This is a genomic window from Bradyrhizobium sp. SSBR45G (assembly GCF_030159255.1).
Taxonomy (GTDB): domain Bacteria; phylum Pseudomonadota; class Alphaproteobacteria; order Rhizobiales; family Xanthobacteraceae; genus Bradyrhizobium.
In genome coordinates, this window is sequence record NZ_BSCT01000002.1 from 168484 (window position 1) to 395681 (window position 227198).

Below are 227198 nucleotides of genomic sequence, written 5' to 3' on the forward strand. Positions count from 1 at the left end.
ATCAGCATGGCGCTCGCCGAACCGAATTCGCCGCCGGCGGAAAAGCCCTGGATCAGGCGCGCCAGCAGCAGCAGCAGCGGCGCGGCAATGCCGATCGACGCAAAGGTCGGCAGGAGGCCGATCAGGCCGGTGCCCAAAGCCATCATGGTGATCATCACCACCAGAGCCTTCTTGCGCCCGTGCCGATCGGCATAGAGACCGAACACCAGTCCGCCGAGCGGCCGCGCCGCAAAGGCGATGCCGAAGACCGCGAAGGTGGAGAGCAGCGACGCCATCGGATCGTCGGCCGGAAAGAACTGCTTGCTGATGACCGCCGCGAACAGCCCGAACACCGTGAAGTCGAACCATTCGAGCGCATTGCCGATGGTCGAGGAGACCACGACACGACGACGCATCGCCTCGGTTGATAGTTGTGGCATGGCTCAACTGTTCCGTCGGATTCATGTGGACTGCGCGCGCATTCCAGGAACGCGCCGCGACAGTGGCCCGGCCCGAACGGCGCATGCAGATTGTCTTCAAATTGCGCGGCGGCCGTCATGCGATCACACCGTCCGGAGACGACGATGATCAGGCGATATCCGCGGCTCCAAGAGCGAATTGTCATCATCCGATCAGAGCATCGCGCGCATTTCAAGTGAGGCTGCTGAGAATACCGGCGCAGCCTGCCGGGCGTCGTGGCCGATGCAACCGCTGTGGAGTCGGCCCTCCGATCGGCGGCCGGAATGCAACCTGCGCAACATGGCATGAGCGAATGAGGCTTGCATTTCAATACCGCTCAACGTGCAATGAGACCGAACGCCGTCGTCGAACGAGGACGCTGCGGCGCTTCATGCGCTCATCATCTCGTCCGATTCGCCTCCAGCTCGCCTCCGAATCGCGCCGTGCTCACGACCAGGGATTTCGACATGCCGATCATCAACCGCGCCGCTGAACTCGCCGAGGAGGCCAAGGTCTGGCGCCGTGACTTCCACCAGCACCCCGAACTGCTCTACGAGGTGCATCGGACGGCCGCGCGTGTCGCCGAGCTGCTGACCTCGTTCGGCGTCGATGAGGTGGTCACCGGCATCGGCCGGACCGGCGTCGTCGGCGTCATCCGCGGCCGCGAGCCGTCATCGCGGGTGATCGGCCTGCGCGCCGACATGGATGCGCTGCCGCTGCAGGAGATCAGGGACATTCCGCACAAATCGACCATTCCCGGCCGGATGCACGCCTGCGGCCATGACGGCCACACCGCGATGCTGCTTGGCGCGGCGCGCTATCTCGCCGAGACCCGCAATTTCGCAGGCACCGCCGTCGTGATCTTCCAGCCGGCCGAGGAGGGCGGGGCCGGTGGCCGCGCCATGGTCGATGACGGCATGATGGAACGCTTCGGCATCGAGGAGGTCTACGGCCTGCACAATGCGCCGGGCCTGCCGCTCGGGCACGTCTCGACCCGCGTCGGCGCCGTGATGGCGGCCGCTGATACGTTCGAGGTGCGGCTGACGGGGCTCGGTGGTCATGCCGCGCGACCGAACAAGTGCGTCGATCCGATCATCGCCGGCGCGCAGATCGTGACCGCGCTGCAGACGATCGTGGCGCGCAATGTCGACCCCGTCGAGAGCGCGGTGCTGTCGATCACGCGGTTTCACGCGGGCACGTCGGCCGACAACATCATTCCGCAGACGGCGGTCATCGGCGGCACGGTGCGGACGCTTGACGAGGAGGTGCGCCGCCTGATGGACAAGCGCTTCAAGGACCTCGTCACGGCGATGGCGAGCGGCATGGGCGTCGAGGTCGAGATCGACTACGAGTGGGGCTATCCCGTCGTCGTCAACCATGCGGAGCAGACGGCGTTCGCGGCCGATGTCGCGCGCAGCGTCGTCGGGCCGGATCAGGTCATCACCGACATGCCGCCCCGGCTCGGCGGCGAGGATTTCGCCTACATGCTCCAGGCCCGTCCCGGCGCCTTCGTCTTCATGGGCATCGGTGATGGGGCGGGCGTGCATCACCCGGAATACGACTTCAACGACGACGTGATCCCGCACGGCATCAGCTATTGGGCCAAGCTCGTCGAGACCGCGATGCCGGCCGGCTGAGCCCCTCGGCGCTGGCACGCAGTTCTTGGGAGTTTGTTGCCCGCCTGTGTGCCGGCGGACCCCCCCGTGCCGGATTAAGCCCGTCGCCTGTCCGTGTATCCGGGGGATTTAGCCCGCTTCGATAAAAAGCCGTTTAATATCAATATCTTAAATAGGGATTGGCGTCATTGTTCGGGCGTTCCGGCATCTGGCCGCCACGGGGTTTACTCAGGCGCCCAGTCAGAAATCAGGCCATCGACGTGCGGTTCATCTTGCATTCACGTCATCCGCGCATACTATCTTTCGCATTCTCTGGAGGAGGATGGCATGAACCTCCAATCGATCAAGTATCAACTCTTCATGGTTGCCGTCTTCGCGCTCATTGCGATGACAGCCATCGCACAGGCCGCGCCGGCCAACTCGCCGCCCTAGTCTGAAGTGGCTAGGTCTCGTCGCGCATCGATCAGCTGGGCTCGCACCTGGTTCGTCTCTTCCAGAGTCTCGATGGCTTTGGTTGGCAATATGCGGGCGAAGATCGGTTCATCGCGTGCCGAGCTATCAACAGTGTCGATCGATGCCTGATCTCGGTGAGCACTTGGATAGATGATCTCCAACCCGAGCGTAGCGGCATCCAGGCCCAGTTGTAGCTCCGAGGCGGCGCTGTCTTTTCCCTTCGTTTCCGCTATCACGCTGGCATCGCGCAGCTTCATCAGCGCGTAGAGGCGCAGGGATTCGGCCCGCCAATGATCGATGCCGTCGATGCCGTTGGAAATCGCGGCGCAGGAGAGATCCGTGCCAAGAATTTCTTTCAGCGCGCTCGCCACTTCGCGTGAATACAAGGATGGATAGCCCGGGTGAAGCAGAGCGTGCTGCGCCACGATTAGCTGGGCCGTGACGTAGGTAGCGAATGCCCGCTGCATTTGCTCGAAACTCAAATCGTCCCATGGCTCGCCAATTGACCTTTGACAGGGCTGATGTTCCTGCGGCCTGCTGCTAAAGCCCGACTTCTCCAAGGGCTCCGGCAATATCGCATGCTTGCTGCGGAACGCTTCCATATGCAGAAGCTTGCGGATGAGAGAAGCGACTTCCTCGTTGTTGTTGATGTGATACTGGCGCAGCACCGTCGGCACGCTGGTGGATGGTCGCCGCAACCATTCTTCGGTCAATATGGACAAGGTATTCCGAGCACGAACCGCGTACCAGCCGTTGCGAGTTTTACTGTCGGCCAGCTGCAGCCAGCGGTCCAACTCCACCAGTGCGGCCTCGTAGCGGCCGACCTGCGCCATGATGCTCGCATAGATAATTGAGCTGTAAGGGCGTGCGGAATAGCTGCCCTTGTTGGCGAACTCGGAGATCATGTCTCGCATGTAGTTGACAGCGCTCGTCCCAAGCGGCTTTGGGAGCACATCGAGAGCGCCAACATTGCCTGAGGTCGGATCGTCCGAATTGGTGTAGAAATCTCGAATGCCCGATTGCTGCCAGATCCAGTCGTCTGGGACCTCGAGCTTTCGCAGCGTCTCCTTCTTGGCCTGCCAGCAGGCCTTTTCGTCGGGCGCACCGGAGCCATGCCAGCATGCATCCTCGAACAGCAGGAAGTAGAAGCGGTTGCAGGACTTGCCGATAGCCTTGGCGCGGTCGCTTCGTTCCTCCGGGGGGCGTCCTATTCTTGATCCTAGCGTCGTGCGCATGATGAAACGGCCGAGGATGTCCGCCTCTCGAAAATACGAGTCGGTCAGCCGGATCGCCATCTTGCCGTCGGGCGGATTGCTTGAGATCAGGACTCGGAGCTCACCGACCAGCCCGAGCAGACGATCGTTCACGAAGTCGACGTCGCCGGTCTGCGCTTGCAATGTCTGCAGGCATTCTGCGAAGGGCTCGATCAGGACGCGGGCAAACTCCATGGGCTGGTTCAGTGTCTGTTCGATCGTCTTCGTGGAGCCCACGGCCACCTGTGCGTCACCGTGCTTAATCATGACGGAAATGATGGAGTACGCCCGGTCGCGTTCGATCATCGCGCCAAGATTGCTCAGGAACGCCAGTCCGTAGGACGATCCGGGTACCCCGAGCGTCTTTCGACCGACAGCTGCATCGCCTTTTGCTATTCCGACTGCCGCTGTCGATGCGCTGCCTCTCGAGTTCGCCCGTGACGCCGACTTCGATGCGTCCGCGAATTCGATCTCCGTTCCAAGCGCAGATACCTTGCTGATGCGCTGCGCGAGGCTCCGAATGGCCTCCTCGCCACCGATGCCCAGGACGAAGAACACTACCAGCAGGGCAACGGTGATCTTGTCGCGGGCTTCGATGGTGCTCCCGGGTGCCAGGAGCAGCACGCGCGACACGAATGCTCCGAGCAGGCCGCCAGTGATGCCGCCGAGCAGCAGCGAGGGAGCCCGCCGGCCGGTGAACGCGTCGAAGGCGTCGAAGACGGGGCTATATCCTGGATGGAGACCCCGGAACGTCGCGAAGATCAGCGCGAGGCTGCTGACGACGCAGATGACGACGAGAAATGTATTGACGAGCCAATGCGGTAGACCCCACCCGATGCGACCTGGCGCCGGAGAGCCTTCCACCCAGCTGGGATACGAGAAGGCGATCAGGCAATAGATCGCAAACGAGGTCAATGTTGCAGCCAGGAAAACCGACATCGCGTTTGCCTCTCGCGCCCTTGAAAATGGCGCAGCGAAGCTGGCTTTCGAACATCAGGCCTGGATCAGCTCGGCTTGGATGACGGCTTCCCGGCCGCTGCTCTGAACTGGATTTGAAACCAACTTCGCACTTGAAACAATGAGTTTGCGCTGCAACTAGATCGATCCAAAAGCGATTGCGCATCCAAAACGTGTAGCAGAAATCGACTGCATGTGAAAGCCCGAGGCATGCGCGAACGGAGCTACGAACCCATGATTTTCATGGGAGCCAATGCCGCTCGGAAAACGTGCTCGGTCGAGGTGTGGTCGAGCCGGATGCCGGAGGATGTCAGATCGCGGCCGCCGCATCCTCGGTGCTGCGGTCGCTCTTGAAATAGTCGATCATGACCTTGGCGATCGCCATCAGCGGCAGCGCCAGTGTCAGCCCCCAGACGCCGAACACGATGCCGAGCAGGATCTGGACTGCGAACAGCGTGGCTGGCGGGATGTCCAGCGCCTGACGCTGGATCAGCGGCGTCAGCACATAGCTCTCCATCGCGTGCACGCCGAGGAACAGTACGAAGGCAGAGACCGCGGCGACCCAGCCCGAGGCGAGGCTCGCCAGCACTACGATGACGCCGGCGATGATGGCGCCGACGGTCGGGATGAACGCCAGCAGGCCGGCCTGGATGCCGAGGATGAACGAGCTCTGCACACCGATGATCGCGAGCCCGATCCAGGTGACGGCGAACACCGCGAACATCGTGGTGATCTGGGCGATCAGCCAGCGTTCCAGCGTATAGCTGATGCGGTCGACGATCACGGTGGCCTGGTCGCGGTACTTTGCCGGCGCCAGGAACAACAGCCCGCTGCGATACACCGCGGGCTGGGCCGCGAAGGCCAGCCCCAGGAACAGCACGATGAAGAAGTTGCCGACGGCGCTCACGGTGCCCAGCAGCAGCTTGAAGGTCTGGCTGACGATGGCGCCGCCCGACGAGGCCAGCGCGCTCGGCGATGGCAGGCCGCCGGGCAGGCTGTGCGACGGCTGGGTCGGCGTGGTCGAGCCGCCATCGGGCGGCGCGGTGGCTGTGCTGGCGGCGTTGAAGTCGAAGAAGCTGGTGTCGATGCCGTTGCGGTCGAGGAAGCCCTTGATGTTGCCGAGCTGCGACTTGATCGTGTCGCTCAGCACCTTGGCCTGGTCGGCGATGGTGGTGCCGCCGAGGAAGACGATGCCGACCAGCACGGCGGCAAGGGCCACGCAGACGATGGCGAGCCGTGCCGGATGCGGCCAGGGCAGCACGCGCCCGAGCAGGCTGGTCATCGCATTGAGCGCGACGCCGAGCAGCATGCCCGAGAACAAAAGGAAGATCGCGGCCGCGTAATACCAGCTGAAGGCCAGCAGGGCCATGAACAGGATGACGCCGATGCCGCCCACGGCAATGGCCCAGGCCAGGTCGCTGCGGGCCTGGAGGCGCGGGTCTGCGGGGGCGGTCATGGCTCGTCCTCTGTGCTGATCGGCCCCCACACATTGGCGAAAACCGCTGCCGGATCAAGCGCGGGGTTGGGGGATCGCGTCTCCAAGAGGACAGGCGCGGGGTTGTCCGGAATTGGCATTGGCGACCCGCGCGGTGATATATTGATCCGGCTTTGCGACGCGGGCATGATTTGTGCCTTCTTGTGTCGCCAGTCTCAGTGCTAGAGCAGCGCATGGGTGGAGAAACGGAAAAGAGGGCATGAAACGTCCCGTGGTCGGCGTGATCGGCAACAGCCATCGCGTCGAGAACAGGTTCACCGTGCAGATGGTGGGCGAGCGCAATCTCAGCGCCGTGGCCGAGGTGGCGGGCGCGCTGCCGCTGATGTTTGCCGGCGTTCCCGAGATCACCGACATTGGCGCGCTGCTCGATATCGTCGATGGCGTGGTGCTGACCGGCGCCCGCGCCAACGTGCACCCGACCCGTTTCAACACCGAGCCGAGCCTCAAGCATGAGCCTTACGACGTCCACCGCGACGAGGTCGCGCTGCAGCTGTCGGAGGCCTGCGTCGCCAGGGGCATTCCGCTGTTCGGCATCTGCCGCGGCCTGCAGGAGATGAATGTCGCCTTCGGCGGCTCGCTGCATCCGGAGATCCGCGAGATCCCCGGCCGCATGAACCACCGCATGCCCAGGCTGGAGAACGGCGAGATCCACCCCGATCCCACGGTGGTGTTCGCCGACCGCCATGAGGTGAAGCTGACGCCGGGCGGCGCCTTCGCCACCATCCTGGGCTGTGACAGCATCAAGGTGAACTCGCTGCACGGCCAGGGCATCCTCGAACCCGGCGACCGCGTCGTCATCGAGGGCATCGCCGAGGACGGCACCATCGAGGCCATCCGCATCGCCGAAGCGCCGAGCTTCGCGCTCGGTGTTCAGTGGCATGCCGAGTACGACCCGCAGAAGAACCCGATCAACCGCAAGCTGTTCGAGGCGTTCGGTGAGGCGGTGAGGAAGCGACGGCTGTCGTCCTGACGTCGGGATGAACCCGATTTCCTGCGTGGCAGACGAAACTGCAGAGACGGCTCATCGTGAGCTCGTCACAGGGAATCCCTGATGCGCCACGTCCTGACTGTTGCCCTTGTGCTCCTCGCCGCTCCGGCCTTCGCCCAAGGCACGCCGCCGATGGAGGGCCCGATCAGCTGCACGTCGCCGGTCGCGGCCACCGATTCGGCGAAGAGCCTGAGGCAGCGCTACGGCGACGACGCCGTGCTGCAGGATCTGCCGGGCGTCGAGGGCGAGACCTACAAGGGCCTGGTGCTGTTTCCGCGGGCGATGGACCGGCGCATCGAGGTCGGCTTCGTCGAAGATAAGACGGCCACGGTGTCCGGCCTCACCTTGCGCGACACGGCCAAGACCAGCCGCTGGAGCGTGGCCGGGGTCACGATTGGTGCGAGCCTTGCCGCGGTCCAGAAGGCCAACGGCAAGCCGTTCGTCGTGAGCGGCTTCGGCTGGGACTATGGCGGCTTCGTCACCGACTTCAAGAACGGCGCGCTGGGCCGCATGCTGCCGGGCGGCTGCTCGCTCACGGTGCGCTTCGGCAGGGACGGCAATGTACCGAAGGCGCTTTCGGGCGACGGCGTCAAGGTGGCGTCGGACAATGCCTCACTGCTGAAATTCGCACCTGTCGTCACCGAGATCAGCGTGAACTTCGCTGCGAAGTGACGACGACCGCGCTTCGTTGAGGCGGGGGAGATCGCATCACCAGACGCCGGGAGGGGTGGCAATGAGTCTGAACCTCAAGTCGCGCACGGTCATCTTCGTTCACGGCATCTTCGGTTGGGGCGAGAACGAGTTGGTGGGGCTTTCCTATTGGGGCGAGGCGCTCGCGCAGTTCCCGAGGGAACGCTTCGAGGTGCATGAAGTCAAATGCGGGCCGGTGAGCTCCTTCAATGATCGTGCCTGCGAGCTGTTCGCCCAGATCCGAGGCGGCCATTTCAAATACGGCAATGGACAGGAAGGCATCAAGCGCCCGGTCGTGGAGCGGAACGAGCGCAAACATGTTCCGCCGCAGCCTCTGCTGCCCGAGTGGTCGCAAGACCATCCGATCGTCCTCGTCGGGCACAGTGCGGGAGCTCACACCTGCCTCGCCCTGCAGCGGCTGCTTGCCGAGGACTTCTTCGAGGTGAAATCGAACGCCAATTGGATCGAAGCCATCATCTGTATCTCAGGCGTGCTGAACGGCTCGACGCTGACCTACCTGTTCGGGTGTGATCCCGCCACCGGCAACCTCGTCCAGAAGCCGGAACGGTTGATTGAGACGGCCGTCAAATTGGTCGACTTCCTGCCCCAGCTTCCGCAGGCGGGAATCGATCCCTGGCTCGAGCAGTGGATCGACACGGATGCCTTCGCGCGCGGCCGCGACAATCTTGCGCATGACCTGACCTTGGCGGGCTGCCTTGACGCCAATGCGGCGTTCAAGATCAATCCCACCACCTATTATCTCTCGCTGGTCACCAGCATGCCGGCGAGGCGAACCGTGCTCGGCATCCCGCTTCCAATTCGTTATCCTGGAATCAACCCGCTGCTGCTGGCGACCGCGATCTATCAGGCCGACAGGGCCGACTTCGTTGCCGAAGCTCTTCCCCTGCAGGACTGGAATAGGACGCCGGAGCTTCGGATCGCAGCATGGCGCGAGAACGATGGCGCCGTGAGCACGATCTCACAGCGTTTCCCCTTCACCCACTGCCGGGAGTCGATCGGCCAGGAAGGATTTTTGGGCGGCCAATCGATTGAGAAAGGCAAATGGTATTTCGAGCGCGTCGAAAACGTCGCCGGCAGGTCCCTCGACCACCTCGACCCGGCGTTCGGCGCCGGAGTAAAGCCGGGGGCCAAGGCGGCGCAGCGCAAGCTGTACCAGAGCCTCGCTGCGCTCCTGGACTAGCGGACGATCCGCAGTTTGAGCGAGGAGACAGATCAGCGGCGCGGTCGGTGCGAATTTTGCCACGAAGGATGGTGACGCTGCGGGGGGAGGAGCTTAGGAGCAGCATGCGTAGCACGGCCGTTCTCTTGATGCTGATAGCCTTCACGCCAGCGGCGGCGCAGACCGTGCCGCCAGCCGACGGGCCGATCACCTGCACCTCGCCGGTGTCGGTCGCGGACTCCGCCAAGGGCCTCATGCAGCGCTTTGGTCAGGAGGCGGTGATCGCAGATGATCTCTACACCGGTGTCGAGGACATCACCTACCGAGGCGTTACGCTTCTGCCGCACTCCCCTGAGTGGCGCATCGACGTGTTGTTCGCCGATGAAGCCATGAGCCGCGTCGCGCGGCTGACGTTGCGAGATGCCAAGACCAGTCATTGGAACGTGGCTGGGGTGACGATCGGCTCGACATTGGCCGAGGTTCAGAAGATCAACCGCAAGCCGTTTCTCATTACCGGGATCGACTCGGACTTCAGCGGCTTCGTCGTCAACTGGAAGGGCGGCGTGCTCGGTCGTCCGCTGCCGGGTGGGTGCGAAATCGTGGTGCGCTTCGGGCGGGGCAAGGATGGCAGGCGCGCGCCCGGTGGCGATCCGGTTGCATCCGACAACGCCACGATGCGTACATGGGGGCCGGTGGTCGAGCAGATCGAGGTTCGCTTCCCCGAGAAATAGCAGCTGCTGTGTTGACGAGCGGGCCTCATGGTTCGAGACGGCGCGCGGTTCTTTGTTCGTTCCTCCCACGTGCTGATGGGCGCGCGCCTCCTCACCATGAGGGGAAACAGCCGGGATCGGCACTGCACATTGACCATGAGTTCGCTGCCACCTTCCGACAGCAACCTCATGGAGAGGATGAAGCGCTGACGGTGGCGCCGCACAGCGGACCATCAACACGACGAGATCCATCCCCTCATCCTGAGGAGCTTGGCGAAGCCAAGCGTCTCGAAGGACGAGGCCCGTGATCTCTCTTCAACAAGCAACGCGCCACCAAACAAAAGGGCGCCCCGCGAGGGGCGCCCTGATGTCGTCTCCGCCGATCTGATCTGGCTTTAGCCCGAGTAGTACATGTCGAACTCGACCGGGTGCGGGGTCATTTCGAAGCGCGCGACCTCGGTCATCTTCAGCTCGATGTAGCTGTCGATGAAGTCGTCGTCGAACACGCCGCCGGCCTTCAGGAAGGCGCGGTCCTTGTCGAGGTTCTCGAGCGCCTCGCGGAGCGAGCCGCAGACGGTCGGGATCTGCTTCAGCTCTTCCTTCGGCAGGTCGTAGAGGTCCTTGTCCATCGCAGGGCCCGGATCGAGCTTGTTCTTCACGCCGTCGAGGCCGGCCATCAGCATCGCGGCGAAGCCGAGATAGGGGTTGGCGAGCGGATCGGGGAAGCGGACCTCGACGCGCTTGGCCTTCGGCGAGGAGGTGTAGGGGATGCGGCACGAGGCCGAGCGGTTGCGCGCGGAGTAGGCGAGCAGCACCGGCGCCTCATAGCCCGGGACCAGACGCTTGTAGGAGTTGGTCGACGGGTTGGTGAAGGCGTTGATCGCCTTGGCGTGCTTGATGATGCCGGCGATGTAGGACAGGCAGGTCTCCGACAGGTCGGAATACTTGTTGCCCGCGAACACCGGCTTGCCGTCCTTCCAGATCGACTGGTGGACGTGCATGCCAGAGCCGTTGTCGCCGTACACCGGCTTCGGCATGAAGGTGGCGGTCTTGCCATAGATGTGCGCGACCTGATGGATGCAGTATTTGTAGATCTGCATCTGGTCGGCCATCAGCGTCAGCGTGTCGAACTTCATGCCGAGCTCGTGCTGGGCGGAGGCCACCTCGTGATGGTGCTTCTCGACCTTGACGCCCATGCGGGCCATTGCGCCCAGCATCTCAGAGCGCATGTCCTGCACCGAGTCCTGCGGCGGGACCGGGAAGTAGCCGGCCTTGGTGCGGATGCGGTGGCCGAGATTGCCGCCCTCATATTCGGTGTCGGAATTGGTCGGGAGCTCCGAGGAGTCGAGGCGGAAGCCGGTGTTGTAGGGCGAGGAGCTGTAGCGGACGTCGTCGAACACGAAGAACTCGGCTTCGGGGCCGACGAACACGGTGTCGCCCACGCCCATCGACTTCACCATCGCCTCGGCCTTCTTGGCGATGCCGCGGGGGTCGCGATTGTAGGGCTCGCCGGTGGTCGGCTCGAGCACGTCGCAGGTGATGATCATGGTGGTCTCGGCGAAGAACGGATCGATCGTCGCGGTGACCGGGTCGGGCATCAGGCACATGTCGGATTCGTTGATCGCCTTCCAGCCGGCGATCGAGGAGCCGTCGAACATCGTGCCTTCGGCAAAAATATCTTCGTCGATCATGCTGACGTCGAAGGTGACGTGCTGCCACTTGCCCCGCGGATCGGTGAAGCGGAGGTCGACGTATTTGACGTCGTTGTCTTTGATTGCTTTCAAGACGTCCTTGGCGGTCTTCATGAATACCCCTCTTGGCTTGTAACGTCACGGCCCGGCGCGGGACGGCGTCCGCGGGTGATGCTCCATAGCCTCGCGCGGGGTCCAAGACAACATCGGAAACGCCAAAACGGCCGCCTGCAGGCGTCCCATGAAGGACGCCTGAGCTGCCATCGCTGCTGCTTTCGCAACAAATTTTCTCCATCCGAGGCTCGGGGCGGGGCGACCGTTCCAAGCCCCTCGCGGCGGGCTAGATCGCGTCCAGCCCCGATTCCCCGGTCCTGATGCGAATGGCTTCCTCGATGTTGGAAACGAAGATCTTGCCGTCGCCGATGCGGCCGGTCTGGGCGGCGCGGCGGATCGCCTCGATCGCGCGCTCGACCAGGTCGTCGCCGATCACGATCTCGATCTTCACCTTGGGCAGGAAGTCGACGATGTATTCGGCGCCGCGATAGAGCTCGGCATGGCCCTTCTGCCGGCCAAATCCCTTGGCTTCGGTGACGGTGATGCCCTGAAGTCCCACTTCCTGAAGCGCCTCCTTCACCTCGTCGAGCTTGAACGGCTTGATGATGGCTTCGATTTTCTTCACTGAGCGCCTCCCGGGCATTCCGCTATAAAAAACAGGTGGGTCATCGTCAGGCTGCGCCAACGCGCAGGTTGTTCGATCATTCGTTACCGGGCCCAACATGCTCCGGCGGAGGCACGGTGATTGACAGCCCGTCTTGCCCCGTGCCGAAGTGGCTCCACAAAAGCAGGGTCTATGCCAAGTCGTTAACGAGCCTGAATCGAGCGGATATCTGGGCCTTTGGTGCAGACCCGACGACTCCCCTTGGGGAGTGCCCAGAATACCGAAGCCTGCGAATTAGGCAAACAGGCCACAAGTTGTGCAGATGATGATGGGGCGTCTGCGGGCGGACCGAAATGCCCAGGGAAAAGGCGATGCTGCCGGTGTGGTCAGCCGTCCAATTCGACCGATCCGGTCTTTGGAACTTGCGGCAGGCGCAGCAATAGGAGAGGCAGGGGCCGGAGTCGGCCAGCGCGTCCGGGCGGGGCGCGCGGGCGGGATCAGGGCAGACAGGACGGGCAGCCGGCGCGACGTGGCGGCTGCAGGGGACATGAGCAGCAATGGACGTGTTGACCACGAGTGAAATGGAGCGCGCCGACCGGCTGACGATCGCAGCCGGCACGCCCGGCTTCTCGTTGATGCTGAGCGCCGGCCAGGCGGTGGCGGCCGCCGCCATGGACCTGGTCGAGGAGGGGCCGATCCTGGTCGTGTGCGGGCCCGGCAACAATGGCGGCGACGGTTTCGTCGCGGCGGCCGAGCTGGCGGCGCAGGGCCGCGAGGTCTCGGTGATCCTGATGTGCGAGCGCGATGCGCTGCAGGGCGACGCCGCCTCCGCCGCCAAGGGCTGGAAGTTTCCGGTGCTGCCGTTCACGCCGCAGGCGATCGGCAAGCCGGCCTTGATCATCGATGCGCTGTTCGGCGCCGGCCTCAGCCGGCCCGTCTCGGGCGAGCCGCACGAGGTGATCGCCGCGATCAACGCCAATGGCGCACCGGTGCTCGCGGTCGATCTGCCGAGCGGCATCAACGGCACCACCGGGGCGGTGATGGGCATCGCCGTCCGCGCCACCGAGACCGTGACCTTCTTCCGCAAGAAGCCGGCGCATCTGCTGCTGCCCGGGCGCCAGCATTGCGGCCAGGTCCGGCTCGCCGACATCGGCATCGATGCGCAGGTGCTCGGCGAGATCCGGCCGCAGCTGTTCGAGAACGATCCCGAGCTGTGGCACGGCCAGTTTCCGGTGCCGCGCATCGATGGCCACAAATATGCGCGCGGGCATGTGCTGGCGATGTCGGGCGATGTGGCGGCCACCGGCGCCGCACGCCTGGCCGCGCGCGCGGCGCTGCGGGCCGGCGCAGGCCTGGTCACGCTGGCCTCGCCGCGTGATGCGCTGATCGTCAACGCGGCGGCGCTGACGGCGGTGATGGTGCGCGCCGCCGACACCGCGATCGAGTTCGGCGAGCTGCTCGGCGACAAGCGCTATAACACCTGCATCATCGGTCCCGGCAGCGGCGTGAGCGAGCGCACGCGCGACCTCGTCTTCACGGCTCTGACGGCGCAGCGTCATCTGGTGCTCGATGCGGATGCGCTGACGAGCTTTGCCGATGCGCCGGAGCGGCTGTTCGAGCAGATCAGGGCGACGGCGGACGCGCAGATCGTGCTGACCCCGCATGAGGGCGAATTCCCGCGGCTGTTCTCGGATCTCAGCAACAAATATCCCGGCCGCTCCAAGATCGAGCGGGTGCGCGCGGCCGCCGCGCGCTGCGGCGCCGTGGTGCTGCTGAAGGGCGCCGACACCACCGTCGCCGCGCCCGACGGACGCGCCTCGATCGCCGCCAATGCGCCGCCCTGGCTCGCCACCGCCGGCGCCGGCGACGTGCTCGCCGGCATCATCGCGGGGCTATTGGCGCAAGGTGTGCCGGCGTTCGAGGCCGCCTGCATCGGCGTCTGGCTGCATGGCGAGGCCGGCTCCGAGGCGGGGCCGGGCCTGATCGCGGAGGACCTGACGGAGACGCTGCCGGCGGTGTTCCGGCGGCTCTATGACCGGTTCGGGATTGAGTATTGACGCGCTGTTGCCCAGCAAAGACTGTCATGCCCGCGCAGGCGGGCATCCAGTACGCAGCGGCCTATCGATTCAATCACCGGCGTCTCGGAGTACTGGATCGCCCGGTCAAGCCGGGCGATGACAGCTGAGGGTGTGGCAGTGCCGGTACAACTCACTTCCCGCTTTTCGCTCACGTGACCTGATACTTCGCCACCGCGCTCTCGTTCCACGCGAGCCCGAGGCCCGGGCCTCGCGCGGTCACCTTGCCGTCGATCACCTGCAGCGGCTGGCTGAGGATGGCGCCGGCGAAGTCGAGCACCTCGAGCCAATGCGCGGTCGGCGTCACCGCCAGCACATGCGCGCTCGCCTCCGGCAGGATGTGGCTCGACATCGGGATCGACGCCGCATCGGCTTGGCCCGCGACGTTGAGCCAGCCGGTGATGCCGCCGACCTTCATCAAATCGGGCATGATGAAGTCGGAGGCGCCAGCCGCGATCGCTTCGGCAAAGCCGCGTGGAAACCACCAGTTCTCGCCGGCCTGGATCGGAATCTCCGCGCGCTCGCGCACTTGCGCGTGGCCGGAGAGGTTTTCCTGCGGCACCGGCTCCTCGATCCAGGTCAGGTCGTAATCCGCAAGGCGCGCAATTCTGCGCGTGGCCTCAGCGGGATCGAGCGACTGGTTGAAGTCGAGCATCAGCGCCATGTCCGGGCCGAACAGGGCGCGCAGGCCGTTGATCATCGCCTCATCGGTGGCGAGATCGCCATGGCCGCCCTTGGTCTTGATGGCGCGGAAGCCGTGCTCGTCGCGCGCGCTGCGCAAGGTGCGCTCATCGGCCGCGGCATCGAGCACGCCATAGCTGTCATAGGCGGGGATCGGCCGCGCGCTGCCGCCGAGCAGCTCGACGACCGGCTTGCCCGCGATCTGTCCGAGCGCATCCCAGAACGCCATGTCGAGGCCTGACACGGCCATGCCGACCAGCCCCTGCCAGCCGAGCAGGCGGAATTTGGCGTCCATCAGCCGCATCAGATCGAACGGCACTAGCGCCTTGCCTTTGAGCTCGCTGCCGATCTCCTCGACCAGCAGCACCAGCGGCTTCAGCGCGAGCCTGGTGTAGGCGAAGAGATAGGAATGGCCGGTCACCCCTTGATCGGTCGTCACGTCGATCAGCACCAGCGGGCCGGAATCGATGATGCCGAAAGCGTTGCGCAACGGGCGCTTCATCGGGGTGACGACGGCGCGCGCGGTCACGCCGGTGATGGCGGCAATGGTCATGGGAGTTCTCCCTGGTTCGTTTCCTCACCTGACCTCATACCACCGCACGAGGCGCGGCGCCGCCCAATCGGTGGCGACACTCTCGATCAGGAATCGGCCGACGGTCTCGGCTGAAAACGCAATGCGCTGGGTCTGGCCGGGCTCCAGCGCCAGCGTATCTAGCCAATAGGGCTTCCAGCCGTCGTCCAGGCGGTCGAGCAGCCGGAACGGCTGGCCGTGCAGGTGAACGACCCGGGCGCCGCTCGCCTTGTTGGCAAGCGCCAGCACGACGACCCGGCCCGCCCGGGCCTGGAAGGCGGGCGGCGCGGACGCGTTGAATTGCGCAGGTGGCCTCCAGTCGGGGCCGTCGGGTGCGAGCTCGACGCGAACGGCCTTGCCGAGGTCCAGCCGGTCGGGCAATCCGTTCGACGGCAAGGCCGCTGGCGGGGGAAGCGGGGCGGCCCGCAATGGCGGTTCGTTCGACGGCGCCAGGCGGGCGATCGGCCGGGCGCTGGTGCCGTCGTGCAGCAGCACCGGCAGCGGCGCTTTCACGGCGGGCATGTCGATGAACACGTCGGTGCGGCCGCCCGGCGGCAGCAGCACGGCGCCGTTGCGCGCCAGGAACGGCTCGGCCGGCTGGCTGTCGATGGCCATCACCCGGACGGCGTCGATGTCGGCGATTTTGATCGCGATCACAGCGCGTTGGCAGCCATTGATGAACCTGAGCCTGACCCGCGCCTGGGCCCGCAGCGCGATCTCCGGCTGGATCTCGCCGTTGACGGTGTAGATCAGCTCGGCGTCCCCTGCCTCCGTTCCCGGTGCCAGGGCGGTGCCATCGGCTTTGAGCCTGACATCCTCGACCAGGAAAACCTCGTCGCGGTCGGCGGTTACAGGACCGGCCTCATCGACGATCAGAGGCAGCGGCCGGATCGGGGCTGCCGCGCCATCGGCCAGCAGACGCAGGTCGAGCAGCCCGGTCCCGGCTCCCCCCACCGCCGCCGCGACGCTGGCGCGGCCGCCTGGGCCAACTGGCTGCTGCACGATCAGCGGCGCAGCCATGGCGAGGCCGCGGCCGGAGAGAGCGGCCGGGATCGAAAGGCCGTTCGTCAGGGTCAGATCGAGCGCGGCGCCACGCGCCAGCCGCAGGACCGGAGCGCCTCCGGCCAGCCGCCAGATCCGGGTTGGCTGACGGCCGGGAGCAAGCGCGGCAGATTCGGCCCGCGCCTCCAAGGCGACGGACATCCGTTCGGCAGCCGTCACAATCCGTGGCCACGTGACGGTCCAGGCTGCGGCAAAGCCGCCGAGCAGCGTCCGGCGGCTGACCCCCTCCACAGGCTGCGTCATGCGACAAAACATTGTGCGTTGAGGGGGATGCGGATCACGTTGTTTTCCCTTATGTGTGCCGCGAGCTTGGCCGGTGGGCCGGCCGCGGGCGCTGTCGAAGGCCCATTTTTTTGCTGCGGAGAGTTTCGCGCGTGGTATAAGCCGCGCCGCCCGCGGCATCGCGGCCGGGCTATCGATGCAGTTCACGCGGGCGTGGCGGAACTGGTAGACGCGCTGGATTTAGGTTCCAGTGACGAAAGTTGTGGGGGTTCGAGTCCCTCCGCCCGCACCAAGCGCTTCCTCAGCGTTTGCCCCAAGTTTCACGGCGCATCCGCGCTCCTGCAATGGGAGAGCGGGGGCACCGATCCCACCGGCGCAAGGCTCGTTGCCGCGCGTCGTCCACAATTGAATCAGGTGTGTTCGGATCGCAAGGGTCCGGACCGTAGCGGAAGAAGATTGACGCCATGCAGGTCACAGAAACCTTGTCGGAAGGCTTGAAGCACGAGTTCCAGATCAGCGTTCCCGCGGCGGATCTCGACGCCAAGGCGGATGCCAAGCTGGTCGACCTGAAGGACAAGGTCCGCATCAACGGCTTCCGTCCCGGCAAGGTTCCGGTCGCGCATCTGAAGAAGATCTACGGCAAGTCGGTCATGGCCGAGACCATCGACCAGACCATCCGCGACACCAACACCCAGATCTTCACCGAGCGCGGCTTCCGCCTGGCGACCGAGCCGAAGGTGACGATGCCGACCGAGGAGGCCGAGGTCGAGAAAATCCTCTCCGGCCAGTCGGACCTCACCTACACCGTGGCCGTCGAGGTCGTGCCCGCGATCACGCTCGCCGACTTCAAGGCCTTCTCGGTGGAGAAGCCGGTCGCCGACATCACGGACGCCGATGTCGACGAGGCGATCAAGCGCCTGGCCGACGCCAACCGCAGCTACGCGGCCAAGGCCGAGGGCGCGAAGGCCGAGAGCGGCGACCGCGTGAAGATCAACTTCAAGGGGACGATCGATGGCGTCGCCTTCGACGGCGGCACCGGTGAAGGCATCGACGTCGTGATCGGCTCGAACACCTTCATCCCGGGCTTCGAGGATCAGCTGACCGGCATCGGTGTCGGCGAGACGCGCACGCTGAAGGTCTCGTTCCCGACCAACTATCTCAACAACGATCTGGCCGGAAAGGCTGCGGAGTTCGAGACCACGGCGACCGCGATCGAGGCGCCCGAAGCGAAGGTGGTCGACGACGAGTTCGCCAAGACGCTCGGCCTCGAATCGCTCGACAAGCTGAAGCAGTTGATGCGCGACCGTCTCGCCGGCGAGTTCAACCAGGCGACCCGCCAGCGCGTGAAGCGCGCGCTGCTCGACCGTCTCGACGAGACCCACAAGTTCGATGCGCCGCCGTCGCTGATCGACGAGGAGTTCAACCTGATGTGGAACTCGGTCAAGGCCGAGATGGACTCCAGCGGCAAGACCTTCGCCGACGAGAACACCACCGAGGACAAGGCGAAGGAAGAGTACCGCACGATCGCCGATCGGCGCGTGCGCCTCGGCCTCGTGCTCTCCGAGATCGGCGAGAAGAACAAGATCACCGTGACCGACGACGAGGTCAGCCGCGCCGTGATCGAGCGGGCGCGCTCGATGCCGGGCCGCGAGAAGGAGGTCTGGGACTTCTATCGCAGCAACCCGCAGGCGCTCGCGCAGCTGCGCGCGCCGATCTACGAGGACAAGGTCGTCGACTTCATCCTCGAGCTTGCCAACGTGACCGAGAAGAAGGTCTCCAAGGACGAGCTGTTCAAGGACGACGACAGCGACAAGGCGGCCTGATCGGGGCACCTCTGGTCGGGTTCGCGACATCAGCGCATGATTAAGGTTGACCGGCAAAAGCGCCGGTCAGCCTGGTTCCGACGCTGGCCGCCGCCGCGGGAATCAGCTTGAACAGGGCAACGACCTCGCTCGCGGTTGGCCAGAGGACCCGGTCTTGTCACCGGGAAATTGGTCCATATCTGTGGGCTCGGTCTTGAAGTTCTGCATCACGGGGCCACTGTCCGTCGCTGCTCGTTGAACGAGCCTCACCTGCGGCGGCCGGTCGTCTTCAACTGCTGGTCCAACCCTTGGGTGATTCATGCGCGATCCCGTCGAAACCTATATGAACCTTGTGCCCATGGTGGTCGAGCAGACCAACCGCGGTGAGCGCGCCTACGACATCTTCTCGCGCCTCCTGAAGGAGCGCATCATCTTCGTGACCGGTCCGGTCGAGGACGGCATGGCGACCCTGATCGTCGCGCAGCTGCTGTTCCTCGAGGCCGAGAACCCGAAGAAGGAAATCGCGATGTACATCAACTCGCCGGGCGGCGTGGTGACGTCGGGCCTCGCGATCTACGACACGATGCAGTTCATCCGTCCGGCGGTGTCGACGCTGTGCACGGGCCAGGCGGCGTCGATGGGCTCGCTGCTGCTCTGCGCCGGCCACAAGGACATGCGCTTCTCGCTGCCGAATTCGCGCATCATGGTGCACCAGCCGTCCGGCGGCTTCCAGGGCCAGGCGACCGACATCATGCTGCACGCCCAGGAAATCCTGAACCTGAAGAAGCGGCTCAACGAGATCTACGTCAAGCACACCGGGCAGCCCTACAAGTCGATCGAGGATGCGCTGGAACGCGACAAATTCCTCACCGCGGAAGCCGCCCAGGAGTTCGGCCTGATCGACAAGGTGATCGACAAGCGGCCGGAAGATCCGTCGGCCATGGGCAAGTGAGCCGACGCGAGTAAGACGAGGCCCGCTGGCCGGGCCTCGAGACGTCACGGCATTCCCTTTGTCGGCTCCAGCCGGCAAAGGTACCCGGGTGGGTCCCAAAAGGGCCGCAACCCTGCCGTGCAACTGGCAAACAGGCGTGGCAAACACGCAACGTTCGGCCGATTTTGCGTGTTCTTACCGTGTCAAGCCCCAAAATCACGGTAATGTCACGGTCTAGGGTCTGTCCTCCGATTAGCGAATTCTTGATAGTCGGATGACAGCATGATTGGCTAGAGTGTCCAGTTATGGATCGTTGGGGGATTCGCGCAAGTCGTGGGTGCACGACGGGTGAAGAACAAGGTCTTAATTTTGGTACGAAATTTGCTCTTTCAACAGTCCAGTCCGGCCGATGCCGGATCGGAGCGAACGAGCGGACAAGAGCGAACCGCGGACGGAGACAGGAATGAGTAAGGTCGGCACGGGCGACTCGAAGAACACGCTATATTGCTCGTTCTGCGGCAAGAGCCAGCACGAAGTCCGCAAACTGATCGCAGGTCCAACCGTCTTCATCTGCGACGAGTGCGTCGAACTGTGCATGGATATCATCCGCGAGGAGAACAAGTCCTCGCTGGTCAAGTCGCGCGACGGCATTCCGACGCCGAAGGAGATCTGCAAGGTCCTCGACGATTACGTGATCGGCCAGAACCATGCGAAGAAGGTGCTCTCGGTCGCCGTTCACAACCACTACAAGCGGCTGAATCACCAGACCAAGCACTCGGACGTCGAGCTCGCGAAGTCGAACATCCTGCTGATCGGTCCGACCGGCTCGGGCAAGACGCTGCTGGCGCAGACGCTCGCGCGCATCCTCGACGTGCCGTTCACGATGGCGGATGCGACGACGCTGACCGAGGCGGGCTATGTCGGTGAGGACGTCGAGAACATCATCCTGAAGCTGCTGCAGGCGGCCGACTACAATGTCGAGCGTGCGCAGCGTGGCATTGTCTACATCGACGAGATCGACAAGATCAGTCGCAAGTCTGACAATCCCTCGATCACCCGCGACGTGTCGGGCGAGGGTGTTCAGCAGGCGCTGCTCAAGATCATGGAAGGTACGGTTGCGTCGGTTCCGCCGCAGGGCGGCCGCAAGCATCCGCAGCAGGAGTTCCTGCAGGTCGACACCACCAACATCCTGTTCATCTGCGGTGGTGCGTTCTCCGGCCTCGAGAAGATCATCTCGGCGCGCGGCCGGTCGACCTCGATCGGCTTCGCCGCCCAGGTGCTGGCGCCGGAAGACCGCCGCACCGGCGAGATCTTCCGTCACGTCGAGCCGGAAGACCTGCTGAAGTATGGCCTGATCCCGGAGTTCGTCGGCCGTCTGCCGGTCGTGGCGACGCTCGAGGATCTCGACGAGAACTCGCTGAAGAAGATCCTGACCGAGCCGAAGAACGCGCTGGTGAAACAGTACCAGCGGCTGTTCGAGATGGAGAACATCGAGCTCACCTTCGCCGACGAGGCGCTGGGTGCGGTCGCCCGCAAGGCCATCGAGCGCAAGACTGGCGCGCGCGGTCTGCGGTCGATCCTCGAGAGCATTCTGCTCGAGACGATGTTCGACCTGCCGGGTCTCGAAGGGGTCGAGGAAGTGGTCATCTCGCGGGAGGTGGTCGAAGGCACCGCCCGTCCGCTCTACATCTATGCCGATCGTTCCGATCGCGCCGTGGAAAGCAGCGCCAGCGCGTGATCCGCGCTGGTACGATAGACAGACGACCTTGTTTCATCAGATTGGCGATCGCTGCGGACGTTGCGTCCGCAGCCTCGCAGCGTTTCAGCGTCCCGCCGCGTAAAGCCATATTTGGCGGGTGTTTTCCGATACTTGACACCCCCCGGGTCGATAGCCACCTAATGTCGCGTGGCGTTACAAATCTCAATCCCGGGATTCGCCTCACCAAACGATCCGAAACCAGCGGGCGATTTCGACGCCTCAGTGAAGTCCGGATCAGATCGCACCTTGTGGCGGTTGCGCACGATGGCGGGCTGCGTGCAAGGGGGCAAAACAAAAGGAACAGGCCATGACGACCCCTAAACCCCGGCCGACCATCGTTTACGGCGAGAGCCACGCCTATCCGGTGCTGCCGCTCCGCGACATCGTCGTCTTCCCGCACAACATCGTGCCGCTGTTCGTCGGCCGCGAGAAATCGATCCGCGCCCTCGAAGAGGTGATGAAGAACGACGCGCTCGTGATGTTGGCGACGCAGAAGAATGCGTCCGATGATGATCCAGCTCCGGATGCGATCTACGAGACCGGGACGCTCGCCAGCGTGCTGCAACTCCTGAAGCTGCCCGACGGCACCGTGAAGGTGCTGGTCGAAGGCCTGGAGCGCGCGCGCGTCGAGAAATACACCGATCGTGCCGACTACTACGAAGCCACCGCCGTCGCGCTCGAGGACACCGATGCCAAGTCGGTCGAAGCCGAAGCGCTCGGTCGCTCCGTCGTGTCGGACTTCGAGAGCTATGTGAAGCTGAACAAGAAGATCTCGGCTGAGGTCGTCGGCGTCGTTCAGTCGATCACCGATTTCGGCAAGCTGGCCGACACCGTCGCTTCGCATCTCGCCGTCAAGATCGCCGATCGCCAGGGCATCCTGGAGACGCTGTCCGTCACCACGCGCCTGGAGAAGGTGCTGGGCCTGATGGAGAGCGAGATTTCGGTGCTGCAGGTCGAGAAGCGCATCCGCTCGCGTGTCAAGCGCCAGATGGAGAAGACCCAGCGCGAGTACTACCTGAATGAGCAGATGAAGGCCATTCAGAAGGAGCTGGGTGACGAGGACGGCCGCGACGAGCTCGCCGATCTGGAAGAGCGCATCAACAAGACCAAGCTCTCCAAGGAAGCGCGCGAGAAGGCGCAGCACGAGCTGAAGAAGCTGCGCCAGATGTCGCCGATGTCCGCCGAAGCGACCGTCGTGCGCAACTACCTGGATTGGCTGCTGTCGATCCCGTGGAACAAGAAGTCCAAGGTGAAGAAGGATCTGGAGGCCGCGCAGGCGGTTCTGGATGCGGATCACTATGGGCTCGAGAAGGTCAAGGACCGCATCGTCGAGTATCTGGCAGTGCAGTCGCGCGCCAACAAGCTGACCGGCCCGATCCTGTGCCTGGTCGGACCTCCCGGCGTCGGCAAGACCTCGCTCGGCAAGTCGATCGCGAAGGCCACGGGCCGCGAATTCGTTCGCGTGTCGCTAGGCGGCGTGCGCGACGAGGCCGAGATCCGCGGTCATCGCCGGACCTATATCGGCTCGATGCCCGGCAAGATCATCCAGTCGATGCGCAAGGCCAAGACCTCGAACCCGCTGTTCCTCTTGGACGAGATCGACAAGATGGGCTCGGACTTCCGGGGTGACCCGTCGTCGGCGCTGCTGGAGGTCCTCGACCCCGAGCAGAACACGACGTTCAACGATCACTATCTGGAGGTCGACTACGACCTGTCGAACGTGATGTTCATCACGACCGCGAATACGCTCAATATTCCCGGGCCGCTGATGGACCGCATGGAGATCATCCGCATCGCGGGCTACACCGAGACCGAGAAGGTCGAGATCGCCCGCAAGCATCTGATCCCGTCCGCGCTGTCCAAGCACGGTCTGGATTCGAAGGAATGGTCGATCGACGACGATGCGTTGCTGCTCGTGATCCGGCGCTACACCCGCGAGGCGGGCGTGCGTAACCTGGAGCGTGAGATTTCCACACTGGCCCGCAAGGCCGTGAAGGAGCTCATGATGTCCAAGAAGAAGTCGGTGAAGGTCACCGAGAAGGCCGTCGAGGAATTCCTGGGTGTGCCGAAGTATCGCTTCGGCGAGATCGAGCAGGACGACCAGATCGGCATCGTGACTGGCCTCGCCTGGACCGATGTGGGCGGCGAGCTGTTGACCATCGAAGGCGTCATGATGCCCGGCAAGGGCAAGATGACGGTGACGGGCAATCTGCGCGACGTCATGAAGGAGTCGATCTCGGCTGCGGCGTCCTACGTCCGCTCGCGGGCGATCATCTACGGCATCGAGCCGCCAATGTTCGATCGCCGCGACATCCACGTCCACGTGCCGGAGGGGGCGACCCCGAAGGACGGTCCGTCGGCGGGTGTTGCGATGGCCACTGCGATCATCTCGGTCATGACGGGGATTCCGATCCGTCACGACGTCGCGATGACCGGCGAGATCACGTTGCGTGGTCGCGTGCTGCCGATCGGTGGTCTGAAGGAGAAGCTGCTGGCCGCGGCCCGCGGCGGCATCAAGACGGTGCTGATCCCCGAGGACAACGCCAAGGATCTCACGGAGATCTCCGATGCGATCAAGGGCGGCATGGAGATCATTCCGGTCTCCCGTCTCGACGACGTCGTCGCCCGGGCCCTGGTCCGCAAGCCGGTGCCGATCGTCTGGGAAGAGGACACCAAGGTGCCCGTCAAGGGCGACGGCGACGAAGCCGCCGGTGGCCTGACGGCCCACTGAACGAACAGATCCAGGAAACGGCGCCCGAGAGGGCGCCGTTTTCATTTGTGGGATCGCGACGTCAGGAAGTTTCCAGACGATCGGCCGAGCGCCCATGCCGCGGTGGTTTTCTCCCTGCCGCCGTGTGGTTCCGGCGTTGATTGCAGGTCGGGCAGGGGGTAAAGAGGCGCAGCGCGGGGGCGGTCCGGGACACCGGATGCAACGCTCGACGTGCTGCAGGACGGGCGGTTAGCTCAGCTGGTTAGAGCATCTCGTTTACACCGAGAGGGTCGGGAGTTCGAATCTCTCACCGCCTACCATCCCGGCAGGGCCAATGCCCGCTCATCGAACAACAGCTATTCAGTCGCGCGTTTCTCCAAGCTGACCGCAATCCGCTCGAGCAGCGTGTTCATGCGCTGGGTTTCCGCGATCTGCCGCTCATAGTGTTCGTGCAGGTCGGTCGACATCTTCGTGACATTCATTCGTTTGCTGAAAGCGAACCAGACCGCGATCAGGCTCAAAAACGGCAGCCACGAAAAGAACAGGTCGATCCACTGGTTCTTCATGCTTACTCTTCAACCCCCACGTGCTGTTGCTTCCCGCAGGCTGACGTCTCGCCTGCAACCCTCACTGCCAGTCGCCGCAAATTCGTGTGGCGATTGGCTGTGCTTCCGTTACCCTGCTGCGTGGACCGAGGTCGAGGCAAATACATGACCGACTTTCTGCGCCATTGTGCTGGAGGCGCTGAGCGGACGATCAGCGCAGGTGTTGCCCTCCTGGAAGAGGGCGGCAACACCGGCCATCTCTACATCCTGCTCGAAGGCCGGCTGGAGGTGATCAAGGCCGGTGCCTCCGTCGCCGTCGTCTCGGAGCCGGGCGCGCTGTTCGGCGAGATGTCGCTGCTGCTGGAGCAGCCGCACACGGCGACGGTGCGCGCATTGGCCGAGTGCCGGATCTACGAAATCCCCGATGCGCCGCGCTTCCTTGCCGAAAATCCCGAGGCGACGCTGTCGATCGCGCGCATGCTGGCGCAGCGGCTCAACGTCGCCAACACCTATCTCGCCGATCTCAAGCGGCAATATTCCGGCCATGGCAGCCATCTGTCGATGGTCGGCGATGTCCTGCAGAGCATGATCAACCTGCCGCCGCAGCAGGTCGTGCCAGGAACGGATCTGGAATCCGATCCACGGCTCTGAGCCAGTCCGGCGCCACGGTCACGGGCTGGGCCGGCCGCTGCAGCGGGCTGGCGAGATCGATCCACTCGGCTTGCCCCGCCGCCAGCCAGAAGGCCTGCTGCGCGTCGCTGTCGAGCACCATGTAGGTCGGCGGCCGTCCGGGCTGCCGCCCGGTGTTGAACACCCAGGTCTCACCCAGGCGATCGAACCACGAGCCGTCCTTGATGAAGGGCGACTGGTGGACGTGACCGGAGATCACGATATCCGGCCGATGACGCGCGATGAAGCCTTGCAGCTCGGTGTCGCCGAAGAAGCGCTTGCCGCCCCAGCTGACCGGCGAATCGGCCGGCGGCGCATGATGCACCCAGATCCTGCGTGCGGCTGTCCGGGCCGCTGCGGCATCGAGCTGGCGTTCGATCGCGGCCTTGACGACTGGACCATCCCACCACGGGCAGACCGAGAACAGCGTATCGCCCACCAGGAGGTCGTCGCCGTCGGCGGCGATTCCGAGCTCGCGGACGGTGCCGATCCAGGCCGCGATCTTCTCGCCCTGCGCGCTGCGCTCCTCCAGATCATGATTGCCCGAGCAGATCATCACGCGCGTCTTGGCGGCCAGCAGCGCCAGGTATTTCTTCACGACCACGATCTGCGCGCGGATGTCGACGATCGAAGCCAGATCGAGCGCATCGCCGGCGAACACCACCGTGTCGAAATGATCGGCCGCGGCGACCAGCCAGTCGAACTGCGGCAGCGTGTAGTGAAGATCGGCAACGATGAGACAGCGCATGACGACTCCAATGGCCTCCGATGCAAATCAGAGACCGCAGGGTCTTTCAAGAACGGCGGACGGCCGAGAGGCGGCGCCTGCAGCCGGGCACCGCTGCTCGCGCGGCATATGCGTGCCGGCTCGGCCGGTGTCAGCCGGTGATCGGGTCGCCCGCGTCTCAGTTCTTGTGCAGGGCCGCCATCGCGCTCGTGCCTTGACAGGTCAGTCCGCGGCGTGCGGCGATGCCGGCGCCGGCAACGATAACAGACAAGGCGCATCATGCAGCTGCCCTCAGGCCACGACCGTAACGCCGACCAGATCGCCTATTGGAACGGGCCGGGCGGCCAGCGCTGGTCCGATCGCCAGGAGGCGCAGGACGTCCTGTTGGCGCCGGTGTCGCAGATCCTGATCGAACGCATCGCGGCCAAGCCCGGTGATCATGTGCTCGATATCGGCTGCGGCTGCGGCGGCCTGGCGATTGCCCTGGCGCAGCAGGTGGCGCCGGGCGGACATGTGCTTGGCGTCGACATCTCCGCGCCGATGCTCGAGCGGGCGCGTGCGGTGGCGCCTGCGGGGCTTCCTGCCGAGTTCGTGCTGGCCGACGCCACCGTGCATCCGTTCCCGGCGGCGAGCTTCGACCTCATGGTCTCGCGCTTCGGCGTGATGTTCTTCGCCGATCCCGTGATCTCATTCGCCAACATCCGCCGCGCGCTGAAGCCGGGCGGCCGCGTCGTGTTCGCCTGCTGGCGCGAGCCGAAGGCCAACCCCTGGATGATCGCGCCGCTGCAGGCGGTGTATCGCCACGTGCCGAAGCTGCCGGAGATGGCGCCGGAGGATCCCGGCCCGTTCGCCTTCGCAGCCGAATCGCGGGTGACGCGCATCCTGAGCGAGGCTGGCTTCGGCGACGTGGCGCTGGAGGCCCACGCGCTGTCGCTCGACATCGCGCGCGGGCAGGGGCTCGACGCGGCCGTGCAGTCGGCCTTCGAGATCGGCCCAGCCAGCCGCGCGCTGGAGGGCCACCCGACTGAGACGCGCGAGGCGGCGCGCGCATCCGTGCGAGACCTGCTTGCGCAGTACCAGGATGGCGGCAGCGTCACGCTGTCCGGCTCGATCTGGCTGGTGACGGCGCGGGCCTGAGGCCCTCGCCGGGCAGCCTTTCAGGAGCGCTCCTCCCAGATCATCGCCAGATGCACGATGGTCTGTACCGCCTTCTCCATGTCACGCACGCTGACCCATTCGAGTCGCGAGTGGAAGGCGTGCTCGCCGGCGAAGATGTTGGGGCAGGGCAGACCCATGAAGGACAGCCGCGAGCCGTCGGTGCCGCCGCGAATCGAGGTCCGGACCGGCGTGAGCCCGGCGCGGCGGATCGCCTCCTCGGCATAGGTCACGATCTGCGGATGCAGGTCGATCACTTCCTTCATGTTGCGGTACTGCGCCTTGACCTGCATTTCGTAGCTCGAGTGCGGATAGGCCTGCATCACGTCCTTGACGATGTCCTCGAGCAGCGCCTCCTTCTGCCGCAGCCCCTGCTCGCTGAAGTCGCGCACGATGAAGTCGAGCCGCGCCTGCTCCAGCGTGCCGGATATCGCGACCGGATGCAGGAAGCCCTCCTTGCCCTCGGTCGTCTCCGGCGAGCAGGTGTCCTTGGGCAGGCGCTCGACGATGGCGGAGGCGATCTTGATGGCGTGCTCGATCTTGCCCTTGGCAAAGCCCGGATGGGCGCTGACGCCGTTGATGAGGATCGTCGCGCCGTCCGCCGAGAACGTCTCGTCCTCGATATTGCCGGCGGTCTCGCCGTCCATGGTGTAGCCGAAGTCGGCGCCGAGCTTCTTCAGGTCGACCCGGTCGACACCGCGCCCGATCTCCTCGTCGGGCGTGAACAGGATCTTGATCGTGCCGTGCTTGATCTGAGGGTTGCTGAGCAGGAACTGGGCTGCGTCCACGATCTCGGCAATGCCGGCCTTGTTGTCGGCGCCGAGCAGGGTGGTGCCGTCGGATGTGACGATGTCGCAGCCGATCTGGTCCTTCAGCGCCGGATGTTCGGACGGACGGATCACCTGGCTGGAATCGCCGGGCAGCACGATATCGCCGCCCTGATAGTTGCGCACGATCTGCGGCTTCACGTTGGCGCCGGAGCAGTCGGGCGAGGTGTCCATATGCGAGCAGAAGCAGATCACCGGCACCTGCTTGTCGGTGGTCGCGGGGATCGTCGCATAGACATAGCCGTGATCGTCCATATGAGCATCCGACAGCCCCAGCGCCTGCAACTCGGCGGCGAGAAGGCGGCCGAGATTCTTCTGCTTGAGCGTCGAGGGGCAGGTGGGAGACGTCGGGTCCGACTGGGTGTCGACCACGACGTAGCGCAGGAAGCGCTCGGTGACGGAGTGGGTATAGCTGGGAAGCTGGTCGGACATGGGCACCAAAAGACGAGAGGTGGGAGGATTATAATACCTTTATCGAACGTATATTAATATATCAGTTTCGCTATGCGATATTCCAGAGAGCGAGCTCCGGTTTATGCTGTCAGACCGCCTCCGCGCTTGCCTTTGCGGGGGCCGAATACGCCTCTACGGGCGCCTTGAAAGCTACGACGCGACCGGTGGCTGGATTACGACCAGTGCCTGCCGCACGCGCCGGACCGGGAGAATACAAAGTCCGGAGATTCGGACCTTGTCTCCTTTCCGCGGGTGTCGTGCGATCCTGGCACGGTCCGGCCAAGGATCTGCTCGGCGCGCATCTTTGCCAGACCGTGCTGAGCCGTGCCCTCTGCGGCGCAGATTCGCCAGAGGCGATTGTGACCGGACGCAAGGGCCACCTTGTCATGCCCCGCCTTTGGATGTCCCGCTTATTGGCCCTGGGCCAGTCATCTTCTGCCGCTTCCCCGAGTGGCAAACGTCCCAGACGGCGTTTTGGCCCACCGGCCGAGCTGCCATTGCGGAATGAGCCATTCCTTGGCCAGGCCAGGGCCTGGGCAGCCAGGCCTCCGGGGACCGCCCGTCAAGACTTCTCACAAGTTGGAGTTCATTGCCCTTGACTTCGAAACATCGCCCCTTTAAGTCGCACTCCTCCGCGGATTTCGCGATCACGCGGGAGTAGCTCAGTTGGTTAGAGCGCCGGCCTGTCACGCCGGAGGTCGCGGGTTCGAGCCCCGTCTCTCGCGCCATTTCGATGGCATAGCATCCCCCAGTCTCGTCGCTGTCCTGAACCTGTGCGCTTGTCGTTGCGCTCATCACGCTTGGCGCGATCGCGGCGCTGATCGCCATGGCGGTCGGCGCAAGCAAAAGGCCGCCGAAGGGCGGCCTGAAATAGCTTGATGCGGCGAAGCAGCAGCCGGCTCAGCGGACCATGGTGTCGCCGGAGCTTGTCACGGCGACCGGCTTGCCGGCCTTGACCACGGCACGCGAGGCCGTCTGGCTGTAGTCGACGTTGGACCGGGTCGCGATCCCGAAGGCGGTGACGGCGATGCCTGCAACCAGGGCCACCACCACGATCTTCAGATGGGTCGAACGGTCCGCGGAATGGAACGAGTGGTTCATGTCAGCCTCCCGGCGTCTCAGAGCGCCACTTTGTTGCCGGGATATGTACCGCCGCTTTGTTTCGATCCGGTTTCTTGGCTTGCTCAAAATGGTTTCATCGGTTGCAGGCCTCGTTCCAGCAATCGGGAGTAAGCGGATCGAGCGCGCGGCCGCCTCGGTCTGAAATGCCATCGACGCGCCCGCCCGGCCGCTGGCGCAGCCGCTCGCGAGCAGCCCATGATCCTGATTCGGCGGGCCTCTCATGTCGATTTCCGATCGATGGCAATGGCGTATCGGACGATCGCCCCTTCGTATCAGATCGCGCCTCAGCGACCGCGGCTCTGCAGCCGTTCCCGACCGACTCCGGCCTGCGCACAACGCCGTGCGTGCTCGCGGTCGTTGACCCTCTCAGCAATTCGTCGATGTCACGTGCGACACCGTATTGCTGCGGGGCTGCAATGCGAAAGGCGCACGCGTGTTGCGATCGCCGCGATCCCCATCTGTGTCCAGGTTTCCGCAATGTGGGGAGGGATGGCGGCGGCGAGACGGCTTGTCTTGCGCGGCTTGGTGCGCTGCGCTAAGGCTTCGACCAATTCCAATGCAACGAGTCTGCGGTTTGCACCGAAACCGCAGAGGAAAGTGGCGCCGATGACCGGCATCCTTCAGAATTATCTCCCCCTCGTCGTGTTCATAGGTGTCGCAGCCATCATCGGGGTGGTGTTGCTGATCGCGCCATTCCTGGTCGCCTACCAGCAGCCCGATCCCGAGAAGCTCTCGGCCTACGAATGCGGCTTCAACGCATTCGATGATGCCCGGATGAAGTTCGACGTCCGCTTCTATCTGGTTGCCATCCTTTTCATCATCTTCGACCTCGAAGTCGCCTTCCTGTTTCCCTGGGCAGTGGCATTCGGCAAGCTCGGCGCGGCCGGCTTCTGGTCGATGCTGGTGTTCCTGGCCGTGCTGACGGTCGGGTTTGCCTACGAATGGAAGAAAGGCGCGCTTGAATGGGATTGAGCCCGACCACGTCCTCGACCGGTCCGGTGATCGCACCGGCCCCGAAGGGCATTCTCGATCCCGCGACCGGCAGGCCGATCGGCGCCAACGACCCGTATTTCCTCGAGGTCAGGCACGAGCTGTCGGACAAGGGATTCTTCGTTGCCACCGCCGACGACCTGATCACCTGGGCCCGCACCGGCTCGCTGATGTGGATGACGTTCGGCTTGGCCTGCTGCGCCGTCGAGATGATGCAGGTGTCGATGCCGCGCTACGATGTCGAGCGTTTCGGCTTCGCGCCGCGCGCCTCGCCGCGCCAGTCCGACGTGATGATCGTCGCCGGCACCCTGACCAACAAGATGGCGCCGGCGCTGCGCAAGGTCTACGACCAGATGCCGGAGCCGCGCTACGTCATCTCGATGGGCAGCTGCGCCAATGGCGGCGGCTACTATCACTATTCCTATTCGGTGGTCCGCGGCTGCGATCGCATCGTTCCCATCGATATCTATGTGCCCGGCTGTCCGCCGACCGCGGAAGCTCTGCTGTACGGTGTTCTGCTGTTGCAGAAGAAGATCCGGCGCACCGGCACCATCGAACGCTGAAGGTTTTTTCGCATGGATGACGGCAGGCTCGACGCCCTTGGGCAGACGATCGTGAGCGCGCTTCCGGGCGCGGCGATCGGCCATTCGGTCGCTTTCAATCAGCTCACCGTGAACGTTGAGCCCGCCCGGATCGTCGAGGTCGTGAAGTATCTGCGCGATGACCCGGCCTGCCGGTTCATCAACTTCACCGACATCACGGCGGTCGACTATCCCGAGCGCGCCAAGCGCTTCGAGGTCGTCTATCATTTCCTGTCCCCCACGCTGAATACCCGTATCCGGCTCAAGGCTGAAGCCGACGAGACGACGCAGGTGCCCTCGATCATCGAAATCTTCCCGGGCGCCGACTGGTTCGAGCGCGAGGCCTATGACCTCTACGGCGTGATCTTCGTCGGCCATCCCGACATGCGCCGCCTGCTGACCGACTACGGCTTCGACGGCCACCCGCTGCGCAAGGACTTCCCGACGACGGGCTTCGTCGAGGTGCGCTACGACGACCAGGAGAAGCGGGTGATCTACGAGCCCGTGCGGCTCAACCAGGAATTCCGCAAGTTCGATTTTCTCTCGCCCTGGGAAGGCGCGGACTATCCGCTGCCGGGCGATGAGAAAGCGACGAAGTGAGTGGGAGCGCGAGCATGAACGAGCAAAGCCCGGCACTCCGCAACTTCACGATCAACTTTGGTCCGCAGCATCCGGCGGCCCATGGCGTGTTGCGTCTTGTCCTTGAACTGGACGGCGAAGTGGTCGAGCGCGTCGATCCGCATATCGGCCTTTTGCATCGCGGCACCGAGAAGCTGATCGAGACCAAGACCTACATGCAGGCGATGCCCTATTTCGATCGGCTCGACTACGTCGCGCCGATGAACCAGGAGCATGCGTTCTGCCTCGCCGCTGAACGGCTGCTTGGCATCGAGGTGCCGCGCCGCGGCCAGCTGATCCGCGTGCTCTACTCCGAGATCGGGCGGCTGCTGTCGCATCTGCTCAACGTCACCACGCAGGCGATGGACGTCGGCGCGCTGACCCCGCCGCTGTGGGGCTTCGAGGAGCGCGAGAAGCTGATGGTGTTCTATGAGCGCGCCTCCGGCTCGCGCATGCACGCCAACTACTTCCGCATCGGCGGCGTCCACCAGGATCTGCCGACCAAGCTGATCGACGATATTGATGCGTTCTGCGACCCGTTCCTGAAGGTGGTCGACGATCTCGACCAGCTTCTCACCGGCAACCGCATCTTCAAGCAGCGCAACGTCGACATCGGCGTGGTCACCCTGAAGCAGGCCTGGGAGTGGGGCTTCTCAGGCGTGATGGTGCGCGGCTCGGGCGCGGCCTGGGACCTGCGCAAGTCGCAGCCCTATGAGTGCTATGCCGAGATGGAGTTCGACATTCCGATCGGCAAGAACGGCGACTGCTACGATCGTTATCTGATCCGCATGGAAGAGATGCGCCAGTCCGTTCGCATCATGAAGCAGTGCATCCAGAAGCTGCGCGCGCCGGACGGGCAGGGGCCCGTTCTGATCACCGACAACAAGATCGCTCCGCCGCGCCGTGGCGAGATGAAGCGCTCGATGGAAGCGCTGATTCACCACTTCAAGCTCTACACCGAGGGCTTCCACGTCCCGGCGGGCGAGATCTACGCGGCCGTCGAGGCGCCGAAGGGCGAGTTCGGCGTCTATCTGGTCGCCGATGGCACCAACAAGCCGTACAAGTGCAAGATCCGCGCGCCCGGCTTCGCCCATCTCCAGGCGATGGATTTCCTGTGCAGGGGGCATCTGCTGGCAGACGTCTCGGCCATCCTTGGCTCGCTCGACATCGTGTTCGGAGAGGTGGATCGCTGATGGGCCACGCGCCGATCCAGTTCGATCGTGCTTCCGGAGCGCTCGAAGGGGCGAACCTCTGGGAGCGCACGGCTGCATTGGCGCTCGTGACCGGCTCGAAGATCTCCTCGCACTTCTCGCATCGCGGCTACAATCGCTGCGCCAACCTGCTGCGCATGGCGCTGCCGGAGCGCGACATCGCGGTGAAGCTCAACCCCGATGCGGTGTTCGAGTTCCCCTATGGCGACGGCTATTGGAGCAAGCTGCTCAACCGCGCCTATCACTATGAGGACGAGCTCGAGCTGCTCTTCCTCGGCACCGTCGACGTCGACTACACCTTCATCGACGGTGGCGCCAACTACGGCTACTGGTCGGTGCTGGTGTCGAGCGCGCCCTATGGCGCCCACAAGGCGATTGCGATCGAACCATCGTCGGCTAATTTCTCCAAGCTCGCCAACAATGCCCGGATCAATGCCGGCCGCTTCGACGTCATGAAATGCGCGATCGGCGCCGGCCGCGGCACGGCGGTTCTGACCGGCACCAAGCACGAGGCATTCAGCATCGCAGGGGGCAGTGCCGGCGGCGAGCAGGTGCCGGTGATGGCGCTCGATGATCTCATCGATGACGGCAAGGTCGCAGCCTCCGGAAAGTACCTGATCAAGCTCGACGTCGAGGGCGTCGAGATCGAGGCCATCAAGGGCGGCGCGCGGCTGCTGTCGACCGACAGCATGATCCTGTGCGAGGAGCACGGCCAGGACCGCAATCACACGGTGTCGCGCTACATCCTGGATCAGACGCCGATGCAGCTGATGGTCTATGACCCCGCGAGCCGCCGCTTCGAGACCGTGACCGAGCTTTCGATCCTCGACCGCATCAAGGTGTCCGCCCACGTCGGCTATAACGTGTTCGGAACCGCAAGTGCCTTCTGGCAGAATCGCGTCGCAGCGCTCAATGCAAGTGCCGCGCGCCGCATGCAATGAAAGACTAGAGAGCCATGTCCGTCCGCCGTCTTGCCCCGAAGGAAGTCCAGCCCGCGAGCTTTGCGTTCACGGATGAAAACCTTGCCTTCGCCAAGGCCCAGATCGCGAAATACCCGGAGGGCCGCCAGGCCTCCGCGGTCATCGCGATCCTGTGGCGTGCGCAGGAGCAGAACGAGGGCTGGGTGTCGGAAGCCGCGATCCGCGTCGTCGCCGACATGCTCGGCATGCCCTACATCCGCGTGCTCGAGGTCGCGACCTTCTACACGATGTTCCAGCTGCAGCCGGTCGGCAAGAAGGCGCATGTCCAGGTCTGCGGCACGACGCCGTGCCGGCTGCGCGGCGCCGAGGAGCTGATCGAGGTCTGCAAGCACCGCATTCATCACGACCCCTTCCATCTGTCGAAGGATGCCGACTTCAGCTGGGAGGAGGTCGAGTGTCTGGGCGCCTGCGTGAATGCGCCGATGGTGCAGATCTGGAAGGACACCTATGAGGACCTGACGCCGGAAAGCTTCGGCAAGGTGCTCGACGGCTTCGCGACCGGCAATCTGCCGACGCCGGGTCCGCAGAATGGCCGCCAGTTCTCGGCGCCCGCGGGCGGGCCGACCACGCTGAAGGAGAAGACATGAGCCGCAATCGCACGCGCGTTGCGGCCCTGATCCAAGAGGGCGCCGCGATGAAGAACTGGCGCTACGTGGCGCTGCATACGATCGCAGCGGCCGCTTTCATTTTCGTGCTGCAGCGGTTCGCGCTCAATGCGACGCTGGAGTCCAGTCTGCTGTGGGCGCTGGTGTTCGGCGGTTGCGCCGCCTTCATCGCCACCATGCAGTCGAACCGCTGATATCGAGGAAGCCGTCTGATGCTCGACGACAAGGACCGCATCTTCACCAATCTCTACGGTCTCCATGATTGGGGCCTCGAAGGCGCACGCCGGCGCGGCAGCTGGGACGGCACCAAGGGGCTGATCGAGAAGGGCCGCGACTGGATCATCAGCGAGATGAAGGCGTCGGGTCTGCGTGGTCGCGGCGGCGCCGGCTTCCCGACCGGCCTGAAATGGTCGTTCATGCCGAAGGAATCGACCGACGGCCGTCCGAGCTATCTCGTGGTCAATGCCGACGAGTCCGAGCCCGGCACCTGCAAGGATCGCGAGATCATGCGGCACGATCCGCATCATCTCGTCGAGGGCTGCCTGCTCGCCAGCTTCGCGATGAACGCGCATGCCTGCTACATCTATGTCCGCGGCGAATTCATCCGCGAGCGCGAGCGGCTGCAGGCCGCGATCGATCAGGCCTATGAGGCCAATCTGATCGGCAAGAACAACATTCATGGCTGGCCGTTCGATCTCTACGTCGCCCACGGCGCCGGCGCCTATATCTGCGGCGAGGAGACTGCGCTGCTCGAAAGCCTCGAGGGCAAGAAGGGCCAGCCGCGGCTGAAGCCGCCATTCCCGGCCAATGTCGGCCTCTATGGCTGCCCGACCACGGTCAACAACGTCGAGTCGATCGCGGTCGCGCCGACCATCCTGCGCCGCGGCGCGGCGTGGTTCGCCGGCATCGGCCGGCCCAACAATGTCGGCACCAAGCTGTTCTGCATCTCCGGTCATGTCGAGCGGCCCTGCAACGTCGAAGAGGCGATGGGCATTCCGTTCCGCGAGCTGATCGAGAAGCATTGCGGCGGCATCCGCGGCGGCTGGGACAATCTCAAGGCCGTCATCCCCGGCGGCTCGTCGGTGCGCATGGTGCCGGCCGAGCAGATCATCGACACGCCGATGGATTTCGACAGCCTGTCCAAGCTGCGCTCGGGCTTGGGCACCGCGGCCGTGATCGTGATGGACAAGTCGACCGACCTGATCCGCGCGATCGCGCGGATCTCCTATTTCTACAAGCACGAGAGCTGCGGCCAGTGCACGCCGTGCCGCGAGGGCACCGGCTGGATGTGGCGCGTGCTCACCCGCATGGCCGAGGGCCGCGCCCACAAGCGCGAGATCGACATGCTGCTCGAGGTCACCAAGCAGATCGAGGGTCACACGATCTGTGCGCTGGGCGACGCCGCGGCTTGGCCGATCCAGGGCCTGATCACGCATTTCCGTCACGAGATCGAAGCGCGCATCGACCAGTATTCGCACAAGGCCGATGTCGACGATGTCGGCGTGCGCGATCCCGCGCACATGGTTGCGGCGGAGTAGGCGATGGCGGTCCTGTCCGCCGGCAAGGTTTTCCTCCGCGCTTGCGCCCTCACGGTGCGCAACGGCGCGGCGGTTCGTGGTTTGAGAGAGATGTGAGGCAATGACCAAGATCATCATCGATGGCAAAGAGATCGATGTGCCGCCGGAGTACACGCTGCTGCAGGCGTGCGAGGCGGCGGGCGTCGAGATTCCGCGCTTCTGCTATCATGAGCGGCTGTCGATCGCCGGCAACTGCCGGATGTGTCTGGTCGAGGTGAAGGGCGGGCCGAAGCCGGTCGCGAGCTGCGCCTGGGGCGTGCGCGACTGCCGGCCGGGTCCGAAGGGCGAGCCGCCGGAGATTTCGACCCGCTCGCCGATGGTCAAGAAGGCGCGCGAAGGCGTGATGGAATTCCTTCTGATCAACCACCCGCTGGACTGCCCGATCTGCGACCAGGGCGGCGAGTGCGACCTGCAGGACCAGGCGATGGGGTATGGTGTCGACACCAGCCGCTACGCCGAGAACAAGCGCGCCGTCGAGGACAAATATCTCGGCGCGCTGGTCAAGACCTCGATGACCCGCTGCATCCAGTGCACGCGCTGCGTCCGCTTTTCCGCGGAAGTCTGCGGCGTGCCGGAAATGGGCGCGACCGGTCGTGGCGAGGACATGGAGATCACGACCTATCTCGAGCAGGCGCTGAGCTCGGAGCTGCAAGGCAATCTGGTCGACATCTGCCCGGTGGGCGCGCTCACCTCGAAGCCCTATGCCTTCGCCGCGCGTCCGTGGGAGCTGGGCAAGACGCAGTCCATCGACGTGATGGACGGCGTGGGCTCGGCGATCCGCGTCGATACCCGCGGCCGCGAGGTCATGCGCATCCTGCCGCGCATCAATGACTCCGTGAACGAGGAGTGGATTTCCGACAAGACGCGCCACGTCGTCGACGGCCTGCGCACTCAGCGCCTCGACCGTCCCTACGTGCGCGAGGACGGCAAGCTGCGCCCGGCGTCGTGGCCGGAGGCGTTCAAGGCCATCGCCGCCAAGCTGTCGCGCATCGACGGCAAGCGCGTCGGCGCGATCGCCGGCGATCTCGCCGCGGTCGAAGAGATGTTCGCGCTCAAGGACCTTCTGGCCAAGCTCGGCTCGGCCAATGTGGCCGTGCAAGGCGGCGACAGTTTCGACGCGAAGCTCGGCCGCGCATCCTACATCTTCAACCCGACCATAGCCGGCATCGAGCAGGCCGATGCGATCCTGATCATCGGCGCCAATCCGCGCAAGGAAGCGGCCGTGCTCAACGCCCGCATTCGCAAGCGCTGGCGCTCGGGCCAGCTCAAGGTCGGTCTGGTCGGGCCGAAGGTCGACCTGACCTATGCCTACGAGCACATCGGCGCGGGCACCGACTCGCTGAGCGACGTCGCCGCCGGCAAGCATTCGTTCGCGACCACGTTCCGCAACGCCAAGAATCCGATCGTGCTGGTTGGCGCCGGCGCGGCCGCCCGCCATGATGGCGGGGCGATCCTGTCGCTGGCCGCCAAGATTGCGATGGACGTCAACGCCGTGCGCGACGACTGGAACGGCTTTGCCGTGCTGCACGACACCGCCTCGCGGGTCGGCGCGCTCGACATCGGATTCAACGGCACCGGTCTGACCGGCGCCCAGATGACGACCTTCGGCACCATGGACGTGATGTTCCTGCTCGGAGCCGACGAGGTCGAGGTGCCCGAGGGCGTCTTCGTCGTCTACATCGGCACCCATGGTGATCGCGGTGCGCATCGCGCCGACGTGATCCTGCCGGGCGCTGCCTACACCGAGAAGTCCGGCCTCTATGCCAATACCGAGGGCCGGGTGCAGGTTGCCGGCCGCGCCTCGTTCCCGCCGGGTGAGGCGCGCGAGGACTGGGCGATCATCCGTGCGCTCTCCGACGTGCTCGGCCGCAAGCTTGGCTACGACTCGCTGGCGGCGTTGCGTGCCGAGATCATCAAGGCCGTGCCGCATCTTGGCCGCATCGACCAGATCGAAGCCGGCAAGATCGCCGACATCAAGACCCTTGCGGGCAAGGGCGGCAGCCTCGAGAAGGCGCCGTTCAAGCCCCTGGTTGACGACTTCTATCTCACCAATCCGATCGCGCGCGCATCGGCGGTCATGGCGGAATGCTCCCGCCTGGCCTCCGGGCAGATGCTGACGGCAGCGGAGTGAGCGTGATCTGATGGCTGATTTCTTTGCAAGCTCGTTCTGGACCGGCTTCCTCTGGCCGCTGATCGTCATGATCGCGCAGAGCGTTCTGCTGCTGGTCGTCCTGCTGGTCGCGATCGCCTACATCCTGCTGGCCGACCGCAAGATCTGGGCGGCGGTGCAGATCCGCAGGGGGCCGAACGTGGTCGGCCCGTGGGGCCTGTTCCAGTCGTTCGCCGACCTCCTGAAGTTCGTGCTCAAGGAGCCGATCATCCCGGCCGGCGCCAACAAGGGCGTGTTCCTGCTGGCGCCGCTGGTCTCCTGCGTGCTGGCGCTCGCGGCCTGGGCGGTCATTCCGACCAATCTCGGCTGGGCGATCGCCGACATCAATGTCGGCATCCTCTTCATCTTCGCGATCTCGTCGCTGTCGATCTACGGCATCATCATGGCCGGCTGGTCGTCGAACTCGAAATACCCGTTCCTGGCGGCGCTGCGCTCGGCGGCGCAGATGGTGTCCTACGAGGTCTCGATCGGCTTCGTCATCATTACCGTGCTGCTCTGCGCCGGCACCCTCAACCTGTCGGGCGTGGTCGAGGCGCAGCATGCCCGGGGGCTCGCCAGCCTGATCGGCCTGCCACAGCTGACGATCCTGAACTGGTACGTCTGGCCGCTGTTCCCGATGTTCGTGGTGTTCTACGTCTCGGCGCTGGCCGAGACCAACCGCCCGCCCTTCGACCTCGTGGAAGCGGAATCGGAGCTGGTCGCCGGCTTCATGGTGGAATACGGCTCGACGCCGTATCTGCTGTTCATGCTCGGCGAGTATGTCGCGATCACCACGATGTGCGCGCTGGCCACCATCCTGTTCCTGGGCGGCTGGCTGCCGCCGATCGACCTGCCGCCGTTCAACTGGGTGCCCGGCGTCATCTGGTTCGCGCTCAAGCTGTTCTTCATGTTCTTCCTGATTGCGATGGCGAAAGCGATCGTGCCGCGCTACCGCTACGACCAGTTGATGCGACTCGGCTGGAAAGTGTTCCTGCCGCTGTCGCTGGTCATGGTGGTGATCGTCGCGGGCGTGCTGCACTTCGCCGGCATCGCGCCGAAATGAGGCTGTCATGAACATCTCCGCCACCGCACGGTCGCTGCTGCTGCAGGAATTCGTGTCCGCGTTCTTCCTCGCGATGCGCTACTTCTTCCAGCCGAAGCCGACCCTGAACTATCCGTTCGAGAAGGGCCCGATCTCGCCGCGTTTCCGCGGCGAGCACGCGCTGCGCCGCTATCCCAACGGTGAAGAGCGCTGCATCGCCTGCAAGCTGTGCGAGGCCGTCTGCCCGGCGCAGGCGATCACGATCGAGGCCGGGCCGCGCCGCAACGACGGCACCCGCCGCACGGTGCGCTACGACATCGACATGGTGAAGTGCATCTATTGCGGCCTGTGCCAGGAAGCCTGTCCGGTGGACGCCATCGTCGAGGGACCGAACTTCGAGTTCGCGACCGAGACCCGCGAGGAGCTCTATTATGACAAGGCCAAGCTGCTCGCGAACGGCGACCGCTGGGAGCGCGAGATCTCCAAAGCCATCGCGCTCGACGCGCCGTACCGCTGAGGCCGTCCGATGATCCTTCCTGCGCTCTTCTTCTACTTGTTCGCGGCGGTCTGCGTGGCCTCGGCCGTGATGGTGATCGTCTCGAAGAACCCCGTTCACTCGGTGCTCTATCTGATCCTCGCCTTCGTCAATGCCTCCGGCCTGTTCGTGCTGATGGGCGCCGAGTTCCTGGCGATGATCCTGGTCGTCGTCTATGTCGGCGCGGTCGCGGTGCTGTTCCTGTTCGTGATCATGATGCTCGACGTCGACTTCACCGAGCTGCGCGAGGGCTTCCTGCAGTACATGCCGATCGGCCTGGTGATCGGCGGCATCTTCCTGTTCGAGCTGCTGCTGACCGTGTCGTATTGGGTCATCAACCCGACGACGCCGAAGGGAATCACCGCGGCGATCCCGACCAACGTCACCAACACCGAGGCGCTCGGCCTCGTGCTCTATACGAAGTACATCCACTACTTCCAGCTCTCCGGCATGATCCTGCTGGTCGCCATGATCGGCGCGATCGTGCTGACCTTGCGCCACAAGGCCAGCGTCAAGCGCCAGGACATCAACGTCCAGAACGCGCGCACGCCAGAGATGGCGATGGCGGTCCGCAAGGTTGCGGTCGGGCAGGGGCTGCAGGACTCGGATGCCGCGGAGTGGGTGAAATGACCATCGGACTGGGACACTACCTCGCCGTCGCGGCCATGCTGTTCACGCTCGGCATCCTCGGCATCTTCCTGAACCGGAAGAACATCATCGTCATCCTGATGTCGATCGAGCTGATCCTGCTCGCGGTCAACATCAACCTCGTGGCGTTCTCGACCTTCCTCGGCGACATCGTCGGCCAGGTGTTCGCGCTGCTGGTGCTGACGGTGGCGGCGGCCGAAGCTGCCATCGGTCTTGCCGTGCTGGTGGTCTACTTCCGCAACCGCGGCTCGATCGCGGTTGAAGACGTCAATCTGATGAAGGGCTAAGGCGCATGATCCGCAACTGTGGGGGCCGGCTTGCCGGCAAGGTCATGCGTAAGGGAACGGGCGAATGATCCAGGCCATTGTCTTTCTGCCGCTGCTGGGCGCGATCCTGGCCGGCCTGATCGCGCTGCTCGGGGCGCATGCGCGCCATCCGAGCGGCGACGAGGTCGAGCATCACCACGACGACCATGCTCATGGCGCCGCGGATGCGCATGCTCACGCGCATGACGACCACGGCCACGACGATCATGGCCATGACGACCATCACGTCGCCGAGCCGCCGGCCGCCGGCACCTGGGCCGCACAGGCGATCACCACGGCGCTGCTGTTCGTCTCCGCCGCGCTGTCCTGGGCGACGCTGATCAGCGTCGGCTTCATGCATCAAGAAGCCGGAGTGAAGGAGCTCCTGCCCTGGATCAATTCCGGCGAGCTGCAGGTCTCCTGGGCGCTGCGCGTCGATACGCTGACGGCGGTGATGCTGGTCGTGGTGACGAGCGTGTCCTCGCTCGTGCATCTCTACTCGATCGGCTACATGGACGAGGACCCGAACCGTCCGCGGTTCTTTGCCTATCTCTCGCTGTTCACCTTCGCGATGCTAATGCTGGTGACCGCGAACAATTTGGTGCAGCTGTTCTTCGGCTGGGAGGGCGTCGGTCTCGCCAGCTACCTGCTGATCGGCTTCTGGTTCCAGAAGCCATCGGCCAACGCTGCCGCCATCAAGGCCTTCGTCGTCAACCGCGTCGGCGACTTCGGCTTCGCGCTCGGCATTTTCGCGATCTTCCTGCTGGCGAAATCGACCGACTTCGAGACCATCTTCCATGCCGCCCCGAGCTTCGCCGGCAAGACCATCAATTTTCTTGGCTGGCAGGCGGACGCGCTGACGCTCACCTGTCTCCTGCTGTTCATGGGAGCGATGGGCAAGTCGGCGCAGTTCCTGCTGCACACCTGGCTGCCGGACGCGATGGAAGGTCCGACGCCGGTCTCGGCGCTGATCCATGCCGCGACCATGGTCACCGCCGGCGTCTTCATGGTGGCGCGGCTGTCGCCGCTGTTCGAGCTGGCGCCGAACGCGCAGGCCGTGGTGATGTTCTTCGGCGCGACCACCGCGTTCTTCGCGGCGACCGTCGGCCTCGTGCAGAACGACATCAAGCGCATCGTCGCCTATTCGACCTGCTCGCAGCTCGGCTACATGTTCGTGGCGATGGGAGCAGGGGCCTACTCGGTCGGCATGTTCCATCTGTTCACGCACGCCTTCTTCAAGGCGCTGCTGTTCCTGGGCTCCGGCTCGGTGATCTACGCGATGCATCACGAGCAGGACATCCGCAACATGGGTGGCCTGTGGCGGAAGATCCCCTTCACCTTCGCAATGATGACGGTCGGCACTCTGGCGCTGACGGGCTTCCCGTTCTTTGCCGGCTTCTATTCGAAGGACGCCATCATCGAGTCGGCCTACGCGTCACATAACCCGTTCGCGAATTATGCCTACTTCCTCACGATCGTCGCCGCCGGTCTGACCTCGTTCTACTCGTGGCGACTGATCTGGAAGACGTTCTGGGGCGCGCCGCACGACCAGCATCATTACGAAGCGGCGCATGAGAGTCCGATCTGGATGCGGATTCCGCTCGCGGTGCTTGCCATCGGTGCGTTCCTGGCCGGTATGATCTTCCAGGGCTATTTTGTGCATCCCCATGGGGTCGAGAGCTTCTTCGGCGAGTCCCTGAAGATGAATCCGCACATCCTCGAGGACATGGAGCACATGCCCCGTACCCTGGGGTGGCTCCCTCTGATCATGATGCTGGTCGGCTTGGGCGTATCCTGGCTGTTCTACATGAGCCGTCCGGACCTTCCCGAGGAGCTCGCCGCGCAGCAGCCGCTGCTCTACAGGTTCCTGCTCAACAAATGGTACTTCGACGAGCTGTATGACATCATCTTCGTCCGTCCGGCGAAGTGGCTCGGCCGCTTCCTCTGGAAGAAGGGCGACGGATTCGTCATCGACGGCTTCGGTCCCGACGGCGTCTCGGCGCGGGTGCTCGACATCACGCGCAACGTCGTCAAGATCCAGACCGGTTATCTCTATCATTACGCCTTTGCCATGCTGATCGGCGTCGCCGGCCTGATCACCTGGTTCATGTTCATGGGGGGCCAGCAATGACCACCTGGCCAATTCTCTCTGTCGTCACCTTCCTGCCGATCGTCGGTGCGCTGCTGATCTATCTGGTCCGCGGCGATGACGAAGCCGCGAAGCGCAATGCGCGCTGGATTGCGCTGTGGACCACGCTGATCACCTTCGCGGTGTCGGTGATCCTGGTGCTGCGCTTCGACCCGAACCAGACCGACTTCCAGTTCGTCGAGAAGTCGAACTGGCTGGCGGCCGGCATCAGCTACCACATGGGCGTCGACGGCATCTCGCTGCCGTTCGTGATCCTGACCACCGCCTTGATGCCGTTCTGCATCATGGCGAGCTGGAAGTCGGTCACCAATCGCCTGCGCGAATACATGATGGCGTTCCTGATCCTGGAAACGCTGATGGTCGGCACCTTCTCCGCGCTCGACCTCGTGCTGTTCTATCTGTTCTTCGAGGGCGGCCTGATCCCGATGTTCCTGATCATCGGCGTGTGGGGTGGTCCGCGCCGGGTCTATGCGTCCTTCAAGTTCTTCCTCTACACGCTGCTCGGTTCGGTGCTGATGCTGCTGGCCATCATGGCGCTGTACTGGAACGGCGGCACCACTGATATCCCGGCCTTGATGCACACGGCTGTGCCGCGGTCGTTGCAGACCTGGGCGTGGCTCGCCTTCTTCGCATCCTTTGCCGTGAAGATGCCGATGTGGCCGGTGCACACTTGGCTGCCGGATGCGCACGTCGAAGCTCCGACGGCAGGCTCGGTGATCCTGGCTGCGATCATGCTGAAGATGGGCGGTTACGGCTTCCTGCGGTTCTCGTTGCCGATGTTCCCGCTGGCGTCGCATGACTTTGCGCCGCTGATCTTCACGCTGTCGGCGATTGCGATCATCTACACCTCGCTGGTGGCGCTGATGCAGGAGGATATCAAGAAGCTCATCGCGTACTCCTCCGTCGCGCATATGGGCTTCGTCACGATGGGGATTTTCGCCGGCACCATGCAGGGTGTGGCCGGCGGCGTGTTCCAGATGATCTCGCACGGCATCGTCTCGGGCGCGCTGTTCCTCTGCGTCGGTGTGGTCTATGACCGGATTCATACCCGCGAGATCGCCGCCTATGGCGGCCTCGTCAACCGGATGCCGATTTACGCTGTCGTGTTCATGGTGTTCACGATGGCCAATGTCGGCCTGCCCGGCACATCCGGCTTCGTCGGCGAATTCATGACCCTGCTGGGCACGTTCAAGGTGTCGATCACGACCACGTTTTTCGCGACGTTCGGCGTGATCCTGTCGGCAGGCTATGCGCTGTGGCTCTACCGCAAGGTCGTGTTCGGCGCGCTGACCAAGCCGTCGCTCGCCAGCATCAAGGACCTGACCTTCCGTGAAGGCCTGATCCTGTTCCCCCTGGTGGCGTTGACCATCCTGTTCGGTGTCTACCCGAAGCCGATCCTCGACATGTCGGCGGCCTCGGTGCAGCAGCTCGTCACCAACTACAATACAGCCGTGACGGCCGTGAAGGCCGCCGCGCTGCTCCAATGACAAGACCTTAAGAGGTCGGGACAAAGACGATGATCGAGAATTTTGGGGCCCAGCTTTGGGTGGTGCTGCCGGAGCTGCTGCTGGCGTTGGGGGCTATGGCGCTCTTGATGCTCGGCGCATTCCGCGGGCAGGGGACGACGGGCATCGTCACCGGTCTTGCGGTCGCTCTGCTGATCGTGGTCGGCATCCTGGTGCTCAGGCAGCCGGGCGGCCAGGCCTTCGGCGGCAGCTTCATCGCTGACAGCTACGCCCGCTTCCTGAAGATCCTGGCGCTGATCGGCTCGATCGCGACGCTGATCATGTCGGTCGAGTTCCTGTCGGCGCCTGACCGTCGCATCTTCGAATATGCGATTCTGGTGCTGCTCTCGACGCTCGGCATGCTCGTGCTGATCTCGGCGGGCGACCTGATCACGCTCTATCTCGGTCTCGAGCTGATGTCGCTCGCGCTCTATGTCGTGGCGGCCAGCCATCGCGACAACGTCAAGTCGACGGAGGCCGGCCTGAAGTACTTCGTGCTCGGCGCGCTGTCGTCCGGCATGCTGCTCTACGGCGCCTCGCTGATCTACGGCTTCACCGGCACGGTGAACTTTGCCGGGATCGCGGCCGCGACCAAGACCGGCAGCGTCGGCATCATCTTTGGCCTCGTCTTCCTGTTCGCCGGCATGTGCTTCAAGGTGTCGGCGGTGCCGTTCCACATGTGGACTCCGGACGTCTATGAGGGCGCGCCCACGCCGGTGACGGCGTTCTTTGCCTCCGCGCCGAAGGTTGCCGCGCTCGCCGTGTTCGCGCGCGTCGCGCTGACCGCGTTCCCGGGCATCACCTTCCAGTGGCAGCAGATCATCGTGTTCGTCTCGATCGCCTCGATGGCGCTCGGCTCGTTCGCCGCGATCGGTCAGACCAACATCAAGCGCCTGATGGCCTATTCCTCGATCGGCCATATGGGCTTCGCGCTGGTCGGCCTCGCCGCTGGCACCGTCGAGGGCGCGCAGGGCGTGCTGACCTACATCGCGATCTATGTCGCGATGACGCTGGGCTCGTTCGCCGTGATCATGGCGATCAAGCGCAACGGCCAGTCGTTCGAGAAGATCAGCGATTTCGCAGGGCTGTCGCGAACCAATCCGCTGCTCGCGTTCTTCTTCGCGATGCTGTTGTTCTCGCTGGCCGGCGTTCCGCCGCTCGCGGGCTTCTTCGCCAAATGGTATGTGTTCGTCGCCGCGATCAAGGGCGGCCTGTTCACGCTGTCGGTGATCGGCGTGCTGACCAGCGTGGTCGGCGCCTACTATTACCTGCTGATCGTCAAGACGATGTATTTCGACGAGCCGCTCGCCATGCTCGATCCGGTGAGAATCGAGCTGCGTACCGTGCTCGCGATCTCCGGCGTCTTCAACATCCTGTTCTTCGCCTATCCGGGTCCGCTGGTCAGCGCTGCCGCGGCCGCGGCGAAGTCGCTGTTCTAGATGACGTTTGCTCTTGGGGTCCGGGCGGCCAAGGCTGGCTACGGACTCGTCGTCTTCGATCAGGCCGGCTCGACCAATGTCGAGGCGCTGAAGTCGTTCCGCGAGGGCGCCAAGGCGCCGTGCTGGTTCGTCACCACAGAGCAGACGGCCGGCCGCGGCCGTCGCCAGCGGCCGTGGATCGCGCCTCGCGGCAATCTTGCCTCGTCCGTTGTCGAGGTCCTGGACGTCGCGCCGGCGGTCGCCGCCACGCTCGGCTTTGCCGCCTGTCTTGCGATCGCGAGCGCGCTGCGCCAGGTCAGCCTGGAGGCCACGCTGCGCTCGGGCGGCAGCGCCGGGCTTGATTTCGCGGTGAAATGGCCCAACGACGTGCTCGCGGGCGGTCGCAAGATCGTCGGCATGCTGCTCGAGGCGGAGCAGGTGGCGGGCCGGCTGGCGGTCGTTGCCGGCATCGGAACCAATGTCGTGGCGGCGCCAACGGATACCCCGACACCGGCGGTCTCTCTGGCAGACCTTGGCGTCCAGGTCACGGCAGAAGATCTGTTCTCCGCGCTGTCCGACGCCTGGGTCGAATATTTCGGCATCTGGAACGAGGGGCGGGGCTTCGGCGAGATCCGCAGGCTCTGGCTGGAGCGGGCGGCAGGCCTCGGCCAGCCCGTCGCCATCAGGTCCGGACATGCTATCATCGAGGGGATTTTCGACACGATCGACGAACAGGGTTGTATGCTGGTGCGGACCGCGGAGGGACGATTGGAGCCGATCACGGCCGGTGATGTTCATTTCGGCTCGGTCGCATCCAAAGGAGCGGTCTAGATGGCACGACCCGACGAACTGACATTTGCGCCACTCGGTGGCGTGGGCGAGATCGGCATGAACTTGTCGATCTACGGCCTCGGCAACCGCCACCAGCGCTCCTGGCTCGCGATCGATCTCGGGGTCTCCTTCGGCGACGAGGAGCATCTGCCGGGCATCGACCTGATCATGCCCGACGTGGCGTTCCTCGAGAAGGAACGCAGCAACCTCGTCGGCCTCGTGCTGACCCATGCGCATGAGGACCATTTCGGCGCCATCATCGATCTGTGGCCGCGGCTGAAATGCCCGATCTACGCGACCAAGTTCAGTGCGGCGCTGTTCGAGGCCAAGTGCGAGGCCGAACGGCTTCCGGCGAAGATTCCGGTCAGGGTGATCCCGTCCGGCGGCCGGGTCGACATCGGCCCGTTCAACGTCGAGTTCATCCCGGTCGCGCATTCGATCCCCGAGTCCCATGCGCTCGCGATCCACACCGAGGTCGGCACTGTCCTGCACACCGGCGACTGGAAGATCGATCGGACGCCGGTGCTGGGCGCACCGACCGACGAGAAGCGGCTGCGCGAGCTCGGCGATGCCGGCTTGCTGGCGCTGATCGGCGATTCCACCAACGCCGTGCGCGAGGGCCGCTCGCCGTCCGAGGCGGAGGTCGCGAAGACCATTGCAATGCTGGTGAAGGAAGCCAAGGGGCGCGTCGCGGTCACCACCTTCGCCTCCAACGTCGCGCGCATCCGCGCCGTCGCTGACGCGGCGCGTGAGGCCGAGCGGGAAGTGGTCATCGTCGGCCGCGCCATGGAGCGCGTGGTCCAGGTGGCGCGCGAGACCGGCTATCTCGACGGTGTGCAGAATTTCCGCGGCATGGATCTGTACGGTCATTTCCCGGCGGACAAGGTGCTGGCGCTGTGCACCGGCAGCCAGGGCGAGTCGCGCGCGGCGCTGGCGCGCATCGCCAACGACGATCATCCGCTGGTGACTCTCAACAAGGGCGACACCGTCATCTTCTCCTCGCGCACCATCCCCGGCAACGAGAAGGCGGTCGGCGCCGTCATCAACGGCCTGGTGCAGCAGGGCATCGAGATCATCACCGACCGCAACCATCTGGTCCATGTCTCCGGCCATCCGCGCCGCGACGAGCTGCGCGACATGATCGCGTGGACGCGGCCGCAGCTCTTGATCCCCGTGCATGGCGAAGCGCTGCATCTGCACGAGCACGCGCAGCTCGCGCGCGCCTGCGGCGTGCCGAAGGTGATCACCTGCCGCAACGGCGATCTGGTCAAGCTCGGCCCCGGCGATCCCGGGATCATCGATCAGCTGCCGGCCGGGCGCCTCTACAAGGACGGCTCCATCGTCGAGGATTCGAAGTCGCGCGCCGTGGTCGAACGGCGCAAGATGGCCTTTGCCGGCTGTGTCTTCGTGGCGATGGCCGTCACCGAGAAGGGCGAGCTCGTCGAGGATCCCGAGGTCGACATGGTCGGCATTCCCGAGAAGAATGCCGCCGGCGAAGAGATGGACGACATCGTGTTCGACGCTGTCGTCTCGACCTTCGAAGGCCTGCCGCGGGCGCGCCGGCGCGATCCCGATGCGGCCGCGGAATCGGTCCGTCGGGCGGTGCGTTCGGCCGTCAACGAACAGTGGGGCAAGAAACCGATCTGCCTCGTCCACGTATTGGAAGTCTGAGCACGCAAGGCCGATCGAACGGCCGAACATTCGAGAGTGGAGGATGCCATGCTGGGCCGGCTCAATCACGTGGCCATCGCGGTCAAGGACGCGGAAAAGGCCGCCAAGATCTATGGCGCGGCGTTCGGCGCAGAGATTTCGGCGGCGGTTCCGTTGCCTGAGCATGGCGTCATCACCGTGTTCGTGACTTTGCCCAACACCAAGATCGAATTCATCCAGCCATTGGGCGAGGCGTCGCCGATTGCCAAGTTTCTCGAGCGCAATGCCGATGGTGGCATCCATCATGTCTGCTACGAGGTCTCCGACATCATTGCCTCGCGGGACACGCTGATCAAAGAGGGCGCCCGTGTGCTGGGCGACGGGCTGCCGCGCATCGGCGCTCATGGCAAGCCGGTGCTGTTCCTGCATCCGAAGGACTTTTCCGGCGCGCTCGTCGAAATCGAACAGGCCTGAGTCAGAGGGACGATCATGGCCTATACGATCTCCACCTGGCTCGCGATCTACTTCGTGCTGTGGTGGGTCATGCTGTTCGTGACCCTGCCGTTCGGGGTGCGCAGCCAGCATGAGACCGGCGGAGCGTCGCCCGGCACCGATCCCGGTGCGCCGACGATCAGCCTGATGGGCCGGCGCCTGATCTGGACCACGCTGTTGTCGGCCGCGGTCTTTGCCCTCGCACTCGCCGCCTATCAGGCCGGCTATCTCAGCATCGAGCGGATGTCGAAGCTCATGGGACTGCCGTTCTAGCTCGATCGCATCGCACAACATGCTCCCAAAGCCGATGCACGGACGTGTGTCGGCTTTTTTGCTATAGGGGATGAAACAAGATCGACAGGGAGGTCGCGCGTGACGACATCGGCCGCAGCCGGACAGGCAACGCCATCGGGCTATCGCATTCTGAACGAAACGGATCTTCGCCTCACGCTCGCGGCGACACCGGCGGTCGCGGACCAACTCGGCGGACCGGCCGAGCGCTGGTCGATTACCGAGGTCGGTGACGGCAATCTCAACCTCGTCTTCATCGTCAAGGGATCGTCCGGTGGACTGGCGGTGAAGCAGGCGCTGCCATATGTGCGGCTGGTCGGTGAGAGCTGGCCGCTGCCGCTGTCGCGGGCCCATTACGAGCATCTGGCGCTCACGCACCAGAATCGTCTCGCGCCCGGTCTCGTACCGGCCATCGTGCATCATGATGCTGCCCTGGCGCTGACGGCGATGGAGCTGCTGGAGCCCCACATCATCATGCGCAAGGGGCTGGTCGCGGGCACGACCTATCCGGCCTTCGTCGATCACATCACGACGTTCATGGCGCGGACGCTGTTCTTCTCGTCGGACCTCGCGCTGTCGGCCGCGTCGAAGAAGGAAGCAATCGCAAGCTTTGCCGGCAATCATGCGCTGTGCAAGATCACCGAGGACCTGATCTTCACTGATCCCTATCGCATCGCCGAGCAGAACCGCTGGACCGCGCCTTGGCTGGATGCGACAGCGGCCGATATTCGCGCCGATCTCGACCTGCACGTCGCGGTCTCCCGGCTGAAGCTGAAGTTTCTCTCGAACGCCGAGGCGCTGATCCATGGCGATCTGCACACGGGATCGATCATGGTCACGGAAACCGAGACCAAGGTGATCGATCCCGAATTCGCCTTCTACGGCCCGATGGGTTTTGACGTCGGCGCCGTCCTGGCGAACCTGCTGATGGCCTATTTCGCCTCTGCCGGTCACGAACGCACGCAAGGCGAGCGGGAGGCGTTCGAGGGCTGGGTGCTCGGCACGGTCGATCAGGTGTGGAGCGGATTTGCGCGCAAATTCCTGGCGCTGTGGCGCAGCGAGGCGACCGGCGATGCCTATCCGCTGTCGCTGTTTCCCGGCGAGACAGGCGCAGCGCGGCTAGAAGCCGAGCGTCAGGCCTACATGGCGCGGCTGTTCCAGGATGCCATCGGGTTCGCGGCCGCGAAGATCATCCGCCGCATTTTCGGCCTTGCGCACAACATCGATTTCGAGCTCATCGCGGATGAGAGCCGACGCGCGACCTGCGAGGCTCGGGCGGTGCGTCTGGCGCGCACGCTGATGGTGGAGACGGCATCGTTCACGTCGATCGAAGCCGTGACACGTGCCGCGCGCGAGCTGCGTCACTGGCAGCCGGAGTTTTGATTCACGGTTCGTAGTTCGCGTCATTTCGAGAAGCGAAGCGACGAAGCAATCCAGAATCTTCGTATGACTCTGGATTGCTTCGCTTCGCTCGTAATGACGGAAACAGATGCGTAGGGTGGGCAAAGCAGCCGCCGCAGGCGGCAGCGTGCCCACCGTCGATCGGCGATCTCCAGCAAATATGGTGGGCACGGCGCCATCGCGATCCCGCGTGTGGAGAGACCGCGGCTGCGCCTTTGCCCACCCTACGGCAGCCCCCTCAATCCGCCGCCTTCGCGCGCAGCCTTTGCGCATACACGTTGATCACCAGCGCGGCGAGCAGGATCAGGCCGCGGATCAGGATCTTCAGGAAGCTGTCGATGTTGACGTGGTCGAGGCCGTTGTTGAGCACGCCGAGCACGAACAGGCCGACGATGGTGTTGCCGATGCCGCCGCGGCCGCCGAACAGGCTAGTGCCGCCGACGACCACGGCGGCGATCGAGTCGAGCAGATAGGTGTCGAACTCGTTCTGCTGCGCGCTGCCGAAATGCGCCACGCCGAGCATGCCGCCGATCCCAGAGCAGACCGCAGAGATCACCATCACGCTGCCGAGGATCAGTTTGACGTTCAGGCCGGAATACTCCGCCGCCTCGCGGTTGCCGCCGACCATGTAGACGTAGCGGCCGAACCGCGTGTAGGTCAGCACGAGGTGGCCGAGCAGCAGCATCAGCGCGGCGACGATCACGATCCAGGGGATGCCGGCGATCGAGCTCGAGCCGAGTGTCGTGATGATCGGCGGCACCTTGTAGGCGATCTGGCCGCGCACCAGCATCGCCGAGATGCCGGCCGCGATCTGCATCATCGCGAGCGTCATGATGAAGGAGGGAATGCCGATCACGGTGAGGCCGAAGGCGTTGACCGCACCGAGCAGCGCACACAAGGCCAGCGCGAGCAGGATGGCGGCAAAGCCCGGCATCGGCAGATTGGCGATGTTGACGTAGGAGTCCTGCATCGTGAAGAAGGCCACCGCAATGCCGGTCACGTTGGCAATCGCGGCGATCGACAGGTCGATCTCGGCACACAGGATCACGAAGGTGAGCCCCACCGCGATGATGCCGGTGACCGACACCTGCGTCAGGATGTTGCCGACATTGTCGAGCGTCGCGAAGGACGGGCTCGCGAGCGCGAAGAACGCCGTGAGGAAGATCAGCGTCAGGAACGGCGCGATGTTGCGCATCTGCGAGCGCAGCAGCGGGCCGATCCCGCCCGCGCGTCGCGGCGGCGCTTCCGGCATCGGAACGGTCTCGCCATGCGCCATGACAATCTCCCTACGCCGCCTCGAGCAGGCGGTCTTTGCTGATGGCTTCGCCGGCGAATTCGCGCACGACCTCGCCGCGCTTGAGCACGATGACGCGGTCGGCCAGCGAGAGCACGGTTTCCGGCTCGGTCGACAGCACGATGACCGCGATGCCCTGGTCGCGCAGCTTGCGCACGATTCCGATCACGTCGCTCTTGGCGCCGACATCCATGCCGCGGGTCGGCTCGCATAAAACCAGCAGCCGGGGCGGGTGGCTGAGCCATTTCGCCAGCGCGACCTTCTGCTGGTTGCCGCCGGAGAGCAGGCCAAGATCAATCTCGACGTCGGCGGGCCGGATCTGCAACTGCTCGACCTGGCGCTTCGCGAGCGCGCGCTCCCGCGCCGGCTTGAGCAGCACAGCATTGATGCGGTCGAGAATGCTGATCGAGACGTTCTTGTAGACCGGCTCCTGCAGGAACAGCATGTCGCGCCGGCTTTCCGGCACGAAGGCAATGCCGGCGCGGCGCGCATCGGCCGTACTTTTGAACCGGTTGCGTTCGCCCGCAACGCGCAGTTCGCCAGTATCGGGCGCGAGCTTGCCGAACAGGATGCGCGCCAGCTCGAGCTGGCCGCAGCCCATGAAGCCGTAGATGCCCAGCACCTCGCCGGCACGCACCGCAAATGACACGCGCTTCAGATTTCGCGCCAGCGACAGGCCGTCGGCTTCGACGACCACGGGCTTGTCGAGCGGCGGCGCGGGCAGAGTGATGTCGTGAGTGTAGCTGTCCTCCAGCGCATCGCGGCCCTTGCCGATCATGGCCTCGATCAACGCTGCCTTGCTGGTCTCGGCGGCCCGCGTCTCCATGATCTTGCGGCCGTTGCGGAACACCGTGACCTCGTCGGAGATCAGCAGGATGTCCTCGATGAAGTGCGAGATGAAGATGATTCCGGTGCCCTGGTCGCGCAGCTTGCGCAAGGTCGAAAACAGCCGCTCGACCTCGGGCGGCGACAGCGCCGAGGTCGGCTCGTCCAGGATGATGATGCGGGCGCCTGAGAACAGCACGCGCGCGATCTCGATCAGCTGCTGCAGTCCGATCGGAAGATCGCCGAGCCGGCTCATCGGATCGGCATCGATGCCGAGATTCTTGAGCTGCTCGGCCGCCTCGCGGGCCATGCGCCGCCATTGCACGACGCCCAGCGCGTTGGTCGGCTGGTTGCCGAGGAAGACGTTCTCGGCCACGGTTAGATCCGGGGCGACGCTGAGCTCCTGATGCACCATGGCGATGCCGGCCGCGCGGGCGTCCCGCACGGAACGGAAATGCACCTCGCGGCCGTCAAGCAGGAAACGGCCGGAGAAGCCGGTGTGCACGCCGGCGATGATCTTCATCAGCGTGCTCTTGCCGGCGCCGTTCTCCCCGACGAGACCATGGATCTCGCCGGGACGAACCGTGAAGTCGACGCCGCGCAACGCGGTGACGCCGCCGAACGACTTGGTGATGTCTTGCAGTTCGAGAAGGGGACGGCGGCTGTCCGACATGGGAGGAGACTCTAGATCAGGAAGTGATCCTCCATCCATTGCATGCCGGCGGCGTTGGCCTTGGTCACGACCGGTCCGTCGGTGATGACGTGCTTGGGGATGCCCTGGCCGCTCTTCTCGCCGGCCGTGACGGCGGCAACGCCGGCCACGATCGCGCCGCCGTGGATGCGGCAGGACGGATTGCGCACGGTCGCGAACATGCGGCCTTCGCTGACGGCCTGGATCGCCGGCGGCATGGCGTCGACGCCGCCGATCAGGATGTTGGTGCGGTTACGCGCCTTCATGATGTTGTAGGCCGCGAGCGCCATGTCGTCATTGTGGAAGAAGGCTGCGTCGATCTGCGGATATTTCGTCAGATAGGTCTCCCACAGCCGCGCCGCTTTCGACACGTCCCAGTCGGCGGGTTGCGTGTCCAGCACTTCGATGTTGGGAAACTGCTTGATCACCGAGGTGAAGCCCTTGGCGCGGCCCTGCGCGCCGGTGTGGCCGAGTGCCCCCTGGGTCATGATGATCTTGCCCTTGCCGCCCATCGCAGTTGCGAGAGCCTGGGTCACCGACGCGCCCATGAACTCGTTGTCGGGCGCCAGGAAGGAGTGAACGTTGATCTGATCGAGCGGGGCGATCAGCGTGTCCATGTCGATGACGGGGATGCCCGCATCGATCATCTTCTGCACCGGCTGCGTCAGGGTGCCGATGCCGAACGCCTGGATCGCGACGAAATCCCATTTCTGCGACGCCATGTTGTCGATCGCGGCGCGCTGCTTGACCGCGTCGAGCTGGCCGTCGAACCAGGTCACCTCGACATTGAGCAGCTTGCCCCACCATTCGGCCGCTTGCTTGCCCTGGGCACACCACGTGGCCTGCAGACCGGCGTTGGAGAAGGCAGCCTTTAGCGGCTTTTCGGAACGGCCCATTTCGGCTGCCATGGCCGGATTGATGCCGAAGCCGGCGAGCAGGGCCGCCGCCGAGCCCGCGGCTGTCGCCGCCTGGAGAAGATCGCGCCTCGTTTTGGAGGTTTTGTCAGTGCCGGACATTCCGTGCTCCCTACCCATTGTTGTCCGGCGGCGTCATTGATCGCGCCGCCGAGACATGCAGTGTTTCATAACCCCTTTGATCCGGCTACAGCCAGATGTTGTGCGCTGCATTCCGCGCTGTGGCGCCGCACACCGTGTCAGGAAACCGTGATGTTCAAATGTTACGCCGCGACGCGCGGCGTTGCGCCGCGCCGCGGGGAGACGAGCTTTGGCAACGACACGTATCGCCGTGGTCGGCGACATCCATCACGGTCAGGATACGCCGACCAAGAGAGGCTCGGCGGCGCTGCCGCTGCTGAGCCGCTTTGTCGCAGAGGTCAATGCGGGCACCGTGGACGCGGTCATCGAGCTCGGAGATCGCATCTCCGATGAAAGTCCGGATCGCGATCGCGTGCTGCAGAGGCAAGTCGCCGAGCAGCTCGCCAGGCTGGCAGTGCCGCGTCATCACGTCAGCGGCAATCATGATGTCGCGTGCCTCAGCCTCGCAGAGAACGCGACCGTGCTGGACCGTCCGACCGGATCGCGCGCGGTCGTGATCGGCCGGATCAGATGCGTGTTCTGGCAGCCTGATGTCGGCCTCTCGCGAGCGCGCGGTCTTCATCTCGCGCCGGGCGACCTCGATGGACTGGCGCGGCTGCTCGGCGACGACGATCGTCCGACGCTGCTGATCAGCCATGTCCCCCTGTCGGGCCATGCGCAGACCGGGAACTACTACTTCGAACGCAATCCGGGCCATGCCACCTATGCCGAGATCGCGTCGATTCGCGCCGCCATCGCCGCGGCGCCGTGCCCGGTCGTCGCGCTGGCTGGTCACGTGCACTGGAGTACGCTGACCATCGTGGATGGCACGCCGCATCTGACGTTGCAGTCGCTCACCGAGACGTTCATTTCGGGCGAGCCGGCAGAAGCGGCGGCGATTCTGGAGATCGATGGTGACGTTCTGCATTGGAGCGTCACGGGGCGCGAGCTGTTGTCGGTCACGCTGCCATGGGCCAGGGCGAAATCGCATTGGCGTGCGCCGCTGCCACCGTTTGAGGCCGGCCTCAATTGAGCGACTCTGTTGTGAACGCGTTCAGCAATCGTTCATCGCGGAGCGCATACGGTCTTCGAAGAGTTTGCTTTTGAAGATGGCGTGCCCGTGAATCGGCTCGCCCGCCTAAAATTGTGCCCGCTTCAAAAAGTCCGCTCAAAAAAATAGAGCAGGGCAGCGGGCCCTGCTCGGAAATTGTGTCGACCCTTTAATATCCCGCAAGTTCAGATTTGATCTTGTTAAGCGGGGTGACGCTGCTTTTTGCGCGCCAGGGCTCCTCCCGAGACTTGGACCACCAGACTTCCGCAAGCGTTAGCCTGAGGCCCGAATTCGTAGACGATCTTTTTGCGTTTGTCATCCTTTTCGGCAACGATTGTTCAAATTTCGCGCACTCCAGGAAATGATCGGTAAGTGCTTGCAATCAGCGAGTTTTGGTTTCGACTTTTCCCGTTGAAGGTGTTGAAATACCCGCCTCTCGGCCGCTCCGGCAGCAACTGCCTCCGCAGACGGCGCTGTCCTCATCAGGGCACGGGCGAAATGTGGGCGATGTGGCCGGGATGACCTCGACTCGCGGCCTGTGCTCGGGCACAAGATTCGGGTTCATTTGGCGGGCTTTCATGCGGCAGCGGCTGCAAGCGCTTCTCCCGATCGTGCTGATCGCACTGATGGTGCAGATCCTGGCGCCGATTGGTGCTGCCCGGGCCGCGGCCTTCGCCGCATCGGATCCGCTGCGCGGCCTTGAGATCTGCCACAGCCAGCCTGGGTCGCAGCCCGCCGATGACGAATCGCGCGCCAAGCCCGGCGGCGACTCCTGCGCGCTGTGCTGCGCCGTTCAGGCCGTGGCGCTCGACGCACCGGCGCTGGTCGCCGCCGATGTTCCCCATCGCGATGTACGCGATGTCGTCTGGCGCGCGAGTTCTTCGGACATCGTGGCGGCGCGGGCTTTTTCGAGCGCCCAGGCCAGAGCCCCGCCCGCGGTGTGATGCGCTTCGGGCGGCTTACCGCACCGGCTGCCGACTCCCCCGCTTCTGAAAAACTGCTTCCTCTGCCTTAGCCCATGCATGGTGGTCGGCTACGCGGCAATGCGCGTGCCGGCGCCTTGTGACGAACATCGAAAGGATCATCGACATGACGTTCTTTGGACGCTCTCTGCTTGCTCTCGCTTTCCTCATGGCCGCTCCGGCGATGTCCTTCGCCGCGGAGGTGAAGGCGGGAGACCTCGTCATCACCCAGCCTTGGAGCCGCGCGACGCCGGGCGGCGCCAAGACGGGCGCGGGCTATCTCACGATCGAGAACAGGGGCAGCGCGCCGGACCGTCTGGTCGGGGTGTCCGGCGAGATTGCGGCCAGGGTCGAAGTCCACGAGATGGCCGTCACCAACGGCGTGATGACGATGCGGCCGCTCGAGAAGGGACTCGAGATCGAGCCCGGCAAGACTGTCGCGCTGGCGCCGGGCGGCTATCATCTGATGCTGATGGAGCTGAAGAGCCCGTTGAAGCAGGGCGACAAGCTGCCGGTGACGCTGGAGTTCGAGAAGGCCGGCAAGGTGGCGGTGACGCTCGATGTGCAGGCGGTCGGCGCCAAGGGGCCGGGCGGCGACGGCGGCAGCATGATGAAGCACGAACATAAGATGTAGCGCGTCTGACCGGAAACAGGTGCAGATGATGGACCGACGCGTCTTCAACTCGTCTGTTCTCGCAGGCTCGCTCGCGAGCCTGCTGCTGCCTGGCGCGCATGCCCAGCAGCCACCCGGTTCTGCCGGCAAGCCGGTGATTGGCCTGCTGATCTATCCCGGCATGATCCTGCTCGACCTCACCGGGCCGCTGACCGTCTTCAACATCATGCAGGCCGATATCCGCCTGATCGCGGCCGCGATGGCGCCGGTCACGACGGATGTCGGAATTCCCGTGAGTCCGACTCACAGCTTCGAGACGGCGCCGGCGGAGCTCGACGTGCTGTTCGTGCCGGGCGGCCTGAAGGGCACCGTCGACGGCATGAACGATTCCAGCACGCTCGATTTCGTCGCCGCGCGCGGCGCGTCGGCGCGCTTCGTCACCAGCGTCTGCACCGGCTCGCTGCTCCTGGGCGCCGCCGGCCTGCTGAAGGGCTACAAGGCCACCTCGCATTGGTACGTGCGCGATCTGCTGCCGCTGATGGGCGCCACGATGGTGGCGGATCGGGTCGTCACCGACCGCAACCGTATCACGGCTGGCGGCGTCACCGCGGGGATCGATTTCGGGCTCGCACTCGCCGCGAAGCTCACCAGCGAGGACAACGCGCGGCGCATTCAGCTGCTGATCGAATATGACCCGCAGCCGCCGTTTGCGGCGGGATCGCCGGAGCGGGCCGGACCGGAAGCTGCCAACGCGGTCCTGACCCAGCGCGGCCCGTTGATCCGGCTGGCCGAGCAGGCTGCGCGTGCGGCCGGGGGGAGACTCGGCGTGCCATGATGTCCGGTCGCGCGATCATATCCCGTCGCCGCAACCGCGCGCGCCGTGCTGACGGCAGCGCACGGCGTCGCTGGATCGCGCGGATGCTGCCGCTGGCCCTGCTGGCGCTGATCATCCAGGTGCTGGCGCCGGTCGCGGCGTCGGCCATGACGGCGGCGGCCGCGATTGCGATCGCCGATCCTGCCGGCGCCGCGGTGATCTGTCATGCCGAGCCAGACGCTGCGCCGACCGGTCACGAGTCCGACCGGACGGCTTGCGGCCTCGACTGCGTCATGTGCGCGGTGCTGCACGATGCAGCAGCACCGTACGCCCCATCGAGCCCCGTCCACCGGTTGCTGCTGCGCGGATGGACACCGATCGAATGGAGCGGTCGCGCGTTCGGACTGGTCGATCTGCTCGCCTGGTCGCAGACGCAACCGCGCGGACCCCCTTTCGCTTCCTGAGCGGCGACGTCGTCACCAAAGCAGGAGGCGCTTGCGCCAGCCTGCATCTGATCAGGAAGACCGGCCGTGGGAGCCGGCATTGGGGAAGCCAAACATGTTCCGCCGTCATGCCCTCGCAGGCGTGAGCGTGATCGCCATGGAGCTCGTGCTGTTGCAGCCGGCTACGATCGCGCACGCCCAGACCGAGAGGGAATTGCCATCCGTCACCGTCGACGCGCCGCGCGCGCCGGCACCACGCACTGCGCGCAAGCCGGCGACGCAGAGTCGCGAGGCGAGGACGTCCCGCGCGCCGAAACCGGCAGCCGCCGCGCAGCCGCAGCCGGCCCAGGCCTCGACCGCCAATATCGATGGCGGCGGCGTCAAGGGCTCGTTCGAGACGCCCGCCGCCAAGCAGCGCTTCGCGCTGCCGCAGGAGAGCTTCAGCATCACCGCCAGGCAGATCGACGAGACGATCAACCTCAAGGATCCCCAGGACGCCGTCAAATACATGCCGAGCCTGTTCGTGCGCAAACGCAACGACGGCGACAACATGTCGGTGCTGGCCACGCGGACCTGGGGCGTCAATTCGAGCGCGCGCACGCTGATCTACTACGACGATCTCCTGGTCTCCGCGCTGCTCGGCAACAACAACACCAATGCCTCGCCGAAGTGGAATCTGATCTCGCCGGAAGCGATCGCGCGGATCGATTTCCTCAACGGCCCGTTCTCGGCGGCCTATCCCGGCAATTCGATCGGCGGCGTGCTGCTGATCACCTCGAAGATGCCGGACAAGCCGTTCGCAACGGCCAAGGAAACGGTCTCGGTGATGCCGTGGAACCAGTACGGCACCAAGGACACCTACGTCACCAGCCAGACCAGCGCCTCCGCCGGCAACCGCGACGGGAAGCTGTCGTGGCTGGTCAGCGCCAACTATCTCGACAGCTATCAGCAGCCGCTGACGTATACGACGACGACATCGCTACTGTCGACGACGACGAACGGCGCCTTCTTTGCCCGGAACAAGACCGGGACCGAAACTGATGTGGTCGGCACCGGCATCCTGGCCCATTCGCAGCAAACGTCAGGGAATCTGCGGCTCGCCTATGATCTCAGCCCTCTCGTGCAGGCGACGTATTCGCTGGGAATCTGGAACAATCACCAGGTCTCGACGCCGCAGACTTATTTGACGTCCAAAGCGACAGGGCAACCGACCTTCAACGGTATCGCGGGCTTTGCCAGCAGCCGCTACATCTGGGACCAGACGCAGCTCTCGAATGCCATCGCGCTCAAGAGCGACACGAAGGGCACGTTCGATTTCGATCTCTCGCTGTCGAGCTACAACTATCTGCAGGACACCCAGCTCAATCCCTACACCGTGACGGCATCGGGGGTCGGTTATTCCCTGAACGGCAAGATCACCCGGCTCGATGGTACCAACTGGCAGAACGGCGACGCCAAGGGCATCTGGCGGCCGTTCGGCTATGACGGGCCGCACGAGATTTCGTTCGGCCTGCATGGCGACCGCTACAGGCTGTCGAACCCGGGATATCTCTCCTCGGTCTGGGATCAGACTACATCGACCGGGACAGGTCAGATGTTCTCGGATGGTGAGGGTGAGACCAGGACCGGTGCGCTTTGGATCCAGGATGCCTGGAAGATCCGGCCCGATCTGAAGCTGACGCTCGGCGGGCGGCTGGAGAGCTGGGAGGCGCTTGACGGCTACAACCTCAACTCACTTGCTGCAACGGGTGGAACGCCAGGTGCGCCGATTCCTACGCTTGTCGCGACGAGCAAAAATCAACCGGGGCTGTCATCGACGAACTTCTCGCCGAAGGCATCGCTCTCCTATGACATCAACAGGGACTGGAACGTCACGGCGAACTTCGGCGAGTCTTATCGGTATCCGACGGTAACCGAACTATACCAGAACGTAACGGTTAGCAACAACATGTACTTCGCCAATCCTTTCCTCAAGCCCGAGCAGGACTTCACCGGCGAGTTGAATATCGAACGCCACTGGAGCGATGGTCGGGTGCGTCTGACCGTGTTCAAGGAGCGGACGAACAACGCCATCATCTCGCAGACCAATGCGATTCCGAACACGACGTTGACGGCCACGACGTTCTCCAACGTCGATGCGATCCGCATGCAGGGCGTCGAACTCTCTGCCGACAAGGACAACGTCCTCATCGACGGTCTGCAGCTGTTTGGAAGTGTCACCTATGTCGACTCCAAGATCCTGGCCGATGCGAATTGGAGTGCAGCAACTACCGTCGTCGGCAAGCGTGTGCCCTACGTCCCCGATTGGCGCGCCAAGTTCGGCGCGACCTATCGGCCGAACGAGAGCTGGGCCTACACGGTCGCGGCGCGCTATAGTGGCAAGCAGTATTCGACGCTCGACAACACCGATCTGATCCCGCACGTCTATGGCGCCTTCGACAGCTTCTTTGTCGTGGACATGAAGATCCACTACAACGCGACGAAGAACTTCGCGTTCGATTTCGGCATCGATAATGTTTTCAACGAGCAGTACACGCTGTTCCATCCCTTTCCGGGGCGGACCTTCGTGCTCGCGGCCAAATATACGTTTTGAGGTCAACATGAACATTCGAGCAGGCAAAGTCCCGCTACCGGCGCTGGTCGGGCTGGTGCTGGCCGGGGCAGCGATCGCGACGTCCGCAGACGCGCATGTCATCCTGGAGACCAAGGAGGCGACCATCGGCTCGCGCGTGCAGGCGGTGTTCGTCGTGCCGCATGGCTGCGGTGAATCCGACACGGTCAGGCTGCGCGTCCGGATTCCGGAAGGTGTGGTCACGGTCGCGCCGGAGGCGAAGGAGGGCTGGAGCATCGAGACCAAGACGGGGCCGTACGCGGCCTCGTATGAGGACGAGGGGCGAAAGCTGTCCGAAGGCGTCCAGGAGATCGTGTGGTCCGGCGGACGCGTGCCGGCGAAGAGCCGCGAGCCGTTCGTCGTGGGAGTGACTCTCACCACGGCGCTCCAGCCCGGGACCACCTTGTATTTCCCGGTCGTGCAGGAGTGCGAGGCCGACGTCAGGCGCTGGATCGAGATCCCGGCGGAGGGCGCCGATCCGCACAGCACCAAGCAGCCGGCGCCGGGCATCAAGCTGCTGCCGAAACCGTGAGACGCGGAGTATCCGCAGTTCTCATCATGCTGGCGCTGGCCGTGGCCTTCACGACCGGCGCGGCAGCGCACGCCGTGCTGGTGTCGGCGGACCCTGCCGATGGCAGCGTGCTCGCGACCGCGCCGCGCACGCTCACCTTGCGCTTCGATGAAGCCGTGACGGTTGGCGCGCTGGTCCTGGTCGACGCGCTCGGGCGGCGGCGGGATGATCTGCGGGTCGACGCGACCGATCAGGCGGTTGTCATTGCGCTGCCGGCGGACCTTCCGCGCGGCAGCCATCTCGTCAGCTATCGGGTCATCTCGGGCGACGGTCACCCGGTTGCGGGGACCGTCAGCTTTGCGCTCGGCGCGCCGACGACGAATGCCGCCGCGATCGAACGCGACCTCTGGCGCGACGGACTGATCTGGCTGGCGCGGCTCGGCCTCTATGTCGGCTTGTTCTTCGGCGTCGGCGGCGTGGTCTTCCTGAGCTGGATCGGACCGGCACCGCCGGTGCGCGCCATGGTGTCGGCCGCGCTCGGCGTCGGCATCGTGTCGGCGGTCGTCTCGACCGGTTTGCAGGGCCTCGACCTGCTGGGTCTGCCGCTGTCGCGCCTCGCGGCGCCGGAGCCCTGGACGGCCGGTGCGGCCACCAGCCTGATGCGCACCGTGGTCGTGGCCGTCGCGGCGATGCTTGCGGCCGTGGTCGCCATGTCCACGGGCAAGGTCTGGCAGAAGGCGCTTTCGGTCCTGGCTCTGGCCGGCGTTGGCTCTGCACTGCTGCTGAGCGGCCACGCCGCGGCCGCACCGCCCGAATGGCTCAGCCGGGCCGCCATCGCCGTTCATGGCATGGCCGTGGCATTCTGGCTCGGTGCGCTCGCGCCGCTCGCGGTCCTCGTCCTGGCGGCCCAAGACAGCCTGGCGAGCCAAGGCAGCGCGGGATCGGCGCTGCGCAGGTTTTCCGCCGTCGCAGTCCCGGTCGTGGGTCTGCTGGTGGTGACGGGCGGATGGCTCGCCGTCGTCGAGCTCAAATCCGTGCGTGCCGTCGTCGACACCGACTATGGCCTGCTGCTGTCGATCAAGCTCGCGCTCGTCGTCCTGCTGGTCGGTCTCGCCGTCTTGAATCGCTATCGCTTCATGGCCGTTTTTCAAAGCGACCCACGGGCCCCGGCGCTCGGCCGCGCGATCCTGCTCGAATGCATCCTGGGCGTCGCCATTCTCGCTGTCGTCGCCGGCTGGCGCTTCACGCCACCGCCGCGCAGTCTGGTGCCGGACACGCCGCTCGGCCTGCACATCCATGGCGAGCGCGCCATGTTTCAGGTCCTGGTGTTTCCCGGGCGGGTCGGGGTCGACCGCTTCCTGCTGCAGCTGATGACTGCGGACGGCATCCGGCTCTCGGCCAAGGAGGCGACGCTGACGCTCGAGATGCCCGCGGGTGGCATCGGGCCGATCGAGCGCAAGGCCGTGCTTGGGCCCGATGGCGACTGGCAAGTCGGCGACGTGCCGCTGCCGCTGGCCGGGCGCTGGCATCTCCGGATCGACGCGCTGGTCGGCGATTTCGACCAGATCAGTCTCGACGATGAATTCGAGCTCAGGCCGCGCTGAGGTCTCCGTTGCGCCGCTGATCGGGCGCCGCCCGCCGTTCATCCTCCGCTTCAGCGCAACCAGTAAAATGATCGGGAATACGGTGGCTTAGCCGCTTTTTCTCAAACCCAGTCTTGTGTTTTGCCGCCCGATCCGGTTTGACTGCGCCAGCCCGAACCGAATCCCGAAGGCCTCGCCCATGCGTTTGTCGCGGTTTTTCCTGCCCATTCTGAAAGAAAATCCGAAGGAAGCCGAGATCGTCTCGCACCGGTTGATGCTGCGCGCCGGCATGCTGCGGCAGGAGGCCGCGGGCATCTATGCGTGGCTGCCGCTGGGCTTCAAGGTCCTGAAGAAGATCGAGCAGATCGTGCGCGAGGAGCAGAACCGCGCCGGCGCGCTGGAGCTGTTGATGCCGACCCTGCAGCTCGCCGACCTCTGGCGCGAGAGCGGCCGCTACGACGCCTACGGCCCGGAGATGCTGCGCATCGCCGATCGCCACAAGCGTGAGTTGCTGTACGGGCCGACCAACGAGGAAATGATCACGGAAATCTTCCGTGCCTATGTGAAGTCCTACCGCAATTTGCCGCTCAATCTCTATCATATCCAATGGAAATTCCGCGACGAGCAGCGTCCGCGCTTCGGCGTGATGCGCGGCCGCGAATTCCTGATGAAGGATGCCTATTCGTTCGATCTCGACGAGGCGGGCGCGCGGCGCGCCTACAACAAGATGTTCGTCGCCTATTTGCGCACCTTCGCGCGGATGGGCCTGAAGGGCATCCCGATGCGCGCCGAGACCGGACCGATCGGCGGCGATCTCAGCCATGAGTTCATCGTGCTCGCGGAGACCGGCGAGTCCGGCGTCTATTGCGACCGCAACGTGCTCGACCTGCCGATCCCGCTGGCCTCCGTCAATTATGATGGCGACCTGACGCCGATCATCAAGGAGTGGACCTCGCTCTACGCGGCGACTGAAGACGTCCATGACGGCGCGCGTTTCGAGGCCGAGGTGCCGGCGGAGCGGCGGGTCCACACCCGGGGCATCGAGGTCGGGCAGATCTTCTATTTCGGCACCAAATATTCCGAGCCGATGAAGGCCCTGGTTGCCGGACCCGATGGCGCGGAGGTCACCGTCCATGGCGGCTCCTACGGCGTCGGCGTCTCGCGTCTGGCCGGTGCCATCATCGAGGCCTGTCACGACGATGCCGGCATCAAATGGCCGGAGGAGGTCGCGCCGTTCCGCGCCGTGATCCTCAACCTGAAGCAGGGGGCCTCCGACACCGATGCCGCCTGCGAGCAGTTGTATTTCGATTTGCTCGCCAAGGGCGTCGACGTGCTCTATGACGACACCGAGCAGCGCGCCGGGGCAAAGTTCGCCACTGCCGACCTCATCGGCATCCCCTGGCAGATCATGGTCGGTCCGAAGAGCCTTGCCGAAGGCAAGGTCGAGGTGAAGACCCGCAGCGACGGGGCGCGCGAGATGATGTCGCCGGCCGACATCGTAGCGCGGCTCGGTGCTGGAACCGCGGTGAGCTGAGCCGTTCGTTCGATCATCGGATTATCCACCGGGGTAGCCAGCCGGCCGACGGCCAATCCGGCCACAATCGGCCCGAATCATGGGATGATCGCGCAATGGATAACGCCATGACCGAACCGGTTCAGACCGCGCCCTTCGCGCCCTTCGAGTGGATGCTGTCGGGACGCTATCTCCGTGCCCGGCGGCGCGAAGGCTTCATCTCCGTCATCGCGGGGTTCTCCTTCCTCGGCATCATGCTCGGCGTCGCGACCCTGATCATCGTGATGGCCGTCATGAACGGCTTCCGCAAGGAGCTGCTCGACAAGATCCTTGGTCTCAACGGCCACCTGCTGGTCCAGCCGCTGGAATCGCCCCTGACCGACTGGAAGGACGTCTCCGAGCGCATCGCGCAGGTGCAGGGCATCCGCCTTGCGGCCCCCGTGGTCGACGGGCAGGGCCTCGGCTCGTCGCCGTTCAACGCTTCGGGCGTGTTCATCCGCGGCATCCGCTCGCAGGACCTGACGAACCTGACGTCGATCGCCAAGAACATCAAGCAGGGCACGCTGGAAGGTTTCGACGAGGGGCAGGGGGTCGCGATCGGCCGTCGCCTGGCCGACCTGCTCTCGCTGCATGCCGGCGACAGCATCACCCTGGTCGCGCCGAAGGGCGCCGTCACGCCGATGGGCACCACGCCGCGCATCAAGCCCTACAAGGTTGCGGCGGTGTTCGAGATCGGCATGTCGGAGTATGATTCGAGCTTCGTGTTCATGCCGCTGTCGGAGGCGCAGGCCTATTTCAACCGCAACAACGACGTCACCGCGATCGAGATCTTCACCAGCAATCCCGACAAGGTGGAGCAGTTCCGCAAGACGGTGACCGAAGCGGCGGGGCGTCCGGTCTTCCTGGTCGACTGGCGCCAGCGCAATTCCACCTTCTTCAATGCGCTCCAGGTCGAGCGCAACGTGATGTTCCTGATCCTGACCCTGATCGTTCTGGTGGCGGCGCTGAACATCGTGTCGGGGCTGATCATGCTGGTGAAGGACAAGGGCCAGGACATCGCCGTGCTCAGGACGATGGGCGCCTCGCAGGGCGCGATCATGCGCATCTTCCTGATCACCGGCGCCTCGATCGGCGTGGTCGGAACACTCACGGGGTTCGTCGTCGGGCTGCTGATCTGCATGAACATCGAGACCATCCGGTTGTTTCTGTCATGGCTGACCAACACTGATCTGTTCGATCCGACCCTCTACTTCCTGTCGAAACTGCCGGCCGAGATCGACGCCGGTGAGACCAGCGCGGTCGTCATCATGGCCCTGACCCTGTCCTTTCTCGCGACGCTCTATCCTTCGTGGCGCGCCGCCCGGTTAGACCCGGTCGAAGCACTGCGCTACGAGTGAGGCGCTGATGGACGAGCAGGGGGCGGAGGATGTACCGGTCGTTTATCTCCACGAGATCAAGCGCCGGTACACGCAGGGTGAGAAGCAGCTGACCATTCTGGATGGCGCCAAGCTCGCGCTGTGGGCCGGGCAGTCGGTGGCGCTGGTGGCGCCGTCGGGCTCGGGCAAGTCGACATTGCTGCACATCGCGGGTCTCCTGGAGAGCCCCGACGAGGGCGAGGTCTATGTCTCGGGCACGCCGACCTCGCAACTCACCGACATCGAGCGCACCCAGATGCGCCGTACCGACATCGGCTTCGTCTACCAGTCGCACCGGCTGCTGCCGGAATTCACGGCGCTGGAGAACGTGATGCTGCCGCAGATGATCCGCGGCCTGAAGCGTTCGGAGACGGTGAAGCGGGCCAGCGAGATCCTGGCCTATCTCGGTCTCGGCGATCGCATCAAGCATCGCCCATCCGAACTGTCCGGCGGCGAGCAGCAGCGTGTCGCGATCGCGCGTGCGGTCGCCAACGCCCCGCGCGCGCTGCTCGCGGACGAGCCGACCGGCAATCTCGATCCCGGCACGGCCGATCACGTCTTTCACGCGCTGATGCAGCTCGTGAAGGCGACCCGCGTCGCCATGCTGATTGCGACCCACAACATGGAGCTTGCCGGCCGCATGGACCGGCGCGTCTCCATCGTCGGTGGCAAGGTCGTCGAGCTGGATTGAGCCCGGTCAGGGCCTGATCACCGTCATCTGGAATGGCTTGCGATGCGCGGCGGCATGCGCCACGGCCTCGTTGGCGTGATCGAGGTCGAAACAGGTCGGCTCGAACTGTGTGAGATCGAGCAGTCCGGACCTGACCAGCCCCACCATCCTGACCGTTGCGTCCGGCGGATACATCCAGGCGCCATGGATCGTGATGCACTCCCGCATGATCCAGGGATAGGGCAGATCGAGGCCGGGACCACCCAGCATCCCGACGCCGCCCATCAGAACCACGCGGCCATAGGGACGGACGGCCATGACGGCGGACCTGACGACATCGGTCGTCACTGACGGTGGCATGATGTCGAGCACGCAGTCGATCGAACCAGGCACTGCGCGCTTCATGCGCTCGGTGTCGTCGCTCGCGTGGCCCGAGAGGCTGACCGGATGGACGCGGGGGCCGAACCGGCGCTGCAGCTCGGCCAGCGTGGCCTCGTTGCGGCCGGGCGCCACGACCGCGGCGGCGCCCATCGCGAGCGCAACAGCGACCGCGGCGCTGCCGAACCGGCCGGTGGCGCCGCTGACCAGCACGGTCTCGCCCGGCTGCAGAGCGGCGGCGAGAAAGCCGCCATACGGCACGAGCAGGGCGCCTAGCGCGCACCACCGCGCAGCGTCACCAACGTCGATGCTGCCGATCGGCTTGGCGTTCTCCGTCGGCAGGCGGATCCGCTCTGCAAACGAGCCGTGCCGGAAATGCTGTTGCAGCTTCAGCCCGCCCGGTCCGCGCGCGCTCAGGCCCTGCAGGGTGATGTCGGGGGCGATGACATTGTCACGCGAGCGCACCGTCGGATCGCAGAACACCCAGTCGCCGATCGCCAGATGGGTCGCGTCGGGACCGATGGCGCTGACCCGCCCGATCCCGCCGGTGCCTGGGATCACCGGCAGCTCCAGCAGGTACTTCCGTTCCCCGCTGAACACCTCATTCGCATAGGACAGGACGCCCGCCGCGACGACGTCGACGATGACCTCGCCGGTGCCGAGCATGGGGTCCTCGACATGCTCGATCTCGAGCGGCGATCCAAAACGTTTGAGTACGGCGGCCTTCATGATCGTTCTCCATTCGTGGATGGCGGCCACTGAACCTGCCGGTCTATGCTCCCTGCAGGAAGACCTGGTATTATCCTAGGATTGAAGAGGCCCAGCCTCGGAACCGGCTGCCATCGAAAACGACGCAGGAGTGAGTCCGCATGGGTGATCCGAGACATGCCGAGCTCGGAAGCTTTCTGCGCTCGCGGCGCGAGAAGCTGACGCCGCAAGCCATCGGGATCACGGCCGGTCGGCGCCGTCGCGCCACAGGGCTGCGCCGGGAGGAGGTGGCCGAGCTCGCCGGCATCGGTGTCGACTGGTACATCCGCCTCGAGCAGGGGCGCGCGGTCAAGCCATCATCCTCGACCATCGATGCGCTGGCGCGCGCCTTGCGCCTGAGCACCGCGGAGCACGCTCATCTCAAGGCGCTCGCGCAGGATCCCGCGCGCAAGCCGTTCGTGCGCGAAGAGGTGCCGGCCGGACTGCGCCAGCTCGTGCAAAGCCTGAACCAGCCGGCCTACATCTCCGGGCGACGATGGGACGTGCTGGCCTGGAACGACGCTGCGGACGAGATTTTCGGGTTTTCACGGCTCGCCGACGACGAGCGCAACACGTTGCTCCTCATGCTGTGCAAGCCGGGCACGCGGCGGCTGTTCGGGGCGCAATGGAAGGAGCTGGCACGGCGCATGGTCGCGCAGTTTCGCGCGACCTACGATCTGTGGGCCGGCGATCCCGCCTTCGTGGATCTGGTCGCACGGCTGCGGCGCGGCAGTCGCGAATTCGATGAGTTGTGGGCGGCCCACGACGTCAACGCGCTCGCGGCGGGCGAGAAGCTGCTCGAGCATCCGAAGAAGGGCCGCGTCAGGCTTCGCTACGCGACGTTTCAGGCCAACGACGATCCTGCGCTCAAGCTCGCGATCTACTACACGTGAGCGTCACGGTCGCTTGCGGACGAACGTGCGGTGAACGGCGTCTGCAAATCGCAGCCGATTCGATCGGGACCATACATTCGTCGGGTTTGCGCATGATGATGCTAAGCATTCGCAGAATGCATTGTACTGCCCGCAAGAATTCACGACTGAGACATATCAGGGTTCGCTCCGTGGCCGCGCGTTGCGTCGTTTGCGACTTTGACATCGCGTGCATTGTGGCGGCTCATGGACGGCGGCCACGACTCCTCCACATATGTTGTTAGTTGCGTGTTCATGCAGCGGCCAAACCCTTTGAAAACAGGTGTTTGCGCAAATCCCATAAAAGCCGGAAAGAACCCGTCTAGTCTGCCCAACACATGATGTCGGCGGAACGAGCGCGAGGGGCACGAGCGCTACGTCTCGCTGCTTGTTTTGCGACGAAGTAGAGGGTTTGGGGACCTTGGGACAGAAGCTACGGAGTTCGATGATGAAAACGCTTTTCGGCGCAACGGTGGGGCTCGGCGCAATGGCCGTGGCGACGTCTGCTTTCGCGGCTGATCTTCCAATGAAGAAGGGTAACTACACCAAGGCTCCGCCCGCCGTGATGTCGACGGTGTACGACTGGGGCGGCTTCTATGTCGGTTTCAACGCCGGCGGCGGCTCCAGCCGGGACTGCTGGAATCTCGTCTCCAACGCCGGCGTTGCGGTGAACCCGGCCGCGAATCGCGAGGGCTGCTCCGGCGGCGGCGGTGCGGCGGTCGGTGGCCAGGTCGGCTACCGCTACCAGATGGCGAACTGGGTGTTCGGCGTCGAGGCACAGGGCGACTGGGCCAACTTCAAGGGCACCAATCGCAACCTGATCCTGCCGAATGTCAGCGACCGTTCCCAGACCAACGGCTTTGGTCTGTTCACGGGCCAGGTCGGCTACGCCTTCGACAACATCCTGGGTTACGTCAAGGGCGGTGCAGCGGTCGTCGGCGATCGCTACGACACGTTCACCACCGGAACCAACGTGGTTCTCGACCGCGCCAACACGACGCGCTGGGGCGCCACGGTCGGCGCAGGTATCGAATACGGCTTTGCACCGAACTGGTCGGTCGGCGTCGAATACGACCACATCTTCCTGGGCAACAAGAACCTGAATTTCGTTGCCGCCGCGGGCCAGCCCGCGATGACTCACCGCATCAAGCAGGACATCGACATCGGGCTCGTCAAGCTGAACTACAAGTTCGGTCCCGGCTTCGGCATGATGCACTGAGGATGATCAAGATCATGTTCGTCGAGGCCTTGGCCTCGACGAACGCTGTGCAACCGGATGCCGCCGCATGATTTGAAGCGGCCGCGGCGGGGAGCTTGAACGAGCGGCGCTCGGCCGTCGCGGTTCGCTCAATCCTCTTCGAAGACGAACGGGTTCGGCAAGGGCGCGAACGGATTGGGCGCCGGCGGGCGCGGCTTGATGCGCTGCCTTTGCGGGTAGGGATAGGGCGTCGCGCGCGGATCGTTGCTGACGCCCGCAAAATACGGATTGGCGACGCAGTTCAGCAGGCGTCCCGATGCCGTCGCCTGGCATTGCGCGTAAGTGTCGAAGGTGCAGTTGCTCAAGCCCGGGTGCTGATCGCCCTGCAGGCAGAACGCGTGCCTGATGCCGACGGCCTGAGCCGGAGCATGGGCTGCGACCACGAGGCCGGCTGCCGCCAAGGCCGCAAAGAACACGTCACGCATCAACGATCTCCTGTTCATCCAGTGATGACGGCTTCGCGCAACGCGCAGCGGCGCGCGAATGTCGGTTCGTGTGTAGTCGCTCCCCCCTCGGCTTGCAAATCGGAATGTTCCATCAACACACTGTGATTGCAGATTAATTTCCAGACATGTCCAACGTCCGTTCAGAAGCGCTCTGTGACCATGACGCTACAGCAATTGCGGCGTGGTTGGTTAAGAGGTGCGACTGGCCTGGGGGCCAAATGAGACGAGACTGGACTTTCAGATGAAGAAACTTCTGTTGATGACGACGGCGCTCGTGGTGCTGGCCTCGCCGACGCTGGCCGCGGATCTCGCCGCGCGTCCCTACACGAAGGCGCCGCCGATGATGGCTGCGATCTATGACTGGAGCGGCTTCTACGTCGGTGCGAACGGTGGCGGCGGCTGGAGCCACAATACGTGGGATGTGGTCGGCGGCGGTCGCGAGGGCTCGCACGATTCGTCGGGCGGCACCGTCGGCGGCCAGTTCGGCTATCGCTGGCAGATGGGGCAGGTCGTGTTCGGCGTCGAGGCGCAGGGCAACTGGGCCGACTTCACCGGCGACAATCTGAGCGCGGTGTTCGCGACCCGCAACCGCACCAAGACCGACGCGTTCGGCCTGTTCACCGGCCAGGTCGGCTATGCCATCAACAACGTGCTGCTCTATGCCAAGGGCGGTGCGGCCGTGACCAGCAACAAGTACACCATCACCAACGCGGCGACCGGCGCGTTCCTCGCCTCCAACAATGACACCCGCTGGGGTGGCGTGGTCGGTGCCGGCATCGAATACGGCTTCGCACCGAACTGGTCGGTCGGCGTCGAGTACGACCATCTGTTCATGGATCGCCAGACCGTCAGCTTCGGCGCGCTCGGCTCGGACAGCATCAAGCAGGACGTCGATCTGTTCACGGCGCGCGTGAACTACAAGTTCGGCGGCCCGGTCATCGCCAAGTACTGATCAGCCATAGCTTGGTCATTGCGGAGAGCCCCGGCGTCTGACGCCGGGGCTTTTTGCTGGGCATTTGCGGCTGATTAACCAACCACGAACTCGGGGCGTTGCAACGGACTTGACCTGAGAACGAAAACGGAACATTGTTCTTCATATGTTCTAGCTCAGGGAGGTCCCCCATGCTGAAGGTTTTCGTCGAAGAAGCCGCCGCACTGGCGTCGATCACGCTGTTCGTCGGGATGATCGCGCTATGGGCGCAAATCATTCCGCAGCTTTGATTTTTCTCCTCGCGGCGTGGCCTGGGGAAAAGCTGGACAGCGAAACCGGCGCGCCGGACTCCGGGCCGGCCGATCCGATATCATGGGGAAGCGAGTCGGCGGTCATTTCGGGTGACGACACCAGCCTCCCCCTGGCCGGACCTGCACTCTGCCGTCGGAAGTCCCAGGAAAAGTTGCAAGGCGAGCATGTCCAACGCCGGATTCGTCCATCTCCACGTCCATTCTGCCTATTCGCTGCTGAAGGGCTCGATCAAGATCGGCAAGCTCGGCGAACTCGCCAAGGCGGACCGCCAGCCGGCGCTGGCGCTGACCGACACCGACAACATGTTCGGCGGGCTCGAATTCTCCGACAAGATGGCGGGCTACGGCATCCAGCCGATCGTCGGCTGCGAGCTCGCGATCGATTTCGGCGACATGGATCCGAATGCGCGCAATGCGGCGGCGGTCGCGCAGCCGGCGCGAATCGTGCTGCTCGCGGCGCGCGAGGAAGGCTACCGCCATCTGATGCGGCTGAATTCGCGGGCGTTCCTGGAAACGCCGACGCACCAGGCGCCGCACATCAAGTTCGACTGGCTGAAGGACGGCGTCGACGGCGTGATCGCGCTGACGGGCGGGCCGGACGGACCGATCTCGCTCGCGATCCAGCACGACATGGCCGCGCTTGCGGCGCAACGCTGCGAGCGGCTGGCGAGCCTGTTCGGTGACCGCCTCTACATCGAGCTGCAGCGCCACGGTGTCGAGCGCGAGCGCCGCGTCGAAGGCGGGCTGATCGACATCGCCTATGGCAAGGGCCTGCCGCTGGTTGCGACCAACGAGCCGTATTTCGCGACCGCCGACGACTACGAGGCGCATGACGCGCTGCTGTGCATCGCCGGCGGCCATCTGATCGCCGACACCGACCGCGTGCAGCTGACCCCGGATCACCGCTTCAAGACGCGGGCGGAGATGGCGGTGCTGTTCGCCGACATTCCCGAAGCGCTCGCCTCGACGGTGGAGATCGCCGAGCGCTGCTCGTACCGGCCGCGGACGCGCAAGCCGATCCTGCCGTTCTTCACCGTCGGCGCCACCGGCAGCGATGCCGTGGACGCCGCGAGCGCCGAGGCGGCCGAGCTGAAGCGGCAGGCCGAGGAGGGCCTGGAACGGCGCCTGAAGGTGCACGGCATGGCGCCTGGCATGACGGAAGAGGACTATCAGAAGCGCCTCGCCTTCGAGCTCGACGTCATCATGCGCATGAAGTACGCGGGCTACTTCCTGATCGTGTCGGACTTCATCAAATGGGCCAAGGCGCACGGCATTCCGGTCGGGCCGGGCCGCGGCTCGGGCGCCGGCTCGCTGGTCGCCTGGGTCCTGACCATCACCGACCTCGATCCGATGCGCTTCGCGCTGCTGTTCGAGCGCTTCCTCAATCCCGAGCGCGTGTCGATGCCGGACTTCGACATCGACTTCTGCCAGGACCGCCGCGGCGAGGTGATCTCCTACGTCCAGCAGCGCTATGGCCGCGACCAGGTGGCGCAGATCATCACTTTCGGCACCCTGCAGGCGCGCGGCGTGCTGCGCGACGTCGGCCGCGTGCTGCAGATGCCCTATGGCCAGGTCGACAAGCTGACCAAGCTGGTGCCGCAGAATCCGGCCGCGCCCGTCACGCTCGCCGCCGCCATCGAGGGCGAGCCGAAGCTGCAGGCGTTCCGCGACGAGGATCCCGTCGTGGCGCGCGCCTTCGACATCGCGATGCGCCTCGAAGGCCTGACGCGGCACGCCTCGACCCACGCCGCCGGCATCGTCATCGGCGACCGGCCGCTGAGCGAGCTGGTGCCGATGTATCGCGATCCGAAATCGGACATGCCGGTCACCCAGTTCAACATGAAATGGGTCGAACCGGCAGGCCTCGTGAAGTTCGACTTCCTCGGCCTGAAGACGCTGACCGTGCTCGACGTCGCGGTGAAGCTGTTGAAGCAGCGCGACATCCATGTCGATCTCGCGACCCTGCCGATCGACGATGCGCCGAGCTACCAGATGCTGGCGCGCGGCGACGTGGTCGGCGTGTTCCAGGTGGAAAGTCAGGGCATGCGGCGGGCGCTGATCGACATGCGCCCCGACCGGTTCGAGGACATTATCGCGCTGGTGGCGCTGTATCGACCCGGTCCGATGGCCAACATCCCGACCTACTGCGCCCGCAAGCACGGCGAGGAGGAGCCGGAATATCTGCATCCGATCCTGGAGCCGATCCTGAAGGAGACCTTCGGCGTCATCATCTACCAGGAGCAGGTGATGCAGGTCGCGCAGCAGATGTCCGGCTATTCGCTCGGCGAAGCCGACCTCTTGCGCCGCGCCATGGGCAAGAAGATCCGCGCCGAGATGGACAAGCAGCGCGTCCGCTTCGTCGAGGGCGCCGTCAAGAACGGCGTGCCCAAGGACCAGGCCGACACGATCTTCGACCTGCTCGCGAAGTTCGCCGACTACGGCTTCAACAAGTCGCACGCGGCGGCCTACGCGCTCGTGTCCTACCACACCGCCTACATGAAGGCGCATTATCCGGTCGAGTTCATCGCCGCGTCGATGACGCTCGATCTGAACAACACCGACAAGCTGTCGGAATTCCGTGCCGAGGCGCAGCGCCTGGGGATCAAGGTCGAGCCGCCGTCGATCAACCGCTCGGGCCCGACCTTCGAGGTCAGCGGCAACACGATCTTCTATGCGCTGGCAGCCCTCAAGGGCGTCGGTCCGCAGGCGATCGAGATGATCGTCGAGGCGCGCAACAAGGGCGGGCCGTTCACCTCGCTCGCGGACTTCGCCTCCCGCGTCAATCCGCGCGCGATCAACAAGCGCATCATCGAGACGCTCGCCGCCGCCGGCGCCTTCGATTGTCTCGACAAGAACCGCGCGCGGGTGTTCGCCGGCGCCGACGCCGTTGTCGCCGCCTGCCAGCGCGCCCACGAGGCCGCGACCTCAGGCCAGAACGACATGTTCGGCAACGCGGCTGACGCGCCTGCGATCATCCTGCCCAATATCGAGAACTGGCTGCCGGCCGAGCGTCTGCGGCGCGAATATGACGCGATCGGCTTCTTCCTGTCCGGACATCCGCTCGACGACTACGCCGCGGCGCTGAAGCGGCTGCGGGTGCAGAGCTGGGCCGAGTTCTCGCGCGCGGTGAAGACCGGCGCGACCGCCGGCAAGGTGGCGGCGACCGTGGTGTCGCGCATGGAGCGCCGCACCAAGACCGGCAACAAGATGGGCATCATGGGCCTGTCCGACCCGACCGGCCATTTCGAGGCCGTGCTGTTCTCGGAAGGCCTCGCACAATATCGTGACGTGCTCGAGCCGGGCGCGGCGGTGCTGCTGCAGCTCGGCGCCGAGCTGCAGGGCGAGGATGTCCGCGCCCGCGTGCTGCATGCCGAGCCGCTCGACGATGCCGCCGCCAAGACGCAGCGCGGCTTGCGCATCTTCCTGCGCGACACCAAGCCGCTCGATTCGATCGTCAAGCGGCTGCAGGGGCCGGAAGCTGCGGCGGCCAATGGCCATGGCGCACTGGCCAAGGCGGCTGCACCGCCGCTGGCGCCGCGTGCCGCGGCGGGCGAAGGCGAGGTCTCGCTGGTCATGATGCTCGACCTCGAGACCGAGGTGGAGATGAAGCTGCCCGGCCGCTTCAAGGTTTCGCCACAAATCGCTGGCGCCATCAAGGCGGTGACCGGGGTGGTCGACGTGCAGCAGCTGTAATCGCAGCCGGCCGCTTCCGGCGATGCGGCCATGGCTTGGCCGCGGCGCGGCCTGGGTGGATCGGGAGGAACGAAAAAGCGGCCTGTTCGCTGTTCCGCCATGCCTTCGTTCAACCGCGGTTCAGCCACCCGCGTGCTGTATCCGGGGCAGGTGCCTCGATAAGGGCTCGAACCGTCATGCGCTTGGCCAACATTCACTCGAAGACCGTCTTCTATGTCGCGCTTGGCCTGCTCGCGCTGGCGGCCTTGTCCCGGCCTGCGGCCGCGCAGCAGCCAGCACCGGAGAAGCGCATCGCGCTGGTGATCGGCAATGGCGCCTATGCCAAGGGCGCGCTGGCCACGGCGGCCAACGACGCCGGCCTGATCGCACAGACCTTGCAGGCGGCGGGCTTCGATGTGGTCGGCGCCCGGGATCTCGACGCCGACACCCTGCGCAAGAGTTTTCGCGATTTCATTCACAAGGCCCAGTCGTCCGATGGCAATACGGTCGCGATGGTCTATCTCGCCGGCTACGGCATGCAGCTCGCCGGCGAGAACTATTTTCTCCCGGTCGATGCCAATATCGCCGGCGACGTCGACATCCCGACCGAGGGCCTGCGTCTCAGCGACTATGTCCGGCAGCTCGCCGCGGTCCCGCTGAAGGCGGGCATCGTCGTGCTCGATGCGGCGCGCCAGCAGCCCTTCATCACCAGTGGTCCAACGATTGCGGGCGGCCTCGCTCTGGTCGAGCCCGATACCAACATGCTGATCGCGTTCAACGCCGCCCCGGGCACGATCGCGCCGAACGAGACCGGTTCCTATGGCGTCTATGCACGCGCGCTTGCGGAGATGATCCGCACCGGCGGGCTGACGCTGCCGGAGGTGTTCGACCGGCTGCGGCTGCGGGTCAATGAGGATACCAAGGGCGCCCAGGTGCCCTGGGATGCGCAGAAGGTCCAGGCCGCCTTCAGCTTCTTCGAGCGGGCCCCGGATGCGCCGGCGCCGCAGGTCTCGCCCGAGCAGACGGCGGCGCTGCGGGCGCGGCCGATCCGCGAACTTCCGGTGCAGGAGGCCTATGCGGCCGCGCTCGAGCGCGACACCTTGCAAGGCTATGAGGACTTCATCGCCGCCTATCCGGACGATCCGCTGGCCCGGCGGGTGCGGGCCATCGTTGCCGCCCGCCGCGAGGCGCTGACCTGGCGGCGAACGTTTCGCACCGACAGCCCGGAAGCCTACTGGTCGTATCTGAAGCGCTATCCCTATGGCGCGCATGCCGAGGACGCTCGGCGGCGGCTGGCGATGCTGTCGGCGCCTCCGGCGCCGCCGCCGACCTTCGCGATGATCGATTACGACGTGCCGCCGCCGCCGCTCGACGAGGTCATCTATGTCGAGCGGCCGGTGCTGCTGTTCTCCGATCCCGAGTTCGGCTTCCTGCCGCCGCCCCCGCCTCCGGTCTACATCCTGCCGCCGCCCCCGCCGGATTTCGTCGATCTGCCGGCGCCCTACGCGCCGGTGGGCCTGTTCATCCTGCCGCGGCCGGTGTTCGTGCCGATTCCGGTCTATGTCCGGCCGCCGGCCTTCGTCGCGCCGCCGCCGAGCAACATCATCTATCAGAACATCCACAACACGGCCGTCATCAACACCGTGATCAACCGTCCGGCGCCGCCGGCTGCGGCCGGTCCCGCCGCGGCGATGTCGCCCGGCGTGGCGGCGGCGCCGGCCTTGCCGCCCGCCGTGGTGCAGCGTGCCACACTGATCCAACAAGGCAAGGTCCCGCCGCCGGGACCGCCCGCCAATGCCACCGGCCACCCCGGCGGGCCGCAGCCGATCCCCGCCAACGCGCCTCCGGGCCGACCTTTGCCGGCCGTGGGTGGACCGGGGCAGGGGCCCGCCGGCGGCAATGCGCTTCCGGCGCCTGGCCGCGGCGGCCCACAGCTGCCGCCCGCGGCGCAGGCTCCCAACCCACGCGCGCCGGCATCTCCCTCCGCAGCGCTGCCACCTCCGCCGCGGCCGGACCAGCGTGCGAACCGCACGCCGCCGGGCGCGCCAATGGCGCCACCGGCGCCGCGGTCTTCCACGCCATCCCGCCCCGTGATGCCGGCAGCGGTTCCGCACGGCCCCGACGCGCGTCCGCGCATCCAGCAGGCGGCTCCGCCGCCGATCCAGCGTCACGCGCCGCCCCCGCCGGCGACGGCACGGCTGAGCCCGCCGCCGGCGCCACCGCGACCGCCGGTCGCGCCGATGGTTCGCGCGGCGCCACCCCGGCCGGCGCCTCCGCCGCCGCAAGTCATGCGCCCGGCCGCTCCGCCTCCGATGATGGCGCGCCCTGCGCCACCCCCGCAGATGGCGCGTCCAGCGCCGCCGCCGATGGCAAGGCCGGCACCGCCACCGCCACCGCGGCCCGCACCCGCTCAAGCGGCCGGCAAGAGGTGTCCGCCGAACGTTCCGCATTGTTGACGCGGCTACGCGCCCGTGCGGCGGCGCAGCGGTTGCAACATGGGCCTGTTTTCGATATTGGCCGGACCGCCGGACTGATTGATCGTGGGCGCAGGACGTCGGCAGCCGACGACGTGTTGCGGGGGCGTCATTGAGATCAGCGTTTGTTGGACCCATGCGTGCGCTGCTGCGAGGCGTCATCATGGTTGCCTTGTGTAGTGCCGGCGCCGCCGGCCTGTCGTCATGGGCTGCAGCCCAAGGGCTGCCAGGCGCCGAAGCCGTCTACGCCTCGGCGCCGCCGCGCCTGCTGCAGATCCGCACCCTGGTGGCCGATGCCGGCCGCCAGACCTCGACCGGCTCCGGCTTCCTGGTCTCCGCCGACGGGCTTGCGATCACCAACTACCACGTGGTCTCCGACGCGGCACTCGAACCGAAGACCTATCGGCTCGAATACACCGGCGCCGACGGCACCCAGGGCGGCGTGACGCTGCTCGCGGTCGATCTGCCCAATGATCTGGCGCTGGTCCGCGTCGACAAACAGGACGCGCCGTTCTTCGCCTTCGACAAGGCCGCACTCGACGGCACCCTGCCGAAGGGCGAGCGGCTCTACTCGCTCGGCAATCCGCTCGATCTCGGCTTCACCATCATCGAGGGCACCTATAACGGCCTCGTCGAGCACAGCTACAACGACCACATCCACTTCACCGGCGCGCTCAATCCCGGCATGAGCGGCGGTCCGGCGGTCAATGCGCAGGGGCAGGTGGTCGGCGTCAACGTCGCTACCCGCCGCGGTGGCCAGCTGATCAGCTTCCTGGTGCCGGCACGTTTCGCGTCCACGCTGCTCGCGCGTGGCAAGGATGCGAAGCCCGCGCCGGGCGATCTGCGCAAGGACGTGATCGCGCAGCTCGCCAGCTGGCGTGGCGCGCTGTACAAATCGCTTGCCGACGAAGGCTTCCGCGATCGCGTATTCGGGTCATACCAGGCGCCGGAAACGCGCGCGGCGTGGTTCGAGTGCTGGGCCAGCACCAACGCCAGCGCGTCGCCAAAGCCGCGCGCCAGCATCAATTCGACCAGCTGCAAGGCAGAGGCCAGCGTCTACGTCGCCTCCGATCTCAACACCGGCACTGTCGAGGTCAACCATTCCTATACGAAATCGATTGACCTCAACCAGTTCCAGTTCGCGACCGTGCTGACGCAGCTGGCCCAGCCGCGGCTCGCCATGGGCGGCTCGTTCCGCAAATGGTACACGCCGCAGCATTGCCGCGAGGATTTCGTCGGCGTCACGGCGGCGGCCGATCATCCGCCGCTGCGGGTGATGTGGTGCGCGCAAGGCTATCGAGAATTTGACGGGCTCTACGACGTCGCGCTGGTCGCGGTGACGCAGGACCGCGCCGACGAGGCGCTGGTCTCGCGGCTCAGCCTGCAGGCCATCGCCTATGACGACGCGCTGCGGCTCGGCCGGAGCTTCCTCGAACGGCTGCAGGTCGCCCGATGATCTGGATCGAGATTCTCTCCAAGCATCGCGACGTCGCCGGCCGCTTCCGGGTCGATGCGGCCGAGATCAGCATCGGCCGCGGCTACGACAATCACGTCATCCTCGACGATCCCTATGTCGCCGCGCGCCACGTCCGCATCTTCCGTGACGGCGACGGACGCCTCGTCGCCGAGGATCTCGGCAGCGCCAACGGCCTCTATCTCGACCGCGGCAAGAGCCGGAAGCCGCAGCTCGTGCTCGATGGCACCAAGCCGATCCGGATCGGACAGACGCTGTTGCGCGTGCGCGATGCCGGTCATGCGGTCGAGCCGGAGCGCCTCGCCGGGTCCGAGCGCAGCGCGCTTCCGATCATCGCCGCGATCGGGCTTGGCGCCGTTCTGCTGGCCATCAATGCAATGCTGGTCTGGTTCGCACAGGTCTCCGAGCCGCATGCGTCCGATTATCTCGTGCCGACCCTCACCATGATCGGGATCGTGGTGGCATGGGTCGGGGTCTGGGCGCTCTTGGCTCGGCTGTTTTCCGGACGCTCGCACTTCCTTCGGCATCTCCTGATCGCGCAGGCCGGGCTGCTGGCGTTCTTCGTCTATAGCGAGCTCGCGCAGATCGCCTCGTTTGCGCTGACCTGGACCACCGTCTTCTCCTATGGCTACGCCGTGTCGTGGGTCGTTCTCGCGGTGATCTGCTTCCTGCATCTGCGCGAGGTCGGGCGCAGCCATACGGTGGTCAAAGGCATCGTCGTCGGTGTCCTGCTGGTCGTCGCAATCGCGGTCCAGAGCCTGCAGCGATCGGAGGCATTCGCAAATTCCGGCCGCCCCAATGTCAGCCACGTGCTGTTGCCGCCTTCCTTGCGGCTGGCCCCACTGCGGACCGAGCAGGCGTTCATCGACAACGTCGCCAGTCTGAAGGCCAGGCTCGACGCCGACCGCGCCGAGCTGAAGCCAGCCGGTGTGGAGCGCTGAGCACTGTTCCACGGCCTTTGCTCCGGCAGCGGTATCCGGATGTTGTCTGGTGCGGACGGATGAGCGCAGTCCCCGCCACCTGACCGGGCCTCCAGCAAGCGAAACGGCGCCTCCTCGATCGCCATCGGCTTGGAGGAGCCCGGCGTCCGGATCGCCATCACCGAGCTGCCAAGACGGAATAGGGCCCATTTTCCTTGCGTTGCGCCAGAATCCGGCTATATAGCGCGCCATCTCACACGGAAACTTGGCTCTCCTAGAGGGCGTCCGGTGGCAAGCCGGGCCATGACGGCCCGTTTTTGCTCACGCGTTTCCGGAGGAACAACCGGAGAATAGATCCAATGGCGCTGCCCGAATTCACCATGCGCCAGCTGCTTGAAGCTGGCGTGCACTTTGGTCACCAGTCTCACCGCTGGAACCCGAAAATGGCGGACTTCATTTTTGGAGCCCGCAACAACATCCACATCATCGATCTCGCCCAGACCGTGCCGCTGCTGCACACGGCGCTGCAGGCTGTCAGCGACACCGTCGCCAAGGGCGGCCGCATCCTGTTCGTCGGCACCAAGCGCCAGGCCCAGGACAACGTCGCCGACGCGGCCAAGCGCTGCGCGCAGTACTTCGTCAATTCGCGCTGGCTCGGCGGCACGCTGACCAACTGGAAGACGATCTCGGCCTCGATCAAGCGCCTGCGCCATCTCGACGAGGTGCTGTCGTCGGGTGAAGCCAACTCCTACACCAAGAAGGAGCGGCTGACCCTGCAGCGCGAGCGCGACAAGCTCGATCGTTCGCTGGGCGGCATCAAGGACATGGGCGGCCTGCCCGACATGATCTTCGTGATCGACACCAACAAGGAAGACATCGCGATCCAGGAGGCCCAGCGCCTCAACATTCCAGTCGCCGCGATCGTCGACACCAATTGCGATCCGAAGGGCATCACCTATGTGGTCCCGGGCAATGACGACGCCGGCCGCGCGATCTCGCTGTATTGCGACCTGATCGCGCGCGCCGCCATCGACGGCATCTCGCGCGCCCAGGGCGAGCTCGGCATCGACATCGGCGCATCCGCTGCGCCGCTCGAGGAAGAGCTCCCGACTGCCACGGCCGCCTCGACGTTCCAGGGGCTGCCCGGTCCGCGCGGCACGGCCGACGATCTCAAGAAGCTCACCGGCGTGTCCGGTGCGATCGAGAAGAAGCTGAACGACCTCGGCATCTTCCACTTCTGGCAGCTCGCCGAGCTCACTCACGACACGGCGCATCAGATCGGCGAAGAAGTCGGTCTGCCGAGCCGCGCCGACGCCTGGGTTGCCCAGGCCAAGTCGCTCGCCGACGCCTAAAGACGACACGACAATCTGGCCGGCGTCTCACGCCGGCCATCGCGACTGAGATAGGTGTTTCCTGGCAGCGGGCGGCGACGAGCCATCCGCTGCGTCGCGCTTTGGACAGGCAAAAGGACGTTCAACAATGGCTACTATCACCGCAGCGATGGTGAAGGAACTGCGCGAGTCGACCGGCGCAGGCATGATGGATTGCAAGGCCGCGCTCACCGAGACCGGCGGCGACATGCAGGCCGCGCAGGATTGGCTGCGCAAGAAGGGCCTGTCGAAGGCCGCCAAGAAGGCCGGCCGCGTCGCGGCCGAGGGCCTGATCGGCGCGCTGACTTCGGGCAAGAAGGGGGTCGTCGTCGAGGTCAACTCCGAGACCGACTTCGTGGCGCGCAACGAGCACTTCCAGGGCCTGGTCAAGATCATCGCCCAGGTCGCGCTCGACGTCGGCGCCGACGTCGAGAAGATCAAGGCCGCCAAGGTTGGCAGCATCACGGTTGAGGCGGCGATCGCCGATTCGATCGCGACGATCGGTGAGAACCAGTCGCTGCGCCGCGCGGCCGCGCTCGAAGTGAGCGAAGGCGTCGTGTCGAGCTACGTGCATGGCGCCGTCATCGAGGGCGCCGGCAAGCTGGGCGTGATCGTGGCGCTGGAATCGCCCGGCAAGGCCGACGAGCTCGCAGCCCTTGGCCGCCAGCTCGCGATGCATGTCGCGGCCGCCAATCCGCAGGCGATCGATGCCGCCGGTCTCGATCCGGAGATCGTCAAGCGCGAGAAGGACGTGCTCGCCGACAAGTATCGTCAGCAGGGCAAGCCGGAAAACGTGATCGAGAAGATCGTCGAGTCCGGCCTGAAGACCTACTACAAGGAAGTCACCCTGCTCGAGCAGGCTTTCATTCACGACAGCGGCAAGTCGGTCGCGCAGGCGCTGAAGGAAGCCGAAGGCAAGGTCGGCGGTCCGATCAAGGTGGCTGGTTTCGTCCGCTATGCGCTCGGTGAGGGCATCGAGAAGGAAGAGACCGACTTCGCCGCCGAAGTCGCAGCCGCCAGCGGCAAGAAGTAACGACTGAGCAGAGACACGATCCGGCGCGGCCTTCGCGCCGGATCTCAACGCGCGGGATAGGGACACATTGGCACATGGCTGAGCCGGTCTATCGTCGCGTCGTGGTCAAGCTGTCCGGCGAGTATCTCGCGGGGCCGCATTCCTTCGGCATCGACCAGCCGACCGTCGATCGCATTGCCGACGACCTGATCGCAGCCCAGAAGCTTGGCATCGAGATCGCCGTTGTCGTCGGCGGCGGCAACATGGTGCGCGGCGTCGAAGTCTCGTCGCAGGGCGTGTCGCGCCCGACCGGCGACACCATGGGCATGCTCGCGACCGTCATGAACTGTCTGGCCCTGGAGGCTGCGATCCAGCGCAAGGGCACGCCCGCGCAGGCGCTGTCGGCTTTTGTGATGCCGGAGGTCTGCGAGCTGTTCACGCGCGCTGCGGCGCACAAGTCGCTCGCCGAAGGGCGCATCGTCGTGCTCGGCGGCGGAACCGGCAATCCCTATTTCACCACCGATACCACGGCCGTGTTGCGCGCCGCCGAGATCGGTGCGCAGGCCGTGCTCAAGGCCACCAATGTCGACGGTGTCTACAGCGCCGACCCCAAGAAGGATCCCACTGCCAAGCGTTTCGACCGGCTGACCCATTCCCAGGCCATCGAAGGCGGTTACAAGGTCATGGACGCGACCGCATTCGCGCTTGCCCGGGAAACCTCGCTGCCTATCATTGTTTTCTCGATTGCCGAGCCGGGCGCGATCGGTGCGATGCTGCAGGGCGCCGGACGCGGCACCATCGTCGCGGGGTGAGCCGTCGCCGGGTGAGCCGCAGCACCGTCGGCGGCCGGTGTTGGACCGGTCCGGCGGCTGCGGTAGAAGCGTAAGCGAACAGGAATTCGTCCGGGAGTCGTTCAAGTCCGGCCGCCGGCCTTCCAGCAAGGCTCGGCAGAACCGGCCGCAGAGCGCCCCGGGGTTGCAGAAAGGAAAGCGTGATGTCCACGGGCAATTTCGACCTCAACGAATTGAAGCGCCGCATGCAGGGCGCGACCCAGGCGCTGAAGCACGAGCTCGGCGGCCTGCGCACCGGCCGTGCCTCGGCATCGATGGTCGAGCCGGTCCAGGTCGAGGCGTATGGCTCGCACATGCCGCTCAACCAGCTCGCCACCGTCTCGGTGCCCGAGCCGCGGTTGCTGTCGGTGCAGGTCTGGGACCGCACCATGGTCAAGGCGGTCGAGAAGGCGATCGTCGATTCCAATCTCGGCCTGTCGCCGGCGACCGAGGGCCAGGTGATCCGGCTGCGCATTCCCGAGCTCAACCAGGAGCGCCGCAAGGAGCTGGTCAAGGTCGCGCACAAATATGCGGAAGCTGCGCGCGTCGCGGTCCGCCACGTGCGCCGCGACGGGCTCGACACGGTCAAGAAGCTCGAGAAGAATCACGAGATTTCCGAGGACGATCAGGAGCGGTTTGCCGGCGACATCCAGAAGGCGACGGACAGCGTGATCTCGGAGATCGACCAGCTGCTGGCGGCGAAGGAAAAGGAAATCCTCACCGTCTGAAGGATGCTTTTGATGTCCAATGCCGCGGCCCCGGTGACGGAGGTGCCGGACCGGTCAGACGGTCCGGTCCATGTTGCCATCATCATGGATGGCAACGGCCGCTGGGCTGCGGCGCGCGGGCTGCCGCGCGCGGAAGGGCATCGCCGCGGCGTCGAGGCCTTGCGCCGGACGGTGCGCGCCTCGCATGAGCTCGGCATCCGCTATCTCACGATCTTCTCGTTCTCGTCGGAAAACTGGTCGCGTCCCGCGAGCGAGATCGGCGACCTGTTCGGTCTGCTGCGCCGTTTCATCCGCAACGATCTCGCGACGCTGCATCGCGACGGCGTGCGCGTCCGGGTGATCGGCGAGCGCCACGGGCTCGAGCCCGACATCTGCGCGCTGTTGGGCGAGGCCGAGGAGCTGACCCGGGCCAATACCAAGCTGACGCTGGTGGTCGCCTTCAACTACGGCTCGCGGCAGGAGATCGCGCGCGCGGCGCAACGTCTGGCCCGTGAGGTCGCCGAGGGACGGCGCGATCCAGCCTCGATCGATGCCGACGCCATTGGCGCTCATCTCGACGCGCCCGACATTCCCGATCCCGATCTCATCATCCGCACCAGCGGCGAGCAGCGGCTGTCGAACTTCCTGATGTGGCAGGCCGCCTACAGCGAGCTGGTGTTCGTCCCTGACCATTGGCCCGATTTCGACAAGGCCGTGCTGGAAGGCGCAATCGCCGAATTCGGCCGGCGTGAACGCCGCTTCGGCGGCCTCGTGGCGAAAACCGCCTCGTGACAAAACCCGAGACCGCAGCCGTCGAAGACGCCGTCCAGGCCGCGCAGCGCAATGACCCCGCGCAGCGCAATGAGGCCTCGCCGCCGAAGAAGGGCGCGTCGAACAATCTCCTGATGCGGGTTGTGGCCGCGCTGGTGCTGGTGCCGCTGGCGCTCGGCGCCGCCTATGCCGGCGGCGTGTTGTGGACCGCATTGGTGACTCTGGTCGCCGTCGGGCTCTATCTCGAATGGCTGATGGTGGTGGGCGAGGTCCGCACCGCCAGTGTCGGCACCGCTGGTGCGCTCGCCATCGCGGTCGCCGGCATCTGCTGCGCATTCGGCCTGGTCCATGTCGCGCTGGTCGTGCTCGGCGTCGGGCTCGTCGTGGTCGCGGCGCTTGCCGCGGGCCGGCGCGTCTGGGTCGCCACCGGCTTCGTCTACGCCTCCGCTGCCGAGCTGGCCTCCGTCCTGGTGCGTCTGGATGCCTCCGAAGGATGGTACGCGCTGGTGCTGGTGTTTCTGGTCGTATGGGCCAGCGACATCGGCGGCTATGTTGCCGGCCGCAGCATCGGCGGGCCGAAGCTCGCGCCGCGCGTCAGCCCGAACAAGACCTGGGCCGGCGCGATCGGCGGCTTTGCCGCCGGCCTCGTCTGTGCGGCCGGCTGGTCGCTGGCCGGCGCGGGCGGGCTCGTGGCGATGCTGGCGCTGGCAGCTACGCTCTCCGTGGTGTCGCAACTCGGCGATCTCGCGGAGTCCGCGGTCAAGCGGCGCTTCGGCGTCAAGGATTCAAGTCACATCATTCCCGGCCATGGCGGCCTATTGGACCGCCTGGACGGCTATGTCGCGGCAATCGTCGTCGCCGCGATCCTCGGTTTGCTGCGCGGCGGCCTCGACGGGGTCGGCCGCGGACTTCTGGTTTGGTGACCGGCGCGACTCGCCGGTCGAGATTTTTGGTGAGAACATGAGCGCAGTGCCATTGCGGAACAACAAGGCCGGGGCGGCGGAGGTGCGCAGCATCACCGTGCTCGGCGCCACCGGCTCGATCGGCGATTCGACCATGGACCTGCTGCGCGGCGCGCCCGAGCGCTATCGGGTCGAGGCGCTGACCGGCAACAGCAACATCCAGGGCCTGGTGAAGCTGGCGCGGGAGTTCAACCCGCGCTTCGTGGCGGTGGCCGATCCCGCGGGTCTCGCCGAGTTGCGCGATGCGCTGGCCGGCACCGGGATCGAATGCGGGGCCGGGGAGAGCGCCATCATCGAGGCCGCGGCGCGTCCGGCCGATTGGGTCATGGCCGCCGTGTCCGGCGCCGCCGGGCTCAAGCCGGCGCTGGCCGCGGTGGACCGCGGCGCGACGGTCGCGCTCGCCAACAAGGAATGCCTGGTCTGTGCCGGCGATTTCTTCATGCAGCGGGCCGCGCAGGCCGGCGCCTGCATCCTGCCGGCTGATTCCGAGCACAATGCGCTGTTCCAGGCGCTGTCCTCGGGCAACCGCGAGGAGCTCGTGCGCGTCATCATCACCGCCTCGGGAGGTCCGTTCCGGACCTGGGCGGCCGCCGATATCGAGCAGGCGACCTTGGCGCAGGCGCTGAAGCATCCCAACTGGAGCATGGGCCAGAAGATCACGATCGATTCGGCCTCGATGATGAACAAGGGGCTCGAAGTGATCGAGGCGTCCTACCTGTTCGCGCTGTCGCCGGACGAGATCGACGTGCTGGTGCACCCGCAGTCGATCGTGCATGGCATGGTCGAATTCTCCGACCGCTCGGTGGTGGCCCAGCTCGGCGCCCCGGACATGCGGATCCCGATCGCCCACTGCCTGGGCTGGCCGGACCGCATCAAGGGGCCCTCGGCGCGACTCGACCTGGCGAAGATCGGAACGCTGACCTTCGAGGCGCCGGACTTCGCCCGGTTCCCGGGCTTGCGGCTGGCATATGATTCGCTCCGCGCCGGGCGCGGCGCCACCACCGTGTTCAATGCGGCCAACGAGGTCGCGGTGGCGGCCTTCATCGGCGGGCAGATCCGCTTCGGCGCCATCGCCCGGCTGGTCGAGGCGACACTCGAGGATTGGATGCGATCAGGTAATATGGCACCTCTGTCGTCGGCGGACGATGCCATCGCCATTGACCATGATGCACGAAAAAGGGCCGCTCGGCTCTTGCCTCAAATCGCCGCAAAAGCATCTTAAGTGGTTTGACGGGCCGGCGGGCCCACCGGGAAGGTCATCGATGTCCGAATTTTTCCACCATATTTTCAATATGTTGAGCAACGGCCTGCTCGGCACCATCATCCCCTTCCTGTTCGTGCTGACGATCGTGGTGTTCTTCCACGAGCTCGGCCACTTCCTGATCGCGCGCTGGGCCGGCGTGAAGGTGCTAACGTTTTCGCTCGGATTTGGTCCTGAGTTGATCGGTTTCAACGACCGCCACAACACCCGCTGGAAGATCTCGGCGATCCCGCTCGGCGGCTATGTGAAGTTCTTCGGCGATGAATCCGAGGCCTCGACGCCGTCATCCGAGACGCTGACCAAGATGACGGCCGAAGAGCGCGCCGACAGCTTCCACCACAAGACCGTCGGGCAGCGCGCCGCGATCGTCGCGGCCGGCCCGATCGCCAATTTCATCCTCGCCGTCATCATCTTTGCCGGCATGGCGCTGTACTACGGCAAGCCGAACACGACCCCGCGGGTCGATGCGGTGCAGCCGGACAGCGTCGCGGCGGCCGCCGGCTTCAAGACTGGCGACGTCATCGCTGCGATCGATGGTCGGACGATCGAGACGTTCGGCGACATGCAGCGCATCGTGTCCATGAACGCCGGAACCGAGCTCACCTTTCTGATCAAGCGCGACGGGGCCGATATCACCCTGAAGGCGACGCCGGCGCTCCAGGAGCGCAAGGATTCCTTCGGGAACAGTCACCGCCTGGGCGTGCTGGGCATCCAGTACAACGCCAAGCCGGACGAATCACGGTCGGTTCCGGTTGGGTTCTTCGAATCGATCAAGTTCGGCTTCGAGCAGGTCTGGTTCATCATCGCCACAACCTTCAAGTTCATCGCGTCGTTGTTGTCGGGAACCGGGAATGCCGGCGAGCTCGGCGGAACGATTCGAATCGCCCAGTTGTCCGGACAGGCGGCGAGCCTTGGGTTCCAGGTTCTGGTGAACTGGTGCGCCATGATCTCGGTGTCGATCGGACTGTTGAACCTGTTCCCGGTTCCGCTACTCGATGGCGGACACCTGCTGTTTTACGGGGTGGAGGCGGTTCGCGGCCGTCCCTTGTCCGAGCGGGCCCAGGAGATGGGGTTCCGAATCGGCCTGGGCCTGATCCTCATGCTTCTGGTCTTTACGACCTATAACGATATCCTTCACATCGCGGGGTCCTGAGCGCGGCTTTTTTACGACGTGGCCGATAGGCAACGTTTTGAAACGAATTTGAAAATTCCGAGACATCCGACGTTTGCCGTCAGGGTCAAATTGGTTACAAGCGAACGACAAATGGGAATCTGTCGGCTCGGTAGGGGTACTGAACCGGCATCGGAATAAGGGCGCGTAGCGCATGAAGTTCGGATTGCGGGTGCGGGGAGGCTTGGCGGCCGCCTTTATCATGTTCGCCGTTCCGGTGGCTTTGCCACTGGCGAGCGTGATCACGTCGTCGCCAGCGGCTGCTCAGACGGTCAACTCGATCGAAGTGGTGGGCAACCGCCGGGTCGAGCTGGAGACCATCCGGTCGTACTTCAAGCCGGGTCCCGGCGGCACGCTGGACGCCGGTCGCATCGACGACGGCCTCAAGGCGCTGTTTGAAACCGGCCTGTTCGCGGACGTGAAGATCGCCCGCCAGGGTGGCCGGCTGATCGTGACGGTCGTCGAGAACCCGGTCATCGGCCGCGTCGCCTTCGAGGGCAACAAGAAGGTCAAGGACGAGCAGCTCCAGGCCGAGGTGCAGTCGAAGCCGCGCGGAACGCTGTCGAAGCCGATGGTGCAGTCCGATGCCCAGCGCATCGCCGAGATCTATCGCCGCTCCGGCCGCTATGACGTGCGCGTCACGCCGGAATTCATCGAGCAGCCGAACAACCGTGTCGATCTGATCTTCACGGTCGAGGAGGGCGCCAAGACCGGCGTCAAGTCGATCGAGTTCGTCGGCAACGTCGCGTTCTCGTCCTATCGCCTGAAGGACGTCATCAAGACCCGCGAGAGCAATCTGCTGAGCTTCCTCGGCTCCGGCGACGTCTATGATCCGGACCGTGTCGAGGCCGATCGCGATCTCATTCGCCGCTTCTACCTCAAGAACGGCTATGCCGACGTTCAGGTCGTGGCCGCGCTGAGCGAGTACGATCCGGAGCGCAAGGGCTTCATGGTGACCTTCAAGATCGAAGAGGGTCAGCAGTACCGGGTCGGATCGGTCGACTTCCAGTCGACGATCGCGACGCTCGACGCCAATACGCTGCGCGGATACTCGCGCGTCGGCGTCGGCTCGCTCTACAACGTCGAGAACATCGAGAAGTCGGTCGAGGAGATGCAGATCGAGGCCTCGCGGCGCGGCTATGCGTTCGCGGTGGTCCGTCCGCGCGGCGACCGCAATTTCGACGCGCATACCGTGTCGGTGGTGTTCGCCATCGACGAGGGCCCGCGCACCTATATCGAGCGCATCAACATCCGCGGCAACACCCGCACCCGCGACTATGTCATTCGCCGCGAGTTCGACATCTCCGAGGGCGACGCCTACAACCGTGCCCTGGTCGACCGGGCCGAGCGCCGCCTGAAGAACCTCGACTTCTTCAAGGACGTGAAGATCTCGACCGAGCCGGGCTCGTCGAGCGACCGCGTCATCCTCGTGGTCAACCTCGAGGAGAAGTCGACCGGCGACTTCTCGATCTCCGGCGGCTACTCGACCACGGACGGCGCGCTGGCGGAGGTCTCGGTTTCCGAGCGCAACTTCCTCGGCCGCGGCCTGTTCGCCAAGGCGTCGGTGACCTACGGCCAGTTCGCCCGCGGCTACTCGCTCTCGTTCGTCGAGCCTTACCTGCTCGACTACCGGGTCGCGCTCGGCCTCGACCTCTACCAGCGCCAGCAGCTCGCCAACAACTTCATCTCCTACGGCACCAAGACGCTCGGCTTCAGCCCGCGCCTCGGCTTCCAGCTTCGCGAGGACCTGTCGCTGCAGCTGCGCTACTCGATCTACCGCCAGGAGATCACGCTGCCGACGACGCTGTCGGACTGTAACAACGTTACCGCTGGCAGCATGATCGGCAATCGCTTCGTGCCCTTCAGCCCGACTCCGGCCTTTATCAACACGCCGGTTGCCCAGGGTGGATTGGGTGGCGTCGATCCGACCGGCAACAACGGCCTGGGCTGCTTCGCCAATGGTGAGGCCTCGCTTCCGGTCCGCCAGGAGCTGGCGAAGGGTGCGACCCTGACCTCGGCGCTCGGCTACACGCTGAACTACAACACGCTGGACAACAACAAGAACCCGACCGACGGCCTGCTCATCGACTTCAAGCAGGACTTCGCGGGGGTTGGTGGCGACGTGTCCTACCTGAAGACGGCGTTCGATGCGAAGTACTTCACCCCCCTGGTGTCGGACATCGTCAGCATCGTCCATCTGCAGGGCGGCATCCTGAACAAGATCGGCAACAACCAGCTGCGCATGCTCGATCACTTCCAGATGGGTCCGAACCTGGTTCGCGGCTTCGCGCCGAACGGCATTGGTCCGCGTGACATCAACCCGTTCGGCACCCAGGACGCGCTGGGCGGCACCAAGTACTGGGGCGCTTCGCTCGAACTGCAGATGCCGTTCTGGTTCCTGCCCAAGGAAGTGGGTCTGAAGGGCGCCGTTTACGCCGACGCCGGTGGTCTGTCGGGTTACCAGGGGCCGACCGAGTGGGCTTTGACGGGCGAGCGTAATCTGCCCGGCTGCGTCAAGCCGACCCGTGCCACGGCGACTGCGCCAGCCAACGCCGGAACCTGCCTCGGCCTGCAGTTCGACGACAGCTCCAAGGTTCGCAGCTCGGTCGGTGTGGGTCTGGTGTGGGCATCGCCGTTCGGTCCGCTGCGGTTCGACTATGCGATCCCGCTGACCAAGGGTCAGTTCGACCGGACCCAGGAGTTCCGGTTCGGCGGCGGTACCTCGTTCTGAGCCTGAGCCGATCGAATCCGGGTTGGCATCGGCCAACCCGACCGGTGTAAGAGATGGGAGCTCGGTTCCGGGAGACTGGAGCCGGGCTCTGACGTTTTGTCCTGAGAGCGCGCTCTCCTGAGAGTCCGACGGAATGGCCCAGCCGACCTTTTTCCAAGCCCCACCTCCCACCACGCTGGCGGCGATCGCGGCGAAGACCAATGCGGTGCTCGTCGACCCGTCCCAGGCGGACCGGGTGATCAGGGGGCTGGCGTCGCTGGACGAAGCCGGCCCGATGCATCTGGCGTTCTTCGACAACCTCAAATACGCCGACCAGCTCACCCGCACGAATGCCGGCGCCTGCCTGGTCAGCCCGCGCTTCGAGGCGCGGGTGCCCGCGCATGTCGCGGTGGTCAGGGCCAACCAGCCGTTCCGCGCCTTCGTGCAGCTGGCGCGCGAATTCCACGCCGATGCGCTGCGGCCGCAGCCCTGGTTCGGTGACGACGGCATCTCGCCCCAGGCGATCATCGACCCCACCGCGCGGCTGGAGGATGGCGTGATCGTCGAGCCGCTGGCCGTGATCGGCGCCCATGTCGAGATCGGCTCGGGGACCATCGTCGGCGCCGGCGCCGTGATCGGCCCTCACGTCAAGATCGGGCGCGACGGCAATGTCGGGGCGCGCACCGTCATCCAAGCCGCGCTGATCGGCAACGACGTGCTGATCCACCCCGGCTGCAGCATCGGCCAGGACGGCTACGGCTTCATCTTCTTCGGCCCCGGCGGCCACCTCAAGGTGCCGCAGACCGGCCGCGTGATCATCCAGAACCACGTCGAGATCGGCGCCAACACGAGCATCGATCGCGGCAGCCTGCGCGACACCGTGATCGGCGAGGGCACCAAAATCGACAACCAGGTGCAGATCGGCCACAATGTCACAATCGGGCGACATTGCCTGCTGGCGGCCCAGATCGGACTGGCAGGAAGCCTCACGATCGGCGACAACGTCGCCCTTGGGGCGAAGGTCGGCATCAACAATCACCTCACGATCGGCGATGGCGCCCAGGTGACCGCGATGAGCGGCGTCAAGGACGACATCCCGCCGAACGGCCGGTGGGGCGGGTTCTTCGCCAAGCCGACCAAGCAGTGGTTCCGCGAGATCGTTGCGGTGGAACGGCTGGTGCGCGATTCTGCAGCGACGAACAGGGACGAAGGACGGGAGTGATGGAGGAGTCACCCATTCGGTTTGCGGATGTCGACATCAACGAGATCCTGAAGACACTGCCGCACCGTTATCCGTTTCTCCTGATCGACCGTGTGAAGAACATCCGGGCCGACTACAGCGGTATTGGCGTCAAGAACGTCTCGATCGGCGAGCCCTGCTTCCAGGGCCATTTCCCGGAACGGCCGGTCTATCCGGGCGTGCTGATGATCGAGGGCATGGCGCAGACGGCGGGCGTGATCGGCATCAAGTCGGTCGAGGGCACGGAAAAGCCGCGCGCGGTGTATTTCCTCACCATCGACAAGTGCAAGTTCCGCAAGCCGGTGCTGCCGGGTCAGACCATCGAATACCACATGCGCTCGATCGGCCGGCGCAAGACGATGTGGTGGTTCCACGGCGACGCCAAGGTCGATGGTGTCGTGGTCGCCGAGGCCGATGTCGGCGCGATGCTGACCGACTGACCTGAGACGAGAGAGTTGATTGCGTTGAGATGAGCAAGATCGATCCAACCGCCCGCGTCGAGGACGGCGCCGTCATCGGCGAGGGCACCGTCATCGGGCCGTATTGCATCATCGGCCCGAATGTCGTGATCGGCGCCAATTGCAGGCTGATCAGCCACGTCCAGATCACGGGCCACACCACGCTCGGCGACGACAATGTGATCTCGCCCTTCGTCGTGCTCGGCGGGGCGCCGCAGGATCTCAGCTATCGCGGCGAGCCGCACCGGCTCGAGATCGGTTCAGGCTGCACCTTCCGCGAAGGCGTGACGATGAACATCGGTACCACCAAGGGCGGCGGCCTCACCAAGGTCGGCAATGCCGGCTTCTTCATGAACAACGCCCATGTCGCCCATGATTGCGTGGTCGGCGACAACGCCATCTTCGCGACCTCGGCGACGCTCGGCGGCCATGTCGAGGTCGGCGATTCCGTCTACATCGGCGGCCTCTCGGCCGTGCATCAGTTCACCCGGATCGGCCATGGCGTGATGGTCGGCGGCGTCTGCGGCGTGCGCGGCGACATCATCCCTTACGGCCTCGTCAACGGCCAGTATGCCGCGCTCGAAGGCCTGAACGTCATCGGCATGAAGCGCCGCAAGTTCACCCGTGAGCGTCTCGCCGCGGTCCGCGCCTTCTACCAGAAGCTGTTCCATGGGCCCGGCGTGTTCGCTGAGCGCCTCGCCGCGGTGCAGCCGCTGGCCGGCGAGGATCCGGCGATTGCCGAGATCCTGGCCTTCATCGCTGGCGGCCGACATCGTGCCCTCTGCCTGCCCGAGATCGGCAGGCCGGCCAACGAGCCTTGAGCGCCATGACCGCGCCGGCCGCCGACACCACCCCGCCGATCGGCCTGATCGCCGCGGGCGGGGTGCTGCCGTTTGCCGTCGGCGACGCGATCGTCGCGCGCGGCCAGACGCCGGTGCTGTTCGCGCTGAAGGGCATCTGCGACCCGAAGCCGTTGTCGCGTTTCCGTCACCATTGGATCGGTCTCGGCCAGCTCGGCAATGCCTTGAAGCTGCTGAAGGCCGAGGGCTGCCATGACGTCATGTTCATCGGCAATCTCGTCCGTCCTGCGGTGTCGGAGATCCGGTTCGACTGGGGCACCTTGCGCGAGCTGCCGTACATCTGGTCGGCGTTTCGCGGCGGCGACGATCATCTGCTGTCGGGGGTGGGGCGCATCTTCGAGCGCCATGGCTTCCACATGATCGGCGTCAAGGACGTTGCGCCGAACCTGCTCGTCCCCGAGGGGCATCTGACGCGCAACCGGCCGAACGATCTCGTCACCGGCGACATCGCCAAGGGGCTCGCGGTGCTGCGCGCGATGGCGCCGTTCGATGTCGGGCAGGCGGTGGTCGTGATCGACGGCCACGTCGTCGCGCTGGAGGATATTGAGGGCACTGACGGGCTGTTGGCGCGTGTCGCGCGCCTGCGCGCCGATCGCCGCATCCGTGCGGCCGTGGGGCGGGGCGTGCTGGTGAAGGCGCCGAAGGCCGGCCAGGATCTCCGCTACGACCTGCCGACCATCGGCCCGCGCACCGTCGAAGGATTGGCCGCTGCGGGCCTTGCCGGCGTCGCCGTCGCTGCAGCGCTGACGTTGCTGGCCGAGCCGCAGGAGACGGTCTCGGCGGCCGATCGCGCCGGTGTGTTCATCACCGGTGTCACTGCGTGACGGCGCGGCCGCCGGCCGGTCCGGCCGTCCGCAGGATCTGTCTCGTCGCGACTGAGGAATCCGGTGATCGCCTCGGCGCCAGCCTGATGAAGGTGCTGCGCCAGCGCCTGGGCGATGGCGTCGAATTCTCCGGCGTCGGCGGCCGCGGCATGACGCGCGAGGGGCTCACCTCGCTGTTCCCGATCGAGGAGCTGTCGATCGTCGGCTTCACTGCCGTGATCAAGCAGCTGCCGAAGATCCTGCGCCTGATCCGCGGCACGGTCGACGCGGTCGTTGCGACCCAGCCCGACGTGCTCGTCATCATCGACAGCCCCGATTTCACCCAGCGCGTCGCCAAGCGCGTTCACGCCCGCGATCCCGAGATTCCGATCGTGAACTACGTCGCGCCGACGGTCTGGGCCTGGCGCCCAGGCCGGGCGCGCACGATGCGCGGCTATGTCGACCATGTGCTGGGCCTGCTGCCGTTCGAGCCGGAGGCGTTTCGCAGGCTGGGTGGTCCGCCCTGCACCTATGTCGGCCATCCCCTGATCGAGCAGCTCGCCAGTCTGCGCCCCAGCGCGGCGGAGCAGGCGCGCCGCGATGCGGTGCCGCCGGTGCTCCTGGTGCTGCCGGGCAGCCGGCGCAGCGAGATCGCGCGTCACGCCGCCGTGTTCGGCGAGGCGCTGGCGCGGCTGCGCGCCCAAGACCTCGCCTTTGAAGCCGTGCTGCCGACGACGCCCCATCTCGAAGCCGCAGTGCGGGCGGGGATCGCGAACTGGCCGCTCGTTCCGGAGATTATCACCGGCGAGGCCGAGAAGCGGGCCGCGTTCAGGCGCGCGCGCGCGGCGCTCGCCAAGTCCGGCACCGTGACGCTGGAGCTTGCAATATCCGGCGTGCCGATGGTCACCGCCTATCGCGTCGGCGAGGTCGAGGCGTTCATCCTCCGCCGCGTCGTCAACGTGCAATCGGTCATCCTCGCCAATCTGGTGATCGGCGAGAACGTCATTCCGGAATTCCTGCAGGAAGCCTGCACCGCCGACAATCTCGCGCCTGTTCTTGCCGATCTCCTGCACGAGGGTCCGATACGCGCCCGTCAGCTCGAAGCCTTCGGCCGCCTCGACACGATCATGTCGACGGGCGCGGCCTCACCGAGCGTGCGCGCCGCCGACATCGTGCTGGCCACGATGCGCGGCGGACGGCGCTGACTCAGGCCTGCAGCGGCATCCTGAATTCGAACGTCGTCCTGTCCGAGGCCGACACGGCCCGCAGCGTGCCGTCATGCGCCCGCGCGATCTCGGAGGCGATGTAGAGACCGAGGCCCAGACCATGCTGGCTTGGACGCTCACCGCGCATGTAGGGCCTGAACAGGTTCTGCATCGCCTTGGCTGAGATCGGCGGCCCGTGATTGGTGACCGCCAGCACGAAACCGTCTTCGCCCGTCGTCGCCGAGACCAGGATCGGCTTGGTCCTGTCGCCGTAGGAGATGGCATTGCCGAGCAGGTTCGAGAACAATTGCCCGATCTTGCTGCGGTCGCATCTGACCGGCTCTGCGATGTCGATCCTGGTCTCGATCGCGTTGTCGGGCCAGGTCAGCCGGATCTCGGAGATGACCTGCTCGATCACCGGCGTCAGCGGTTGCCGCGCGTCGGGCTTGATAGTCAGGCCGCCGCCGAGACGTCCCCGGGCGAAATCCATGATGTTGTCGACCAGCCCGGCCATGCGCATGACCGACTTCTGAATCATGGAAATGATCTCGGGGGCCCGCACGCTGTCCTGGTTGCGAAGCAGGACGCGCATTCCGGCATCGATCGACGCCAGCGGATTGCGTAGGTCATGGCCGAGGACGCCGATGAATTGCTCTCTCAGCTCCGCGGTTCGGCGCTCGTCGAGCAGATGCGCCTCCGTGATCTTGAGCCGTTCCTCGGCGGAAAACCTGTTCTGCTCGCTGAGGCCGAGGCTCGCCTGACTGAGCGCGAACCGCTGATGCAGCTCCAGCTGCGCCGCGATCAGTTCGCCGAACAGCTGAAACGTGCTGACGATCTCGGGCCGGTCCAGCTCGCGCGGCGTCGGGTCGATCGCGCACAACGTGCCCCAGACGGTTCCGTCGGTCAGGATGATCGGCGCCGAGATGTAGCTGCGAAACCCGTAAAGCCTCGGCGTCGGGTGATCGCGAAACAGGCGATCGGTCTCGACGTCGCCGATGACGACGGCTTCGCCGCGCTCGCGTACTTCGCTGCAGATCGTCGTCTCGACGCGCAGCTCGCCGCCCTCCTTCAGGCCAAACGCGATGTCGTCGCGAACGGCGCAGCAGACCCAGCGATCCGAGGTCACGCGCGCGACCGCGACGAATCCCATTCCGGTGATCCGGCTCACAGAGTCGAGAATTTTGGGAACGGCATCGAGCTGCTGGACAGCGTCGACGTCCGGGTCGCGATTGGTCGTCATCTTATGCTCGAACTGGTCCCCGATCCCGGCTGCAGGCCGGATCTTCAACTTGCACCCGTCAACGCGCGGCGAAGCGGAACGTTCGCCGGAACGAAACGGTCGTCGTGCGATTGAGTCGAATTGGACAGGAGACACGGTGTCCAGCATTCCGCTCACAAGAAAAACAGTTCTGGTCGTCGAGGACGAGGGGCTCATTCGCGCCAATGCCGTCGACATGATCAGTGACCTCGGTTTCGAGGTGGTCGAGGCGGTCGACGCCGATCAGGCGATTTCCCTTCTCGAACGCTGCGAACGTATATCGGTCGTCTTCACCGACGTGCAGATGCCGGGCACGATGGATGGCCTGCGGCTGGTCGCCGTCATCAGGGACCGGTGGCCTCCGGTCGCACTCCTGGTGACGTCGGGCCAGGTCAGCCCCTCGGAATTGCCGTCCGGCGCGCGCTTCCTGGCCAAGCCATATATGGCCGACCAGCTCAGGGCTCATCTCGAGGCGCTGACCGGATGACGTTCTGACCGGTGTCCTGTCGCTGCCGCGATCGGGCCTGGTATCGGGCGTCGCGACTCGAGTCGCGGCCGGCCTTTGCTTTTCATCGGGGTGAAGCTCTACGAGAGCACCATTCGCACGAGATTTTTTCCGAGCTGTTCCAAGCTCAGAAACAAATTCGAGGCTTCGGCCAAGAAGACGAAAAGGAATGCATGCACGAGATACATGCGGTTGCGGAGCGCAACGAGCGTGCGTTCAATCAAGACTCGCGGATACGGAGATCGGTTGAAAAGCACGACGAATGCCGCTCCGAGAATCAGCGAGCCGACCACGTCGCTTGGATAGTGAAACCCAAAGGCGACCCTGGAGAGCGCCACGACGGCAGTCACCCAAAGAAAGCAAAGCGATCCAGCCAATCGATTGTCGAGGAACACCACCGTCGCGAGGCCGAAGAACAGCGTCGTCGTGTCGCTGGGAAACGAACTTTGGCGGTCCCAGCTCCAGGGGACGGCGACGGAGTTCAAATGAAGCGCTGGATCCAGAAGAGGGCGCGTGTGGACGGAGACGTGAAACTGGAGCCAAACAGACAGCACCGTGGCCAGGCAGACTCCAAAAAGTCCTGCCAGCATTCGACTCCGGCGCTCTGCACAATCGTCCAAAAACCACAGCGCGACTAGCGAGCCGAATATCGGAAATCCCCTGAACAGTGAATTGGTCGCAAGCTCGTAGAGAGCGGTATGCGTTCCGGCGAACGCGTTCAGCCCAAGCAGCAGGTCTTGATCCAAATTGCCGGTCATCTCTGGAGCCAAGCCTAAATGTAACCGCGGGATCGGCATCCCTCGCAGACTGCGTCAATCTGCGGCAAGCAGAACATACGATTTTGGTTAACCATACCGCCAGCGGCATCGGCGTAAGCCCAGTCCCTCGTGGTCATGTCTCCGGCATCAGCCCGAGACGGTCCTCGCCGAGAGGCTACGGCGCGGCGCCGCGCTCACCGTCTTGCTGCTGAGCTCGCCGACGGTAGCCACGCTGCCGCCTTGCGGCGGCCGCTTTGCCCACCCTGCGGCGGTTTGCCGAGGCGCTCACTTCAACTGCTCTACGAGAAAGCTGGTCGCTCGTGTGAGCGCGTCCGTTGCCTCAGGCCGGGTCGCAACGACATCGAAGCCATGGCCCATGCCGGGATAGACGACCAATTTGGCCTCGCCGCCAACGGCTCGCGCCGCTTCGACCAATGCCTGTCCGGATGACAGCGGCACGTTGTGATCAGCGTCGCCGTGCAGCGCGAGCAGGGGCGGCAGGTGAAACGGGCCCGCGTCATGGGGGAGCGGGACTGCCGGCGTAGAATACGACGAGCGCACTGATCTCGGGATCAGATGCAGCGGACGCCACTGCCAGGAAACCTCCATTCGAAAAGCCGAGCAGCCCTGTCTTGCCGGACCAGTCCTGTCTCCGTGCCAAATAGGATGCAACCTCGCGGACCCTGGCGGACCAGATCGGCAGGTGTTCGGCAAAGTAGCTCTGTCGAATGCTGCGATCCGCGGATGCCATGATGCGGCGATCGACCTCGTCATAGTAGGGCAGCAGAACGGCATCGATGCCGAGGGCGGATAGCGCCTCGGCGTAGCGGCTGTAGGCGGCGTAGAATTTCTCGAGGCCCTGTCCACCGTGGAGAATGATCACGGCCGGCCGCTTGCCCTCGTGCCGAGCAGCAAACAGCTTGATCACGAGGGAGGCGTCGGCCGCCGAGACCGTCAACTCCTGAGGTGCTGTTTCTGCCGCGTGCGTCGGCATTGCGCGAGCGCAGACGAGGGCGAGCGCCGCGATGCAGGCCTGCCGGACAATCGGGAGCCATTTCGCCATCGTGCTTGCGATCCGTGCTTCGTCGACGACAAATAGCAGGGCGCCGTAGGGTGGGCAAAGGCGCTGCCGTGCTCTTACCACCCACGAAATCGCAGTGGCGCCGTGCCCACCGTCTTGCGGCTCGGTTCGCTGATCGGCGGTGGGCACGCTGCCGCCTGCGGCGGCCGCTTTGCCTACCCTGCGGTGCCTTGCGAGATTCGGCGCAAGCGCATTCAGCGCAAGGAAAAAGGCCCGCCCAGCTTGCTGGACGGGCCTTTCATCATGGATCTCTCTCGCCGCGATCAGCCGCGCTTGTCGAGATCGACATATTCGCGGGTCGCGACGCCTGTGTAGAGCTGGCGCGGACGGCCGATCTTCTGCTGCGGGTCCTCGATCATCTCGCTCCACTGGCTGATCCAGCCGACGGTGCGGGCGACCGCGAACAGCACGGTGAACATCGACACCGGGAAGCCCATCGCCTTCAGCGTGATGCCCGAGTAGAAGTCGACGTTCGGATAGAGCTTGCGGTCGATGAAGTACTGGTCGCTGAGCGCGATCTTCTCGAGCTCCAGCGCGACCTTGAGCATCTGATCGTCGGCGTGGCCCGTCTCCTTGAGCACCGCGTGACACATCTTCTGCATGATCTTGGCGCGCGGGTCGTAGTTCTTGTAGACGCGATGGCCAAAGCCCATCAGGCGCACGTCGCTGTTCTTGTCCTTCACCTTGGCGATGAACTCAGGAATCTTGTCGACGGTGCCGATCTCGGCCAGCATGTTCAGCGCCGCCTCGTTGGCGCCGCCATGCGCCGGGCCCCACAGGCAGGCGATGCCGGCGGCGATGCAGGCGAACGGGTTGGCGCCCGAGGAGCCGGCGATGCGCACCGTGGAGGTCGAGGCGTTCTGCTCGTGGTCGGCGTGCAGGATGAAGATCTTGTCGAGCGCGTCGGCCAGCACCGGGTTCGGCTTGTACTCCTCGCACGGCACCGCGAAGCACATGTTGAGGAAGTTCTCGGTGAAGGACAGCGCGTTCTTCGGATAAACGAAGGGCTGGCCGATCGAGTATTTGTAGGCCATCGCCGCCAGCGTCGGGATCTTGGCGATCATCCGGATCGAGGCGATCATCCGCTGCTTGGGATCGTTGATGTCGGTGGAGTCGTGGTAGAACGCGGCGAGCGCGCCGACCGAGGCCACCATGACCGCCATCGGGTGGGCGTCGCGGCGGAAGCCCTGGAAGAACCGGGCCATCTGCTCGTGCACCATCGTGTGATGGGTCACGCGGTAGTCGAAGTCCTTCTTCTGGGCCGGGGTCGGGAGCTCCCCGTAGAGCAGGAGATAGCAGGTCTCGAGGAAGTCGCCCCTCTCGGCGAGCTGCTCGATCGGGTAGCCGCGGTATTCCAGGACGCCGGCATCGCCGTCGATATAGGTGATCTTGGACTGGCAGCTGCCGGTCGAGGTAAAGCCGGGGTCATAGGTGAACATCCCGGCCTGGGCGTAGAGCTTGCCGATGTCGATGACGTCGGGGCCCACCGTGCCGCTCAGGATCGGAAGATCGAAGTTCTTGTTGCCGACGGTGAGGGTCGCGGTCTTGCTTACGGAGTTTGCGTCCATCGTTTGTCCCCGATGAGATCGTTAGGCGTAGCCCTTGTTCTTTTTGAGAGATGGCAGGGCGGGTGGACTTTATCTAGTGCGCTTGGTTTGACATTCGCGTCAGTGTCACTGCCGAGACCTTAATCGACGGTCAAATCCGAAACCGCACTGGAATCTTATACTTACTAGTGTCCTTCGGCTCTCGCACCGGTCGACGCGCCCGCCGCAACGTGATCGAAATGTCAGAGCCGAAAAACCGGTAGGCACTGCACAAATGCGTATCGTATTGCCCTGTGCGCTGCAAGATGGGGTGAATGAGACCTTATGAGGTGGTCTGATCCTTGAGGCGGCCCAAGGATTCCTCACGTCCGAGGATGGCCAGAACGTCGAAAATGCCGGGCGAGGTGGTCCGGCCGGTGAGCGCCGCCCGCAGCGGCTGGGCCACCGCGCCCAGCTTGAGATTGTTGGCGTCGGCGAACGCACGCAGCGCGGCTTCGGTGGCCGGCCCGCTCCACGGCTCGACCGCCGCAAGCGCCTCGTGCAGCCGGCCAATCAAGGCGCGACTGTCCGGTGTCAGCAGGGCTGCGGCCTTGGCGTCGACCGGGAGCGGCCGGTCGGCGAAGATGAAGGCGGCGCCGTCGATCAGCTCCAGCAGTGTCTTGGCACGCTCCTTCAGGCTCGGCATCGCCAAGGTGAGCTGTGCGCGGGTGGCGTCGTTGAGCTTGGCCTTCAGCACCGCGCCGTTCGGCACGTAGTTCAGCACGTCCTCGAACTGGCGCACCAGCACCGCATCCTCGGCATGACGGATATAGTGTCCGTTGAGGTTTTCGAGCTTGGCGAAGTCGAACCGCGCCGCCGAGCGGCCGATCGCCGGCAGGTCGAACGCCCCGATCATCTCCTCGGTCGAGAAGATCTCCTGGTCGCCATGGCTCCAGCCGAGCCGCACCAGGTAATTGCGCAGCGCGGACGGCAGATATCCCATGGCACGGTAGGCATCGACGCCGAGCGCGCCGTGGCGCTTCGACAGCTTCGATCCGTCCGGCCCGTGAATCAACGGGATGTGCGACATCGACGGCACCGTCCAGCCCAGCGCATCGTAGATCTGTTTCTGGCGTGCGGCGTTGATCAGATGGTCGTCGCCGCGGATCACGTGGGTGACGCCCATGTCATGGTCATCGACGACCACCGCCAGCATATAGGTCGGATTGCCATCGCCACGCAGCAGCACGAGATCGTCGAGGTTCTCGTTCTGCCAGACCACGCGGCCCTGCACTTGGTCCTCGATCACGGTCTCGCCGGTCAGCGGCGCGCGCAGCCGGATGGTCGGCTTGACGCCCTCGGGCGCCTGCTTCGGATCGCGGTCGCGCCACATTCCGTCATAGAGCCGGGTGCGGCCTTCCGCGCGCGCCTTCTCGCGCATCGCCGCCAGCTCCTCGGCCGTGGCATAGCAGCGATAGGCCATGCCGCTGGCGAGCAGCTGCTCGGCGACCTCGCGATGGCGCGCGGCGCGGCTATATTGGTAGATGACGTCGCCGTCCCAATCGAGTTCGAGCCATTTCAGGCCGTCGAGGATGGCTGTTATCGCCGCATCGGTCGAGCGCTCGCGGTCGGTGTCCTCGATTCTGAGCAGCATCTTGCCGCCGCGGCCGCGCGCATACAGCCAGTTGAACAGGGCCGTCCGGGCGCCTCCGATATGGAGAAAACCGGTCGGGGAGGGGGCAAAGCGCGTGACGATCGGGGAGGTCATGGGCGGCAGCACGAAATCCAGGCAGGGGCGGTAGAGGGCGGGGGGTGTATAGCAGGCCTATCGCATAACTAAAGCCTTCCTTGGGGGAAGCGGATTTGGCAGATAGGCTTCCAGATTCCGGAGCAGGACATTCTTGATGACCACGACGACAGACACGGCAGCGACGGCAGAGGCAGGGCGCGATTTCATCCGCGACATCGTCCAGGCCGATCTCGACAGCGGCAAGCACAAGACGGTCGTCACCCGGTTCCCGCCGGAGCCGAACGGCTACCTGCATATCGGCCATGCCAAGTCGATCGGTCTCAATTTCGGCGTCGCCAAGGAGTTCGGCGGCCGCTGCAACCTGCGTTTCGACGACACCAATCCGACCAAGGAAGAGCAGGAATACATCGATTCCATCCAGGCTGACGTGCGCTGGCTCGGCTACGACTGGGGCGACAACCTGTTCTATGCCTCGGATTATTTCGAGCGGCTTTACGACTGGGCGGAAGGGCTGATCAAGGCCGGGCTGGCCTATGTCGACGACCAGACGCAGGAGGAGATCCGGCTGGCGCGCGGCACGCTCACCGAGCCCGGCAAGAACAGCCCATTCCGCGACCGTTCGGTCGACGAGAATCTCGACCTGTTCCGGCGCATGAAGGCCGGCGAATTCCCGAACGGCGCGCGCGTGCTGCGCGCCAAGATCGACATGGCCGCTGGAAACATCAACCTGCGCGACCCCGTGCTCTACCGGATCCTGCACGCCCATCACCCGCGCACCGGCGACACCTGGAAGATCTATCCGAGCTATGATTACGCGCACGGCCAGTCGGATGCGATCGAGGGCGTCACGCATTCGATCTGCACGCTCGAATTCGAGGATCACCGCCCGCTCTACGACTGGTTCCTCGACAAGCTGCCGGTGCCGTCGCATCCGCGGCAGTACGAGTTCGCGCGCCTCAATCTGACCTACACCCTGCTGTCCAAGCGCGTGCTGACGCGGCTGGTGCAGGACGGCCATGTCTCGGGCTGGAACGATCCGCGCATGCCGACCATCGCCGGGCTGAAGCGCCGCGGCGTGCCGCCGGCGGCGGTGCGCGAATTCACCAAGCGCATCGGCATTGCCAAGGCCAACAGCATCGTCGACGTCGGCATGCTCGAATTCTGCATTCGCGAGGAACTGAACCGCACCGCCCAGCGCCGCATGGCGGTGCTGCGGCCCTTGAAGGTCGTGATCGAGAACTATCCGGAAGGCCAGGTCGAGGAGCTCGAGGCGATCAATCACCCAGATGATCCGTCCGCCGGCACCCGCAAGATCGCCTTCGGCCGCGAGCTCTATATCGAGCAGGACGACTTCATGGAGAACCCGCCGAAGAAGTTCTTCCGCCTGTCGCCCGGCAACGAGGTGCGGCTGCGCTACGCCTATTTCATCAAATGCCGCGAGGTCATCAAGAACGATTCCGGCGAGATCGTCGAGCTGCGCTGCACCTACGATCCCGCGACCAAGGGCGGCAACGCGCCTGATGGCCGCAAGGTCAAGGCGACGATGCACTGGCTCTCCGCGGCGCAGTCGCTGACAGCCGAGATCCGCATCTACAACCAGCTGTTCGCCAATCCGAGCCCGAACGCCGCCGACTTCACCGCTGACCTCAACCCGAACTCGCTGGAGGTCCTGACCGACGCGCGCATCGAGCCGGCGATCGCCGGCAGCAATTCGATCGAGCCGATGCAGTTCGAGCGCCAGGGCTATTTCGTGCGCGATCCCGATTCGACGTCGGACAGGCTGGTGTTCAACCGCACCATCGGCCTGCGCGACACCTTCGCGAAGGAAGTCGCGAAGGGGTGAGGGCGAGCCGCGCTCATGCCGCCCGAGGCGGCATGAGCGTGTGCTAGAGCAGGGCGGCGTTGACGGCGAAGCTGCGCCGCTTGGCCTTGGCGAACGTCTCCGGCGCGCGCGTCTTCAGCGAGGCGACGCTGTCCTTCGGCAATTCCTCGATCTTGATGTGCGTCTCGATCTTGCGGGCCCGCTCGAACATCTTTCCGGGATCGACCGTGACGCGGTTGATCATGACATGGCCGGCATTGACGATCTCGCCGGGCGCGACCTTGATCTGCACGATCGCACCGTCGAATTTGAGGGGACCGCAGCTGAACTGGCTGACCGTCCATGTCCCCGGCGGAAGGACCAGCACGGCCCCGCGGTCGTGGCCGAACACCGATTCCAGGTCGAGCAGAGGCTCCCTATTCAGCTTCGCCACCGCCCACTGTTTTTGCTCGTTCGACATGTCGGCGCGGTCCGGCAGGCATCGACGCTTGCCATCCATGTTGATGTCGATGTTGAAGATGAGGACGCTGTACCCCGGGTGCTCCTTCAGCTCCGCAGCGACGTCGAGGTCACCTTTGGCCTGGGCGCGGGCAGGCGCGGTCTGGATCGAGAAATCGAGGATGAGCGCGAGAAGCGCGAATGCGAGGAGTCTCATGGCACCTTGCGAGCCGGGAAACCCGGCGCGCCGATCGCGTCCAGTGCAGCTTCCCCCGCCCAAGTTCCGCCCGATTCCAGACGGCCGCGCCAGACATCGGCGGTCGCCATCTCGGGCGCCGCTGCAATCCCCGCGTGCGCGACGTTCGACTGCCGGTCGGATGAGCGCTAGCCGATCGCGTCCTGCCCGGCGTCCGTCAGCGTCGGCACGCCGTCGCTGACCTCGACGAGGCCGCGCTCGGTGAGCAGCGCGAGGTGATCCTCGGCGACCGGGGACAGCGTGAGCCGGTGCGCCTTGATGTCCCGCAGGGTCCAGCGCAGCTGGATGGCCCGCTCGAGATCGAGGTCGGCGAAGGGGTCGTTGATGTCGTGGGCGTCCATACCCCGATAAGCGCGTGCGCTGCGAAAAGTTCCAATGCTAGGGCGCGTGCAGGAATTCAGGATTCCCGTTCCGTTCTGCTAGGCGCCATCGCGCAGCTTCCGGTAGCTTTTGGTCCGGTCGGGTCGCGGGTGGTGTTGGCGATGGCGGAGCCGGTCAGGCCGCCAGGGTGGCGTCGCGGGATTGCGGGCGTGATGGCTGATGTCTGGCCGCCGCGCGGCGCGCTGGCCGGCGGCTGGCCTGTGATCGGCTGGGACGCGTGGCCGTCATTCGCCGCCCAGCTCAAGAGCTGGGCGCGTGCGGAGGCCGGGCCGGGGCGGCTGCTGCCGTGGGTGCCCATCGCCTTCGGCGCGGGCATTGCCCTGTATTTCTCGGCTGATCATGAGCCCGTGCTGTGGGTGAGCGCTGCCCTGGCCTGCGCGCTGTGCGTCGGGGCCGCGCTGATGCGCCGGCACCCGCTGTTCCCGGCCGCCGTGATGATCGCGGCTGCCGCGTCCGGCTTTGCCGTGGCGACGGTGAAGACCGCGCGCGTGTCACATCCGGTGCTGGCGCGGACGTTGTATTCGGCGTCACTGTCGGGTTTCGTCGAGGCCCGCGACATCCGTGAGCGCAGCGACCGCATCGTGCTGCGGGTGACGGCGATGGAGAGCCAGCGCAGCAGCGTGACCCTGGCGCGCGTGCGGCTCGCCGTGCGCAAGGGCACGGCGCCCGATGTCGGCAGCTTCGTGCAGCTCAAGGCGCGGCTGCTGCCGCCGCTCGCCCCGGTGCACCCCGGCTCCTACGATTTCGCCCGCGACATGTTCTTCCAGGGCATCGGCGCCTCCGGCTTCGTGATGGGGACGATCACCACGGTGACGCCGCCGCAGGCCGCCGGTCTCGGCCTGCGCTATGCGGCGGCGATGCAGGGCCTGCGCGATGCGATCGACGCCCGCATCCGCGCTCGTCTCGACGGCGATGAGCGCGCCATCGCCACCGCGCTGCTGACCGGGCGGCGCGATGCCATCGCGCCCGACGTCAACGACGCCATGTTCATCTCCGGCCTCGGTCATGTGCTGTCGATCTCGGGGTATCACATGGCGGTCGTCGCCGGCGTCGCGTTCTTCGCCATCCGCGCGCTGCTGGCGCTGATTCCCGGGCTGACCATCAGCCATCCGATCAAGAAATGGGCGGCCGCCGCGGCGCTGGTGGCGGCGGCGTTCTATCTGCTGCTGTCGGGCGCGGAGGTCGCCACGCAGCGATCGTTCTTCATGACGGCGGTGGTGCTGATCGCCGTCATGGTCGACCGCCGCGCCGTCACCTTCCGCACGCTGGCGGTAGCCGCGATGATCGTGCTGATCGCAGCTCCGGAAGCGCTGGTGCATCCGAGCTTCCAGATGTCGTTCGCGGCGACGCTCGGTCTCGTCGCGCTGGTGCAGTTCGGCCTGCCAAAACTGTTTGCGACGCCGGACAGCTCCACCACGCAGCGCATCGCGCTGTGGGGCGGCCGCGAGCTGTCGATGCTGCTGCTGGCCTCGCTGATCGCGGGCCTCGCCACCACGCCCTATGCGGCCTACCATTTCCACCGCATCACGCCCTACGGCCTGCTGGCCAATCTCGCGGCGATGCCGGTCGTCTCGGCGGTGGTGATGCCGGCGGGCCTGCTCGGCCTGCTGGCCGCGCCGTTCGGCCTCGACGGCCCGTGGTGGACGCTGATGGGCTGGGGCATCGACTGGATGATCGCGGTGACGCGCTGGGTCGCCGCCCTGCCGGGCGCCGTCGGACGCATCCCGGCGTTCGGCGTCGGGCCGCTGATCGTCGCCAGCCTCGGGGTGATCCTGATCGGCCTGCTGCGGACGCCGCTGCGCTGGTCAGGCGCCGTGCTGCTCGCGGCCGCAACGATGTGGGCGGCGGCGACGCCGCTGCCCGACATCCTCATCTCCGGCGATGGACGGGCGGTCGCCGTACGCGGCGGCGACGGACGGCTGCATGTGATGCGCACAGGCAAGGACGTGTTCGTCACCCGGGAGTGGCTGGCGGCCGACGCCGATGCGCGGCTGCCGGCGGATCCCGCGCTCGGCGACGGCGCGTCCTGCGACGAGGCCGGCTGCGTGCTGCCGATGGCGGACGGCCGCCTCGTCGCGCTGACGCTGCGCGCGGATGCGCTCGGCGATGATTGCGCCCGCGCCGCGCTGATCGTGGCGCGCGCTGCGCCGTCGTCCTGCGTCGCCGCCGTGGTCGACCGCGCGCGGCTGCAGCACCAGGGTGCGCTGATTCTGCTGCGGCGTGGCAAAGGCTTCGCCGTCACGCCGGTGCGTGCCGATGGCACCGACCGGCCGTGGTGGCCCGCGCCCGCCGATGCGGGCGAGTACGAGGCGACGCTGACGCCGCGCGCGCCAGCCTCGCGCGCGCAGGATGCGACGCCGCCGGAGACGGAGCAGGGTGGGGAGGATTAGTCAGTCCGCAACGCGGTGGTTTGAAACGAGTTCGTTCGAACGAGTCGGTCAGCGATGAGTCGGTGCGAATGAGTCAGTCTGAATAAGCCACACCAGATCCGGCGCCGACGCCGCAATCCTCGGTTCCGGCGAAAGCCGGATGAGGGTTGCAGCGTCAGCGTGCGATCCGGATGGACGACATCACTGATGGCCAGCGTGTCAGGTGATGCTGATGCGCCGGATCGGCGCGGACTGGGATGCCGCCGGGTCCTCCGCGATCTCAGGGCGGCGGTCCGCCGGCTGCTTGGTGACGGGCAATTGCAGCACGGTCACGCGCTGGCCTTCGCACAGCTGGGTCACCAGCACGTGGCGGCCGTCGGCGAACTCGATGGCGTCGTGATGGCGATCGGGGATGTGCTTCTCGATGCTGTTGAACTTGGCGACGCGCTCCCGGATCGTCCGGGTCCACAGCCAGCGGCTGTCGTAGCGGACGTCCTCGGCAAAGGCGAGCTCGGTGCCGGGCAGCATGCAGACCGCGACGTTGGGCTCGGTTTCCACGGCGAAGCCGCGGGTCGCGGTGCCGCGGAACGTCGTTGAGATCAACGTCTCGCCGACCTTGGCGGGACGGGACGCAACGGCATGGAGGCTGTAGTCACACATCGGATCGCTCCTCGTTGAGAGATAGCCGACCCACGCTCCCCCCGGACAGGCGCAGGCCTCTATCAGAGTGGACATCGGGAGCGATGTTAGCGCGCGCTTCGCGGCATTTCTGCGCTGATCTGCATGGCGTGTGCCTGCGCGCGATCACAAGCGTTTGAGCGTGCCGCGCTGCACATCATGAGGTGCAGTCGCGCATGACTTGATTTTGTGCGGCGGGCGCGACGTGCATACTCTCGCGCCGTTCTCGTCGGTGTGCTCGCGAACCCTGTGCGCCGCGATGAGACCTGTGAGCTCAATCCTTGTGAGCTCAGCCTTGCGAGCTCAGCCTTGCGAGCTCAGCACTTGTGCGGCTCAGTACTTGCGGTACAGGCCGACCAGCTTGCCCTGGATCTTCACCCGGTTGGGCGGAAGGATGCGCACCTCATAGGCGGTGTTGGCCGGCTCCAGCGCGATCGACGCCCCGCGGCGGCGAAAGCGCTTCAGCGTCGCCTCCTCGTCGTCGATCAGCGCCACCACGATGTCGCCGGTGTCGGCGGTCTCGTTGCGCTGGATCAGCGCCATGTCGCCGTCGAGGATGCCGGCATCGACCATCGAATCGCCGCGCACTTCGAGCGCGTAGTGATCGCCATTGCCGAGCATGTCGGCGGGCACGCTGATGGTGTGGCTGCGGGTCTGCAGCGCCTCGATCGGGGTACCTGCGGCGATGCGGCCCATCACCGGCACGGCCACGGGGCGCTCGCCATCGTCGAGTGCCGGCGTCGAGGTGCGGACCTTGCCGAGATTGCCCTCGATCACCGACGGCGTGAAGCCGCGGCGGTTGCTGGCGGCCTGCGACAGCTCCGGCAGCTTGATCACCTCGATGGCGCGGGCGCGGTTCGGCAGCCGGCGGATGAAGCCGCGCTCCTCCAGCGCCGTGATCAGGCGGTGGATGCCGGACTTCGAGCGCAGGTCGAGCGCATCCTTCATCTCGTCGAAGGACGGCGGCACGCCGGCTTCCTTGAGCCGCTCGTTGATGAACCGCAGAAGTTCGTACTGTTTGCGCGTCAGCATCTCGACTTGGTCCCCGGTTTGGTGCCGCCCGAGTCCACGCGATGCCCTTCAAGCCCAACGATGAAGAGCGGCGGAGAGTCGAACGATCGTAGTCGCCCGCAACATACTAAAAACAAATCATGAACGGACACTATCTGTTCGATGTGTGTTCCGCAATCCTAAAAATATGGTGAACGGACCGGGATTTGCCGGGGAAATCGGCTCAGAGCGGCAGGCGCAGGATCTCGCAGGAGCTGCCGGCCACAGCCTTCGGCGCAAAGGCCGGGCGGATGATGAGCGCCTGCGACAGCGCGAGATTCCCGAGCAGCGAGGAATCCTGCTGGGTCACGGGTGTTGCGATCAGCGTGCCGTCGGCGCGCTTGTCGAGCTGCGCCCGCAGATAGTCCTCGCGCGAATCGTTGGCCCCGAGCTCGCGGCCGAGCAGGGCGGTCTCGCGCGGCAGCTGCGCCTCACGGCCCAGCAGGCCACGAATCAGCGGCACCAGGAACAGGATGGCGCAGACATAGGACGACACCGGGTTGCCCGGCAGGCCGATCACGCGCATGCCGCCGAGCCGGCCGTGCATCATCGGCTTGCCCGGCCGCATCGCGATCTTCCAGAACGCCATCTCGACGCCCTCGGCTTCGAGCGCCTGCTTGACCAGGTCGTGATCGCCGACCGAGGCACCGCCGGTGGTGACCAGGATGTCGGCCTCGGCCTCGCGCGCCCGGCGGATGCCCGCAACAGTGGCGTCCAGCGTATCGGCGGCAATGCCGAGATCGATCGGTTCGGCACCTTCGCTGCGCATCAGCGCGCGCAAGGCGTAGCCGTTGGAATAGACGATCTGGCCCGGGCCGGGGGTCGCGCCCGGCATCACCAGCTCGTCGCCGGTGGCGAGCAGCGCGACCTTCGGCCGCCGCCGCACCGGCAGCGCCGGATGGTTCATGCTCGCGGCAAGCGACAGATCGCGGTCGCTGAGCCGGCGGCCGGCCTTCAGCAGCACCATCCCTTGATGGAAATCGACGCCGGCGGGCCGGATGTGCCGGCCCTTGATCGCGGGCTCGGTGATCACGACGTGACCGTCCGCGGCGATCGTGTCCTCCTGGATCACGACGGCGTCGGCTCCGTCAGGCACGACGCCGCCGGTGAAGATCCGCGCCGCCTCGCCGGGTCCGACGATTCGATCGAACGGCCGCCCGGCGGCGACCTCGCCGATCACCTTCAGCCGCGCCTTCGCGGTGGCGGCATCCGCCGCGCGCAGCGCATAACCGTCCATCGCCGACATTGCCTCGGGCGGCTGCGTCCGCAGCGCCGCGAGGTCGTGCGCCAGCACCCGGTGAAACGCCTCATCCAGCCCGACCAGCTCCTCGGCCAGCGGCTCGGCGCCGGCGAGCACCGCGGACAACGCTTCGGACACCGGCATCAGCGCCATGAGAGGACCTTCGGAGAGGGGACGAGACGAGTCGGGATTGCCTTCTAACCGAACGCACACGACGCGGCCAAGGCCTAAGCCGCCGCGCGGCGTTCGGACGATTCATGGATCTTTCGTGTGGCAGAGGGCTCACAATCGCGCGAGAAACCCGGCGATCAGCCGGGTCACCTCGTCAGGCCGTTCCAGGCTCGGCAGATGCGCGGTCTCCGCGATCGCAGCGCCCGATGCATGCGGCATCATCGTTGCGATCAGCCTGCTCCGTTCCTGGATGTGGGGAAAGTCGAGATCGCCGGAGATCACCAGCGCTGGCGCTGAGATCTCGCCGAGCCGCGGGAAGGCAGGGGCGGTATCGAGGCTGGCGCCGACCGGCTGGGCAAGCAGCGCCGCCGTGTTCTTCTGCAGAAACATCCGGCGCAGCTCGCCCGAGATGCGCCCCTCGCGCTGCAGCGGACCGTCGAGCCACAGCTGCGCCTTGAGGGCGCTCACGCGGTCCCAATTGCGCGCGGCCTCCGCAGCGGCGGCTTCGGCGACCAGCGCAGTGATCGGCGGCGAGAGCACCGGCTCCGGCGCGCCGCTGATCGAGGGCGCGATCAGCACCAGGGCCCGGGTCCGCGACGGATGCGCCAGCGCGAAGTCGAGCGCGATGCGGCCGCCTTGCGAGCAGGCGACCAGCGTCGCCGGCTGCCCCGGCGCGAGCGCGTCGATGATGGCGAGCAGGTCGGCGACGGGAGAATGATCCTCCGGCTCGGCCACCGTCCCGCCGAAGCTGCGCCGGTCATAGGCGATCGCCAGATGCGTCGCCGCGACGGCATCGACCTGCGCCCGCCACATCGTGCGGTCGAACACGGCGGCGTGCAGGAAGACGACAGGGTCTCCCTGGCCCGCGACCTCCGCCGAGAGCTGCGCGCGACCCGATCTGATCCGGTGCGTGGTCTCAGCCATGTTGTTTCCTTTTTCGGGCCGTTGGAGGGATCTTGTTTCGCTTCGTTGCGACCCGTCGTGCCGCGTCCAGCGCCGAACGCGCCCAACTGACGAACGCCTCGGAATCATCGAACAATCGATCCGGCGCGCGCCAGAACGCGAGATCGATCGTGACGCCTTTCTTGGTGTAATTCAGCGGTGGATGTGATTGCGCTTCGGCAAACATCGCCCGGTTCTCGTCATCGACCCGGAAATACAACGTATTGTCGGTGACCATTGCGAGCATCGCGCCGTCGCAGAACAGTCCGGTCTTGCCGAACATGCGGCGTGTCGCGATCGGGCCGAGCGGCGCGAACTGCTCGCGCAGGAATGCGATGTAGTCCGGAGTTGCGACCATGACCGGGGCTGATGGTGACGCGCGAGGATCACCGGCAGAATGCGCCAGGGACGAGTTCATATCAACCGCGTCGGTCGCGCAGCGCCATGCGCGGCGCCGCCCGGATGCATCGACCGGTCTAGAGCCCGACGCTGCGGGCCCGCGCTGCGCGCAGAGAGGCGCCGATGAAGCCGACGTCGCCGAGGCCGCGCCTGAGCGGCGCGTTGAGCAGCAGCAGGGTCAGGCCAGCGGCGAGGCCGCCCGCGATCACCGCCACGAGATCCTGCCGGGCGCAGCCCGCTGCGATCCAAGGCGAGATCCAAGGCGAGATGTTGGCGAGCGGCAGCGGCAGCCGGCACGCCGCCGTTAGCGCGCTTGAGCTTGCCATCACTGCGCAAGCGATCGCCGCCCCGTTCGCGACGGCAAGGGCCGCGATGACCATCGCAAGGCCGTAGCGCAGTAGCAGCACGACATCGATCAGCTTGATCGTGACCGGGATCAGCGCGAGCCCCAGTGCCGCGACCGGCGTCGGCGATTGCGGATCGAGCCGAATGCCCGCGGTCCACGCCAGCCAGGCGCCGACAGCGGCGAGCAGCCAGAGATTGAGCTTCAGAAACTCGGGAAACTTGGCGCCCAGGAGATGACGAAGCGCCCGCTCGACGAGATCGAGCACTGCGCAGGCGAGCAGGCCGGCGGTGAAGCCGACGAGATGGGCGGCCCAGTTGATCCGGGAATCGGCAAAGGTCAGCGCAATGTTGAAGGCGAGGTTGCTGATGAAGAAGCTCGCCGACAGCTCGATCTTGGCCAGGATCCACAGACAGAGCAGGGCGCCGAGCAGCCCCGAAGTGGCGCCGGAGGCGCCCACGGTCATGTAGGGCCTGGTGTGGATGAAGTCGCCGACGAGGCCGGCGAGGACCATGGTCGCGACGTAGATGAGGATGAAATAGGTTGCGCCGAGCCGCCGCTCCAGGTGACCGCCCCACACCATCAGGCACAGCATGTTGCCAAGCAGATGCACCGGCGTGGCGTGCAGGAAGCCGTAGGCGAACAGCCGCCAATACTCGTGCCGCTCCAGCGCCTGATGATACATGGCGCCGTCGCCGAACAGCACCGCGCTGGATGGCGTCGGCGCTCCGCTCTGGAGCAGCGTGACCGCGAACATCGCGATGTTCAGCGTGAGCAGCACAAACGTCGCCGCCTGCGGCGCGACGAAGAAGGACGAGGCGGGGCGAGAAGCAGACATGCGTGATGATTCCGCGGGGGCGCGCTGCTGACAGCTTCTATCGCCGAGATCCGCGCGTGGCCAGCATCAACAAACTCAAACCGGATGGCGAATCCACACGTTGGGTTCGACATACACGGCATGGTTGTTGTCGTGCGATACGAGCACAGGCACCAGCGCGCCGGGAATCGCGATCTCGCCCGAGCGATCGAACGGCACGCCCGTCCATTGCATCGACGCTGCGAGCGTGGCGACACCTGAGCGGATGTGGACCCCGGGGGCTCGCGTCGCGGCATTATTCCGCAGCGGTGCGACAGGCGGCTCGCTCGGTCATGTGCAGGATGTCCGCCACCGACTGTCTTAGCCAGACCGAGGCTGCATCACGATCGAGTTGCAGCGGCCAGACCATCGAGACGGCGGGCAGCCGCAGCTTCAACGGCGCGGGAGAGAGCATCAACCCGAAGCGCGGCCCGTAGAGCCTCGCCATCCGCGTCGGTATCGTCGTGATCACGGGCGAGTCGGCCACGGTCGCCAGCACGCTCAGGAATTCCGAGGAGGCCGAGACGACGTTGAGCTCGGTCTCCATCTCATCCAGCGCCGCCTCCAGACAGCCCTGCAGGCTGTTGGTCAGCGTCACCAATGCGTGCGGGAGGGACAGGTAGTCGGCAAGACTGATCGGCATCTTCACGGATATGCGCTGCGGATTGTAGACGCAGCTCAGCGCCTGCTCGAACAGGAATTCAGATCTGTGCCGTTGCGCGACGGCCTCGAAGCAGCCGACCGCAACATCCAGGGCTCCCTCGTCGAGCAGCCGATGCACCTCGTGGCGTTCCGTCGGTCGGCTGAGAAGCCTCAAGCCCGGCGCCGATCGACGGAGCACGGCTGTGAGTTCGGGGATCAGCAGCAGCTCGACCTCGCTGGAAAAGCCCAGACGGATGGTGCGCTGCTCGGTTGCCGGATCGAACTCCGGCGCGGCGTGCAGCGCGGCCTGCATCTGCGCCAGCGCAGCGCGAACCGGCCCCGCAAGCACCGCGGCCCGCGGCGTCGGCTGCATGACGGTGCCGACGCGGACGAACAGCTCATCCTGTAGCAGCACGCGAAGCGTCGACAGGGTGTGGCTCATCGCCGGTTGCCCGACCTTGAGGCGGGCGGCCGCGCGCGTCACGCTGCGCTCCTGCATCAGCGCGTCGAACGCGACCAGCAGGTTCAGGTCGAAGGAACGAAGATCGAAATGGTCGATGGACTGCATGAGCTGGATCGATTTGAGCAATGGATGACCTAGTCCTAGATCTCGGCCGAGACAAGATCATCGTTCGGACCGAGGCAGCGAGACATGCAGGACATCATGACCTATCGCGTCGGGGACGCGACCATCAGCAAGATCTTCGAGATCGGCCTCGACGCGGTCGACGGTGAGTTTCTGTTTCCGGGCATCGATCCCGGCAGCATCGCGCGGGAACGCGGCGGGTTTGGGCCGGGATCGGTCGATCCGCGGACGGGATCGTTGCGGCTCAGCATTCACAGCTGGCTGGTGCGAACGCCAAGCCGGGTGATCCTGGTCGACACCGCCACCGGCAACGACAAGGAGCGGCCCGGCGCGGCCGTGCTGCACCGCTTGAACGCGCCATTTCTCGAGCGGCTGCGGGCGGCCGGAGTCACGCCCGAAGATGTCGACCTCGTCTTGTTGACGCACTTGCACGCCGATCACGTGGGCTGGAATACGCACCTCGCCAACGACCATTGGGTGCCGGCGTTTCCGAACGCACAACACGTCTTCTCTGGCCGCGAGCACGCATATCTGGTGGCACTCTCGGCCGGCGATGGCTCGGATGCCGCGATCAGAGATGACGCAAGGCTCGGGCCGATGCTGCACCCGCCGCTTTCAGGGGTCTACGAGGACAGCGTGCGGCCGATCGTCGAGGCCGGCCTAGCGCGGCAGATCGTGGTCGACGGCTCGGAGGTCGTCGAGGGCTTCCGCTTCCTGCCGAGTCCGGGTCACAGCATCGATCACGCCTGCGTCAGCTTCACCTCGCGCGGCGAGCGCGCGCTGTTCTGGGGCGACGTGATGCATCATCCCCTGCAGGTCGCACGTCCGGATTGGAACTCGGTCTATTGCGAATTCCCGGCGGCGGCACTGACGTCACGCCGCTGGGCGATGGAGCACGCCGCGGAGACCCGCTCGCTCGTGTTCACGACCCACTTCGCCGAATCCTCGGCCGGGCGCATCAGCCGCGACGGCGACCGGTTCGCCTGGCAGTTCGTTTGAGGTGACCATGACCATGACCCAGAACGCCCCATCGTCACCGCGCGTCGTTGCCGAGAGCCGGCTGATTGCCGGCCCCGAGCCCGACGTGCGGCTGCATCTCCTCAACAAGCGCCGGCATGATCTGCACCGCTTCTCGGCCGAGCGTACGCTCGTGATGATGCACGGCGCCACCTTCTCGTCGGCGAGCCTGTTCGACGTCGCGGTCGCCGATATGTCCTTCATGGATGTGCTGGCGCAGGCCGGGTACGACGTCTGGGCCGTCGACGCGCGTGGCTATGGCGGCTCCAGCCGACCACCGGAGATGTCGCGCGCGCCGGAGGACGGGTCTCCCTTGGTCACCGCGCGGACCGCCCTCGATGATTTCAGCACCGCTGTCGACTTCATCTGCCGGTCCCGCGGAGTTGTCAGCGTCAACGTGCTCGGCATGTCCTGGGGCGCCACCATTGCGGGCGCGTTTGCGAGCGCAGCGGGCGCAAGGCTCGAGAAAAGGCTCGAGAAGCTGATCCTGGTGACGCCGCTCTGGCTCTCGAAGGAGCGGCTGCGCATCGATGCCGGCGGGCCGCTTGGCGCCTATCGGATCGTCAGCCCGCGCGCATTCGAGGCCGTCTGGCGCGGCGCGGCACCGGAGCATGCCCGACACGACCTGATTCCCGACGGTTGGTTCGAGACCTGGGAGAAGGCGACCTTGGCGACCGATCCGGACTCGCCGCACCCTCGAACGATCCGCGCGCCGTCCGGCGCGGTGCAGGACGTGCGCGTGCATTGGACCGCAGACGATCCGTTCTACGATCCTGGCACGATTGCGTGTCCGGTCCTCGTGCTCGCTGCGGAGTGGGACGTCGATGTCCGTTTCGACGTGGCACAGGACCTGTTCGTGCGCCTGGAGAGGGCATCGTACAAGCGGCTGGTGGTGATCGGACAGGGCACCCACATGATCCTGATGGAGCGGAATCGGCGGCAGGCTTTCGACGCGGTGATTGGATTCTTGGAGGAACGCGTCGCGGCGGCGAACTGATGGCGCCTTTGTCGTCTCACCTCGCTCCGCAACACGAAGACGGGCCGACATGATGCGACGGCGGCATCCTGGTTCAAGCGACTGGTCGTGCCGTCTGCGAGACCGAATGTCGAATCCATACATTCGGTTCGACATAGACGGCATGGTCGTGCTCGATCGAAGCGAGCAGCGGCACCAGGGCGCCGGGGATCTCGATCTCGCCCGAGCGATCGAACGGCACGCCCGTCCATTGCGACCACTCCGCAAGCGTGCCGACGATGGTCATCGAGCACGGCGCAATCTTGACGATCTCGCCGCCGATGCCGAGGTGCGTGCGCAGCCAGGAATCCGCAAGCTGGCCATCGGCGCGGCGCTGCTCCAGATAGGCGTGCATCGGCGTCCGCGGCGCCAGATGCTTCTGGTTCGGCCGCACCGGCGCGTATAGCTCGGCAAAACCCTTTGCGCGGGCGCACCCCTTCAGCGCCTCGAGCATCGCCAGCGAGCTGCCCGGCAAGCGCGCCTTCGGCAGCAGCGCGATCTCCAGCGCGCTCATCGTCGTCGGGCGTCGCCCCAGCATGCGGTCCTCGTGACCCCAGCGGATCACCTCGTCCCAGCCGGCGTTGGGCAAGTCGGTCCGGCCGTCGATGCCGAATGCAAAGGGAATCGCGAAGCCGCGCCCGACCACCTCGTCGCCGTCGAGCGCGGCGATGGCGCAGTCGGCATAGTGATCGAACGCGGCCTCGCCGTAGTACAGCATGGCCGTCCGGTCGTTCCGCATGAACTCCGGCCACAGCCCGTCGAGCTCCGCCGAGAACACGCGCGGGATCAGGTCGGGCCGGTCGCGCAGGGAGATGATGTCGAGGGTCATGATGCGCTCCGGCAGGCTGCGGCGGCATGATCGCGCGGGATGGCGATCCTAGCTTGTCCGGATGCGTCAGGCCAGTTGGTCCAAATCATCAGCAGGTGTTTGACGCCGCTCGCTTCGCCACTGCCCGTTGAAATTTATGTTTCTATTTTTCAGAAACGATGCTATGGTGATTTGGTCCCGTGCTCGACAGGAGGGGCGCTTCGCGATCGTCACGGAACGTGGAGCGCGGGATGCGGTGGCCGCAGGATGACGCAGCGTGCTGTGATGGCGCGCGGACGAACGGCAGCTTGCGGACGTGAAGTCGCGTGGTCCTGGCATCCCGAAGCCGATGCCAAGCCGGCGGGTGATGATGATCCCGATGGCGACGGTGGCCAACAAGCCGGGCACCGGGGAGAGCGCGAAGTAAGCGTGAAAACCATCGCGCAGGGAATGCCGGATGTCGGCTGGACCTGTGGTGACTGCCGCCTGCTTTTTTGTTGCAGGCGGGCCATGGGTTGCGGCCAGCAGCCCGGCATTCCCTGCGCCCTCCGTCTGGAGGAGGGTGTGATGACAGCAGCAAAACTCGGGCATATCGAGCCGCGAGAACAATCTTGCATGATTGAACGCCGTCATTGCGAGCGCAGCGAAGCAATCCAGAATCTCTCCGCGGGACGGACTCTGGATTGCTTCGCTGCGCTCGCAATGACGGAGGAGATAGCTTGTGCTTGGCGGTGTCCTCATGTGCGCTCGGGACGGCCGTTGCAAGCGCCGCACTCACGCCATCCTCCGCTGTCGTCCCGGGCAAGCCCCGGCGCCGCGCCAGCGGCGGTGGGGCGCCGACCCGGGACCCATAACCACAGGGAGAGGTTTTGCGCGCGATGCCGGACGAGTTTCTGCTTTATCACGGCCGCCTGTGGTTATGGGCCCCTGCGTTCGCAGGGGCGACGGCGGAGGTTTTGGATGGTTCTTGGGCCGATCCGCGTGGAATCGAGGCCGTTGGCCATGATGCGTCGTTCGGAGATGCCGTCAGATTTCCAAAGCCTGCAGCGCCGTGGCGATGTCGTCCGTCGAGCGTACCAGCACCGCCTTCAACCCGCTGGTACGCGCGCCGTCGACGTTTTCGGCGAGATCGTCGAAGAACACGATGCGCTCCGCGGGCACGCCGATGGCCTTGACGACGTGATCATAGGCCTCGGCATCCGGCTTGCGCCGTCCGATCGACGACGACAGGAAAATCTCGCGGAAGTGACCGAGCAGATCGGCGTAGCGCGGCGAGAAGTGATCGATGTGCGGCTGGTTGGTGTTGGAGAAGGCGTACAGCGGCAGCCTTTCGGCGGCGCGAGCGAGCAGCGCGGCGATGCCGGGCATCGGACCGACGAAGATCGCGTTCCAGCCCTCCAGGAACTGCGCATCGGTGATGTCGATGCCGAGCTGGGCGCGCAGATTGGCGAAGAACGCGGCGTCGGAGACCGTGCCGCGCTCATGCCCGTGATAGATGTCGTCGCGCACGAAGCGCGATGCGATCTCCTCCGGCGCGCAGCCGGCGTAGCCGGCCCAGCAAGCCACGACCTGTGCGAAATCGATGTCGATGACGACGCGGCCGAGATCGAACAGCAGCGCGTCGGCCGCGCCGGGGCGGAGATCGGAAGGAAGCATTGCGGCGCGTGTCTTTGCCAGAAGGGAAGCCGAAGGATGGCCTCCTCAATAGCGGTAGGGCTCGATGTCAGCCAGCGGAAACGCGCTGAACACGCCGGGCATGGTGGTGGCGGTCGCCGGATGCAGGTAGGACGCGTTCAGCTCGGCGAAGGAGGTGACGCCGAGCAGGCCGAGCGCGCGGATGACCTCGTCCTCCAACAGCTCCAGCATGCGCAGGATGCCGTCCTCGCCAGCGGCGGCCAGCGCCCAGCATTGCAGCCGGCCGATGCCGACCATGTCGGCGCCGGAGGCGATCGCCTTGACGATGTCGGTGCCGCGGCAGAAGCCGCCATCGACCATGATCTTCGCGCGGCCCTTCACCGCCGCGACGATCTCCGGCAGCACATGCATGGCGCCGCGGCCATGATCGAGCTGGCGGCCGCCATGGTTGGAGACGTAGATCCAGTCGACGCCGTGATCGACCGCGATCTGGGCGTCCTCGGCGGTGGCGATGCCCTTGATGATCAGCGGCAGCTTGAACTTGTTTTTGATGAGCGTCACGGTCTGCCAGCTCAACGCCTTCTGATGGTCGCCGCCGGTGGCGCGCAGCCGGCTCTCGCGCACATAGCGCTTGGCGATGTCGCGTTCGCGCCGGCTGTAATGGGCGGTGTCAACGGTCAGGCAGAAGGCGGTGTAGCGGCTCGCGACGGCGCGACTGACATAGTCCTCGACGAAGGCATCGTCGCCGCGGACATAGAGCTGGAAGATGCGCAGCGCGTCGGGTGCGGCTTCCGCGGTCTTCTCCAGTCCCGGCTCCGAGACCGAGCTCAGCATGTGCGCGGCCCCGAACCGGCCGGCGCCGCGCGCGACGCTGGCGGCGCCGGCGGGATCGAAGATCTCGAGCGCGCCGACCGGAGCCAGCACCACCGGCAGACGCAGCTTGCGCCCGAACAATTCGACCGAACCGTCGACCCTGGAGACGTCGCGCAGCACGCGCGGACGGAACGCGATCTCGTCGAGCGCCATCCGGTTCCGGCGCAGCGTGGTCTCGGTTTCGGCGCCGCCGATGATATAGTCCCAGGCGTTCTGGTTGAGCTGGGTCCGCGCCTTGCGGATGAACTCGTGCAGGTTCTGGAACTTTTCATCGCTGGAGCCCAGCTCGACGTTGCGCCATCCGGCTTCAATCGGGGTTTGTTGATTCATGCCTGCCTCCCAGCACCGATTATCCTTTGTTATCCAGCATTGCCCAGGGGACCGGGCGGGTGCAAGCCATTCCGAGCTGCGCGCCGGCGGACGCGCGCGATTCCCAGCACGCTCGTTCGTCGCCGTGGACACGGCTCCTTGAGTTGTGATCGCCGGGGGACCGTGAAAGACCGGACGGGGGCGGTGGGGCGCGGCAGAGGCCAAGTCTCGTTCTTGGTCTCGATCTTGATTTCGGTCGCTGAACGTCCATTTCGGTTAACGGAGTCGCACCTCAAGGTGGCACCGTTCCCGGGCAGGCCAGGTGGCATATCGGCCTTGAAGAAACCGGAAATGTGGTGTGAGTTCGTGCAATAATCTGCCGGCAAGGCGTTCGGATCGTTCGAATCACGCGATCCGCCGGCCATCCAACAAAGGCTCGGGAAGCAAAGCAATGCGGAAAAACTGGCTGTTCTTGGCAGGCACGATGACCGGCGTCTGTCTGACCCTGATGGTCTCGGGGCCGGAGGGCGCGCAACTCGTGGCCAAGGCCAAGGCGGCGGCCGGCATGGCCGACACCTATTCGCAGCTCAACCTGTTCGGTGCGGTGTTCGAGCGCGTGCGCGCCGACTATGTCGAGAAGCCCGATGATCCCGCGCTGATCGAAGGCGCCATCAATGGCATGGTGTCGTCGCTCGATCCGCACTCGCGCTACATGAACGACAAGTCCTGGCGCGACATGCAGGAGACGACGTCGGGCGAGTTCGGCGGTCTCGGCATCGAGGTCACCATGGAGGATGGGCTCGTCAAGGTCGTCTCCCCGATCGACGATACGCCGGCGTCGAAGGCCGGCATTCTCTCCGGCGATCTCATCGCCAAGATCGACGGCGACAGCGTGCAGGGCCTGACGCTCGAGCAGGCGGTGGCCAAGATGAAGGGCGGGGTCAGCACCAAGACCAAGCTCACCATCATCCGCAAGGGCAAGGAGGCGCCGCTCGATCTCACGCTGACCCGCGAGATCATTCGCGTGCGCCCGGTGCGCTATCACACCGAGGGCGGCGATATCGGCTATATCCGCATCACCTCGTTCAACGAGCAGACCACCGAGACCCTGCGCAAGGCGATCTCCAGCATCTCCCGGGACATTCCGCAGGAGAAACTCGCCGGATACGTCATCGATCTGCGCAACAATCCGGGCGGCCTGCTCGACCAGGCGGTGTCGGTCTCCAGCACGCTGCTGCCGCGGGGCGAGGTGGTCTCCACCCGTGGCCGCAATCCCGAGGAGACGCAGCGCTTCACCGCCCGCGGCGGCGATCTCACCAAGGGCAAGCCGATCGTCGTGCTGATCAATGGCGGTTCGGCCTCCGCATCGGAGATCGTGGCGGGCGCGCTGCATGATCACAAGCGCGCGACCTTGGTCGGCACCCGCTCGTTCGGCAAGGGCTCGGTGCAGACCATCATTCCGCTCGGCGCCGGCAACGGCGCGCTGGCGCTGACCACCGCGCGCTACTACACGCCCTCGGGCCGCTCGATCCAGGCGCAGGGCATCGCGCCGGATATCGAGGTCAAGCAGGACGTGCCGGACGAGCTCAAGGATCGCACCGATCTCAAGGGCGAGGCGGGGATGCGCGGCCATCTGTCGGCTGCCGACGGCACCGAGCAGACCGGCTCGCAGTCCTACGTGCCGCCGGATGAGAAGGACGACAAGGCGCTGCACGCGGCCTTCAACGTGCTGCGCGGCGTCACCGTGAATGCCGACGTCCGCGCCAAGGCGGCGGTGCCGAACTGAGCGGTCTTGAGGGTTGAAGCGCGAAAGCTCGGTCTCGGGCCCGCGACGCTCACGCCCGGCGGGGCGGCCTTGCGGCCGTCCCGTCGTGGTTTTCGACCAGCGTGACAGGCAAACGTGGAGTCTGCGTTCGTCTGTCTCGGTTAAGTCGTGCGACGGCGCCGATGTTCAAGCGGCGGCCGGGCCGATTGCGGGACATGGTTGAAGCCGGCTTGCGCAATTGATTCAACTGTCGACGATCTCGATCGATCGACGATCAGATCCGGCGTCAGGCCGCATCGGAACGCGGGCGTCGGCCGGATGGGTCGCCGGCGCGATGCGCGGCGAACAGGCCTCGGACCTCGGCGGCCGGCTTCGGAGGGCTGAACAGATAGCCCTGCATCTCCGAGCAGCCGAGCCGTTTCAGCACCTGCCGCTGCGCCTCGGTCTCGACGCCCTCGGCGGTCGTCGCCATCTTGCGGATCGCGGCGATGTTGACGACGGCCTGGACGATCGCGGCCGAGCCTTCGCTCTCGGTGATGTCCTTGACGAAGCAGCGGTCGATCTTGATCTTGTCGAACGGGATCCGCTGCAGATAACTGAGGCTGGAATAGCCGGTGCCGAAATCGTCGAGCGCGATGCGCACGCCGAGCGCGCGCAGCTCATGCAGGGTGTCGAGCGCATCGTCGTCGCGGATCAGCACGGCCTCGGTGATCTCGAGCTCGAGCCGGCGCGGCGCCAGGCCGGAGGTGGCAAGCGCCTTGGCGACCTTGAGCGCCAGGGTGCCGCTCTTGAACTGCACCGGCGAGACGTTGACCGCCAGCCGGATGTCGTCCGGCCAGGTCGCAGCTTCGGCGCAGGCGACGTGCAGAACGCGCTCGCCGAGCTGGTTGATCATGCCGGTGTCCTCGGCGATCGGGATGAACTCGGCCGGCGAGACATTGCCGCGCGTCGGATGTTTCCAGCGCACCAGCGCCTCGCAGCCGACGATGCGGTCGTCCTGCAGGCTCACGCACGGTTGGTAGTAGACCTCGAGCTGATCGTCCACGATCGCCTGGCGCAGATCGACCTCGAGCTGGTGGCGGGCCTTGACCTGGGCGTCCATCTCCGGCTCGAAGAAGCGCCAGGTGCGGCGTCCCGCAGCCTTGGCGGCATACATCGCCAGATCGGCGTTCTTCATGATCTGATCGAGATCGTTGCCGTGCTGCGGAATCAGCGCGACCCCGATCGAGGCGTCGGCGGTCAACTGATGACCGAGGCAGTCGCGCGGGGCGCGGATCGCAGCGAGCATGTCATCGACCAGGCAGCTGACGTCCTCGCGGCTCTTGATCGTGGTCTGCACCACCGCGAACTCGTCGCCGCCCAGCCGGGCGACGAAGCCGGCGCTGCCGACACAGGCCTGCAGGCTCCTCGCCACGGACTTCAACAGTTCGTCGCCGATCAGATGGCCGAGCGAATCGTTGACACCCTTGAACTCGTCGATGTCGATGTAGTGAAGCGCCATCTGGCGGCCCTGGGCGACGCCCGCCATTTCCTCCTTCAGGCGCTCGTGGAACAGGGTGCGGTTCGGCAGCTCGGTCAGCGCGTCATAATGCGCGAGATGGGTGATCTGCTGCTCCGCCCGCCTGCGCTCGGTGATGTCCTCATGGGTGGCGAGCCAGCCGCCGCCGATGATCGGCTCGTTGACGATCTGGATCGAGCGACCGTCGGGCGTCTCGATGATCTGCGATTTCTTGCGGCCGACGTCACGCAGCACGGCATCGGCATATTCACTGTCGTCGCCGGCGAGCGAGCCAGAGGCCTTGCGGTGGGCGATCAGCTCGCGGAAGGTGCAGCCGGGCTTCACGACATCGGCGGACAGGCCGTACATGTCGATGTAGCGCTGATTGCTGATGACCAGACGCTCCGATGCGTCGAACAGCAGCAGGCCCTGGGTCATGTTGTTGACGGCCTTGTCGAGCCGTTCCTTCTCCAGGGTCAGTCGCCGGCTCGAGGCCTCATGGTCGCTGATCAGCCGGCGCACGACGACCGTGAGCATGCCGGCGATCAGCAGCACAGACGTCACGCCGACGCCGATCAGGAAGCGCATCTGCTCGCGCCAGTCGGCGAGCGCCGCCGTCACCGTCGTCGTGGCGGTCACGATCAGGGGGTAGCTCGTCAGCCGGTGCGACGCGCCGATGCGGTGCACGCTATCGACCGGGCTGTTGAAGATGCCCGTCGTGTTGCCGTCACCGGAAAGGATCTGGCGGAAGATCGGCGCATCCTTGTAGTTCTGGCCGATCATCCCGTCATGGCGCGGATAGCGGGCGAGAAGGGTGCCGTCGAAATGCATCATCGAGATCGCAGCCTCGGGTCCGAGGGCGACGGAGGCGAAGAACCGCTCGACATTGATGGGCTCGAGACTGCGGCTGATGACGCCGAGGAATTCGCCTTTGGGACTGGTGAGTTTCAGCGCGATGACCGCGACATAACTGCCGGTGATCCGGCCCACGACGGGTTCGATCAGCAATTGCGGCGCGGTCGGATCGAACTTCAACCGCTTGAAGAAGGAGCGATCGGCAATGTTGACGGACGGCAGAGGCCAAGCCGCTGCGGAGTTAATCAGGTTTCCGTCGGAGTCGAAGATGTTCAGACCGCCGACGTAGGACATCGCGCTCAGCTTGCCCTTCAGCATGGTGTTGACGGCGGCGCTTGCCATCTGCTCCTTGAAGCGCGCGCTGGTATCGAGGTTGCTCTGTCGGACGTAGCTGGCGAGATCACGCTGGATCGCGCCGAGGTCCTCCATCTGCTGGTCGAAATGGCGCGCCAGCAGCAGCACGGTATTTTCCAGCTCGCGCGTTGCGCTGTTCAGCGCACGCTCGCGGAAGCTGTCGGCCATGATGGTCGCGCCGATCGCGATGGCCGCGATCAGCACGAGGCCTCCGCCAACGAGCCAGCGGATCGGTCCGCTGCGGTCAGCCGAAGCTTTGAGGGCACTTCCTGGACTGGTGTTGGTCGTCATCGGTCCCGAACACGCGTGCGAAAAGCGTTTGAGGATGGACCGCTACAACGACCCTCCCACAGCAATGGCTACAGGCCTGCAATGGAAGTGAGGTTAGCAAGATCAGTTAGCGAACAATTAATTTGAAGTTGTATCTGGCTTCCAGATACCTTCAGCCGCGATAATGGCCGGATTTGCCGCCGATCTTTTCAGTCAGATGGATGCCTTCGATGCGCACCCCCCGCTCGGCGGCCTTGATCATATCGTAGATGGTCAGGCAGGCGACCGACACGGCGGTAAGCGCCTCCATTTCGACTCCCGTCGGTCCGGTGACCTTGACGGTCGCGCTCACGACGCAGCCGGGCAGGGTGGCGTCGGTCGTGATGTCCACCGTGACCTTCGACAGCGCCAGCGGGTGGCACAGGGGAATCAGCTCGGAGGTCCGTTTCGCGGCCATGATGCCGGCAATGCGCGCGGTGCCGAGCACGTCACCCTTCTTGGCGTTGCCGGACACGATCAGCTCGAGCGTCGCCGGGCTCATCACCACCCGGCCTTCGGCCGTGGCGATCCGCTCCGTCGCGGCCTTGTCCGACACATCGACCATGCGGGCTTCGCCGCGGGCGTCGATGTGGGTGAGGGATGGTCCGTCAGGCGTGTCGGCCATGATCACTCAGCCGCGCTTGCAGATGTCGCGTCGCGCGCAAGCAGGGTGCGCGTCGCCGCCGTCACGTCGGTCTGCCGCATCAGGCTTTCGCCGACCAGGAAGGTCTGGATATCGACGCGCGCCAGTCGTGCGAGATCCGCCGGCGTGAAGATGCCGCTCTCACCGACCAGGAGTCGTTCCTTGGGCACCAGCGGCGCCAGCGTCTCGGAGGTCGAAAGCGTGGTCTCGAAGGTCCGCAAGTTTCGATTGTTGATGCCGATCATCGGTGACCGCAGCTTCAGCGCGCGATCGAGTTCGGCGCGGTCGTGGATCTCGATCAGCACGTCCATGCCGTGGGCGAGCGTCGCCGCCTCGATGTCCGCGGCGGCTGCGTCGTCGAGCGCCGCCATGATGATCAGGATGCAGTCGGCCCCATGCGCGCGCGCCTCGACCACCTGATAGGTATCGAACATGAAATCCTTGCGCAGCACGGGCAAGGCCGTTGCTGCGCGCGCTGCGACCATGAAGTCGAGATGGCCCTGGAACGAGGGCGTATCGGTCAGCACCGACAGACAGGCGGCGCCGCCGGCCTCATAGGCTTTCGCGAGCTGCGGCGGATCGAAATCGGCGCGAATGAGTCCCTTCGACGGCGAGGCCTTCTTGACCTCGGCGATGAGTGCGTAGTCGCCGCTCGCGTGCTTGCTGCGGAGCGCCGCAACGAAGCCGCGTGGCGGCGAGGCCTCGCGCGCCCGGGCCTCAAGTTCCGATAGCGGGCACGCCCGTCTGGCGCTCGCGATCTCCTCGCGCTTGTAGGCTTCGATCTTGGCCAGGATGTCGGACATGGCTCGCTCCTGGAGATCAGCCGTTGGAGACTTCGATCAACTGCTTCAACCGCGCCGCCGCTGCGCCGCTGTCGAGCGCGTCCCGTCCGATCGCAACTCCCTCCTTCAGCGTCCCGGCGCGGCCGGCGACGACGAGGGCTGCGGCTGCATTCAACAGCGCAACATCGCGGTAGGGGCTCGGCAGGCCATCCAGCACGCTCTGCAGCGCCACCGCATTGGCCGTGGCGTCACCGCCCTTCAGCCCGTCGCTGCCGCACAGGCCGAGGCCGGCTTCTTCCGGCGAAATCTCGAAGGTCCTGATTTGGCCGTTCTCGAGCGCCGCCACGAAGGTCGGGCCGGTCAGGGTGATCTCGTCGAGGCCGTCGGAGCCATGCACGACCCAGGCGGCTTCCGAACCAAGATTCTTCAACACCTGCGCCAAGGGCTCGACCCACTGCCGCGAGAACACGCCCACCATCTGGCGCTTGACGCCAGCCGGGTTGGAGAGCGGTCCGAGCAGGTTGAAGATGGTGCGGGTGGCGAGCTCGACCCGGGTCGGGCCGACGTTTTTCATCGCGGGATGATGGGCGGGCGCGAACATGAAGCCGATGCCGGCCTCGCGCACGCAGCGGCCGACCTGGTCGGGCTTCAGGTCGATCTTGACGCCGAGCGCGGCAAGCACATCGGCTGCTCCCGAGCGCGACGACAGCGCGCGGTTGCCGTGCTTGGCCACCGGCACGCCGGCGCCAGCGACGATGAAGGAGGCGCAGGTCGAGACGTTCACGGACCCGGATCCGTCACCGCCGGTGCCGACGATGTCGACCGCAGAGGCCGGGGCATCGACGCGCAGCATCTTCGCGCGCATCACGCTGACGGCGCCGGTGATCTCCTCCACCGTCTCGCCGCGGACGCGCAGCGCCATCAGCAGCGCGCCCATCTGCGACGGCGTGGCCTCGCCCGACATCATGCTGTCGAAGGCGGACGCGGCCTCGTCGCGGGACAAGGCAGCGCCCGTCGCCACCTTGCCAATGATCGACTTGAGATCGTTCATCAAGCGCGTGCCCCTAGCGATACGTCATTGGTTTGTGCCGCCGCCGACCACCTGGGCCACGGCCGCTTCGTTGATCGTGGTGCCGATATCCTTCTCGAGCTTCAGGACATACGACGTGCCCTGCTCGTCGGCCAGTGCACGCTGCAGCTGGTCCTTCAGCTTCTTGATGTCCTCGGACGCCAGATCGACCTTGGGCTCGACGATGTCGGTCACGCGGAACACGATCCATTGGCGGCCGCCATCGGCTTCGGTCTGGCCGACGCCATCCTTGGCCGTACGGAACGCCGCCGTGATCACGCCGGGCGTCACGCCAGGCAGCGTGGCATCGCGCTTGAACGCGGTTGCGGTCTCGACCTTGGTGCCAAGCGACGACGCCTCGTCGGCCAGCTTGCCGCCCTCATTGAGCTTCTTGACCAGCTCGGTGGCCTTTGCGCGCAGCTTCGCGGCGACCTCGTCGTCGCGCCACTTGGCCGCGACCTGATCCTTGACCTCGTCGAGGGTACGGTCCCGCGGCGGCGTGATGCCGAGCACCTCGAACCAGACATAGCCGCCGCGGAACGAGATCGGCTCGTTATCGACGCCGACATCGCTGCCAAAGGCCTGGGACACCACATCGAGCCCGAGCGGAATGTTCGACACCGGCTGGCCGCTGGGCTGCTTGCCGGAGCGGTCGACCGCTTCCACCGTCACGGCATTGAGGCCGAGCTTCTTGGCGGCCTCGGCGACGCTCGCTCCGCCCCCGCGCTCGTCCTCCATCTTGTCGCGCAGTGTGGCAACCTCCGATTTGGCGCGGTCGGCGGCGATCTCCTTCTTGATGTCGGCGGCGACGCTCTCATAGGCCGGCTGCTGGCCCGGCTGGATCGCGCTGACCTTCACCAGCGCCACGTTGAAGGCGCCCTTGACCGGCTGGCTGACTTCGCCGGTCGGCAACGAGAACGCCATGTCGGCGACGGCGGGATCGAGAATGGCCGATTTTGTCACCAGTCCGAGATCGAGGTCGGCCGGGTTCAGGTTGCGCTCCTTGGCGAGCTCATCGAACGTCACCTCGCCTGCGGCGATGCGCGCGCGCGCCACCTGCGCCTCTTCCGGGCTCGGGAACGTCATCTGCTGGACCTGCCGCTTCTCCGGCGTGCCCATCAGGGCCTTGCGCTGGTCGAACAGCTTCCTGGCATCCTCATCCGACACGGTGGTCCACTTGCCGATCTCTTCCGGCGTCAGCAGGACGAACGAGATCTTGCGATACTCCGGCGCCTTGAACTGCGCCTTGTGCTCGTCGAAATAGGAGGCGAGCACTTCGGGCGAGGGCGCGTCGATGGCGCTGGCCTGGGCCGCATCGAGCTTGAGATAGTCGATCGAGCGCTGTTCGTTCTGGAAGCGGCTGAGCGCATCGAGCAGGGTGTTGGAGGGCTCCAGCCCGGCTGCGATCGTGCCGGTGATCTGGCGACGCAGCGACTGCCGACGCTGGTCAGCCAGATAACGCTGCTCGGTGAAGCCGAAATTGCGGATGATGGCCTGGAAGCGCTGCGGATCGAACGCGCCATTGGGGCCCTTGAAGTTGGGATCGCTCAGGATCACCCGCATGGTCTCGGCGTCGGACTGGCCGAGGCCCAGACGGCGAGCCTGCTCGTCGAGCGCGGCTTCCGCAATCGTTTGCTGCAGCACGCTGCGATCAAGCCCGAACATGCGGGCCTGGTCCGTGGTCAGCGGCCGGCCGATCTGGCGTCCGATCTGCTGCAGCCGGTCGGTGTAGATCTGGCGGAACTCGTTGATCGAGATCTCGGTGCGGCCCACGGTTGCCGCCGTCGACTGGCCGAAGCCCTTGAAGATGTCGGCGATGCCCCAGACGCCGAAACTGACGATCAAGACGCCCATGACCACCGCCATGATGGTCTTGCCGAGCCAGTTTGATGAGGCCTTGCGTAATCCTCGAAGCATGGGTCCAATCTGTCTGCAGGAAAAGGATGAAGAGGGACGCGCCTTAAAGCAGATTCCGCGAAAGGGCGTCACTGAGTTGAAACGGCTTATAAAGAGGCAGTCGCCCGGTCGCAACCTCGGCCCTGAGGCGGATTGAAGCGGTGGGAAGGGGGCTCGCGCTCTGGTACTCCTTGAAGCGCTCTGCTAGCCGATGTCAGTCTTAACGCTTGCTGGAATCCTGCCATGACCGACCGAATCCGGCCCCTGATCGCCGGCAACTGGAAAATGAACGGCCTGAAGGCGTCGACCGCCGAGTTCGACGCCATGCTGGCGGGGGCGGCCGAGGTCACGGCGAGGGCCGATCTCCTGGTCTGCCCGCCCGCAACCCTCGTGGCGGCACTGGCGGAGAGGGCGCGCGGTGCAACCGCGATCGCGGTGGGCGCTCAGGATTGCCACACCAAGGCCTCGGGGGCCCATACCGGGGATATTTCGGCGGAGATGCTCGCCGATGCCGGCGCAACCGCCATCATCGTCGGTCATTCCGAGCGCCGCGCCGATCACGGCGAGAGTGATGTCATGGTGCACCAGAAGGCCGAGGCGGCCTGGCGCGCCGGGCTGGTCGCGATCGTGTGCGTCGGCGAGACCCAGCAGCAGCGTGATGCCGGACAGACCCTGGACATCCTGCGCGGCCAGCTCAACCTCAGCCTGCCCGAGGGCTCGCGGGCCGACAATCTGATCGTGGCCTATGAGCCGGTCTGGGCGATCGGCACGGGTCTCACCCCGACCGCTGCGGATGTCGAGCAGATTCATGCGTTTATCCGGCAGTTGCTGATCGAGCGCTTCAAGCAGGAGGGGGCTCGGATGCGCATTCTCTATGGCGGCTCGGTGAAGCCCTCCAATGCCGCCGAACTGATGGCGGTTGCGAACGTGAACGGTGCCCTGGTCGGCGGCGCGAGCCTCAAGGCGGCGGATTTTCTCGCAATCGCGAAAGGGTGTTGAAGGGCACTCTGACGATCCAGCATCAGCGACTCGGTCAGCCCGTCGCGCTGAGTCGCTTCCAGTAGATCTTCGTGCCGGTGAGGCCGCCATGCGGCTTCAGGGCATAGTCGGGAATGATTCCGCTGAGCTGGAAGCCGAGGCTTTCATAAAGTGCCGAGGCGCCGCCATCGACGGCGGTGTCGAGCACCAGCATCGTGCGCCCCTGCTGCAGGGCCAGGCTCTCGGCGAAGCGCAGCAGCGCGGTGGCGATTCCGCGCTTGCGGTGGCTGACGCGGGTCATCATCTTCGCGATCTCGGCACGATGCGGCTGGTTCGGCGGCAGCTTGAGCTGCAACGTCACGGTCGCAATCACCTCCCCGCCGTCGAGGGCGCCGAGCACGATTCGCTCGCCGCGCCCGGCGGCCTGAAGCGAGTCCTGCCAGAAGTCGTTCGCGTCCTCTGCAGCGAGCGGATGCATGAAGCTGACCGAGCCGCCGTTCGCGACCGTTTCGATCAGCATCGCGCTCAACGCGGCCCGGATCGCGGACGTATCAGACAAGGGGGCGATTTGAATCGAGGACATGCTCAGCTCCGGGCGAGGGCAACGACGTAGACGCAGGGCGCGTCGGTCTGATTGGCGAAGGTGGTGTCGATCGGGGGGCCGAAGCCGAGGCAGTCGCCGGGGCCGAGCACATGCCGTTCGGCGCCTTCGGTGATGGTCAGCTGTCCGCTCTGCACCCACACCAGCTGGCGGATGTGAATGTAGGAGGAGGCCGGCAGGGTCACGCTGCGGCGAGCCGGCATTTCGACCGTGACCAGCTCGATCGGATGATCCGGCCTGAGGAACACCTGGCGCCTGAGGTAACCCGTCTCCGGATCGCGCCAGACCGGTTGCCCGTCGGCCTTGGACAGCCGCTCGGACTGGGCTTCGGCGCGGAGCATCAGGCCCGCCAAGGTCAGATCGAACGCACTCGCCAGCTTGATCAGCACGACGGCGGTCGGGCTGACCTCGGCGCGTTCGATCTTGCTGATGGTGGCTTTGGAGACGCCGGAACGTTCGGCGAGGTCGGCCAGCGACCACCCGCGGCTGTCGCGCTCCAGCTGCAGGCGCCTGGCGAGCCGCTGGCTGAAATCGTCCATTATTTGATCCATTCGTCTATAATAATGGAAATCCAAGACGGCGCAAGAGCGCCGCCCTGAGGGGCGTGATCGGTGCTTGTGGGAAGCGCAGGTGCGATTATCTGCGGGGTGGCGTTGCCCGACATGATCGTGTAACACCGCGCAAATTTCCGAATAGCCCGCGAAGCTCTCGCGATCCCGGCCTCCGGTCGGGGCCTGCGAGGGCTTGTGACGGAAGGTCACCATGCAGACTGTCTTGATCGTCATCCACCTCATGATCGTCGCCGTCCTGATCGGCGCGGTGCTGTTGCAGAAGTCCGAAGGCGGCGGCCTCGGCATGGGCGGCGGCGCCGGCTTCATGTCGAGCCGCGGCACGGCTAACCTGTTGACGCGCACCACGGCGTTCCTGGCGGTCGGCTTCTTCCTCACCAGCCTGGCGCTGACCTGGCTGGCCGGCTACGACCGCAAGCCGACCTCGATTCTCGGCACCATGCCGGGGCAGACCCAGTCCGGCGGCGCGACCCCGGCGGCGCCGACCAGCGGTGGCGTGCTCGACCAGCTCAAGGAGGCCGACAAGCAGCAGGCCCCCGCGGCTCCGGCCACGCCGCAGGCCCCGCAGTCGCAATAAACGCGGGGTTGCCATGCAGGAACGCAATTGGCGTCCTGCCTGATGAGACGGTCTCAAGTTCCTGAGATCATTCACATTTTGACGTAACCCACAGGCCCGCGACAGCGTTGCGGGCTGGTCACGATTCGTTTTGGCGAATCGCATGCGCGGCATTAAAGGTAGGGTCCCATGGCGCGGTACATCTTCATCACCGGCGGCGTGGTTTCCTCGCTCGGAAAGGGTCTGGCTTCAGCCGCGTTAGGCGCGCTGCTGCAGGCCCGTGGCTACAAGGTCCGGCTTCGCAAGCTCGACCCCTATCTCAACCTCGATCCAGGCACGATGTCGCCGTATCAGCACGGCGAAGTGTTCGTGACCGACGACGGCGCCGAGACCGATCTCGATCTCGGCCATTACGAACGCTTCACGGGGCGGCCCGCGACCAAGGCCGACAACATCACCACCGGGCGCATCTACCAGGACATCCTGACCAAGGAGCGCCGGGGCGACTATCTCGGCGCCACCATCCAGGTCGTCCCGCACGTCACGAATGCCATCAAGGACTTCGTGCTCTCGGGCAATGACGACTATGATTTCGTGCTGGTCGAGATCGGCGGCACCGTGGGCGACATCGAGGGACTGCCGTTCTTCGAGGCGATCCGCCAGCTCGGCAACGAGCTGCCGCGCAATCACGCGATCTACATCCATCTCACTCTGCTGCCCTACATCCCGAGCGCCGGCGAATTGAAGACCAAGCCGACCCAGCACTCGGTCAAGGAGCTGCGCTCGATCGGCATCCAGCCCGACATCCTGCTGTGCCGCACCGACCGTCCGATCCCGAAGGAGGAGCGGCGCAAGCTCGGCCTGTTCTGCAACGTGCGCGAAACCGCCGTGATCGAGGCGCGCGACGTCGACAACATCTATGCCGTGCCGGAGGCCTATCATGCGGCCGGCCTCGACGACGAGGTGCTGGCCGCGTTCGGCATCGAGCCGCGGATGCCGCCGGCGCTCGCCAGCTGGCACACGATCAACGAGCGCGTCCGCAATCCGGAAGGCGACGTGACGATCGCGATCGTCGGCAAATACACCGGCATGAAGGACGCCTACAAATCGCTGATCGAGGCGCTGTCGCATGGCGGCATCGCCAACAAGGTCCGCGTCAAGCTCGACTGGATCGAGAGCGAGGTGTTCGAGAACGAGGACCCCGCGCCCTTCCTCGAGCACGTCAACGGCATCCTGGTGCCCGGCGGCTTCGGCCAGCGTGGCGCCGAGGGCAAGATCCGCGCGGCACAGTTCGCCAGGGAGCGCGACGTGCCGTATTTCGGCATCTGCTTCGGCATGCAGATGGCGGTGATCGAGGCGGCGCGCAATCTGGTCGGCATCTCCGCGGCCAACTCGACCGAGTTCGGTCCCACGCCGGAACCTCTCGTCGGCCTGATGACCGAATGGCTGCGCGGCAACGAGCTGGAGCGGCGCAATCAGAGCGGCGATCTCGGCGGCACGATGCGGCTCGGCGCCTATCCTGCGGCGCTCAAGCGCGGCAGCCGCGTCTCCGAGGTCTATGGCGGCGCCACCGAGATCTCCGAGCGGCATCGCCACCGTTACGAGGTCAACACCGCCTACAAGGACCGGCTTGAGCAGCACGGCCTGAAATTCTCCGGCCTGTCGCCGGATGGCGTGCTGCCGGAGATCGTGGAGTACGAGGACCACCCGTGGTTCATCGGCGTCCAGTTCCACCCCGAGCTGAAGTCGCGTCCGTTCGAGCCGCATCCGCTGTTCGCGTCCTTCATTCAGGCGGCGATGGTTCAGTCGCGGCTGGTGTGAGCCAGCTGCGAGGGGCGCGCGATCAGCCCTCTTTCTGAACATGCTGCCCATGTCCAATCTGCAGCCACGCGCTCGGCGCCAAACCCTCATGGTGAGGAGCGCCGCGTCGATCAAGCCAATTGGTACGGAAGGTCGTCGTTCGCGGCGCGTCTCGAACCATGAGGCCCCAGCGAGGCCTCGCCCTTCGAGACGCGCGCCAAGGGGCGCGCTCCTCAGGGTGAGGGGCGAATGCCGTTCCGGGCAGCGCGAAATGCAGCGGTCACTCCGCCTTTGACGGCCGCAGCGATTGTTGCGACAACGCTCCTTCATCGAGAAGAACAGATCAGGGAGGATCGCATGATCTACGAGAGCCGCATCTATCGCTGCATTCCGGGCCGGTTGCCGGCGCTGTTGAAGCGTTTCGACACCGTGACGCTGAAGCTGTGGGAGAAGCACGGCATCCGGCAGGTCGGCTTCTTCACGACCCTGATCGGCGAATCCAACCAGGATCTGACCTACTTCCTGGCCTGGGAGTCGCTCGCCGAGCGCGAGACCAAATGGACCAAGTTCATGACCGATCCCGACTGGATCGCGGCGCGCGCCAAGAGCGAGGAGGACGGCCAGATCGTCGCCAACATCACCAGCCAGTTCCTGGTGCCCACGGCGTTCTCGGCGTTGAAGTAGCGGCCTCGGTCGGGCGGACGAATTCGGCGCTGCGATGCGCTGGCGGGCAGGGGGCGGCTGCGGCGCAACCCTGCCATTCGCCGCCGCGAATGCCTTGATCCGCCGGGCCATGCTGGGCATGGTCCGGCCGAACCCGAGGGGATCGTGACCATGACCACAGCCGCCACTGCCGCCCCGATCGTCACCGTTGGTTCGGTGCGCTTCGGCAATGCCCTGCCGCTCGCCGTGATTGCCGGACCGTGCGCGCTGGAAAGCCGCGGCCATGCGCTCGAGGTCGCCGCGGCGCTGAAGGAGATCGCGACGCGGCTGAACATCGGGCTCGTCTACAAGACCTCGTTCGACAAGGCGAACCGGACCAGCGGCTCCGCCGGGCGCGGGCTTGGCCTTGCGCAGTCGTTGCCGATCTTCGCCGAGATCCGGTCGTCGCTCGGTCTTCCGGTGCTGACCGACATTCATGACGCGAGCCAGTGTGCGGAGGTGGCGCAGGCCGTCGACATCCTGCAGATCCCGGCCTTCCTGTGCCGGCAGACCGACCTGCTGCTTGCGGCGGCGGCGACCGGCAAGGTCGTCAACGTCAAGAAGGGCCAGTTCCTGGCGCCGTGGGACATGGCCAACGTGGTCGCCAAGATCACCGGCGCCGGCAATCCCAACGTGCTGGCGACCGAGCGCGGCGTCTCGTTCGGCTACAACACGCTGGTCTCGGACATGCGGTCGCTGCCGATCATGGCGCGCACCACCGGCGCGCCCGTCATCTTCGACGCCACCCATTCGGTGCAGCAGCCGGGCGGGCAGGGCACCTCCTCGGGCGGCCAGCGCGAATTCGTCCCGGTGCTGGCACGCGCGGCCGTGGCGGTCGGCGTCGCCGGCGTCTTCATCGAGACCCATCCCGATCCCGATCATGCGCCCTCCGACGGGCCGAACATGGTGCCGCTCGCCGAGTTCGAAGGCCTGCTGCGCCGGCTGATGGCGTTCGATAGGCTGGCCAAGGCGCCGGCGACCGACGCGCTTTGATGCATCAGCCCGTCGCCAAGCCGTCCGAGCAGCGCTTTCCGCCAGCGGTCAACATCATTGCGCTGGCCGGCTTCTCGGCGGCGCTGTCGACGCGGGCGCTCGACCCCGTGCTGCCGCATGTCGCCGAGGATTTCTCGATCAGCATCGCCACCGCCGCCGGCATCGCCGCCGGCTATGCGCTGATCTACGCGCTGATTCAGCCCGCGATTGGCGCGGCCGCCGACCTGTTCGGCAAGGCGCGGCTGATGACGATGTGCCTCGCGCTGCTCGGCGTCGCCAGCATCCTCGGCGCGCTCGCCACCTCGTTTCCGCTGCTGTTCGCCACCCGCATCCTCGCCGGCATCGCCTCGGGCGGCGTGTTTCCGGTCGCGCTCGGCCTGACCAGTGATCTCGTCGCGCCCGACAAGCGGCAGGTCGCGATCGGCCGCACGCTCGCGGGCTCGATGGCCGGCAATTTGCTCGGCGCCACGGCGTCGGGGATCATCGGCGATTTCATCGGCTGGCGCGGCGTGCTCGCGATCCTCGGCGCGCTCGGGCTGATCGCGTCCTTCGCGGTCGCCGCCGGCTTTCGCGGCGCCAGCGTGACGCACACCTCGACCACCGATCTCGCATCGCTCCGCAAGGGCTATCGCACCATCTTCTCCAACCCGAATACGCGGTTCTGCTACTCGGCCGTGTTCGTCGAGGGCTGCTGCGTGTTCGGGCTGTTTCCGTTCATCGCCTCGCTGCTGTTCGATCTCGGCGAGACCTCGCTGTCGATCGCCGGCATCGTCATCGCAGGCTTCGCGGTGGGCGGCCTGTTCTACACCGCCACGGTGTCGAACTTCCTGCCGCGGCTCGGCGTCAAGGGCATGATGATCGTCGGCGCCAGCCTGGTCGCGCTGCAACTCACAGCGTTGGCCTTCGGCCCCGGCTGGAAGCTGCAATTCGCCTGCATGCTGATGATGGGCTGGGGCTTCTACATGATCCATGGCTGCCTGCAGGTGTTCGCCAGCGAGCTGTCGATCGGGGCGCGCGCGACCGCGATGTCGCTGCACTCGTTCTTCTTCTTCATGGGCCAGACAGTCGGCCCGATCGCCTATGGCTTCGGCCTCGTCCATGGCGGCAAGCAGCCGACGCTGCTCATTGCCGCCGCGATCATGGTCGCGCTCGGCTTCGCCTGCGCCGCGCTGCTGCGCCAGCGCCCGCCGGCGGATGCGGCGACGCGCTGAGGGGGCTTTTCCGGCGCGGGCGCGGGCATTTTGCATCTGAAGACTTGGGGCATTGCCGCGCGAACACCCGCTAACTTGTTGCTCCGTCATGGCCGGGCTTGTCCCGGCCATCCACGTCGTTCGGCACGCTGAGAAGGACGTGGATGCCCGGGACAAGCCCGGGCATGACGACGTGGAGACAGGCGAGCGCATTATGCCCATCGTCAGCTTTGTTAGCCCTGGGCACGCACCGCCGCCATCTCGCGGCGCCTCTGCGTCCGAGCTTTGCCATCTGGACATGCCCTCTTGTCGAAGAGGGCGCGGGGAATGCCGGGAGCTGGCCGCCCCCATGGCCCGCCTGCAGAAAAAAAATGCAGGCGGCAGGTACCACAGGTTCAGCCGAGACATCCCGGCATTCCCCGCGCGATGGTTTTGACGGCTGCTTCGCGTTCTCCCCGGTGCTCCGGGCTTGTTGGCCACCGTCGGTCGCAGGACTCGTCCAGCCCTCCAACCTTGACACCAGCGTCGGGGTGTCAGGACCACGCGACTTGACCGTGCGCATCGTGCTGTTCGTCCGCGTGATCCAAGACCACGCTGCAGCACCGACACGCCCACCGCATCCCGCCTCAACGTCCGTGACGACCGCGAAGCGCCCCTCCGATCGAGACGGGATGGCGATAGTCAATCATGAATTCAAATAAAACGAAACAAAATTATTGTTTACAGAAGGTCTGGACAGAAGTGATCGGCTTGAATGCGCAGCGAAAATCAGCTTTCAGGCGCAGGCCGTTTTGCGGTCGAGATCGATATGAAAGCCGTGCGCTCGACGGCAACCGTGCCCGACGGGCGATTCGCGGTGTTGGACCAGCCAATGCAACCTGAAGGTATTTTCGACTTGTGTTTCTGATTTGTTCTCATTAGCATTGTGTGGGGTGGGGTGTGGGGTGATGACGAGAATGAAGCAGGCTAGGCGTTTGTTGCTGGTTGTCGCGATCGTCGCGGGCGGTTTTCATCAGGCGCTGGCGCAGCCGCCGGCCCGGTCCGAGAGCCCGCGCGCGGCGGACAAGGCACCGGCCAAGATCCTGCTCAGCGCGCATCGGGGCGATGCGACCATCCTCACGCTGTCGGATCTCGACAGCGACACCGCGGCAGTGACGTTCCGGATCGAGCTCGACGACGCGATCGAGAGCTGCCTGCGCGAGCCGCCGCCCGACGACATCAAGCCGGCGGAGGTGGCGCGCTGCGCCAAGCAGGTGATGGATCTCAACGCCGGCAAACAGATCAAGCGGCGGGCGATGTGCTCCAAGAACACGGTCTATACCGAGTTCGGCAACTTCTCGCTGGTCGGCACTGGCGAGCCCGAGTCGAGCGGCGAAGGAAAGAAGATGATCCGCACCAACTGGAAGGATCATCGCAACGAGCAGATCGTCGACAACAGCACGGCGGCGAGGACGGACGCGATGCTGAGTACGTTCGCGGTGCTGTGTCCGGCGGCCTACAAGGCGAAGTTCGACGGCTATCACGTGTATTGATAGGCTAACGATTGCTCCCTCGGCCCGGCACGCGAAACGGCCCGAGACGCTGCTCAGGCAGACTGGCCCGCGACAGCCTGCTGGGTTCGGTGGCAGGCCGGATTCAGTGATGTGGCCTGAAAAAAGCGGGCGATCGATGGTATGAAGGGTTCGTATGCAATTGCGCCGCGGCATCCGAATCCTGGAGCGGATCAAGGTCGAGAGTCATGAGATCGTTGGTCGGTTGTTTGGTCTGTGCTGTTCTGATTTGGACTGCGACCGTCGCGAAGGCGACGGTCGATGGAGTGGTCACCTACTTCTCGGAAGAGGTGCCTCCAGCAATCCCAAAGCCCGAGGCGTTGTTGTCAGAGGATCAGATCGTGTTGGCGAAGGTGCGGGTTTTGAGCCGGCCCGCATATCTCGTCGGGCTGGATCAATCTGGACAGCCTACGCGGATCGTTCCCCGCGAGCGCTGGTCGGCGTGGCTCCAGGTGCATGACGTCATCCGTGGCAAGCGACCAGAGATGGAGCGCATCAACGCGACGTTCGGAGGCGAACTCAACTACGCTCGAGGTCCAAGGACACCGTATCAGCTCGAGCAGGAGTATTTTGTTGCGATGTACGAAGATTCCTCCGGGTATCACCTGATCGGCGTTCCCATCAGCCTCGCCAAGTATCACGAGTGGCAGCGCGTGATCACCGAGTCTGGATACCCGAATGCGGATGGCTATCGCAATCGCTGATTGCGCGTTACGGTGACAGCACTCCGACTTCGGTCCGTTGGATCGCCCTCGCGGCTGCTATTGAGTGGACCGTCACCGTAGTTAGATCAATAGGCCGTCAGGATCAGGTCCACCTTTTCGAAGCGGCCTTGACGTAGATCGTCAGGGCGGATGAGAAACTGCATCACACCCTCACCCATGGGCATGCCGATCGACTCCTCGCTGTGAAGTTCGAGCAGGAGCAGCCAGTCCTCGACTTGTTCCTCGACATTGCCCTGCACATAACTGGGGGGGCCGAATATCCGGTTGGGGTTGCTCGCGGACACTGAGCGAAGTCGGGGCAGGGTTCCGGCGGCGCGCTCGATCTCGAAGCGTGCTTTCGCTTCCTCAGCCGTCAGCGCTTGGCCGTGCCGCTTGACGAATTCATGCTGATATTCCTCGCGCATGAAGGCGCGCGCAAGGCTATGCTGCAGCGACACCCGGGCGATCAGTTCACTTGGAATGACCGCAACGCCGTCGCTGCCGAGCCCAAGGCTGGCGTTGACGCTATGTTCGACGATCCTGTCGAAGCCGAGGTAGAACGTCTGGGAGATTGTCTCGACCCACGCCCAGATCGCGTCGGCTTGGTCTGCCGGCAGGGCCGCCACCAAGGCGTTGTTCGACGCGCGGACATACAGCGCCTTGGCTTCCGACAGCCATCGATCGATCGTGGCCTGCCGCGCGGCGCTGTCCGTATCGGTCATGAAATGACGATCGTTGCGCAGCCGAGACCCCGAGAGCTTTTCGATCGCCGCGGCGCAGACCACCCGCACTGCCGCCCAGTCCTGCGGAAAGCGCGCAAAGGGACGGCCGAACGCAACGTGACGAGCCGGCTCAGATGTTGCGAGCGGCGCGCCCAATGCATTCTGGGCTTCGAGCAAGGCGTTCTCGGCAGCCTCTTCGATCCAGAAACGGGGGTCTTCGTCACCCGTGGTCGGTGTGGAATAGGCCAGCGCAACGGGCCGGAACGGCCAACGCGGCAGCAGCCTTGGCGCATCCTGCTCCTCTTCCGGAACAAGCGACGACGTGTAAGGCGACCGCCAGACGCCCTGCGATCCGAAGACAGGCCCGAGATTGGCCGGCATGGGCAGCGGACCCCAGCTCTGCGGATCGCCCGCCCGGTGGATGAAGCGGAACGGCATCGGCTCGCGCCATTCGAGGTCGCAAAACAGGAACAGCACGCCGTCTCGCGGCAGTAGCCCTGTCGGGTCCACCGCGGCGAGGCTGGCGCAGTCCCATTGCATGACGAAGTGCAGCGGCGCGCCGTCCGATTGTTTGCTGGGCCAGGTCAGATCGGGCGGTCCGATCGGAAGCCCCCCGTAAAAGGACAACCCGGGATCGGCCGGTGGCGGATAGAGTTCCCGAAACACGATCGGACCACGGCGTGCCGCATCAATGGCCCGGCGAACGTCCGCGTCCATTGGGGCGAGACGCACCGGTGGCATCGCGGGGGTGTGAGAGCGCTCGTTTTCCAGCCAAGCCAAGTTGCGGGCAGGTGGTTGCCGCGCTCCCCCGGACATTGTTGTCCCGGCGCGGCCTCGCGCGTTCCGCGCGGAGCGCCACCCCATCCCAATCGCTGCGAGCCCAATGAGCAGGGGAAACGAATTGCGCAACGCATCTGCTTGGATACGGACGGGCGACACCGTCTCGATCAAAGCCCAAGCGAAGACCAGCGCAATGCCCGTCACAAAGAAAGCCGCGAGGAACGCCAGCGTCCGATCGAGCCAATCCGCTTCTTCCCGCATGCGTATCCCAGCATTGCCTCGTTCGCTTGGGCAGAAACTTTCGCCGGAGCATCTTCGGAATCGGTTAACTCGCGCTCCGAACCCCGGAAGATCGGACCGCGGTCGCGGCGGGCTAGCCCCGCCCGCGATACGGCGCCACGCCCTGGTCCGGCACCCACAGGCCCTTCGGCAGCTTTCCCGTCTGCCAGAACACGTCGATCGGGATGCCGCCGCGGGGGTACCAGTAGCCGCCGATGCGCAGCCATTTCGGCTTGAGCTCGGTGGCGAGGCGCTTGCCGATCGCGACGGTGCAGTCCTCGTGGAACGCGCCATGGTTGCGGAAGCTCGCGAGATAGAGCTTGAGCGACTTCGATTCGACCAGCCATGGGCCGGGGGCATAGTCGATGACGAGATGGGCGAAGTCGGGTTGGCCCGTCACCGGGCATAGCGAGGTGAACTCGGGCACCGTGAAGCGGGCCAGATAATCCGTGTCCTTGTGCGGATTGGGCACGCGGTCGAGCTTGGCGGCTTCCGGGCTGTCCGGTGCCGCCACCTCGTGGCCGAGCTGAAGGCCGGCCGATGTCGGGGATGTGTTGGGTCTTTTCGCCATATCTCGTGTCACCTGCCGCAGTGGCGCCCGTTTAGCCAATCGGGGCGCCGGCGTCATCCGGTTCGTGATTTGGTCGCGGGTTCTGCGCGACTTATGCGCGACTTGGCCTTTTCGGCCACCCGTCCCTGCGGTAGAAGCAGCGCAACAACGTTCCCCCAGAAAAGCCCGCGAGAGGACCTCATGACCGCCATCGTCGACATCATCGGCCGCGAAATCCTGGACAGCCGCGGCAATCCCACGGTCGAGGTCGACGTCGTGCTGGAGGATGGCTCGGTCGGCCGCGCCGCCGTGCCGTCCGGCGCCTCCACGGGCGCCCATGAGGCGGTCGAGCTGCGCGACGGCGACAAGCACCGCTATCTCGGCAAGGGCGTGCTGAAGGCGGTCGAGGCGATCAACGACGAGATCTATGAAGCCCTCAGCGACATGTCGGTGCACGACCAGGTCCAGATCGACCAGATCCTGATCGAGCTCGACGGCACCGAAAACAAGAGCCGGATCGGCGCCAATGCCATCCTCGGCGTCTCGCTCGCCTGCGCCAAGGCGGCCGCGATCTCCTACGACATGCCGCTGTATCGCTATGTCGGCGGCACCTCGGCGCGCACCTTGCCGGTGCCGATGATGAACATCGTCAATGGCGGCGTCCACGCCGACAACCCGATCGACTTCCAGGAATTCATGATCATGCCGGTGGGCGCGCCGACCTTCGCTGAAGCGCTGCGCTGCGGCTCGGAGATCTTCCATACGCTCAAGGGCGAGCTGAAGAAGGCCGGCCACAACACCAATGTCGGCGACGAGGGCGGCTTCGCGCCGAACCTGCCGTCGGCGGACGCGGCGCTCGACTTCGTCATGAGCGCGATCGGCAAGGCCGGCTACACTGCGGGCGAGGACGTGATGCTGGCGCTGGACTGCGCCGCCACCGAGTTCTTCAAGGACGGCAAGTATGTCTACGAGGGCGAGAACAAGTCCCGCTCGCGCTCCGAGCAGGCCAAATATCTCGCCGACCTCGTCGCGCGCTATCCGATCTGCTCGATCGAGGACGGCATGTCCGAGGACGACATGGACGGCTGGAAGGAACTGACCGACCTGGTCGGCCACAAGTGCCAGCTGGTCGGCGACGACCTGTTCGTCACCAACGTCAACCGCCTCGCCGACGGCATCCGCAACGGCCGCGCCAACTCGATCCTGATCAAGGTCAACCAGATCGGCACGCTGACCGAGACCCTGGCCGCGGTCGAGATGGCGTTCAAGGCCGGCTACACCGCCGTGATGTCGCACCGCTCCGGCGAGACCGAGGATTCGACCATCGCCGACCTCGCGGTCGCGACCAATTGCGGGCAGATCAAGACCGGCTCGCTGGCGCGTGCCGACCGCACCGCCAAGTACAACCAGCTGCTGCGCATCGAGCAGGAGCTGGATGCGCAGGCCAAATATGCGGGCAGGGCGGCGCTGAAGGCGCTGGCCTGAGCCGGCACTTAACAACAACAACCAAGACGAGGGAGGCACGCATGGGTATCGAGACCGGACTGCAACTGCGGACGTTGATCACCCGCAGCGGCGAGCTCGAGCTGTCGCTCGTCGACGTGCCGACCCCGGAGCCCGGGCCGGACGAGGTCGTGGTGCGCATCGAGGCGGCGCCGATCAATCCGTCCGATCTGGGGCTGCTCGTCGGCGCGGCCGACCTCTCCACGATGCAGGTGTCGGGCAGCAAGGAGCGCCCCGTGATCACCGCCAAGGTGCCGGAGGCGGGGATGCGGGCGATGGCCGGCCGGCTCGACGAGTCCTTGCCGATCGGCAACGAAGGCGCCGGCGTCGTGGTCAAGACCGGTTCGTCGGACGCCGCCAAGGCGCTGATGGGCCGCACGGTGGCTGCCATCGGCGGCGCGATGTACAGCCAGTATCGCTGCCTCAAGGTCTCCGAATGCCTGCCGCTGCCGGCGGGCACCACGCCGGCCGAGGGCGCGTCCTGCTTCGTCAATCCGCTGACGTCATTGGGCATGACCGAGACGATGCGGCGCGAGGGCCATACCGCGTTGGTGCACACCGCGGCCGCCTCGAACCTCGGGCAGATGCTCAACAAGATCTGCCTCAAGGACGGCATCCCGCTGGTCAACATCGTGCGCAGCGTTGCACAGGCTGAACTGCTGCGCGGCATCGGCGCCAAATATGTCGTCGACTCCACGTCGCCCACCTTCATGGATGAGCTGACGGCGGCGCTGGTCGAGACCGGCGCGACCATCGCGTTCGACGCGATCGGCGGCGGCAAGCTCGCCGGCCAGATCCTCAACGCGATGGAGGCCGCGATCAACAAGTCCGGCAAATATCCCTACAGCCGCTACGGCTCCAGCGTGCACAAGCAGGTCTATATCTACGGCGGCCTCGACGTCAGGCCGACCGAGATCACGCGCGGCTTCGGCATGACCTGGAACGTCGGCGGCTGGCTGCTGTTTCCGTTCCTGATGAAGATCGGCCGGGCGGATAGCGAACGGCTGCGGCAGCGCGTCGTCGACGAGCTCAAGACGACCTTCGCCAGCCACTATACCAAGACCGTCTCGCTCACCGAGGCGCTCGATCCGGCCAACCTCGCCGTGTACGCCAAACGGGCCACTGGCGAAAAATTCCTTATCGCCCCCAACAAAGATAAGTGACCTAACGCCGCTCCCCCGACGTTGCCGACAGGCTTGCGTTTGGCCTGCGGCCGGAGACAATCCGCGCCGTTTCGGTTCGGGGGGCGGTGTTGGCCGCTGAGAGCACTGAGGAGAGATTTGTCATGACACAGTTGGATCGCCGTCGATTCCTGGCCGGTGCGGCGCTTGCTGGCGCCGCAGGTGCGTTGCCGTCGCTGCGCAGCACCGAGGCCCGGGCTGCCGTTGCGCCCGCCGGCGCCCAGGCGCCCGGCTTCTACCGCTACAAGGTCGGCGACTACGAATGCACCTCCGTCAATGACGGCGCGCGCAGCTTCCCGATGCCCGACAAGTTCGTCGTCAACACCGCCAAGGACGACGCGCTGGCGGCCGCGGAAGGCGCCTACATGCCGAAGGGCATGATCACGATCCCCTTCAATCCGCAGCTGATCAACACCGGCTCCAAGCTGATCCTGATCGACACCGGCAACGGCGCTGGCGCCTTCGAGGCCAGCAAGGGTGCCGTCGGACGCACGCTGCAGAACCTTGCGGCTGCCGGCATCGATCCGAAGGCGATCGACGTCGTTGTGCTCTCCCACATGCATGGCGACCACATCAACGGCCTCAAGCTCGCCGACGGCTCGCTGGCGTTCCCGAACGCCGAGCTGAAGGTGCCTTCGGTCGAGTGGGCGTTCTGGAACAGCGACGAGAACGCCGCCAAGGCGCAGTCGGAGCTGATGAAGGGCAACTTCGCCAACTTCAAGAAGGTGTTCGGCGGGCTGGAGAGCAAGGTCACGCAATACGACTGGGACAAGGAGGTCGCGCCGGGCATCACCGCGCTGGCCACCCCCGGTCACACGCCGGGCCACACCTCGTTCGCGGTGGCCTCGGGCAACGCCAAGGTGTTCATCCAGTCCGACGTCACCAACGTGCCCGAGCTGTTCCTGCGCAATCCCGACTGGCACGTGATGTACGACACCGATGCGGCGCAGGCCCAGGAGACGCGGCACAAGTTCTACGACATGGTGGCCGCCGAGAAGGCCAAGGTGATCGGCTTCCACTTCTCGTTCCCCTCGGTCGGCTATGTCGAGAAGGACGGCGCCAAGTACCGGATGATCCCGGCGCCGTGGAATCCGGTGATCTGAGCGGAAATTTCTCCGTCGTCATTGCGAGCGAAGCGACGCAATCCAGGGGCCGGGTCGGGACTCTTGATTGCCTCGTCGCGGAGCCTGTCATCGGGCCGCGCTTTGCGCGGACCCGTTGGCTCCTCGCAATGACGGAGGAAAGAGGGTGGGCCGCCTTCGGGCGGCCTGGTCGTTTTTGCATGTGCGAAATGTCGGGCTTTCCGTCGCGGCCGTGAACGCCTATGTCGGGCGCGACAATCCGCAGGGCCTCGCATGTCGACCGATTCGTTAACCTCCAGCGCCGACCTCTCCAACTGGCGCAGCGCGCCGTTCAGCCGCTGGGCCTTCCACAATATCCGGCAGGTCCTTCCGGTCGCCGACATCGAGAGCGCGCCGGGCAGCGCCTGGCCGCTGCCGGCGAGCCCGGTCGCGTTCGATGATTTCAGGCTGCGGCTGCCGAAGGGCGGCACGCTTGACCTCGACGGTTTCCTGAAGGCGACGGCGACGGACGGTCTCCTGATTCTGCACGACGGCCGCATCGTGCTCGAGCACTATGACGGCGGCACCGACCGCGACACGCCGCACATCCTGATGTCGGCGACCAAGTCGATCACCGGCCTGATGCTCGGCATCCTCGCCGGGCGCGGCGAGATCGATGTCGATGCCGAGGTGACGCGCTACGTGCCGGAGGTCGAAGGCACCGCCTATCGGGGCGCCACGCTCCGTGAGCTCACCGACATGCGCGCCGGCATCGTGTTCGACGGCACCGGCCTGCAGGCCTATGCCGACGCCGCCGGCTGGGAGCCGGTCGCGGCTGGCACGACGCCGAACCTGCATGATTTCTACGCGACGATGCGCGCGCAGGCGAAGCCGCATGGCGGCCCGTTCAGCTACGTCTCGTCCAACACCGATCTGCTCGGCTGGGCGATCGAGCGCGCCACCGGGCGCAGCTTCGCAAGCCTTGTCGTCACCCTGCTGTGGAAGCCGATGGGCGCGAGCGGCGAGGCCTTCATCACGCTCGATCGCAAGGGCGCCCCGCGCTGCACCGGCGGCTTCTGCGCCACGCTGCGCGATTTCGCCCGGCTCGGCCAGCTCGTGCTGTCAGATGGCCGGCGCGGCTCGCAGGCGATCATCCCGCAAGGCTGGCTCGACGACATCAGGAGCAACGGCGATGTGCAGGCGTGGCGCGACGGCCAATGGCGCGACAGCTTCGCCGCGATCAGCCGCAACATGCACTATCGCAGCGGCTGGTACGTCATCAACGACCAGCCGCAGCTGCTGTTCGCGATGGGCATTCACGGCCAGAATCTGTTTGTCGATTCGGCCAACGGACTCGTGATCGCCAAGCTGTCGTCATGGGCGCAGCCGGTCGAGGGACAATCGATCTGGCTGACGCATCAGGCGGTGGCGGAATTCACCCGCTGCATCAAGCAGGCGGGTTAAGTTCGACGAAGTGGCGGACGGGCGGGACCATGCGAGCGTTTCCCGCGATGAAACGCTGTGTTTCGCGTCTTGCTATTTTCATGCACTTGCATGTTCTTGCCGTCGCGCGCTAAGTGCAGCCCCGCACGTTCTTCCACAAAGGATATCCCCATGCCCGCTCCGTATTACGCCGTCGCGCTGGTCGGCAGCCTCCGCAAGGAGAGCTTCACGCTCAAGATCGCGAAGGCGATGGCCAAGCTCGCGCCCGCCAGCCTGAAGATCGAGGTGGTCACGCTCGAGGCCCTGTCGTTCTTCAACCAGGATCTCGAAGCCAATCCTCCGGCAGACTGGCTCGCCTTTCGCGAGAAGCTCAAGGCCTCGCAGGGCGTGCTGATCCTGACGCCGGAATACAATCGCTCGATCCCCGGCGTGCTCAAGAACGCGATCGACATCGCCTCGCGCCCCTATGGGCAGAGCTCGTTCCTCGGCAAGCCGGTCGGCCTCATCGCCAACTCGCCGGGCCCGCTCGGCGGCGTCGCCGCGGCGAAGCATCTGCAGAACATCATGCCGGGCATCTCGGGTCCCGTCATGGGGCAGCCGGAAATCTATCTGAACGGCGTTGGCGACGCGTTCGACGCCCAGGGCGAACTGACCAAGGACGCGCTGAAGACGGTGCTGCAGCAATATGTCGACGCCTTCGCGGCCTTCGTCGCCAAGCAGAACGGCTGACGCCAAAGGCAGCCGGTGCGGCTGACGCGGTCGCCTGGCGCATGACGGGTATGATCAGGGCAGGGCGTTGACGCGCCTTGCCCGATCCGTTTTCAAGGCAGGGCCGGTCACCCGCGCAACAAGGCGCGTCGCCAAGGACACCCAATGGCCCATTCGTTCACACCTGCCCCCTCGTCGACGCCCGGCGCCAACCAGCCGCTGCTGGACTCCGAGGCGGTATGGCAGGCGCGGGTCGATCTCGCCGCCTGCTTCCGCATGGCCGCGCGGCACGGGCTGGAAGAGGGCATCTGCAATCACTTCTCGGCGCTCGTTCCCGGCTATGACGACCTCTTCATCGTCAATCCCTACGGCTACGCCTTCCGCGAGCTGACGGCCTCGCAGCTCCTGGTGTGCGACTTCGACGGCAATGTCATCGCCGGCGACGGCCGCCCCGAGGCGACCGCGTTCTACATTCACGCCCGCATCCACAAGGCGCTGCCGCGCGCCAAGGTCGCGTTCCACACCCACATGCCCTATGCGACGGCGCTGTCGATGACCGAGGGTGCGCCGCTGATCTTCGCCGGCCAGACCGCGCTGAAGTTCTACGGCCGCACCGCCGTCGACGAGAACTACAACGGGCTGGCGCTCGACGCCCAGGAGGGAGACCGCATCGCCGCCGCGATCGGCGACGCCGATATCGTGTTCATGAAGCATCACGGCGTGATGGTGCTGGCGCCGACCATCGCCGAGGCCTGGGACGATCTGTATTATCTCGAACGCGCCTGCCAGGTGCAGTGCCTGGCGCTGTCGACCGGGCGCAAGGTGGTGCCGGTCGCGCCTGAGATCGCCGAGGCGGCCTATCGGCAGAGGCGCGAGGGCGATGCGGAATCGGCGCGGCTGCATATCGAAGCGATCAAGCGGACCCTGGATGCCGAAGAGCCCGCCTACCGGGACTGAGGGCCACCGCAAGGCGCCGGGAGCGGGCGCCGCGCTGGTCCGAAACCGGCCAGCGCATGGCGGGACGGCAGGGTTAGCGATTCCTTAACCGGGTCGCCGCATTCTCCGGCCCATGGTCTCCCGCGCGCGGCTCAAATCCTTTCTGACGGGGCTCGCCCTCTACACGATGGCGGCCGCCATCGTCGGCTATTTCGGCATCAATGCCTACACCGGCCACTATGGTCTCAACGCGCGGCAGGAGCTCGACCAGGAGATCATCGCCCTGACCTCCGAGCTTGCCCGGCTGAAGCAGGAGCGGGCCGAGGGCGAGAAACGGGTGTCGCTGTTGCGCTCCGACCGCGTCGATCCCGACATGCTCGACGAGCGCGCACGCTTCCAGCTCGGCTATGCCAACCCGCGCGATCTGATCCGGATCAATCGCCCGCAGTGACATGCGCGCTGGTTGCGGATGGCCTGTCGACGGCTGCCTGAACTTCAGCCGAGCGAAGCATCAGGAATTTCAAAAACGCGGCCGCCCGCATTCGATTATTTCGCGTCGTTGCACTGCGGCAAAGCAAAATGAACCGCAATTCACGCAGTCCTTTTACGTGCCATGGAGTTGAGCTAGAGAGAGCTACTTTTTTCTCTCATCCGGAATTGCCATGGCCGCACCGAAGAAGACTGCCGCAAAGGAACAAGGTCAGGACAGAGACAACGGCCCGCCGCCGGAATTCACCAGAGAACAGGAATTGGCCGCGCTGCGCGACATGCTGCTGATTCGTCGCTTTGAGGAGAAGGCGGGTCAGCTTTATGGCATGGGTGCGATCGGCGGTTTCTGCCATCTCTATATCGGCCAGGAAGCCGTGGTCGTCGGCATGCAGATGGCGCTGAAGCCGGGCGACCAGGTGATCACCGGCTATCGCGATCACGGCCATATGCTGGCCACCGGCATGGACGCCAAGGGCGTGATGGCCGAGCTGACGGGACGGCGCGGCGGCTACTCCAAGGGCAAGGGCGGCTCCATGCACATGTTCAGCATGGAGAAGAACTTCTTCGGCGGCCACGGCATCGTCGGCGCGCAGGTCTCGCTTGGCACCGGGCTCGCGCTCGCCAACCGCTACCGCGGCAATGACTCGGTCAGCGTTGCCTATTTCGGCGACGGCGCGGCCAACCAGGGCCAGGTCTATGAGAGCTTCAACATGGCGGAGCTCTGGAAGCTGCCCGTGATCTACGTCATCGAGAACAACCGCTATGCGATGGGCACTGCGGTGTCGCGCGCCTCGGCGCAGACCGACTTCTCCAAGCGCGGCATCTCCTTCAACATCCCGGGCGAGCAGGTCGACGGCATGGACGTCCGTGCGGTGAAGGCCGCCGGCGAGAAGGCGGTCGCCTGGTGCCGCGAGGGCAAGGGGCCCTTCATCCTGGAAATGCAGACCTACCGCTATCGCGGCCACTCGATGTCGGACCCGGCCAAGTACCGCACCCGCGAGGAAGTCGAGAAGGTCCGCCACGACCAGGATCCGATCGAGCAGGTGCGCAACCGCCTGCTGGCGGCCAAGGTCACCGAGCAGGACCTGAAGGCGATCGACGCCGATGTGCGCAAGATCGTCAACGAGGCCGCCGATTTCGCGCAGGCCGATCCCGAGCCCGATGTCGCCGAGCTCTATACCGACGTCTATCGCTAGAAGCGCGCGCAAGCTGTTTTCTCTGGAGCTGATATGCCTATTCAAGTTTTGATGCCTGCGCTGTCGCCCACGATGGAGAAGGGCAACCTCTCCAAATGGCTGAAGAAGGAGGGCGAGGCGATCAAGTCGGGTGACGTGATCGCCGAGATCGAGACCGACAAGGCCACCATGGAGGTCGAGGCGACCGACGAGGGCACGCTCGGCAAGATCCTGATCCCCGAGGGCACCGCCGACGTCGCTGTCAATACGCCGATCGCGACCATCCTCGCCGATGGCGAGAGCGCCGCCGATCTCGGCAAGGCCGCAGCGCCCGCAGCCGAGACGAAGGCCGCGCAATCGGCGCCGCCGGCTGCTGCTGAAGCCCCGCCGGCCGTGGCCGCGCCGCAGAGCGTGGCCGAGCCCGATCCCGAGGTGCCCGTGGGCACCGAGATGGTGACGCAGACCATCCGCGAGGCGCTGCGCGACGCGATGGCCGAGGAGATGCGCCGCGACGGCGACGTCTTCATCATGGGCGAGGAGGTCGCCGAATATCAGGGCGCCTACAAGGTCACCCAGGGCCTGCTGCAGGAGTTCGGCGCCCGCCGCGTGATGGACACGCCGATCACCGAGCACGGCTTCGCCGGCATCGGCGTCGGTGCGGCGATGGCCGGCCTGAAGCCGATCGTCGAGTTCATGACCTTCAACTTCGCCATGCAGGCGATCGACCAGATCATCAACTCCGCCGCCAAGACGCTGTACATGTCCGGCGGCCAGATGGGCTGCTCGATCGTGTTCCGCGGCCCCAACGGCGCTGCCGCGCGTGTCGCCGCGCAGCACAGCCAGGACTACTCGTCGTGGTATTCGCACATCCCCGGCCTGAAGGTGGTCGCGCCGTATTCGGCGGCGGATGCCAAGGGCCTCTTGAAAGCGGCGATCCGCGATCCCAATCCGGTGATCTTCCTCGAGAACGAGGTGCTGTACGGTCATTCCGGCGAGGTGCCGAAGCTCGACGACTACATCATCCCGATCGGCAAGGCGCGCATCGCCCGCGCCGGCAAGGATGTCAGCATCATCGCCTGGTCGAACGGCATGACCTATGCGCTGAAGGCCGCCGATGAGCTCGCCAAGGAGGGCATCGAGGCCGAGGTGATCGACCTGCGCACCTTGCGTCCGATGGACACCGACACCATCATCGCCTCGGTCAAGAAGACGGGACGTGCTGTGACGGTGGAGGAAGGCTGGGCGCAGAGCGGTGTCGGCGCCGAGATCGCCGCGCGCATCATGGAGCACGCCTTCGACTATCTCGATGCGCCGGTCACCCGCGTGTCCGGCAAGGACGTGCCGATGCCGTATGCGGCGAACCTCGAGAAGCTCTCGCTGCCGTCGGTGGCGGAGGTCGTGCAGGCGGCCAAATCCGTCTGCTACCGCTAAAGCCGCAGAGGAAGCCCCAGATGGCCGGACCCAAGGAGCAGCCGCTGCCGCCCGACGTCGTCGGCCGCGAGGACGCCACCGAAGTGTTGCGCGCCTTCGTGCTCGATGGCGGGCTCTCGATCGCCTTCCAGCGTGCGTTCGAGGAGCCCGACGTCTGGGGGCTGCTCCTGGTCGACGTCGCCCGTCATGCTGCGCGCGCCTATGCGCGCGAGAGCGATTATTCCGAAGACGAGGCGCTGCAGCGCATCGTCGAGATGTTCGAAGCCGAGCTGGCTCGGCCGACCGATATGGGCAGCACCAGCCCCAGGTCGAAACAAGGTCACTGATCATGCCGATCAACATTCTCATGCCCGCGCTGTCGCCGACGATGGAGAAGGGCAACCTTGCTCGTTGGCTCAAGAAGGAAGGCGACCAGGTCAAGTCAGGCGAGGTCATCGCCGAGATCGAGACCGACAAGGCCACGATGGAAGTCGAGGCGGTCGACGAAGGCACGCTCGCCAAGATCCTGGTGCCCGAGGGCACGCAGGACGTTCCTGTCAATGACGTGATCGCCGTGCTCGCCGGCGAGGGCGAGGACGTCAAGGCGGCCGGCAGCGCGCCGGCAGCAGCCGCGCCCAAGCCTGAAGCCAAGCCTGAAGCCAAGCCTGAGGCCAAGCCCGCCGCAGCGGCGGCTCCCGCAGCCGCTGCTGCCCCGGCAGCTGCGCCCGCGCCGAAGCCGGCCACGGCTCCTGCTGCGCCCGCGCCCGCCGCTGCGCCTCAACTCAATGGTCACGCCCGCGTATTCTCCTCGCCGCTGGCGCGCCGTCTCGCCAAGGATGCCGGCATCGATCTCGGCCGCATCTCCGGCACCGGTCCGCATGGCCGTGTCGTTGCGCGCGACGTGGAGGAGGCGAAGTCGGGCAAGGGCCTGAAAGCCCCGGCGGCGGCTCCTGCCGCGGCGGCCGGACCTGCGGTTGCGCCCTCGATGTCCGACAAGCAGATCCTGGCGCTGTTCGAGCCCGGCTCCTACGACATCATCCCGCATGACGGCATGCGCCGCACCATCGCGCAGCGCCTGACCGCGGCGACGCAGACCGTGCCGCACTTCTACCTCACGATCGACTGCGATATCGGCAAGCTGCTGGCCGCCCGCGAGGAGATCAATGCGGCCGCGCCGAAGGACAAGGACAAGAAGCCGCTCTACAAGCTCTCGGTCAACGACTTCGTCATCAAGGCGATGGCAGTGGCGCTGCAGCGGATCCCGAACTGCAACGTCAGCTGGACCGAAGGCGGCATGGTCAAGCACAAGCATTCCGACGTCGGTGTCGCCGTCGCCATGCCGGGCGGCCTGATCACGCCGATCATCCGCAAGGCCGAGACCAAGACGCTGTCGGCGATCTCGGGCGAGATGAAGGACTTTGCCGCGCGCGCCCGCTCGCGCAAGCTGAAGCCGGAGGAATATCAGGGCGGCACCACGGCGGTGTCGAACCTTGGCATGTACGGCATCACGCACTTCACGGCGGTGATCAATCCGCCGCATGCGACGATCCTCGCGGTCGGCACCTCGGAGGAACGCCCCGTGGTGCGCAACGGCAAGATCGAGATCGCGAGCATGATGAGCGTGACCCTGTCATGCGATCACCGCGCGATCGACGGCGCGCTCGGCGCCGAGCTGATCGGCGCCTTCAAGCAGCTGATCGAGAATCCCGTGATGATGATGGTGTGACGTTGCTTTCCGGAGCGGGATGGCAAACGGGGCCGGCGCATGCGCATCAGAACGCGGTGGCCCTGGATCACGGCACTGGTCAGCGTCGCGATGTTCGCCAACCCGCTCGGGATCGACGTCATCCATTCTGCTTTTTTCTCCGGCGAGGCGTTGTCGCGCGGCATCTGGGCGCCAATCGTGCTCGCCGGATTCGCCATCTGCGCCGTGCTGATGCTGCTGGAGGCGATTATTCGAGCCTTGATCTGTCTACGTTCCGTCGGCAGCACCACGACCATCTGATTTCCAACTGCTTCAGTTGAATGGGAGCCGTAATGGCCGACACATCCTTCGACGTCATCATCATCGGCTCAGGTCCGGGCGGCTACGTCACCGCGATCCGCGCCGCGCAACTCGGCTTCAAGACCGCAATCATCGAGAAATCCTATCTCGGCGGCATCTGCCTGAACTGGGGCTGCATCCCGACCAAGGCGCTGCTGCGTTCGGCCGAGATCTATCACTACATGCAGCACGCCAAGGACTACGGCCTGTCGGCGGAAAAGATCTCCTACGATCCGAAGGCGGTGGTGGCCCGCTCGCGCGGCGTCTCGAAGCGGCTGAACGACGGCGTCGGCTTCCTGATGAAGAAGAACAAGGTCCAGGTGATCTGGGGCAAGGCCGCGATCGACGCGCCCGGCAAGGTCACGGTGACCAAGTCCGACGTCGAGGCGCCGAAGGGCGTGCTGGGCGAGGGCGTCTATCAGGCCAAGCACATCATCGTCGCGACCGGCGCGCGCCCGCGTGTGCTGCCGGGCCTCGAGCCGGACAAGAAGCTGGTCTGGACCTATTTCGAGGCGATGGTGCCGGAGAAGATGCCGAAGTCGCTGCTGGTGGTCGGCTCCGGCGCGATCGGCATCGAGTTCGCCTCGTTCTTCCGCACCATGGGCTCCGAGGTGACGGTGGTCGAGGTGCTGCCGCAGATCCTGCCGGTGGAAGACGCGGAGATCGCAGGCCTGGCCCGCAAGCAGCTGGAGAAGCAGGGCCTCAAGATCATGACCGGCGCCAAGGTCACCAAGCTCGACAAGAAGAGCGACAGCGTGGTGGCCACGATCGACGACGGCAAGGGCAAGACCGAGTCGGTCGAGTTCGAGCGCGTGATCTCGGCGGTCGGCGTGGTCGGCAATATCGAGAATCTCGGGCTCGAGAAGCTCGGCGTGAAGACCGACCGCGGCTGCATCGTCATCGACGGCTACGGCAAGACCAACGTGCCCGGCATCTACGCCATCGGCGACGTCGCCGGTCCGCCGATGCTGGCGCACAAGGCCGAGCATGAGGGCGTGGTCTGCATCGAGGCCATCAAGGGCCTGCATCCGCATGCGATGGACAAGAACTTGATCCCCGGCTGCACCTATTGCCACCCGCAGGTCGCCTCCGTCGGACTCACCGAGGCCAAGGCCAAGGAGCAGGGCCGCGACATCCGTGTCGGCCGCTTCCCCTTCGTCGGCAACGGCAAGGCGATCGCGCTCGGCGAGGACCAGGGCCTGGTCAAGGTGATCTTCGACAAGAAGACCGGCCAGCTGATCGGCGCCCACATGGTCGGCGCCGAGGTCACCGAGCTGATCCAGGGCTATGTCGTGGCGATGAACCTGGAGACGACCGAGGAAGAGCTGATGCACACGGTGTTCCCGCATCCGACCTTGTCGGAGATGATGAAGGAAGCCGTGCTCGACGCCTATGGCCGCGTGCTGAACATGTAAGGTGCGTTAAAGCGGGACTATCGACATCAAAACTCTCGAGAGCCCCGATGGTAACGAGCGCGTGCTGATTTTGCAGCGTCCTGACGGCCACTATACATTTCGGAGGCAGTGGCGTCGCGCTGGGTCACAGTTCACGTACGCGGATGACGAAGGGTGGGAACTGCCGGGGCCTGACTGCGGAATCTATGATTCAGCGGACACAGCCGAAACCGAGGCACGACAACGCGTGCCGTGGCTGAAAAGCCAATTTCATTGAGGCGTGAGGCTGAAGTCAGCAACGAGAGGCGACGATCCGTGAAATCCAGCGACAACCTCACCATCGAACGCCCGACCTTCGTCACGCATCTCGAATGCGCGATGGTCGGCGATCACTATGCCGCCGATCAGATCCACAACCTCTCCAAGGCTGGCAAGCCGCTGCTGGTGCGCTACGACTTGGCCGGGGTGAAGCAGGCGCTGACCAAGGATGCGCTGGCGCAGCGGCCGGCCGACATGTGGCGCTACCGCGAGCTGCTGCCGGTGCGCAAATGCCAGGACATCGTCAGCCTCGGCGAGGTGATGACGCCGCTGATCAGTCTGCCCAAGCTGTCGAAGAAGCTCGGCGGCGGCGAGATCATCGTGAAAGATGAGGGACGGCTGCCGACCGGCTCGTTCAAGGCGCGCGGCCTGGTCATGGCGGTGTCGATGGGCAAGGCGCTCGGCATCCGGCACATGGCGATGCCGACCAACGGCAATGCGGGTGCGGCGCTGGCCGCCTACGCGACCTCCTGCGGCATCAAGACCACGATCTTCTGTCCGGCCGATACGCCGGAGGTGAATGTCAGCGAGATCGAGCTGCAGGGCGCGACCGTCTACCGCGTCAACGGCCTGATCGATGATTGCGGCAAGATCGTCGGCGAGGGCAAGGCCAAGGTCGGCTGGTTCGACACCTCCACGCTCAAGGAGCCGTATCGGATCGAGGGCAAGAAGACGATGGGCCTCGAGCTTGCCGAGCAGCTCGGTTGGGACGTGCCCGACGTGATCTTCTATCCGACCGGGGGTGGCACCGGCCTGATCGGGATGTGGAAGGCGTTCGACGAGTTGGAGAAGATTGGTTTCATCGGTTCGAAGCGCCCGCGCATGGTCGCGGTGCAGGCCTCCGGCTGCGCGCCGATGGTGCGCGCTTACGAAGCTGGCGTCGAACATGCGACGCGCTGGGAGGATGCGCACACCATTGCCTCGGGCATCCGTGTTCCGCAGGCGGTGGGGGATTTTCTCATCCTGCGCGCGGTGCGCGAGAGCGGTGGCTTCGCCATCGCTGTTGACGACGACGCCATCTCGGCCGGCCTGAACGAGGTCGCGCGCGAGGAGGGGCTGCTGCTGTGCCCCGAAGGGGCCGCGACCTACGCCGCCTACAAGCAGAGTCTTGCCGACGGCCGTGTGGCGACAAGCGATCGCGTGATGCTGTTCAATTGCGCGACCGGTCTGAAATACCCGCTGCCGCCGGTCAGCCGGGCCCTCGATCGTCACCAGCCGATCGACTACACTCAGTTCTAACCGGACGATCGGCTTTGCGGCCTTGTGCCTGATCGTCTGACAAGAGATCAGGCCGCGCAGGGAGGACCGCGATGCGACGCCTGTTCGGCGCTGTGGTGATGGCGCTTGCTCTGTTTGTGGGTCCCGCTGCTGCGGAGACCTACCCCTCGCGTCCGATCACGGTGATCGTGCCGTTCGCTGCAGGTGGTCCGTCCGATGCGATGATGCGCATCCTGGCCGAGCATATGAAGCGGACGCTCGGACAGCCCGTGCTGGTCGAGAACGTGACTGGCGCCGGCGGCTCGATCGGGGTGGGGCGCGCGGTGCGGTCCAAGCCCGATGGCTACACCGTGAGCTTCGGCCATCTCGGCACGCATGTGGCGAACGGCGCGGTCTATCGGCTCGGCTACGATCTCGTCGCCGATCTGGAGCCGGTCGTGCTGCTGCCGAGCAATCCAATGATCATCGTCAGCAAGACCAACGTGCCGGCGAAATCGCTGTCCGAATTCATCGCCTGGCTGAAGGCGCAGCCGAATCCTGCGTCCGCCGGCACGGCAGGCAACGGCTCGGGCAGCCACATCGCCGGGCTCTATTTCGAGCAGGTCACCGGCATCAAGCTGCAATACGTACCCTATCGCGGCACGGGCCCTGCCATGAACGATCTCATCGGCGGCCAGATCGATCTGATCGTCGACCAGACCTCGAACGCCATCAACCAGGTGCGCGCCGGGATGATCCGCGCCTATGCCGTCACCGATGCCAAGCGTCTCGACAGCGCGCCGGAGATTCCGACGACCGACGAGGCGGGCCTGCCGGGCTTCCACATGACGCTGTGGTCGGGACTCTGGCTGCCGAAGGGGGGGGCGAAAGAGATCGTCGAGACGCTCAATGCCGCTGCGGTCGCCGCCCTGGAAGACACAGATGTACAGAATCAATTGAAAAACCTGGGGTTGCAGATGCCGCGGCCCGACCAGCGCTCGCCAGACGCCCTCGGAACCCTGCAACGGGACGAAATCGGCAAATGGTGGCCGATGATCCGAGCGGCTGGAGTGGTGCCTGAGTAGGCGGACGGTATCGAATTGCTTCTGTGATGGTTGCGCAACAGCCACGAATGTTGCGGCCTAGCCACAGTTTACGAAGTTTTGGTAACGATCTCCGGCGCTCCGCAAAGGCGCCGCTTTTTAGCCACACCTGGTCGTGAAATAGTTTGATCAGAAGAAGTACCAGTGCGTGTGAGGTTGCCGAAAATCCACTTCCAGGATTTTAGCGTTCTCCGCAGCACCGGGAGGCCAGAACAGCGATGGACGCGAAGACCGACATCAAGCGCAGGCTGCCCAGCCGTCATGTGACGGAAGGGCCGGAGCGTGCGCCGCATCGGTCCTATCTCTACGCGATGGGCCTGACCACGGCCCAGATCCATCAGCCCTTCGTCGGCGTCGCCTCGTGCTGGAACGAGGCCGCGCCCTGCAACATCTCGCTGATGCGGCAGGCCCAGGCGGTCAAGAAGGGCGTTGCGCATGCCGGCGGCACGCCGCGCGAGTTCTGCACCATCACCGTCACCGACGGCATCGCCATGGGCCATGACGGCATGCGCTCGTCGCTGCCCTCGCGCGAGGCCATCGCCGATTCGGTCGAGCTGACGATCCGTGGCCACGCCTACGACGCGCTGGTTGGCCTCGCCGGCTGCGACAAATCGCTGCCGGGCATGATGATGGCGATGGTCCGGCTCAACGTGCCTTCGATCTTCATCTATGGCGGCTCGATCCTGCCGGGCAATTTCCGTGGCCAGCAGGTCACGGTGCAGGACATGTTCGAGGCCGTCGGCAAGCATTCGGTCGGCGCGATGTCGGACGAGGACCTCGACGAGCTCGAGCGCGTCGCCTGCCCGTCGGCCGGCGCCTGCGGCGCGCAGTTCACCGCCAATACGATGGCGACGGTGTCGGAGGCGATCGGGCTGGCTCTGCCATACTCGGCCGGCGCGCCGGCGCCTTACGAGATTCGCGATTCCTTCTGCATGACCGCCGGCGAGAAGGTGATGGAGCTGATCGCCGCCAACATCCGGCCGCGCGACATCGTCACCCGGGCCGCGCTGGAAAATGCCGCGGCCGTCGTGGCGGCCTCGGGCGGCTCGACCAACGCTGCGTTGCACCTACCTGCGATTGCACATGAGGCCGGTATCAAGTTCGACTTATTTGATGTCGCCGAAATCTTCAAAAAGACACCTTATATCGCGGATTTGAAGCCGGGTGGCCGCTATGTCGCCAAAGACATGTTCGAGGCTGGTGGCATTCCGCTTCTGATGAAGACGTTGCTCGACCATGGCTATTTGAACGGCGACTGCCTCACAGTCACCGGCCGGACGATCGCCGAGAACCTCAAAGGCGTGAAATGGAATCCGCACCAGGACGTGGTGAGGCCGGCTGACCAGCCGATCACTGCAACCGGTGGTGTCGTCGGTCTGAAAGGCAATCTCGCGCCAGAGGGCGCGATCGTGAAAGTCGCGGGCATGTCGAACTTGAAATTCTCTGGGCCGGCCCGCTGCTTCGATCGGGAAGAGGATGCCTTTGAGGCCGTTCAGAAGCGGACCTATCGCGAAGGCGAGGTCATCGTCATTCGCTATGAGGGACCGCGCGGCGGCCCGGGCATGAGGGAAATGCTGCAGACCACGGCGGCGCTGACCGGGCAGGGGATGGGCGGCAAGATCGCGCTCATCACCGATGGCCGGTTCTCGGGCGCGACCCGCGGCTTCTGCATCGGCCATATCGGACCGGAGGCGGCCATCGGTGGACCGATCGCCCTGGTCGAGGATGGCGACATCATCGAGATCGATGCAGTCGACGGTATCCTTAACGTCAAGTTGAGCGATGCCGAATTGGCTGCACGCAAGACCAAGTGGACGCCGCGTGAGACCCATCACACGTCAGGTGCACTTTGGAAATATGCCCAGCAGGTGGGACCGGCCGTCGCGGGCGCCGTGACTCACCCAGGTGGTGCGCAAGAGAAGTATTGCTATGCGGACATCTGATCGGATCATTTTCGCATTGATGCTGGGGGTTGCCCCGCTCGCCTGGGCCGCGCCGTCATTCGCGTTCGATGGCGCGCCGGTCAATCAGGAGCCGGCGATCGCCGTGGCTGGACCGCAGGCCGGCGCCGCCGGGCTGCGCAAGGCCGTGCCGGCGACGACGGCCACCACGAACCCCACGCAATCCCTGACTGCGCTGCAATATGCGGCGGAGGAAGGTCACCCTGTGGCGCAGTTCAAGCTCGGGCGGATGTATGCCGCGGGCGACGGCGTCGCGCGCGACGACATGCGGGCGTTCGACTATTTCAGCCGCATCGCCAATGCGCATGCGGAGGACAGCCCGTCGGCGCCGCAGGCGCAGATCGTGGCCAACGCTTTCGTGGCGCTCGGCCGCTATTATCTGAGCGGCATCCCGAACACGAAGGTGAAGGCGGATCCGGATCGCGCGCGCGAGATGTTCTCCTACGCGGCGTCCTATTTCGGCAATGCCGATGCCCAGTACGATCTGGCGCGGATGTACCTCAAGACCGCGGATGCCTCGCGCGACGACTTCCGCTATGGCGCCCGCTGGCTCGGCCTCGCCGCGCAGAAGGGCCAGCATCAGGCCCAGGCCTTGCTTGGACAGATGCTGTTCAACGGCGACCGTCTGCCGCGGCAGGCGGCGCGCGGCCTGATGTGGCTCACCTTGGCGCGCGACAGCGCCGGTCCGGACGAAGCCTGGATCAAGGAGAGCTATAACCGCGCCTTCGCCAAGGCCTCGGACGACGACCGCGCCTCGGCGCTGCAGATGCTCGAGAGCTGGGTGCAGGGCAAGCGCGAGTAGCAGGGGGGGGAGCATCGCGTTCCCTCTGTTCGGGAGGGAGACTGCGATGATCATCCGGGATGCAACGCCCGACGACGCCGGGGACGCCTGTGCCGTGGTGCGCGCGTCCATTTCCGAATTGTGCTTTGCCGATCATCGCGGCGACCCGCAGATCCTCGGCCGCTGGCTCGCCAACAAGACGCCGGAGACGGTTGCGCAATGGGCGGACGGACAAGGGCGATCCTTGCTCGTCGCGGTCGAGGATGATGCGATCCTCGCCGTCGGTGGCCTCGCGCATCCCGACGAGATCACGCTCAACTACGTGTCGCCGCGCGCGCGCTTTCGCGGGATCAGCTCGGCGCTGCTGGCGGAACTGGAGCGGCGTGCAGTCGCGCTCGGCGCGCGCGACGTCGCTCTGCTCAGCACCGAAACCGCGCACCGATTCTACCTGGCCCGCGGCTATGCTGATCTGGGCGCTCCCACCGGCAAGTTCGGCACGGCCGCCTCCTACCCGATGCGCAAGAGACTCGGGTGAGCAAGGGATTTGGCTGAGCAAGGGTGATGGCGCCGCCGCGTGGGTCGCGGGCGTCCGGCGGTCACCAAGGCCTTGGCATCGGTTGCTCAATGTTTGGGCGATGGTGAGTCGATCTTTTGATCAGCTGCCGCCCGGCGGACCTAAATCGCCGATCTTTGGTACACAAACGACATCGCCGGCGGGAAACCGCGCTTGGCACGATTCGTGAGTGCACTTCCTTTGCAACAGCAGAGGCGGCACGTTTGCGCAGCGTTCGGATCGGCCTGATCATTCCTCAGCGCGGCTCGGCAGGGTTGTGGGCGCCCTCCGCCGAAGCCTGTGGGCGGCTGGCCGTGACCGAGCTCAACCAGGCTGCGGGCATCCGCCGCAGGCCGGTGGAACTCGTCGTGATCGACGCCGGTGCCAGCGGCGCCAGCGCGGGACGGGCGGCCACCGAAGCGGTGGATGAGCTCGCCGTCGACGGTCTGGTCGGCATGCTGCCGAGCTACGCCCGCGACCCCGTCGCGCAGGCCACGCGCGGCCGGGTGCCGTTCGTCTACACGCCGCAGTTCGAAGGCCTGTCGCCGGACAGCGATGTCATGACCACGGGTGAGACCGCCGACGAATTGCTGGCGCCCGCGATCGAATGGCTCTCCGCGGACAAGCGCGCCCGGCGCTTCTTCCTGTGCGGCAACGACTACATCTGGCCGCGCTCCTCGCTGCAGATCGCCAAGCGCCTGATCGCGCGCTACGGCGGGACGGTCACCGGCGAGCACTACGCGCCGGTCGGCGTGCATGATTTCGACGAGATGCTCGACCGCATCAAGACCACGCGCAGCGACGCCGTCCTGCCGGTCTTTCTCGGATTCGACTGCATCGCGTTCAACCGCGCCTTCTGCGCGGCGGGCCTCAGCCGCCACGTGCTGCGCTTCTCCTCGGCGTTCGACGAGACCATCGTCTACGGCCTCGACAGCAGCGAGACCGAGAACGTCTACGTCGCGTCGAGCTATTTCGCCTCGCTGCGCTCGCGCAACAACGGCGCCTTTCTGGAACGCTACTACACGGCGTTCGGCGACAATCCGCCGCCGGCGAACGGTTATGGCGAGTCCTGCTACGAGGGAATTCACGCACTCGCCGCGCTGATCGAGCGCGCCGGGAGCTTCGATGTGCGTGACGTCCGACGCTTCTTCGGGCGCACGCTGCAGCGGCGAACCGCCCGCGGCACCGAGGCGCAGCCCGTGGTTGGCAGCCGCCATCCGATCCATCTTGCCGAGCTCGACGGCTACGATTTTGCCGTCGTCGCGTCGCGCTAGGGCGGGGCCCTGCGCCAAAAATAGCTTGCCTTTTCAAATATTGTAATTTTAAACTTTAAGCGGCTCGTGAAACAGCATCACCAACCCATGGGGAACCTTATGACTCTTTCTCGCCGTCGTTTCCTGCAGCGCTCGGCCATCGCGACGTCGACGCTGATCGCGGCACCTGCGGTGTTCCGCTCGGGCGCGCTCGCGGCCGAGAACCCGATCACGGTCGGCAGCCTGCATGACCAGTCCGGCCCCATCGGAACCTCCGGCACGCCGATGGTCTATGCGCTGCAGCTCGCCGTCGACGAGATCAATGCCGGCGGCGGCCTGCTGGGGCGGCCGCTGAAGGTGATCCACTACGACACCCAGTCCAACATCCAGATGTACTCGCAATACGCCCAGCAGCTGGCGGTGAAGGACAAGGTCGACGTCGTCCATGGCGGCATCACCTCGGCCTCGCGCGAGGCGATCCGGCCGACCTTCGACCGCTTCAAGGTGCTGTATTTCTACAACACGCTGTACGAAGGCGGCGTCTGCGACCGCAACACCTTCTGCACCGGCACGACGCCGGCGCAGACGGTCGAGAAGCTGGTGCCGAGCGCGATCAAGAAGTCGGGCAAGAAGGCCTACATCATCGCCGCCGACTACAATTACGGTCAGATCACCGCGAAGTGGATGACCAAATACATGAAGGACAATGGCGGCGAGATCCTCTCGACCGATTTCTTCCCGCTCGACGTCACCAATTTCGGCTCCACCATCTCGAAGATCCAGGCGGCGAAGCCCGATCTCATCCTGTCGGCGCTGGTCGGCGGCAACCACACCGCGTTCTACCGGCAGTGGACCGCGGCCGGCATGAAGGGGAAGATCCCGATCGCCTCCACCACATTCGGCCTGGTCAACGAGCCCTCGACGCTCGACGCCGCCGAAAGCGACGCAGTCATCGGCGCCTACGGCTATTTCGAGGAGCTCACCACGCCGGCCTCCAAGAGCTTCGTCGAGAAGATCAAGAAGGCGCATCCGGATACGCCTTACATCAGCGAGCTCGCCGCCTGCACCTATGAGGGCGTGATGCTCTGGGCCGAGGGCGTCAAGAAGGCGGGCAGCATCGACCGCATGAAGGTGATCGAGGCGCTCGAAAGCGGTCTCGTCTTCGACGGTCCGAGCGGCAAGGTCTCGCTGGACAAGCCGACCCATCACACCGTCCGCAACGCCTTCCTTGCCGAGGTGAAGGACCGCAAATGGTCGGTGCTGGAAACCTACACAGATGCCAAGCCGGCCGACACCGCGAGCGTCTGCGACCTCGTCAAGAACCCGAACGACGTCAAGCAGTACATCATCAACCTCTGACGCCTGCCGGGTCCCGCCACCCGGCGGGGCCCGGTCTCATTGCACGGCCTTGAAAGAATCTGACGCATGGCGATCTACGTCATCCTCGCGCTCGACGTCCTCAACGGAATCTCCTCGCTGTTCCTGTTGTGCCTCGGGCTCGCGATCATCTTCGGCATGATGAAGATCATCAATCTCGCCCATGGCGAGTTCATCATGCTCGGCGCCTATGCGACCGTGATCTCGGCCAATGCCGGGGTGAACATCTGGATCGCGATGCTCGTCGTGGCGCCCGTCTTCGTCGGCATCGTGGGCCTCGTCATCGAGCGCTGCCTGATCCGCTTCCTGTACGGGCGCCTGGTCGATTCGATGCTCGCCACCTGGGGCTTAAGCCTTCTCATCATCGGCATCATCACCACGATCTACGGCAACACCCAGCAGGGCGTGCCGACGCCGCTCGGCGGCTTCTCGATCGGGTCGTATCAGTCGAGCTACTACACGCTGTTTCTCGCCTTGATGGCCGCGGTCATGATGGCCATCGTCTATGGCGTGATGCGCTTTACCCGCTTCGGCCTCGTCGCCCGGGCGACGATGCAGAACCCGGCGATGGCGGCCACGCTCGGCGTCAACCCGGCGCGCGTCTACATGAGCACCTTCGCGCTCGGCGCCGCGGTCACGGGCCTGGCCGGCGGGCTGCTGGCGCCGGTCTCCGGCATCACGCCGGGCATGGGCGGCGCCTATGTCGCCAAGGCCTTCATGACGGTGGTCGGCGGCGGCGCCGCCATCCTCTCCGGGACGATGTCGGCCGCGAGCCTGTTCGGCTCGGTGAACCAGGTCGCCGCCTACTTCACGACCCCCGTCTATGGCGAGGTCATCGTCTTCACCACCGCGATCGTGCTCATTCGCTTGCTGCCGCAGGGCATTTCCGGGCGCTTCTTCAAGGGGAACCTGTGATGCCCAGGCACTATCGTCTCGCCGCCCAGACGGTTGCGGTGCTCATGGCGATCGTCGCCATCGCGCTCGTGCCTGGCGTGATCGAGCTGTTCGCGCTGATGCAGCTGACGCTGTTCGCCGCGATGGCGGTGCTCGCGCTGAGCCTCGCCTTCATCTGGGGCTTCGGCGGCATCCTGTCGTTCGGACAGACCGCGTTTTTCGGCCTCGGCGGCTATGCCTATGCGGTCGCGGCCATCAACTTCCAGGATTCCACGCCGGCCATCCTGCTGGCGATCGTGATCCCGGCGCTGTTCGCGGCCATCCTCGGCTATTTCATCTTCTTCGGCCGCATCTCCGACGTCTATCTCGGCGTCATCACGCTGACCGTCACCCTGATCCTGTTCAACTCGGTCAACTCGACCTCCGGCGACGCCTACAAGATCGGCACCGCGCTGCTCGGCGGCTTCAACGGCATGCCGTCGGTGCCGACCTTCAACATGCCGTTCGATCCATCGACCGTGCTGTCGCCGGAACAGTCGTGGTGGACCACCGCAGGTGTGCTGCTGGCGGTGTTCCTGATGCTGCGCCTGCTGCTGGCGCTGCCGGCGGGGCGCATCATCGTCGCCGTGCGTGAGAACGAGGTGCGGGCCTCGCTGCTCGGCTATGATCCGCGGTTGGTGAAGTGCCTGACCTTCATCCTCGGCGGCGCGATCGCGGGTCTCGCCGGCGCGCTCTATGTCAACTGGGGCGCCTTCGTCAGCCCGACCATCTTCAGCCTGTCGCTGTCGGCGGAGATCATCATCTGGATCACGGTCGGCGGTCTCGGCACCTTGCTCGGGCCGATCATCGGCTGCGTCGTGATCGAATATATCGTCGCCTATATCGGCTCGCAGCAGCTGCTGAACGCCAACCTCGTGCTCGGTGCCGTGCTGGTGATCTTCGTGCTGCTGCTGCCCAAGGGGCTGGTGCCGACCGCGCGCGATCTCGTGATGCGACTGATCCCGGACTCGAAGCCCAAGACCAACGGTCCGTCGGTCCAGTCCGCGGCGGCGCCGCATGCTGCAGGAGCCGAATGACGATGGCCGAACTCGTTCCTCTGCTCAAGGCCGAGCACCTCACGATGCGCTTCGGCGGCGTGGTGGCCAATGACGACATCACCTTCACTTTGCAGGAAATGGAGCTGCGCTGCCTGATCGGCCCGAACGGCGCCGGCAAGAGCACGTTCTTCAAGACGCTGACCGGACAGCTGGTGCCGACCTCGGGCACGATCGCATTCCGCGGCATGCCGATCGCGGGCAAGGCCTCGCACGAGATCGCGCGCATGGGCATCGGCATCAAGACCCAGGTGCCGAACGTGTTCAACGGCCTCTCGGTGCGCGAGAACATCTGGCTGGCCGTGCGGCGCAAGGCGACGCCGCGCCAGCAGGGCCCGGCGGTCAACGCCGTGCTGGAGATGATCCGGCTCACCGACTACGCCGACAGCATCGTTGCCACGCTCTCCCATGGCCAGCGCCAATGGGTCGAGATCGGCATGGTGCTCGCTGCCGAGCCGGAGCTGATCCTGCTCGACGAGCCCGCCGCCGGGATGACCGACGAGGAGACGTTCCATACGGCCGCGATCATCCGCGAGATCAACCAGACCCGCGCCATCGTCGTTGTCGAGCACGACATGGAGTTCATCAAGCAGATCGCCAAGCGCGTGACCGTGTTCCACCAGGGCCGCGTGCTGGTCGAGGACACCGTCGACAAGGTGCTCGCCGACAGCCGCGTGCGCGACGTTTATCTCGGCAAGAAGGTGGCCGCATGAGCGCGCTCCTCGAGGTCAAAGGTCTCAAATCCGGCTATGGCCGGATCCCGATCCTGTTCGGCATCGACATGACGGTGGCCGACGGTGAGTATCTCGGCATTCTCGGCCACAACGGCATGGGCAAGACCACCGCGCTTCGCACCTTGATGGGGCATCTGCCGACCACCGACGGCTCGGTGGTGTTCGCAGGCAAGACCATCACCCATCTGAAGCCGCATGAGCGCTCACGGCTCGGCATCGGCCTGGTGCCGCAGGGACGCGAGATCTTTCCGGATCTGTCGGTCATGGAAAATCTGCGCATGGGTCTCGCATCCGCGCCCAAGGAAGACCGCAGCGTGATCGACACCGTGCTGCAGGATTTCCCGCGCCTCGTGCGCCTGCTCGACCGCCGCGGCGGCGCGCTGTCCGGCGGCGAGCAACAATTGCTGGCACTGGCGCGCTGCCTGTGCACCAAGCCGAAGCTGATCCTGCTCGACGAGCCCACCGAGGGCATCCAGCCCTCGATCATCGAGGAGATCATCGAGACGCTGCTGGCGCTGAAGACGCGCTGGAAGATGTCCCTGATCGTCGTCGAGCAGAATCTGGAATTCATCACCTCGCTGTCGGACCGCATCCTGCACATCCAGAAGGGACGCATCACCGAGGAGCTCGACCGCGCGACTCTGCTGGCTCGGGAAGGTCAGATGATCCCGAGCTAGAATCTACCGGCGCGCCGCGCCGGCTTTTTGAAATGACAAATCGCTGTCTCTGCCCAGCTTGTCCTCACAAGAAAGGATGACTCATGTCCATCAAACGCCCGAATGCCGAGGAAGTCGCCGATCTCGCCGCCAGCCTGCACATGAACATGACGGTCGAGGAGGCCGCCGAATATCTGTCGCTGATGGGCGGCATGTTCGATCAGTACGACATCATCGATGAGCTGCCGAACCCGCTGCCGCCGGTAAAATATCCGCGCACGCCGGGCGCCAAGCCGCCGGCGAAGGAGAACAAGTACAACGCCTGGGCGATCAAGACCGAGGTCAAGGGCGCAGGCTCCGGCAAGCTCGCCGGCCGCACCGTGGTGCTGAAGGACAACGTCGCGCTCGCCGGCGTGCCGATGATGAACGGCTCGACCACGCTCGAAGGCTTCATTCCTGCGGCCGACGCCACCATCGTTTCGCGCATCCTCGATGCCGGCGGCACCATCGTCGGCAAGGCCGTCTGCGAGCACTTCTGCCTGTCCGGCGGCAGCCACACCTCCGATCCCGCGCCGGTGCACAATCCCTGGAAGATGGGCTATTCGGCCGGCGGCTCGTCCTCGGGCAGCGCCGCGCTGGTGGCGGCCGGCGAGGTCGATATGTCGATCGGCGGCGACCAGGGCGGCTCGATCCGCATCCCCGCGTCCTATTGCGGCATCTACGGCATGAAGGCGACCCACGGCCTCGTGCCCTACACCGGCGTGATGCCGATCGAATCGACGATCGACCACACCGGACCGATGACGGCGAACGTCAAGGACAATGCGCTGCTGCTCGAAGTGCTGGCCGGCGCCGACGGTCTCGATCCCCGGCAATACGCGCCGAAGGTCTCGGCCTATACCGAGGCGCTCGGCAAGGGCGTCAAGGGTCTCAAGATCGGCGTGCTGAAGGAAGGCTTCAGCGCGCCGAACATGGAAGAGGGCGTGGTGTCCAAGGTCAAGGCCGGCGCGGAGCGCTTCGCCAAGCTGGGCGCGTCCGTGTCGGAGGTCTCGATCCCCGAGCACATGCATGCGCTGGCGGCGTGGAATCCGATCACGCTCGAAGGCTTCCTGGTGCAGATGATGCTCGGCAACGGCATGGGCTTCAACTGGAAGGGCCTCTATGACGTGGGCCTGCTCGACGCGCATTCCGGCTGGCGCACGCGCGCCGACGATCTGTCGGTGACCTTGAAGCTGACCATGCTGGTCGGGCAGTGGGGTCTCGAGCACTATCGCGGCCGCTACTACGCCAAATCGCGCAACATCGCGATCCAGGCAAAGGCCGCCTATGACGCCATGTTCGGCTCCTATGATCTGCTGCTCATGCCGACCCTGCCGTGCGTCGCCACGCCGATCCCCGCCAAGGACGCGCCGCTGGCGGAAGTGGTGCAGCGCGCCTTCGAGATGACCGCGACGACGAGCCCGTTCGACGTCACAGGCCATCCCGCGATGACCCTGCCATGCGGCCTCTCGGACGGCCTGCCGGTCGGCCTGATGCTGATCGGCAAGGACTATGCGGAGTCCACGATCTACCAGGCGGCGGCGGCGTTCGAGGCCGACGGCGACTGGAAAAAGTTCTGATGATCACGATCACCGCGGTCATCAGGGCCAAGGCGGGACATGAGGCCACGATGCGCGACGCCCTCGTCGCCGTCGCGGCCTATGTCGCGGCCAACGAGCCGGAGACGATCGGGTTCTTCATCTCGCAGAGCGAGAGCGAGCCCGGTCTGTTCACCACCTACGAGCGCTTCGCCGACAAGGCCGCGATGGATCGTCACAACGGCTCCGCCGCGGTGGCGACCTTCTTCGGCATCGCCAAGCCGATCCTCGACGGCGAGGTCATTCTGGTGACCTCGCAGGAGGTGTCGGCGACGATGCGGTAGCGCGCGGGGAGAGGCGAGCAAGCCAACCGTCCTTCGAGACGCCCGCCTTGCGGCGGGCTCCTCAGGACGAGGGCGGTGGGTGTGGCACGGTGAAACATCGTAGGTATCGAGACTCAACCAATAAGGACGGATTTCAGCCGGGCAAGCACCGCCGGCTCTCAACTATTTCAATGAGGACGTTGTCCATGACCAGTTGTTCGGACAGTCCAGCACGAGGCTCGCTGCTAGCCTCTCCCCGCGTGCGGGGAGAGGCCGGATTGCATCGCAGATGCAATCCGGGTGAGGGGGGCTCTCCGCTGGGTCCGGTGCCCGTGGCTGCCCCTCACCCCAACCCTCTCCCCGTGAAGAACGGGGAGAGGGAGCGCACCGGCATCGCCGCGCCGCTCTCGGTTCTCAACCCTCATGGTGAGGAGCCCGCCGCTTGGCGGGCGTCTCGAACCATGAGGCCCCAATGCGTGAACTGATAAAAAGAAGGACCACGCCGATGCTCCGCCTGCACGGCATCATAGGACGCGCCGACGACAAGGCCTATGCCCGGCAGCTCCATACGCTGGAGCACCGCGGCGGCATCGAGCTGTTGTTCGTGCCGCCGCAGGACGCCGGCCGCAAGCGTTTCCGCCTGACCACCGATCGCGGCACCGACTGTGCCGTCAGCCTCGACCGCGACGAGGAACTGGTTGACGGCGCGCTGCTGCATCTCGACTCCGGTCGCGCCATCATCGCCCGTTTCGGCGAGCAGCAGATCTGGCGCCTGCGCGCGCGCGACGCGGCCAGCGCGCTCAAGCTCGGCTGGCACGCCGGCAACTTGCATTGGCGCGTGCGCTTCGAGGGCGAGGATCTGGTGGTGCTGCTCGATACACCGCTCGAATCCTATCGTGCCCGCATTCTGCCTTTGATCGAGTCCGGTGAGGTCGTGGAGCGCGATCATGTTTGACCGCGGCGAGGCGCTCGCGCTGCTGCAACTCGGCGACAGCGCCTTTCCGGCCGGCGGTTTTGCATTTTCCTGGGGCATTGAGGGCCTCGCCGCCGATGGCCACTTATCCGGTCACGATGATCTCGACGGCGTTATCGCCGATCACTTGGCGCAGCGCTGGGCGACGATGGATCGCATCCTGCTGCGGCGCGCCTGGCGCGCGAGCGACACCGACGCCATCGCATCGGTCGATCGCCTCGCCGAGGCCACGACGCCATCCGCCGAGATGCGCGACGGTTCGCGCCGCGCGGGCAGGGCGCTGCTCGGCGTCTGGGGCAAGCTTGCCGGTCCCTTGTCGGTCGCCTATCGCGAACGCGTGTCGGCAGACGCGCGGCTCGGCCATTTGCCCGTCGTGCAGGCCATCACCGGCCGCGATGCGGGCCTTGGTCTCGATGCCGCCGAGCTCGTGTCCGGCTGGACGCTCATCACGGGACTCGTCAGCGCCGCCGTGCGGCTCGGCCTGATCGGCCACATCGATTCCCAGCAGAGCCTCGCGCGTGCCCGCGCGCTGCTCGCCGATCTGCTCACTGAAACGCCCGACGACGACGCCATGCCGTCGAGCTTCACGCCCTTCATCGACATCGCCGTGTCGCGCGGTCCGCTGCGGCATGTGCGCATGTTCACGACCTGAGAGGTTTCGTCATGATGAACCTGTCGCCGACCGAGATGGATCGTCTCGTGATCTTCAACGCTGCGCAGATGGCGCGGCGCAACCGCCTGCTCGGCATCAGGCTGAGCCATCCAGAAGCCGTGGCCTACCTCACCGATGAGGTGATGACCGCGGCGCGCCGCAATCTGCCCTACGCCGAGATCCGCGACATGGCGGGACGGCTGCTCACATCAGATGATGTCGAGCCTGGTGTCGCCCAGATGATCCCGATGCTCTATGTCGAGCTGATGTTCGCCGAGGGCACCAAGGTGATGGCGCTGTTCGAGCCGATCCAGCCGGCCGAGGGCGCCGTGGCCGACGACATCGTCCCGGGTGAGATCATCGAAGGCCCTGGCGACATCGAGATGTTCACCGCGTTGCCGGCCGTCACCATCGACGTCGTCAACACCGGGGATCGCGACATCCAGGTCCGCAGCCACACGCATTTCTTCGAGGTCAACCGCGCGCTGTTGTTCGACCGCGCTGCCGCCTGGGGCATGAAGATCGATCGTCCGGCGGGCCTCGGCGTCCGCTTCGAGCCCGGTGTCACCAAATCGGTGCGGCTGGTGCCGATCGAAGGCGACCGGATCGTGCGCGGACAGGCCGGTCTCGTCAACGGCCCGCTCGATGACGCCGGTGCGCGTGATGCGGCGCTGACGCTCGCGCAGTCGCGCGGCTACCTGGGAGCCTGACGATCATGGCCACGCTGACCCGCCGCGCCTATGCCGAACTCTATGGTCCGACCAAGGGCGATCTCATCCGGCTCGCCGACACCAGCCTGCTCGCCGAGATCGAGCACGATTACACCACCTACGGCCATGAGCTGCTGGTCGGCGCCGGCAAGAATTTGCGCGACGGCGAGGCCGTCGCAGCGCACCGCACCTCCCAACACAAGGCCCTCGACGTCGTCATCAAGAACGCGACCATCATCGATGCCGTCGCCGGCATCGTGAAGGCCGACATCGGCATCCGCGACGGCCGCATTGTCGGCATCGGCAAGGCCGGCAATCCCGACGTGATGCCGGGCGTGCATCCGGACATGGTGGTCGGCCATACGACGGCGCCGATCGCCGGCGGCCCGTTCATCGTCACCGCGGGCGCGATCGAGAGCCACGCGCATCTGATCTCGCCGGAGCAGTCGGATCATGCGCTGTCCGGCGGCACCACCACCATGATCGGCAACGGCTCGGGGCCGGTGTTCGACGTCGGCTCGGGCTCGGGGCCGAACTTCGGCCATTTCCTCAAGTCGATCGAGTTCTCGCCGCTGAACTTCGCGCTGTTCGGCCGCGGCGGCTCCAATCCCGAAGCGGTCGAGGAGGCGGTCGCGGCCGGCGGCATGTCGGTCAAGATCCACGAGGATTTCGGCGCCGCGCCTGATGTCATCGACAAGACTTTGATCGCCGCCGACCGCAATGATTTCGCCGTTCATCTGCACACGGATTCCATCAACGAATACGGCTTCTGCGAGGACACGATGGCGGCGGTCGATGGCCGCACCATCCACATGTATCACGTCGAGGGCGCCGGCGGCGGCCATGCGCCTGATCTGCTCAAGGTCGTGTCCTGGCCCAACGTCATTCCATCCTCGACCAACCCGACCAATCCCTACACCTCCTATGGCATGGAGGAGGGGGTGCCGATGACGATGATCTGTCATCAGCTCAACTACAATGCGCCGGAGGACGTCATGTTTGGCGAGGCGCGGGTGCGCGCGCAGTCGATGGCGGCGGAGGATTTCCTGCACGACATGGGCGCGATCTCGATCTTCGGGACGGACACGCAAGGCATGGGCCGGCTCGCCGAGAACGTCGCCAAATGCTGGCAGCTCGCCAGCGTGATGAAGGACCGCATCGGGCGGCTGCCCGAGGAGGCGACCGCGCGTGCCGACAATGAGCGCATCAAGCGCTACATCGCCAAGCTCACGATCAATCCGGCCATTGCCGTCGGCATCGACCATGTCGTCGGCTCGATCGAGGTCGGCAAGATGGCGGATCTCGTACTATGGCCGCGCGCCTCGTTCGGGCTGAAGCCCTATATGGTGATCAAGAACGGCTTTCCGGTGTGGGCCGCGATGGGCGACGGCAATGGCAGCCTCGGGCTGTCGGAGCCGATGATCCAGAAGCGGATGTGGGGCGCGCTCGGTGCGGCGCCCCAGCGGCTCGGCGTCAACTTCATGTCGAAGCTCGCGGTCGAGGCGGGCATCCGCGACAAGCTCGGGCTTGGACGCGAGACCATGCAGATCAGGAACGTGCGCCGGTTGCGCAAGATCGACATGGTCAGAAACGCGGCGATGCCGCAGGTCGAAGTCGATCCGCAGACCTTCGAGGTTCGCGCCGACGGCAAGCTCTTGATGTGTCCGCCGGCTACGACCGTGCCGCTCGCAAGGAGGTTCATGCTGCGATGAGCCGTCTCGCTCTTACCCGCATCGACCAGCCGATGACCGCCGCGCGCGTCGGCATCGGCGGTCCCGTCGGCTCCGGCAAGACCGCGCTGGTCGAGCGCCTGATCCCGGCGCTGCAGGCGCGCGGCATCGACATCGCCGTCATCACCAACGATCTCGTCACGGCCGAGGATGCCGAGCGCGTCCGCCGCTCCGGCCTGATCGATCCGGCGCGCGTCTCTGCGGTCGAGGCGGGCGCCTGTCCGCACACCGTGATCCGCGAGGACCCGACGCTCAACATCGAGGCCGCCGACGAATTGGAGCGGCGCTTTCCCGGCGTCGAACTGATCCTCTTGGAGAGCGGCGGCGACAATCTCGCCTCGACCTTCTCGCGCGACCTCACCGATTTCTGGATGTTCGTGATCGACGTCGCTGGCGGCGACGACATCCCGCGCAAGCGCGGCCCCGGCGTCATCCGCGCCGATCTGCTCGTCATCAACAAGGTCGATCTCGCCCCGCATGTCGGCGTCGATCTCGCCCGCATGCAGCGCGAGGCGACTGACGTGCGCGGCGGACGGCCGGTGCTGCTGACGAACTGCCGGCGTGGCGAGGGCATTGATGCGATCGTCGACCTGCTGGAGCGCGAGGTGCTGTTCCGCACGTGAGCGCATCAGTCCCAGAGCCGCCGCGGCTCGACCTGAGCTTTGTCCGCTGCGGCGGCCGCACCGTGATCGACCGCCGGCTGTTCGCCTGGCCGTTCGTGCTGACGCGTAGCTTTCACACCGATGCCGCGCGACCGGATCTGCTCAGCGTCATTCTGCAGACCGGCAGCGGTGCGGTGCACGGCGAGGACCGGCTGACGCAACGCTTCACGCTCGGGGAAGGCGCCTCCGTCCGTGTCGCCACGCAGGGCGCGACATCGGTGCACCGCGCCGAGCCGGGGACGCGGGCCGTCGAGCATGTCGTGCTGCGCGTCGCGGCCGGCGCCTCGCTCGACTATCGCCCGGAGCCGCGCATCCTGTTTCCCGACGCGGCGCTATGTCAGGTGCTCGACCTGGACTGTGCCGCCGATGCCTCGGCGCTGCTGACCGATGCCTTCACGATGCACGATCCGGACGGGCAGGGCCGCCTGTTCCGCGAGCTCGACTCGACGCTGATCGTGCGCCGGCCGGGCGCCGAACCTGTCCTGATCGACCGCATGCATCTGCGCCATCCCGAAATCGCGGTGTTCAAGGGTCACCGTGCCTTCGGCTCGGCCCTGCTGATGCTGCCGCGCGCGGATCCCGCCGCCGCGCGTCAGCGTCTCGCCGACGCGCTGATGCCGATCGGCGGGCTCTATGCGGCTGCAAGCCTGCTGCCTGGCGGCGCCGGCCTCGGCGTCCGCCTGGCGGCGGGCGAGATGCGCCAGCTCCGCGCCGGCTTCGACGCGGTCGCAGCGGTGCATCGCCAGATCGAGCTTGGCGCGATAGAAGGCCCGGCTCAGGCTCCGAGCGCCGCCGCCACGGCACGGCCGACCGCGGCGTGAGCGGCGTTGCGCTTGTCGTCGCCGGCCTTGGTCTCCGTGAGATAGCTCGTCACGATCACAGCCGCGCGCCCCGCAGGCCAGATCACGGCGACGTCATTGCTGCTGCCGCGCTCGCCCGTTCCGGTCTTGTCGCCGACGCGCCATGCGGCGGGGAGGCCGGCGCGCAGCCTGGCGGCGCCGGTCTTGCAGCCGATCAGCCAGCCGTTCAGGACGTCGCGCGAGGCCGCCGACAGCGTGTTGTCGGTCGTCAGCTTCGCCAGGGTCTGCGCCATCGCCGCCGGCGTGGTCGTGTCCCTGACATCGCCCGGCGCGCTCTCATTGAGCTCCGGCTCGATGCGGTCGAGCCGGGTGATGCCGTCACCGAAGCCGCGGATCGCGCGGGTCAGGCCGGCGGGACCGCCCAGCGTCGCCAGCAGCAGGTTCGCCGCCGTATTGTCGCTCAGCGTCACGGCCGCCTCGCACAGTTCGCCGACCGACAGGCCGGAGGTCCCGACATAGGATTTGGTCACCGGCGCGTAGGACAGGATGTCTGCTTGCGTGATCGGAATGCGCCGTGCCAACTGCTCGGCGCCGGCATCGACCTTGCCGAGAATCGCGGCCGCCAGCAGCGCCTTGAAGGTGCTGCACATCGGGAACCGCTCGTCGAGCCGATGGCCGCTCAGCGCTCCGCTCGCAGTGTCGAGCAGCGCCACGCCGAGGCGCCCGCCGCTGTCGACCTCGATGCCGGCGATCGTCTCTTGAAAGTCGGCTGCGAGCGCCGGCTTCACCAGCAGAGGCACGAGCGCGAGGGGAAACAATTGCCGCCGTGTGTAACGCGTCACAGGAAGCGTCCTTGAACTCTACGCCGTCTCGAGATCGAAATCGGCCCACACCGGCACGTGATCCGACGGCTTCTCCCAGGCCCTGACATAGCTGTCGATGCCGACCTCGACCAGCCGGTCGCTCGCCTGCGGGGACAACAACAGGTGATCAATGCGAATGCCCATGTTCTTCTGCCAGGCGCCGGCCTGATAGTCCCAGAACGTGTATTGTCCGGGCGCATCGGTGACGGCACGCAACGCGTCCGTGAGCCCCAGGCCGAGCAGGGATTGGAAGCTCTCGCGCGTCGCGGGCCGGAACAGCGCGTCATCGACCCAGGCCTCGGGGTTGGAGACGTCCGCGGCGGCCGGGATCACGTTGAAGTCGCCTGCGAGGATCAGCGGCTCCTCGGTCTTCAGCCGTTCACGTGCATAGTCACGAAGCCTGGACATCCATTTGAGCTTGTAGGGATATTTATCGGTGTTCGCCGGGTTGCCATTGGGCAGATAGAGGCAGGCGATCCGCACCACGCCGGTCTTGAGGCTGACCACGCCTTCGAGGAACCGCGCATGCACGTCCTCATCGTCACCGGCAAGACCCGACTTGGTCTCGTCGAACGGCAGCTTCGACAGCAGCGCCACGCCATTGAATGTCTTCTGGCCGTGCGTCACCACGTTGTAGCCGAGCGCCTCGATCTCCAGCCTGGGGAATGCGTCGTCCGTGCACTTGATCTCCTGCAGGCAGACGATGTCCGGCGAGCACTCCTTGAGCCAGGTCACGAGATGCTCGATCCGTTGCCGGACCGAATTGACGTTCCAGGTGGCGATGCGCATGACCGGTTCCGCGGAGGCTCGAGAGGACGGCCCCGGTTAGATCAAGCGGCGAGGGCCCTGGTCAAGGTCCAAGGCCTCCGAACGGCCTCCGAAATCACAGGACGGCGGTGGCGGCCGACGGATGCCTCAGCCGATGACCGGAAGCGGCAGCCCGGCCGCATGCGCCTTGATCCATTTCTGCAGCTCGGCGACGTGCTCGCTTTCCTCTTCGGTGAACTCCTTCGCGAACGCCCTGATTTCGGGATCGTCGGTGGTCTCGAGAATGGTCTTGTAATAGTCGTAGCTCGCGGTCTCCGCCTGCAGCGCAATCTCGAGCGCCTCCTCGCGGCCGACGAACGGATCGGCGGCCCAGATCGCGGCCGTCTCCGGGCTCTCCGGCCCCGGCCACTGGAATTCATCGTGCTTGAGATCCGGCAGGTCGCGGAAGCCGCCGCGCTCCCTGGCGGACGCCAGATGCAGCCGCGAATAGTCGGCGAGCTGCCGGAACAGCCGGGCCACCTCGCGGTTGCTGCAATTCTCCATCGCATCGGCCAGATGGTCGAAGCGATCGGCGGCCTCGCGCTCCAGACGGATCGCGTGGACCAGGAATTCCTCAACGGTCAACATCGGTGCCTCCCTTCGGGTTCTGTTGGGTCGACAGGGGCGCAGCGAGCGGTGCGCCCCTGTCGACGACGCTCAATTGACCGGCTGCGGCACCGCCGTCTTCTGCAGCCATTCCTCGCGCGTGATCCAGGCCTCGAGCAGCCGGACGTGCTCGGCTTCCTCCTTCACGAACTCCTTGGCCATCGCGGCGATCTCCGGCACCTTGGTCTTGGCGGCGACCGAGACGTAGAACTCATAGCCGCGCTTCTCGCCTTCGAGCGCCGCCTTGAGCGCATCGAGCCGGGACATCGCGGCATCGCCGGCCCAGATCGACGTTCGCTCCGGCGTCTCGTGGTCGGGCCAGGCGTAGTCGGGCGGGATCACCTTGTTGAGATCGATGCTGGCCGCGCGCGACTTGGCTTCCGCCAGATGCAGGCGGGAGAACCCGGCGAGCTGGCGAAACAGCGTCGCGACCTCCGCATTGCCATGGTCGTCCATCTTGGCCGCGATGATGTCGAAATGTAGCGCCGCATCCTCCTCGACCTTGACGGCGTAGCCGAGGAATTCGTCGAGGCCTGAGATCTCGACGCCGCCCTTGTAGGCCTTCACCGCATGCGTGATGTGCGGGCCGGCCGGCGGCACGGTCTCGTCGCCCACGAACTTGACGAGCACGTCCTCGTTGCGGACGAAGCACTGGCAGGCGAGCCGGTAGTGCGGCGGCATGTCGTTGACCTCGGCGTTCTCGATCTCCGCCTTGGAGATCTTGCCGAGCTGCTTCAACAGCTCCTTCTCCTTCTCGGTCAACGCGATCGCGTATTTGGTCCGCGGATTGAAATGCGTGACCTCGACGAGGCACGAGCCGCATTCGCCGTCCTGGCAATCGAACGGGATCGGAATCTTGTGCGACTTCGCGACCGCGAGAATCGTCCCTCTGTCGCCGGCAATCGCGTAGACGGTGATGTCCCTCGGCAGCGAGGGTGAAGAGAAGGTGACATTGGCCATTTCGGCCTCCTGGGTTCCATGCATGCGTTCACCGCGCCCTGTCAGCAAGGCGCGTGCCACGCGTGTAGTTCGTTGTTTGCAAACTCGATTATCGGAAATCGACGGCGTTGCGCTCGTGTTGGGGTTGTGACAGCCCCTGCGCACTTGCCAACAAGCATCGCGTCGCGGCCGGTTTGATCTCGATCAAGCAGCTTGACCTGGATCAACGTCCGCCGGCGCGGGGGGGGCGGCGGCGCAGCGCGTCCGCGCGGACGATGCCGGATGCGCAGGGATGAGACCGTTCCGGACGTCCGGCGTTTCACTTGTGGAGCACCCGCTGCAACCGCTGCTGCAGCGTTTGACGGCGACATCGGCACGGCTGTACTATCGCAGCTCGATCGTCACGTGGCCGCGCTCCGGTCATTCTGGAGCCGCCACAACGGGGGGCATCGACCCCGGACCGATCGGCGGTTGAGCCTCACGACTGTGCCGGACCCGCAGTCTTCAATGTGACGATGTTTGGCTCACTAAGTCGTCCCGGCGAACCGCACCAGATTTTTTTTGGCGTGTAGCAACCGTCGCACCCGCTGGCGCGGAAGATGAGCGCGATGCCAATGATTGAGCCCTCTCCCCCTGCGGGAGAGGGCAAGTAGGACAGCGCGGCGGGCTCGGTTGGGTGAGGGGTATCTCTCCACGAGTGTCGTTCGTAGAGAGATACCCCTCACCCAACCGCGTTCGCGGATAGGCCGGAGCTGCCCTCTCCCGCAAGGGGAGAGGGCGCTGTATCGCACAAGACGCTGGCGGCGCGAGGGGAGCGGAGGGCGTGTCGGGCCGAGCCCTCCATGTTGCTCGATCATATCGTCCAGCCCTCTACCGGATAAGCCAGCGCGTCACGCGGCTGGATCTCAGCCCCCAGACCATTTCGAAACCGGCTGGCGTAGAACGCCAGCGGCAGGCCGTCGCGATGGCGGCACCAGCGGACTTCGCCGATGAACAGCGTGTGGTCGGCGATCTCCACCGCGCTGACGACCTCGCAGCCGAACTGCGCGATCGCCTGCGGCAGCAGGAAGAAGCCGTCGTGCTCGTCCAGGGACGGTGCGCCTTGCGCCAGCGGCGTACCGGCAAAATGTCGGCAGATCGCAACATCGTCGGCCGCGAGCACGTTGACCGCATAGCGGCCGGAGTCGGTCACCGCCTGCCAGGTCCGGCCGCGCTTGAGCGAGACCAGCACCGTCGGCGGCTGCATCGACACAGTCGTGAAGCTGTTGGCGGTCATGCCGACGGCTGCGCCATCGGCCGACCTGCTGGTCACCACGGTGACGCCGGTGGAGAACCGCGACGCTGCCGCGCGAAAACCGGCCGGGTCCGGATGATGGCTCATGAGCTGCTCCGTCGCGATCTCACGCCGCAAGCCTGGTCCGCTCGTCGATCCAGGCGTGAATGCGCCGGTCGCTCGCCAGCCGGTCCCATTGCCGCTCCGGATAGTTGAAATTGTCGGTGAACTCGTCGCAGAGCGCCCGGTTCTGCGCCATCGTGACAATCAGCCGGCCCATCGCCTCCGACGGCGGCTGCAGCATCAGATTGGTCCAGCGCGCCGCGGCGAGCACGCGGTTCTCGCGCGCGCGATCGACCGTCTCGACGAAGCGGTCGTCGAACGCCACGGCGTCGGTGATCGCCTTGCCGAGCTCGAACGCGGCATAGGAGGCCATGTTGGCGCCCTGGCCCATCATCGGATCGACCACCGAGTGCACGTCGCCGAGCGCGATGGCGATCCTGCCATCGTCGAAGCTCACCGATGAGCGCCGCACCGTCGGCACCACGGCGCCCTGCAGCAGGTCGAGCGGCTGCACCAGGTCGAAGCGGGTCGTGTCGATGCAGTCGTAGGTGTGCGGGTGATGCTTTTCGAGCTTGTCGAGCAGCGTCTGCCGGAAGGCCCGGGGATCGGAATCGTAGTTGAGCGACACCAGCTCGGCCATGTCGCCGCCGGGAATGTTCTCCATCAGCAGCGCCGTCTTCATGCCGCCGAAGGTCAGGGTCGGGATCACGATCATCTCGCCATGCCCCGGCGAGACTGACAGCGTGACGCCGCGCGGATCGGAGCCCTCTGGGCTGCCGTGATCGACGCCGTCATAGAGCCCGACGCAGAGCAGGCGCTGCGGCTGGTTGTAGGGCGACAGCTCCGGCCGGTGATTGAACATGCGCCCGAGCGCGCCCTTGCCGGTCGACACCACCAGCAGGTCGAAGCGCGCGACCAGCGCCGGGATGTCGTCGTCCTGGATGCTGGCATATTCGATCGCGCCACCGCGATCCTCAAAGTCCTTCATCAGCGCCGGCAGATAGATCCGGTAGTCGACGGCGCGGCTCGGCTGCTTGAAGGCGCCGCGGAACAGCAGGGGGCTGCCCGGAAAATTGAAGAAATGATCATGGTGATGATAGACGACATCCGGATCGTCCCAATGGTTCACGCCGAGCTCGGTCTCGCGCGCCACCGTGATGCCGTGATGCGCCACCGTGTTCATCAGCCGCGTAGCAGCATACTGCTCGGGCGCACGGTCGGTCAGGACGGTGGCCTGGATGCCGTGCTGCTGCAGATAGAGCGCCAGATGCAGCCCGCCGATGCCGGCGCCGACGATGCCAATCGACTTCTCCATGGGTCTCCCTCCCGTTGTTTTTTTGCAGGCTAGACCAGTCCTCCAGATCACGTATACGGAATGACGAGAATAAAACTCATTCCGGGGAGGAATGGATGGACCGGATCGACGCGCTGCAGACCTTCATCCGGGTCATGGAGGCCGGCAGCTTCACCCAGGCCGCCGCCGACCTCGGCCTCGGACAGCCGGCGATCACCAAGCGCATCGCGCTGCTGGAGGAGCAGTTCGGCTGCCGGCTGTTCGTGCGCACCACGCGCAAGCTGCGTCCGACCGCGGAGGCCGATCGGGTCCTCAAGCTCGCCAAGGACATCGTCACGCTGTTCGAGAGCGCGGGCGTGCCGTCGCCGCGCCGTATCGGCGCGCCCTCGGGCACCTTGCGCATGACGGTGCCGACCTCGTTCGGCCGGCATTTCTTCAGCGCCATCTTCGCCGAATACGGCCGCCGCTATCCCGAGGTGCGCCTCGACATCCGCTTTACCGAGCAGTTCGTCGATCTCGTCGAGACCGGCACCGAGCTCGCCATCCGCATCGGCGTGCTCAGCTCGAGCTCGCTGGTGGCGCGGCGCGTCGGCACCGTGAAGCGGCTGCTGGTCGCGGCACCTGCGCTGCTGACGCGACATCATCAGCCGCGGCTGCCCAACGATCTGCGCCAGCTGCCTTGCGTGACCTATTCGCGGCTGTCGCCGAAGAACGAATGGAGCTTCGAGTCCGAAACCGGCCGCCACGTCGTCGGCATCACGCCGTCGCTCACTTGCGACGACGCCGACATCATGACCCTGGCCGCGCTCGAAGGCCTCGGCGCCGCCGTGCTGCCCGACTGGTGCGCCGTGCAACACATCGCATCCGGCAGACTGATCCATCTGCTGCCCGACTACGACGTCCCATCGCTGCCGCTGCACGTCGTCTATCCCGACCCGCAATGGATGTCGCACCGGGCGCGCCTGTTCCGCGACCTGATCATCGAGCGCGCCGATGTGTTCGCGATCGGCGCATGATCAGTAGGGTGGGCAAAGGCGCGCAGCGACGCGACAGCGTCGCGAGCACTGTGCCCACCGCGACCGGGCGTGACAGAAGACGGTGGGCACGCGATCGCCAGCGGCGCTCGCTTTGCCCACCCTACGGACTCACGACGGCGACGTTCGATCAAACTCTCGTTAACGTTGCGCGCGAACATCATCGGTACGCCGATTGACGCGCCGGCCCGTTGCCCGACAATCTCCGCGCGATTGCGAAACGATGATATCGCAGGGGCAGGGGATCGATGGACACAACTGCAAAGGCAGGCATTCCTCTGTGGTTCAAGCTGGCCTATAGCGCGTTCTGCGCGGTGCTGGTGCCGACCTATCTGATGGCCTACGGCCCGACCAATTTCCTGTATTTCTGCGATGTCGCGCTGCTGACCACGCTGGCCGCGGTCTGGTTGGAGAGCCCGCTGCTGGCATCGGCGCCGGCCGTGGGCATTTTGCTGCCGCAGGCGCTGTGGGTGGTCGACTTTCTCGGCACCGCCGCGGGCGTGCCGCTGACCGGCATGACCGCCTACATGTTCGATGCCGAGCTGCCGCTGTTCACGCGCGGCCTGTCATTCTTTCACTTCTGGCTGCCGTTCGTGCTGGCCTGGCTGGTGTGGCGGCTCGGCTATGATCGTCGTGCCTTCGCGCTGTGGACGGTCGCCGCCTGGGCACTGCTGTCGGTGTGCTACTTCCTGATGCCCGCGCCGCCGGCCGCCGGCAATCTTCCCGTCAATATCAACTACGTCTATGGACTGAGCGATGCGGCGGCGCAGAGTTTCATGCCGGGCCCGGCGTGGTTCGCGCTGCTGCTGATCGGCTTGCCGCTCGTGATCTTCTATCCGACGCATCGGCTTCTGCTGCGCTATGCGGGGACGGCCCGGAGCCTCTCCCGGTCTTCATCTTCGCTGGTTCTTAGGGTGCGATCGTAGCAACCATTAAATTCATAATATGCGGTGCTCATGAATGTGCCCTCTCCCCTTGCGGGAGAGGGCAAGAAGGACCGAGCGGCAAATTCGGTCGGGTGAGGGGTATGTCTCCGCGCGCGTCGTCTGCGGAGAGATACCCCTCACCCAACCGCATGCGTGGATGGGCCGGCGATGCCCTCTCCCGCAAGGGGAGAGGGCGCTGTATCGCGCAACGTAGCGCTCTCACGACAGACGGTGGGCACGCGATCGCCTGCGGCGCTCGCTTTGCCCACCCTACATTCTTGCCGTCATTGCGAGCGAAGCAGTCCAGAGTCCCCGGGGGTGCCCTGGACTGCTTCGCTTCGCTCGCAATGACGAAGATGATAGAGCTTTCTCCGAGCTGATTCAGATATGAATGAAGGGCGTAGGAGAGGTCCAATGCGGCTTGCGGTGATTTCCGACGTGCATGGCAACCTTCCGGCGCTGGAGGCCGTGCTGGCTGACATCGAGACCCGCAGTGTGGACGCCACGATCAATCTCGGCGACTGCGTCAGCAGCCCGCTGTGGCCGGTCGAAACATTCGACCTGCTGCAGTCGCTGGCGCTGCCGACCGTGCGTGGCAATCACGACCGCTGGATCGAGGAATGGCCGGAGGAGAAGCTGTCGCCGGCCGGCCGCTTCGCCCGCGCGGCGCTGACTGCCGAGCAGCGACGGCAATTGCATGCCTTGCCCGCGCGAGTCGCGCTGGAGCAGGGCATCCTCGCCGTGCACGGCACGCCCGATGACGACAGCAGCCTCCTGCTCGAAGAGATGCTCGACGACGGGCGTTATGTGCCGGCGCGCCGCGAGGTGCTGGCCTCGCGTCTTGTCAATCTCGGCGGCGCCACGCTGGTGCTGTGCGGCCACAGCCATCGCCAGGCGGTGGTGCAGGTGCCGCGCGGACCGCTGGTCGTCAATCCCGGCAGCGTCGGCTGTCCGGTGTTCGGCGACATTCCGATCGCGGCCCAGCTCGAATATCGCTCGCCGCACGCGCGCTACGCGGTGCTGACGGAGCGGCGGGGACATTGGCAGGCCGAGCTGTTCGCGCTGACCTATGACTGGGATCGCGCCGCGGCGCGCGCCGCCGAGAACGGTTTTCCGCATTGGGCCAGCGCCTACGCGTCCGGCGCCGTGCTCTGACCCTCAATCGCTCCTCGCCGCGCCGGTCACCACGGCGCGAACGGCGCAGGCGATCAGGTCCGGCAGATGGACGTCGGGCTTGCCCCGGCTGCGACCAGCCAGCCACGCCCTGCAGAACATCTGGGCCGGCCCGATGATCTGGCTGATCAGGACCTCGGGGGAGTGTGCGGCGAGCGCGCCGCGCGCTAGGTTCGGCTCGTACCAGCGGGCCAGGCCGGCGCGGAACCGCTCGTTGCTGGATGTTTGATCGTCGCGGATCGCCGCCGTGTGGGCGCTCGGTGCGTGAACGAACATGAAGCGGGCCTGCGCGCGGTGGTCGAGGACCCAGCGCATATGCGCCGTCACCAGCGCCGCGACGCCGTCGCGCGCTGTGGGATGTCCCGCAACCGCGCCGACCAGCGCGTCATGATAGGCGTCGAGCGCCGACAGGAACACGGCGCCGGCAACCGCGTCCTTCGACGGAAAGGCATGGAAGAAGCTGCCATTGGAGACGCCGGCGCGATCGCAGATGGCCGCGACGGTGGCCGCCTCGTATCCGCTCTGGTCGAACTCCGCCAGCGCCGCATCGATGATGCGCGCCCGGCTGGTCTTTCGCGTCATCCGCGTCCGTCTCCTCTGTGGTCAGCGCGCGCCTGCGGTTTGACAACATAGCCCGCCCGCCCGTAGAGTAAAACTCTAGAGTAAAGCTCTAATTTGCCTTGGGAGACGTGCCGATGTCGCGGATCATCGATGCCTGGATGCAGCATCCAACCCCTCGCCACGCGGCCGATCCGATGTTTGCCTCGCTCCGGCGCTGGACGGCCGGGACGCCGCGCCCGGAGGTCATCACGGAGGACATGACGCTCGCCGCGATGGACGAGGGCGGGGTGGCCGTGAGCCTCGCATCGGCGTGGTGCGCGCCGCATGGCTGGATGATCTCCAACGACGAGGTCGCAGCGGTGGCCACGAGCTATCCCGGCCGCTTCGTGGGCGTCGCCAGCGCCGATCTCGCCCGTCCGATGGACGCGGTGCGCGAGCTCAGACGCGCGGTCCGCGAGCTCGGCTTCAAGGGCCTGCGGGTGCTGCCGTGGCTATGGGGCGTGCCGCCGACCGACCGGCGGTTCTATCCGCTGTTCGCCGAATGCATCGAGCTGGGCGTGCCGTTCTGCACGCAGGTCGGCCACACCGGGCCGTTGCGGCCGTCGGAAACCGGGCGGCCAATTCCCTATATCGACGAGGTGGCGCTGGACTTCCCCGAACTGGTCATCGTCGCCGGGCACATCGGCTATCCCTGGACGCAGGAGATGATCGCGGTCGCGACCAAGCACGAGAACGTCTACATCGACACGTCCGCCTACACGGTGAAGCGCTATCCGCCGGAGATCGTGCAGTACATCAGGACAAACGGGCGGCGGAAGGTCCTGTTCGGCACGAACTATCCGATGATCACGCCGGCCAAGGCGCTCGAAGGGCTCGACGCGCTCGGGCTCGATGCCGAGGCGCGCGAGCTGTTTCTCGGCGGCAATGCCGCGCGCGTCTTCAAGCTCTGATCGGCTGCCGCTGGTAGGTCAGGGAAGGTCGAGCCGCCGAACCAGGTCACGCCCTCCGCGCGCCGCTTGTCAGTAAAGTCCGCCAGTGCCCTGCATCACGGCGCCGGAGTCCGGTGCACTGCTGGGAAGACCCGGAAACCGGTTCGGATCCGACTCGCCCAGCGCCGAATAGCCGTCCGGCGGCGCTGTGCCGGGCTTGAACGGCTCAAGGATCACGCCGGCCGTCTGTCCGGCGGCGGCGCGCATGCCGGTCTTGGCGTCGACGCGGACGAGCTTGATGCCGGCCGGCATCTTGAACGGCGTCGCCGGCTTGTCGGCGAGCGCGAGCTTCAGGAAGTCGCGCGCGACCGGCGCCGCGATGCGCGCCGCCTGCGCCGTCCGTCCGAGACTGCGCGGCTTGTCGTAGCCGATGTAGAGGCCGACGACGAGATCCGGCGAGAACCCGACGAACCACACATCCTTGGCCTCGTTGGTGGTGCCGGTCTTGCCGGCGATCGGCTTGCCGACATCCTTGAGCGCGACCGCGGTGCCGCCCTGCACGACGCCTTCCATCAGCTCGGTGATCTGGTAGGCGGTCAGGCTGTCCAGCACCTGCTCGCGGTGATCCACCAGTTGCGGCTCGGGCTGGTTGTGCCAGCCTTCAGGCGCCTCGCACCCGCGACATTCGCGGCTGTCATGGCGGAAAATGGTGTGGCCGTAGCGATCCTGGATGCGATCGATCAGGGTCGGCTTCACGCGACGGCCGCCGTTGGCGATCATCGCATAGGCCGTCACCATTCGCATCACCGTGGTCTCGCCGGTGCCGAGCGAGTAGGACAGATAGTTCGGTACGTCGTCGTAGATCCCGAAGCGCTTCGCATATTCCGAGATCAGGGGCATGCCGACATCCTGCGCCAGCCGGACCGTGACCGTGTTCAGCGACAGTCGCAGCGCATTGCGCAGCGTCGTCGGCCCGAGATATTTGCCGCTGGTGAAATCCTCGGGACGCCAGACCTCGCTGCCCTGTCCCTGCTCGATCTCGAGCGGTGCGTCGACGATCATGCTCGACGGCGTATAGCCGTTGTCGAGCGCAGCCGAATAGACGATCGGCTTGAAGGTCGAGCCGGGCTGGCGGTAGGCCTGCGAGGCGCGGTTGAACTGGCTCTGGTCATAGGAGAAGCCGCCGACCATCGCGACCACCCGGCCGGTGTTGGGCTCCATCGCGACCATCGCGCCGGACACTTCGGGCAATTGCTCCAGCCGGTATTGGCCGTCGACCGCCTTGCCCTCCTTGAAGAGCGGATCGACATAGATCACGTCGCCGGGCTGCAACACCTGCGACACCGCGGTGGGGGTCTTGCCGCGCGCCGGGCCGGCGACGGCTCTGGCCCATCTGACACCATCGAGAGAAATCAGCCCGGTCTGACGCTCCTTGCTGACCGCGCCGAATTCGCGGGCCGGCTGGAAGCCGATGCGCGCCGCCTGGTCCGAGGTCTCCAGCACGACGGCCATGCGCCACGGTGAGATGTCGGTCAGCGATTTCACCTCGGCGAGTTTGGGCCCCCAGTCTCCGGACATGTCGAGCTTGCTGACCGGCCCGCGATAGCCTTGCTCCTGGTCGTAACGGACCAGCCCGGCGGCCAGCGTCTTGCGCGCCATCACCTGGATCTTTGGGGCGAGCGTCGTGTGCACGGACAGGCCGCCTTCGTACAGCTTCTTCTCGCCATAGCGCTCGAACAGGTCGCGCCGGGTCTCCTCGGCGAAGAACTCGCCGGCGAACGTGTGGGCGTTGGCGGCGTGACTGTTGAGCGTGATCGGCTCGCGGCGCGCCTTGTCGGCGTCGGTCCTGGTGATCAAGCCGTTTTCGAACAGACGGTCGACGACGTAGTTGCGGCGCTCGATCGCGCGGTCGCGATTCCGGATCGGGTGCAGGCTGCCCGGCATCTTGGGGAGCGCTGCCAAATAGGACGCCTCCGAGATGGTGAGCTCGTCGACGGACTTGTCGAAATAGGACAGCGCCGCCGCGGCGATGCCGTAGGAGCCGGAGCCGAGATAGATCTCGTTCAGATAGAGCTCGAGGATGCGGTCCTTGGAATAGGTGCGCTCGATGCGCAAGGCGAGCAGGGCCTCCTTGATCTTGCGTTTGAACGACACCTCGTTGGTCAGCAGGAAGTTCTTGGCGACCTGCTGGGTGATCGTCGATGCGCCCTGCGGCCGGCGATCCGAGCCGAGATGCTGCACATAGGTCACGGCCGCGCGCGCCATGCCGGAAAAATCCAGTCCGCCATGCTGGTAGAAGTTCTTGTCCTCGGCGGACAGGAACGCGTTGATCACCAGCTTCGGCACGGCCTGGATCGGCAGATAGAGCCGGCGCTCCCTCGCATATTCACCCAGCAGCGAACCATCCGCGGCGTGCACCCGGGTCATGACGGCGGGCTCGTAGTCCTGAAGCTGGGAATAATCGGGCAGGTCGTTCGAGAACTGCCAGATCAGTCCGGCCGCGCCGGCACCGGCAATCAGGAAAAGGACGGTACCAACGGCAAAAAAGAACCCCAAGAACCGCAGCAGACCACGCATGGTCGTGTACCCCTTCGACACGGCATCTCAAATATGCGGCGTTCCCAACAATCTCGGCGCCCAACCATCGTAGCGTCCGCACCCAGCTGAAATGTCGGGTCGGAATCCACGAGAGAAGTCGCGGGGCTTCGTAGCATAGGGAACCGCGCCCGGGTGTTCAAATACCATGTCATCAACGGCCAAACTGAGGCTCAAATCGAGCTGGATATCCGTTGTTGCGCGGCGGTCCATGGTGACCCCCCGGGCTGCTCCGGCAAACAGAATTATCGTGCGATCTCAAAGCCCAATGTCCTGTCCAGTCCCGTCACGAAAAATATTTGTCTTTCGTTTTTCCGGAATTCGTGTTTTCCTGTCTCCGTCCCGCCCCGGCACGAGGGGCGTATCGCGATCGTCACGGAACGCGGGGTGGGATGCGGTGGGCGTTTGGGGTCGCAGCATGGCTTGGCCGTGCGGACGAACGGCTCGAGGCGCACGTCGAAAACGTATGGTCCTGGCATCTCGACGCTGATGCTACGCCGGTGGTGACGATGATCCGCCGGTCACGGGGGCAAGACAGCCCGATCCCCGGGGAGAGTACGCATAAGACGTAAAGCCATCGCGCAGGGAATGCCGGTTGACCGGCTGGACCTGTGGTGACTGCCGCCTGCTTTTTTGCTGCAGGCGGGCCATGGGTTGCGGCCAGCACCCGGCATTCCCTGCGCCCTCGACTGAACGGGGGGTCACGTCGACGATCATGACTCGGGCCAATCATGCCGCGAGAACGACGATCTGCATGTGACGATCAGCATTCCCAGACTGTCGGTTGCGCGCCGATTGCAGGGTGCCGGATGTCTGGCCCACGAGGCGGGTTTGCGCCGCGAAGTCCGGGTTCCGTAATTCTACGGGCGAGACAATTAACGCGGCTGAAGCAGCCGATCAGGCATGGCAGGGGATCACAAGGAAGGTTCTGCGCCCTCATGAATTGGCCTGGCGATCCCTCGAGCTCGAAGCGAACGGCCGGCGGCAGTCCGCTGGGGGCCTTCTTCCTTTGGATCGGCGGCTTCGGCGCCATCGAAGGTCTCGACGACGAAGCTCTGACGGAGCGCGACCGCCGCCGCATCCGGGCACGGCAGATCGATGCCGTCGCGCGCCTCGTCCCGGTGACCATCGGCATCAACTTCGCGAACGCGGCCATCATTCTCGGCGTGTTCTGGAACACCGTTTCCAATCTCTTTCTGGCCACGTGGGGCACGGCGATCGCCGTGGCCGGCGGCCTGGCGCTGCGCGGCTGGTGGCGCGCGCGGCAATCGCGTCCGCAGGAGGCGTCCGAACGCGCCACGCGTCGAATGACGCTGCAGGCGTTTTTTCTGGCCTGCATCTGGGGATCGCTGCCGCTGATCGTGATGCCGCAGGTCGATCCGCATCTGCAGATCATCGTCGGCTCGCTGATGACCGGAATGATCTCCGGCGGCGCGTTCGCGATGTCGAGCGTGCCGCGGGCAGGCCTCGCCTATACTTGGACCTTGATGCTCTGCTCGGTCGGCTCGCTGTTTCTCTGCGGCGCTCCGACCTATCTGGTCCTCGTCGTCTTTCTGCTGCTGTACACGTCGTTCATGGTGCGCCACCTCGTGTCGCACGGCAACGTGTTCCTGGAGAACCTGAAGGCGCAGATCCGTCACGAGCGGCAGAACGAGACGATCTCGCTGCTGCTGAAGGAGTTTCAGGAGAACGCCTCGAGCTGGCTGTGGCAGACCGACGCCGAGGGCCGCCTGATCGACGCGCCGCAGCGCTTTGCCGACGTGGCCCAGTTGCCGCTCGACCAGCTCAAGGGCGAGCGGCTGATCGACACGCTGAAATATCTCTGCCCGACGGATACGGCGACGCTCAAATCATTGGCCGACCGCATGGCGCAGCGGCTGTCGATTCCGGAGAGCCTGATCCATGTGGTGGTTGCCGGAGGCGAGCGCCGGCGCTGGGCGCTGACCGCGCGGCCGGCGCGCGACTATGACGGCAAGTTCGCCGGCTATCGCGGCTTCGGGCGCGACGTCACCGAGCGCTGGCGCGCCGAGCAGGCGGAAGCCGAGAGCCGGGCGAAGTCCGACTTCCTGGCGATGATGAGCCACGAGATCCGCACCCCGATGAACGGCGTGCTCGGTCTTGCCTCGACCCTGCTGGAGACCAAGCTCGACGACGACCAGCGTCACGCCGTGATGACGATCCGCGAGTCCGGCGACAATCTGCAGCGCATCCTCAACGACATCCTCGATCTGTCGAAGCTCAACGCCGGCAAGCTGGAGTTCGAGACGGTCGACTTCTCGCCGGCGGCGCTGGTCGAGGCCGTCACCGCCATCATCGGCGTCAACGCGAAATCGAAGAGCCTGCTGGTCAATGCGGACATCGACACGAAGCTGCCGCCGTCGCTCAAGGGCGACGTCGCACGCATCCGCCAGGTGCTGATCAACCTCGCCTCCAACGCGGTGAAGTTCACCGAGCAGGGCGGCGTCACTATCGCAGTCGCCTGCCGGACGCGCGATGATCACAAGGCGACGATCGAGTGGCGCGTCTCCGACACCGGCATCGGCATTCCCACCGACCGCGTCGGCAAGCTGTTCACCGATTTCGCCCAGGCCGATGCCTCGATCAACCGCCGCTTCGGCGGCACCGGGCTGGGGCTCGCGATCTCCCGGCGCATCATCGAACAGATGGGCGGGACGATCGCGGTATCCTCGGTGCAGGGCGAAGGCTCGACCTTCCGTTTCAGCCTGACGCTGCCGTGGAGCGACAAGCAGGTCTCGGATCAGCGCGGCGACCGGGTCGGCGCCGGCGATCTCAAGGCGCGGATCGCGGCGCTCGGCCGTCCGCTGCGCGTGCTGATCGCCGAGGACGATGCCACCAACCGCATGGTGGTATCGAAGATGCTGCAGGAGTTCGCGGTCGACAAATGCATCGTGCCGGACGGCCTGCAGGCGGTGAAGGCTGCCTCCGAGCAGGAGTTCGATCTGGTGCTGATGGACGTCCGCATGCCCGAGATGGACGGCATCACGGCGACGCGGACGATCCGGGCCAAAGGCGGCCGGCTCGCCGAGCTGCCGATCATCGCGCTGACCGCCAACGCCTTCCCCGACGACATCAAGCAATGCCGCGAGGCTGGCATGACCGACTTCCTGGCCAAGCCGCTGCGCAAGCCGGCGATGGTGGCGGCGATGCTGAAGGCGATCGGGATGTCGGCGCCGAGCGTCGAGGCGCCGGAGCTTGCGCCTTCGGACAGCCCGGTCGTGACGGCGGAGGCCTGAGGCGCGGGGAGGCTAGACCGAGAAGCTGGTGCCGCAGCCGCACGAGGCGGTGGCATTGGGATTGTTGATCCGGAACGAGGCGCCCATCAGGTCGTCGACGAAGTCGACTTCGGAGCCGGCCAGGAACGGCACCGACGCCGGATCGACCAGCACCACGGCGCGGTCGCGCGCGATGACGAGATCGTCGTCGGTCTTGGCGCGGTCGATGTCGAACTTGTACTGGAAGCCGGAGCAGCCGCCGCCTTCCACCGAGATGCGCAGCATCGCGCCTGCGGTCTCCTTGCCGAGGATCTCTCCGATGCGGCGGGCGGCGCGCTCGCTGATGGTGACGGGGGTGGTCAGGGCATCGGTCGTCATGGCATCAGTCGTCATGGCATCAGTCATGGCAAGTGGTCTCCGGAAGCGCGTCATGCCCTATTCATTTGGTGCCGGGCACTCCCCATAGTTAAGTGGGCGCAGTCGAGGAATCAAACCGCAAAAGGAACAATCGCCCGTGTCGGTCGGAATGGCTGCCCCCCGTGCTCCCTATTCCTGCGATCCCGATCGCAGCCGGGGCCGCCTGTTCGCCGAGCCGCCGTCCCGCACCCGCAGCCCGTTTCGCCGGGATTGCGACCGGGTCATCCATTCCACCGCCTTCCGGCGGCTGAAGCACAAGACCCAGGTGTTCGTCTTCCACGAGGGCGACCATTACCGCACCCGTTTGACCCATTCCCTGGAGGTCGCCCAGATCGCCCGCGCCCTGGCCCGCCAGCTCGGCCTCGACGAGGATCTGACGGAGACGCTGGCGCTGGCACATGATCTCGGCCATCCGCCGTTCGGCCATGCCGGGGAGCGGGCGCTGAACCGCTGCATGGCCGACCATGGCGGCTTCGACCACAATGCCCAGACCTTGCGCATCGTCACTGCCTTCGAGCAGCGCTATCCCGATTTCGACGGCCTCAATTTGAGCTGGGAATCGCTCGAAGGCATCGTCAAGCACAACGGGCCGTTGCAGGGTGCCATCCCGCCGGGAATTGCCGAGTTCAACAGCCGGTTCGACCTGGAGCTGTGGAGCTACGCCTCGCTTGAGGCCCAGGTCGCCGCGCTCGCCGACGATATCGCCTATGACGCCCATGACATCGATGACGGCCTGCGCGCCGGCCTGTTCGCGGTCAACGACCTCAGGGAGATCCCGCTGCTCGCGGCCATGATCGCCGAGATCGACCGTCACTATCCTGCGCTCGACGACATCAGGCGCGGCGCCGAGCTGGTGCGCGAGCTGATCTCCTATCTGATCGCAGCCGTCGCCGCCGAGGCCCAGCGCCGAATCGACCGCGCCCAGCCGGTCTCGCCGCATGATGTGCGCCGCCACGCCGGTCCGCTGGTGGCGTTTCCGGCTGACGTCGCCGCGCATGAGGCCACCATCAAGGCGTTTCTCTGGCAGCGGATGTACCGGCATGAGCGGGTGATGCGGGTGATGCGCGACGCCGAGCGCATCGTGGCGGACCTGTTCGGGCGCTATCAGGAGGACGGCGCGACCTTGCCGGCCGGCTGGCTGGACGGTTGTGACGGCGAGGGCGACCGCGCCCGCCGCATCGGCCATTTCATTGCCGGAATGACGGACCGTTTCGCCTTAACTGAGCACCATCGTCTTTTTGACTCGACCCCGGATTTGCGTTAGGCGGCGGCATGGTTGAACAAGCGTCCACCCCCTATCTTTTTGCCGACATGCTGGCCCGCGTGCACGCCGTCTGCGCCGCGCTTGCCAAGGATGGCGGCTGGCCCGCGGGCATCGATTTTTCGCGCGTGGTGGTCGAGCCGCCGCGCGATCCGAGCCATGGCGACATGGCGACCAACGCCGCGATGGTGCTGGCCAAGGAGGCCAAGGCCAAGCCGCGTGACCTTGCCGATGTGATCGCCGAGCGCCTGCGGGCCGATGAACTCGTCGCCAAGGTCGACGTCGCGGGGCCCGGCTTCATCAATCTCACCTTGCAGCCGATCGTTTGGGCGCAGGCGTTGGGTACGATCCTGCGTGAGGGCGCCAACTACGGCCGGGTCGCGCCGCTGCCGGCTGCGCCGAAGGTCAACGTCGAATACGTCTCGGCCAATCCGACCGGGCCGATGCATGTCGGCCATTGCCGCGGCGCCGTGTTCGGCGACGCGCTCTCGAGCCTGTTGCAGTTCGCCGGCCGCGACGTCACCCGCGAGTACTACATCAACGATGCCGGCGCGCAGGTCGACGTGCTCGCACGCTCTGCTTTCCTCCGCTATCGCGAGGCGCTTGGCGAAGACATCGGTGCCATTCCCGACGGGCTCTATCCCGGCGACTATCTGAAGCCGGTCGGTCAGGCGCTCGCGGCCGAGCACGGCGACAAGCTGAAGGCGTTGCCTGAGGCCGCGTGGCTGCCGGTCGTGCGCGACAAGGCCATCGCGATGATGATGGCCGAGATCAAGGGCGATCTTGCCGCGCTCAACATCAGGCATGATGTCTTCTTCTCCGAGCGCTCGCTCATCAATCAGGGAAATAACAAGGTCGCGGAGACCATCGATTTCCTGCGCGAGCGCGGCGACGTCTATGAAGGCCGCTTGCCGCCGCCCAAGGGCGCGCCGCCCGAAGATTGGGAGGATCGCGAGCAGCTGCTGTTCCGCGCCACCGCCTATGGCGACGACGTTGATCGTCCGCTGATCAAGTCGGACGGCAGCTACACCTATTTCGCGTCCGATATCGCCAACCACCGGCACAAATTCGAGCGCGGCTTCGCTGACCTGATCGACGTGTTCGGCGCCGATCACGGCGGCTACATCAAGCGGATGCAGGCGGCGGTGAAGGCGGTCACAGCCGGGCAGGCGGTGCTCGACGTCAAGGTCGTGCAACTCGTCAAGCTGCTGCGCAACGGCGAGCCGGTGAAGATGTCGAAGCGCTCCGGCGACTTCGTCACCTTGCGGGAAGTTGTTGATGAAGTGGGGCGCGATGCGGTCCGTTTCATGATGCTCTACCGCAAGAACGACGCCGTGCTCGATTTCGACCTCGCCAAGGTCATCGAGCAGTCGCGCGACAATCCCGTGTTCTACGTCCAGTACGGCCACGCCAGGGGCCATTCGATCTTCCGGAATGCCCGCGAGGCGTTCCCGGACCTGCCGGAGGAGGAGGGGGCGCGGCTGGCGTTCCTGCGCGGGGCCAACCTCGAAAAACTGTCCGACTCGGCCGAACACGAGCTCTTGAAACGGTTGGCGTTGTACCCACGTACGGTTGAGAGCGCGGCCCTGGCGCATGAGCCGCACCGGATCGCCTTCTACCTCTATGAACTTGCAAGCGAATTTCACGCCCTCTGGACGCGGGGCCGGGATTTGCCCTATTTACGCTTCATTATCGATGATGATGCAGAATTGACCAAGGCACGTTTGGCCATGGTTCAGGGCGTCGTCTCGGTTCTGGCGTCGGGACTTGCCATCTTGGGCGTTAATGCTCCTGATGCAATGCGCTGATTGGGGGAAACACGCGACTTCAGTTGGGGGCCTCAATCTGGCAGGGTCCGCCTTAGGACGCATATGCGGCTCACCCGCAGGGACGCTTCATCACGATGGCTGATCGTTACCAGGACAGACCCTTTCCCGCTGATGGTTTTGGCCGCGGTGGAAACCAGCAGGCCGATGCCGATCCGCTCGCCGAACTTGCTCGTCTGATCGGGCAGAACGATCCTTTCGCTGCGTCGGGCCGAGGAACCCCTCAGCCTCAGCAGCGGCCCATGGCGCGGCCCGCGGCGCCGGCTCCCGAACAGCCCGCTGCCGCCATGCCTCCGCCCGGCCCGCCGACCTGGATGCAGCGTGCGCCCAACGCCCAGCAGCCGCCGGCTGAGAATCCCTTTGCCGACATGGGGCGGGAGCCGCAACAGTCGGCGCCGCCGTCGTTTCCTGGCGGCTATCAGGATCCGCGCGGCCAGCCGGGTTTCCCCGAGGCGGATTTCGCGCAGGCCGCCCCCCGGCAGCAGCCTGGCTACCCGAACCCCGAATTTGCCGATCAGCTGTCCAAGCTCGACTACAGCGTCGGCGACTCGCGGCACGGGTTCGCCGAGAACGATCGGGACTACAACCGCGGCAATGGCTTCGACGACAACGAGCAGGATTCGTCGCGCTATGACGACGCGCTGTTCGGCCAGATGGGATCGGGGCAGCAGGGCTTCCAGGGCGACAACGAGTTTCAGGACGGCCAGTACGGCTATCAGGACGGCTACGACGAGGGCGAGGAAGAAGAGCGGCCCAGGCGGCGCAGCGGCATGAGCACCGTGCTCGCCGTGTTGACGCTTGCGGTTCTCGGGACCGGCGGCGCCTACGGCTACAAGACCTACATCTCCTCCGGCCGCACCGGCGAGCCTCCGATCATCCGCGCCGACAACAGCCCGACCAAGATCATGGCGCAGCAGGATACGACGCCGAAGGTCCCGGACCGGCTGCTCGGCAATGACGGCGGTGAGAAGCTGGTGTCCCGCGAGGAGGCGCCGATGGATCTGAACGGGCGCGGCACCAACCCCCGCGTGGTGTTCCCACAGATGGGCCAGAATGGCGCTCCGCCGGCGACCGCGCCGAACGTGACGCCGTCGCAGATCGCCAACGCCAACGGCATCCTGCCCAACAGCGACCCGCGGCCGATCAAGACGCTGTCCGTCACGGGCGGCAACCAGGCCACTGCTGCTGATCCGCCGATGCCGACGACGCCTGCGACCAAGCCGGCGGGGACGCCCAAGGGCCGCAAATCGCCGGCGAATGCCAACGCCTCGGCTGCCGCCGAGAGCCCGATGCCGCTGACGCCGCAGGCTGCGCCGCCGGCGAATGCCCCGGCGCGCATCGCCACGGCCGTGGCGGTGACCGAGCAGACACAGACGGATCGCACCGGCGGCTATCTGGTCTCGATCTCGTCGCAGGCGAGCGAAGCCGAGGCGATGTCGTCCTACAAGGCCGTGCAGGACAAATACGGCGCCGTGCTCGGCAAATATGAGCCGATCATCAAGCGGATGGATCTCGGCGACAAGGGCGGTGTGAAGTACCGCGCCGCGGTCGGCCCCTTCGCCACGAAGGAAGAGGCCAACAAGATGTGCGGAACGTTGAAAACTGCTGGCGGACAGTGTTTCCCGTTTAGCAACAATTAAGGCTTGCTTGACCGACCCCGAAGTGGGGTCTATGCGGCCCGCATGACCATGCGGGCTTTCATTACCGGCATCTCCGGGCTGGACCTCACCGACGCCGAGCGCGCGTTCATCCGCGACGCCAGTCCGTGGGGTTTCATCCTGTTCAAACGCAACGTCCAGTCACCCGCCCAAGTGACTGCCCTCGTTGAAGAATTGCGCAATTGCGCGGGTCGCGCCGACGCCCCCGTGCTGATCGACCAGGAGGGTGGCCGGGTGCAGCGGCTGGGACCGCCGCACTGGCCGGCCTATCCCGCCGGCATCGTGTTCGACCGTCTCTACGACCTTGATTCGGCCTTGGGCCTCCGCGCCGCCTGGCTCAGCGCCCGCCTGATCGCCGATGATCTTCATCTGCTGGGGATCAATGTGGACTGCCTGCCGCTGGCCGACGTGCCGGTCGCCGGCGCCGATGCCGTGATCGGGGACCGGGCCTACGGCACCGCGCCGGCCAAGGTGGCGGCGATCGCCCGGGCAGTGACGGAGGGGCTGGAGCAGGGTGGCGTGCTGCCGGTGCTGAAGCACATCCCGGGGCACGGCCGCGCCACCGCCGACACCCATTTCCGGCTCCCGACCGTCGACACGCCGGAAGCCGAGCTCGACGCCACCGATTTCGCCGCGTTCCGGCCGCTGGCCGACCTGCCGATGGCGATGACTGCACATGTTGTGTTTAGCGCGATCGACGCCGCCCATCCGGCCACGACTTCTGCGACAATGATCCAGCGGGTGATTCGCGAAGGAATCGGGTTCCAGGGTTTGTTGATGAGTGATGACGTGTCCATGAACGCATTGGCGGGATCGATCGCCGCGCGCACGCGCGCGATCGTCGCGGCGGGCTGCGACATGGTTTTGCATTGCAATGGCAGACTGGACGAGATGCAAGCCGTCGCGGCCGAGACGCCGGTGCTTGCTGGACAGGCTTTGACCCGGGCCGATCGCGCGCTTGCGGCGCGCAAGGCACCCACGGGCTTCGATCGCAGCGCCGCGCGCGCCGAGCTCGACGCCCTGATCAACCGGCTGGGACCCGCGAGCGCATGACCGCAGAAATTCTGTCGTTTGAAACCGGCCGGCCCACCACGGAGCTGGCCGAGGCCGAACCCGCATTGGTGGTCGATGTCGAGGGCTATGAAGGCCCGCTCGACCTGCTGCTCGCGCTGGCGCGGCAGCAGAAGGTCGACCTCGCCAAGATCTCGATGCTGGCGCTGGCCGATCAGTATCTCCAATTCATCGAGGCCGCGCGAAAAATCCGGCTCGAGCTCGCCGCCGACTATCTGGTGATGGCGGCGTGGCTGGCGTTCCTGAAGTCGCGCCTGCTGCTGCCCGAGCCGCCGGCCGCCGAAGGGCCAAGTGCGGAGGAGATGGCCACGGCGCTCGCCAACCGGCTGCGCCGGCTGGAGGCGATCCGCGAGGCCGCCAATCGCCTGATGAACCGCCCGCAGTTCCAGCGCGACGTGTTCCCGCGCGGCAATCCGGAAGCGATCGCGGAAGTCCGCCGCCCGAAGTTCACCGCGACCTTGTTCGACCTGCTGTCGGCCTACGCCATCCAGCGGCAGTCGCGCGTCGTGACATCGGTTCATATGGCCAAGCGCACCGTCTGGTCGCTCGCCGAGGCGCGCGCGTCGCTCGAACGGCTGGTCGGTATGACCGAGGTGTCGGACGACTGGGGATGTCTCGACGACTACCTGCTGGATTACGTCGCCGAGCCTGCGCAAAAGGCCACCGTGTTCGCATCGAGCTTTGCGGCCGTGCTGGAGCTGGTCCGCGAGGGCAAGCTCGAGCTGAACCAGAAGCAGGCGTTCGCGCCGCTGTATTTTCGTAAGCGTCCACCGATCCAGCCCGGCGCGATGGCTGCGCCGGACTTGACGGTTGAGTAGCGAAGAAGGAGACCCTGCCATGGCAAGCTTGGCGGAACTGCGCATGGAAGAGCCCGACGAGATCGCGGCGAGCGAGCCCGAGGTGCGCCCCGAAGCGTTGCGCATCCTTGAGGCTCTCCTGTTTGCTTCGGCCGAGCCGTTGGAGCAGGCCGCACTCGCCAAGCGTATGCCTGAAGGTGTCGATATCAAGGCCGCGCTGGCGCAGCTGCAGGCGGAATATGCCCATCGCGGCGTCAACCTCGTGCGCGTTGCTAACAAGTGGACCTTCCGCACCGCCGGCGATCTCGCCTGGCTGATGACCCGCGAGAGCACCGAGACGCGCAAGCTGTCGCGCGCGGCCATCGAGGTGCTGGCGATCGTTGCCTACCATCAGCCGGTGACGCGGGCTGAGATCGAAGAGATCCGCGGCGTCGTGACGTCCAAGGGAACGCTGGACGTGCTGCTGGAGACGGGCTGGATCAAGCCGCGTGGGCGCCGCAAGACCCCGGGTCGGCCGCTGACCTTTGGTACGACGGATGCCTTCCTGACCCAGTTCAGCCTGGAGACCCTGGGCGATCTGCCCGGTCTGGAGGAGCTGAAGGGCACGGGCCTGCTGGATTCCCGCCTGCCCACCGGCTTTACGGTTCCGACGCCGTCCGACGATCCGACCTTGCGCGAGGACGAGGAGCCGCTGGACCCGGGTGATCTCGATCTGGCGCTCGCGCCGGCGGTCGAGGCCGAAGCCGGGGAGGCCGAGTCTGAAGACGAAGGCTCGGCAGAGGCCGAAACGGCTGAGCTGGAGGTCGGTGCCATCTCCGAAACGGCCGAGGCAGCAACAGCCGAGGTCGAGGCGGCCGTCGGGGACGACGAGGCAAGTGTGGAGGCCCTCCTTGGCGATCTGGAGCTGCCGCGCACGGACGCGGACAGCGAGACTGCCGAAGACGAGATCGTCGAGGTCAGCTTGGCGGTCGAGGCGTTCGCCGCCGAGCAGGACGATGAAGCTGCCGATGAGCCGGCCGACGAGGCCGTTGCGGAAACCGCTGAGCTTGCGGCGGAGGTCGACGTTCAGGCCGACGGTGAGGTTGCGGCCGATGACGCCGCGGCGGACGACGAGATCGACGGGACGCACGACGAGGGTGACCGTGATACCGACGAGGACGACTCGTCGCACCGCGAGGAATAGCGGCCGCCTGGCCGTTAACACTCGCGTTATTGCGTAGCTCCGGCCGTGATTTGGCGGAGCTTGAGTGCTTGTTTTTGGGGGCGGTGACGCCTACCTTCCGCCCAGATCGGGCTGTCCGCGTGCCGTTTCGGCTGGTGCCGTCTTCCGTTCGTGTTGCTGTTTCGCAACCGGATGCTAGAAGCGAAGTGTCGCGGGCAAGTCCATGGATATGGCGCGGTTTCGGCGGTAGCGTCGACGGGCAGTCGGGTGATGGCTGCGCCGGTGTTTGGAGGGTTGCAGGATGGGTTCGCTTAGCATTTGGCACTGGATCTTGGTGATCGCGGTCGTCCTGCTGTTGTTCGGGCGCGGCAAGATCTCCGATCTGATGGGAGACGTTGCGCAGGGCATCAAGGCCTTCAAGAAGGGCATGCAGGACGACGACAAGGCGCCGGAGAAGACCGAGCCGGTCAAGTCGATCGATCATGGCGCGACGCCTTCAGCCACCCGCACGGATGTCGGCAGCAAGGCCGTTTGATCTGCTGTTGATGAGGCGCGGGCGGCGCGCACTCCCGCACCAGAACGGGACCTGCTCGGACAGGCCCGGGCAGGGCGGGATCAGAGGCGTCGGCGCGGTGGCGGGTTTTTAGATGTTCGATATCGGGTGGAGTGAGCTGCTCGTCATTGGGGTCGTCGCGCTGGTCGCGATCGGTCCCAAGGAGCTTCCCGGCGTGCTGCGCACGATCGGGCAGTGGATGGGCAAGGCCCGCCGGATGGCCTCGGAGTTCCAGAGCCAGTTCCAGGAGGCGATGCGCGAGGCCGAGATGGCCGACCTCAAGAAGAGCTTCGATGAGGTGAAGGAAGCCGCCAGCGGTTTCTCTCCGGCCGGCATGATGTCCTCGCTGCAGCGTGATGTCGACAAGGCGCTGGACATCGAGGGGGTCAACAAGCCTGCCGAGACGGCCGTGCCCGCCGCTGATGCAGTCCCGTCCTCTGACACTGTCGTGTCCTCGCCCGAGACACCCGTGATCCCGACCACCCCCGAAGCTCCGCGCCCCGAAACCTTCGTGGAGGCGGAAGCTCATCAGGCCGTTGGCGAGCCGCTGGCGATCGTGCGCGAGATCAAGCCCGAGCCGCAGCCCGACGTGTCGGCGCCGGCCGAGGCCGAACGCCTGAAGGACGCCAAAGCGTCATGACCGTCGACGACATCGAGGCGAGCAAAGCCCCCCTGATGGACCACCTGATCGAGCTGCGGTCGCGGCTCATCAAGGCGCTGATCGGCTTCGGCCTGGCCTTCATCTTCTGCTTCTTCTTCGCCAAGCAGATCTACAACATCCTGGTGCTGCCGTTCGTCTGGGTCGCCGGCCCTGAGAACAGCAAGTTCATCTACACGCAGCTGCTCGAATACTTCATCACGCAGCTGAAGCTTGCGATGTTCGGGGCCGGATTTCTCTCGTTCCCGATCATCGCCACGCAGATCTACATGTTCGTGGCGCCCGGGCTCTATCGCCACGAGCGCAATGCCTTCCTGCCCTATTTGGTGGCGACCCCAGTCTTCTTTGTGCTCGGCGCCATGCTGGTCTATTTCGCCGTGTGGCCGATGCTGGTGCGCTTCTCGCTCGGCATGCAGCAGCTCGGCGGCCCAGAGACCGCGCAGATCGCGCTGATGCCCAAGGTCGGCGAATATCTGTCGCTGATGATGTCGCTCATCTTCGCGTTCGGCATCGCCTTCCAGCTTCCCGTGATCCTGACGTTGCTCGGCCGGATCGGCATCGTGACGTCGCAGATGCTGAAGGAGAAACGACGCTACTTCATCGTCCTCGCCTTCATCATCGCCGCCGTCCTGACGCCGCCCGACGTCCTCAGCATGACGTCGTTGGCAATCCCGCTGGTGGCCCTTTATGAGGGCGCGATCATCGCGGTGGGCTTTGTCGAGAAGCAGGCGGCTGCGGCCAAGGCCAAATCCGGCTCATCGTCCGGCTCCGGCAACCTGCCGTCCAATCCGTCCGAGTAGGGCGGTCTGGCGGCCCGGACCCCCGGGCCTGTTCCCATCGGCTGCCATTCGCGGTAGTGCAAGCGCGCCTGGCGAACGCCGGGCGACTCGCTGACATCCTTTCGTTCCCAGGACCGAACGACCATGCACGACATCAAATCGATCCGCGACAATCCGCAAGGTTTCGATGCGGCGCTAACGCGCCGGGGTCTGTCGCCGCTGTCTTCGCAGTTGCTCGCGATCGACGAGCGGCGGCGCGCGGCGATCCTGGCGTCCGAGCAGGCGCAGGCGCGGCGCAACGCCGCCTCGAAGGAGATCGGCGAGGCCAAGAAGGCCAAGGATGATGCGCGCGCGTCGGCGCTGATGGAGGAGGTCGCCAAGCTCAAGACCACGATGCCGGAGCTCGAGGCCGCTGCAAAGCAGGCCGACGACGACCTGGCGCGCGAGCTCTCGGCGATTCCCAACCTGCCGCTGGACGAGGTGCCCGACGGCAAGGACGAACACGACAATGTCGAGCGCCACGTGTTCGGCGCCAGGCGCAACTACGCCTTTGCGCCGAAGCCGCATGACGATATCGGCGCGGGTCTCGGCATGGACTTCGAATCGGCGGCGAAGCTGTCGGGCGCGCGTTTCGTCGTGCTGAAAAAGGGTCTGGCCCGGCTCGAGCGCGCGCTCGGGCAGTTCATGCTCGACCTGCACACCACCGAGCACGGCTACACCGAGATCAATCCGCCGCTGCTGGTGCGTAACGACGTCATGTTCGGGACCGGGCAGTTGCCGAAGTTCGAGGACGATCAGTTCTGGGCCGTGAAGGGCGAGCTGCTGATTGCGCCGGATGAGCGGCTCAAGACCGAGCGTCTCGGCCTCATTCCGACCGCCGAGGTCGCTCTGACCAACCTGGTGCGCGAATCGATCGTCGACGAGAAGGAGCTGCCGATGCGGCTCACGGCGCTGACGCCGTGCTTCCGCGCCGAGGCGGGCGCTGCGGGACGTGACACCCGCGGCATGATCCGCCAGCACCAGTTCACCAAGGTCGAGCTGGTGTCGATCACGACGCCGGAGACCAGCAAGGACGAGCATGAGCGCATGCTGGCCTGCGCCGAGGAGGTGCTGCGCCGGCTCGATCTGCACTATCGCGTCATCACCTTGTGCACCGGCGACATGGGCTTCTCCTCGCAGAAGACCTACGACATCGAGGTCTGGATGCCGGGGCAGGGCGATGGCGGGGCTTTCCGCGAGATCTCCAGCTGCTCGGTGTGCGGCGACTTCCAGGCCCGGCGCATGGATGCCCGCTACCGCGCTGGCGACGGCAAGCCGCGCTTTGTGCACACATTGAACGGCTCCGGAACGGCCGTGGGCCGCGCGCTGATCGCGGTCATGGAGACCTACCAGCAGGCCGACGGCTCGATTGCCGTGCCCGATGTGCTGCAGCCCTATATGGGCGGCCTCAAGGTGGTTGCTGCTGACGCATAAGGCCGCGGAAAACGCCTCCGGGCTGTCGCCGCCATTGCGCGGCGGCAGCTTGGTCGTATCCTCGGGTCTGCTCAGCAATCGCTTGTCAGACACCGGCGGCCATGGCCCTGCATCGGGATATTTTCTGGATCGGACGGCAATGGGCCGTCACCGGCTCCGGCATCCAGGCGGTCGATCAGCGCCTGAAGGGCGCGTTCGACATCGATCGTGCCGCGGTGTGGGATGACGGCGTGTTCGATACCGTTCGCGATCAGGCCTGGTTCAACGCCGCCGATTTCGAGAAGGCCCTGAATGTCGCGCGGGCGCGGTTTCCGTCTGCGCCTCCTCGCGAGCCCGACGCGCCGGCGCCGGTCCGTCCGCAGGCACCGGAGGCCCCTCCCGCACCTGCGGTCTCGCTCCAGATCGGCACGCGAGGCAGGCTCGCCAGGTTCCTGCCGCAATGGCGGATCCGGCCTTGAGGCGCTGAAGCGGGCCGACTCCGCCGGTTTGCCTCGGTGCTGCGCAGCAGATAAGACACCTCGTCGATCGAACGGGATGGAAAGGTGGCCATGCGGATTCTCTGCACCAATGACGACGGGATCCATGCGCCGGGCCTGAAAGTGATCGAGGAGATCGCGCGCGCGCTGTCCGACGACGTCTGGATCGTCGCCCCCGAGCTCGACCAGAGCGGCGTGTCGCATTCGCTCTCGCTCAACGATCCCTTGCGGCTGCGCGAGGTCGGCCCGCGCCACTTTGCGGTGCGCGGCACCCCGACGGACTGCGTCATCATGGGCGCCCGTCATATCCTGGGGGAGAAGCGCCCGGATCTGGTGCTGTCCGGCGTGAACAAGGGCCGCAACGTCGCCGAGGACGTGGTCTATTCGGGGACCATTGCCGGCGCTCTCGAGGGCACGATTCTCGGCCTGCCGTCGTTTGCGCTGTCGCAGGAGTTCAGCATCGCGACCCGCGACAAGCCGTCCTGGGACACCGCGCTCAAGTTCGGGCCGCAGATCGTGCGCAAGGTGCTGGAGGCCGGGGTGCCGAAGAGCACGGTGATCAACGTCAACTTTCCGTCCTGTGCGCCGGACCAGGTGAGGGGCATCGTGGTGACGCGCCAGGGCAAGCGCAATCTCGGCTTCCTCAAGGTCGACGAGCGCCGCGACGGCCGCGGCAATCCGTATTTCTGGATCGGCTTCGACCGCGCCGCGGCGCTCGACGTGCCCGATGAAGGGACGGATCTCGCCGCGCTGGCGGCGCATTACGTGTCCGTGACGCCGCTCCGCCTCGACCGCACCGACGAGGCGTTCTCCAGCAAGCTCAGTGACATTCTCGGCTGAGACGTCTTTCTCCGCCTAGCCCTGAGGCTCGGCACCGCGCAGGGCATGCTCGATCGCCTTGCTGAGCGTCTCGAGCTGGAATGGCTTCTGCAGCGCAGGACGGTCGCGATAGTCCTCGGGCAATCCGGACGAGCCGTAGCCGGTTGCAAAGATGAAGGGCCGGTTGCGCGCCTTGATGAGATCCGCCACCGGCGAAATCACCTTGCCGTTGACGTTGACGTCGAGAATGGCGACGTCGAAATAGGTGCTCTCGGCCAGCCGCATCGCTTCGCCGATCTCGCCAGCCTCGGCTGCGACGGTGTAGCCGAGCTCTTCGAGCATGTCGGCCACCATCATTCTGATCATGACTTCGTCTTCAACCAGAAACACAGAGCCGCGCGGCGGCCGCGTTGCAGTCATGATGTCAGTCCTTGCCCATACCCGATCTGACGGTCGCAAATAACGGCTTATGGCGCAACGTCAACGACGTTGTCTTTGCAGCCGTCACCCTGCGGCGCGGGCAAAATCGGCCCATAAGGTCAACCGATTCGAATGCACTTGGTTCCTCGCCTGGAACGGCTTTCGGGCGGAAGGGCTTGAGCGGCCCGGTCGCAGCTTCCGGTAGATGCCCGGAGGCTGTTGAAAAGCGGTGCGCAATACCGGGGGGCCGTCTAGATTGGCGTCACGCCAACAACCGACATCGCGATGCCCCCGACTGCTCCGCCCGAGAAGATGATGTTTCAGCTGACCCTGCGTCGGCGTGGAATCAGCGATCAGGCCGTGCTGCGGGCGATGGAGGAGGTGCCGCGGGAGGAGTTCGTCCTGCCGGCCGATCGTCCGGACGCCTATCGCGACAGCGCCATGGCGATCGCCTGCGGCCAGACGATCAGCCAGCCCTTCGTCGTCGCCTATATGACGGAGCAGCTCAAGCTGCAGAAGACCCATCGCGTGCTCGAAATCGGCACCGGGTCGGGCTACCAGGCCGCGATTCTGTCCCGGCTGACGGCCCACGTCCTGACGGTCGAGCGTTTCAGGACATTGGCCGACAAGGCCAGGGAGCGGCTGGAGAAGCTGAACTGCTTCAATGTCGAGGTTATGCTGGGCGACGGCTACGCGCTGCCGCCTGGTGCCGGCCAGTTCGACCGCATCATCGTGACCGCCGCGATGGACGAAATTCCCCAGAGCCTGGTCGACCGGTTGGAGCCCGACGGTATCCTGATGGCGCCGGTGGGGCCTCATCACGGGGTGCAGACCCTCGTCCGGGTCGTCAGGAGCGGCGATCGGTTCGAGCGGAAGGAGCTCGTCGACGTGCGATTTGTGCCGGCAATTCCGGGGATTGCACGCGAACTTTAAACGAGCGGATCAGCAGGCCCGCCAACGCTTTATTCGCGGCTTAAGCGCTTATTTACCGCGGCTGTGTTTACTCGAATTCGTTGTTTGTTGCGTACGAGTGAGTAACCATGCCCGCTACCGTCGAGTTGCTTCGCTCGCGCCGCTTGCCGCAGGTTGCGGTGCTGGCGCTGATGTCGTTCGGCGTTGCCGGCTGCAGCGCCGACATGTCGTCGCGGCTGTCGCAGACGCAAAATCCGTTTTCCAACCCCTTTGCATCCGACTCTACCGGTTCGGTGCAGGCGCAGCCTGCCCGGCAGCACCAACAATACACGCCGGCGCCCGCGCCGGTGCCGAGCTATTCCACCTCTGCGTTGCCGCCACCGGCCGTTGGAGCGCCTCAGTCCTATCCATCCGGAGGCGGCGCGGGAGGCATTGCGTCGGGCGGACGCGGCGTCGCGTCCTACGCGCCCCCCGCATCAGTCCCGGCGCCCCAGACCTATGCGCCGCCGGCGACCCATGCGTACGCGCCGCCGGCGCAGCCGCAGCTCGAGGCCACGGGCGCCGTGCCGCCGCGCTCGGTCGCCGCAGCGCGGCCCTCGGGCGGCACCAAGATCATCGTCGGCACCAGCGACACGCTCGACATCCTGGCCAAACGCTATCGCGTGACGCCGGCCGAGATCATGGCCGCCAATGGCTACAAGGGGCCGCGCGCGCTGTCGCCCGGCCAGCAGCTGATCATTCCGCACCCGGGCACAGTCGCAGCCGCGCCTGCCGTCCAGCCCGTTGCGGCGCCGGTTGCTGCAGCTCCGATGGCTGCGCCGGTCGCGCCTCGGCCGATGGCGGTCGCCGCGCCCGCGACACCGGCGACCATTCACTTCGTCAATCGCGGCGACACGCTGGCCAGCATCGCACGGCAGAACCACGTCTCGCCGGCTGAGCTCGCGCGCGCCAATAATCTCGATCAGGCGTCTCCCCTGAAGCTCGGTGCCAGGCTGACCGTCCCTGGCAAGGCCGCAGCGGTCGCTGCGCCCGTGGCTCCGGTCGCAACCGTTCCCCAGGCGGTTGCGACCGTGCCCGCGCCGGCCCCGACCACGCGCGTGGCCACCGCCGCCGGTCCGGTTCAGACCGCCCGCCTGGCGCAGGCCAACCCGGCGCCCGAGAAGGAAGAGGAGCCGGCGCGTCCGGCCGAAACCACCAGCTCGCTGCCGACCTTCCGCTGGCCGGCGCGTGGCAAGGTGATCACGAGCTACGGCGCCAAGACCAACGGCAAGTCCAATGACGGCATCAACATCGCCGTGCCCGAGGGCACGCCGGTGAAGGCCGCCGAAGATGGCGTCGTCGCTTACGCCGGCAACGAATTGAAGGGCTATGGCAATCTTGTCCTGGTGCGGCATTCCAACGGCTACGTCACCGCATATGCCCATGCGAGTGAGCTGATGGTGAAGCGCGGCGATCCGATCAAGCGCGGCCAGGTCATTGCCAAGTCGGGTCAATCGGGAGAGGTGGGATCGCCGCAGCTCCACTTCGAGATCCGCAAGGGATCGTCCCCGGTCGACCCGCTGCAATTCCTCAACGGGGCGTAACAGTAAGTTTGCGTCGCCAATCGGTCTCGCCTCGGGCGAGGCCGATCATTTGACCAGGACCAGCTGCATCCGTCATTGCGAGCGCAGCGAAGCAATCCAGAGTCTTGCCGCCGAGGCAGTCTGGATTGCTTCGCTGCGCTCGCAATGACGAAGTTTGGGGCTGCTGAGTGCCAGAAAGTTGCTCTGATTCTCGCTGCTACTTCCCGCTCAGCCGCACGCCGAGCCGGCCGGCGAGATCCTGCGTGAACTGCCAGGCGACGCGGCCTGAGCGCGAGCCGCGCGTGGTGGCCCATTCCAGCGCATCCCGCTCCAGCTCGTCCTCGGCCAGCGCGATGTCGAAATGGCTGCAATAGCCCCGGACCATCGCGAGGTACTCGTCCTGGCTGCAGCGGTGGAAACCAAGCCACAGGCCGAAGCGGTCGGACAGCGAGACCTTCTCCTCGACCGCTTCGCCCGGATTGATCGCGGTCGAGCGCTCGTTCTCGATCATGTCGCGGGCCAGCAGATGGCGCCGGTTGGAGGTTGCGTAGAGAATGACGTTCTCGGGACGCCCCTCGATGCCGCCTTCGAGCACAGCCTTCAATGATTTGTAGGACGCGTCGTTGCCGTCAAACGACAGGTCGTCGCAGAACACGATGAAATGGAACGGTGCTGCGCGCAAAATGTCCATCAGTGCGGGCAGGCTCTCGATGTCCTCGCGATGAATCTCGATCAGCTTGAGCCGGTCAGCCGGCTTGCGCGCGACGTTGATGCTGGCATGGGCGGCCTTCACGAGGGACGACTTGCCCATGCCGCGCGCGCCCCACAGCAGCGCGTTGTTGGCGGGCAGGCCGTTGGCGAAGCGCTCGGTGTTCTCGATCAGAATGTCGCGCATCCGGTCGATGCCCTTGAGCAGATCGATCTCGACGCGGCTGACGCGCGGCACCGTCGACAGCCGGCCGTCCGGATGCCAGACGAACGCATCGGCCGCATTCAGATCCAGCGTCGGATTGGCGCCCGCATGGGTTGCTGCGAGGTGCGCCGCAATCGCTTCGAGCGCACGGGCGATCCGTACCTGCGCGTCGTCGGGGGCAGGGACGGCGGGACGTTTTGCCGCGACCCTGGCCGGCTTCTGCACCGGGGGTTTTGAGACGGTTCTGAACACGCTCTTGGCGGGGTTGCGGGGCGGGGCTTTGGCTGGTTTTTTCGACATGCTGCAAGTTCCTGATGGGGCAGCCATATCGGGCCTTGCCGGCCGCCGCAAGCGGGGCGAAATGAGGGGCCGGGCGCCTTGCTATTGGGACCGCGGCCGCTATATTCCGCGCGAAATTCGCAAAGAGGCCGGCCCGCGCCGAGAGAAGCGTGGTTAGCCGGCTATTCCTGTCTCACCGGGCACTGGCCCACGAGGATCGACCGCATGCTGATTACCCCTGCCTATGCCCAGGCCGCCGGCGCTGGCGATACCAACAGCATGCTGATGTCGTTGCTGCCGTTCGCGCTGATCTTCGTGATCATGTATTTCCTGATCCTGCGGCCGCAGCAGAAGAAGGTCAAAGAGCACGCCGACCTCGTCAAGAACGTGCGCCGCGGCGACACCATCGTGACCCAGGGCGGTCTGGTCGGCAAGGTCACCAAGGTCGTCGACGACGATCAGGTCGAGTTCGAGATCGCCGACGGTGTCCGTGTGCGCCAGATGCGCCAGATGATCACGGGCGTCCGCACCAAGGGCGAGCCCGCCAAAGCCGACGCAAAGGACGACAAGAAGGACGAGAAGGCCGCGGGCTGATTCCAACTCGCCGGGTCGCTCGCTGGCTGTTCGCCGACCTCTTTCCTTGACGTCCTGATTTGAAGGGCCGCCTTCGGCTCTGATGGACCACCTCACGGACCACTCCCATGTTGTATTTCACGCGGTGGAAGGCGCTGGGCATCATCCTCACGGCGCTCGTGGTGTGCCTGTGCGCGGTGCCCAACTTCTTTCCGGAAGCCACGGTCAAGACCTGGCCGGCCTGGGCGCAGCGTCATATCGTTCTCGGCCTCGACCTGCAGGGCGGCTCCTATCTGCTGCTCGAAGTCGACTCCAACTACGTCAAGAAGGAGCGGCTCGATGCGATGCGCGACGATGTCCGCCGCACGCTGCGTGATGCCAAGATCGGCTATACGGGACTGGTGAGCCGTGGCGACGGCGTCGAGGTCCGGATCACCAAGGATACCGACGTCGGGGCTGCGCTCTCCAAGCTCCGCGATCTCTCCCAGCCGCTCGGCGGCCTGCTGGGCTCCAGCGGCCAGCGCAGCCTCGAGGTCAGCGACGCCGGCAGCAGCCTGATCCGGCTGACGATCCCGCAGGCCGCGATCACCGAGCGCATCCGCCAGACCATCGAGCAGTCGATCCAGATCGTCGAACGCCGCATCAACGAGCTCGGCACCGTCGAGCCCGTGATCCAGCGCCAGGGCACCGACCGCATCCTGGTGCAGGTCCCGGGATTGCAGGATCCGACCGAACTGAAGAACCTGCTTGGCCGGACGGCCAAGATGGAATTCCGCATGGTCGACCCGACGGTGTCGCCCGAGCAGGCGCTGCAGGGGCGGGTGCCGCCGGATTCCGAGGTGTTGCAGAGCGCCTCGCCGCCCAACCAGCCTAATGTCGTCAAAAAGCAGGTGCTGGTCTCCGGCGGTGATCTGTCGGACGCCCAGACCGGCTTCGACCAGCGCACCAACGAGCCGATCGTCTCCTTCCGCTTCAACTCGGCCGGCGCCCGCAAATTCGCGCAGGCGACGACCGAGAATGTCGGACAGCCCTTCGCGATCGTGCTCGATAACAAGGTGATCTCGGCGCCGGTCATTCGCGAGCCGATCACCGGCGGCTCGGGCCAGATCTCCGGCAATTTCACCGTGCAGTCTGCCAATGAGCTGGCGATCCTGCTGCGCGCCGGCGCGCTGCCGGCGCCGCTGACGGTCATCGAGGAGCGCACCGTCGGTCCAGGCCTCGGCGCCGATTCGATCGCCAAGGGCGAGCTCGCCTCCTATGTCGGCTCGATCCTGGTCATCGTGTTCATGCTGCTGACCTACCGGCTGTTCGGCGTATTTGCCAACATCGCCGTGATGGTCAACGTGGCGATGATCTTCGGCGTGCTGTCGCTCCTGAATGCGACGCTGACCCTGCCGGGCATCGCCGGCATCGTGCTGACGGTCGGCATCGCCGTCGACTCCAACGTGCTGATCTATGAGCGCATCCGTGAGGAGCTGCGCGGCGGCCGCAACGCCATCTCGGCGATCGACGCCGGCTTCAAGCGCGCGCTGGCGACGATTCTCGACTCCAACATCACCACCTTCATCGCCGCCGCCGTGCTGTTCTATATCGGCACCGGTCCGGTGCGCGGATTCGCCGTGACGCTCGGCATCGGCATCCTCACCACGGTCTTCACCGCCTTCACGCTCACCCGCCTGATCGTGGCGGCATGGGTGCGGTGGAAGCGGCCGCAAAGCGTGCCAATCTAGGAGCTACTGTGACACATTGGGTTCTCATCGGGCTTGGCATCCTGATCGCGGTGCTGACGGTGGTCAGCGCGCTCGGCCTGCTGCCGTCGCTGCGCATCGTTCCCGACGATACGCATTTCGATTTCACGCAGTTCCGCCGCATCAGCTTTCCGATCTCGGCGGCGCTGTCGATCCTCGCAATCGTGCTGTTCTTCACCCATGGCCTCAACCTCGGCATCGACTTCCGCGGCGGCAGCCTGCTCGAGGTGCGGGCCAAGTCCGGCACCGCCGACATCGCGGGGATGCGCGCGACGCTGGCCACGCTCGGACTGGGCGAGGTGCAGTTGCAGCAGTTCGGCGGCCCTGAGGGCGTCCTGATCCGCGTTGCCGAGCAGCCCGGCGGCGACGCCGCGCAGCAGGAAGCTGCCAACAAGGTGAAGGCCGCGATCGGCGACAGCGTCGAGTATCGTCGCGTCGAGGTCGTGGGTCCGCGCGTCTCCGGCGAGTTCCTGGCCATCGGCATGCTCGGCCTGATGCTCGCGATCGTCTCGATCCTGATCTACCTCTGGTTCCGGTTCGAGTGGCAGTTCGCACTCGGCGCCATGATCGCCAACGTCCACGACATCGTGTTGACGATCGGCTTCATGTCGATCAGCCAGGTGGATTTCGATCTCACCAGTATCGCGGCGCTGCTGACCATCCTCGGCTACTCGCTCAACGACACCGTGGTCATCTACGACCGTATCCGCGAGATGCTCAGGCGCTACAAGAAGATGCCGATGCCGCAGCTGCTCAACGAGTCGATCAACTCGACGCTGTCGCGCTCGATCATCACCCACGTGACTGTGACCCTGGCGCTGCTCGCGCTGCTGCTGTTCGGCGGCCCGGCGATTCACAGCTTCACGGCTGTGATGATGTTCGGCGTCGTGCTGGTCGGCACCTACACCTCGATCTTCATCGCCTCTCCAATCCTGATTTATCTCGGCGTGCACTCGATGCGCGCCGAGGCGCAGGACGAAAAGCCGGCTGCGAAGAAGAAAACCCCGTGATTCGAAGGAAGCTTGCCTTTGGATCATATCCAGAGGCAGGAAGTTGATCTCGGACATGGCCACTGCGCAAGACACACCACACTTCCCACGGTCCGCGCCCATCGACGGCTACGGCAAAGGCGGTTTCGCCTTTGCCGACATGTCGCATCGCGGCTCGCTGCTTTGCCTGCCGGATTCGATCTGGGCGTGGGATGTCACCGAGCCGGGCCAGATCGACCGCTATTCCCTGCAGCGCATCTTCGATGCGGCCAACAAGATCGACACGCTGATCGTCGGCACCGGGACCGAAGTCTGGATTCCGCCCGTGCCGCTGCGCGCGGCGCTGCGCGGCGTCGGTGTCGTGCTCGATGCGATGCAGACCGGTCCCGCGATCCGCACCTACAACGTCATGATCGGCGAGCGGCGGCGGGTGGCAGCCGCGCTCATTGCCGTGCCATGAGCGAAACGGGCGCCAACAGCGACGCGGCGTTCTGTGCAGGCCTCGTCCGCGAGCATGATTTCGACCGCTACGCCTCGACCTTGTTCGTCACGCCGGAGATCCGGCGCGCACTCCTCGCGCTGTATGCCCTCAACGTCGAGATCAGCCGCATTCGCGATCTCGTCTCGCAGCCGCTGCCGGGCGAGGTTCGGCTGCAGTGGTGGCACGATGCGCTGAGCGGCCAGGAGCATGGCGGGATCGAAGGCAACCCGGTCGCCGCCGAGCTGCTGTTGACCGTGCAGCGCTTCGGTCTTCCGGTCGACCGGCTGACACGTCTGATCGATGAACATCAGTTCGATCTCTACAACGACCCGATGCCGACTATGGCCGCGCTGGATGCCTATCTCGGCGATATCAGCGGAACCCTGTTTGCACTCGCCATACAGGTCATGACGCCGCCGTTCGACGGCGCGGATCATCTGGCCCATCACGCCGGCATCGCACAGGGGATTCTCCAGGTGATCGCATCGCTGCCGCGGGATTCGGCCCACCGGCAGCTCTACGTGCCGCTCGATCTGCTGGCACAGCATGGCGTGAGCCAGGAAGAGATGTTCGCCGGCAAGGCGACGCCCGCGATCCAGGCGATGCTGATCGATCTGCGCGCACAGGCGCGGCAGCATCTCGATCATGCGCTGGAATTGGCGCGGGAGGCGCCACCGGAGGCACGTGCGGCTCTGCTGCCGCTTGCGCTGGTCCGCCGCGATATCATCCGCGCCGATCGGAGCAACGCCGCCGCTTTTCAGCCAGAGCCCCGCTCGCGCCTTGCGACGCTGTGGACGCTCTGGCGCGCTGCCAGGACGGCAAGCTTTCGCGCGCGTTGAGGGTTTCAGAATGCCTTACGCTGTCGGCATCGCATTCCACAGCGGCGGACTGTGCAGAAGCCGCGGCATCTCCGGCGGTTCGTGCCGGTGGATCGTGCAGCGGGTGTCCCAGACGACAAGATCGCCGGGCCTGCAGGTGTGAGCCCAGCTGAACTCGGGCCGCTCGGCAAGCTGCCAGAGATCATCGAGCAGCGCATCGGATTCGTCCTGATCGATGCCGACGACAGAGGAATGTCGACGCTGTCCGAGCGCCAGCATCGACCTGCCCGTATCGGCATGACTGCCGACCAGCGGATGAACCGGGCCTGCGATGATGGTGCGGCGGCCGTCATCGGCGGTCTCGGTCGCCAGATGACGAACCTTCAGATGCGCGACGCGGCTGCGCAGCGCCGGCGTGAGTGCGTCATAGGCGGCGTAGAGGCTGCAGAATGACAGCCTGTCACCGAACGTGGTGCCGGGAGACGTGTAGAGCAGGTCGGCGTGACCGAAGCGCCGGCTGAAGGCGGCGATGTCGCGCTCACAGAGACGCTGGCCGCGCACGAGCAGGACCTGGTGCTTGAGCAGCGCGCGCATGAAGGAGGCGAACGCCCAATCATCGAAGGATCTGAGATCGACATTGCAGACTTCGGCACCGAGCGACTTCCCCGTCGGGATGACCTGGACGAGACTGCTTTCGGTGCTTCGCGCAACGTTGCTTCTGAGATTCACGTGCGTCATCTCCCAAGTTTCACCAGCGATCCAAATCAACCACGGTAATTTGTCGGGGTTGTTTCGGCTCGGAGGCAATTCGCGGAAGGATCGCGGCACGATCTGCCGATTGTCGGCACAGTCTGCCGCTGTGAGTCAGAAGTTGGACACTTCAAGGCGATCCGCGAGGAAATATGCTGCAACCTGCAACTCGTTCGCAGGCAACGTGACGCTTCATCAGGCGCAGCTGCAGCGCAAGCGAATCAGCTCGGTCGCTGAGATCCCCTGATCTGGGTCCGATGCATGATTCGCCTCGCGTGATCGTCGAACGGATCACGCCGGTGCATCGTCGAGCGATTGTCCCAGATGACGAGATCGCCGACCTTCCACACATGTTCCCAGGCGAATTCGGGATGCGCGACATAGGCCCACAATTCGTCGAGTAGCGCTTCCGATGAGGCGAGCTCGAGGCCCACCAGATAGGCGTTGCGCCGGCGGCCTAGATACAGCATCTGCCGGCCGGACTCGGGATGCGTGCAGACCAGCGGATGAATCGCGCCGGGCGAGGTGCGTGGATCGTCGGTCGGCGTCACGCCCTGGCGCACGAAGCCGCCGCTGTTGTAGGTGCCGTCGTGCTTGATCTTCAGATCTGCAATGCGACGCTTCAGCTCTGACGGCAGCGCGTCGTAGACCGCATACATGCTGCAGAACGAGGTGTTGCCGCCGACAGGTGGAATCTCCAGCGCATAGAGCGCACTCGCGATCGGCGGCGTGTCGAGATACGACATGTCGGTGTGCCACACGGCTTCGCCCGCGCCGAGACTGCCGATCGCCTCGCCATTCACCTTCACGTTCGAGACGATGTAGATTTCGGGCAGGCCGTCGACGAAGCGGCGGCCGTTCTCCTGCACCGGCGCCCAGTCGAGATCGCCGAAGCGGCGGCTGAACGCGATCAGGTCCTGGTCGGAGAGACTCTGGTCTCGAACGAGGAGAACGGAATGATTGTGGAAGGCGTCGAGCAGGGCGGCAAACGCCGTGTCATCGAGGCGCTTGAGATCGACGTTCCGGATCTCGGCGCCAAGCGGACCGCCGGTCGGGACGATGTCGACCGGTGCAGCGGTCTCGCGCACATTGTTGGTGTCGATGTCCATGGTCGAATCCTCCCGTTGTCCGGGTCCGTCGTGGGATGAGATATGATACCAGAGCCATCGGGGGATTGCTCGTCATGGTGACGGATTGCAGTCAATCTCCTGGATGCCCGGACCGAGAGAATGGCGATGTGGGACTGGTTGCGGTGGCACCTCGAAGGCAACACGCTGGCGGTCGCACTCTCGATTCTGATCGCTGGGGTGCTTGGTTACGTCCTGTTGTTCGGAACGCCCTTCAGGACCGATGTTCCCAACGGGTTCGGGCCGGAATGGGAGTGCGCATCGCAAATCCAGGGCGATCCGACCTGCATCAAGAAAGTGAAGCGCTAGCTGCCCTCAGGTCGACGGGAGCTTCAGCTCGGCCTCGAAATTGAACCGGTCGCGCAGGTTCTTCCGCGAGTCCAGGATGTCCTTGAGGAAGGCGCGGTCGCTGTCGCTGGTGATCATCGGCTCGATCAGGTCGATCTGGTTCATCGCGACCAGCTGCAGCAGTTCGGTGCGCGGCCGGCCGCTGGCGTCGCGCGGCAGCGCGTGGACGACCTGGATGTGCTCCGGCGGCTTCGGACCCTTGGCGGAGGTCAGCTCATTCTGCAACTGAGTTTCAAGTGCAGTCTGTTCCGCCTCCACGAAGGCATAGAGACCGACGCCGGTGCGGCGATCTGCGAACGCGACGATCGCCGCGTCACGCACCGCTGGATTCTTGCGGATCATGTCCATCAGGACAGGCGCATCATTCACCAGCCGCCGCCCGCCGCCCTCGCGGTCGGTGAAGTTGAAGATGCCGCGCGTGATCCCGCGATAGACCTTCTTGCCGGTCATCAGCCAGATCCGCGCGAACAGCGATTTGCGCGCCAGGATCTTGCGCTCCCTGGGCGTCAGCGCCTCGGGTGCGTAGGTGCGCTTGTGCTTGAGGAGATGACGCAGGTCCTCATAGGCCGCGATCCGGAACATCCGGCTGCGGGTCTTGAAGCAGGCCGCGAGCTGAAAGTCCGTCACGTAGCAATGGCCGTCATGGCCGACCAGCCAGTTCTGCTCCTTGGCGAGGTCGTTGTGGGTGATGCCGGCACGATGCAGCCGGCGCATCATCTGCTTGGCCGAGCGGAAATAGGCGACGTTGCCGTGCGGCTTCGCGAGATGCAGCGCCACGCCATTGATGAAGCCGCGCACCAGCGCGCGATCCCCGGCCCATAGCAGATCGGGTCCGGCATTGAGCCCCTTGGCGAGCGTGAGCGCCTTGCGCTCCCTGGCGAACAGATGGCGCGCCAGCATGAACGACCACCACGGCACCTCGTCGAGCCGGCGCAGCACGGCATCCACCGTGCCGTTCTCACCGACGAAGCGGCCGCGCTCGACGGTCGAGAACACATCGCGCTTGAGCAGCACGCCGTCGGTCCAGCGCGCCGCCAGCAAGGCAGAGTCAGTCTTCGGCAGGCTCATCACACTCTCACGCAGCGGCCGCGACGCGCAGATGCTCGGCGATCCAGCGGTCGAGATCCGCCAGCGCGCGGGCGCTCATCGCCTGCTTCTTGGCGACCGTCTTCTCGTTGCCCTTCAACCGCGTGCCATCAGGCTTTCGGGTCGGGGCCGCAGCCAGCGGCGGGAACAGGCCGAAATTGATGTTCATCGGCTGGAACGAGCGGGTCGGACCGTCGATCGTCTCGATATGCCCGCCCGTGATGTGACCGAGCAGGGATCCGAGCGCGGTGGTCGGAGGTGGCGCGGCGAGAGTTGCGCCACGTACCTCGGCGGCAGCGTACAGGCCGGCAATCAGTCCAATGCTCGCCGACTCCACGTAGCCCTCGCAGCCCGTCATCTGCCCGGCAAAGCGCAGCCGCGGCTGGGCGCGCAGGCGCAACTGCTGGTCCAGCAGCTTCGGCGAGTTGAGGAACGTGTTGCGATGCAGGCCGCCGAGCCGCGCGAACTCCGCGTTCTCGAGGCCGGGAATGGTGCGGAAGATCTGCTGCTGCGGGCCGTATTTCAGCTTCGTCTGGAAGCCGACTATGTTGTAGAGCGTGCCGAGCTTGTTGTCCTGGCGCAGCTGCACGATCGCGTAAGGCTTCACTGTCGGGTTGTGCGGGTTGGTGAGACCGACCGGCTTCATCGGACCGTGCCGCAGCGTCTCGTGGCCGCGCTCCGCCATTACCTCGATCGGCAGGCAGCCGTCGAAATAGGGCGTATTGGTCTCCCAGTCCTTGAAGTCGGTCTTTTCGCCTTCAAGCAGCGCAGCCACGAAGGCGTCGTACTGCTCCTTGGTCATCGGGCAGTTGATGTAGTCAGCACCCGTTCCGCCCGGACCGACCTTGTCGTAGCGCGACTGGAACCAGGCCTTGGACATGTCGATCGTGTCCTTGTGCACGATCGGCGCGATGGCGTCGAAGAAGGCGAGCGCGGTCTCGTCGGTGAGGTCGCGGATCGCCTCGGCCAGCGGCTGCGCGGTCAGCGGGCCGGTCGCGACGATGACGCTGCCCCAGTCCGCCGGCGGCAGGCCGGTGATCTCGCCGCGGCGCAGCTCGATGCGCGGATGCGCCTGCAGGGCCGCCGCCACGGCCGCGGAGAAGCCGTCACGATCGACCGCAAGAGCCCCTCCGGCCGGCACCTGGTTGGCATCGGCCGCGCGCATGATCAGCGAGCCCAGCCGGCGCATCTCGGCGTGCAGCAGGCCGACCGCATTGTTGGCCGCATCATCGGAGCGGAACGAGTTCGAGCAGACGAGCTCGGCCGGCGTGGCGGTCCGGTGCGCCTCGGTCATGCGGTCCGGCCGCATCTCGTGCAGCACGACGTCGACACCCGCCTCGGCCAGTTGCCACGCGGCCTCGGAGCCGGCGAGGCCGGCACCGACCACGTGGACGGTATTCGAAGGTGATTTGGTCCCTGTCATCGGCGGGACAGGTAGCGCTTTTCGCGAGCGCTGCAAATGCGCGAGTAGGGCTCTCGTGCGAGAAACCGGGCGGGTGTGTCGCCCGGCGCGAGGGCCCAGAAACGGCAACGCCCGCAGCGAGGCGGGCGATGTCCGGTCGATATCGGAAGGCGGCTGATCAGCCGTTATAATTTCCGGCGGCAACGCGCGGAATGTCCGAACGGTCGAGACCGATGTCGGCGAGTTCACGATCGCTGAGCTGCGACAGCTCGGCAACGTTGCGCTGATACTCACGGAACGCCTGGACCATGCGGATGATCGAGAGCAACATGGAAAATCTCCTCTAGTTCGTGATTCAGTTCTTCGTGGGAACCTCATCGTTGGAATGAACATAGGAGAGATTGTTGCGATGCAGAAGCGCTGATGTTGCGATGCAGCTAAACCGTCGGCGCATAGCTTGAGTAACGCCCGGGTAAGAATTGGGCAGGGCAGACTAGCGGTTGAGCGGCCGGTGGAAAGCCCCGTAATCATGCGGCTTTTCAATCGCGCGTTTGATTTGGCGGATCGAAATGAACCGCCTCCAGCCAAGAGGCTCGTCTGCCTCGTCGCGTCCGCATCGTTCCTAGCGGCCCGTCTCCAAATGCATGGATGATTACGAGTGAACAATAATTCATTTTTACTGCAGCCGCCCTCGAACGGATGTTCGCGATCACGCGGCGCTCGCAGGGATTTCATTTCGCGAGACTCCCAGGGTGGTGCGACAAAGTGTCGCGGATTTCGGCGATGATGCCGAGGCCGCCGTACCAGCGAGGAAGAACAATGAAGAGCAAACTGTTGGGAGCCGCGCTCATCACCGCGGCAATGATCGGGTTCGGGCCGGCTCAGGCGGCGAGGATGCATGGGGCGGGCTGCAGCGGGCCCAATCTGGAAAAGACCGAGACGGCGATCGAGGCCATGGCCGATGGCGATGCCCGTTGGGAGGCCCAGAAGGAGATCGCCGCGGCCCAGGACGCGCTGCTCGCCGGCAAGATGGGAGCCTGCAGCATGCATCTGACCAAGGCGATGCATGTCGGGATGATCAAGTAACGACCGCATTCGTCGCATCACCGAACCAACGGCCGGTCGCCTCCCGCGATCGGCCGTTTTGCTTGCCGGGCGCTACGGCGCCCGCGCCAGCTGGGTCGCGAAGGTCGCGATCGTCCGGGCGTAGACCTCGCTCTTGTTCCACTGCTGGATCACCGCGAAGTTGGGGCTGCCGGGCTCCCAATCCTTGCCCTTCTGCCAGCCATAGCCCTTCAGGTAGTTCGCCGTGGAGGCGAGCACGTCGGGCGCGCTGCGGATCAGGTCGCGCTTGCCGTTGCCGTCGAAATCGACCGCGTATTTCATCCAGGACGACGGCATGAACTGCGTCTGCCCGATCTCGCCGGCCCAGGCGCCGCGCATCTCGGCCGGCTGAAGATCGCCGCGGTCGACGATGCGCAGTGCCTCGAGCAACTCGCCGCGGAACTGCTCGGCGCGGCGGCAGTCATAGGCCAGGGTCGCCAGCGCGCGGATGGTCGGGAACTTGCCGACATTGACGCCGAAATCAGTCTCCAAGCCCCAGATCGCGACCAGCACCTCGCCGGGCACCCCATAGGTCTGCTCGATCCGCGACAGCACCGAGCCATACTGCTTCAGCATGTTCGAGCCGCGGGTCAGGCGCGGCGGCACCATGCGGCCGGAGAACTCCTCGAAGGTCTGGCTGAACACCTTCTGGGAGTGATCGCGGTTGAGCACGCTCTGGTCCAGGGTCACGCCGGTCAGCGCTGTGTTGATCGCGGTCTGCGAGATGCCCTTGGCCGCGGCCTCGGTCTTGAACTCGGCAAGCCACGCATCGAAATTGCCGCTGCCGCAGGGAACGGCCGCGCGGGCCGGCGTGGACAAGGTGATGAGGGCGGCAAGGCAGGCAACGGCGGAGGCGGAAAGAACGCGGACAATCATCGAAACACCTGGGCAACAATGGCTTCAAATAGGGATGGCGGCGTGCTCCATGTCGGGCGTAACCGCGGCAGCAACAAGGCCATCCGATCACGTTGGCGTCGGTTGCCGCGAAGCTGATCCGGCCAGACGCGCCGGCCGGTGAATTTCATTCGGCCCCGCAAAACGATCGCCGGCCCTTGGGCCGGCGGCCGCGACGAGTGCATGGGTGCATCCTCACATCCGGTCACGCGAGCGCCACGGGAACAGGTTGGCCGGGAAATCGGCCGCGGGCTTCGCGGCGCGCGGTGCCGGCGTCACGACCGGCGCGGCGTCCGGATTGATTGCGATCGCCTCGCGATAGAGATGCCAGGTGGCGTGGCCAAGCACCGGGATCACGACGGCGAGGCCCAGGAAGAACGGGATCGTTCCGGCCACCAGCAGCGCCGCGACGATGAGGCCCCAGGCGGCGATCGGGACCGGATTTTTCGCCACCACGCGCAGCGAGGTGACCACCGCTTCGAGTGCGCCGGCATGACGATCGAGCATCAGCGGGAAGGAGACGATGCTGAGGCACAGCGCCAGCAGCGCGAACAGGAAGCCGGCGCCGCAGCCGACCGCTATCAGCCACCAGCCTTGCGGCGTGGTGAAGACGCGCTGTACGAAATCGCTCGCACTGACCGCGCCGCCATAGCCGAACACCGCCACGTAGATCGTCTGCGCCGTCGCGACCCAGGTGACGAACAGCGCCAGCAGCAAGGTGCCGAGCCCGAGCATCGCGCCGAACGAGGGCGAGCGCAGCACCTCGAACGCATCCCAGGCGCTGGCCTCCTCGCCGCGGTCGCGCCGGCTGGAGAGCTCATAGAGTCCGAGGGCGGCAAACGGGCCGAGCAGGGCGAATCCAGCCGCGAGCGGGAACAGCAGCGGCAGCACCGCATAGCCGAACACGGCGCGCGCCAGCACGAGGCCGAGCACCGGATAGATCGCGCACAGCATCACGGCGTGGCTCGGAACGGCCTTGAAGTCATCCCAGCCGAGCCGCAACGCGCGCATCAGACTTGAGAAATCGATCGTGCGAATCGTGATTTCGGCCGCGACCTCGTCGGCCGGCCGAACGTGTGCAGCGACATTGGTGTGATAGGTGGCCATCGTCGTTCGCTCCCTCATGCCTCGTGAGGCGCCTCCCAACCTCGCCGGCAGGGCCTGCGCTTGTCGTTGGATCGCGAATCGCCAGACGCGACGAACCTCGGGGCGGCCATTCGCGAACGGAAGACGAGAGGATAGTGGCAAACGGGCCGACGCCTACTCACGCCTCGGTGAGAGCTGTGAATGTCGCAGTGCATTAGCCCGGCGGCGGAACTCAATGAAGCTGCGCATTCCCCGGACAAAGTCATTCCGCCGTCATTCTGCCTTCGGTAAGCTTCACAACCGTCGCCCTGTTCGGGTCGGCAGGTGACCGGCGGGCGAAGGGGTTCTGACGGGCAGCTCCGCAACCGAACACCGCCGGCCGAGTTGTTCATTCGACCTCTATCCATTGGGAGCCCATTGATGAGCGTTTTCGGAAAGATCATGAGCGCGATTTTCGGCCATCCTGCCGAGGCTGCGCCGGCCGGCAGCCCGCCGGCAGCGGGCGGCACCGCTGCGGCTCCTGCAGGCGCCCCGGCTGGTGCGCCGCAAAACGTCGATGTGGCTGCGATCGTCGACGCGGCCGCGACCGCCAAGCACGAGAAGCTGGAGTGGCGCACCTCGATCGTCGACCTGATGAAGGCGCTCGACATCGATTCCAGCCTCGCCGCGCGCAAGGAGCTGGCGAAGGAGCTCGGCTACAGCGGCGATACGAACGACTCCGCCAGCATGAACGTCTGGCTGCACAAGCAGGTGATGAGCAAGCTCGCGGCCAATGGCGGCAAACTGCCGCCGGAGATCAAGCACTGAGCTTGCCTGCCCAGCGGCGAAACAGCGAAAGGCCCGCCAGCGCGCGGGCCTTTGTCGTCTTTGCCGGCATTGGATGCGACGCTCTGCAGCGCCGCAGGCGAGGCTCTCAGGCGTGCGCCAGGCCGGCGCGCTCCCAGGCCTGTGCATACATCTGGTCGCGGTTGATGCCGATGTCGCGCAGCGTGCGATCGTCGAGCCGCTCGAGGCAGGCGAGCTGGGCGCGATAGTGGGCGTAGCGCTTGATAACGTCGAAAATGGCAGCGATGAACATGAGCCTCTCCCCATTGGTCTGGTTGCTTGTTCGGCGGGGGATTGCTGATCCATCGGGGTAGCCATTGCGTTAAAGCGCGCCCTTCCAGCGCCTTGCCCGGTAGTTCTACGGGCGATCAGGCCATGATGTCCTGGTTCTCCGGGTGAGTGTGGAGGTAATCGGCGACGAAGCTGCAGCCCGCGACGACCTTGCGCCCATCGGCGCGGATCAGCGCCAGCGCGCCCTTCACCAGCTCTGACCCGATGCCTCGGCCGCGCAGCGGCAGCGGAGTCTCGGTGTGGGTGATGATGACCGCCTGCGGCGTCGCCCGATAGTTGGCGAACGCGATCCTGCCTTCGATGTCGAGCTCGAAACGGCTCTGGGCCTTGTTGTCGCGGACGGTCATGGGTCGCTTACTTTCGCTTCGGTTTGTCGGTCAGCTTGATGAACTCGACCAGCATCGTGCGGATCGACCATGGCTGGCCGTCGACGGCGCCTCTGATGTCGTCGATCTTCCACTGGCCGGCTTCGCGCACGAGGTCGTAACGGATGACGCTGTCGGCCTGTTCCTTGCGCTCGTTGCGATGCCCGGTGATGGTGACGGCAAGGGTCGCCTTGTCGGCCTCCTGCTTTTCCGGCGTCACCTTGAACGAGGCGACATCCGGATCCTGCGAGTTGGTGATCGGATCGAAATCGACCGCGCCGACCTCGCCCTTGGGTGTTCGGGCGTCCATCTTGGCCCATTGCGCGGCTAGCGACGTCGACAGATAGGTCGCCCGCGCCTTCTTGGTCTCGATGACGAAGTTGCCACCGTCCTCGCCCTTGCCCTTGGCCACGCGGGTGTAGATCGCGGTCATCATGCCGACGGGATCGCTGGCGGGGGCCTGGGCATGCAGCGGGGCGGCGGCGAGCATGGCGAGGCCGAGAAGCAGGTGACGACGATCAATCATGGGTGTCCTCAAATCAGATTCGGCGCGCGGGGATGAAGGAATTCGCGGATGAACGGCAGCGCTGCCGGCAGCGGTTTGTCGCACGGCGCCGGCATTCGTTCGAATGACGCGGCCGCATGGGTGCGATGGCCGGGGCGATCTTGCGACGGCTTGCGGTACCACGATAAACAGGCACGGAGCAGGGCGGCCGAGATCGCCTGGGCATCCATCGAGGGGACGTTGCCATGGTTGTTTTCATCCGCTGCGGGGACACGAGGGCTCGTCGATGAGTGGCGGACAGCTGCGGATGTCGCGGCGGGTGATGAACCTCGCGCATATTGTGACGCAGAACGGCCGCCGGCTCGGCGACCGCATCGGTTTCGTCTGGGGCGAGCGGTCCTGGACCTGGCGCGAGATCGACGCGATGGTTTCGGCGCTCGCGGCGGCGCTGGCCGGGCAGGGCATCGCCAAGGGCGACCGCATCCTGGTGCATTCGAAGAACTGCGAGGAGATGTTCGTCTCCATGTTCGCCGCGTTCCGGCTCGGCGCTGTGTGGGTGCCCACCAATTTCCGCCTGATGCCGGACGAGGTCGCCTATCTCGCGACGGCCTCGGGTGCGAAGGCGTTTCTCTGCCATGGCGACTTTCCGGAGCATGCCGCGGCGGTGACGACCGCGTCCTTCACCTGGCGCATCGGCGACACCGGCAGCTTCGGCACGCGCTCGGTTGCGGATGCGATGAAGGCGCATGCGGGGGCCGACATGGCCAACGCGGCGGTGGAGCACGATGACCCCTGCTGGTTCTTCTTCACCTCGGGCACCACGGGCCGCTCCAAGGCGGCGGTGCTGACGCATGGCCAGATGGCCTTCGTCATCACCAACCATCTCGCCGACCTCACGCCCGGCACCACCGAGCATGACGCGTCGCTGGTCGTCGCGCCGCTGTCGCATGGCGCCGGGGTGCATCAGCTGATGCAGAGCGCGCGGGGAGCCAGAACCGTGCTGCTGCCGAGCGAGAAGTTCGACATCACCGAGGCGTTCCGCCTGATCGAGATGCATCGCGTCAGCAATCTCTTCACCGTGCCGACGATCCTGAAAATGATGGTCGAGCATCCCGCGGTCGACAAGTTCGATCACTCCTCGCTGCGCCACGTGATCTATGCCGGCGCGCCGATGTATCGCGAGGACCAGAAGCGTGCGCTGGCGCGGCTCGGCAAGGTGATCGTGCAGTATTTCGGCCTCGGCGAGGTCACCGGCAACATCACGGTGCTGCCGGCTGCGGCGCATGAGGAAGAGGATGGGCCGGAAGCGCGGATCGGCAGCTGCGGCTATGAGCGCACGGGCATGCAGGTCTCGATCCAGGACGACGGGGGGCGCGAACTGAAGCCGGGCGAAACCGGCGAGATCTGCGTCATTGGACCGGCGGTGTTCGCCGGCTACTACGACAACCCCGAGGCCAATGCCAAGGCTTTCCGTGACGGCTGGTTTCGCACCGGCGATCTCGGCCACATGGACGCGCAGGGCTTCGTCTACATCACCGGCCGCGCCTCGGACATGTACATCTCCGGCGGCTCCAATATCTATCCGCGCGAGGTCGAGGAAAAGATCCTTACCCATCCCGACATCGGCGAGGTCGCCGTGCTCGGGGTGCCCGATCCTGTCTGGGGCGAGGTCGGCGTCGCCGTCTGTGTCGCGCGCGAGGGCGCGTCTGCGCCCAGCGAGAGCGCCATCGCCGGCTATCTCGCGACCAAGCTGCCGCGCTACAAGATGCCGAAGCGGTTCTTCTTCTGGGACGCCTTGCCGAAGTCCGGCTATGGCAAGATCCCCAAGCGGCTGGTGCGCGACGAGCTCGAGGCGCGCGGGTTGCTCGATCTCACCAAGCAGGGCTGACGAGGAATGCGATCCATCACTCAGCCCGGCGCGCCGGTTGCAGAACGTATCCAGTGGGTCGAGGCACGCGGCCGCGCCTTCAGCTTCACGCTTGAAAAGGGATTGCCCCTGCTGGAAGCGGCCCACCGCGGCTTCGCGGCGCATGGCTTTGCCGGCGGCGTGCTCGACATCAGGGGCGGCGCGCTTGGCCCGTTCGCCTATGTCATGCCGGCGCTGGCGAAGACGCCGGATCATGCGGCGTTCTACAGCGAGACCTATCGGCCCCCAGGTGTCACGCATCTCTCCACCGCCACCATGACGCTCGGCGTGCGCGACGGCGCGCCGTTCTTTCACTGCCATGCGCTGTGGACGGAGGAGGGCGGCCGCGACGGCGGCGGGCACATCCTGCCCGAGGAGACCATCGTTGCCGAGCCGTGCGAGGTCGAGGCGTTCGGGCTGGATGGCGCGATCTTCATAGCCGAGCCGGATGTCGAGACCGGCTTCAAGCTGTTCGGACCGGTGGCCGCGGCATCGCGCGCGGCAACAACCGATCGCCGCGCCTTCGCGCTGCGGCTGCGGCCGAACCAGGATTTTGCCGGCTGCCTCGAAGCGTTCTGCCGTGCGCAGGGGATCAGCAACGCGCGGATCCGAGGCGGCGTCGGCTCGACCATCGGCGCGCGCTTCGAGGGCGGCGCGGTCGTCGAGCCGTTCGCGGCCGAGCTGACCATCACCTCCGGCGTCGTCGTGCCCGGTGCCGACGGCCTCCAAGCCACGCTCGATGTCGCGCTGGTCGACTACACCGGCGCACTGGCGCAGGGACGCCTCGTCCGCGGCGACAACCCGGTGCTGATGACGATGGAGCTGGTGCTGGAGGTCCAGGCGTAGTCGCGAGAGCCGGTGGACGACTGATGCTGCATGTCGCCCGGAGCTTGTCGATGGCTCTCTACGTGCGTCACAGTCGAGTTGGGCACAACCTCTCCACATCGTTATTCCGGGGCGCCGCGGAGCGGCGAGCCCGGAATCCATACTCACGATCGTGGTTATGGATTCCGGGCTCGCCCGCCGCGCGCTAAATGGCTGGACGCCATTTTGCGCGCGTCGAGCGCCCCGGAATGACGGATGAAAGAGTTTGCCACTCTCGCGACGCTGTCGCCTGAGGTCTGCGCGCCGTAGTCGTCCACCTGCAGCAGTGGCCGATCCTGCCGGCATGTGCGAGACTATCAGCGATATCACCGAGGTCCCGAAGGCATCATGGCGAGGAAGCAGCGCGAGATCCGGCTGCCGGCACCCTATCTGAAGCGGCTGTGGCTCGATCCGGCCAAGATCGCCGATCGCGCCGCCTATCCGTTCTGCCTGCCGTTCCTGCAGGATGATTTCGAGCTCAGCTTCACCAGCGCCATCACCATCATCGTCGGCGAGAACGGCACCGGCAAGTCGACCCTGCTCGAAGGTATCGCGGCGCTGGCCGGCTATGACGAGGCCGGTGGCGGCAAGGGCTATCGGCCGGTGGACCACGCGCGCGCGGTGGAGCGCATGGGCGGTGCGCTCGGGGCGGCGTTCCGTGCGAGCTGGCTGCCCAGGATCACGCAAGGCTGGTTCTTCCGCGCCGAGAGCTTCTTCTCGGTCGCGCGCTATCTCGACGAGGCTGCGTTGACGAGTGGCGGCGCGCCGCCCGACTTCCTGTCGCATTCCCACGGCGAGGGCTTCCTGCGCTTCTTCGAGGAGCGCTGCCGGCGCCAGGGCCTCTACATCTTCGACGAGCCGGAATCGGCGCTGTCGCCGGCGCGCCAGATCGAGTTTCTGAAGCTGATGCGGCGGATGGACGATGCCGGCCATTGCCAGGTGCTGATGGCGACGCATTCGCCGGTGCTGATGGCCTATCCCGGCGCGACGCTGCTGCGGCTGAGCAAACACGGTCTCGAGAAGGTCACGGTGCAGGACACCGATCATTTCAAGGCCCTGCGCGAGTTCTGCGCCGATCCGGACGGCTTCGTGCAGGCGGTGCTGGCGGAGTGAGGGGCACCGATCGCTCTTTGGTCAGCTTCGCTCGCAACACCAATCACAGCTGTCATCGCCCGGCTTGACCGGGCGATCCAGTACGTCGCGGCCCATCGGCCTACAAACACCGCCTCTGGAATACTGGATCGCCCGGTCAAGCCGGGCGATGACGGTGGAGGATGTGGCTGCAGCGTTGCGCAGTAGCAGGCCAAGTGACACCCTTCTCGCGATGCGTTCGCACCCGAGCTTTGACATTCATTCCGCCCTCCTCACATGAGAGGGCGCAGGGAAGGCCGGGTGCAGGCCGCACCCATGGCCCGCCTGCGTGAAAAAATGCAGGCGGCAGGTACCACAGGATTGGCCGAACAACCGGCCTTCCCTGCGCGACGGTTTCTACCGGCTTATACGCGCTCTCCTCGGTGCGCCGGGCTTTCTGGCCACCGTCACCGGTGCGATGCGCTAGGCATCGGCACCAGCTTGACCTCAGCGTCGGGAGGTCAGGACCACACGATTTCGCCGTCCGCCCCGAGACCCGTCGTCGTGCGATCAGCACCGGGCCCGTGACGTCCATCGCATCCTCCACTCAACGCCCGTGACGACCGCGAAGCGCCCCTCTCGTGAGTGCAGGACGCCGACAGGAGAACATGAATTCCGAAAAAACGAAAGAGAAATGTTTTTCGCGGCGGCACTGGACAGCGGTGATGTTCCTGAGCCCGCGCGGAAATTTAGGTTTTGCGCGCACGGCTGTTTTGATGTCAAAACGCCGATGGTGCGGCCTGCGTGGTTCGCAGGTGCCCGTCGGGCGACTCACGTGGCATCCACGCGAGACGCAGCTCAGCCGCCGAAGATGTTTGGAGCAGATCGACCCATGTCCGAGCAGATGATGTCCGAGCAGATCACGAGCACCGACGCGCTCGATCAGGCCCTGCTGGCGCTCGACGAAGGCGCGATGGTGCTGGAGGAACTGGACGGCTTCGTCGCCGGGCTCCTCGTTTCTCCGCAGGCCATTCCACCGGGCGAATGGTTCGCGCGCGCCATGGGCCTGTCGCGGGCGAGGAGGTCGCCGTTCGCGGATCTGGATCATGCCAATCGCGTGCTCGGCCTGGTCATGGATTATCACAATGCGGTGGCCCTGACCTTGGCGCGCGAACCCGAGCAGTACCAGCCGTTGTTTTCGGTCGACCCGAGCAACGGCGATGTGATCTGGGAGCTCTGGATCGACGGCTTCGCTGCGGCCGCGGATCTGCGCCCGGAGGCGTGGAGCCAGTTCGTCGATGCCGGCGGCGAGGTCAGCCGCGCGATGACCGACCTGGTCCTGCTGACGGACATCGCGATGGAGGAGCACGAGAGCGGCCCCTGTGACGCCGACAAGGTGCCCCCGGACCCGATGGCGATGATCCGGAGGGCGGTCCCGATCTTGTATGCGCATCGGGTGGCGATCGAGCCGCCGGGGGGCGACTTCGCCCTCCACCCCAATCCGTTCGCCTCGTTCGGCAAGGTCGGCCGCAACGAACCCTGTCCGTGCGGTTCCGGCAAGAAATTCAAGCGCTGCTGCGGCGCCAATTGATCCCGGCCGAGCGGGCCACGACACGGTCTTTTTTGTTGCAACAATGCAGGGCGGTGCAAAGATGGCGCCGCCGCGCCGGACGCGCGGCCAATGAGACTGACCTGAGGAAACGACATGAGGATGGTGTTCGGCAAGGCGCTGGCCGTAACGGCGGCGCTCGCGATCGC

At 65.6% G+C, this 227198-nt stretch carries 211 protein-coding genes and 3 tRNA genes (2 of these 214 only partly in view); 147 read left to right on the plus strand and 67 right to left on the minus strand.

Annotated elements, in window-relative coordinates:
* On the minus strand, positions 1-419 hold the start of the coding sequence (locus QQL87_RS03730; protein WP_284418695.1) for an MFS transporter. 862 nt of this gene lie to the left of the window's left edge; only the first 419 of its 1281 coding nucleotides appear in the window; the start codon lies at positions 417-419; the stop codon falls past the left edge of the window.
* Positions 420-905: 486 nt separating this feature from the next.
* On the opposite strand from QQL87_RS03730, the gene QQL87_RS03735 reads away from it, so the two are divergent.
* A complete protein-coding gene (locus tag QQL87_RS03735) occupies positions 906-2075 on the plus strand; it encodes a M20 aminoacylase family protein (protein ID WP_284418696.1) in 1170 nt (389 codons plus the stop codon).
* A 407-nt stretch (positions 2076-2482) separates the two neighbouring features.
* Here the strand turns inward: QQL87_RS03735 and QQL87_RS03740 are convergent, their stop codons facing one another.
* Complete coding sequence (locus QQL87_RS03740) at positions 2483-4699, minus strand: hypothetical protein (protein WP_284418697.1); 2217 nt, start codon at positions 4697-4699, stop codon at positions 2483-2485.
* Between the two features lie 328 nt (positions 4700-5027).
* The gene (locus QQL87_RS03745) at positions 5028-6173 is read right to left on the minus strand and encodes an AI-2E family transporter (RefSeq protein ID WP_284418698.1); all 1146 of its coding nucleotides are present in this window, start codon (positions 6171-6173) and stop codon (positions 5028-5030) included.
* A 238-nt stretch (positions 6174-6411) separates the two neighbouring features.
* Between QQL87_RS03745 and QQL87_RS03750 the strand changes: the two genes are divergently transcribed.
* The 4 genes from QQL87_RS03750 to QQL87_RS03765 all read left to right on the plus strand — a co-directional run bounded on the left by QQL87_RS03750 (position 6412) and on the right by QQL87_RS03765 (position 9801).
* Positions 6412-7182: a gamma-glutamyl-gamma-aminobutyrate hydrolase family protein gene (locus QQL87_RS03750; RefSeq protein ID WP_284418699.1), complete on the plus strand. Its 771-nt coding sequence runs from the start codon at positions 6412-6414 to the stop codon at positions 7180-7182.
* A gap of 81 nt (positions 7183-7263) precedes the next feature.
* A complete protein-coding gene (locus QQL87_RS03755; protein WP_284418700.1) occupies positions 7264-7872 on the plus strand; it encodes a hypothetical protein in 609 nt (202 codons plus the stop codon).
* A gap of 61 nt (positions 7873-7933) precedes the next feature.
* Positions 7934-9091: a lipase-like domain-containing protein gene (locus tag QQL87_RS03760; RefSeq protein WP_284418701.1), complete on the plus strand. Its 1158-nt coding sequence runs from the start codon at positions 7934-7936 to the stop codon at positions 9089-9091.
* Between the two features lie 128 nt (positions 9092-9219).
* The gene (locus QQL87_RS03765; RefSeq protein WP_284418702.1) at positions 9220-9801 is read left to right on the plus strand and encodes a hypothetical protein; all 582 of its coding nucleotides are present in this window, start codon (positions 9220-9222) and stop codon (positions 9799-9801) included.
* Positions 9802-10175: 374 nt separating this feature from the next.
* Here QQL87_RS03765 and glnA read toward each other — a convergent pair whose 3' ends face one another.
* Positions 10176-11585 (minus strand): type I glutamate--ammonia ligase, encoded by a 1410-nt coding sequence (gene glnA, locus QQL87_RS03770; RefSeq protein WP_284418703.1) that lies wholly within the window; start codon positions 11583-11585, stop codon positions 10176-10178.
* A gap of 226 nt (positions 11586-11811) precedes the next feature.
* On the minus strand, positions 11812-12150 hold the full coding sequence (locus QQL87_RS03775; protein WP_009027873.1) for a P-II family nitrogen regulator: 339 nt from the start codon (positions 12148-12150) through the stop codon (positions 11812-11814).
* 536 nt (positions 12151-12686) lie between these two features.
* Here QQL87_RS03775 and QQL87_RS03780 point away from each other — a divergent pair.
* A complete protein-coding gene (locus QQL87_RS03780) occupies positions 12687-14186 on the plus strand; it encodes an NAD(P)H-hydrate dehydratase (RefSeq protein ID WP_284418704.1) in 1500 nt (499 codons plus the stop codon).
* 169 nt (positions 14187-14355) lie between these two features.
* Here the strand turns inward: QQL87_RS03780 and QQL87_RS03785 are convergent, their stop codons facing one another.
* Both QQL87_RS03785 and QQL87_RS03790 read right to left on the minus strand, forming a co-directional pair.
* On the minus strand, positions 14356-15438 hold the full coding sequence (locus tag QQL87_RS03785; RefSeq protein ID WP_284418705.1) for an enolase C-terminal domain-like protein: 1083 nt from the start codon (positions 15436-15438) through the stop codon (positions 14356-14358).
* Positions 15439-15462: 24 nt separating this feature from the next.
* On the minus strand, positions 15463-16773 hold the full coding sequence (locus QQL87_RS03790; protein ID WP_284418855.1) for a multicopper oxidase domain-containing protein: 1311 nt from the start codon (positions 16771-16773) through the stop codon (positions 15463-15465).
* 174 nt (positions 16774-16947) lie between these two features.
* On the opposite strand from QQL87_RS03790, the gene QQL87_RS03795 reads away from it, so the two are divergent.
* From QQL87_RS03795 to QQL87_RS03820, 6 genes are all read left to right on the plus strand, one after another.
* A tRNA-Leu gene (locus QQL87_RS03795) sits at positions 16948-17032 on the plus strand.
* A 172-nt stretch (positions 17033-17204) separates the two neighbouring features.
* Positions 17205-18563: a trigger factor gene (gene tig / locus QQL87_RS03800; RefSeq protein WP_284418706.1), complete on the plus strand. Its 1359-nt coding sequence runs from the start codon at positions 17205-17207 to the stop codon at positions 18561-18563.
* 298 nt (positions 18564-18861) lie between these two features.
* The gene (locus tag QQL87_RS03805; RefSeq protein WP_284418707.1) at positions 18862-19494 is read left to right on the plus strand and encodes an ATP-dependent Clp protease proteolytic subunit; all 633 of its coding nucleotides are present in this window, start codon (positions 18862-18864) and stop codon (positions 19492-19494) included.
* 442 nt (positions 19495-19936) lie between these two features.
* Positions 19937-21211, plus strand: coding sequence for an ATP-dependent Clp protease ATP-binding subunit ClpX (clpX, locus tag QQL87_RS03810; protein WP_284418708.1), 1275 nt, complete (start codon positions 19937-19939; stop codon positions 21209-21211).
* 328 nt (positions 21212-21539) lie between these two features.
* The gene (lon, locus tag QQL87_RS03815; protein WP_284418710.1) at positions 21540-23963 is read left to right on the plus strand and encodes an endopeptidase La; all 2424 of its coding nucleotides are present in this window, start codon (positions 21540-21542) and stop codon (positions 23961-23963) included.
* A 222-nt stretch (positions 23964-24185) separates the two neighbouring features.
* Positions 24186-24262 (plus strand) — tRNA-Val (locus QQL87_RS03820).
* 36 nt (positions 24263-24298) lie between these two features.
* Here the strand turns inward: QQL87_RS03820 and QQL87_RS03825 are convergent.
* On the minus strand, positions 24299-24508 hold the full coding sequence (locus tag QQL87_RS03825; RefSeq protein ID WP_284418711.1) for a hypothetical protein: 210 nt from the start codon (positions 24506-24508) through the stop codon (positions 24299-24301).
* 144 nt (positions 24509-24652) lie between these two features.
* Between QQL87_RS03825 and QQL87_RS03830 the strand changes: the two genes are divergently transcribed.
* Entirely contained in the window at positions 24653-25138 is a 486-nt protein-coding gene (locus tag QQL87_RS03830; protein WP_284418712.1) for a Crp/Fnr family transcriptional regulator, read from the plus strand.
* On the opposite strand, the gene QQL87_RS03835 is transcribed toward QQL87_RS03830, so the two are convergent.
* Positions 25077-25904: a metallophosphoesterase family protein gene (locus tag QQL87_RS03835; protein WP_284418713.1), complete on the minus strand. Its 828-nt coding sequence runs from the start codon at positions 25902-25904 to the stop codon at positions 25077-25079. The genes QQL87_RS03830 and QQL87_RS03835 overlap by 62 nt on opposite strands.
* A 258-nt stretch (positions 25905-26162) precedes the next feature.
* Here QQL87_RS03835 and QQL87_RS03840 point away from each other — a divergent pair, with 258 nt between their 5' ends.
* A complete protein-coding gene (locus QQL87_RS03840) occupies positions 26163-27020 on the plus strand; it encodes a class I SAM-dependent methyltransferase (RefSeq protein WP_284418714.1) in 858 nt (285 codons plus the stop codon).
* A gap of 20 nt (positions 27021-27040) precedes the next feature.
* On the opposite strand, the gene pepT is transcribed toward QQL87_RS03840, so the two are convergent.
* The gene (gene pepT, locus QQL87_RS03845; RefSeq protein ID WP_284418715.1) at positions 27041-28297 is read right to left on the minus strand and encodes a peptidase T; all 1257 of its coding nucleotides are present in this window, start codon (positions 28295-28297) and stop codon (positions 27041-27043) included.
* 672 nt (positions 28298-28969) lie between these two features.
* On the opposite strand from pepT, the gene QQL87_RS03850 reads away from it, so the two are divergent.
* Positions 28970-29046: transfer RNA gene (locus QQL87_RS03850), tRNA-Asp, on the plus strand.
* A 172-nt stretch (positions 29047-29218) separates the two neighbouring features.
* Here the strand turns inward: QQL87_RS03850 and QQL87_RS03855 are convergent.
* Entirely contained in the window at positions 29219-29419 is a 201-nt protein-coding gene (locus QQL87_RS03855) for a hypothetical protein (protein WP_284418716.1), read from the minus strand.
* A gap of 627 nt (positions 29420-30046) precedes the next feature.
* Between QQL87_RS03855 and QQL87_RS03860 the strand changes: the two genes are divergently transcribed.
* The 21 genes from QQL87_RS03860 to mtnK all read left to right on the plus strand — a co-directional run bounded on the left by QQL87_RS03860 (position 30047) and on the right by mtnK (position 50400).
* On the plus strand, positions 30047-30412 hold the full coding sequence (locus QQL87_RS03860; protein ID WP_008964559.1) for an NADH-quinone oxidoreductase subunit A: 366 nt from the start codon (positions 30047-30049) through the stop codon (positions 30410-30412).
* Positions 30409-30993, plus strand: coding sequence for a NuoB/complex I 20 kDa subunit family protein (locus QQL87_RS03865; RefSeq protein WP_284418856.1), 585 nt, complete (start codon positions 30409-30411; stop codon positions 30991-30993). Before QQL87_RS03860 ends, QQL87_RS03865 begins: the two co-directional genes overlap by 4 nt.
* Positions 30994-31005: 12 nt before the next feature.
* Entirely contained in the window at positions 31006-31611 is a 606-nt protein-coding gene (locus QQL87_RS03870; RefSeq protein WP_284418717.1) for an NADH-quinone oxidoreductase subunit C, read from the plus strand.
* 14 nt (positions 31612-31625) lie between these two features.
* The gene (locus QQL87_RS03875; RefSeq protein WP_284418718.1) at positions 31626-32822 is read left to right on the plus strand and encodes an NADH-quinone oxidoreductase subunit D; all 1197 of its coding nucleotides are present in this window, start codon (positions 31626-31628) and stop codon (positions 32820-32822) included.
* A complete protein-coding gene (locus tag QQL87_RS03880; RefSeq protein ID WP_284418719.1) occupies positions 32822-33781 on the plus strand; it encodes an FkbM family methyltransferase in 960 nt (319 codons plus the stop codon). Before QQL87_RS03875 ends, QQL87_RS03880 begins: the two co-directional genes overlap by 1 nt.
* Positions 33782-33795: 14 nt before the next feature.
* The gene (gene nuoE, locus QQL87_RS03885; RefSeq protein ID WP_284418720.1) at positions 33796-34407 is read left to right on the plus strand and encodes an NADH-quinone oxidoreductase subunit NuoE; all 612 of its coding nucleotides are present in this window, start codon (positions 33796-33798) and stop codon (positions 34405-34407) included.
* Positions 34404-34619 carry a hypothetical protein gene (locus QQL87_RS03890; RefSeq protein ID WP_284418722.1) on the plus strand — a complete coding sequence of 72 codons (216 nt, stop codon included), beginning with the start codon at positions 34404-34406 and terminating at the stop codon, positions 34617-34619. The genes nuoE and QQL87_RS03890 overlap by 4 nt, the downstream gene beginning before the upstream one ends.
* An 18-nt stretch (positions 34620-34637) precedes the next feature.
* Positions 34638-35963: an NADH-quinone oxidoreductase subunit NuoF gene (gene nuoF, locus QQL87_RS03895; protein WP_284418723.1), complete on the plus strand. Its 1326-nt coding sequence runs from the start codon at positions 34638-34640 to the stop codon at positions 35961-35963.
* A 100-nt stretch (positions 35964-36063) separates the two neighbouring features.
* Positions 36064-38133 (plus strand): NADH-quinone oxidoreductase subunit NuoG, encoded by a 2070-nt coding sequence (gene nuoG / locus QQL87_RS03900; protein WP_284418724.1) that lies wholly within the window; start codon positions 36064-36066, stop codon positions 38131-38133.
* 10 nt (positions 38134-38143) lie between these two features.
* The gene (nuoH, locus tag QQL87_RS03905; protein ID WP_284418725.1) at positions 38144-39214 is read left to right on the plus strand and encodes an NADH-quinone oxidoreductase subunit NuoH; all 1071 of its coding nucleotides are present in this window, start codon (positions 38144-38146) and stop codon (positions 39212-39214) included.
* A 7-nt stretch (positions 39215-39221) separates the two neighbouring features.
* The gene (nuoI, locus tag QQL87_RS03910; RefSeq protein WP_006611003.1) at positions 39222-39710 is read left to right on the plus strand and encodes an NADH-quinone oxidoreductase subunit NuoI; all 489 of its coding nucleotides are present in this window, start codon (positions 39222-39224) and stop codon (positions 39708-39710) included.
* A gap of 9 nt (positions 39711-39719) precedes the next feature.
* The gene (locus tag QQL87_RS03915) at positions 39720-40358 is read left to right on the plus strand and encodes an NADH-quinone oxidoreductase subunit J (protein WP_284418727.1); all 639 of its coding nucleotides are present in this window, start codon (positions 39720-39722) and stop codon (positions 40356-40358) included.
* On the plus strand, positions 40355-40663 hold the full coding sequence (gene nuoK / locus QQL87_RS03920; RefSeq protein ID WP_284418728.1) for an NADH-quinone oxidoreductase subunit NuoK: 309 nt from the start codon (positions 40355-40357) through the stop codon (positions 40661-40663). The genes QQL87_RS03915 and nuoK overlap by 4 nt, the downstream gene beginning before the upstream one ends.
* Positions 40664-40727: 64 nt before the next feature.
* Positions 40728-42812: an NADH-quinone oxidoreductase subunit L gene (gene nuoL, locus QQL87_RS03925; protein WP_284418729.1), complete on the plus strand. Its 2085-nt coding sequence runs from the start codon at positions 40728-40730 to the stop codon at positions 42810-42812.
* The gene (locus QQL87_RS03930; RefSeq protein ID WP_284418730.1) at positions 42809-44317 is read left to right on the plus strand and encodes an NADH-quinone oxidoreductase subunit M; all 1509 of its coding nucleotides are present in this window, start codon (positions 42809-42811) and stop codon (positions 44315-44317) included. Before nuoL ends, QQL87_RS03930 begins: the two co-directional genes overlap by 4 nt.
* A 29-nt stretch (positions 44318-44346) precedes the next feature.
* Positions 44347-45774: an NADH-quinone oxidoreductase subunit NuoN gene (gene nuoN, locus QQL87_RS03935; RefSeq protein WP_284418731.1), complete on the plus strand. Its 1428-nt coding sequence runs from the start codon at positions 44347-44349 to the stop codon at positions 45772-45774.
* A complete protein-coding gene (locus QQL87_RS03940) occupies positions 45775-46584 on the plus strand; it encodes a biotin--[acetyl-CoA-carboxylase] ligase (RefSeq protein ID WP_284418732.1) in 810 nt (269 codons plus the stop codon).
* A complete protein-coding gene (locus QQL87_RS03945; RefSeq protein WP_284418733.1) occupies positions 46585-48255 on the plus strand; it encodes a ribonuclease J in 1671 nt (556 codons plus the stop codon).
* Positions 48256-48303: 48 nt separating this feature from the next.
* Positions 48304-48708 (plus strand): methylmalonyl-CoA epimerase, encoded by a 405-nt coding sequence (mce, locus tag QQL87_RS03950; protein WP_284418735.1) that lies wholly within the window; start codon positions 48304-48306, stop codon positions 48706-48708.
* 15 nt (positions 48709-48723) lie between these two features.
* On the plus strand, positions 48724-48999 hold the full coding sequence (locus tag QQL87_RS03955) for a DUF1467 family protein (protein ID WP_284418736.1): 276 nt from the start codon (positions 48724-48726) through the stop codon (positions 48997-48999).
* Between the two features lie 99 nt (positions 49000-49098).
* Positions 49099-50400, plus strand: a complete 1302-nt coding sequence (mtnK, locus tag QQL87_RS03960) for an S-methyl-5-thioribose kinase (protein WP_284418737.1) — start codon at positions 49099-49101, stop codon at positions 50398-50400.
* A gap of 256 nt (positions 50401-50656) precedes the next feature.
* Here the strand turns inward: mtnK and QQL87_RS03965 are convergent, their stop codons facing one another.
* Genes QQL87_RS03965 through QQL87_RS03975 form a run of 3 tightly spaced genes read right to left on the minus strand, consistent with a single transcriptional unit; the run spans position 50657 to position 54244 of the window.
* The gene (locus QQL87_RS03965; protein ID WP_284418738.1) at positions 50657-51694 is read right to left on the minus strand and encodes an ABC transporter permease; all 1038 of its coding nucleotides are present in this window, start codon (positions 51692-51694) and stop codon (positions 50657-50659) included.
* 10 nt (positions 51695-51704) lie between these two features.
* Positions 51705-53210: a sugar ABC transporter ATP-binding protein gene (locus tag QQL87_RS03970; RefSeq protein WP_284418740.1), complete on the minus strand. Its 1506-nt coding sequence runs from the start codon at positions 53208-53210 to the stop codon at positions 51705-51707.
* 11 nt (positions 53211-53221) lie between these two features.
* Positions 53222-54244, minus strand: coding sequence for a sugar ABC transporter substrate-binding protein (locus QQL87_RS03975; protein ID WP_284418741.1), 1023 nt, complete (start codon positions 54242-54244; stop codon positions 53222-53224).
* A gap of 208 nt (positions 54245-54452) precedes the next feature.
* Between QQL87_RS03975 and QQL87_RS03980 the strand changes: the two genes are divergently transcribed.
* The 11 genes from QQL87_RS03980 to QQL87_RS04030 all read left to right on the plus strand — a co-directional run bounded on the left by QQL87_RS03980 (position 54453) and on the right by QQL87_RS04030 (position 66469).
* Positions 54453-55295, plus strand: a complete 843-nt coding sequence (locus QQL87_RS03980; protein ID WP_284418742.1) for a metallophosphoesterase family protein — start codon at positions 54453-54455, stop codon at positions 55293-55295.
* Between the two features lie 596 nt (positions 55296-55891).
* Positions 55892-56257, plus strand: a complete 366-nt coding sequence (locus QQL87_RS03985; protein ID WP_284418743.1) for a DUF2946 family protein — start codon at positions 55892-55894, stop codon at positions 56255-56257.
* 145 nt (positions 56258-56402) lie between these two features.
* A complete protein-coding gene (locus QQL87_RS03990) occupies positions 56403-56909 on the plus strand; it encodes a copper chaperone PCu(A)C (RefSeq protein WP_284418744.1) in 507 nt (168 codons plus the stop codon).
* Positions 56910-56937: 28 nt separating this feature from the next.
* Positions 56938-57723: a DJ-1/PfpI family protein gene (locus QQL87_RS03995; RefSeq protein ID WP_502871134.1), complete on the plus strand. Its 786-nt coding sequence runs from the start codon at positions 56938-56940 to the stop codon at positions 57721-57723.
* Between the two features lie 83 nt (positions 57724-57806).
* Positions 57807-58166: a DUF2946 family protein gene (locus tag QQL87_RS04000; RefSeq protein ID WP_284418746.1), complete on the plus strand. Its 360-nt coding sequence runs from the start codon at positions 57807-57809 to the stop codon at positions 58164-58166.
* 94 nt (positions 58167-58260) lie between these two features.
* Positions 58261-60738 carry a TonB-dependent receptor gene (locus QQL87_RS04005; RefSeq protein ID WP_284418747.1) on the plus strand — a complete coding sequence of 826 codons (2478 nt, stop codon included), beginning with the start codon at positions 58261-58263 and terminating at the stop codon, positions 60736-60738.
* A 7-nt stretch (positions 60739-60745) separates the two neighbouring features.
* Positions 60746-61288, plus strand: a complete 543-nt coding sequence (locus QQL87_RS04010; RefSeq protein ID WP_284418749.1) for a YcnI family protein — start codon at positions 60746-60748, stop codon at positions 61286-61288.
* 26 nt (positions 61289-61314) lie between these two features.
* Positions 61315-62871, plus strand: a complete 1557-nt coding sequence (locus QQL87_RS04015) for a copper resistance CopC/CopD family protein (RefSeq protein ID WP_284418751.1) — start codon at positions 61315-61317, stop codon at positions 62869-62871.
* Between the two features lie 178 nt (positions 62872-63049).
* Entirely contained in the window at positions 63050-64384 is a 1335-nt protein-coding gene (gene proS, locus QQL87_RS04020) for a proline--tRNA ligase (RefSeq protein ID WP_284418752.1), read from the plus strand.
* 95 nt (positions 64385-64479) lie between these two features.
* Positions 64480-65760 (plus strand): lipoprotein-releasing ABC transporter permease subunit, encoded by a 1281-nt coding sequence (locus tag QQL87_RS04025; protein WP_284418753.1) that lies wholly within the window; start codon positions 64480-64482, stop codon positions 65758-65760.
* 7 nt (positions 65761-65767) lie between these two features.
* Positions 65768-66469, plus strand: a complete 702-nt coding sequence (locus tag QQL87_RS04030) for an ABC transporter ATP-binding protein (RefSeq protein WP_284418755.1) — start codon at positions 65768-65770, stop codon at positions 66467-66469.
* Between the two features lie 6 nt (positions 66470-66475).
* Here QQL87_RS04030 and QQL87_RS04035 read toward each other — a convergent pair whose 3' ends face one another.
* The gene (locus QQL87_RS04035) at positions 66476-67555 is read right to left on the minus strand and encodes an alcohol dehydrogenase catalytic domain-containing protein (protein WP_284418756.1); all 1080 of its coding nucleotides are present in this window, start codon (positions 67553-67555) and stop codon (positions 66476-66478) included.
* 140 nt (positions 67556-67695) lie between these two features.
* Here QQL87_RS04035 and QQL87_RS04040 point away from each other — a divergent pair, with 140 nt between their 5' ends.
* Positions 67696-68466, plus strand: a complete 771-nt coding sequence (locus tag QQL87_RS04040) for a helix-turn-helix transcriptional regulator (protein WP_284418758.1) — start codon at positions 67696-67698, stop codon at positions 68464-68466.
* Between the two features lie 463 nt (positions 68467-68929).
* Entirely contained in the window at positions 68930-69703 is a 774-nt protein-coding gene (locus QQL87_RS04045) for an outer membrane protein (protein WP_284418759.1), read from the plus strand.
* Positions 69704-69831: 128 nt separating this feature from the next.
* Here QQL87_RS04045 and QQL87_RS04050 read toward each other — a convergent pair whose 3' ends face one another.
* Positions 69832-70167, minus strand: a complete 336-nt coding sequence (locus QQL87_RS04050) for a DUF3551 domain-containing protein (protein ID WP_284418760.1) — start codon at positions 70165-70167, stop codon at positions 69832-69834.
* 262 nt (positions 70168-70429) lie between these two features.
* Here QQL87_RS04050 and QQL87_RS04055 point away from each other — a divergent pair, with 262 nt between their 5' ends.
* From QQL87_RS04055 to lpxB, 19 genes are all read left to right on the plus strand, one after another.
* Positions 70430-71140 (plus strand): outer membrane protein, encoded by a 711-nt coding sequence (locus tag QQL87_RS04055; protein ID WP_284418761.1) that lies wholly within the window; start codon positions 70430-70432, stop codon positions 71138-71140.
* A 455-nt stretch (positions 71141-71595) separates the two neighbouring features.
* Positions 71596-75123, plus strand: coding sequence for a DNA polymerase III subunit alpha (dnaE, locus tag QQL87_RS04060; RefSeq protein ID WP_284418762.1), 3528 nt, complete (start codon positions 71596-71598; stop codon positions 75121-75123).
* Between the two features lie 176 nt (positions 75124-75299).
* Positions 75300-77558, plus strand: a complete 2259-nt coding sequence (locus tag QQL87_RS04065; protein ID WP_284418763.1) for a caspase family protein — start codon at positions 75300-75302, stop codon at positions 77556-77558.
* 181 nt (positions 77559-77739) lie between these two features.
* The gene (locus tag QQL87_RS04070) at positions 77740-79032 is read left to right on the plus strand and encodes a S1C family serine protease (protein ID WP_284418764.1); all 1293 of its coding nucleotides are present in this window, start codon (positions 77740-77742) and stop codon (positions 79030-79032) included.
* On the plus strand, positions 79029-79991 hold the full coding sequence (locus QQL87_RS04075; RefSeq protein WP_284418765.1) for an FHA domain-containing protein: 963 nt from the start codon (positions 79029-79031) through the stop codon (positions 79989-79991). The genes QQL87_RS04070 and QQL87_RS04075 overlap by 4 nt, the downstream gene beginning before the upstream one ends.
* 338 nt (positions 79992-80329) lie before the next feature.
* Positions 80330-81322 carry a 30S ribosomal protein S2 gene (locus QQL87_RS04080; RefSeq protein ID WP_284418766.1) on the plus strand — a complete coding sequence of 331 codons (993 nt, stop codon included), beginning with the start codon at positions 80330-80332 and terminating at the stop codon, positions 81320-81322.
* A 127-nt stretch (positions 81323-81449) separates the two neighbouring features.
* Positions 81450-82373 (plus strand): translation elongation factor Ts, encoded by a 924-nt coding sequence (gene tsf / locus QQL87_RS04085; RefSeq protein WP_284418767.1) that lies wholly within the window; start codon positions 81450-81452, stop codon positions 82371-82373.
* A 74-nt stretch (positions 82374-82447) separates the two neighbouring features.
* On the plus strand, positions 82448-83164 hold the full coding sequence (pyrH, locus tag QQL87_RS04090) for a UMP kinase (protein WP_284418768.1): 717 nt from the start codon (positions 82448-82450) through the stop codon (positions 83162-83164).
* Positions 83165-83346: 182 nt separating this feature from the next.
* Complete coding sequence (gene frr, locus QQL87_RS04095) at positions 83347-83910, plus strand: ribosome recycling factor (protein ID WP_284418769.1); 564 nt, start codon at positions 83347-83349, stop codon at positions 83908-83910.
* A gap of 12 nt (positions 83911-83922) precedes the next feature.
* On the plus strand, positions 83923-84681 hold the full coding sequence (locus tag QQL87_RS04100; RefSeq protein ID WP_284418770.1) for an isoprenyl transferase: 759 nt from the start codon (positions 83923-83925) through the stop codon (positions 84679-84681).
* On the plus strand, positions 84678-85583 hold the full coding sequence (locus QQL87_RS04105; RefSeq protein ID WP_284418771.1) for a phosphatidate cytidylyltransferase: 906 nt from the start codon (positions 84678-84680) through the stop codon (positions 85581-85583). Before QQL87_RS04100 ends, QQL87_RS04105 begins: the two co-directional genes overlap by 4 nt.
* A gap of 37 nt (positions 85584-85620) precedes the next feature.
* Positions 85621-86844: a 1-deoxy-D-xylulose-5-phosphate reductoisomerase gene (dxr, locus tag QQL87_RS04110; protein WP_284418772.1), complete on the plus strand. Its 1224-nt coding sequence runs from the start codon at positions 85621-85623 to the stop codon at positions 86842-86844.
* 40 nt (positions 86845-86884) lie between these two features.
* Positions 86885-88036: an RIP metalloprotease RseP gene (gene rseP, locus QQL87_RS04115; RefSeq protein WP_284418773.1), complete on the plus strand. Its 1152-nt coding sequence runs from the start codon at positions 86885-86887 to the stop codon at positions 88034-88036.
* 172 nt (positions 88037-88208) lie between these two features.
* Complete coding sequence (gene bamA, locus QQL87_RS04120) at positions 88209-90785, plus strand: outer membrane protein assembly factor BamA (RefSeq protein WP_284418774.1); 2577 nt, start codon at positions 88209-88211, stop codon at positions 90783-90785.
* A 133-nt stretch (positions 90786-90918) separates the two neighbouring features.
* The gene (gene lpxD / locus QQL87_RS04125) at positions 90919-91986 is read left to right on the plus strand and encodes a UDP-3-O-(3-hydroxymyristoyl)glucosamine N-acyltransferase (protein WP_284418775.1); all 1068 of its coding nucleotides are present in this window, start codon (positions 90919-90921) and stop codon (positions 91984-91986) included.
* Positions 91986-92444 (plus strand): 3-hydroxyacyl-ACP dehydratase FabZ, encoded by a 459-nt coding sequence (fabZ, locus tag QQL87_RS04130; protein ID WP_284418776.1) that lies wholly within the window; start codon positions 91986-91988, stop codon positions 92442-92444. The genes lpxD and fabZ overlap by 1 nt, the downstream gene beginning before the upstream one ends.
* Positions 92445-92473: 29 nt before the next feature.
* On the plus strand, positions 92474-93283 hold the full coding sequence (lpxA, locus tag QQL87_RS04135) for an acyl-ACP--UDP-N-acetylglucosamine O-acyltransferase (RefSeq protein ID WP_284418777.1): 810 nt from the start codon (positions 92474-92476) through the stop codon (positions 93281-93283).
* 5 nt (positions 93284-93288) lie between these two features.
* Positions 93289-94146, plus strand: coding sequence for an LpxI family protein (locus tag QQL87_RS04140; protein ID WP_284418778.1), 858 nt, complete (start codon positions 93289-93291; stop codon positions 94144-94146).
* On the plus strand, positions 94143-95330 hold the full coding sequence (gene lpxB / locus QQL87_RS04145; RefSeq protein WP_284418779.1) for a lipid-A-disaccharide synthase: 1188 nt from the start codon (positions 94143-94145) through the stop codon (positions 95328-95330). Before QQL87_RS04140 ends, lpxB begins: the two co-directional genes overlap by 4 nt.
* Position 95331: 1 nt before the next feature.
* Here lpxB and QQL87_RS04150 read toward each other — a convergent pair whose 3' ends face one another.
* On the minus strand, positions 95332-96570 hold the full coding sequence (locus QQL87_RS04150; RefSeq protein WP_284418780.1) for a GAF domain-containing sensor histidine kinase: 1239 nt from the start codon (positions 96568-96570) through the stop codon (positions 95332-95334).
* A 49-nt stretch (positions 96571-96619) separates the two neighbouring features.
* Here QQL87_RS04150 and QQL87_RS04155 point away from each other — a divergent pair, with 49 nt between their 5' ends.
* Positions 96620-97075, plus strand: a complete 456-nt coding sequence (locus QQL87_RS04155; RefSeq protein ID WP_349817272.1) for a response regulator — start codon at positions 96620-96622, stop codon at positions 97073-97075.
* 98 nt (positions 97076-97173) lie between these two features.
* Here QQL87_RS04155 and QQL87_RS04160 read toward each other — a convergent pair whose 3' ends face one another.
* The 5 genes from QQL87_RS04160 to gltX form a co-directional block, all read right to left on the minus strand.
* A complete protein-coding gene (locus tag QQL87_RS04160; RefSeq protein WP_284418781.1) occupies positions 97174-97851 on the minus strand; it encodes a phosphatase PAP2 family protein in 678 nt (225 codons plus the stop codon).
* A gap of 285 nt (positions 97852-98136) precedes the next feature.
* Positions 98137-98460, minus strand: coding sequence for an alpha/beta hydrolase family protein (locus QQL87_RS04165; protein WP_284418782.1), 324 nt, complete (start codon positions 98458-98460; stop codon positions 98137-98139).
* Positions 98369-99061: a dienelactone hydrolase family protein gene (locus QQL87_RS04170; RefSeq protein WP_284418783.1), complete on the minus strand. Its 693-nt coding sequence runs from the start codon at positions 99059-99061 to the stop codon at positions 98369-98371. Before QQL87_RS04170 ends, QQL87_RS04165 begins: the two co-directional genes overlap by 92 nt.
* A gap of 134 nt (positions 99062-99195) precedes the next feature.
* Positions 99196-100500 (minus strand): citrate synthase, encoded by a 1305-nt coding sequence (gene gltA / locus QQL87_RS04175; protein WP_284418784.1) that lies wholly within the window; start codon positions 100498-100500, stop codon positions 99196-99198.
* Between the two features lie 301 nt (positions 100501-100801).
* Complete coding sequence (gene gltX, locus QQL87_RS04180) at positions 100802-102226, minus strand: glutamate--tRNA ligase (protein ID WP_284418785.1); 1425 nt, start codon at positions 102224-102226, stop codon at positions 100802-100804.
* Between the two features lie 136 nt (positions 102227-102362).
* Between gltX and QQL87_RS04185 the strand changes: the two genes are divergently transcribed.
* Positions 102363-104051: a glutamine--tRNA ligase/YqeY domain fusion protein gene (locus tag QQL87_RS04185; RefSeq protein ID WP_284418786.1), complete on the plus strand. Its 1689-nt coding sequence runs from the start codon at positions 102363-102365 to the stop codon at positions 104049-104051.
* Between the two features lie 43 nt (positions 104052-104094).
* Here the strand turns inward: QQL87_RS04185 and QQL87_RS04190 are convergent, their stop codons facing one another.
* Both QQL87_RS04190 and QQL87_RS04195 read right to left on the minus strand, forming a co-directional pair.
* A complete protein-coding gene (locus tag QQL87_RS04190) occupies positions 104095-104685 on the minus strand; it encodes a hypothetical protein (RefSeq protein ID WP_284418787.1) in 591 nt (196 codons plus the stop codon).
* 167 nt (positions 104686-104852) lie between these two features.
* A complete protein-coding gene (locus tag QQL87_RS04195) occupies positions 104853-105065 on the minus strand; it encodes a hypothetical protein (RefSeq protein ID WP_284418788.1) in 213 nt (70 codons plus the stop codon).
* Between the two features lie 141 nt (positions 105066-105206).
* On the opposite strand from QQL87_RS04195, the gene QQL87_RS04200 reads away from it, so the two are divergent.
* A complete protein-coding gene (locus tag QQL87_RS04200) occupies positions 105207-107495 on the plus strand; it encodes a ComEC/Rec2 family competence protein (protein WP_284418789.1) in 2289 nt (762 codons plus the stop codon).
* Positions 107496-107693: 198 nt separating this feature from the next.
* Here QQL87_RS04200 and QQL87_RS04205 read toward each other — a convergent pair whose 3' ends face one another.
* From QQL87_RS04205 to QQL87_RS04240, 8 genes are all read right to left on the minus strand, one after another.
* On the minus strand, positions 107694-108134 hold the full coding sequence (locus QQL87_RS04205; protein ID WP_284418790.1) for a hypothetical protein: 441 nt from the start codon (positions 108132-108134) through the stop codon (positions 107694-107696).
* A 351-nt stretch (positions 108135-108485) separates the two neighbouring features.
* Complete coding sequence (gene lexA, locus QQL87_RS04210; RefSeq protein WP_012044524.1) at positions 108486-109184, minus strand: transcriptional repressor LexA; 699 nt, start codon at positions 109182-109184, stop codon at positions 108486-108488.
* Between the two features lie 202 nt (positions 109185-109386).
* The gene (locus QQL87_RS04215; protein WP_284418791.1) at positions 109387-110595 is read right to left on the minus strand and encodes a molybdopterin molybdotransferase MoeA; all 1209 of its coding nucleotides are present in this window, start codon (positions 110593-110595) and stop codon (positions 109387-109389) included.
* A gap of 129 nt (positions 110596-110724) precedes the next feature.
* Positions 110725-111537, minus strand: coding sequence for an alpha/beta fold hydrolase (locus QQL87_RS04220; RefSeq protein ID WP_284418792.1), 813 nt, complete (start codon positions 111535-111537; stop codon positions 110725-110727).
* Positions 111530-111973, minus strand: coding sequence for a TfoX/Sxy family protein (locus tag QQL87_RS04225; RefSeq protein ID WP_349817273.1), 444 nt, complete (start codon positions 111971-111973; stop codon positions 111530-111532). Before QQL87_RS04225 ends, QQL87_RS04220 begins: the two co-directional genes overlap by 8 nt.
* Positions 111974-112031: 58 nt before the next feature.
* Positions 112032-113135: a rhomboid family intramembrane serine protease gene (locus tag QQL87_RS04230; RefSeq protein WP_284418794.1), complete on the minus strand. Its 1104-nt coding sequence runs from the start codon at positions 113133-113135 to the stop codon at positions 112032-112034.
* 75 nt (positions 113136-113210) lie between these two features.
* The gene (locus QQL87_RS04235; protein ID WP_284418796.1) at positions 113211-113348 is read right to left on the minus strand and encodes a hypothetical protein; all 138 of its coding nucleotides are present in this window, start codon (positions 113346-113348) and stop codon (positions 113211-113213) included.
* Positions 113349-113409: 61 nt separating this feature from the next.
* Positions 113410-114363: a LysR family transcriptional regulator gene (locus QQL87_RS04240; protein WP_284418797.1), complete on the minus strand. Its 954-nt coding sequence runs from the start codon at positions 114361-114363 to the stop codon at positions 113410-113412.
* An 84-nt stretch (positions 114364-114447) separates the two neighbouring features.
* Between QQL87_RS04240 and QQL87_RS04245 the strand changes: the two genes are divergently transcribed.
* On the plus strand, positions 114448-115380 hold the full coding sequence (locus tag QQL87_RS04245) for an MBL fold metallo-hydrolase (RefSeq protein WP_284418798.1): 933 nt from the start codon (positions 114448-114450) through the stop codon (positions 115378-115380).
* A 7-nt stretch (positions 115381-115387) separates the two neighbouring features.
* Entirely contained in the window at positions 115388-116395 is a 1008-nt protein-coding gene (locus QQL87_RS04250) for an alpha/beta hydrolase (RefSeq protein ID WP_284418799.1), read from the plus strand.
* A 73-nt stretch (positions 116396-116468) separates the two neighbouring features.
* On the opposite strand, the gene QQL87_RS04255 is transcribed toward QQL87_RS04250, so the two are convergent.
* From QQL87_RS04255 to QQL87_RS04270, 4 genes are all read right to left on the minus strand, one after another.
* Positions 116469-117152: a hypothetical protein gene (locus QQL87_RS04255; protein WP_284418858.1), complete on the minus strand. Its 684-nt coding sequence runs from the start codon at positions 117150-117152 to the stop codon at positions 116469-116471.
* A gap of 156 nt (positions 117153-117308) precedes the next feature.
* A complete protein-coding gene (locus tag QQL87_RS04260) occupies positions 117309-117854 on the minus strand; it encodes a hypothetical protein (protein WP_284418800.1) in 546 nt (181 codons plus the stop codon).
* Positions 117855-118247: 393 nt separating this feature from the next.
* A complete protein-coding gene (locus QQL87_RS04265; protein WP_284418802.1) occupies positions 118248-118877 on the minus strand; it encodes an HAD family hydrolase in 630 nt (209 codons plus the stop codon).
* Between the two features lie 45 nt (positions 118878-118922).
* Entirely contained in the window at positions 118923-120059 is a 1137-nt protein-coding gene (locus QQL87_RS04270) for an alpha-hydroxy acid oxidase (RefSeq protein ID WP_284418804.1), read from the minus strand.
* 430 nt (positions 120060-120489) lie between these two features.
* Here QQL87_RS04270 and QQL87_RS04275 point away from each other — a divergent pair, with 430 nt between their 5' ends.
* Positions 120490-121824 (plus strand): S41 family peptidase, encoded by a 1335-nt coding sequence (locus tag QQL87_RS04275; protein ID WP_284418805.1) that lies wholly within the window; start codon positions 120490-120492, stop codon positions 121822-121824.
* A 265-nt stretch (positions 121825-122089) separates the two neighbouring features.
* On the opposite strand, the gene QQL87_RS04280 is transcribed toward QQL87_RS04275, so the two are convergent.
* The 5 genes from QQL87_RS04280 to QQL87_RS04300 form a co-directional block, all read right to left on the minus strand.
* Positions 122090-124801 (minus strand): bifunctional diguanylate cyclase/phosphodiesterase, encoded by a 2712-nt coding sequence (locus QQL87_RS04280; protein ID WP_284418806.1) that lies wholly within the window; start codon positions 124799-124801, stop codon positions 122090-122092.
* 151 nt (positions 124802-124952) lie between these two features.
* Positions 124953-125444 carry a cyclic pyranopterin monophosphate synthase MoaC gene (gene moaC / locus QQL87_RS04285; RefSeq protein ID WP_284418807.1) on the minus strand — a complete coding sequence of 164 codons (492 nt, stop codon included), beginning with the start codon at positions 125442-125444 and terminating at the stop codon, positions 124953-124955.
* 2 nt (positions 125445-125446) lie between these two features.
* Entirely contained in the window at positions 125447-126265 is an 819-nt protein-coding gene (gene trpC, locus QQL87_RS04290; RefSeq protein ID WP_284418808.1) for an indole-3-glycerol phosphate synthase TrpC, read from the minus strand.
* Positions 126266-126281: 16 nt separating this feature from the next.
* On the minus strand, positions 126282-127295 hold the full coding sequence (gene trpD, locus QQL87_RS04295) for an anthranilate phosphoribosyltransferase (RefSeq protein ID WP_284418809.1): 1014 nt from the start codon (positions 127293-127295) through the stop codon (positions 126282-126284).
* Positions 127296-127319: 24 nt separating this feature from the next.
* Positions 127320-129230, minus strand: coding sequence for a peptidylprolyl isomerase (locus QQL87_RS04300; protein WP_284418810.1), 1911 nt, complete (start codon positions 129228-129230; stop codon positions 127320-127322).
* Positions 129231-129452: 222 nt separating this feature from the next.
* Between QQL87_RS04300 and tpiA the strand changes: the two genes are divergently transcribed.
* The gene (tpiA, locus tag QQL87_RS04305) at positions 129453-130208 is read left to right on the plus strand and encodes a triose-phosphate isomerase (RefSeq protein ID WP_284418811.1); all 756 of its coding nucleotides are present in this window, start codon (positions 129453-129455) and stop codon (positions 130206-130208) included.
* Between the two features lie 34 nt (positions 130209-130242).
* Here tpiA and QQL87_RS04310 read toward each other — a convergent pair whose 3' ends face one another.
* Entirely contained in the window at positions 130243-130770 is a 528-nt protein-coding gene (locus QQL87_RS04310) for a GNAT family N-acetyltransferase (RefSeq protein ID WP_284418812.1), read from the minus strand.
* Positions 130771-130772: 2 nt separating this feature from the next.
* The gene (locus QQL87_RS04315; RefSeq protein WP_284418813.1) at positions 130773-131339 is read right to left on the minus strand and encodes a helix-turn-helix domain-containing protein; all 567 of its coding nucleotides are present in this window, start codon (positions 131337-131339) and stop codon (positions 130773-130775) included.
* A 211-nt stretch (positions 131340-131550) separates the two neighbouring features.
* Here QQL87_RS04315 and secG point away from each other — a divergent pair, with 211 nt between their 5' ends.
* The 8 genes from secG (at position 131551) to QQL87_RS04355 (ending at position 138852) form a co-directional block, all read left to right on the plus strand.
* Positions 131551-131934, plus strand: a complete 384-nt coding sequence (gene secG, locus QQL87_RS04320; protein ID WP_284418814.1) for a preprotein translocase subunit SecG — start codon at positions 131551-131553, stop codon at positions 131932-131934.
* Positions 131935-132102: 168 nt separating this feature from the next.
* Positions 132103-133734: a CTP synthase gene (gene pyrG, locus QQL87_RS04325; protein WP_284418815.1), complete on the plus strand. Its 1632-nt coding sequence runs from the start codon at positions 132103-132105 to the stop codon at positions 133732-133734.
* A 336-nt stretch (positions 133735-134070) separates the two neighbouring features.
* Entirely contained in the window at positions 134071-134397 is a 327-nt protein-coding gene (locus tag QQL87_RS04330) for an NIPSNAP family protein (protein ID WP_284418816.1), read from the plus strand.
* A 150-nt stretch (positions 134398-134547) separates the two neighbouring features.
* Complete coding sequence (kdsA, locus tag QQL87_RS04335) at positions 134548-135408, plus strand: 3-deoxy-8-phosphooctulonate synthase (protein WP_284418818.1); 861 nt, start codon at positions 134548-134550, stop codon at positions 135406-135408.
* Complete coding sequence (locus tag QQL87_RS04340; protein ID WP_284418819.1) at positions 135408-136619, plus strand: MFS transporter; 1212 nt, start codon at positions 135408-135410, stop codon at positions 136617-136619. The genes kdsA and QQL87_RS04340 overlap by 1 nt, the downstream gene beginning before the upstream one ends.
* A 733-nt stretch (positions 136620-137352) precedes the next feature.
* A complete protein-coding gene (locus tag QQL87_RS04345) occupies positions 137353-137505 on the plus strand; it encodes a hypothetical protein (protein WP_284418820.1) in 153 nt (50 codons plus the stop codon).
* 67 nt (positions 137506-137572) lie between these two features.
* Complete coding sequence (locus QQL87_RS04350) at positions 137573-138130, plus strand: hypothetical protein (protein WP_284418821.1); 558 nt, start codon at positions 137573-137575, stop codon at positions 138128-138130.
* A gap of 206 nt (positions 138131-138336) precedes the next feature.
* Positions 138337-138852, plus strand: a complete 516-nt coding sequence (locus QQL87_RS04355) for a hypothetical protein (RefSeq protein ID WP_284418822.1) — start codon at positions 138337-138339, stop codon at positions 138850-138852.
* An 86-nt stretch (positions 138853-138938) separates the two neighbouring features.
* On the opposite strand, the gene QQL87_RS04360 is transcribed toward QQL87_RS04355, so the two are convergent.
* Both QQL87_RS04360 and queF read right to left on the minus strand, forming a co-directional pair.
* The gene (locus QQL87_RS04360) at positions 138939-140615 is read right to left on the minus strand and encodes a DUF1963 domain-containing protein (RefSeq protein WP_284418823.1); all 1677 of its coding nucleotides are present in this window, start codon (positions 140613-140615) and stop codon (positions 138939-138941) included.
* A gap of 112 nt (positions 140616-140727) precedes the next feature.
* Positions 140728-141204, minus strand: coding sequence for a preQ(1) synthase (gene queF, locus QQL87_RS04365; protein ID WP_284418824.1), 477 nt, complete (start codon positions 141202-141204; stop codon positions 140728-140730).
* A gap of 180 nt (positions 141205-141384) precedes the next feature.
* Here queF and eno point away from each other — a divergent pair, with 180 nt between their 5' ends.
* The 32 genes from eno (at position 141385) to QQL87_RS04525 (ending at position 173896) form a co-directional block, all read left to right on the plus strand.
* Positions 141385-142668 (plus strand): phosphopyruvate hydratase, encoded by a 1284-nt coding sequence (gene eno / locus QQL87_RS04370; RefSeq protein ID WP_284418825.1) that lies wholly within the window; start codon positions 141385-141387, stop codon positions 142666-142668.
* A gap of 41 nt (positions 142669-142709) precedes the next feature.
* Entirely contained in the window at positions 142710-143849 is a 1140-nt protein-coding gene (locus tag QQL87_RS04375) for a zinc-binding dehydrogenase (protein WP_284418826.1), read from the plus strand.
* A 122-nt stretch (positions 143850-143971) separates the two neighbouring features.
* Positions 143972-144970 carry an MBL fold metallo-hydrolase gene (locus QQL87_RS04380; protein ID WP_284418827.1) on the plus strand — a complete coding sequence of 333 codons (999 nt, stop codon included), beginning with the start codon at positions 143972-143974 and terminating at the stop codon, positions 144968-144970.
* A gap of 252 nt (positions 144971-145222) precedes the next feature.
* Positions 145223-146392 carry a serine hydrolase domain-containing protein gene (locus QQL87_RS04385; RefSeq protein ID WP_284418829.1) on the plus strand — a complete coding sequence of 390 codons (1170 nt, stop codon included), beginning with the start codon at positions 145223-145225 and terminating at the stop codon, positions 146390-146392.
* A 150-nt stretch (positions 146393-146542) separates the two neighbouring features.
* Complete coding sequence (locus tag QQL87_RS04390) at positions 146543-147100, plus strand: NADPH-dependent FMN reductase (protein ID WP_284418830.1); 558 nt, start codon at positions 146543-146545, stop codon at positions 147098-147100.
* A gap of 144 nt (positions 147101-147244) precedes the next feature.
* Entirely contained in the window at positions 147245-148036 is a 792-nt protein-coding gene (locus tag QQL87_RS04395) for an aldolase (protein ID WP_284418831.1), read from the plus strand.
* 112 nt (positions 148037-148148) lie between these two features.
* The gene (locus QQL87_RS04400; RefSeq protein WP_284418832.1) at positions 148149-148466 is read left to right on the plus strand and encodes an FtsB family cell division protein; all 318 of its coding nucleotides are present in this window, start codon (positions 148149-148151) and stop codon (positions 148464-148466) included.
* Between the two features lie 211 nt (positions 148467-148677).
* Entirely contained in the window at positions 148678-149700 is a 1023-nt protein-coding gene (pdhA, locus tag QQL87_RS04405; RefSeq protein WP_284418833.1) for a pyruvate dehydrogenase (acetyl-transferring) E1 component subunit alpha, read from the plus strand.
* A gap of 33 nt (positions 149701-149733) precedes the next feature.
* Positions 149734-151110, plus strand: a complete 1377-nt coding sequence (locus tag QQL87_RS04410) for a pyruvate dehydrogenase complex E1 component subunit beta (protein WP_284418834.1) — start codon at positions 149734-149736, stop codon at positions 151108-151110.
* 20 nt (positions 151111-151130) lie between these two features.
* A complete protein-coding gene (locus tag QQL87_RS04415; RefSeq protein ID WP_012044493.1) occupies positions 151131-151436 on the plus strand; it encodes a DUF5076 domain-containing protein in 306 nt (101 codons plus the stop codon).
* Positions 151437-151438: 2 nt separating this feature from the next.
* Positions 151439-152815, plus strand: a complete 1377-nt coding sequence (locus QQL87_RS04420; RefSeq protein ID WP_284418835.1) for a pyruvate dehydrogenase complex dihydrolipoamide acetyltransferase — start codon at positions 151439-151441, stop codon at positions 152813-152815.
* Between the two features lie 90 nt (positions 152816-152905).
* Positions 152906-153094 carry a hypothetical protein gene (locus QQL87_RS04425; RefSeq protein WP_284418836.1) on the plus strand — a complete coding sequence of 63 codons (189 nt, stop codon included), beginning with the start codon at positions 152906-152908 and terminating at the stop codon, positions 153092-153094.
* A gap of 32 nt (positions 153095-153126) precedes the next feature.
* Positions 153127-154548: a dihydrolipoyl dehydrogenase gene (gene lpdA / locus QQL87_RS04430; protein ID WP_284418838.1), complete on the plus strand. Its 1422-nt coding sequence runs from the start codon at positions 153127-153129 to the stop codon at positions 154546-154548.
* A gap of 294 nt (positions 154549-154842) precedes the next feature.
* Positions 154843-156084 (plus strand): threonine synthase, encoded by a 1242-nt coding sequence (locus tag QQL87_RS04435; protein ID WP_284418839.1) that lies wholly within the window; start codon positions 154843-154845, stop codon positions 156082-156084.
* Between the two features lie 71 nt (positions 156085-156155).
* A complete protein-coding gene (locus QQL87_RS04440) occupies positions 156156-157127 on the plus strand; it encodes a tripartite tricarboxylate transporter substrate binding protein BugD (RefSeq protein ID WP_284418840.1) in 972 nt (323 codons plus the stop codon).
* 236 nt (positions 157128-157363) lie between these two features.
* Positions 157364-159088 (plus strand): dihydroxy-acid dehydratase, encoded by a 1725-nt coding sequence (gene ilvD, locus QQL87_RS04445; RefSeq protein ID WP_284418841.1) that lies wholly within the window; start codon positions 157364-157366, stop codon positions 159086-159088.
* Positions 159075-159908 (plus strand): tetratricopeptide repeat protein, encoded by an 834-nt coding sequence (locus tag QQL87_RS04450; RefSeq protein WP_284418843.1) that lies wholly within the window; start codon positions 159075-159077, stop codon positions 159906-159908. The genes ilvD and QQL87_RS04450 overlap by 14 nt, the downstream gene beginning before the upstream one ends.
* A gap of 46 nt (positions 159909-159954) precedes the next feature.
* Positions 159955-160422, plus strand: a complete 468-nt coding sequence (locus QQL87_RS04455) for a GNAT family N-acetyltransferase (protein ID WP_284418844.1) — start codon at positions 159955-159957, stop codon at positions 160420-160422.
* A 242-nt stretch (positions 160423-160664) separates the two neighbouring features.
* Positions 160665-161714, plus strand: coding sequence for a substrate-binding domain-containing protein (locus QQL87_RS04460; protein WP_284418845.1), 1050 nt, complete (start codon positions 160665-160667; stop codon positions 161712-161714).
* 99 nt (positions 161715-161813) lie between these two features.
* Positions 161814-163052: an urea ABC transporter substrate-binding protein gene (locus tag QQL87_RS04465; protein ID WP_284418846.1), complete on the plus strand. Its 1239-nt coding sequence runs from the start codon at positions 161814-161816 to the stop codon at positions 163050-163052.
* 66 nt (positions 163053-163118) lie between these two features.
* Positions 163119-163985, plus strand: coding sequence for a branched-chain amino acid ABC transporter permease (locus QQL87_RS04470; protein WP_284418847.1), 867 nt, complete (start codon positions 163119-163121; stop codon positions 163983-163985).
* Positions 163985-165040 (plus strand): branched-chain amino acid ABC transporter permease, encoded by a 1056-nt coding sequence (locus QQL87_RS04475; protein ID WP_284418848.1) that lies wholly within the window; start codon positions 163985-163987, stop codon positions 165038-165040. Before QQL87_RS04470 ends, QQL87_RS04475 begins: the two co-directional genes overlap by 1 nt.
* Before the next feature lie 2 nt (positions 165041-165042).
* Positions 165043-165771 (plus strand): ATP-binding cassette domain-containing protein, encoded by a 729-nt coding sequence (locus QQL87_RS04480; RefSeq protein WP_284418849.1) that lies wholly within the window; start codon positions 165043-165045, stop codon positions 165769-165771.
* A complete protein-coding gene (locus QQL87_RS04485; RefSeq protein WP_284418850.1) occupies positions 165768-166469 on the plus strand; it encodes an ABC transporter ATP-binding protein in 702 nt (233 codons plus the stop codon). Before QQL87_RS04480 ends, QQL87_RS04485 begins: the two co-directional genes overlap by 4 nt.
* Before the next feature lie 83 nt (positions 166470-166552).
* Positions 166553-168067, plus strand: coding sequence for an amidase (locus QQL87_RS04490; RefSeq protein ID WP_284418851.1), 1515 nt, complete (start codon positions 166553-166555; stop codon positions 168065-168067).
* Positions 168067-168369 (plus strand): putative quinol monooxygenase, encoded by a 303-nt coding sequence (locus QQL87_RS04495; protein ID WP_284418852.1) that lies wholly within the window; start codon positions 168067-168069, stop codon positions 168367-168369. Before QQL87_RS04490 ends, QQL87_RS04495 begins: the two co-directional genes overlap by 1 nt.
* Before the next feature lie 484 nt (positions 168370-168853).
* Positions 168854-169303: an urease accessory protein UreE gene (gene ureE, locus QQL87_RS04500; RefSeq protein ID WP_349817310.1), complete on the plus strand. Its 450-nt coding sequence runs from the start codon at positions 168854-168856 to the stop codon at positions 169301-169303.
* Positions 169296-169973, plus strand: coding sequence for an urease accessory protein UreF (locus tag QQL87_RS04505; protein ID WP_284423379.1), 678 nt, complete (start codon positions 169296-169298; stop codon positions 169971-169973). The genes ureE and QQL87_RS04505 overlap by 8 nt, the downstream gene beginning before the upstream one ends.
* Before the next feature lie 11 nt (positions 169974-169984).
* Positions 169985-170683, plus strand: coding sequence for an urease subunit beta (gene ureB / locus QQL87_RS04510; RefSeq protein ID WP_284423378.1), 699 nt, complete (start codon positions 169985-169987; stop codon positions 170681-170683).
* Between the two features lie 5 nt (positions 170684-170688).
* Complete coding sequence (gene ureC, locus QQL87_RS04515; protein ID WP_284423377.1) at positions 170689-172395, plus strand: urease subunit alpha; 1707 nt, start codon at positions 170689-170691, stop codon at positions 172393-172395.
* The gene (ureG, locus tag QQL87_RS04520; protein ID WP_284423376.1) at positions 172392-173036 is read left to right on the plus strand and encodes an urease accessory protein UreG; all 645 of its coding nucleotides are present in this window, start codon (positions 172392-172394) and stop codon (positions 173034-173036) included. Before ureC ends, ureG begins: the two co-directional genes overlap by 4 nt.
* Positions 173033-173896: an urease accessory protein UreD gene (locus QQL87_RS04525; protein WP_284423375.1), complete on the plus strand. Its 864-nt coding sequence runs from the start codon at positions 173033-173035 to the stop codon at positions 173894-173896. Before ureG ends, QQL87_RS04525 begins: the two co-directional genes overlap by 4 nt.
* On the opposite strand, the gene bla is transcribed toward QQL87_RS04525, so the two are convergent.
* The 6 genes from bla to styA form a co-directional block, all read right to left on the minus strand.
* Positions 173851-174717, minus strand: a complete 867-nt coding sequence (gene bla / locus QQL87_RS04530; RefSeq protein ID WP_284423374.1) for a class A beta-lactamase — start codon at positions 174715-174717, stop codon at positions 173851-173853. The genes QQL87_RS04525 and bla overlap by 46 nt on opposite strands.
* An 18-nt stretch (positions 174718-174735) precedes the next feature.
* Entirely contained in the window at positions 174736-175527 is a 792-nt protein-coding gene (gene xth / locus QQL87_RS04535) for an exodeoxyribonuclease III (RefSeq protein WP_284423373.1), read from the minus strand.
* Between the two features lie 126 nt (positions 175528-175653).
* Positions 175654-176133, minus strand: coding sequence for a ferritin-like domain-containing protein (locus QQL87_RS04540; RefSeq protein WP_284423372.1), 480 nt, complete (start codon positions 176131-176133; stop codon positions 175654-175656).
* Positions 176134-176202: 69 nt separating this feature from the next.
* Entirely contained in the window at positions 176203-177111 is a 909-nt protein-coding gene (locus tag QQL87_RS04545; protein ID WP_284423371.1) for a ferritin family protein, read from the minus strand.
* A gap of 832 nt (positions 177112-177943) precedes the next feature.
* A complete protein-coding gene (locus tag QQL87_RS04550; RefSeq protein WP_284423370.1) occupies positions 177944-178471 on the minus strand; it encodes a flavin reductase family protein in 528 nt (175 codons plus the stop codon).
* Positions 178472-178490: 19 nt separating this feature from the next.
* Positions 178491-179741: a styrene monooxygenase subunit StyA gene (styA, locus tag QQL87_RS04555; RefSeq protein ID WP_284423369.1), complete on the minus strand. Its 1251-nt coding sequence runs from the start codon at positions 179739-179741 to the stop codon at positions 178491-178493.
* Positions 179742-179836: 95 nt separating this feature from the next.
* On the opposite strand from styA, the gene QQL87_RS04560 reads away from it, so the two are divergent.
* The 3 genes from QQL87_RS04560 (at position 179837) to QQL87_RS04570 (ending at position 182835) form a co-directional block, all read left to right on the plus strand.
* Positions 179837-180736 carry a LysR family transcriptional regulator gene (locus QQL87_RS04560; protein ID WP_284423368.1) on the plus strand — a complete coding sequence of 300 codons (900 nt, stop codon included), beginning with the start codon at positions 179837-179839 and terminating at the stop codon, positions 180734-180736.
* Between the two features lie 266 nt (positions 180737-181002).
* The gene (locus tag QQL87_RS04565) at positions 181003-181680 is read left to right on the plus strand and encodes a hypothetical protein (protein ID WP_284423367.1); all 678 of its coding nucleotides are present in this window, start codon (positions 181003-181005) and stop codon (positions 181678-181680) included.
* A 414-nt stretch (positions 181681-182094) separates the two neighbouring features.
* The gene (locus QQL87_RS04570; RefSeq protein ID WP_284423366.1) at positions 182095-182835 is read left to right on the plus strand and encodes a metallophosphoesterase family protein; all 741 of its coding nucleotides are present in this window, start codon (positions 182095-182097) and stop codon (positions 182833-182835) included.
* Positions 182836-182838: 3 nt separating this feature from the next.
* On the opposite strand, the gene QQL87_RS04575 is transcribed toward QQL87_RS04570, so the two are convergent.
* Complete coding sequence (locus QQL87_RS04575) at positions 182839-183435, minus strand: TetR/AcrR family transcriptional regulator (protein ID WP_284423365.1); 597 nt, start codon at positions 183433-183435, stop codon at positions 182839-182841.
* Between the two features lie 113 nt (positions 183436-183548).
* On the opposite strand from QQL87_RS04575, the gene QQL87_RS04580 reads away from it, so the two are divergent.
* Entirely contained in the window at positions 183549-184364 is an 816-nt protein-coding gene (locus QQL87_RS04580) for an amidohydrolase family protein (RefSeq protein WP_284423364.1), read from the plus strand.
* 69 nt (positions 184365-184433) lie between these two features.
* Here QQL87_RS04580 and QQL87_RS04585 read toward each other — a convergent pair whose 3' ends face one another.
* Positions 184434-186920 carry a penicillin-binding protein 1A gene (locus tag QQL87_RS04585; protein WP_284423363.1) on the minus strand — a complete coding sequence of 829 codons (2487 nt, stop codon included), beginning with the start codon at positions 186918-186920 and terminating at the stop codon, positions 184434-184436.
* A 956-nt stretch (positions 186921-187876) separates the two neighbouring features.
* Between QQL87_RS04585 and QQL87_RS04590 the strand changes: the two genes are divergently transcribed.
* Entirely contained in the window at positions 187877-190192 is a 2316-nt protein-coding gene (locus QQL87_RS04590) for an ATP-binding protein (protein ID WP_284423362.1), read from the plus strand.
* A gap of 12 nt (positions 190193-190204) precedes the next feature.
* Here the strand turns inward: QQL87_RS04590 and erpA are convergent, their stop codons facing one another.
* Positions 190205-190576: an iron-sulfur cluster insertion protein ErpA gene (erpA, locus tag QQL87_RS04595; protein ID WP_502871131.1), complete on the minus strand. Its 372-nt coding sequence runs from the start codon at positions 190574-190576 to the stop codon at positions 190205-190207.
* Positions 190577-190685: 109 nt separating this feature from the next.
* Here erpA and QQL87_RS04600 point away from each other — a divergent pair, with 109 nt between their 5' ends.
* The 12 genes from QQL87_RS04600 (at position 190686) to surE (ending at position 203142) form a co-directional block, all read left to right on the plus strand.
* Positions 190686-191852, plus strand: a complete 1167-nt coding sequence (locus QQL87_RS04600) for a deoxyguanosinetriphosphate triphosphohydrolase (protein WP_284423361.1) — start codon at positions 190686-190688, stop codon at positions 191850-191852.
* Between the two features lie 8 nt (positions 191853-191860).
* Positions 191861-193657, plus strand: coding sequence for an arginine--tRNA ligase (argS, locus tag QQL87_RS04605; RefSeq protein ID WP_284423360.1), 1797 nt, complete (start codon positions 191861-191863; stop codon positions 193655-193657).
* Positions 193658-193752: 95 nt separating this feature from the next.
* Positions 193753-195315 (plus strand): SPOR domain-containing protein, encoded by a 1563-nt coding sequence (locus QQL87_RS04610; RefSeq protein ID WP_284423359.1) that lies wholly within the window; start codon positions 193753-193755, stop codon positions 195313-195315.
* Positions 195316-195357: 42 nt separating this feature from the next.
* Positions 195358-196386, plus strand: coding sequence for a beta-N-acetylhexosaminidase (gene nagZ / locus QQL87_RS04615; RefSeq protein ID WP_284423358.1), 1029 nt, complete (start codon positions 195358-195360; stop codon positions 196384-196386).
* Positions 196383-197222 (plus strand): segregation and condensation protein A, encoded by an 840-nt coding sequence (locus tag QQL87_RS04620; protein WP_284423357.1) that lies wholly within the window; start codon positions 196383-196385, stop codon positions 197220-197222. Before nagZ ends, QQL87_RS04620 begins: the two co-directional genes overlap by 4 nt.
* Positions 197223-197241: 19 nt before the next feature.
* Positions 197242-198384: an SMC-Scp complex subunit ScpB gene (scpB, locus tag QQL87_RS04625; RefSeq protein ID WP_284423356.1), complete on the plus strand. Its 1143-nt coding sequence runs from the start codon at positions 197242-197244 to the stop codon at positions 198382-198384.
* A gap of 280 nt (positions 198385-198664) precedes the next feature.
* Complete coding sequence (locus tag QQL87_RS04630) at positions 198665-198898, plus strand: twin-arginine translocase TatA/TatE family subunit (protein ID WP_284423355.1); 234 nt, start codon at positions 198665-198667, stop codon at positions 198896-198898.
* A gap of 112 nt (positions 198899-199010) precedes the next feature.
* Positions 199011-199556 (plus strand): Sec-independent protein translocase protein TatB, encoded by a 546-nt coding sequence (gene tatB, locus QQL87_RS04635; protein WP_284423354.1) that lies wholly within the window; start codon positions 199011-199013, stop codon positions 199554-199556.
* A complete protein-coding gene (gene tatC, locus QQL87_RS04640) occupies positions 199553-200374 on the plus strand; it encodes a twin-arginine translocase subunit TatC (protein ID WP_284423353.1) in 822 nt (273 codons plus the stop codon). The genes tatB and tatC overlap by 4 nt, the downstream gene beginning before the upstream one ends.
* Before the next feature lie 123 nt (positions 200375-200497).
* The gene (serS, locus tag QQL87_RS04645; RefSeq protein ID WP_284423352.1) at positions 200498-201826 is read left to right on the plus strand and encodes a serine--tRNA ligase; all 1329 of its coding nucleotides are present in this window, start codon (positions 200498-200500) and stop codon (positions 201824-201826) included.
* 101 nt (positions 201827-201927) lie between these two features.
* On the plus strand, positions 201928-202284 hold the full coding sequence (locus QQL87_RS04650; protein WP_284423351.1) for a hypothetical protein: 357 nt from the start codon (positions 201928-201930) through the stop codon (positions 202282-202284).
* Between the two features lie 90 nt (positions 202285-202374).
* On the plus strand, positions 202375-203142 hold the full coding sequence (surE, locus tag QQL87_RS04655) for a 5'/3'-nucleotidase SurE (protein WP_284423350.1): 768 nt from the start codon (positions 202375-202377) through the stop codon (positions 203140-203142).
* 15 nt (positions 203143-203157) lie between these two features.
* Here the strand turns inward: surE and QQL87_RS04660 are convergent, their stop codons facing one another.
* Entirely contained in the window at positions 203158-203541 is a 384-nt protein-coding gene (locus tag QQL87_RS04660) for a response regulator (protein WP_284423349.1), read from the minus strand.
* 285 nt (positions 203542-203826) lie between these two features.
* Here QQL87_RS04660 and QQL87_RS04665 point away from each other — a divergent pair, with 285 nt between their 5' ends.
* Both QQL87_RS04665 and QQL87_RS04670 read left to right on the plus strand, forming a co-directional pair.
* Positions 203827-204474: a protein-L-isoaspartate(D-aspartate) O-methyltransferase gene (locus QQL87_RS04665; RefSeq protein ID WP_284423348.1), complete on the plus strand. Its 648-nt coding sequence runs from the start codon at positions 203827-203829 to the stop codon at positions 204472-204474.
* Positions 204475-204581: 107 nt separating this feature from the next.
* Positions 204582-206036, plus strand: a complete 1455-nt coding sequence (locus QQL87_RS04670; RefSeq protein ID WP_284423347.1) for a peptidoglycan DD-metalloendopeptidase family protein — start codon at positions 204582-204584, stop codon at positions 206034-206036.
* A gap of 196 nt (positions 206037-206232) precedes the next feature.
* On the opposite strand, the gene QQL87_RS04675 is transcribed toward QQL87_RS04670, so the two are convergent.
* Complete coding sequence (locus QQL87_RS04675; protein ID WP_284423346.1) at positions 206233-207228, minus strand: ATP-binding protein; 996 nt, start codon at positions 207226-207228, stop codon at positions 206233-206235.
* Positions 207229-207432: 204 nt separating this feature from the next.
* On the opposite strand from QQL87_RS04675, the gene yajC reads away from it, so the two are divergent.
* The 5 genes from yajC to QQL87_RS04700 all read left to right on the plus strand — a co-directional run bounded on the left by yajC (position 207433) and on the right by QQL87_RS04700 (position 211837).
* On the plus strand, positions 207433-207801 hold the full coding sequence (gene yajC / locus QQL87_RS04680; RefSeq protein WP_284423345.1) for a preprotein translocase subunit YajC: 369 nt from the start codon (positions 207433-207435) through the stop codon (positions 207799-207801).
* A 107-nt stretch (positions 207802-207908) separates the two neighbouring features.
* Entirely contained in the window at positions 207909-209510 is a 1602-nt protein-coding gene (gene secD / locus QQL87_RS04685; RefSeq protein ID WP_284423344.1) for a protein translocase subunit SecD, read from the plus strand.
* Between the two features lie 8 nt (positions 209511-209518).
* Positions 209519-210538, plus strand: a complete 1020-nt coding sequence (gene secF / locus QQL87_RS04690) for a protein translocase subunit SecF (RefSeq protein ID WP_284423343.1) — start codon at positions 209519-209521, stop codon at positions 210536-210538.
* A 55-nt stretch (positions 210539-210593) separates the two neighbouring features.
* Positions 210594-210977, plus strand: coding sequence for an Mth938-like domain-containing protein (locus QQL87_RS04695; protein WP_284423342.1), 384 nt, complete (start codon positions 210594-210596; stop codon positions 210975-210977).
* The gene (locus QQL87_RS04700) at positions 210974-211837 is read left to right on the plus strand and encodes a phytoene/squalene synthase family protein (protein WP_284423341.1); all 864 of its coding nucleotides are present in this window, start codon (positions 210974-210976) and stop codon (positions 211835-211837) included. The genes QQL87_RS04695 and QQL87_RS04700 overlap by 4 nt, the downstream gene beginning before the upstream one ends.
* 15 nt (positions 211838-211852) lie before the next feature.
* On the opposite strand, the gene QQL87_RS04705 is transcribed toward QQL87_RS04700, so the two are convergent.
* The gene (locus QQL87_RS04705; protein ID WP_502871132.1) at positions 211853-212545 is read right to left on the minus strand and encodes a TauD/TfdA dioxygenase family protein; all 693 of its coding nucleotides are present in this window, start codon (positions 212543-212545) and stop codon (positions 211853-211855) included.
* Between the two features lie 242 nt (positions 212546-212787).
* Positions 212788-213675, minus strand: coding sequence for a TauD/TfdA dioxygenase family protein (locus tag QQL87_RS04710; RefSeq protein WP_284423339.1), 888 nt, complete (start codon positions 213673-213675; stop codon positions 212788-212790).
* 120 nt (positions 213676-213795) lie between these two features.
* Here QQL87_RS04710 and QQL87_RS04715 point away from each other — a divergent pair, with 120 nt between their 5' ends.
* The gene (locus tag QQL87_RS04715) at positions 213796-214002 is read left to right on the plus strand and encodes a hypothetical protein (RefSeq protein ID WP_284423338.1); all 207 of its coding nucleotides are present in this window, start codon (positions 213796-213798) and stop codon (positions 214000-214002) included.
* Positions 214003-214008: 6 nt separating this feature from the next.
* On the opposite strand, the gene QQL87_RS04720 is transcribed toward QQL87_RS04715, so the two are convergent.
* From QQL87_RS04720 to QQL87_RS04730, 3 genes are all read right to left on the minus strand, one after another.
* Positions 214009-215109, minus strand: a complete 1101-nt coding sequence (locus QQL87_RS04720) for an AMP-binding enzyme (protein ID WP_284423337.1) — start codon at positions 215107-215109, stop codon at positions 214009-214011.
* A gap of 7 nt (positions 215110-215116) precedes the next feature.
* Complete coding sequence (gene trmFO, locus QQL87_RS04725; protein WP_284423336.1) at positions 215117-216550, minus strand: methylenetetrahydrofolate--tRNA-(uracil(54)-C(5))-methyltransferase (FADH(2)-oxidizing) TrmFO; 1434 nt, start codon at positions 216548-216550, stop codon at positions 215117-215119.
* A gap of 157 nt (positions 216551-216707) precedes the next feature.
* Positions 216708-216860 carry a DUF1127 domain-containing protein gene (locus QQL87_RS04730; protein ID WP_284423335.1) on the minus strand — a complete coding sequence of 51 codons (153 nt, stop codon included), beginning with the start codon at positions 216858-216860 and terminating at the stop codon, positions 216708-216710.
* Between the two features lie 488 nt (positions 216861-217348).
* On the opposite strand from QQL87_RS04730, the gene QQL87_RS04735 reads away from it, so the two are divergent.
* The gene (locus tag QQL87_RS04735; RefSeq protein ID WP_284423334.1) at positions 217349-217615 is read left to right on the plus strand and encodes a hypothetical protein; all 267 of its coding nucleotides are present in this window, start codon (positions 217349-217351) and stop codon (positions 217613-217615) included.
* A gap of 72 nt (positions 217616-217687) precedes the next feature.
* Here the strand turns inward: QQL87_RS04735 and QQL87_RS04740 are convergent, their stop codons facing one another.
* Together QQL87_RS04740 and QQL87_RS04745 are read right to left on the minus strand one after the other, a co-directional pair.
* Positions 217688-218509: a lytic murein transglycosylase gene (locus tag QQL87_RS04740; protein ID WP_284423333.1), complete on the minus strand. Its 822-nt coding sequence runs from the start codon at positions 218507-218509 to the stop codon at positions 217688-217690.
* A gap of 213 nt (positions 218510-218722) precedes the next feature.
* Entirely contained in the window at positions 218723-219634 is a 912-nt protein-coding gene (locus QQL87_RS04745) for a DUF2189 domain-containing protein (protein ID WP_284423332.1), read from the minus strand.
* Between the two features lie 399 nt (positions 219635-220033).
* Here QQL87_RS04745 and QQL87_RS04750 point away from each other — a divergent pair, with 399 nt between their 5' ends.
* The gene (locus QQL87_RS04750) at positions 220034-220420 is read left to right on the plus strand and encodes a DUF3597 domain-containing protein (RefSeq protein WP_284423331.1); all 387 of its coding nucleotides are present in this window, start codon (positions 220034-220036) and stop codon (positions 220418-220420) included.
* Between the two features lie 106 nt (positions 220421-220526).
* On the opposite strand, the gene QQL87_RS04755 is transcribed toward QQL87_RS04750, so the two are convergent.
* The 4 genes from QQL87_RS04755 to QQL87_RS04770 all read right to left on the minus strand — a co-directional run bounded on the left by QQL87_RS04755 (position 220527) and on the right by QQL87_RS04770 (position 221829).
* Positions 220527-220691, minus strand: coding sequence for a DUF1127 domain-containing protein (locus tag QQL87_RS04755; protein ID WP_284423330.1), 165 nt, complete (start codon positions 220689-220691; stop codon positions 220527-220529).
* Between the two features lie 115 nt (positions 220692-220806).
* Positions 220807-221076 carry a GNAT family N-acetyltransferase gene (locus QQL87_RS04760; protein ID WP_284423329.1) on the minus strand — a complete coding sequence of 90 codons (270 nt, stop codon included), beginning with the start codon at positions 221074-221076 and terminating at the stop codon, positions 220807-220809.
* Between the two features lie 7 nt (positions 221077-221083).
* Complete coding sequence (locus tag QQL87_RS04765) at positions 221084-221620, minus strand: DUF3828 domain-containing protein (RefSeq protein WP_284423328.1); 537 nt, start codon at positions 221618-221620, stop codon at positions 221084-221086.
* A gap of 8 nt (positions 221621-221628) precedes the next feature.
* Positions 221629-221829 carry a hypothetical protein gene (locus QQL87_RS04770; protein ID WP_284423327.1) on the minus strand — a complete coding sequence of 67 codons (201 nt, stop codon included), beginning with the start codon at positions 221827-221829 and terminating at the stop codon, positions 221629-221631.
* A gap of 56 nt (positions 221830-221885) precedes the next feature.
* On the opposite strand from QQL87_RS04770, the gene QQL87_RS04775 reads away from it, so the two are divergent.
* The 5 genes from QQL87_RS04775 to QQL87_RS04795 all read left to right on the plus strand — a co-directional run.
* Positions 221886-223487, plus strand: coding sequence for an acyl-CoA synthetase (locus QQL87_RS04775; protein WP_284423326.1), 1602 nt, complete (start codon positions 221886-221888; stop codon positions 223485-223487).
* A 6-nt stretch (positions 223488-223493) separates the two neighbouring features.
* A complete protein-coding gene (locus QQL87_RS04780) occupies positions 223494-224351 on the plus strand; it encodes a PCC domain-containing protein (RefSeq protein WP_284423325.1) in 858 nt (285 codons plus the stop codon).
* A gap of 366 nt (positions 224352-224717) precedes the next feature.
* Positions 224718-225482, plus strand: coding sequence for an AAA family ATPase (locus tag QQL87_RS04785; protein WP_284423324.1), 765 nt, complete (start codon positions 224718-224720; stop codon positions 225480-225482).
* An 850-nt stretch (positions 225483-226332) separates the two neighbouring features.
* Entirely contained in the window at positions 226333-227031 is a 699-nt protein-coding gene (locus QQL87_RS04790; RefSeq protein WP_284423323.1) for a UPF0149 family protein, read from the plus strand.
* 114 nt (positions 227032-227145) lie between these two features.
* Positions 227146-227198, plus strand: the start of a protein-coding gene (locus QQL87_RS04795) for an SRPBCC family protein (RefSeq protein WP_284423322.1). Its footprint extends 502 nt past the window's final position; 53 of the gene's 555 nt are visible here — the first part of the coding sequence; its start codon is at positions 227146-227148; its stop codon lies off the right edge, out of view.

What these genes read in the sequence shown, in the direction of transcription:
- QQL87_RS03825 (WP_284418711.1), bottom strand. Translation starts at nt 24,508, where the DNA reads ATGAAGAACCAGTGGATCGACCTGTTCTTTTCGTGGCTGCCGTTTTTG.
- QQL87_RS04465 (WP_284418846.1), top strand. Translation starts at nt 161,814, where the DNA reads ATGACTCTTTCTCGCCGTCGTTTCCTGCAGCGCTCGGCCATCGCGACG.
- secD (WP_284423344.1), top strand. Translation starts at nt 207,909, where the DNA reads ATGTTGTATTTCACGCGGTGGAAGGCGCTGGGCATCATCCTCACGGCG.
- pepT (WP_284418715.1), bottom strand. Translation starts at nt 28,297, where the DNA reads ATGTCCGACCAGCTTCCCAGCTATACCCACTCCGTCACCGAGCGCTTC.
- fabZ (WP_284418776.1), top strand. Translation starts at nt 91,986, where the DNA reads ATGGAGGAGTCACCCATTCGGTTTGCGGATGTCGACATCAACGAGATC.
- QQL87_RS04760 (WP_284423329.1), bottom strand. Translation starts at nt 221,076, where the DNA reads ATGACCGTCCGCGACAACAAGGCCCAGAGCCGTTTCGAGCTCGACATC.
- QQL87_RS03735 (WP_284418696.1), top strand. Translation starts at nt 906, where the DNA reads ATGCCGATCATCAACCGCGCCGCTGAACTCGCCGAGGAGGCCAAGGTC.
- QQL87_RS04040 (WP_284418758.1), top strand. Translation starts at nt 67,696, where the DNA reads ATGGGTGATCCGAGACATGCCGAGCTCGGAAGCTTTCTGCGCTCGCGG.
- QQL87_RS04630 (WP_284423355.1), top strand. Translation starts at nt 198,665, where the DNA reads ATGGGTTCGCTTAGCATTTGGCACTGGATCTTGGTGATCGCGGTCGTC.
- QQL87_RS04480 (WP_284418849.1), top strand. Translation starts at nt 165,043, where the DNA reads ATGGCCGAACTCGTTCCTCTGCTCAAGGCCGAGCACCTCACGATGCGC.
- QQL87_RS04585 (WP_284423363.1), bottom strand. Translation starts at nt 186,920, where the DNA reads ATGCGTGGTCTGCTGCGGTTCTTGGGGTTCTTTTTTGCCGTTGGTACC.
- secG (WP_284418814.1), top strand. Translation starts at nt 131,551, where the DNA reads ATGCAGACTGTCTTGATCGTCATCCACCTCATGATCGTCGCCGTCCTG.
- QQL87_RS03790 (WP_284418855.1), bottom strand. Translation starts at nt 16,773, where the DNA reads ATGTTTTGTCGCATGACGCAGCCTGTGGAGGGGGTCAGCCGCCGGACG.
- QQL87_RS04050 (WP_284418760.1), bottom strand. Translation starts at nt 70,167, where the DNA reads ATGCGTGACGTGTTCTTTGCGGCCTTGGCGGCAGCCGGCCTCGTGGTC.
- QQL87_RS04195 (WP_284418788.1), bottom strand. Translation starts at nt 105,065, where the DNA reads ATGGACGCCCACGACATCAACGACCCCTTCGCCGACCTCGATCTCGAG.
- QQL87_RS04545 (WP_284423371.1), bottom strand. Translation starts at nt 177,111, where the DNA reads ATGGCCAATGTCACCTTCTCTTCACCCTCGCTGCCGAGGGACATCACC.
- QQL87_RS04225 (WP_349817273.1), bottom strand. Translation starts at nt 111,973, where the DNA reads ATGAACTCGTCCCTGGCGCATTCTGCCGGTGATCCTCGCGCGTCACCA.
- QQL87_RS04790 (WP_284423323.1), top strand. Translation starts at nt 226,333, where the DNA reads ATGTCCGAGCAGATGATGTCCGAGCAGATCACGAGCACCGACGCGCTC.
- QQL87_RS03740 (WP_284418697.1), bottom strand. Translation starts at nt 4,699, where the DNA reads ATGTCGGTTTTCCTGGCTGCAACATTGACCTCGTTTGCGATCTATTGC.
- glnA (WP_284418703.1), bottom strand. Translation starts at nt 11,585, where the DNA reads ATGAAGACCGCCAAGGACGTCTTGAAAGCAATCAAAGACAACGACGTC.
- QQL87_RS03970 (WP_284418740.1), bottom strand. Translation starts at nt 53,210, where the DNA reads ATGTCGGACAGCCGCCGTCCCCTTCTCGAACTGCAAGACATCACCAAG.
- QQL87_RS04000 (WP_284418746.1), top strand. Translation starts at nt 57,807, where the DNA reads ATGCTGCCGCTGGCCCTGCTGGCGCTGATCATCCAGGTGCTGGCGCCG.
- QQL87_RS04330 (WP_284418816.1), top strand. Translation starts at nt 134,071, where the DNA reads ATGATCTACGAGAGCCGCATCTATCGCTGCATTCCGGGCCGGTTGCCG.
- QQL87_RS04280 (WP_284418806.1), bottom strand. Translation starts at nt 124,801, where the DNA reads ATGACGACCAACACCAGTCCAGGAAGTGCCCTCAAAGCTTCGGCTGAC.
- QQL87_RS04260 (WP_284418800.1), bottom strand. Translation starts at nt 117,854, where the DNA reads ATGACGGCGTTCAATCATGCAAGATTGTTCTCGCGGCTCGATATGCCC.
- QQL87_RS04150 (WP_284418780.1), bottom strand. Translation starts at nt 96,570, where the DNA reads ATGACGACCAATCGCGACCCGGACGTCGACGCTGTCCAGCAGCTCGAT.
- QQL87_RS04100 (WP_284418770.1), top strand. Translation starts at nt 83,923, where the DNA reads ATGTCCAATGCCGCGGCCCCGGTGACGGAGGTGCCGGACCGGTCAGAC.
- QQL87_RS04250 (WP_284418799.1), top strand. Translation starts at nt 115,388, where the DNA reads ATGACCATGACCCAGAACGCCCCATCGTCACCGCGCGTCGTTGCCGAG.
- QQL87_RS04540 (WP_284423372.1), bottom strand. Translation starts at nt 176,133, where the DNA reads ATGTTGACCGTTGAGGAATTCCTGGTCCACGCGATCCGTCTGGAGCGC.
- QQL87_RS03945 (WP_284418733.1), top strand. Translation starts at nt 46,585, where the DNA reads ATGGCACGACCCGACGAACTGACATTTGCGCCACTCGGTGGCGTGGGC.
- pdhA (WP_284418833.1), top strand. Translation starts at nt 148,678, where the DNA reads ATGGCCGCACCGAAGAAGACTGCCGCAAAGGAACAAGGTCAGGACAGA.
- QQL87_RS03890 (WP_284418722.1), top strand. Translation starts at nt 34,404, where the DNA reads ATGAGCCGCAATCGCACGCGCGTTGCGGCCCTGATCCAAGAGGGCGCC.
- serS (WP_284423352.1), top strand. Translation starts at nt 200,498, where the DNA reads ATGCACGACATCAAATCGATCCGCGACAATCCGCAAGGTTTCGATGCG.
- lpxD (WP_284418775.1), top strand. Translation starts at nt 90,919, where the DNA reads ATGGCCCAGCCGACCTTTTTCCAAGCCCCACCTCCCACCACGCTGGCG.
- QQL87_RS03985 (WP_284418743.1), top strand. Translation starts at nt 55,892, where the DNA reads ATGCGGCAGCGGCTGCAAGCGCTTCTCCCGATCGTGCTGATCGCACTG.
- ureG (WP_284423376.1), top strand. Translation starts at nt 172,392, where the DNA reads ATGAGCCGTCTCGCTCTTACCCGCATCGACCAGCCGATGACCGCCGCG.
- QQL87_RS04415 (WP_012044493.1), top strand. Translation starts at nt 151,131, where the DNA reads ATGGCCGGACCCAAGGAGCAGCCGCTGCCGCCCGACGTCGTCGGCCGC.
- argS (WP_284423360.1), top strand. Translation starts at nt 191,861, where the DNA reads ATGGTTGAACAAGCGTCCACCCCCTATCTTTTTGCCGACATGCTGGCC.
- QQL87_RS04470 (WP_284418847.1), top strand. Translation starts at nt 163,119, where the DNA reads ATGGCGATCTACGTCATCCTCGCGCTCGACGTCCTCAACGGAATCTCC.
- QQL87_RS04715 (WP_284423338.1), top strand. Translation starts at nt 213,796, where the DNA reads ATGGCGATGTGGGACTGGTTGCGGTGGCACCTCGAAGGCAACACGCTG.
- QQL87_RS03750 (WP_284418699.1), top strand. Translation starts at nt 6,412, where the DNA reads ATGAAACGTCCCGTGGTCGGCGTGATCGGCAACAGCCATCGCGTCGAG.
- QQL87_RS04490 (WP_284418851.1), top strand. Translation starts at nt 166,553, where the DNA reads ATGTCCATCAAACGCCCGAATGCCGAGGAAGTCGCCGATCTCGCCGCC.
- QQL87_RS04340 (WP_284418819.1), top strand. Translation starts at nt 135,408, where the DNA reads ATGCATCAGCCCGTCGCCAAGCCGTCCGAGCAGCGCTTTCCGCCAGCG.
- QQL87_RS04275 (WP_284418805.1), top strand. Translation starts at nt 120,490, where the DNA reads ATGCGGAAAAACTGGCTGTTCTTGGCAGGCACGATGACCGGCGTCTGT.
- QQL87_RS03765 (WP_284418702.1), top strand. Translation starts at nt 9,220, where the DNA reads ATGCTGATAGCCTTCACGCCAGCGGCGGCGCAGACCGTGCCGCCAGCC.
- QQL87_RS03965 (WP_284418738.1), bottom strand. Translation starts at nt 51,694, where the DNA reads ATGGCGCATGGCGAGACCGTTCCGATGCCGGAAGCGCCGCCGCGACGC.
- frr (WP_284418769.1), top strand. Translation starts at nt 83,347, where the DNA reads ATGTCCACGGGCAATTTCGACCTCAACGAATTGAAGCGCCGCATGCAG.
- QQL87_RS04055 (WP_284418761.1), top strand. Translation starts at nt 70,430, where the DNA reads ATGAAGAAACTTCTGTTGATGACGACGGCGCTCGTGGTGCTGGCCTCG.
- QQL87_RS04255 (WP_284418858.1), bottom strand. Translation starts at nt 117,152, where the DNA reads ATGCGGAACGACCGGACGGCCATGCTGTACTACGGCGAGGCCGCGTTC.
- QQL87_RS04700 (WP_284423341.1), top strand. Translation starts at nt 210,974, where the DNA reads ATGAGCGAAACGGGCGCCAACAGCGACGCGGCGTTCTGTGCAGGCCTC.
- QQL87_RS04565 (WP_284423367.1), top strand. Translation starts at nt 181,003, where the DNA reads ATGGACACAACTGCAAAGGCAGGCATTCCTCTGTGGTTCAAGCTGGCC.
- styA (WP_284423369.1), bottom strand. Translation starts at nt 179,741, where the DNA reads ATGGAGAAGTCGATTGGCATCGTCGGCGCCGGCATCGGCGGGCTGCAT.
- QQL87_RS04785 (WP_284423324.1), top strand. Translation starts at nt 224,718, where the DNA reads ATGGCGAGGAAGCAGCGCGAGATCCGGCTGCCGGCACCCTATCTGAAG.
- QQL87_RS04750 (WP_284423331.1), top strand. Translation starts at nt 220,034, where the DNA reads ATGAGCGTTTTCGGAAAGATCATGAGCGCGATTTTCGGCCATCCTGCC.
- QQL87_RS04695 (WP_284423342.1), top strand. Translation starts at nt 210,594, where the DNA reads ATGGCCACTGCGCAAGACACACCACACTTCCCACGGTCCGCGCCCATC.
- QQL87_RS04245 (WP_284418798.1), top strand. Translation starts at nt 114,448, where the DNA reads ATGCAGGACATCATGACCTATCGCGTCGGGGACGCGACCATCAGCAAG.
- QQL87_RS04505 (WP_284423379.1), top strand. Translation starts at nt 169,296, where the DNA reads ATGTTTGACCGCGGCGAGGCGCTCGCGCTGCTGCAACTCGGCGACAGC.
- nuoG (WP_284418724.1), top strand. Translation starts at nt 36,064, where the DNA reads ATGACCAAGATCATCATCGATGGCAAAGAGATCGATGTGCCGCCGGAG.
- ureE (WP_349817310.1), top strand. Translation starts at nt 168,854, where the DNA reads ATGCTCCGCCTGCACGGCATCATAGGACGCGCCGACGACAAGGCCTAT.
- QQL87_RS04440 (WP_284418840.1), top strand. Translation starts at nt 156,156, where the DNA reads ATGCGACGCCTGTTCGGCGCTGTGGTGATGGCGCTTGCTCTGTTTGTG.
- QQL87_RS04165 (WP_284418782.1), bottom strand. Translation starts at nt 98,460, where the DNA reads ATGGAGGTTTCCTGGCAGTGGCGTCCGCTGCATCTGATCCCGAGATCA.
- QQL87_RS04660 (WP_284423349.1), bottom strand. Translation starts at nt 203,541, where the DNA reads ATGACTGCAACGCGGCCGCCGCGCGGCTCTGTGTTTCTGGTTGAAGAC.
- QQL87_RS04205 (WP_284418790.1), bottom strand. Translation starts at nt 108,134, where the DNA reads ATGTGTGACTACAGCCTCCATGCCGTTGCGTCCCGTCCCGCCAAGGTC.
- QQL87_RS04310 (WP_284418812.1), bottom strand. Translation starts at nt 130,770, where the DNA reads ATGTCCTCGATTCAAATCGCCCCCTTGTCTGATACGTCCGCGATCCGG.
- lon (WP_284418710.1), top strand. Translation starts at nt 21,540, where the DNA reads ATGACGACCCCTAAACCCCGGCCGACCATCGTTTACGGCGAGAGCCAC.
- QQL87_RS03875 (WP_284418718.1), top strand. Translation starts at nt 31,626, where the DNA reads ATGAACGAGCAAAGCCCGGCACTCCGCAACTTCACGATCAACTTTGGT.
- trmFO (WP_284423336.1), bottom strand. Translation starts at nt 216,550, where the DNA reads ATGACAGGGACCAAATCACCTTCGAATACCGTCCACGTGGTCGGTGCC.
- QQL87_RS04770 (WP_284423327.1), bottom strand. Translation starts at nt 221,829, where the DNA reads ATGGATGCCCAGGCGATCTCGGCCGCCCTGCTCCGTGCCTGTTTATCG.
- QQL87_RS04140 (WP_284418778.1), top strand. Translation starts at nt 93,289, where the DNA reads ATGACCGCGCCGGCCGCCGACACCACCCCGCCGATCGGCCTGATCGCC.
- QQL87_RS04080 (WP_284418766.1), top strand. Translation starts at nt 80,330, where the DNA reads ATGGCGCTGCCCGAATTCACCATGCGCCAGCTGCTTGAAGCTGGCGTG.
- QQL87_RS04755 (WP_284423330.1), bottom strand. Translation starts at nt 220,691, where the DNA reads ATGTTCATCGCTGCCATTTTCGACGTTATCAAGCGCTACGCCCACTAT.
- QQL87_RS04450 (WP_284418843.1), top strand. Translation starts at nt 159,075, where the DNA reads ATGCGGACATCTGATCGGATCATTTTCGCATTGATGCTGGGGGTTGCC.
- lexA (WP_012044524.1), bottom strand. Translation starts at nt 109,184, where the DNA reads ATGCTGACGCGCAAACAGTACGAACTTCTGCGGTTCATCAACGAGCGG.
- ureC (WP_284423377.1), top strand. Translation starts at nt 170,689, where the DNA reads ATGGCCACGCTGACCCGCCGCGCCTATGCCGAACTCTATGGTCCGACC.
- QQL87_RS04765 (WP_284423328.1), bottom strand. Translation starts at nt 221,620, where the DNA reads ATGATTGATCGTCGTCACCTGCTTCTCGGCCTCGCCATGCTCGCCGCC.
- QQL87_RS03880 (WP_284418719.1), top strand. Translation starts at nt 32,822, where the DNA reads ATGGGCCACGCGCCGATCCAGTTCGATCGTGCTTCCGGAGCGCTCGAA.
- QQL87_RS04025 (WP_284418753.1), top strand. Translation starts at nt 64,480, where the DNA reads ATGGATAACGCCATGACCGAACCGGTTCAGACCGCGCCCTTCGCGCCC.
- QQL87_RS03995 (WP_502871134.1), top strand. Translation starts at nt 56,938, where the DNA reads ATGGACCGACGCGTCTTCAACTCGTCTGTTCTCGCAGGCTCGCTCGCG.
- QQL87_RS03760 (WP_284418701.1), top strand. Translation starts at nt 7,934, where the DNA reads ATGAGTCTGAACCTCAAGTCGCGCACGGTCATCTTCGTTCACGGCATC.
- QQL87_RS04045 (WP_284418759.1), top strand. Translation starts at nt 68,930, where the DNA reads ATGATGAAAACGCTTTTCGGCGCAACGGTGGGGCTCGGCGCAATGGCC.
- QQL87_RS03780 (WP_284418704.1), top strand. Translation starts at nt 12,687, where the DNA reads ATGGACGTGTTGACCACGAGTGAAATGGAGCGCGCCGACCGGCTGACG.
- QQL87_RS03955 (WP_284418736.1), top strand. Translation starts at nt 48,724, where the DNA reads ATGGCCTATACGATCTCCACCTGGCTCGCGATCTACTTCGTGCTGTGG.
- eno (WP_284418825.1), top strand. Translation starts at nt 141,385, where the DNA reads ATGACCGCCATCGTCGACATCATCGGCCGCGAAATCCTGGACAGCCGC.
- pyrH (WP_284418768.1), top strand. Translation starts at nt 82,448, where the DNA reads ATGGCTGAGCCGGTCTATCGTCGCGTCGTGGTCAAGCTGTCCGGCGAG.
- nuoI (WP_006611003.1), top strand. Translation starts at nt 39,222, where the DNA reads ATGAACATCTCCGCCACCGCACGGTCGCTGCTGCTGCAGGAATTCGTG.
- QQL87_RS03855 (WP_284418716.1), bottom strand. Translation starts at nt 29,419, where the DNA reads ATGAACCACTCGTTCCATTCCGCGGACCGTTCGACCCATCTGAAGATC.
- QQL87_RS04620 (WP_284423357.1), top strand. Translation starts at nt 196,383, where the DNA reads ATGACCGCAGAAATTCTGTCGTTTGAAACCGGCCGGCCCACCACGGAG.
- QQL87_RS04550 (WP_284423370.1), bottom strand. Translation starts at nt 178,471, where the DNA reads ATGAGCCATCATCCGGACCCGGCCGGTTTTCGCGCGGCAGCGTCGCGG.
- surE (WP_284423350.1), top strand. Translation starts at nt 202,375, where the DNA reads ATGCGGATTCTCTGCACCAATGACGACGGGATCCATGCGCCGGGCCTG.
- nuoH (WP_284418725.1), top strand. Translation starts at nt 38,144, where the DNA reads ATGGCTGATTTCTTTGCAAGCTCGTTCTGGACCGGCTTCCTCTGGCCG.
- tig (WP_284418706.1), top strand. Translation starts at nt 17,205, where the DNA reads ATGCAGGTCACAGAAACCTTGTCGGAAGGCTTGAAGCACGAGTTCCAG.
- ureB (WP_284423378.1), top strand. Translation starts at nt 169,985, where the DNA reads ATGATGAACCTGTCGCCGACCGAGATGGATCGTCTCGTGATCTTCAAC.
- xth (WP_284423373.1), bottom strand. Translation starts at nt 175,527, where the DNA reads ATGCGCATCGCCACCTGGAACGTCAATTCGGTCCGGCAACGGATCGAG.
- QQL87_RS04215 (WP_284418791.1), bottom strand. Translation starts at nt 110,595, where the DNA reads ATGGCGCTGATGCCGGTGTCCGAAGCGTTGTCCGCGGTGCTCGCCGGC.
- QQL87_RS04005 (WP_284418747.1), top strand. Translation starts at nt 58,261, where the DNA reads ATGTTCCGCCGTCATGCCCTCGCAGGCGTGAGCGTGATCGCCATGGAG.
- QQL87_RS04670 (WP_284423347.1), top strand. Translation starts at nt 204,582, where the DNA reads ATGCCCGCTACCGTCGAGTTGCTTCGCTCGCGCCGCTTGCCGCAGGTT.
- QQL87_RS04010 (WP_284418749.1), top strand. Translation starts at nt 60,746, where the DNA reads ATGAACATTCGAGCAGGCAAAGTCCCGCTACCGGCGCTGGTCGGGCTG.
- yajC (WP_284423345.1), top strand. Translation starts at nt 207,433, where the DNA reads ATGCTGATTACCCCTGCCTATGCCCAGGCCGCCGGCGCTGGCGATACC.
- QQL87_RS03915 (WP_284418727.1), top strand. Translation starts at nt 39,720, where the DNA reads ATGATCCTTCCTGCGCTCTTCTTCTACTTGTTCGCGGCGGTCTGCGTG.
- QQL87_RS03805 (WP_284418707.1), top strand. Translation starts at nt 18,862, where the DNA reads ATGCGCGATCCCGTCGAAACCTATATGAACCTTGTGCCCATGGTGGTC.
- QQL87_RS04315 (WP_284418813.1), bottom strand. Translation starts at nt 131,339, where the DNA reads ATGGATCAAATAATGGACGATTTCAGCCAGCGGCTCGCCAGGCGCCTG.
- QQL87_RS04160 (WP_284418781.1), bottom strand. Translation starts at nt 97,851, where the DNA reads ATGACCGGCAATTTGGATCAAGACCTGCTGCTTGGGCTGAACGCGTTC.
- QQL87_RS04610 (WP_284423359.1), top strand. Translation starts at nt 193,753, where the DNA reads ATGGCTGATCGTTACCAGGACAGACCCTTTCCCGCTGATGGTTTTGGC.
- QQL87_RS04420 (WP_284418835.1), top strand. Translation starts at nt 151,439, where the DNA reads ATGCCGATCAACATTCTCATGCCCGCGCTGTCGCCGACGATGGAGAAG.
- QQL87_RS04265 (WP_284418802.1), bottom strand. Translation starts at nt 118,877, where the DNA reads ATGCTTCCTTCCGATCTCCGCCCCGGCGCGGCCGACGCGCTGCTGTTC.
- kdsA (WP_284418818.1), top strand. Translation starts at nt 134,548, where the DNA reads ATGACCACAGCCGCCACTGCCGCCCCGATCGTCACCGTTGGTTCGGTG.
- lpdA (WP_284418838.1), top strand. Translation starts at nt 153,127, where the DNA reads ATGGCCGACACATCCTTCGACGTCATCATCATCGGCTCAGGTCCGGGC.
- QQL87_RS04580 (WP_284423364.1), top strand. Translation starts at nt 183,549, where the DNA reads ATGTCGCGGATCATCGATGCCTGGATGCAGCATCCAACCCCTCGCCAC.
- QQL87_RS04200 (WP_284418789.1), top strand. Translation starts at nt 105,207, where the DNA reads ATGGCGGAGCCGGTCAGGCCGCCAGGGTGGCGTCGCGGGATTGCGGGC.
- nuoK (WP_284418728.1), top strand. Translation starts at nt 40,355, where the DNA reads ATGACCATCGGACTGGGACACTACCTCGCCGTCGCGGCCATGCTGTTC.
- tpiA (WP_284418811.1), top strand. Translation starts at nt 129,453, where the DNA reads ATGACCGACCGAATCCGGCCCCTGATCGCCGGCAACTGGAAAATGAAC.
- QQL87_RS04035 (WP_284418756.1), bottom strand. Translation starts at nt 67,555, where the DNA reads ATGAAGGCCGCCGTACTCAAACGTTTTGGATCGCCGCTCGAGATCGAG.
- QQL87_RS04355 (WP_284418822.1), top strand. Translation starts at nt 138,337, where the DNA reads ATGAGATCGTTGGTCGGTTGTTTGGTCTGTGCTGTTCTGATTTGGACT.
- scpB (WP_284423356.1), top strand. Translation starts at nt 197,242, where the DNA reads ATGGCAAGCTTGGCGGAACTGCGCATGGAAGAGCCCGACGAGATCGCG.
- bamA (WP_284418774.1), top strand. Translation starts at nt 88,209, where the DNA reads ATGAAGTTCGGATTGCGGGTGCGGGGAGGCTTGGCGGCCGCCTTTATC.
- QQL87_RS04735 (WP_284423334.1), top strand. Translation starts at nt 217,349, where the DNA reads ATGAAGAGCAAACTGTTGGGAGCCGCGCTCATCACCGCGGCAATGATC.
- QQL87_RS04650 (WP_284423351.1), top strand. Translation starts at nt 201,928, where the DNA reads ATGGCCCTGCATCGGGATATTTTCTGGATCGGACGGCAATGGGCCGTC.
- QQL87_RS04590 (WP_284423362.1), top strand. Translation starts at nt 187,877, where the DNA reads ATGAATTGGCCTGGCGATCCCTCGAGCTCGAAGCGAACGGCCGGCGGC.
- QQL87_RS04270 (WP_284418804.1), bottom strand. Translation starts at nt 120,059, where the DNA reads ATGAATCAACAAACCCCGATTGAAGCCGGATGGCGCAACGTCGAGCTG.
- QQL87_RS04485 (WP_284418850.1), top strand. Translation starts at nt 165,768, where the DNA reads ATGAGCGCGCTCCTCGAGGTCAAAGGTCTCAAATCCGGCTATGGCCGG.
- mce (WP_284418735.1), top strand. Translation starts at nt 48,304, where the DNA reads ATGCTGGGCCGGCTCAATCACGTGGCCATCGCGGTCAAGGACGCGGAA.
- QQL87_RS03835 (WP_284418713.1), bottom strand. Translation starts at nt 25,904, where the DNA reads ATGCGCTGTCTCATCGTTGCCGATCTTCACTACACGCTGCCGCAGTTC.
- QQL87_RS03785 (WP_284418705.1), bottom strand. Translation starts at nt 15,438, where the DNA reads ATGACCATTGCCGCCATCACCGGCGTGACCGCGCGCGCCGTCGTCACC.
- QQL87_RS04375 (WP_284418826.1), top strand. Translation starts at nt 142,710, where the DNA reads ATGGGTATCGAGACCGGACTGCAACTGCGGACGTTGATCACCCGCAGC.
- QQL87_RS04730 (WP_284423335.1), bottom strand. Translation starts at nt 216,860, where the DNA reads ATGTTGCTCTCGATCATCCGCATGGTCCAGGCGTTCCGTGAGTATCAG.
- QQL87_RS04230 (WP_284418794.1), bottom strand. Translation starts at nt 113,135, where the DNA reads ATGTCTGCTTCTCGCCCCGCCTCGTCCTTCTTCGTCGCGCCGCAGGCG.
- QQL87_RS04710 (WP_284423339.1), bottom strand. Translation starts at nt 213,675, where the DNA reads ATGGACATCGACACCAACAATGTGCGCGAGACCGCTGCACCGGTCGAC.
- QQL87_RS04745 (WP_284423332.1), bottom strand. Translation starts at nt 219,634, where the DNA reads ATGGCCACCTATCACACCAATGTCGCTGCACACGTTCGGCCGGCCGAC.
- rseP (WP_284418773.1), top strand. Translation starts at nt 86,885, where the DNA reads ATGTCCGAATTTTTCCACCATATTTTCAATATGTTGAGCAACGGCCTG.
- QQL87_RS04235 (WP_284418796.1), bottom strand. Translation starts at nt 113,348, where the DNA reads ATGCAATGGACGGGCGTGCCGTTCGATCGCTCGGGCGAGATCGCGATT.
- tatC (WP_284423353.1), top strand. Translation starts at nt 199,553, where the DNA reads ATGACCGTCGACGACATCGAGGCGAGCAAAGCCCCCCTGATGGACCAC.
- ilvD (WP_284418841.1), top strand. Translation starts at nt 157,364, where the DNA reads ATGGACGCGAAGACCGACATCAAGCGCAGGCTGCCCAGCCGTCATGTG.
- erpA (WP_502871131.1), bottom strand. Translation starts at nt 190,576, where the DNA reads ATGACTGATGCCATGACGACTGATGCCATGACGACCGATGCCCTGACC.
- trpD (WP_284418809.1), bottom strand. Translation starts at nt 127,295, where the DNA reads ATGAACGATCTCAAGTCGATCATTGGCAAGGTGGCGACGGGCGCTGCC.
- dxr (WP_284418772.1), top strand. Translation starts at nt 85,621, where the DNA reads ATGAGCGCAGTGCCATTGCGGAACAACAAGGCCGGGGCGGCGGAGGTG.
- QQL87_RS03755 (WP_284418700.1), top strand. Translation starts at nt 7,264, where the DNA reads ATGCGCCACGTCCTGACTGTTGCCCTTGTGCTCCTCGCCGCTCCGGCC.
- nuoN (WP_284418731.1), top strand. Translation starts at nt 44,347, where the DNA reads ATGATCGAGAATTTTGGGGCCCAGCTTTGGGTGGTGCTGCCGGAGCTG.
- QQL87_RS04740 (WP_284423333.1), bottom strand. Translation starts at nt 218,509, where the DNA reads ATGATTGTCCGCGTTCTTTCCGCCTCCGCCGTTGCCTGCCTTGCCGCC.
- QQL87_RS04015 (WP_284418751.1), top strand. Translation starts at nt 61,315, where the DNA reads ATGCTGGCGCTGGCCGTGGCCTTCACGACCGGCGCGGCAGCGCACGCC.
- QQL87_RS04390 (WP_284418830.1), top strand. Translation starts at nt 146,543, where the DNA reads ATGCCCGCTCCGTATTACGCCGTCGCGCTGGTCGGCAGCCTCCGCAAG.
- QQL87_RS04075 (WP_284418765.1), top strand. Translation starts at nt 79,029, where the DNA reads ATGATCTGGATCGAGATTCTCTCCAAGCATCGCGACGTCGCCGGCCGC.
- gltA (WP_284418784.1), bottom strand. Translation starts at nt 100,500, where the DNA reads ATGGACGCAAACTCCGTAAGCAAGACCGCGACCCTCACCGTCGGCAAC.
- nagZ (WP_284423358.1), top strand. Translation starts at nt 195,358, where the DNA reads ATGACCATGCGGGCTTTCATTACCGGCATCTCCGGGCTGGACCTCACC.
- QQL87_RS03860 (WP_008964559.1), top strand. Translation starts at nt 30,047, where the DNA reads ATGACCGGCATCCTTCAGAATTATCTCCCCCTCGTCGTGTTCATAGGT.
- gltX (WP_284418785.1), bottom strand. Translation starts at nt 102,226, where the DNA reads ATGACCTCCCCGATCGTCACGCGCTTTGCCCCCTCCCCGACCGGTTTT.
- tatB (WP_284423354.1), top strand. Translation starts at nt 199,011, where the DNA reads ATGTTCGATATCGGGTGGAGTGAGCTGCTCGTCATTGGGGTCGTCGCG.
- QQL87_RS04780 (WP_284423325.1), top strand. Translation starts at nt 223,494, where the DNA reads ATGCGATCCATCACTCAGCCCGGCGCGCCGGTTGCAGAACGTATCCAG.
- QQL87_RS04720 (WP_284423337.1), bottom strand. Translation starts at nt 215,109, where the DNA reads ATGAGCCTGCCGAAGACTGACTCTGCCTTGCTGGCGGCGCGCTGGACC.
- QQL87_RS04495 (WP_284418852.1), top strand. Translation starts at nt 168,067, where the DNA reads ATGATCACGATCACCGCGGTCATCAGGGCCAAGGCGGGACATGAGGCC.
- QQL87_RS04300 (WP_284418810.1), bottom strand. Translation starts at nt 129,230, where the DNA reads ATGCTTCGAGGATTACGCAAGGCCTCATCAAACTGGCTCGGCAAGACC.
- QQL87_RS04575 (WP_284423365.1), bottom strand. Translation starts at nt 183,435, where the DNA reads ATGACGCGAAAGACCAGCCGGGCGCGCATCATCGATGCGGCGCTGGCG.
- queF (WP_284418824.1), bottom strand. Translation starts at nt 141,204, where the DNA reads ATGGCGAAAAGACCCAACACATCCCCGACATCGGCCGGCCTTCAGCTC.
- QQL87_RS04030 (WP_284418755.1), top strand. Translation starts at nt 65,768, where the DNA reads ATGGACGAGCAGGGGGCGGAGGATGTACCGGTCGTTTATCTCCACGAG.
- QQL87_RS04380 (WP_284418827.1), top strand. Translation starts at nt 143,972, where the DNA reads ATGACACAGTTGGATCGCCGTCGATTCCTGGCCGGTGCGGCGCTTGCT.
- QQL87_RS03840 (WP_284418714.1), top strand. Translation starts at nt 26,163, where the DNA reads ATGCAGCTGCCCTCAGGCCACGACCGTAACGCCGACCAGATCGCCTAT.
- tsf (WP_284418767.1), top strand. Translation starts at nt 81,450, where the DNA reads ATGGCTACTATCACCGCAGCGATGGTGAAGGAACTGCGCGAGTCGACC.
- lpxA (WP_284418777.1), top strand. Translation starts at nt 92,474, where the DNA reads ATGAGCAAGATCGATCCAACCGCCCGCGTCGAGGACGGCGCCGTCATC.
- nuoF (WP_284418723.1), top strand. Translation starts at nt 34,638, where the DNA reads ATGCTCGACGACAAGGACCGCATCTTCACCAATCTCTACGGTCTCCAT.
- QQL87_RS03745 (WP_284418698.1), bottom strand. Translation starts at nt 6,173, where the DNA reads ATGACCGCCCCCGCAGACCCGCGCCTCCAGGCCCGCAGCGACCTGGCC.
- QQL87_RS04560 (WP_284423368.1), top strand. Translation starts at nt 179,837, where the DNA reads ATGGACCGGATCGACGCGCTGCAGACCTTCATCCGGGTCATGGAGGCC.
- QQL87_RS04665 (WP_284423348.1), top strand. Translation starts at nt 203,827, where the DNA reads ATGCCCCCGACTGCTCCGCCCGAGAAGATGATGTTTCAGCTGACCCTG.
- nuoE (WP_284418720.1), top strand. Translation starts at nt 33,796, where the DNA reads ATGTCCGTCCGCCGTCTTGCCCCGAAGGAAGTCCAGCCCGCGAGCTTT.
- clpX (WP_284418708.1), top strand. Translation starts at nt 19,937, where the DNA reads ATGAGTAAGGTCGGCACGGGCGACTCGAAGAACACGCTATATTGCTCG.
- QQL87_RS04065 (WP_284418763.1), top strand. Translation starts at nt 75,300, where the DNA reads ATGCGCTTGGCCAACATTCACTCGAAGACCGTCTTCTATGTCGCGCTT.
- QQL87_RS03990 (WP_284418744.1), top strand. Translation starts at nt 56,403, where the DNA reads ATGACGTTCTTTGGACGCTCTCTGCTTGCTCTCGCTTTCCTCATGGCC.
- pyrG (WP_284418815.1), top strand. Translation starts at nt 132,103, where the DNA reads ATGGCGCGGTACATCTTCATCACCGGCGGCGTGGTTTCCTCGCTCGGA.
- trpC (WP_284418808.1), bottom strand. Translation starts at nt 126,265, where the DNA reads ATGTCCGACATCCTGGCCAAGATCGAAGCCTACAAGCGCGAGGAGATC.
- QQL87_RS04570 (WP_284423366.1), top strand. Translation starts at nt 182,095, where the DNA reads ATGCGGCTTGCGGTGATTTCCGACGTGCATGGCAACCTTCCGGCGCTG.
- QQL87_RS04240 (WP_284418797.1), bottom strand. Translation starts at nt 114,363, where the DNA reads ATGCAGTCCATCGACCATTTCGATCTTCGTTCCTTCGACCTGAACCTG.
- QQL87_RS03930 (WP_284418730.1), top strand. Translation starts at nt 42,809, where the DNA reads ATGACCACCTGGCCAATTCTCTCTGTCGTCACCTTCCTGCCGATCGTC.
- QQL87_RS04345 (WP_284418820.1), top strand. Translation starts at nt 137,353, where the DNA reads ATGCGCAGCGAAAATCAGCTTTCAGGCGCAGGCCGTTTTGCGGTCGAG.
- moaC (WP_284418807.1), bottom strand. Translation starts at nt 125,444, where the DNA reads ATGGCCGACACGCCTGACGGACCATCCCTCACCCACATCGACGCCCGC.
- QQL87_RS04425 (WP_284418836.1), top strand. Translation starts at nt 152,906, where the DNA reads ATGTTCGCCAACCCGCTCGGGATCGACGTCATCCATTCTGCTTTTTTC.
- QQL87_RS04400 (WP_284418832.1), top strand. Translation starts at nt 148,149, where the DNA reads ATGGTCTCCCGCGCGCGGCTCAAATCCTTTCTGACGGGGCTCGCCCTC.
- QQL87_RS04395 (WP_284418831.1), top strand. Translation starts at nt 147,245, where the DNA reads ATGGCCCATTCGTTCACACCTGCCCCCTCGTCGACGCCCGGCGCCAAC.
- QQL87_RS04455 (WP_284418844.1), top strand. Translation starts at nt 159,955, where the DNA reads ATGATCATCCGGGATGCAACGCCCGACGACGCCGGGGACGCCTGTGCC.
- QQL87_RS04385 (WP_284418829.1), top strand. Translation starts at nt 145,223, where the DNA reads ATGTCGACCGATTCGTTAACCTCCAGCGCCGACCTCTCCAACTGGCGC.
- QQL87_RS04410 (WP_284418834.1), top strand. Translation starts at nt 149,734, where the DNA reads ATGCCTATTCAAGTTTTGATGCCTGCGCTGTCGCCCACGATGGAGAAG.
- QQL87_RS04675 (WP_284423346.1), bottom strand. Translation starts at nt 207,228, where the DNA reads ATGTCGAAAAAACCAGCCAAAGCCCCGCCCCGCAACCCCGCCAAGAGC.
- QQL87_RS04775 (WP_284423326.1), top strand. Translation starts at nt 221,886, where the DNA reads ATGAGTGGCGGACAGCTGCGGATGTCGCGGCGGGTGATGAACCTCGCG.
- QQL87_RS04070 (WP_284418764.1), top strand. Translation starts at nt 77,740, where the DNA reads ATGGTTGCCTTGTGTAGTGCCGGCGCCGCCGGCCTGTCGTCATGGGCT.
- QQL87_RS03975 (WP_284418741.1), bottom strand. Translation starts at nt 54,244, where the DNA reads ATGTCCGGCACTGACAAAACCTCCAAAACGAGGCGCGATCTTCTCCAG.
- proS (WP_284418752.1), top strand. Translation starts at nt 63,050, where the DNA reads ATGCGTTTGTCGCGGTTTTTCCTGCCCATTCTGAAAGAAAATCCGAAG.
- QQL87_RS04475 (WP_284418848.1), top strand. Translation starts at nt 163,985, where the DNA reads ATGCCCAGGCACTATCGTCTCGCCGCCCAGACGGTTGCGGTGCTCATG.
- dnaE (WP_284418762.1), top strand. Translation starts at nt 71,596, where the DNA reads ATGTCCAACGCCGGATTCGTCCATCTCCACGTCCATTCTGCCTATTCG.
- QQL87_RS04220 (WP_284418792.1), bottom strand. Translation starts at nt 111,537, where the DNA reads ATGGCTGAGACCACGCACCGGATCAGATCGGGTCGCGCGCAGCTCTCG.
- QQL87_RS04190 (WP_284418787.1), bottom strand. Translation starts at nt 104,685, where the DNA reads ATGAGACTCCTCGCATTCGCGCTTCTCGCGCTCATCCTCGATTTCTCG.
- QQL87_RS03830 (WP_284418712.1), top strand. Translation starts at nt 24,653, where the DNA reads ATGACCGACTTTCTGCGCCATTGTGCTGGAGGCGCTGAGCGGACGATC.
- nuoL (WP_284418729.1), top strand. Translation starts at nt 40,728, where the DNA reads ATGATCCAGGCCATTGTCTTTCTGCCGCTGCTGGGCGCGATCCTGGCC.
- QQL87_RS04185 (WP_284418786.1), top strand. Translation starts at nt 102,363, where the DNA reads ATGACCACGACGACAGACACGGCAGCGACGGCAGAGGCAGGGCGCGAT.
- QQL87_RS03870 (WP_284418717.1), top strand. Translation starts at nt 31,006, where the DNA reads ATGGATGACGGCAGGCTCGACGCCCTTGGGCAGACGATCGTGAGCGCG.
- QQL87_RS03940 (WP_284418732.1), top strand. Translation starts at nt 45,775, where the DNA reads ATGACGTTTGCTCTTGGGGTCCGGGCGGCCAAGGCTGGCTACGGACTC.
- QQL87_RS04360 (WP_284418823.1), bottom strand. Translation starts at nt 140,615, where the DNA reads ATGCGGGAAGAAGCGGATTGGCTCGATCGGACGCTGGCGTTCCTCGCG.